This window comes from Methanocalculus pumilus (genome assembly GCF_055382585.1).
Window position 1 is genome coordinate 230,686 of sequence record NZ_AP042393.1, and the last position, 223,522, is coordinate 454,207.

The 223,522-nt window shown below is 52.7% G+C and carries 240 protein-coding genes, 10 tRNA genes and 1 other RNA gene (2 of these 251 running past the window's edge); 145 read left to right on the top strand and 106 right to left on the bottom strand.

From position 1 onward, the window contains the following. The 5 genes from ACZ44I_RS01140 to ACZ44I_RS01160 all read left to right on the top strand — a co-directional run. A protein-coding gene (locus ACZ44I_RS01140) for an ATP-binding protein (protein ID WP_464549478.1) crosses the window boundary here: on the top strand, positions 1-148 show its 3' portion. Its footprint begins 1,169 nt before the window's first position; the window shows 148 of its 1,317 coding nt (coding positions 1,170-1,317); its start codon lies beyond the left edge, outside the window; the stop codon is at positions 146-148. A gap of 217 nt (positions 149-365) precedes the next feature. Beyond that, positions 366-3,344, top strand: a complete 2,979-nt coding sequence (locus tag ACZ44I_RS01145) for a DEAD/DEAH box helicase (RefSeq protein ID WP_464549476.1) — start codon at positions 366-368, stop codon at positions 3,342-3,344. Then, positions 3,341-4,351, top strand: a complete 1,011-nt coding sequence (locus ACZ44I_RS01150; RefSeq protein ID WP_464549474.1) for an SWIM zinc finger family protein — start codon at positions 3,341-3,343, stop codon at positions 4,349-4,351. The genes ACZ44I_RS01145 and ACZ44I_RS01150 overlap by 4 nt, the downstream gene beginning before the upstream one ends. A gap of 129 nt (positions 4,352-4,480) precedes the next feature. After that, on the top strand, positions 4,481-5,206 hold the full coding sequence (locus ACZ44I_RS01155; RefSeq protein ID WP_464549472.1) for an ABC transporter ATP-binding protein: 726 nt from the start codon (positions 4,481-4,483) through the stop codon (positions 5,204-5,206). Continuing rightward, positions 5,199-6,605 (top strand): hypothetical protein, encoded by a 1,407-nt coding sequence (locus ACZ44I_RS01160; protein WP_464549470.1) that lies wholly within the window; start codon positions 5,199-5,201, stop codon positions 6,603-6,605. The genes ACZ44I_RS01155 and ACZ44I_RS01160 overlap by 8 nt, the downstream gene beginning before the upstream one ends. Before the next feature lie 45 nt (positions 6,606-6,650). On the opposite strand, the gene ACZ44I_RS01165 is transcribed toward ACZ44I_RS01160, so the two are convergent. Both ACZ44I_RS01165 and ACZ44I_RS01170 read right to left on the bottom strand, forming a co-directional pair. After that, positions 6,651-8,498, bottom strand: a complete 1,848-nt coding sequence (locus tag ACZ44I_RS01165) for a hybrid sensor histidine kinase/response regulator (RefSeq protein WP_464549468.1) — start codon at positions 8,496-8,498, stop codon at positions 6,651-6,653. A gap of 114 nt (positions 8,499-8,612) precedes the next feature. Further along, on the bottom strand, positions 8,613-9,005 hold the full coding sequence (locus ACZ44I_RS01170; protein ID WP_464549466.1) for a winged helix-turn-helix transcriptional regulator: 393 nt from the start codon (positions 9,003-9,005) through the stop codon (positions 8,613-8,615). A 76-nt stretch (positions 9,006-9,081) separates the two neighbouring features. On the opposite strand from ACZ44I_RS01170, the gene ACZ44I_RS01175 reads away from it, so the two are divergent. From ACZ44I_RS01175 to ACZ44I_RS01205, 7 genes are all read left to right on the top strand, one after another. After that, a complete protein-coding gene (locus ACZ44I_RS01175; RefSeq protein WP_464549464.1) occupies positions 9,082-10,974 on the top strand; it encodes a heavy metal translocating P-type ATPase in 1,893 nt (630 codons plus the stop codon). A 581-nt stretch (positions 10,975-11,555) separates the two neighbouring features. Beyond that, on the top strand, positions 11,556-11,957 hold the full coding sequence (locus ACZ44I_RS01180; protein ID WP_464549460.1) for a cupin domain-containing protein: 402 nt from the start codon (positions 11,556-11,558) through the stop codon (positions 11,955-11,957). A gap of 87 nt (positions 11,958-12,044) precedes the next feature. Next, positions 12,045-12,146, top strand: a complete 102-nt coding sequence (locus ACZ44I_RS01185; protein ID WP_464576633.1) for a hypothetical protein — start codon at positions 12,045-12,047, stop codon at positions 12,144-12,146. Further along, positions 12,147-12,365: a hypothetical protein gene (locus ACZ44I_RS01190; protein ID WP_464549458.1), complete on the top strand. Its 219-nt coding sequence runs from the start codon at positions 12,147-12,149 to the stop codon at positions 12,363-12,365. Positions 12,366-12,501: 136 nt separating this feature from the next. Then, positions 12,502-13,242, top strand: coding sequence for a hypothetical protein (locus tag ACZ44I_RS01195; RefSeq protein ID WP_464549456.1), 741 nt, complete (start codon positions 12,502-12,504; stop codon positions 13,240-13,242). Positions 13,243-13,318: 76 nt separating this feature from the next. Then, positions 13,319-14,056 (top strand): hypothetical protein, encoded by a 738-nt coding sequence (locus ACZ44I_RS01200; protein ID WP_464549454.1) that lies wholly within the window; start codon positions 13,319-13,321, stop codon positions 14,054-14,056. Positions 14,057-14,169: 113 nt separating this feature from the next. Continuing rightward, positions 14,170-14,243: transfer RNA gene (locus ACZ44I_RS01205), tRNA-Ile, on the top strand. A gap of 4 nt (positions 14,244-14,247) precedes the next feature. Here the strand turns inward: ACZ44I_RS01205 and ACZ44I_RS01210 are convergent. After that, positions 14,248-14,445: a hypothetical protein gene (locus ACZ44I_RS01210; protein ID WP_464549452.1), complete on the bottom strand. Its 198-nt coding sequence runs from the start codon at positions 14,443-14,445 to the stop codon at positions 14,248-14,250. 254 nt (positions 14,446-14,699) lie between these two features. On the opposite strand from ACZ44I_RS01210, the gene ACZ44I_RS01215 reads away from it, so the two are divergent. The 3 genes from ACZ44I_RS01215 to ACZ44I_RS01225 all read left to right on the top strand — a co-directional run bounded on the left by ACZ44I_RS01215 (position 14,700) and on the right by ACZ44I_RS01225 (position 17,032). Then, entirely contained in the window at positions 14,700-15,728 is a 1,029-nt protein-coding gene (locus ACZ44I_RS01215; protein WP_464549451.1) for a hypothetical protein, read from the top strand. Between the two features lie 15 nt (positions 15,729-15,743). Then, positions 15,744-16,053: signal recognition particle sRNA (ffs, locus tag ACZ44I_RS01220), an RNA gene on the top strand. A gap of 13 nt (positions 16,054-16,066) precedes the next feature. Further along, the gene (locus tag ACZ44I_RS01225) at positions 16,067-17,032 is read left to right on the top strand and encodes a malate dehydrogenase (protein WP_464549449.1); all 966 of its coding nucleotides are present in this window, start codon (positions 16,067-16,069) and stop codon (positions 17,030-17,032) included. A 20-nt stretch (positions 17,033-17,052) separates the two neighbouring features. On the opposite strand, the gene ACZ44I_RS01230 is transcribed toward ACZ44I_RS01225, so the two are convergent. The 3 genes from ACZ44I_RS01230 to ACZ44I_RS01240 are packed head-to-tail and all read right to left on the bottom strand — an operon-like array spanning position 17,053 to position 18,108. Then, positions 17,053-17,313 carry an elongation factor 1-beta gene (locus tag ACZ44I_RS01230; RefSeq protein ID WP_464549447.1) on the bottom strand — a complete coding sequence of 87 codons (261 nt, stop codon included), beginning with the start codon at positions 17,311-17,313 and terminating at the stop codon, positions 17,053-17,055. Positions 17,314-17,315: 2 nt separating this feature from the next. Next, the gene (locus tag ACZ44I_RS01235) at positions 17,316-17,477 is read right to left on the bottom strand and encodes a zinc finger domain-containing protein (protein WP_300333234.1); all 162 of its coding nucleotides are present in this window, start codon (positions 17,475-17,477) and stop codon (positions 17,316-17,318) included. Between the two features lie 34 nt (positions 17,478-17,511). Beyond that, complete coding sequence (locus tag ACZ44I_RS01240) at positions 17,512-18,108, bottom strand: amino acid kinase family protein (RefSeq protein WP_464549444.1); 597 nt, start codon at positions 18,106-18,108, stop codon at positions 17,512-17,514. Positions 18,109-18,158: 50 nt separating this feature from the next. Here ACZ44I_RS01240 and ACZ44I_RS01245 point away from each other — a divergent pair, with 50 nt between their 5' ends. After that, the gene (locus ACZ44I_RS01245; RefSeq protein WP_464549442.1) at positions 18,159-19,856 is read left to right on the top strand and encodes a phospholipase D-like domain-containing protein; all 1,698 of its coding nucleotides are present in this window, start codon (positions 18,159-18,161) and stop codon (positions 19,854-19,856) included. Here ACZ44I_RS01245 and ACZ44I_RS01250 read toward each other — a convergent pair. Together ACZ44I_RS01250 and ACZ44I_RS01255 are read right to left on the bottom strand one after the other, a co-directional pair. Further along, complete coding sequence (locus ACZ44I_RS01250; RefSeq protein WP_464549440.1) at positions 19,853-20,176, bottom strand: transcriptional regulator; 324 nt, start codon at positions 20,174-20,176, stop codon at positions 19,853-19,855. The genes ACZ44I_RS01245 and ACZ44I_RS01250 overlap by 4 nt on opposite strands. Continuing rightward, positions 20,173-20,409 carry a winged helix-turn-helix domain-containing protein gene (locus ACZ44I_RS01255; RefSeq protein ID WP_255333401.1) on the bottom strand — a complete coding sequence of 79 codons (237 nt, stop codon included), beginning with the start codon at positions 20,407-20,409 and terminating at the stop codon, positions 20,173-20,175. Before ACZ44I_RS01255 ends, ACZ44I_RS01250 begins: the two co-directional genes overlap by 4 nt. A gap of 68 nt (positions 20,410-20,477) precedes the next feature. Between ACZ44I_RS01255 and ACZ44I_RS01260 the strand changes: the two genes are divergently transcribed. Then, positions 20,478-20,837 (top strand): hypothetical protein, encoded by a 360-nt coding sequence (locus ACZ44I_RS01260; protein ID WP_464549437.1) that lies wholly within the window; start codon positions 20,478-20,480, stop codon positions 20,835-20,837. Here the strand turns inward: ACZ44I_RS01260 and ACZ44I_RS01265 are convergent. The 3 genes from ACZ44I_RS01265 to ACZ44I_RS01275 all read right to left on the bottom strand — a co-directional run bounded on the left by ACZ44I_RS01265 (position 20,834) and on the right by ACZ44I_RS01275 (position 23,229). Next, on the bottom strand, positions 20,834-21,025 hold the full coding sequence (locus tag ACZ44I_RS01265) for a hypothetical protein (protein WP_464549435.1): 192 nt from the start codon (positions 21,023-21,025) through the stop codon (positions 20,834-20,836). The two genes, ACZ44I_RS01260 and ACZ44I_RS01265, sit on opposite strands and share 4 nt — an antisense overlap. 43 nt (positions 21,026-21,068) lie before the next feature. Beyond that, on the bottom strand, positions 21,069-22,583 hold the full coding sequence (locus ACZ44I_RS01270) for an SLC13 family permease (RefSeq protein ID WP_464549434.1): 1,515 nt from the start codon (positions 22,581-22,583) through the stop codon (positions 21,069-21,071). A 115-nt stretch (positions 22,584-22,698) separates the two neighbouring features. Continuing rightward, a complete protein-coding gene (locus ACZ44I_RS01275) occupies positions 22,699-23,229 on the bottom strand; it encodes a HEAT repeat domain-containing protein (protein ID WP_464549432.1) in 531 nt (176 codons plus the stop codon). A 135-nt stretch (positions 23,230-23,364) separates the two neighbouring features. Here ACZ44I_RS01275 and ACZ44I_RS01280 point away from each other — a divergent pair, with 135 nt between their 5' ends. Further along, entirely contained in the window at positions 23,365-23,751 is a 387-nt protein-coding gene (locus tag ACZ44I_RS01280; protein WP_464549430.1) for a hypothetical protein, read from the top strand. A gap of 4 nt (positions 23,752-23,755) precedes the next feature. Here ACZ44I_RS01280 and ACZ44I_RS01285 read toward each other — a convergent pair whose 3' ends face one another. From ACZ44I_RS01285 to ACZ44I_RS01305, 5 genes are all read right to left on the bottom strand, one after another. Next, positions 23,756-24,592, bottom strand: a complete 837-nt coding sequence (locus tag ACZ44I_RS01285) for a metal ABC transporter permease (RefSeq protein WP_464549428.1) — start codon at positions 24,590-24,592, stop codon at positions 23,756-23,758. Continuing rightward, entirely contained in the window at positions 24,555-25,325 is a 771-nt protein-coding gene (locus ACZ44I_RS01290; RefSeq protein ID WP_464549426.1) for a metal ABC transporter ATP-binding protein, read from the bottom strand. The genes ACZ44I_RS01285 and ACZ44I_RS01290 overlap by 38 nt, the downstream gene beginning before the upstream one ends. Beyond that, positions 25,322-26,242, bottom strand: a complete 921-nt coding sequence (locus ACZ44I_RS01295) for a metal ABC transporter solute-binding protein, Zn/Mn family (protein WP_464549424.1) — start codon at positions 26,240-26,242, stop codon at positions 25,322-25,324. The genes ACZ44I_RS01290 and ACZ44I_RS01295 overlap by 4 nt, the downstream gene beginning before the upstream one ends. Continuing rightward, positions 26,226-26,657, bottom strand: a complete 432-nt coding sequence (locus tag ACZ44I_RS01300; RefSeq protein WP_464549422.1) for a metal-dependent transcriptional regulator — start codon at positions 26,655-26,657, stop codon at positions 26,226-26,228. The genes ACZ44I_RS01295 and ACZ44I_RS01300 overlap by 17 nt, the downstream gene beginning before the upstream one ends. Before the next feature lie 61 nt (positions 26,658-26,718). Continuing rightward, positions 26,719-27,948 carry a MiaB/RimO family radical SAM methylthiotransferase gene (locus ACZ44I_RS01305; protein ID WP_464549420.1) on the bottom strand — a complete coding sequence of 410 codons (1,230 nt, stop codon included), beginning with the start codon at positions 27,946-27,948 and terminating at the stop codon, positions 26,719-26,721. Between the two features lie 145 nt (positions 27,949-28,093). On the opposite strand from ACZ44I_RS01305, the gene ACZ44I_RS01310 reads away from it, so the two are divergent. Continuing rightward, positions 28,094-28,714, top strand: a complete 621-nt coding sequence (locus ACZ44I_RS01310; protein WP_464549418.1) for an HD domain-containing protein — start codon at positions 28,094-28,096, stop codon at positions 28,712-28,714. On the opposite strand, the gene ACZ44I_RS01315 is transcribed toward ACZ44I_RS01310, so the two are convergent. Next, on the bottom strand, positions 28,711-29,301 hold the full coding sequence (locus ACZ44I_RS01315) for a MerR family transcriptional regulator (RefSeq protein ID WP_464549416.1): 591 nt from the start codon (positions 29,299-29,301) through the stop codon (positions 28,711-28,713). The genes ACZ44I_RS01310 and ACZ44I_RS01315 overlap by 4 nt on opposite strands. A 137-nt stretch (positions 29,302-29,438) precedes the next feature. On the opposite strand from ACZ44I_RS01315, the gene ACZ44I_RS01320 reads away from it, so the two are divergent. Further along, positions 29,439-31,640 carry a Yip1 family protein gene (locus ACZ44I_RS01320; protein ID WP_464549414.1) on the top strand — a complete coding sequence of 734 codons (2,202 nt, stop codon included), beginning with the start codon at positions 29,439-29,441 and terminating at the stop codon, positions 31,638-31,640. Next, entirely contained in the window at positions 31,637-33,163 is a 1,527-nt protein-coding gene (locus tag ACZ44I_RS01325; RefSeq protein ID WP_464549412.1) for a PKD domain-containing protein, read from the top strand. Before ACZ44I_RS01320 ends, ACZ44I_RS01325 begins: the two co-directional genes overlap by 4 nt. A gap of 90 nt (positions 33,164-33,253) precedes the next feature. Here the strand turns inward: ACZ44I_RS01325 and ACZ44I_RS01330 are convergent, their stop codons facing one another. Genes ACZ44I_RS01330 through ACZ44I_RS01370 form a run of 9 tightly spaced genes read right to left on the bottom strand, consistent with a single transcriptional unit; the run spans position 33,254 to position 41,402 of the window. Continuing rightward, positions 33,254-33,691 carry a carboxymuconolactone decarboxylase family protein gene (locus ACZ44I_RS01330; protein WP_464549410.1) on the bottom strand — a complete coding sequence of 146 codons (438 nt, stop codon included), beginning with the start codon at positions 33,689-33,691 and terminating at the stop codon, positions 33,254-33,256. A gap of 6 nt (positions 33,692-33,697) precedes the next feature. Next, positions 33,698-34,636, bottom strand: coding sequence for a methanogenesis marker 7 protein (locus ACZ44I_RS01335; RefSeq protein WP_464549408.1), 939 nt, complete (start codon positions 34,634-34,636; stop codon positions 33,698-33,700). Continuing rightward, a complete protein-coding gene (locus ACZ44I_RS01340) occupies positions 34,633-35,217 on the bottom strand; it encodes a methanogenesis marker 17 protein (RefSeq protein WP_464549407.1) in 585 nt (194 codons plus the stop codon). The genes ACZ44I_RS01335 and ACZ44I_RS01340 overlap by 4 nt, the downstream gene beginning before the upstream one ends. A gap of 6 nt (positions 35,218-35,223) precedes the next feature. Further along, positions 35,224-36,468 (bottom strand): methanogenesis marker 15 protein, encoded by a 1,245-nt coding sequence (locus tag ACZ44I_RS01345; RefSeq protein ID WP_464549406.1) that lies wholly within the window; start codon positions 36,466-36,468, stop codon positions 35,224-35,226. Further along, positions 36,465-36,914 carry a methanogenesis marker 5 protein gene (locus tag ACZ44I_RS01350; protein WP_464549404.1) on the bottom strand — a complete coding sequence of 150 codons (450 nt, stop codon included), beginning with the start codon at positions 36,912-36,914 and terminating at the stop codon, positions 36,465-36,467. The genes ACZ44I_RS01345 and ACZ44I_RS01350 overlap by 4 nt, the downstream gene beginning before the upstream one ends. A gap of 2 nt (positions 36,915-36,916) precedes the next feature. After that, positions 36,917-37,375, bottom strand: coding sequence for a methanogenesis marker 6 protein (locus ACZ44I_RS01355; RefSeq protein ID WP_464549403.1), 459 nt, complete (start codon positions 37,373-37,375; stop codon positions 36,917-36,919). Next, the gene (mmp3, locus tag ACZ44I_RS01360) at positions 37,372-38,898 is read right to left on the bottom strand and encodes a methyl-coenzyme M reductase-associated protein Mmp3 (RefSeq protein WP_464549401.1); all 1,527 of its coding nucleotides are present in this window, start codon (positions 38,896-38,898) and stop codon (positions 37,372-37,374) included. Before mmp3 ends, ACZ44I_RS01355 begins: the two co-directional genes overlap by 4 nt. A gap of 1 nt (position 38,899) precedes the next feature. After that, positions 38,900-40,516 (bottom strand): methyl coenzyme M reductase system, component A2, encoded by a 1,617-nt coding sequence (gene atwA, locus ACZ44I_RS01365; RefSeq protein ID WP_464549399.1) that lies wholly within the window; start codon positions 40,514-40,516, stop codon positions 38,900-38,902. A 46-nt stretch (positions 40,517-40,562) separates the two neighbouring features. Further along, positions 40,563-41,402 (bottom strand): HAD-IC family P-type ATPase, encoded by an 840-nt coding sequence (locus tag ACZ44I_RS01370; RefSeq protein ID WP_464549397.1) that lies wholly within the window; start codon positions 41,400-41,402, stop codon positions 40,563-40,565. A 43-nt stretch (positions 41,403-41,445) separates the two neighbouring features. Between ACZ44I_RS01370 and ACZ44I_RS01375 the strand changes: the two genes are divergently transcribed. Then, positions 41,446-42,387, top strand: coding sequence for a ribose 1,5-bisphosphate isomerase (locus ACZ44I_RS01375; protein ID WP_464549395.1), 942 nt, complete (start codon positions 41,446-41,448; stop codon positions 42,385-42,387). 96 nt (positions 42,388-42,483) lie between these two features. Further along, positions 42,484-43,308, top strand: a complete 825-nt coding sequence (dapF, locus tag ACZ44I_RS01380; RefSeq protein ID WP_464549393.1) for a diaminopimelate epimerase — start codon at positions 42,484-42,486, stop codon at positions 43,306-43,308. 556 nt (positions 43,309-43,864) lie between these two features. On the opposite strand, the gene radB is transcribed toward dapF, so the two are convergent. Together radB and larC are read right to left on the bottom strand one after the other, a co-directional pair. Beyond that, positions 43,865-44,539, bottom strand: coding sequence for a DNA repair and recombination protein RadB (radB, locus tag ACZ44I_RS01385; RefSeq protein ID WP_464549391.1), 675 nt, complete (start codon positions 44,537-44,539; stop codon positions 43,865-43,867). Further along, complete coding sequence (gene larC / locus ACZ44I_RS01390; RefSeq protein ID WP_464549389.1) at positions 44,521-45,699, bottom strand: nickel pincer cofactor biosynthesis protein LarC; 1,179 nt, start codon at positions 45,697-45,699, stop codon at positions 44,521-44,523. The genes radB and larC overlap by 19 nt, the downstream gene beginning before the upstream one ends. A gap of 46 nt (positions 45,700-45,745) precedes the next feature. On the opposite strand from larC, the gene ACZ44I_RS01395 reads away from it, so the two are divergent. Together ACZ44I_RS01395 and ACZ44I_RS01400 are read left to right on the top strand one after the other, a co-directional pair. Then, positions 45,746-48,154, top strand: coding sequence for a CDC48 family AAA ATPase (locus tag ACZ44I_RS01395; RefSeq protein ID WP_464549387.1), 2,409 nt, complete (start codon positions 45,746-45,748; stop codon positions 48,152-48,154). A gap of 245 nt (positions 48,155-48,399) precedes the next feature. Further along, the gene (locus tag ACZ44I_RS01400; RefSeq protein WP_464576561.1) at positions 48,400-48,978 is read left to right on the top strand and encodes an SIS domain-containing protein; all 579 of its coding nucleotides are present in this window, start codon (positions 48,400-48,402) and stop codon (positions 48,976-48,978) included. Here ACZ44I_RS01400 and ACZ44I_RS01405 read toward each other — a convergent pair. The 4 genes from ACZ44I_RS01405 to ACZ44I_RS01420 are packed head-to-tail and all read right to left on the bottom strand — an operon-like array spanning position 48,975 to position 54,157. Continuing rightward, complete coding sequence (locus ACZ44I_RS01405; protein ID WP_464549384.1) at positions 48,975-50,222, bottom strand: BaiN/RdsA family NAD(P)/FAD-dependent oxidoreductase; 1,248 nt, start codon at positions 50,220-50,222, stop codon at positions 48,975-48,977. The two genes, ACZ44I_RS01400 and ACZ44I_RS01405, sit on opposite strands and share 4 nt — an antisense overlap. Next, positions 50,219-50,878 carry a thiamine phosphate synthase gene (gene thiE, locus ACZ44I_RS01410; RefSeq protein ID WP_464549382.1) on the bottom strand — a complete coding sequence of 220 codons (660 nt, stop codon included), beginning with the start codon at positions 50,876-50,878 and terminating at the stop codon, positions 50,219-50,221. Before thiE ends, ACZ44I_RS01405 begins: the two co-directional genes overlap by 4 nt. Further along, entirely contained in the window at positions 50,868-51,674 is an 807-nt protein-coding gene (thiM, locus tag ACZ44I_RS01415) for a hydroxyethylthiazole kinase (protein ID WP_464549380.1), read from the bottom strand. Before thiM ends, thiE begins: the two co-directional genes overlap by 11 nt. Positions 51,675-51,733: 59 nt before the next feature. Beyond that, positions 51,734-54,157, bottom strand: a complete 2,424-nt coding sequence (locus tag ACZ44I_RS01420; RefSeq protein ID WP_464549378.1) for a response regulator — start codon at positions 54,155-54,157, stop codon at positions 51,734-51,736. A gap of 275 nt (positions 54,158-54,432) precedes the next feature. Here ACZ44I_RS01420 and ACZ44I_RS01425 point away from each other — a divergent pair, with 275 nt between their 5' ends. The 3 genes from ACZ44I_RS01425 to ACZ44I_RS01435 are packed head-to-tail and all read left to right on the top strand — an operon-like array spanning position 54,433 to position 55,289. Next, positions 54,433-54,741, top strand: a complete 309-nt coding sequence (locus tag ACZ44I_RS01425; RefSeq protein WP_464551687.1) for a type II toxin-antitoxin system HicB family antitoxin — start codon at positions 54,433-54,435, stop codon at positions 54,739-54,741. Then, complete coding sequence (locus ACZ44I_RS01430; protein WP_464551669.1) at positions 54,690-54,800, top strand: type II toxin-antitoxin system HicA family toxin; 111 nt, start codon at positions 54,690-54,692, stop codon at positions 54,798-54,800. The genes ACZ44I_RS01425 and ACZ44I_RS01430 overlap by 52 nt, the downstream gene beginning before the upstream one ends. A 36-nt stretch (positions 54,801-54,836) precedes the next feature. Beyond that, the gene (locus ACZ44I_RS01435) at positions 54,837-55,289 is read left to right on the top strand and encodes a hypothetical protein (RefSeq protein WP_464549376.1); all 453 of its coding nucleotides are present in this window, start codon (positions 54,837-54,839) and stop codon (positions 55,287-55,289) included. A gap of 154 nt (positions 55,290-55,443) precedes the next feature. On the opposite strand, the gene ACZ44I_RS01440 is transcribed toward ACZ44I_RS01435, so the two are convergent. After that, entirely contained in the window at positions 55,444-56,085 is a 642-nt protein-coding gene (locus tag ACZ44I_RS01440; protein WP_464549374.1) for a type 1 glutamine amidotransferase family protein, read from the bottom strand. A gap of 235 nt (positions 56,086-56,320) precedes the next feature. On the opposite strand from ACZ44I_RS01440, the gene ACZ44I_RS01445 reads away from it, so the two are divergent. After that, positions 56,321-57,022, top strand: a complete 702-nt coding sequence (locus ACZ44I_RS01445) for a hypothetical protein (RefSeq protein WP_464549373.1) — start codon at positions 56,321-56,323, stop codon at positions 57,020-57,022. 207 nt (positions 57,023-57,229) lie between these two features. On the opposite strand, the gene ACZ44I_RS01450 is transcribed toward ACZ44I_RS01445, so the two are convergent. The 6 genes from ACZ44I_RS01450 to ACZ44I_RS01475 form a co-directional block, all read right to left on the bottom strand. After that, positions 57,230-58,411, bottom strand: coding sequence for an IS256 family transposase (locus tag ACZ44I_RS01450; RefSeq protein ID WP_464549371.1), 1,182 nt, complete (start codon positions 58,409-58,411; stop codon positions 57,230-57,232). 718 nt (positions 58,412-59,129) lie between these two features. Further along, positions 59,130-60,179: a hypothetical protein gene (locus tag ACZ44I_RS01455; protein ID WP_464549369.1), complete on the bottom strand. Its 1,050-nt coding sequence runs from the start codon at positions 60,177-60,179 to the stop codon at positions 59,130-59,132. Positions 60,180-60,535: 356 nt separating this feature from the next. After that, positions 60,536-60,697, bottom strand: a complete 162-nt coding sequence (locus ACZ44I_RS01460) for a hypothetical protein (protein ID WP_464549367.1) — start codon at positions 60,695-60,697, stop codon at positions 60,536-60,538. 194 nt (positions 60,698-60,891) lie between these two features. After that, positions 60,892-60,964 (bottom strand) — tRNA-Asn (locus ACZ44I_RS01465). Positions 60,965-61,000: 36 nt separating this feature from the next. Continuing rightward, entirely contained in the window at positions 61,001-61,300 is a 300-nt protein-coding gene (locus ACZ44I_RS01470; RefSeq protein WP_464549365.1) for a hypothetical protein, read from the bottom strand. A gap of 81 nt (positions 61,301-61,381) precedes the next feature. Then, positions 61,382-61,651, bottom strand: coding sequence for a hypothetical protein (locus ACZ44I_RS01475; protein WP_464549363.1), 270 nt, complete (start codon positions 61,649-61,651; stop codon positions 61,382-61,384). Positions 61,652-61,887: 236 nt separating this feature from the next. Here ACZ44I_RS01475 and ACZ44I_RS01480 point away from each other — a divergent pair, with 236 nt between their 5' ends. The 6 genes from ACZ44I_RS01480 to ACZ44I_RS01505 are packed head-to-tail and all read left to right on the top strand — an operon-like array spanning position 61,888 to position 66,898. Further along, entirely contained in the window at positions 61,888-62,517 is a 630-nt protein-coding gene (locus ACZ44I_RS01480) for a hypothetical protein (protein WP_464549361.1), read from the top strand. Next, a complete protein-coding gene (locus ACZ44I_RS01485) occupies positions 62,517-63,665 on the top strand; it encodes a M24 family metallopeptidase (protein ID WP_464549359.1) in 1,149 nt (382 codons plus the stop codon). Before ACZ44I_RS01480 ends, ACZ44I_RS01485 begins: the two co-directional genes overlap by 1 nt. After that, the gene (gene map, locus ACZ44I_RS01490) at positions 63,662-64,537 is read left to right on the top strand and encodes a type II methionyl aminopeptidase (RefSeq protein WP_464549357.1); all 876 of its coding nucleotides are present in this window, start codon (positions 63,662-63,664) and stop codon (positions 64,535-64,537) included. Before ACZ44I_RS01485 ends, map begins: the two co-directional genes overlap by 4 nt. A gap of 44 nt (positions 64,538-64,581) precedes the next feature. After that, entirely contained in the window at positions 64,582-65,868 is a 1,287-nt protein-coding gene (locus ACZ44I_RS01495; RefSeq protein ID WP_464549355.1) for an ATP-binding protein, read from the top strand. Then, entirely contained in the window at positions 65,865-66,593 is a 729-nt protein-coding gene (locus ACZ44I_RS01500; RefSeq protein ID WP_464549353.1) for an MBL fold metallo-hydrolase, read from the top strand. The genes ACZ44I_RS01495 and ACZ44I_RS01500 overlap by 4 nt, the downstream gene beginning before the upstream one ends. A gap of 35 nt (positions 66,594-66,628) precedes the next feature. Next, a complete protein-coding gene (locus ACZ44I_RS01505; protein WP_460374348.1) occupies positions 66,629-66,898 on the top strand; it encodes a DNA-directed RNA polymerase subunit L in 270 nt (89 codons plus the stop codon). Between the two features lie 118 nt (positions 66,899-67,016). On the opposite strand, the gene ACZ44I_RS01510 is transcribed toward ACZ44I_RS01505, so the two are convergent. Then, positions 67,017-67,628, bottom strand: coding sequence for a translation initiation factor IF-2 subunit beta (locus tag ACZ44I_RS01510; RefSeq protein ID WP_464549351.1), 612 nt, complete (start codon positions 67,626-67,628; stop codon positions 67,017-67,019). A gap of 89 nt (positions 67,629-67,717) precedes the next feature. Here ACZ44I_RS01510 and purL point away from each other — a divergent pair, with 89 nt between their 5' ends. Next, positions 67,718-69,793, top strand: a complete 2,076-nt coding sequence (purL, locus tag ACZ44I_RS01515; RefSeq protein ID WP_464549349.1) for a phosphoribosylformylglycinamidine synthase subunit PurL — start codon at positions 67,718-67,720, stop codon at positions 69,791-69,793. Here the strand turns inward: purL and ACZ44I_RS01520 are convergent. Beyond that, the gene (locus ACZ44I_RS01520; protein ID WP_464549348.1) at positions 69,790-70,278 is read right to left on the bottom strand and encodes a flavodoxin family protein; all 489 of its coding nucleotides are present in this window, start codon (positions 70,276-70,278) and stop codon (positions 69,790-69,792) included. The genes purL and ACZ44I_RS01520 overlap by 4 nt on opposite strands. Before the next feature lie 49 nt (positions 70,279-70,327). Further along, on the bottom strand, positions 70,328-71,320 hold the full coding sequence (ilvC, locus tag ACZ44I_RS01525; RefSeq protein ID WP_464549346.1) for a ketol-acid reductoisomerase: 993 nt from the start codon (positions 71,318-71,320) through the stop codon (positions 70,328-70,330). Positions 71,321-71,443: 123 nt separating this feature from the next. Here ilvC and mptA point away from each other — a divergent pair, with 123 nt between their 5' ends. The 6 genes from mptA (at position 71,444) to ACZ44I_RS01555 (ending at position 77,362) form a co-directional block, all read left to right on the top strand. Further along, positions 71,444-72,379 (top strand): GTP cyclohydrolase MptA, encoded by a 936-nt coding sequence (gene mptA / locus ACZ44I_RS01530; protein WP_464549344.1) that lies wholly within the window; start codon positions 71,444-71,446, stop codon positions 72,377-72,379. Between the two features lie 485 nt (positions 72,380-72,864). Next, positions 72,865-74,232: a coenzyme F420 hydrogenase subunit alpha gene (gene frhA / locus ACZ44I_RS01535; RefSeq protein ID WP_464549342.1), complete on the top strand. Its 1,368-nt coding sequence runs from the start codon at positions 72,865-72,867 to the stop codon at positions 74,230-74,232. 8 nt (positions 74,233-74,240) lie between these two features. Further along, entirely contained in the window at positions 74,241-74,720 is a 480-nt protein-coding gene (gene frhD / locus ACZ44I_RS01540) for a coenzyme F420-reducing hydrogenase, FrhD protein (RefSeq protein WP_464549340.1), read from the top strand. Positions 74,721-74,856: 136 nt separating this feature from the next. Further along, a complete protein-coding gene (frhG, locus tag ACZ44I_RS01545) occupies positions 74,857-75,621 on the top strand; it encodes a coenzyme F420 hydrogenase subunit gamma (RefSeq protein ID WP_300332169.1) in 765 nt (254 codons plus the stop codon). Positions 75,622-75,634: 13 nt separating this feature from the next. After that, a complete protein-coding gene (frhB, locus tag ACZ44I_RS01550; RefSeq protein ID WP_464549338.1) occupies positions 75,635-76,501 on the top strand; it encodes a coenzyme F420 hydrogenase subunit beta in 867 nt (288 codons plus the stop codon). A gap of 81 nt (positions 76,502-76,582) precedes the next feature. Continuing rightward, positions 76,583-77,362: a hypothetical protein gene (locus ACZ44I_RS01555; RefSeq protein ID WP_464549336.1), complete on the top strand. Its 780-nt coding sequence runs from the start codon at positions 76,583-76,585 to the stop codon at positions 77,360-77,362. A 40-nt stretch (positions 77,363-77,402) separates the two neighbouring features. On the opposite strand, the gene ACZ44I_RS01560 is transcribed toward ACZ44I_RS01555, so the two are convergent. Then, the gene (locus ACZ44I_RS01560) at positions 77,403-77,885 is read right to left on the bottom strand and encodes a DUF2124 family protein (protein WP_464549334.1); all 483 of its coding nucleotides are present in this window, start codon (positions 77,883-77,885) and stop codon (positions 77,403-77,405) included. Positions 77,886-78,009: 124 nt separating this feature from the next. Here ACZ44I_RS01560 and ACZ44I_RS01565 point away from each other — a divergent pair, with 124 nt between their 5' ends. Genes ACZ44I_RS01565 through ACZ44I_RS01610 form a run of 10 tightly spaced genes read left to right on the top strand, consistent with a single transcriptional unit; the run spans position 78,010 to position 85,172 of the window. After that, the gene (locus ACZ44I_RS01565) at positions 78,010-78,492 is read left to right on the top strand and encodes a Na+/H+ antiporter subunit E (protein WP_464549332.1); all 483 of its coding nucleotides are present in this window, start codon (positions 78,010-78,012) and stop codon (positions 78,490-78,492) included. Next, positions 78,489-78,752 carry an MrpF/PhaF family protein gene (locus tag ACZ44I_RS01570; protein WP_464549330.1) on the top strand — a complete coding sequence of 88 codons (264 nt, stop codon included), beginning with the start codon at positions 78,489-78,491 and terminating at the stop codon, positions 78,750-78,752. Before ACZ44I_RS01565 ends, ACZ44I_RS01570 begins: the two co-directional genes overlap by 4 nt. Positions 78,753-78,802: 50 nt before the next feature. Next, positions 78,803-79,063 carry a monovalent cation/H(+) antiporter subunit G gene (gene mnhG, locus ACZ44I_RS01575; RefSeq protein ID WP_464576563.1) on the top strand — a complete coding sequence of 87 codons (261 nt, stop codon included), beginning with the start codon at positions 78,803-78,805 and terminating at the stop codon, positions 79,061-79,063. Then, positions 79,060-79,305: a Na(+)/H(+) antiporter subunit B gene (locus ACZ44I_RS01580; protein ID WP_464549328.1), complete on the top strand. Its 246-nt coding sequence runs from the start codon at positions 79,060-79,062 to the stop codon at positions 79,303-79,305. The genes mnhG and ACZ44I_RS01580 overlap by 4 nt, the downstream gene beginning before the upstream one ends. After that, positions 79,302-79,577, top strand: a complete 276-nt coding sequence (gene mbhE, locus ACZ44I_RS01585; protein WP_464549327.1) for a hydrogen gas-evolving membrane-bound hydrogenase subunit E — start codon at positions 79,302-79,304, stop codon at positions 79,575-79,577. The genes ACZ44I_RS01580 and mbhE overlap by 4 nt, the downstream gene beginning before the upstream one ends. Further along, complete coding sequence (locus ACZ44I_RS01590) at positions 79,574-80,005, top strand: MnhB domain-containing protein (RefSeq protein WP_464549325.1); 432 nt, start codon at positions 79,574-79,576, stop codon at positions 80,003-80,005. The genes mbhE and ACZ44I_RS01590 overlap by 4 nt, the downstream gene beginning before the upstream one ends. Further along, positions 80,002-80,379: a cation:proton antiporter subunit C gene (locus ACZ44I_RS01595; protein ID WP_464549323.1), complete on the top strand. Its 378-nt coding sequence runs from the start codon at positions 80,002-80,004 to the stop codon at positions 80,377-80,379. The genes ACZ44I_RS01590 and ACZ44I_RS01595 overlap by 4 nt, the downstream gene beginning before the upstream one ends. Continuing rightward, positions 80,376-81,884 (top strand): monovalent cation/H+ antiporter subunit D family protein, encoded by a 1,509-nt coding sequence (locus ACZ44I_RS01600; protein WP_464549321.1) that lies wholly within the window; start codon positions 80,376-80,378, stop codon positions 81,882-81,884. Before ACZ44I_RS01595 ends, ACZ44I_RS01600 begins: the two co-directional genes overlap by 4 nt. A 1-nt stretch (position 81,885) precedes the next feature. Beyond that, positions 81,886-83,376, top strand: a complete 1,491-nt coding sequence (locus tag ACZ44I_RS01605) for a proton-conducting transporter transmembrane domain-containing protein (RefSeq protein ID WP_464549319.1) — start codon at positions 81,886-81,888, stop codon at positions 83,374-83,376. Beyond that, complete coding sequence (locus ACZ44I_RS01610) at positions 83,373-85,172, top strand: proton-conducting transporter transmembrane domain-containing protein (protein WP_464549317.1); 1,800 nt, start codon at positions 83,373-83,375, stop codon at positions 85,170-85,172. The genes ACZ44I_RS01605 and ACZ44I_RS01610 overlap by 4 nt, the downstream gene beginning before the upstream one ends. A gap of 24 nt (positions 85,173-85,196) precedes the next feature. Here the strand turns inward: ACZ44I_RS01610 and ACZ44I_RS01615 are convergent, their stop codons facing one another. Together ACZ44I_RS01615 and ACZ44I_RS01620 are read right to left on the bottom strand one after the other, a co-directional pair. Continuing rightward, positions 85,197-86,339, bottom strand: a complete 1,143-nt coding sequence (locus ACZ44I_RS01615; RefSeq protein ID WP_464549315.1) for a TIGR04083 family peptide-modifying radical SAM enzyme — start codon at positions 86,337-86,339, stop codon at positions 85,197-85,199. Positions 86,340-86,536: 197 nt separating this feature from the next. Beyond that, positions 86,537-86,692, bottom strand: a complete 156-nt coding sequence (locus ACZ44I_RS01620; protein ID WP_464549314.1) for a hypothetical protein — start codon at positions 86,690-86,692, stop codon at positions 86,537-86,539. Positions 86,693-86,832: 140 nt separating this feature from the next. On the opposite strand from ACZ44I_RS01620, the gene ACZ44I_RS01625 reads away from it, so the two are divergent. From ACZ44I_RS01625 to ACZ44I_RS01650, 6 genes are all read left to right on the top strand, one after another. Beyond that, entirely contained in the window at positions 86,833-88,416 is a 1,584-nt protein-coding gene (locus tag ACZ44I_RS01625) for a proton-conducting transporter transmembrane domain-containing protein (RefSeq protein WP_464549312.1), read from the top strand. After that, the gene (locus ACZ44I_RS01630) at positions 88,394-88,561 is read left to right on the top strand and encodes a hypothetical protein (RefSeq protein ID WP_464549310.1); all 168 of its coding nucleotides are present in this window, start codon (positions 88,394-88,396) and stop codon (positions 88,559-88,561) included. The genes ACZ44I_RS01625 and ACZ44I_RS01630 overlap by 23 nt, the downstream gene beginning before the upstream one ends. Positions 88,562-88,611: 50 nt before the next feature. After that, positions 88,612-89,031 (top strand): hypothetical protein, encoded by a 420-nt coding sequence (locus ACZ44I_RS01635; RefSeq protein ID WP_464549308.1) that lies wholly within the window; start codon positions 88,612-88,614, stop codon positions 89,029-89,031. Positions 89,032-89,044: 13 nt separating this feature from the next. Further along, entirely contained in the window at positions 89,045-89,773 is a 729-nt protein-coding gene (locus ACZ44I_RS01640) for a YkgJ family cysteine cluster protein (RefSeq protein WP_464549306.1), read from the top strand. A 50-nt stretch (positions 89,774-89,823) separates the two neighbouring features. Further along, on the top strand, positions 89,824-90,408 hold the full coding sequence (locus ACZ44I_RS01645; protein ID WP_464549304.1) for a YIP1 family protein: 585 nt from the start codon (positions 89,824-89,826) through the stop codon (positions 90,406-90,408). A gap of 60 nt (positions 90,409-90,468) precedes the next feature. Next, positions 90,469-91,600, top strand: a protein-coding gene (locus ACZ44I_RS01650) for an IS630 family transposase (RefSeq protein WP_464548541.1) whose coding sequence is annotated in 2 segments (ribosomal slippage) — positions 90,469-90,902 and positions 90,901-91,600 — 1,134 coding nt in all. Because the reading frame shifts where the segments join, the coding sequence is not laid out codon by codon here. Between the two features lie 77 nt (positions 91,601-91,677). Here the strand turns inward: ACZ44I_RS01650 and ACZ44I_RS01655 are convergent. Next, positions 91,678-91,968: a hypothetical protein gene (locus ACZ44I_RS01655; protein WP_464549302.1), complete on the bottom strand. Its 291-nt coding sequence runs from the start codon at positions 91,966-91,968 to the stop codon at positions 91,678-91,680. A gap of 118 nt (positions 91,969-92,086) precedes the next feature. Between ACZ44I_RS01655 and ACZ44I_RS01660 the strand changes: the two genes are divergently transcribed. The 3 genes from ACZ44I_RS01660 to ACZ44I_RS01670 all read left to right on the top strand — a co-directional run bounded on the left by ACZ44I_RS01660 (position 92,087) and on the right by ACZ44I_RS01670 (position 94,739). Next, complete coding sequence (locus ACZ44I_RS01660) at positions 92,087-92,998, top strand: HdeD family acid-resistance protein (RefSeq protein WP_464549300.1); 912 nt, start codon at positions 92,087-92,089, stop codon at positions 92,996-92,998. 133 nt (positions 92,999-93,131) lie between these two features. Next, on the top strand, positions 93,132-93,539 hold the full coding sequence (gene tnpA, locus ACZ44I_RS01665) for an IS200/IS605 family transposase (RefSeq protein WP_464549298.1): 408 nt from the start codon (positions 93,132-93,134) through the stop codon (positions 93,537-93,539). Beyond that, positions 93,540-94,739 carry an RNA-guided endonuclease InsQ/TnpB family protein gene (locus ACZ44I_RS01670; protein ID WP_464549296.1) on the top strand — a complete coding sequence of 400 codons (1,200 nt, stop codon included), beginning with the start codon at positions 93,540-93,542 and terminating at the stop codon, positions 94,737-94,739. 1 nt (position 94,740) lies between these two features. On the opposite strand, the gene rbcL is transcribed toward ACZ44I_RS01670, so the two are convergent. The 4 genes from rbcL to ACZ44I_RS01690 all read right to left on the bottom strand — a co-directional run bounded on the left by rbcL (position 94,741) and on the right by ACZ44I_RS01690 (position 99,363). Beyond that, positions 94,741-96,033: a type III ribulose-bisphosphate carboxylase gene (rbcL, locus tag ACZ44I_RS01675; RefSeq protein ID WP_464549294.1), complete on the bottom strand. Its 1,293-nt coding sequence runs from the start codon at positions 96,031-96,033 to the stop codon at positions 94,741-94,743. Positions 96,034-96,120: 87 nt separating this feature from the next. Then, positions 96,121-98,316: an elongation factor EF-2 gene (locus ACZ44I_RS01680; protein WP_464549292.1), complete on the bottom strand. Its 2,196-nt coding sequence runs from the start codon at positions 98,314-98,316 to the stop codon at positions 96,121-96,123. Positions 98,317-98,338: 22 nt separating this feature from the next. Then, positions 98,339-98,929 carry a 30S ribosomal protein S7 gene (locus ACZ44I_RS01685; protein ID WP_464549290.1) on the bottom strand — a complete coding sequence of 197 codons (591 nt, stop codon included), beginning with the start codon at positions 98,927-98,929 and terminating at the stop codon, positions 98,339-98,341. A 5-nt stretch (positions 98,930-98,934) separates the two neighbouring features. Then, a complete protein-coding gene (locus ACZ44I_RS01690; RefSeq protein WP_255332250.1) occupies positions 98,935-99,363 on the bottom strand; it encodes a 30S ribosomal protein S12 in 429 nt (142 codons plus the stop codon). Between the two features lie 166 nt (positions 99,364-99,529). On the opposite strand from ACZ44I_RS01690, the gene ACZ44I_RS01695 reads away from it, so the two are divergent. The 8 genes from ACZ44I_RS01695 to sepS all read left to right on the top strand — a co-directional run bounded on the left by ACZ44I_RS01695 (position 99,530) and on the right by sepS (position 107,197). Next, a complete protein-coding gene (locus ACZ44I_RS01695; RefSeq protein WP_464549288.1) occupies positions 99,530-99,934 on the top strand; it encodes a 6-pyruvoyl trahydropterin synthase family protein in 405 nt (134 codons plus the stop codon). Between the two features lie 2 nt (positions 99,935-99,936). After that, positions 99,937-100,551, top strand: a complete 615-nt coding sequence (locus ACZ44I_RS01700; RefSeq protein WP_464549286.1) for a 7-carboxy-7-deazaguanine synthase QueE — start codon at positions 99,937-99,939, stop codon at positions 100,549-100,551. After that, on the top strand, positions 100,552-101,223 hold the full coding sequence (gene queC, locus ACZ44I_RS01705) for a 7-cyano-7-deazaguanine synthase QueC (protein ID WP_464549284.1): 672 nt from the start codon (positions 100,552-100,554) through the stop codon (positions 101,221-101,223). It begins immediately after the preceding gene. Then, entirely contained in the window at positions 101,220-101,723 is a 504-nt protein-coding gene (locus tag ACZ44I_RS01710; protein WP_464549282.1) for an NUDIX hydrolase, read from the top strand. The genes queC and ACZ44I_RS01710 overlap by 4 nt, the downstream gene beginning before the upstream one ends. A gap of 69 nt (positions 101,724-101,792) precedes the next feature. Beyond that, a complete protein-coding gene (prf1, locus tag ACZ44I_RS01715; RefSeq protein ID WP_464549280.1) occupies positions 101,793-103,070 on the top strand; it encodes a peptide chain release factor aRF-1 in 1,278 nt (425 codons plus the stop codon). Continuing rightward, positions 103,070-104,737: an arginine--tRNA ligase gene (argS, locus tag ACZ44I_RS01720; protein WP_464549278.1), complete on the top strand. Its 1,668-nt coding sequence runs from the start codon at positions 103,070-103,072 to the stop codon at positions 104,735-104,737. The genes prf1 and argS overlap by 1 nt, the downstream gene beginning before the upstream one ends. Continuing rightward, the gene (twy1, locus tag ACZ44I_RS01725) at positions 104,718-105,614 is read left to right on the top strand and encodes a 4-demethylwyosine synthase TYW1 (protein ID WP_464549276.1); all 897 of its coding nucleotides are present in this window, start codon (positions 104,718-104,720) and stop codon (positions 105,612-105,614) included. The genes argS and twy1 overlap by 20 nt, the downstream gene beginning before the upstream one ends. After that, positions 105,611-107,197 (top strand): O-phosphoserine--tRNA ligase, encoded by a 1,587-nt coding sequence (gene sepS, locus ACZ44I_RS01730; protein ID WP_464549274.1) that lies wholly within the window; start codon positions 105,611-105,613, stop codon positions 107,195-107,197. The genes twy1 and sepS overlap by 4 nt, the downstream gene beginning before the upstream one ends. Positions 107,198-107,254: 57 nt before the next feature. Here sepS and ACZ44I_RS01735 read toward each other — a convergent pair whose 3' ends face one another. Genes ACZ44I_RS01735 through ACZ44I_RS01750 form a run of 4 tightly spaced genes read right to left on the bottom strand, consistent with a single transcriptional unit; the run spans position 107,255 to position 112,267 of the window. Beyond that, positions 107,255-107,959 (bottom strand): ABC transporter permease, encoded by a 705-nt coding sequence (locus tag ACZ44I_RS01735; RefSeq protein WP_464549272.1) that lies wholly within the window; start codon positions 107,957-107,959, stop codon positions 107,255-107,257. Continuing rightward, positions 107,956-108,888, bottom strand: a complete 933-nt coding sequence (locus tag ACZ44I_RS01740) for an ABC transporter ATP-binding protein (protein WP_464549270.1) — start codon at positions 108,886-108,888, stop codon at positions 107,956-107,958. The genes ACZ44I_RS01735 and ACZ44I_RS01740 overlap by 4 nt, the downstream gene beginning before the upstream one ends. Positions 108,889-108,926: 38 nt before the next feature. Then, positions 108,927-111,194, bottom strand: a complete 2,268-nt coding sequence (locus tag ACZ44I_RS01745; RefSeq protein ID WP_464549268.1) for a DEAD/DEAH box helicase — start codon at positions 111,192-111,194, stop codon at positions 108,927-108,929. Continuing rightward, a complete protein-coding gene (locus ACZ44I_RS01750) occupies positions 111,191-112,267 on the bottom strand; it encodes a ribonuclease H-like domain-containing protein (protein WP_464549266.1) in 1,077 nt (358 codons plus the stop codon). The genes ACZ44I_RS01745 and ACZ44I_RS01750 overlap by 4 nt, the downstream gene beginning before the upstream one ends. A 144-nt stretch (positions 112,268-112,411) precedes the next feature. Between ACZ44I_RS01750 and ACZ44I_RS01755 the strand changes: the two genes are divergently transcribed. Genes ACZ44I_RS01755 through glgP form a run of 7 tightly spaced genes read left to right on the top strand, consistent with a single transcriptional unit; the run spans position 112,412 to position 123,830 of the window. Then, a complete protein-coding gene (locus tag ACZ44I_RS01755) occupies positions 112,412-113,185 on the top strand; it encodes a TIGR01458 family HAD-type hydrolase (protein ID WP_464549264.1) in 774 nt (257 codons plus the stop codon). 45 nt (positions 113,186-113,230) lie between these two features. Beyond that, on the top strand, positions 113,231-114,685 hold the full coding sequence (locus ACZ44I_RS01760; protein WP_464549262.1) for a hypothetical protein: 1,455 nt from the start codon (positions 113,231-113,233) through the stop codon (positions 114,683-114,685). Then, positions 114,667-115,812: a glycosyltransferase family 4 protein gene (locus ACZ44I_RS01765; RefSeq protein WP_464549260.1), complete on the top strand. Its 1,146-nt coding sequence runs from the start codon at positions 114,667-114,669 to the stop codon at positions 115,810-115,812. Before ACZ44I_RS01760 ends, ACZ44I_RS01765 begins: the two co-directional genes overlap by 19 nt. A gap of 18 nt (positions 115,813-115,830) precedes the next feature. Next, positions 115,831-117,723 carry a 1,4-alpha-glucan branching protein GlgB gene (gene glgB / locus ACZ44I_RS01770; RefSeq protein WP_464549258.1) on the top strand — a complete coding sequence of 631 codons (1,893 nt, stop codon included), beginning with the start codon at positions 115,831-115,833 and terminating at the stop codon, positions 117,721-117,723. Then, positions 117,720-120,125 (top strand): DUF3536 domain-containing protein, encoded by a 2,406-nt coding sequence (locus ACZ44I_RS01775; protein ID WP_464549256.1) that lies wholly within the window; start codon positions 117,720-117,722, stop codon positions 120,123-120,125. The genes glgB and ACZ44I_RS01775 overlap by 4 nt, the downstream gene beginning before the upstream one ends. Then, positions 120,122-121,612, top strand: coding sequence for a 4-alpha-glucanotransferase (gene malQ, locus ACZ44I_RS01780; RefSeq protein WP_464549254.1), 1,491 nt, complete (start codon positions 120,122-120,124; stop codon positions 121,610-121,612). The genes ACZ44I_RS01775 and malQ overlap by 4 nt, the downstream gene beginning before the upstream one ends. A 49-nt stretch (positions 121,613-121,661) precedes the next feature. After that, positions 121,662-123,830, top strand: coding sequence for an alpha-glucan family phosphorylase (glgP, locus tag ACZ44I_RS01785; protein ID WP_464549252.1), 2,169 nt, complete (start codon positions 121,662-121,664; stop codon positions 123,828-123,830). A gap of 55 nt (positions 123,831-123,885) precedes the next feature. Here glgP and ACZ44I_RS01790 read toward each other — a convergent pair whose 3' ends face one another. Continuing rightward, positions 123,886-124,119: a hypothetical protein gene (locus ACZ44I_RS01790; RefSeq protein WP_464549250.1), complete on the bottom strand. Its 234-nt coding sequence runs from the start codon at positions 124,117-124,119 to the stop codon at positions 123,886-123,888. A 108-nt stretch (positions 124,120-124,227) separates the two neighbouring features. Between ACZ44I_RS01790 and ACZ44I_RS01795 the strand changes: the two genes are divergently transcribed. The 11 genes from ACZ44I_RS01795 to ACZ44I_RS01845 all read left to right on the top strand — a co-directional run bounded on the left by ACZ44I_RS01795 (position 124,228) and on the right by ACZ44I_RS01845 (position 134,716). Further along, positions 124,228-124,959, top strand: coding sequence for an ABC transporter ATP-binding protein (locus ACZ44I_RS01795; RefSeq protein ID WP_464549249.1), 732 nt, complete (start codon positions 124,228-124,230; stop codon positions 124,957-124,959). Continuing rightward, positions 124,944-126,056 (top strand): SufB/SufD family protein, encoded by a 1,113-nt coding sequence (locus ACZ44I_RS01800; RefSeq protein WP_464549247.1) that lies wholly within the window; start codon positions 124,944-124,946, stop codon positions 126,054-126,056. The genes ACZ44I_RS01795 and ACZ44I_RS01800 overlap by 16 nt, the downstream gene beginning before the upstream one ends. 1 nt (position 126,057) lies before the next feature. Then, complete coding sequence (locus ACZ44I_RS01805) at positions 126,058-126,714, top strand: protein-L-isoaspartate(D-aspartate) O-methyltransferase (RefSeq protein ID WP_464549245.1); 657 nt, start codon at positions 126,058-126,060, stop codon at positions 126,712-126,714. Next, on the top strand, positions 126,701-127,306 hold the full coding sequence (locus ACZ44I_RS01810) for a cyclase family protein (protein WP_464549243.1): 606 nt from the start codon (positions 126,701-126,703) through the stop codon (positions 127,304-127,306). The genes ACZ44I_RS01805 and ACZ44I_RS01810 overlap by 14 nt, the downstream gene beginning before the upstream one ends. Further along, complete coding sequence (locus tag ACZ44I_RS01815) at positions 127,303-127,908, top strand: hypothetical protein (RefSeq protein ID WP_464549241.1); 606 nt, start codon at positions 127,303-127,305, stop codon at positions 127,906-127,908. The genes ACZ44I_RS01810 and ACZ44I_RS01815 overlap by 4 nt, the downstream gene beginning before the upstream one ends. A gap of 34 nt (positions 127,909-127,942) precedes the next feature. Continuing rightward, the gene (locus ACZ44I_RS01820; RefSeq protein WP_464549239.1) at positions 127,943-129,199 is read left to right on the top strand and encodes a phosphopentomutase/phosphoglucosamine mutase; all 1,257 of its coding nucleotides are present in this window, start codon (positions 127,943-127,945) and stop codon (positions 129,197-129,199) included. Beyond that, positions 129,199-130,413: a bifunctional sugar-1-phosphate nucleotidylyltransferase/acetyltransferase gene (glmU, locus tag ACZ44I_RS01825; protein ID WP_464549237.1), complete on the top strand. Its 1,215-nt coding sequence runs from the start codon at positions 129,199-129,201 to the stop codon at positions 130,411-130,413. The genes ACZ44I_RS01820 and glmU overlap by 1 nt, the downstream gene beginning before the upstream one ends. 6 nt (positions 130,414-130,419) lie before the next feature. Next, entirely contained in the window at positions 130,420-131,583 is a 1,164-nt protein-coding gene (locus tag ACZ44I_RS01830; protein WP_464549235.1) for a sugar phosphate nucleotidyltransferase, read from the top strand. After that, the gene (gene glmS / locus ACZ44I_RS01835) at positions 131,584-133,332 is read left to right on the top strand and encodes a glutamine--fructose-6-phosphate transaminase (isomerizing) (RefSeq protein ID WP_464549234.1); all 1,749 of its coding nucleotides are present in this window, start codon (positions 131,584-131,586) and stop codon (positions 133,330-133,332) included. Positions 133,333-133,402: 70 nt separating this feature from the next. Further along, a complete protein-coding gene (locus ACZ44I_RS01840) occupies positions 133,403-134,380 on the top strand; it encodes a histone deacetylase family protein (RefSeq protein WP_464549232.1) in 978 nt (325 codons plus the stop codon). A 48-nt stretch (positions 134,381-134,428) separates the two neighbouring features. Further along, positions 134,429-134,716 (top strand): DUF2098 domain-containing protein, encoded by a 288-nt coding sequence (locus ACZ44I_RS01845; protein WP_464549230.1) that lies wholly within the window; start codon positions 134,429-134,431, stop codon positions 134,714-134,716. A gap of 3 nt (positions 134,717-134,719) precedes the next feature. On the opposite strand, the gene nikR is transcribed toward ACZ44I_RS01845, so the two are convergent. After that, positions 134,720-135,148: a nickel-responsive transcriptional regulator NikR gene (gene nikR, locus ACZ44I_RS01850; protein ID WP_464549228.1), complete on the bottom strand. Its 429-nt coding sequence runs from the start codon at positions 135,146-135,148 to the stop codon at positions 134,720-134,722. A gap of 189 nt (positions 135,149-135,337) precedes the next feature. Between nikR and ACZ44I_RS01855 the strand changes: the two genes are divergently transcribed. The 10 genes from ACZ44I_RS01855 to ACZ44I_RS01900 all read left to right on the top strand — a co-directional run bounded on the left by ACZ44I_RS01855 (position 135,338) and on the right by ACZ44I_RS01900 (position 141,048). Next, on the top strand, positions 135,338-136,573 hold the full coding sequence (locus ACZ44I_RS01855) for a translation initiation factor IF-2 subunit gamma (protein WP_464549226.1): 1,236 nt from the start codon (positions 135,338-135,340) through the stop codon (positions 136,571-136,573). Further along, positions 136,537-136,950, top strand: coding sequence for a type II toxin-antitoxin system VapC family toxin (locus ACZ44I_RS01860; RefSeq protein ID WP_464549224.1), 414 nt, complete (start codon positions 136,537-136,539; stop codon positions 136,948-136,950). Before ACZ44I_RS01855 ends, ACZ44I_RS01860 begins: the two co-directional genes overlap by 37 nt. 9 nt (positions 136,951-136,959) lie before the next feature. After that, positions 136,960-137,541, top strand: coding sequence for a DNA-directed RNA polymerase (locus tag ACZ44I_RS01865; RefSeq protein ID WP_464549222.1), 582 nt, complete (start codon positions 136,960-136,962; stop codon positions 137,539-137,541). Beyond that, positions 137,528-137,734: a transcription elongation factor subunit Spt4 gene (spt4, locus tag ACZ44I_RS01870; protein ID WP_300329911.1), complete on the top strand. Its 207-nt coding sequence runs from the start codon at positions 137,528-137,530 to the stop codon at positions 137,732-137,734. Before ACZ44I_RS01865 ends, spt4 begins: the two co-directional genes overlap by 14 nt. Then, positions 137,734-138,237, top strand: a complete 504-nt coding sequence (locus ACZ44I_RS01875) for a GTP-dependent dephospho-CoA kinase family protein (protein WP_464549220.1) — start codon at positions 137,734-137,736, stop codon at positions 138,235-138,237. Before spt4 ends, ACZ44I_RS01875 begins: the two co-directional genes overlap by 1 nt. 28 nt (positions 138,238-138,265) lie before the next feature. Beyond that, positions 138,266-138,559 (top strand): 30S ribosomal protein S24e, encoded by a 294-nt coding sequence (locus tag ACZ44I_RS01880; RefSeq protein ID WP_300329905.1) that lies wholly within the window; start codon positions 138,266-138,268, stop codon positions 138,557-138,559. 2 nt (positions 138,560-138,561) lie between these two features. Next, positions 138,562-138,717 (top strand): 30S ribosomal protein S27ae, encoded by a 156-nt coding sequence (locus ACZ44I_RS01885; protein ID WP_300329903.1) that lies wholly within the window; start codon positions 138,562-138,564, stop codon positions 138,715-138,717. A gap of 7 nt (positions 138,718-138,724) precedes the next feature. Further along, on the top strand, positions 138,725-140,293 hold the full coding sequence (locus tag ACZ44I_RS01890) for a bifunctional N(6)-L-threonylcarbamoyladenine synthase/serine/threonine protein kinase (RefSeq protein ID WP_464549218.1): 1,569 nt from the start codon (positions 138,725-138,727) through the stop codon (positions 140,291-140,293). Positions 140,294-140,295: 2 nt separating this feature from the next. After that, the gene (rdgB, locus tag ACZ44I_RS01895; RefSeq protein WP_464576614.1) at positions 140,296-140,838 is read left to right on the top strand and encodes an RdgB/HAM1 family non-canonical purine NTP pyrophosphatase; all 543 of its coding nucleotides are present in this window, start codon (positions 140,296-140,298) and stop codon (positions 140,836-140,838) included. A gap of 63 nt (positions 140,839-140,901) precedes the next feature. After that, positions 140,902-141,048, top strand: a complete 147-nt coding sequence (locus ACZ44I_RS01900; RefSeq protein ID WP_460374166.1) for a 50S ribosomal protein L40e — start codon at positions 140,902-140,904, stop codon at positions 141,046-141,048. Between the two features lie 21 nt (positions 141,049-141,069). Here ACZ44I_RS01900 and ACZ44I_RS01905 read toward each other — a convergent pair whose 3' ends face one another. Continuing rightward, positions 141,070-141,729: a putative phosphothreonine lyase domain-containing protein gene (locus tag ACZ44I_RS01905; protein ID WP_464549216.1), complete on the bottom strand. Its 660-nt coding sequence runs from the start codon at positions 141,727-141,729 to the stop codon at positions 141,070-141,072. Positions 141,730-141,744: 15 nt separating this feature from the next. Then, positions 141,745-142,512 (bottom strand): sulfide-dependent adenosine diphosphate thiazole synthase, encoded by a 768-nt coding sequence (locus tag ACZ44I_RS01910; protein ID WP_464549214.1) that lies wholly within the window; start codon positions 142,510-142,512, stop codon positions 141,745-141,747. 113 nt (positions 142,513-142,625) lie between these two features. Here ACZ44I_RS01910 and htpX point away from each other — a divergent pair, with 113 nt between their 5' ends. The 3 genes from htpX to ACZ44I_RS01925 all read left to right on the top strand — a co-directional run bounded on the left by htpX (position 142,626) and on the right by ACZ44I_RS01925 (position 145,363). Further along, on the top strand, positions 142,626-143,507 hold the full coding sequence (htpX, locus tag ACZ44I_RS01915) for a zinc metalloprotease HtpX (protein ID WP_464551666.1): 882 nt from the start codon (positions 142,626-142,628) through the stop codon (positions 143,505-143,507). A gap of 77 nt (positions 143,508-143,584) precedes the next feature. Further along, positions 143,585-143,655 (top strand) — tRNA-Gly (locus ACZ44I_RS01920). A 640-nt stretch (positions 143,656-144,295) separates the two neighbouring features. After that, positions 144,296-145,363: a hypothetical protein gene (locus tag ACZ44I_RS01925; protein WP_464549212.1), complete on the top strand. Its 1,068-nt coding sequence runs from the start codon at positions 144,296-144,298 to the stop codon at positions 145,361-145,363. Positions 145,364-145,707: 344 nt separating this feature from the next. Here the strand turns inward: ACZ44I_RS01925 and ACZ44I_RS01930 are convergent, their stop codons facing one another. Then, a complete protein-coding gene (locus ACZ44I_RS01930; RefSeq protein ID WP_464548222.1) occupies positions 145,708-147,135 on the bottom strand; it encodes an IS1634 family transposase in 1,428 nt (475 codons plus the stop codon). 253 nt (positions 147,136-147,388) lie between these two features. On the opposite strand from ACZ44I_RS01930, the gene ACZ44I_RS01935 reads away from it, so the two are divergent. The 3 genes from ACZ44I_RS01935 to ACZ44I_RS01945 all read left to right on the top strand — a co-directional run bounded on the left by ACZ44I_RS01935 (position 147,389) and on the right by ACZ44I_RS01945 (position 149,619). Then, the gene (locus ACZ44I_RS01935; RefSeq protein WP_464549210.1) at positions 147,389-148,378 is read left to right on the top strand and encodes a cache domain-containing protein; all 990 of its coding nucleotides are present in this window, start codon (positions 147,389-147,391) and stop codon (positions 148,376-148,378) included. A 95-nt stretch (positions 148,379-148,473) separates the two neighbouring features. Continuing rightward, positions 148,474-148,547 (top strand) — tRNA-Val (locus ACZ44I_RS01940). Between the two features lie 481 nt (positions 148,548-149,028). Continuing rightward, entirely contained in the window at positions 149,029-149,619 is a 591-nt protein-coding gene (locus ACZ44I_RS01945; protein ID WP_464549208.1) for a DUF4382 domain-containing protein, read from the top strand. 274 nt (positions 149,620-149,893) lie between these two features. On the opposite strand, the gene ACZ44I_RS01950 is transcribed toward ACZ44I_RS01945, so the two are convergent. The 3 genes from ACZ44I_RS01950 to ACZ44I_RS01960 form a co-directional block, all read right to left on the bottom strand. After that, complete coding sequence (locus tag ACZ44I_RS01950; protein ID WP_464549206.1) at positions 149,894-151,195, bottom strand: ATP-binding protein; 1,302 nt, start codon at positions 151,193-151,195, stop codon at positions 149,894-149,896. Positions 151,196-151,593: 398 nt separating this feature from the next. Next, positions 151,594-152,706: a Fic family protein gene (locus tag ACZ44I_RS01955; RefSeq protein WP_464576566.1), complete on the bottom strand. Its 1,113-nt coding sequence runs from the start codon at positions 152,704-152,706 to the stop codon at positions 151,594-151,596. A gap of 167 nt (positions 152,707-152,873) precedes the next feature. Continuing rightward, positions 152,874-153,893 carry a hypothetical protein gene (locus ACZ44I_RS01960; protein ID WP_464549202.1) on the bottom strand — a complete coding sequence of 340 codons (1,020 nt, stop codon included), beginning with the start codon at positions 153,891-153,893 and terminating at the stop codon, positions 152,874-152,876. A 215-nt stretch (positions 153,894-154,108) separates the two neighbouring features. On the opposite strand from ACZ44I_RS01960, the gene ACZ44I_RS01965 reads away from it, so the two are divergent. Further along, a complete protein-coding gene (locus tag ACZ44I_RS01965) occupies positions 154,109-154,975 on the top strand; it encodes a tetratricopeptide repeat protein (protein WP_464549200.1) in 867 nt (288 codons plus the stop codon). A 9-nt stretch (positions 154,976-154,984) separates the two neighbouring features. Here ACZ44I_RS01965 and ACZ44I_RS01970 read toward each other — a convergent pair whose 3' ends face one another. The 3 genes from ACZ44I_RS01970 to ACZ44I_RS01980 form a co-directional block, all read right to left on the bottom strand. Then, positions 154,985-155,404 carry a rhodanese-like domain-containing protein gene (locus ACZ44I_RS01970; RefSeq protein ID WP_464549198.1) on the bottom strand — a complete coding sequence of 140 codons (420 nt, stop codon included), beginning with the start codon at positions 155,402-155,404 and terminating at the stop codon, positions 154,985-154,987. Between the two features lie 64 nt (positions 155,405-155,468). Further along, positions 155,469-156,173 (bottom strand): glycerophosphodiester phosphodiesterase, encoded by a 705-nt coding sequence (locus ACZ44I_RS01975; protein WP_464551665.1) that lies wholly within the window; start codon positions 156,171-156,173, stop codon positions 155,469-155,471. A 5-nt stretch (positions 156,174-156,178) separates the two neighbouring features. Further along, on the bottom strand, positions 156,179-157,744 hold the full coding sequence (locus tag ACZ44I_RS01980; RefSeq protein ID WP_464549196.1) for a beta-ribofuranosylaminobenzene 5'-phosphate synthase: 1,566 nt from the start codon (positions 157,742-157,744) through the stop codon (positions 156,179-156,181). A gap of 87 nt (positions 157,745-157,831) precedes the next feature. Between ACZ44I_RS01980 and ACZ44I_RS01985 the strand changes: the two genes are divergently transcribed. The 6 genes from ACZ44I_RS01985 to ACZ44I_RS02010 all read left to right on the top strand — a co-directional run bounded on the left by ACZ44I_RS01985 (position 157,832) and on the right by ACZ44I_RS02010 (position 161,597). Continuing rightward, positions 157,832-158,278, top strand: coding sequence for a PPC domain-containing DNA-binding protein (locus ACZ44I_RS01985; protein WP_464549194.1), 447 nt, complete (start codon positions 157,832-157,834; stop codon positions 158,276-158,278). 118 nt (positions 158,279-158,396) lie between these two features. Next, positions 158,397-158,651, top strand: coding sequence for a FeoA family protein (locus ACZ44I_RS01990; protein ID WP_464549192.1), 255 nt, complete (start codon positions 158,397-158,399; stop codon positions 158,649-158,651). 2 nt (positions 158,652-158,653) lie between these two features. After that, complete coding sequence (locus tag ACZ44I_RS01995; protein WP_464549190.1) at positions 158,654-158,893, top strand: FeoA family protein; 240 nt, start codon at positions 158,654-158,656, stop codon at positions 158,891-158,893. Further along, on the top strand, positions 158,890-160,890 hold the full coding sequence (gene feoB / locus ACZ44I_RS02000) for a ferrous iron transport protein B (protein ID WP_464549188.1): 2,001 nt from the start codon (positions 158,890-158,892) through the stop codon (positions 160,888-160,890). The genes ACZ44I_RS01995 and feoB overlap by 4 nt, the downstream gene beginning before the upstream one ends. Positions 160,891-160,892: 2 nt before the next feature. Further along, positions 160,893-161,333: a hypothetical protein gene (locus tag ACZ44I_RS02005; protein WP_464549186.1), complete on the top strand. Its 441-nt coding sequence runs from the start codon at positions 160,893-160,895 to the stop codon at positions 161,331-161,333. Continuing rightward, entirely contained in the window at positions 161,334-161,597 is a 264-nt protein-coding gene (locus tag ACZ44I_RS02010) for a hypothetical protein (protein ID WP_464549184.1), read from the top strand. It abuts the gene before it with no gap. Here ACZ44I_RS02010 and ACZ44I_RS02015 read toward each other — a convergent pair. Next, complete coding sequence (locus tag ACZ44I_RS02015) at positions 161,594-163,348, bottom strand: serine hydrolase domain-containing protein (RefSeq protein ID WP_464549182.1); 1,755 nt, start codon at positions 163,346-163,348, stop codon at positions 161,594-161,596. The two genes, ACZ44I_RS02010 and ACZ44I_RS02015, sit on opposite strands and share 4 nt — an antisense overlap. Positions 163,349-163,492: 144 nt before the next feature. On the opposite strand from ACZ44I_RS02015, the gene ACZ44I_RS02020 reads away from it, so the two are divergent. Then, on the top strand, positions 163,493-163,963 hold the full coding sequence (locus ACZ44I_RS02020) for a peptidylprolyl isomerase (RefSeq protein ID WP_464549180.1): 471 nt from the start codon (positions 163,493-163,495) through the stop codon (positions 163,961-163,963). A gap of 4 nt (positions 163,964-163,967) precedes the next feature. Here ACZ44I_RS02020 and ACZ44I_RS02025 read toward each other — a convergent pair whose 3' ends face one another. The 3 genes from ACZ44I_RS02025 to ACZ44I_RS02035 form a co-directional block, all read right to left on the bottom strand. After that, positions 163,968-164,789 carry an ATP-binding protein gene (locus tag ACZ44I_RS02025; RefSeq protein ID WP_464549178.1) on the bottom strand — a complete coding sequence of 274 codons (822 nt, stop codon included), beginning with the start codon at positions 164,787-164,789 and terminating at the stop codon, positions 163,968-163,970. Position 164,790: 1 nt separating this feature from the next. After that, positions 164,791-166,758 (bottom strand): anaerobic carbon-monoxide dehydrogenase catalytic subunit, encoded by a 1,968-nt coding sequence (gene cooS / locus ACZ44I_RS02030; protein ID WP_464549176.1) that lies wholly within the window; start codon positions 166,756-166,758, stop codon positions 164,791-164,793. 179 nt (positions 166,759-166,937) lie between these two features. Then, positions 166,938-167,010 (bottom strand) — tRNA-His (locus tag ACZ44I_RS02035). 183 nt (positions 167,011-167,193) lie between these two features. Here ACZ44I_RS02035 and infB point away from each other — a divergent pair. Both infB and ACZ44I_RS02045 read left to right on the top strand, forming a co-directional pair. Then, positions 167,194-168,969 (top strand): translation initiation factor IF-2, encoded by a 1,776-nt coding sequence (gene infB, locus ACZ44I_RS02040; protein ID WP_464549174.1) that lies wholly within the window; start codon positions 167,194-167,196, stop codon positions 168,967-168,969. A gap of 69 nt (positions 168,970-169,038) precedes the next feature. After that, positions 169,039-169,440, top strand: a complete 402-nt coding sequence (locus ACZ44I_RS02045) for a 30S ribosomal protein S6e (RefSeq protein WP_464549172.1) — start codon at positions 169,039-169,041, stop codon at positions 169,438-169,440. Positions 169,441-169,449: 9 nt separating this feature from the next. On the opposite strand, the gene ACZ44I_RS02050 is transcribed toward ACZ44I_RS02045, so the two are convergent. The 4 genes from ACZ44I_RS02050 to hypB form a co-directional block, all read right to left on the bottom strand. Next, on the bottom strand, positions 169,450-169,929 hold the full coding sequence (locus ACZ44I_RS02050) for a DUF2240 family protein (protein ID WP_464549170.1): 480 nt from the start codon (positions 169,927-169,929) through the stop codon (positions 169,450-169,452). Further along, a complete protein-coding gene (locus ACZ44I_RS02055) occupies positions 169,926-170,348 on the bottom strand; it encodes a hypothetical protein (RefSeq protein ID WP_464549168.1) in 423 nt (140 codons plus the stop codon). The genes ACZ44I_RS02050 and ACZ44I_RS02055 overlap by 4 nt, the downstream gene beginning before the upstream one ends. Before the next feature lie 148 nt (positions 170,349-170,496). Further along, on the bottom strand, positions 170,497-170,874 hold the full coding sequence (locus tag ACZ44I_RS02060) for a 30S ribosomal protein S8e (protein WP_300329208.1): 378 nt from the start codon (positions 170,872-170,874) through the stop codon (positions 170,497-170,499). A gap of 105 nt (positions 170,875-170,979) precedes the next feature. Further along, entirely contained in the window at positions 170,980-171,630 is a 651-nt protein-coding gene (hypB, locus tag ACZ44I_RS02065) for a hydrogenase nickel incorporation protein HypB (RefSeq protein ID WP_300329205.1), read from the bottom strand. A gap of 50 nt (positions 171,631-171,680) precedes the next feature. On the opposite strand from hypB, the gene ACZ44I_RS02070 reads away from it, so the two are divergent. From ACZ44I_RS02070 to ACZ44I_RS02090, 5 genes are all read left to right on the top strand, one after another. Then, positions 171,681-171,956, top strand: a complete 276-nt coding sequence (locus ACZ44I_RS02070) for a signal recognition particle subunit SRP19/SEC65 family protein (protein WP_300329202.1) — start codon at positions 171,681-171,683, stop codon at positions 171,954-171,956. Then, positions 171,953-172,606, top strand: coding sequence for a histidinol phosphate phosphatase domain-containing protein (locus tag ACZ44I_RS02075; protein WP_460374087.1), 654 nt, complete (start codon positions 171,953-171,955; stop codon positions 172,604-172,606). The genes ACZ44I_RS02070 and ACZ44I_RS02075 overlap by 4 nt, the downstream gene beginning before the upstream one ends. A 100-nt stretch (positions 172,607-172,706) precedes the next feature. Next, entirely contained in the window at positions 172,707-172,955 is a 249-nt protein-coding gene (locus ACZ44I_RS02080) for an H/ACA ribonucleoprotein complex subunit GAR1 (RefSeq protein ID WP_464549166.1), read from the top strand. After that, positions 172,943-173,950, top strand: a complete 1,008-nt coding sequence (locus ACZ44I_RS02085) for a transcription initiation factor IIB (RefSeq protein WP_292733884.1) — start codon at positions 172,943-172,945, stop codon at positions 173,948-173,950. Before ACZ44I_RS02080 ends, ACZ44I_RS02085 begins: the two co-directional genes overlap by 13 nt. A 12-nt stretch (positions 173,951-173,962) precedes the next feature. Next, positions 173,963-174,034 (top strand) — tRNA-Ala (locus tag ACZ44I_RS02090). 35 nt (positions 174,035-174,069) lie between these two features. Here the strand turns inward: ACZ44I_RS02090 and ACZ44I_RS02095 are convergent. The 3 genes from ACZ44I_RS02095 to iorA form a co-directional block, all read right to left on the bottom strand. Beyond that, positions 174,070-174,306, bottom strand: coding sequence for a ChaB family protein (locus ACZ44I_RS02095; RefSeq protein ID WP_460374083.1), 237 nt, complete (start codon positions 174,304-174,306; stop codon positions 174,070-174,072). Between the two features lie 104 nt (positions 174,307-174,410). Next, a complete protein-coding gene (locus ACZ44I_RS02100) occupies positions 174,411-174,992 on the bottom strand; it encodes an indolepyruvate oxidoreductase subunit beta (protein ID WP_464549164.1) in 582 nt (193 codons plus the stop codon). After that, positions 174,989-176,758 carry an indolepyruvate ferredoxin oxidoreductase subunit alpha gene (gene iorA, locus ACZ44I_RS02105; protein ID WP_464549162.1) on the bottom strand — a complete coding sequence of 590 codons (1,770 nt, stop codon included), beginning with the start codon at positions 176,756-176,758 and terminating at the stop codon, positions 174,989-174,991. The genes ACZ44I_RS02100 and iorA overlap by 4 nt, the downstream gene beginning before the upstream one ends. Before the next feature lie 172 nt (positions 176,759-176,930). Between iorA and ACZ44I_RS02110 the strand changes: the two genes are divergently transcribed. Further along, positions 176,931-177,004, top strand: a tRNA-Ile gene (locus tag ACZ44I_RS02110). A 63-nt stretch (positions 177,005-177,067) separates the two neighbouring features. Beyond that, positions 177,068-177,529 (top strand): hypothetical protein, encoded by a 462-nt coding sequence (locus tag ACZ44I_RS02115; protein WP_300331238.1) that lies wholly within the window; start codon positions 177,068-177,070, stop codon positions 177,527-177,529. Between the two features lie 6 nt (positions 177,530-177,535). Here the strand turns inward: ACZ44I_RS02115 and ACZ44I_RS02120 are convergent, their stop codons facing one another. From ACZ44I_RS02120 to ACZ44I_RS02135, 4 genes are all read right to left on the bottom strand, one after another. Next, positions 177,536-178,072, bottom strand: coding sequence for a hypothetical protein (locus ACZ44I_RS02120; protein ID WP_464549160.1), 537 nt, complete (start codon positions 178,070-178,072; stop codon positions 177,536-177,538). An 84-nt stretch (positions 178,073-178,156) separates the two neighbouring features. Beyond that, the gene (locus tag ACZ44I_RS02125; protein WP_464549158.1) at positions 178,157-179,353 is read right to left on the bottom strand and encodes a CPBP family intramembrane glutamic endopeptidase; all 1,197 of its coding nucleotides are present in this window, start codon (positions 179,351-179,353) and stop codon (positions 178,157-178,159) included. 106 nt (positions 179,354-179,459) lie between these two features. Beyond that, positions 179,460-179,945 (bottom strand): FKBP-type peptidyl-prolyl cis-trans isomerase, encoded by a 486-nt coding sequence (locus ACZ44I_RS02130; RefSeq protein WP_464549156.1) that lies wholly within the window; start codon positions 179,943-179,945, stop codon positions 179,460-179,462. An 85-nt stretch (positions 179,946-180,030) separates the two neighbouring features. Continuing rightward, the gene (locus ACZ44I_RS02135) at positions 180,031-180,633 is read right to left on the bottom strand and encodes a superoxide dismutase (RefSeq protein WP_464549154.1); all 603 of its coding nucleotides are present in this window, start codon (positions 180,631-180,633) and stop codon (positions 180,031-180,033) included. Positions 180,634-180,990: 357 nt separating this feature from the next. Between ACZ44I_RS02135 and ACZ44I_RS02140 the strand changes: the two genes are divergently transcribed. Next, entirely contained in the window at positions 180,991-181,686 is a 696-nt protein-coding gene (locus ACZ44I_RS02140; RefSeq protein WP_464549152.1) for an FkbM family methyltransferase, read from the top strand. 175 nt (positions 181,687-181,861) lie between these two features. On the opposite strand, the gene ACZ44I_RS02145 is transcribed toward ACZ44I_RS02140, so the two are convergent. Both ACZ44I_RS02145 and serA read right to left on the bottom strand, forming a co-directional pair. Next, positions 181,862-181,935: transfer RNA gene (locus tag ACZ44I_RS02145), tRNA-Val, on the bottom strand. Between the two features lie 110 nt (positions 181,936-182,045). Next, positions 182,046-183,632, bottom strand: a complete 1,587-nt coding sequence (gene serA, locus ACZ44I_RS02150) for a phosphoglycerate dehydrogenase (RefSeq protein ID WP_460374041.1) — start codon at positions 183,630-183,632, stop codon at positions 182,046-182,048. Between the two features lie 119 nt (positions 183,633-183,751). Between serA and ppsA the strand changes: the two genes are divergently transcribed. From ppsA to ACZ44I_RS02185, 7 genes are read left to right on the top strand one after another with little or no spacing between them, the layout of a single operon-like run. After that, complete coding sequence (gene ppsA, locus ACZ44I_RS02155; protein WP_460374038.1) at positions 183,752-186,049, top strand: phosphoenolpyruvate synthase; 2,298 nt, start codon at positions 183,752-183,754, stop codon at positions 186,047-186,049. Then, positions 186,027-187,124 carry a tyrosine decarboxylase MfnA gene (gene mfnA, locus ACZ44I_RS02160; protein WP_300330669.1) on the top strand — a complete coding sequence of 366 codons (1,098 nt, stop codon included), beginning with the start codon at positions 186,027-186,029 and terminating at the stop codon, positions 187,122-187,124. Before ppsA ends, mfnA begins: the two co-directional genes overlap by 23 nt. Further along, positions 187,117-187,668 (top strand): hypoxanthine/guanine phosphoribosyltransferase, encoded by a 552-nt coding sequence (gene hpt / locus ACZ44I_RS02165; RefSeq protein ID WP_300330672.1) that lies wholly within the window; start codon positions 187,117-187,119, stop codon positions 187,666-187,668. Before mfnA ends, hpt begins: the two co-directional genes overlap by 8 nt. Continuing rightward, a complete protein-coding gene (dph2, locus tag ACZ44I_RS02170; protein ID WP_464549149.1) occupies positions 187,646-188,596 on the top strand; it encodes a diphthamide biosynthesis enzyme Dph2 in 951 nt (316 codons plus the stop codon). Before hpt ends, dph2 begins: the two co-directional genes overlap by 23 nt. Beyond that, positions 188,593-189,189 (top strand): METTL5 family protein, encoded by a 597-nt coding sequence (locus ACZ44I_RS02175; protein ID WP_460374030.1) that lies wholly within the window; start codon positions 188,593-188,595, stop codon positions 189,187-189,189. Before dph2 ends, ACZ44I_RS02175 begins: the two co-directional genes overlap by 4 nt. Further along, the gene (locus ACZ44I_RS02180; protein ID WP_460374027.1) at positions 189,190-190,341 is read left to right on the top strand and encodes an MFS transporter; all 1,152 of its coding nucleotides are present in this window, start codon (positions 189,190-189,192) and stop codon (positions 190,339-190,341) included. Between the two features lie 38 nt (positions 190,342-190,379). Further along, positions 190,380-192,053 carry an ABC1 kinase family protein gene (locus tag ACZ44I_RS02185; RefSeq protein WP_464549147.1) on the top strand — a complete coding sequence of 558 codons (1,674 nt, stop codon included), beginning with the start codon at positions 190,380-190,382 and terminating at the stop codon, positions 192,051-192,053. Positions 192,054-192,137: 84 nt separating this feature from the next. Here ACZ44I_RS02185 and ACZ44I_RS02190 read toward each other — a convergent pair whose 3' ends face one another. The 7 genes from ACZ44I_RS02190 to ACZ44I_RS02220 all read right to left on the bottom strand — a co-directional run bounded on the left by ACZ44I_RS02190 (position 192,138) and on the right by ACZ44I_RS02220 (position 197,099). Further along, entirely contained in the window at positions 192,138-192,413 is a 276-nt protein-coding gene (locus ACZ44I_RS02190) for a ferredoxin-thioredoxin reductase catalytic domain-containing protein (RefSeq protein ID WP_300329969.1), read from the bottom strand. 12 nt (positions 192,414-192,425) lie between these two features. After that, positions 192,426-193,121, bottom strand: a complete 696-nt coding sequence (purQ, locus tag ACZ44I_RS02195) for a phosphoribosylformylglycinamidine synthase I (RefSeq protein ID WP_464549145.1) — start codon at positions 193,119-193,121, stop codon at positions 192,426-192,428. Then, positions 193,121-193,363, bottom strand: coding sequence for a phosphoribosylformylglycinamidine synthase subunit PurS (gene purS, locus ACZ44I_RS02200; RefSeq protein ID WP_464549143.1), 243 nt, complete (start codon positions 193,361-193,363; stop codon positions 193,121-193,123). Before purS ends, purQ begins: the two co-directional genes overlap by 1 nt. Continuing rightward, complete coding sequence (gene purC / locus ACZ44I_RS02205) at positions 193,360-194,076, bottom strand: phosphoribosylaminoimidazolesuccinocarboxamide synthase (protein ID WP_464549141.1); 717 nt, start codon at positions 194,074-194,076, stop codon at positions 193,360-193,362. Before purC ends, purS begins: the two co-directional genes overlap by 4 nt. Next, positions 194,073-195,056 carry a 7,8-didemethyl-8-hydroxy-5-deazariboflavin synthase CofG gene (gene cofG, locus ACZ44I_RS02210; protein ID WP_464549140.1) on the bottom strand — a complete coding sequence of 328 codons (984 nt, stop codon included), beginning with the start codon at positions 195,054-195,056 and terminating at the stop codon, positions 194,073-194,075. The genes purC and cofG overlap by 4 nt, the downstream gene beginning before the upstream one ends. Before the next feature lie 30 nt (positions 195,057-195,086). Then, positions 195,087-195,566, bottom strand: coding sequence for an RDD family protein (locus ACZ44I_RS02215; RefSeq protein ID WP_464549138.1), 480 nt, complete (start codon positions 195,564-195,566; stop codon positions 195,087-195,089). A 78-nt stretch (positions 195,567-195,644) separates the two neighbouring features. Next, positions 195,645-197,099 carry a SulP family inorganic anion transporter gene (locus tag ACZ44I_RS02220; RefSeq protein ID WP_464549136.1) on the bottom strand — a complete coding sequence of 485 codons (1,455 nt, stop codon included), beginning with the start codon at positions 197,097-197,099 and terminating at the stop codon, positions 195,645-195,647. Positions 197,100-197,320: 221 nt separating this feature from the next. Between ACZ44I_RS02220 and ACZ44I_RS02225 the strand changes: the two genes are divergently transcribed. Next, a complete protein-coding gene (locus ACZ44I_RS02225; RefSeq protein ID WP_464549134.1) occupies positions 197,321-197,746 on the top strand; it encodes a universal stress protein in 426 nt (141 codons plus the stop codon). A 22-nt stretch (positions 197,747-197,768) separates the two neighbouring features. On the opposite strand, the gene ACZ44I_RS02230 is transcribed toward ACZ44I_RS02225, so the two are convergent. The 7 genes from ACZ44I_RS02230 to ACZ44I_RS02260 are packed head-to-tail and all read right to left on the bottom strand — an operon-like array spanning position 197,769 to position 201,651. Beyond that, positions 197,769-198,125, bottom strand: coding sequence for a putative zinc-binding protein (locus ACZ44I_RS02230; RefSeq protein WP_464549132.1), 357 nt, complete (start codon positions 198,123-198,125; stop codon positions 197,769-197,771). A gap of 2 nt (positions 198,126-198,127) precedes the next feature. Then, complete coding sequence (locus tag ACZ44I_RS02235) at positions 198,128-198,535, bottom strand: arsenate reductase ArsC (protein WP_464549130.1); 408 nt, start codon at positions 198,533-198,535, stop codon at positions 198,128-198,130. Then, positions 198,532-199,611, bottom strand: coding sequence for an ACR3 family arsenite efflux transporter (gene arsB / locus ACZ44I_RS02240; protein ID WP_464549128.1), 1,080 nt, complete (start codon positions 199,609-199,611; stop codon positions 198,532-198,534). Before arsB ends, ACZ44I_RS02235 begins: the two co-directional genes overlap by 4 nt. 32 nt (positions 199,612-199,643) lie before the next feature. Next, on the bottom strand, positions 199,644-200,078 hold the full coding sequence (locus tag ACZ44I_RS02245) for a putative zinc-binding protein (RefSeq protein ID WP_464549126.1): 435 nt from the start codon (positions 200,076-200,078) through the stop codon (positions 199,644-199,646). Between the two features lie 2 nt (positions 200,079-200,080). After that, complete coding sequence (locus tag ACZ44I_RS02250; RefSeq protein ID WP_464549124.1) at positions 200,081-200,317, bottom strand: thioredoxin family protein; 237 nt, start codon at positions 200,315-200,317, stop codon at positions 200,081-200,083. Continuing rightward, positions 200,314-200,574 carry a hypothetical protein gene (locus ACZ44I_RS02255; protein ID WP_464549122.1) on the bottom strand — a complete coding sequence of 87 codons (261 nt, stop codon included), beginning with the start codon at positions 200,572-200,574 and terminating at the stop codon, positions 200,314-200,316. Before ACZ44I_RS02255 ends, ACZ44I_RS02250 begins: the two co-directional genes overlap by 4 nt. A gap of 6 nt (positions 200,575-200,580) precedes the next feature. After that, positions 200,581-201,651: a permease gene (locus ACZ44I_RS02260; protein WP_460374002.1), complete on the bottom strand. Its 1,071-nt coding sequence runs from the start codon at positions 201,649-201,651 to the stop codon at positions 200,581-200,583. Between the two features lie 255 nt (positions 201,652-201,906). Here ACZ44I_RS02260 and ACZ44I_RS02265 point away from each other — a divergent pair, with 255 nt between their 5' ends. After that, entirely contained in the window at positions 201,907-202,308 is a 402-nt protein-coding gene (locus tag ACZ44I_RS02265) for an ArsR/SmtB family transcription factor (protein ID WP_464549120.1), read from the top strand. Positions 202,309-202,434: 126 nt separating this feature from the next. On the opposite strand, the gene ACZ44I_RS02270 is transcribed toward ACZ44I_RS02265, so the two are convergent. Further along, a complete protein-coding gene (locus ACZ44I_RS02270) occupies positions 202,435-203,592 on the bottom strand; it encodes a Fic family protein (protein WP_464549118.1) in 1,158 nt (385 codons plus the stop codon). 199 nt (positions 203,593-203,791) lie between these two features. On the opposite strand from ACZ44I_RS02270, the gene tnpA (ACZ44I_RS02275) reads away from it, so the two are divergent. Beyond that, positions 203,792-204,193 (top strand): IS200/IS605 family transposase, encoded by a 402-nt coding sequence (tnpA, locus tag ACZ44I_RS02275; RefSeq protein ID WP_460373997.1) that lies wholly within the window; start codon positions 203,792-203,794, stop codon positions 204,191-204,193. A 1-nt stretch (position 204,194) separates the two neighbouring features. Then, entirely contained in the window at positions 204,195-205,232 is a 1,038-nt protein-coding gene (locus tag ACZ44I_RS02280; protein ID WP_464549116.1) for an RNA-guided endonuclease InsQ/TnpB family protein, read from the top strand. A 187-nt stretch (positions 205,233-205,419) separates the two neighbouring features. On the opposite strand, the gene ACZ44I_RS02285 is transcribed toward ACZ44I_RS02280, so the two are convergent. From ACZ44I_RS02285 to ACZ44I_RS02295, 3 genes are all read right to left on the bottom strand, one after another. Further along, positions 205,420-205,503, bottom strand: a tRNA-Ser gene (locus ACZ44I_RS02285). Positions 205,504-205,534: 31 nt separating this feature from the next. Then, a complete protein-coding gene (locus ACZ44I_RS02290) occupies positions 205,535-206,443 on the bottom strand; it encodes an RNA-guided pseudouridylation complex pseudouridine synthase subunit Cbf5 (RefSeq protein ID WP_464549114.1) in 909 nt (302 codons plus the stop codon). Beyond that, complete coding sequence (locus ACZ44I_RS02295) at positions 206,440-207,126, bottom strand: uroporphyrinogen-III synthase (protein ID WP_300334046.1); 687 nt, start codon at positions 207,124-207,126, stop codon at positions 206,440-206,442. The genes ACZ44I_RS02290 and ACZ44I_RS02295 overlap by 4 nt, the downstream gene beginning before the upstream one ends. Positions 207,127-207,188: 62 nt before the next feature. Here ACZ44I_RS02295 and ACZ44I_RS02300 point away from each other — a divergent pair, with 62 nt between their 5' ends. Beyond that, positions 207,189-208,409: a tripartite tricarboxylate transporter permease gene (locus ACZ44I_RS02300; RefSeq protein ID WP_464549112.1), complete on the top strand. Its 1,221-nt coding sequence runs from the start codon at positions 207,189-207,191 to the stop codon at positions 208,407-208,409. Here ACZ44I_RS02300 and ACZ44I_RS02305 read toward each other — a convergent pair. Further along, a complete protein-coding gene (locus ACZ44I_RS02305; protein ID WP_464549111.1) occupies positions 208,406-209,332 on the bottom strand; it encodes a calcium/sodium antiporter in 927 nt (308 codons plus the stop codon). The genes ACZ44I_RS02300 and ACZ44I_RS02305 overlap by 4 nt on opposite strands. 54 nt (positions 209,333-209,386) lie before the next feature. Between ACZ44I_RS02305 and ACZ44I_RS02310 the strand changes: the two genes are divergently transcribed. After that, positions 209,387-210,253 (top strand): NOP5/NOP56 family protein, encoded by an 867-nt coding sequence (locus tag ACZ44I_RS02310; protein ID WP_464549109.1) that lies wholly within the window; start codon positions 209,387-209,389, stop codon positions 210,251-210,253. Beyond that, the gene (locus ACZ44I_RS02315; RefSeq protein WP_464549107.1) at positions 210,250-210,888 is read left to right on the top strand and encodes a fibrillarin-like rRNA/tRNA 2'-O-methyltransferase; all 639 of its coding nucleotides are present in this window, start codon (positions 210,250-210,252) and stop codon (positions 210,886-210,888) included. Before ACZ44I_RS02310 ends, ACZ44I_RS02315 begins: the two co-directional genes overlap by 4 nt. A gap of 19 nt (positions 210,889-210,907) precedes the next feature. Here ACZ44I_RS02315 and ACZ44I_RS02320 read toward each other — a convergent pair whose 3' ends face one another. Both ACZ44I_RS02320 and ACZ44I_RS02325 read right to left on the bottom strand, forming a co-directional pair. Further along, entirely contained in the window at positions 210,908-211,273 is a 366-nt protein-coding gene (locus ACZ44I_RS02320) for a HepT-like ribonuclease domain-containing protein (protein WP_464549105.1), read from the bottom strand. Next, entirely contained in the window at positions 211,266-211,592 is a 327-nt protein-coding gene (locus ACZ44I_RS02325) for a nucleotidyltransferase family protein (protein ID WP_464549103.1), read from the bottom strand. The genes ACZ44I_RS02320 and ACZ44I_RS02325 overlap by 8 nt, the downstream gene beginning before the upstream one ends. A 370-nt stretch (positions 211,593-211,962) precedes the next feature. Here ACZ44I_RS02325 and ACZ44I_RS02330 point away from each other — a divergent pair, with 370 nt between their 5' ends. From ACZ44I_RS02330 to ACZ44I_RS02350, 5 genes are all read left to right on the top strand, one after another. Then, positions 211,963-212,688 (top strand): DUF1614 domain-containing protein, encoded by a 726-nt coding sequence (locus tag ACZ44I_RS02330; protein ID WP_464549101.1) that lies wholly within the window; start codon positions 211,963-211,965, stop codon positions 212,686-212,688. A gap of 73 nt (positions 212,689-212,761) precedes the next feature. Beyond that, on the top strand, positions 212,762-213,223 hold the full coding sequence (locus ACZ44I_RS02335) for a PIN domain-containing protein (RefSeq protein WP_464549099.1): 462 nt from the start codon (positions 212,762-212,764) through the stop codon (positions 213,221-213,223). Beyond that, positions 213,198-213,419 (top strand): hypothetical protein, encoded by a 222-nt coding sequence (locus tag ACZ44I_RS02340; protein ID WP_464549097.1) that lies wholly within the window; start codon positions 213,198-213,200, stop codon positions 213,417-213,419. Before ACZ44I_RS02335 ends, ACZ44I_RS02340 begins: the two co-directional genes overlap by 26 nt. 210 nt (positions 213,420-213,629) lie before the next feature. Beyond that, positions 213,630-213,782: a hypothetical protein gene (locus ACZ44I_RS02345; protein ID WP_464549095.1), complete on the top strand. Its 153-nt coding sequence runs from the start codon at positions 213,630-213,632 to the stop codon at positions 213,780-213,782. 83 nt (positions 213,783-213,865) lie between these two features. Continuing rightward, positions 213,866-214,339 (top strand): nucleotidyltransferase domain-containing protein, encoded by a 474-nt coding sequence (locus ACZ44I_RS02350; protein ID WP_464549093.1) that lies wholly within the window; start codon positions 213,866-213,868, stop codon positions 214,337-214,339. A 490-nt stretch (positions 214,340-214,829) separates the two neighbouring features. Here ACZ44I_RS02350 and ACZ44I_RS02355 read toward each other — a convergent pair. Beyond that, a tRNA-Gln gene (locus ACZ44I_RS02355) sits at positions 214,830-214,902 on the bottom strand. A 196-nt stretch (positions 214,903-215,098) separates the two neighbouring features. Beyond that, positions 215,099-215,845, bottom strand: a complete 747-nt coding sequence (locus ACZ44I_RS02360; RefSeq protein WP_464549091.1) for a thymidylate synthase — start codon at positions 215,843-215,845, stop codon at positions 215,099-215,101. 381 nt (positions 215,846-216,226) lie between these two features. Between ACZ44I_RS02360 and ACZ44I_RS02365 the strand changes: the two genes are divergently transcribed. Both ACZ44I_RS02365 and ACZ44I_RS02370 read left to right on the top strand, forming a co-directional pair. After that, positions 216,227-218,728 (top strand): MEMAR_RS02690 family S-layer glycoprotein, encoded by a 2,502-nt coding sequence (locus tag ACZ44I_RS02365; RefSeq protein WP_464549089.1) that lies wholly within the window; start codon positions 216,227-216,229, stop codon positions 218,726-218,728. Positions 218,729-218,908: 180 nt separating this feature from the next. Beyond that, positions 218,909-219,100: a hypothetical protein gene (locus ACZ44I_RS02370; protein ID WP_464549088.1), complete on the top strand. Its 192-nt coding sequence runs from the start codon at positions 218,909-218,911 to the stop codon at positions 219,098-219,100. A 15-nt stretch (positions 219,101-219,115) separates the two neighbouring features. Here ACZ44I_RS02370 and ACZ44I_RS02375 read toward each other — a convergent pair whose 3' ends face one another. Beyond that, a complete protein-coding gene (locus ACZ44I_RS02375; RefSeq protein ID WP_464549086.1) occupies positions 219,116-219,508 on the bottom strand; it encodes a type II toxin-antitoxin system HicB family antitoxin in 393 nt (130 codons plus the stop codon). 59 nt (positions 219,509-219,567) lie between these two features. Between ACZ44I_RS02375 and ACZ44I_RS02380 the strand changes: the two genes are divergently transcribed. The 3 genes from ACZ44I_RS02380 to ACZ44I_RS02390 form a co-directional block, all read left to right on the top strand. Next, on the top strand, positions 219,568-221,106 hold the full coding sequence (locus tag ACZ44I_RS02380; protein WP_464549084.1) for an AMP phosphorylase: 1,539 nt from the start codon (positions 219,568-219,570) through the stop codon (positions 221,104-221,106). Between the two features lie 28 nt (positions 221,107-221,134). Further along, positions 221,135-222,514 (top strand): carboxypeptidase regulatory-like domain-containing protein, encoded by a 1,380-nt coding sequence (locus ACZ44I_RS02385; protein WP_464549082.1) that lies wholly within the window; start codon positions 221,135-221,137, stop codon positions 222,512-222,514. 91 nt (positions 222,515-222,605) lie between these two features. Next, on the top strand, positions 222,606-223,522 hold the beginning of the coding sequence (locus ACZ44I_RS02390; RefSeq protein WP_464549080.1) for a VWA domain-containing protein. The gene runs 2,224 nt beyond the window's last position; 917 of the gene's 3,141 nt are visible here — the first part of the coding sequence; the start codon lies at positions 222,606-222,608; the stop codon falls past the right edge of the window.

Sequence of the window (223,522 nt, forward strand, 5' to 3'; positions counted from 1 at the left end):
GGAGGTCGCCGCTCTCGTCATGGCCTGTAAAAAGTTCGGCCTGACGGAAGGGATGATCATCACCGAACACCAGCAGAAGACAATGATGGCTGATGGAGTTAGAATTGAGGTTCTGCCGGTGACGGCGTTTCTGGTGGGTTTTGGGTGAACATTCAGAGTGGATCTCAATGTACCCACCCCTTACACCTCATTCTCTCACGTGTCTCCTCAGCCACACACCCATATCTCCTCTCCCCTGCATTCCATTTCAGAGATCTTATCATCCCTTACGGAAAAGTTAGAATGAAACGGAGGATCATTCCGGCTATGGTTCCTGGCATGGCCTCCTGAAAGAACGGTCATTTTGACAGGATCAGGTCTTGTGCATGATTATCCTCCATGGTTTCTGGACGCCAGACTGCCCCGGAGTCATCCGGGTCTGGGGTGAAGATACCACCGCCCCACGCAAGGGAGAGAAGAAGCGGGGGCGGCGGCCGAAGATCCCCCCGGTTCGCCCGCACCCGTTTGCAGCAGACAGGTTGTCGCTCTATAGCATAATACCCGGTATCGGGTATCCAATCGATAAATCACCAGCAGATGAGAGTGATTCAGCCACCCTCCTCCTTCCATCATCGGGATCGTTTCCTCTCCCCTCCCCTGAATGTGGGGATGGATCGGCGCAGGATATATCCACAATCCTGGCCCCGTTCACTGTCCCTGTGCTCTCTCTCCCGCTCTCGCTTTCGGATCTGGCAGATCTGCCTTCAGAGCTTCCGGTTGGGAGAACACTCCGGTTCTGGTCGTCGGCGGCACGATATGCATGCGATCTTGTCATTCATGGTGCATTCCTCCCCGGCCCTGCCGGGTGGGAGGCACTCATCCAGGATACAAACCGGCTTGATGCGGTTCTCAGGACATGCCCCCCCGCCTGCCGGATCTGGGCCGGGGATGGGATCGATGATGCGGCCCTCATCACCTCATTCCTCAACCATGCAGTCCATGACATAGTATCTTCGGGGATAGCCAATCTCGATCTCCTCCCCCCAAAACGTGGCCGGAAGAGGAAGATCCCCCTCCCCGAAGAGGCATGGATACAGCAGCTCTCCGGGACACCAACCTCCCTTCCGGATGAAGCAGACGATACAACAGCATTCAGGATGATTGTACGGGAGTGGATCGATTCTGGCTCCCTCCATTCCAGAACCCATAAGGAAGACACTATACTTAGGGGCTGCTTCCTGCTTGAAGATCCACAACCCGGAGAGAAGCGGTGGAAGCTCACCTTCAATCTCGCCGATCCGGATACCTCGTCTTGCCTCATCCCTGCGGAAGATATCTGGAACGGCACCGCCACCATTACCTCGCGAGAAGATCCTGCGGATATACTCCTCACAGAACTCGGTATGGCTGCCCGGATCTACCCGGAACTGAAGGCAGGCTTAAAAACTGCACGGCCGATGGCTCTGTCGCTTGATACTTCCGGTGCATATGGTTTTCTCACCGGGGCAGCCCCTCTCCTCATCGATGCCGGGTACTCTGTCATCCTCCCCGCCTGGTGGAAGAAGACCGGGGTAAAACCCTCGGTCAAGGTCTCGGTTACAAAAACCGAATCAGAAGGGCGGTTCGGCCTCAGGAGTATCGCCTCGTACTCGTGGAAGGTTGCACTCGGAGATACCGAACTCACGCCTGAAGAGTTTGATGAGTTGATGCGGCAGAAGATCCCGCTCATCCAGATGCATGGGCAATGGGTCTCCATCGATGAATCCGGGATCGAGAAGGCTAAAAGGGCCTTTGAGAGGAGATTCGGCACAATGAGCGTAGGCGATCTCCTCAGGCTCTCCTCAGGCGCAGATCCCGATCTGCCGGTTGCGGAGTTCGTCGATACCGATGGCTGGATGGGATGGCTCCTCTCTGAGAAGGGCGAAATGGCCCCGGTTCCCGTGCCATCCACATTCCGGGGAACCCTTCGCCCCTACCAGGAACAGGGGCTTGCCTGGCTCTCGTACCTCACCCGAAACGGGATCGGCGCATGCCTTGCCGATGATATGGGGCTTGGGAAGACGATCCAGATCATCGCCTATCTTCTTGCCTGGCAGGAGGAGGTTCTGCCTGCCCTGATCATCTGCCCCACCTCACTTGTCGGCAACTGGAGGCATGAGATCCAGCGGTTTGCACCGACTCTCAGAATCCACACCCATCACGGTTCTGCCCGCGATACAGCCCTCCTCGGCGATGCTGATGTGACGATCACCACCTATCCGCTCGTCGTCCGTGATCTTGAGGAGATTAAATCCCATTCATGGAAGGCGATCATCATCGATGAGGCACAGAATATCAAGAACCCCCAGACAAAACAGGCACGGGCGGTCAGATCGCTTGCAGCAGATCATAAGATCGCCCTCACCGGAACCCCTGTTGAGAACCGGCTCATCGAGCTCTGGTCCATTATGGAGTTCTTAAATCCCGGATACCTCGGCTCAATGAGGGCATTTAAGGAGCAGTATGCCGCACCAATCGAGCGGTTTAATGATCCCGAACGAACGAGCCAGCTCAGAACCCTGATCCGCCCGTTTGTCCTGAGGAGGATGAAGACGGACAAGACGATCATATCCGATCTCCCGGAGAAGATGGAGATGAAGGTCTACTGTACCTTAACCCCCGAACAGGCGAGCCTCTACGAGGGGGTGGTGCTTGAACTTCTCGGTATGGTGAAGGATCGGGAAGGGATCGAACGGAAAGGTCTTGTCCTCTCTGCCCTGATGAAGCTGAAGCAGATCTGCAACCACCCGGCACTCTTCCAGCAGGATACCGTGGCATCCTGTGATCGATCCGGAAAATGCACACGGCTTCTCGAGATGCTTGAGGAAGTGCTGGATGCCGGGGAACGGGCACTCATCTTCACCCAGTTCCCTTCATTTGGAGAACGGCTCATAGATCTGATCACTGAGCGGTGCAATGTCCCGGTCCTCTTCCTCCATGGCGGCACTCCCACGAAGGAGCGTGATGCGATGGTGAAGCGGTTCCAGGGAGATGGCGGCCCGCCGATCTTCCTCCTCTCCCTGAAAGCTGGCGGCACCGGGCTGAACCTGACGGCTGCAAACCATGTCTTCCATCTCGATCGCTGGTGGAATCCTGCGGTTGAAAACCAGGCGACCGACAGGGCATTTCGGATCGGGCAGACGCGGGATGTGCAGGTCAGGATGATGATCACGGGCGGCACACTGGAAGAGCAGATCGACGAGGTGATCGAAGGGAAGAAGAAACTTGCCGGATCGATCCTCTCCGGCGGGGAAGACTGGATCTCAACCCTCTCTGATGATGAACTGCGTGATCTCCTCATGCTCAGGAAGGAGGCGTTCTCATGAGCTACTGGTATCCATCATATGAGAAGACCTCGCCGATTGCGGTGAAGAATGGAATAAAAGCAAAGAGCAAACGGGGGGCTATCGGAGACAAATGGTGGTCGAAACGGTTCATCTCCGCACTTGAACGGATGGGGAATGCCGCCCGGCTCCAGCGGGGCCGTTCATATGCCCGGAAAGGGCAGGTGATCAGCCTTCTGATCCAAAATGGCTGCGTGGAGTCAAAGGTGCAGGGCTCCCGGAGGTCACCGTACTCGGTCTCGATCCGGCTCCGGTCTTTTACCGAGAGTGAATGGACGCGGATCTTCGATACGATGGCCTCAGAAGCGCTCTACTCGGCACAGCTCCTTGCAGGGGAAGTTCCTGCCGAGATCGAGGAGATCGTTGGAAAGACCGGGTTATCTCTCTTCCCGGATTCACATAAGGATATCACGACGGCCTGCTCCTGCCCGGACTGGGAGAATCCCTGCAAGCATATCGCCGCTGCCTATTATCTCCTTGCCGAGCGGTTTGATAATGATCCGTTCCTGATCTTTCAACTCAGGGGCAAGACGAAAGATGAGGTGCTGGCAGCTCTCCGCTCCAGGAGGAAGAAGGTGTCTGATGAGCACCCCACACAGGCTTCTACAGGCTCCCCGGCAGGCGGCAGTGATCCCCTCTCCCGGTCAGGGGAGGGTGAAGCCGCTGCTACCGGATTGGGAAGAACAGTGGGTGCAAAGGCAGGAGCAGCGGTTACAGCAGATCGGTTCTGGAAGAATGAGGGTGAACCGGCTGAGATCGCCTTCTCCATCACCGACGGTTTGGAGGCGGAGTTTGCGGCATTGCAGCTCTGCGGAGAGGCCCCCTTCACCATCCGGGGAGCTGATCCCGTAGATATTCTCCTCCCGGTCTATCCGGCAGCGAGGAAGAGGGCATATGAGATGGCAATCGGCAGCATGCTCTCTGAGGAGGATGCCTATTCTGAGGAGGAATGTGATGACGGGAATAACATGTCTGGAGATCATATTTGAACATAAGAGGTGGAATTACTACCCCTGGCAACGCCCCCCCAACCTACCCTCCTCACAGGAATCCCTGCACAAGATACCTTTTTATCTCTCAAAATAAGAACCACACTCAGAAGAAAAGGAGCAGTCAGCATGTCCACCGTCATCAGAGCAACCGATCTGGTCAAAGACTATGGCGATCTTCGCGCCGTTGATTGCATCTCTCTGGATGTTCAGGAAGGAGCACTCTTTGGGTTGCTTGGACCAAATGGTTCCGGGAAAACAACGATGATCAAGATGCTGACCGGGCAGGTACAACCAACCGCCGGCTCCGCCTCAGTCCTCGGAATTGATGTGGTTGCAGATCCTGTCGGGGTGAGGAGGGGAATTGGGATCATCCCCGAACAGGAGACGCCCCCGAGTTTCCTCTCGGCAATGGAATACCTTGCCTTCGTTGGAGCCGTCAGGAAGATCCCGGATTGTGCAGAGAAGGCAGACTGGTGGTTCGATTTCCTCGATTTTGCAGATAAGAAAGATGTCCTGTGTAAGGATCTCTCACGTGGCACACGGCAGAAGCTGATGTTTGCCCAGGCATTTCTTCATGAACCAATTCTCGCACTCATAGACGAACCGCTCATCAACTTCGATCCGATCATGCAGGATCTCATCAAGGAATATCTTGTTGATTATGTGAAGAACGGAAGGACGATATTTCTCTCAACCCATATCCTCGAGGTGGCAGAGGAGATCTGTTCGGAGTTTGCCATTCTCCATAAGGGAAAACTGCTTCATTGCGGCCCTGTTGCCGAACTGATCGCAGATGGAACAGATCTCCCCTCCTTCTTCCTCTCGCTTGTCAGGAAGGGCTACCATGCTTGATCTCTTTATCGCAATGATGAAAGAGGAGTGGCGGATGCATTCCACGATCTTTGGAAGCCTCTCGTTTGCCCTTTTTCCAGTGATGATCTTTGGGATCGCGTTCATGGCTTCGTTTCTGATACCAGTAATCCAGATCTCCCTTCCTCCCGGATACCTCACGCTGATCATCCACGCAAGCTACCTGATGCTTGGCGTGATGGTCGGGGGGTTTGGGCTGCTTGGCAGCGAAGTGATGAACCGGCGGTTCGGGCAGGTGAGCCTCCTTGCCTATTCTGCACGGAGCCTGCCGATCTCAGAGATGATCATCTTCCTGAATTTTGTGGTTAAGGATACCGTCTACTATTTCCTCCTCTGGGTTCTTCCGTTTGGATTCGGGTATATCCTGGCATCACCCTTTACAGGGGTTCCGATTCTCTCAGCTCTCCTGCTCCTCACAACACTGACACTCTCGTTCCTCTTCGGTCTCTGTGGTATCTTCTTCCTCTCGTCAGTCTATGCACGATCGAAGGCAATCTTCTGGATCCTTCTTATCCTCCTCTTCATTGGTATCGGGGGAACTGTTCTTGTGACTGCGATTAACCCGGCCCTCTTCTTCCCGCCTCTGCTCATCTATAACGCGCCTTCGGTTGCGAGCCTTCTCCTTGCAATGCTCGTTCTTCTCCTCCTCTTCGCAAGCGCAACACTCCTCTTCGAGCCGGTCTCTCCCGGTTCTGCAAAGAGATATACCGATGCATTCACCCCCCTGTTGAAAAGGCTCTCCATACTCCAAAACTCCCCGCTTGTTGCAAAGGATCTCCTTGATCTCTATCGGAGCGGGAGCCTCATCGGCCAGACGATCTTCTCATTCATCCTTCCGCTCCTCGTGATCTGGTTCTTCCTCTCCCTGCTCGCTGATTTTCTGCCGCCACAGGGTCTCATCTTCTTAATCGCGATCACAACCGGCGTCATCGCATCGACGATGTATACGTGGGTGACCATGTTCGACAGCGTCAGCTCATATGCCTGCCTTCCAATTGATGTCAGCACGATCATTACTGGCAAAATCACCACATTCGCGATCCTCCAGGTGATCCCGGCCCTCTTTATTATTGTTGTAGCGATCTTCTCAGGAGATGGGATCTATCTGGTACCCTCTGTTATCCTCTCACTCTCGGTCTCCTTCTATGCAACAGCAGTGATGGTCTGGCTCTCAGGGCTCTCCCCGAACGTGCTCGTCTATGATGTAAAAGTACTCGCTACATACCTCGTTCTGGTCGGGATCGCCATTGCCCTCCTGACAGCAGCCGGGTACTCAAACGCTGACTATGCCTATCTGGCAGTCCTCCTTGCTATTCCGGCATGGTACTTCATCCGGAGGGGGAGAGCCCGGTGGAACGCGGTGGAGCCGGAGGGGTTCTGAGGAGAAGATGGAGTAACGAAGATCTGTTTGCGGCAGAGAAAGGGATCAGATCTCAGCCTTAATCTTCCCCCATCCCCCTCTAGGCACCACCATCTCAAACCTCGCTCCTCTTCCATATTCTCCGGTCTCTCTAATGGTAATCCCGGTGATTGCCAGGATCTCCCGAGAGAGGAAGAGCCCAAGTCCGGTATTCTCTCCATAACCCCGTTCGAAGATCCGCTCCTTCAGATCATCAGGGATTCCAGGGCCATCATCTTCCCAGATGATAACAAGCTGCCTTTCCCGTTCCTCGCATCGGATCTCCACCCGGCTCGCCCCTTCGGCATGCCGGAGGGTATTATCCATGAGATTTTCAAAGACCTTCTCGATCATCGGATCGGCAAGCACCCGATAACCGATGCAATCGGCAAAAGAAGGCAATTTGGAGCCGTATTTTGTCGCAATGAGGTCTTTGAGTGCATACCATGCCGCCCGCTCCACACCGAGCTCCTGATAGGTGCGGGTGAACTCGATCTGCCGCTGGATCTCATTGCCTGCCCTGTCGATCTCACTCAGGTATTGCGAGAGCTTTGGATCATCAACCTCCGGTCTCGTCAGGTCGAGGTACGCCTGAAGGACCATAATCTTGTTCTGGATATCATGGCGGGTGATGCCCGAGAGTATCTGGAGTTTCTTGTTGGCGGTCCGCAGGGCATCTTCTGCGAGTTTTCTTTCGGTGATATCGGTATCGGTTCCCCAGTACCCAATAAGGTTGCCGGAATCGTCAACAAGTGGAATTCCGCTTGTGCTGATCCAGAAGAGTTCCCCTGACTTCCGTATGGCACTATGTTCAAACTCTCGTAACGGCTCTCCCCGGGCAAAAACCTCCATTACGGCTCGTTTGAACTCCTCACGGTTCTCCTCAGGATGCAGGTCGAAAAAATGCAGCTTCCCAACGATCTCATCCGGCATATACCCGATTATCGCCTCGGACTCCGGACCGATTGATGTAAAGAGCCCCTTTGAATCCACTTCCCAGATATAGGCGCGGGTCTGGTTTGCCAGGAGTGAAAAACGGTATTCATTCCTCTCTCTCTCTTTTTCCGCTCTCCTCCACTCGGTGATATCCCGTGATACCCCGATAATACCGGTCGGCTGCCCATCCCGATCCCGGAGGAACCGGACTGCATTCTCAACCAGTATCGTCGATCCATCTTTCCGGTACTTCTCAAACTCTATGTGAATCGTCCTCTCAGGATCTGCCTCTCCTGTAGCTTCAAGCGCCATCTCCCCGGCAAATTGTTTCTGTACCGATTCAAATGACCCGGGCGTCAGCATCTCCTGTAAGGACTGCCCCATCACCTCCTCCGGGGTATATCCCCACATCTTTTGGACAGAGGGGCTTATATACTGGATTTTGAGGTTGAGATCAGCGATCCATATCGTATCTGCGGTATTCTCTGCGATGAGCCGGTACTTCTCCTCGCTCTCCCTGATTGCACTCTCTGCCCGGTGGAGATCAACCGCCTTTCGTACTTTCCTCTCAAGTTCGGCAAACTGTGACTTCGGATCGCCGCCTTTCTGAATATAGAAATCTGCGCCCGCCTCAAATGCTTCGATGACGACATCTTCCCGCCCTTTTCCGGTGAAGATGATGAACGGGGTTGAGTCGCCCCTCCCCCTCAGGACCCGTAAAAATGCGATCCCGTCCATCTCCGGCATCTGGTAATCGGAGACGATTGCATCATAGGATTGCGTCTCCAGCAGGCGAAGTGCATCAATTGCCGTCTCCTCTGTATCAACCCGGATCCCGGCGCTCCGCTCAAGAAATGCCTTTCCAATCTCAAGGAGCGCCGGCTCGTCATCCACGAAAAGGAGAGAGATCGACTGATCAGCGGATCCGGGGGATCGCATATCTGTGAATTGGTACCATGAATAATAAATCTTGTTCTATGAATCTCGAACCGGGTGGCTGAGATGAATCTACGCCATATCCCATGGAACTATCAGTGCCCTCTGAAAAACGAATTATTGGTTCTTATTCAGCCCCGGATGCGACCTTACCGGGCACCAGTCCGCCTCATGCCCTCCATGATCTGCAACCCAGCGGAGCATCGGGATTAAGAGCTCCCTCAGGCTGCACCCATCCGGCGTCAGCGTATACCTGACTGTCGGAGGTGATGTCCCCTCAACCCTGCGATGGACGATCCCGTTCTCTTCAAGGCGTTTGAGCGTATCTGAAAGAGTCTTCGGGCTGATCCCGGTGAGGGACTTCCTGAGCATATTAAAGCCCATCTCATGGTCATTGCCAAGGAGTGCTATGATCAAAAGCGCCCATTTCTTTCCTATCACATCAAGGAGTCCATAGAGCGGGCAGAAGCAGATATCATCGGGGTAACTGGATTCAGTCAGGGAAATCACCTCTCTTCAGGGTAACGTTCTGGTTTATTGGTATAAAAAGTGTATCTGGTTCTATAGATGAAGTTCGAGGTTGTTCATGGGACATTGCTGTTGTCATATCGAATATAACGGGCCCTGGTATCTCTATCCTCAGCTGAGGAATGCTCTTCTGGCGGGGGCGCTGGTGCTGATTAATGTCATTCTCCTTTCTCTATCAGTCATAGATGGGTGGCTTGGGCTTCCACTCTTTGGGATCGCCATCCTCCTTGGCGGCTATCACTGGGCACGGGAAGGAGTGGAGGAACTCTTCCATCACCAAAGGATCGGGATCGAGTTTCTGATGATCGCAGCCACAGCCGGTGCAATAATACTCGGCCTCTTTGATGAGGCGGCGATTCTTGTTGTTCTCTATGGGATTGCCGAAGGTATCGAGGAGTATACCATCGCAAAGACCCACTCATCGATCCGGGAGCTTCTGAAGCTTGCCCCCAAAGAGGCACGGGTGATCCGCGATGGAAGAGAAACAACCATCCCTGCCGGGGAGCTGCTTCCCGGCGATCGCTTTGTAGTCCGCCCCGGAGAGGCGATCCCAACTGATGGCATCATCATATCCGGTAGCTCCGATGTTGATGAGGCGGCGGTAACTGGTGAATCTCTTCCTGTTCACCGCTCTTTCGGCGATCTGGTCTATGCGGCCACCGGGAACCATACCGGGATGCTGACTGTGGAGGTGACGGCACCCTGTTCCGATAATTCGATCGCCCGAATGATTCACCTTGTTCAGGAGGCACAGGAGAGGAAAGGGAGGACACAGAGGTTTATAGAACGGTTTGGTGAACGATACACCCCGCTTGTCTTTATTGGAGCTATCCTTCTTGTCATTGTTCCTGGAACACTCGGGTATGGATGGGATGAGTACCTGTACCGTGCCATCGTTCTCCTCATTGCAGCAGCACCCTGTGCCCTTGTCATCTCAACCCCGGTTGCCATTGCTGCCGGTATCGGTACTGCGGGGCGGCGGGGGCTTCTCATCAAAGGTGGAATCCACCTGGAAAATCTCGGGTCCATCAGTGCGGTTGCTTTTGATAAGACCGGTACGCTCACAACCGGGACTCCTGGCATAACCGATATCATATCCTTTACAAAAAGCGAGGAGGAAATCCTCAGGTATGCCGCATCGGTTGAAAGCTGCTCGATCCACCCCCTTGCACGAGCAATACAGAAGGCTGCATCTGATCACAGATACGCTCTCTTCGAGATAACTGATGACTGTATAACAAACGGCGCCGGTGTCCATGCAGTGATAGGGGGAGAGCGGATCTCTGTCGGCCGGCCGGATATCTTCCCCGTCACTCCCATCCAGATATCATTGATTGATACCCTCAGGAGAGAAGGCAAAACTGTTGTTCTCGTCGGTACCGGAGAAGAGGTCTATGGCGCTATCGCCCTCCGTGACAATCTCCGCCCTGAGGCACAAGCAGCCTTTGAAGAACTCAGGAAGATGGGTATCGCTGTCATCATGCTCACCGGCGACACAGCAGAAACAGCAGATGCAGTTGCATCTCCGCTCGGCATCGCCGAGGTTCGATCCGGCCTTCTGCCTGAGGAGAAGATAGCTGAGATTCGCCGCCTGAAAAAGAGGTATGGCGGGGTTGCGATGGTGGGTGATGGGATCAATGATGCTCCTGCACTCGCAGAGGCGACCGTCGGGATTGCTATGGGTGCAATCGGGAGTGATGTTGCGATCGAGGCGGCTGATGTTGCACTTATGGCAGATGATCTCGGCGGAATCCCCGATGCAATCCGGTATGGAAAGAGATCACGTTCGATCATCAGGCAGAATATCATCTTCTCCTGCCTCGTCCTGGGCCTTATGATACCGGCAGCCGCACTTGGGATTATGAGCGTTTCGGTAGCGGTGATACTGCACGAGGCATCCGAACTGCTTGCTGTTGCAAATGGGCTTCGAATGGCTGAATTATCGACGTAAGGGATATCCATGCTTTTGATCGATCTCCCGATGATCCTTCATCAAAGCAGATATTATCCCTTCCATCTCCTATTGACAGACTACGCCGATTCCTTGTGAGCTCTCCTCTCTCATCGATCTTCTCTGGAGGCGGGATATGTACCTCCCAATTGATCCGCGGGTCGCCCTTGTGTTTGTCATCTGCATCATACTCAACATTCTGCTCAGTATATTTCTCCTCTTATCAGGTTTCTTGGATATCACCCAGATCCTCTTCTTCATCCTGATCATCCTCGCCTGCCCAATCCGCAGAGCGTACCAAACAGCTTTTCAAAGACGCTTGCATTCCCAGGATAATTTCCGGTGAATGAGACAGATGCGACCTCTCTCGCACCGATCTCCTGGATTTCTGGTGTGGAAACATTCATTCACATCACCTGATCTGTGTTGTATCTCAAAATCTGCAAGGGATACAATAAACACCGTACGCTGAGTTTGAAAGTAAAAGCGCCGGGGATTTGCCAATTCCAAAACCATGATATGATCATCCGTCCTAGTGGTATCTTAACGGCCCAGCCGTTATCATATGGAGGATAAAAAATATGAAGAAAGGATTTGCAGCAGATATTGAGACAGAGACCGTAAAGAACACTGATTTCAGGAGAGTCCTGTATACCGGGAAGTACAGCCAGCTTGTGCTGATGTGCTTAAAAGCCGGCGAGGAGATCGGATCAGAGGTGCATGACGATATCGACCAGTTCTTCCGCTTCGAGGAGGGCGAAGGAAAGGTCGTCATCGATGGTGTTTCACATGCAGTCAAAGACGGCAGTGCCGTTATTGTTCCTGCCGGAGCAGAACATAACGTGATCAACACCTCACAAACAGCCGATCTGAAATTATACACCATCTACTCCCCCCCAGAACACCAGGATAAGACGATCCATAAAACAAAGGCAGAAGCAGAAGCTGCACACGAGCATTTCGACGGCAGGACGACGGAATAAAACCCTCAAACCAAACCCTCTTTTTATTTAATCAAGGGCGTATCATCCCGAAGACTGCGTCAGGAGTTCCCTGAAACCAGGAATCTGCTGGGGGGACTCGTTCTGGTCCCCGTCGTATTCCTTGCAACATCGGGACAGGTGAGCCTTGATGCTCTGAAAGAGTATGTTGACTCTCAACTGGAGAAGTGAATGATTATCTCCTACAAGTATCGGGCATATCCTGATGCGGTCACTGAGGCAGAACTGAATGCCGCACGTATCGCCCCGATACCGCCCCCCCGCAACAACAAATACCAGACCGGCTCCCCGCTCATGCGTCCTGCGGTTAATGACACCAGCCTCTTTTGGCATGGCATAACCGGCTGCATCATCTGCAAGATAGAGGTGATCACCTGGATGTCGGGCTGATCCTGATAAACTCCGGCAACGAACCCATCGGTGTAGCTATGGATCCCCGCTGCATCAGATAATACCTGCGGGAATCTTCTGGCATCTTCACAACCCGATCAACAACACTTTTCCCGGAGGAATTCAATCTTTTTCCATGAGAATTATTCTCCCCGCTCTCTTCTGCATCATCTGCATCCTCGCCGCCGGCTGCTGCGGCTCACCCGAATCACTTGATTCTTACCAGAGCAGCTACTCGTACGAGGCGACAATCGGCTTCACAGAACCCCTGTACAATGTGACGCTCCTCCTCCCGTATCCCTCCACGGGATTTGATCCCCTCCTTTCTGACTTCTATGGCATACCGGATGGCTGGGAGGCTGAGATTGTCACCATCGATGAAACGCGATTCCTCTCGATCAAAGCAGACAGAATGATTCCTGAATATCGCGGGATGCCGATTGCAATCGAGCCGGATCAGGAGATCCTTCCCCCCACAATGCCGCCATCCGATCACTACAGCGAAGAGACACCGATCCTGATGCCGGAGAGTTTCGGTATCCGGTATGATCCCGGCAGGACCATTCAGACGAAGCATCCGGAAGGAACCGAACCCCTCCTCCCTTTCACCCCCTCTGAAGGTGGATGCAGCATCATGGGCATGGGCAGGGATCCCTCCCCCTGTACTGCAATCACAAGCCCTGTGTATCTCTCCTATGAGTCCTCTCCAGACACAAGTGTCGAGATCTGGGTTCGGTTCTCAGGCAGCAACGAGTGGTGGAGCCTGGGATGGAGCGGGAATGGCTACTCCCAGCTCTCGTCACTCCAACTCAGAGGCCCGCATGACGGGTGGAATGAGATGCAGGGGGATATGGTGACTGGAACCGGGAGATACTAACTCTCTTATCCGGAATCTCCCCGCTCTCCCTTCTCCGGGAGAATGTTTATATGTCTCTCAGTATAAATAGGGGTGTATGAAACATCTGTCAATTATTCTCTGCCTCTTCCTCCTTCTTGCCGCCGCAGCTCCTGCTGTTGCTGCAGAGCAGGGGGGGAGGCCGGATCAGGTGGCGGGCACACGGGGTCCGCCGGATGACACGGAGAACCAGTCTGTGGGGCCTCTGTCTGTAACGTCTGCACAGGCCGGTCCTCCGGTGGAATCGCCGGGTGCAACAGTCAGTGTGAGAGTTTTAGCAAACACCTCCCAGCATCCGGAGAATCCGGCGAAACTGAGAGAGATGATCCGCACCCGACAGCAGATACAGGCAGAAGAGGCACAGGCGCTCCCCTCGCATGCACGGGCACGGTATGCCCATGAGAATCAGGTCAGGAATGCCGTCTTCGCCCTCCTTGCCGCTGAGAACATGACCGGTATCGGTCCGTTCGTTGCCGAAGTTGCCCGTGAGTACAATGCCTCGGTGAATTCCCAGTGGGGAGATGAGGTGGCAATGGAGCAGAGATCCGGTATCATGCTGTCGCTCTTCGGCGGTGACAGGGAGGCGGCTCAGCGGATCAGGGTACAGGCAGAAGAGAATGAGCGGCGGATAGAAGAGATACATGGTATCATCCTGACAAACTCATCAACCGATCCCGAACTCAGAACGATCCTCCTTGAACAGCTCGATTTGATGGAGGAGGAGCAGCGCCGCCTCAAAGAGAGGGCGATTATTGAAGAGCAGAAGAAGGGATTCTTCAGCTGGATCTTCGGCTGAGCCGAATCCATTGGAAGGCAGAACAACCTTCCATCATACATCTTTTTTAGTTTATGGGTCAACAGATACTGGTACATTGCCACACCTGTTCTCTGGTAATGTGATCCAGAACAGGGCCTGTAGCTTAGTTGGTTAGAGCGCCCGGCTCATAACCGGGCGGTCATGCGTTCAAATCGCATCAGGCCCATCTCTTATAATCCGCTCCATGCTTCATCCTCCTCGGGTAAAAGCCAGTCCTGAATGAGTGTCGACTCACGTACGGTGACAGTTTCCGGAATGTTTCGTCGACTCCGGGATTTGAGAAAACGGATGAAGTCAAGGACTTCATGGCATGTACCGGGTGGGAGATCGTTTAACTCACGTAGGATCTCCTCTTTTATCTGGCTCACTCTCACATCACCTCAGGTATCGATCATCTGGCAGCTCTACTGATAAAGTTCTCTTCCGAATCTGACTGGATTTAGTGCAATAGGCGCGCATACAAAACCCCTCCGATCCCTCTTCGCATACCTTCCCGGATCACGGGTTGCCATAAAAAAACTGCATTTTTCTTCTATTCTCCATTCAATCCGGAGCAATCGTGCATCCCCCCTCAATCCACAAGATGCTGATCCTTTATCTTCTCCCGCTCCAAGTGGGGTGTATGAAGTGCCCGGTTTGTGGTGATGACTGCGTCTCCGATGCCTTTGACCTGATCAATACGATGGAGACGATCTTCTCGCCCTGTCCCCGGTGCAGGGGCAGGCATCTTGACAAGAAAAGCCCTCCCCCCGATTATATCCCTCCCGATACCTGTTCATGCGGGAAGCGGTTCATTGATGATGTGTATGCGGTGATGTATAGGATTGGTGTTGAGGAAGGGGATCTCACCGGTTCCGAGCCTCTAAAGGAGGTCGGCACCCCGCTTATTAATCCTGGTTTTGTCCTGCATGAGGCGCCATACCTGCCCCGTCACTCGCTCGTCCTCCTCACCGATCAGTTCAGCAAAAAAACCGCAGAACGTATCGTCGCCGAAGTCCCGGAAGTCAGGGGGATTATTCAGGACAATCATATCATACCCGGCATCACCGATCCCGATTCGGATCTTCCTCCAAAGACGCATACCCTCCTTGCAGGCTGTGATGTCAGGGCAAACATCTTTGCAACCCAGGTCGGCCCGATCGTCATTTACAAACAGTCATCAATGATGCATATCGAATTCCCACGCCCGGTAAATCCAAAGATCATCTCTGTGGATCGGAAGGTCTTTACAAAACGGCCGAAGACCTTTGTTGATGCCTGCTGCGGGGGCGGCACACTCGGTATTGTAGCCGCACGGCTCGGCGTGCAGAACCTGATCTTCAATGATGCCTGGTATGCAGCTGCATTCTGGACCGCATTCAATCTCAAGGTGAATCATGCCTACCTTGGGATTGATGATGTGGAGATATTCGAGAGTTATACTGCGATGGCGGATACGCCGGTGAGGAGTGAACCCCATCTTGTTGCAACCGCCCGTGGCGGAATCTCGGCAGAGGTCTATCAGGGCGATTACCGGCTTCTCTCACCTCATATCCCCGAGGGAAATGTCCTGACAGTCATCGATCTCTTTGACAAGGCCTCCCGTGATATGGTGGAGGAGACCATCAGTGAGTGGAAAGCAAAAAACCATGGGGATGTATTTATCCCATAAAAAAACCTATGATTTACGGGAACTAGCCCGGGTGGTTAGACGTCACCTGTCACCCGAAACCGTCGACATGCGGGGGGCGAAGTCTGAGGAAGGCTGAGGCAGCTTCCGGGAAGCAGTATCTTCCGACGTAGAAGCCTCGTCCTATGAGGTCAACGGCCAGGGACCAATCCTCCGGAGGGGGGTGAGGCCTGTTGCTGCGGGTACCGGTTCAGGCCCGGAAGGGAGCAGACTTACCGCAGACGTCTGGCGCCCATAGGGTAGCGGGGTGGAGAAGGGAGGTCTGTGGAACGGCGGTATGTGCTGTCGACCGATGACGCGTTCCCAATATGCTGATTTCTATGGTGAAAGTAACGATCATCGGAGCGACAGGCCAGGTTGGTTCATATGCAGCCCATGCGATATCCCAGATTCCGCATGTGAAAGAGGTGAGCCTCTTTGGCCGTGATGGAAACCAGCTGTACCTTGAAGGGCTGGCCCGCGATCTCAAAGATTCATTTGCGGCACGCGGAACCAATACCCGTATCTCATGGAGTTGTGATGAGAAAGATCTCCGTGGATCTGAGATCATAATACTGGCATCGGGTGCTGCCAGAAAGTCCGATCAGAACAGGCTCGATCTCGCAGTCGATAATGCACGGATTGTCGCAGGATATGCGGAGAAGATCGGTAGAAACGCATCGGAAACACTTCTCTTTGTCATTTCAAACCCGGTCGATGTCATGACCGCAGTTGCCCTCAGGTACTCAAACCTCCCGCCACACCGGGTATTCGGGCTTGGGACGCACCTTGACTCGATGCGGCTGAAATCCTGTATTGCAGAGTTCTTTAATGTCCATGTCTCGGAAGTCCACACACGGATCATCGGAGAACATGGCGATTCGATGGTGCCTCTCTGGTCTGCAACAACGATCGGCGGTATCCAGATTAACAACCTGCCGGCCTTCTCGCACATCCCCAAAGAGGAGATGATGGAGCGGGTAAAGACGAGCGGATCGCTGATCATCCGGAACAAAGGATCAACCGTCTATGGTCCGGGCGATGCGATTGCCACCATCATCAGGACGATTGTTGAGGATGAACACAGGATATTAACCGTCTCAGCATTCATCCAGAAGGAGGTGCATGATATCGGGAGTGTCTGTATCGGTGTTCCTGCACGGATCACGCGGGGTGGAGCATTTCCTGTACCAATCAAGCTATCTGAAGATGAGCTTGAGGCATTCCGTAACTCAACCGAACAGATTCGTGAAGTTACGCATCATGTCTTCGAGTTACTCGAAGAGAGCTATCATTCCTCAGAATAATTCTTCAAAAAAAAGTAAATTTAGATCATCCGGCTGAGATCGACGATCTCTACACGGTCGATTCCAGGGATATCATTAAATTGTGATTCAATCCCTTCTGTTGCGCCTTCTTCATCCTGGATGACCGTTGCAACCTTTAATGCAACAAGGCCAAACCCGATAGGCTCGTCCCTGATATCTGAGACGCCCGGGATCTTCTCACGGATCGCCTGTTTTAACGCCTCGAGATCAACATCGGTCGATTCCGGCATCACTTTCAGAATAACTGCTACTGCTCCCATATTCAGGGCCCCTGGAATCCGCACTTCTGGCAGACATATGGTATGCTCTGTAATCTGCACCTGGCACACCGGCGGATAACCTCGGAGCACTCTGGACATTTAAATTCGGTAGCACCTCGCTCAGCGAGCGGGGCATGGCATGACGTGCACTTTACTGTTGACATAGTCGGACTCTCTTATATGGTTGGGATCAATCGGTTATAATCCCTCTGTCCGGGCGGGGATATAGGTGCCCTGGGAAAAATCCCCGGAAAGTGCCAGTCGGAGCTTCCCCTCTTTTCGGCCGTTCACAACAGCAGCCCTCACGTTATGCTCGAGGATGAAGGGAAGGAAGGCAGTATCAACAGTATCGGTTGCGATGGGTTCTGTGACGATATCAATCTTTATTCCATCCAATATCAGTCCATCAACTGATTTGAGGACGATCAAAGGGAGTCCTGATCGCCATGCAACCCATGCGGCGATGGTATCGGATGTCACATCCCACGTGTGTGGAAGGGGATCTTCTCTTCTGAGAAGACAGTATGGCAGGAGGACCGACGTCCTGTTGTTCTCCCCCGGTTGATCAACTGCGGGGATGCCAAACGATGCGATTCTGTGGCCATACTGCTCCATTGCCGAGATTGCCATCCAGTGCGCGGCATCGGGACCGGGATCGATCAGACGGACTGCATCGGCTCCGGCTCCACCTCCGGGAACGATCAGGAGCCTCTTTTTAGACTCGAGAAGTATCGGAACCAGTTCCGGCAGCATATCGGCGAGGCTTCCCCCAACCTTCACCACATACCCATCCATATGAAGAATAAAACCGTGACGGCAATAAAGGAATAGATCGAAAACTCTCCATGCGTACGCCCCTCATCCTTCTCCTCTTTATTCTCTTCTTCATCCCTGCTGCTGCCACCGCCGGGATCACCGTCACCGCGTTCTGCCCGGATCCCTACCTCCCCTATGATCCCGATGAATTCATCATCCTCACCGGGCAGGGGAGCCTGGAAGGCTGGACGATCACCGATGGTGAAGGAACACTCAGCTTCCCACCCGGGACCCGGATCAATGGGGATCTCGTTCTTGCCCGTCAGGCAGAGGCATACAAAACCACCCATGGGATTTATCCGGATTTTGAATGGGAACAATCGACAGATAACGTTCCAAATCTCATCCATATGGATCGGTTCATCCTGGCAAATACAGAGGATGAGATAGAGCTCTGGTATCGCGGCACAAGGCAGTTTGAGATCGCCTGGCCACGAGACGTAAAGCCGCGTGAAGGGCAGATCCACCGGATCGTCGATGGCGTCTGGAACCCGCGCCCGTTTCTGATCGGGCAGAGCGATTTTTCACCGATCCATATTGAAGGCGTCTCTGCCACCCTCTTCGTCTCCCCCGACTCAGCCTTTGAGGTGATGGAAGAAGCGATATCTTCAGCAGAACGCTCAATTGAGGTGAGCGTATACGAATTCACGCATCCGGGAATCGGCAAGCTCCTCATGGATGCGCAGAAGCGGGGTGTCGTGATCCGGATTCTCATGGAGGGATCTCCGGTCGGCGGCGTCTCCCCGGAACAATCTGCCCTCCTTACTGTCATGAACCAGAGTGGAATTGCTGTCGATTATATGGGTGTTTCCGGAGGTGAGAGATCGAGGTATCGCTTCCTCCACTCAAAGTATCTTATCATTGATTCTGAATCTCTCCTTATAACGAGCGAAAATATCAAGGAGAGCGGGATGCCTCTCCCCGGATATGCCGGCAACCGGGGATGGGGGGTCTGGATACATGATTCCCGGCTTGCAGACTATTTCGGGATGGTCTATTCCGAAGACAGCATCGGGAGGGATGTCGTCCCGATCTCTCCTGCACGGAACGCAGAGATTCCTGCCCCGGGTACATCCGATGCCCATACACAACGCTACAGCCCCCTCTTCATCGAAGGTGCAACGGTAATCCCGGTGCTCTCGCCAGATACCTCCCACCTGGTTCCGGAGATGATCGCAGGAGCAACCCGGACGGTTGAGATTCAGCAGGCATACATCAGCAACTGGACGAAGAATGCACCCAATCCATGGCTGGATGCCGCCATTGATGCTGCTCGCCGCGGAGTAGACGTCCGGATCATCCTTGATGCCAGCTGGTTCAATATTGAGGGTGATGCTGATAATGATGAGATGGTGGCATTCATCAACAGGCATGCGGAAGGAGCAGATCTTCCGCTTGAAGCACGGTTATATCAGGGAGATCGTGCCGGGATCACGAAGATCCACACCAAAGGAGTGATCGTGGATGGAAATGCCGTTCTTGTATCGAGCATCAACTGGAATGAGAACTCTCCCATGAACAACCGGGAGGCGGGGGTCATCATCAGGCATCCTGATGCCGCCGCATACTACCTGCGGGTCTTTGAAGAGGACTGGAAGAACGACTATCGCCCGGCAGGTCAGATATTCGCCCAAATCCCGGAGGAATGGCCTAAACCAATGATCGCTGTTGCCATCCTGCTCTTCTTTGCGGGAATTATCCTGGGAAAGCGGATCAGAAAAGATTAGGGTAATTTTTTCTTTTTCTTTGTGCAATTGCAGATATCACAGATGGTGATTGCGGAAGACTCCTCTTCGTTCATCACGGCAAATGCCCATCTGTCAAGCATGGCAGCGATATCATCAGAGAGTTCTATCTCTTTGGATCCACGCTTCCTGCTGAGATACTGTGATATGGCGGCGCGGGATATACCGAGACGGCGGGAAACTTCGCTCTGCCTCACACCCTGTCCGTTCACAAGCCGGTACACTAGCTCCGCCCTCATCCGGGGAAGCACGTTCCGTGCCAGTTCGTCACAGTGGGTGATATCGCAGAGCGGCTCTTTCATGCCGTAGCCCTCTGGCTATCTGCAATCCTGCATTCGTAGATGATCTGTCGTGCGTCCCGGAAGTTGAACTTTTCAAGGATGAGTCCCTGTTCCTTCAGCCGCTTGAGTGCATACCGGACTGTCCGGGGTGCAAGGCTGCTCTCTTTGACTATATCCTTATGTGTCATCGAACCACCCTGTTGGAGAAGGTGAAGAACCTTCTGCGAGGAAGGTGGTAGCATATGGGGGTGCATACCAGTATGTTAACGCTGTTAACATATCAACCTATCGCTTCATAAGAGATCAGGTAGACCTTTCTGGAATGGCAACTCCTGCGGAAAAGAAGGCAGGTATTCTTATTGTGGTTTCTCTTCTGGTGATCCTGGTCTTTCATCTTGCCATCCAGGGAGCAGGTCCTGCGTTCTTCTCACATCCCTATGATCCCGCTCTTCCTGATGGGAAACTGGTTGTGTGTTCAGGAACAATAGATGATATCAGGGCCACCTGGAGCGGCGGCCATACAATCATCATCCTCTCGGATGTAAAAGTCTTTATTCCTGGGGGAATTGATCCTCCTCCCCTCAGGATCGGCGATCAGATCACCGTCTATGGTCTTCTCTCGACCTATGATGGTGAAAGAGAGATAATCATTCAAAAGGGATCCGACCTCATCCCCGGTTAACGGGGTTCTGATTCGAAGATATCGGCATTCTTCTGGGTATCGAACTTCAGGCTGCCAAAACCCTGTTTCTTTTTCTTCTTCCCCCGTTCGCCTTCGATATCGGTATCAAAACCCTTCTTCTGATGCCGCCCCTCGACACCGGCTCCGGCAGAAAGGCTCTCATCGTCTTTAATCGTAATACGTGACATATGCAGGCTATTGCTCTCTCCATAGATAAGGGTGATGGAGAGATCAGGGGTTTACTGCCCATGCCGGGAGATCCGGGGTAAATCCGATCGCCCAGATCACAACAGTGAAGAGGAAGAATGTCCAGAAGACGACACCCATCAGGTTCAGAGCCCATCCTGATTTGAAGAGTGTCTTCATATCGATATACCCTGTTCCATAGGCAACTGCATTTGGCGGGGTGGCGACGGGAAGCATGAATGCAAGAGAGGCACAGACTGCGGCAGTCAGCATCAGTATGTAGGGATGGATTCCCATGGAGATCGCTGTTACGGCCATAATCGGCATCATCACCGATGCAATAGCGGTATTTGAGGAGACCTCGGTTAAGAGGGAGACTGCGATTGCCACGATCAGCACGATTGCCACGATCGGGAGGAGCGAGAGCATCGTGAAGGAGTTGACGATCAGCTTTGCAAGGCCGCTTGAGATAAATGCAGCAGATAAACAGAGACCCCCGCCAAAGAGGATGAGAATGCCCCAGGGGATCTTCTGTGCCCATTCCCAGTTCATGGTGAAGATCCCTTTCTTCATATCAACGGGAAGGAAGAAGAGGAGGAGTGCTCCAAAGATTGCAATCACCGTATCATTGATTCCGGGGAAGACCTGGTCAAGGCCGGGGATGGTTGTGCCTCCGATCACCTTGGTGGAAGCAAAAATCCAGCTGAATGCAGTGAGGAGGAAGACGAAGAGCGTCCATTTTTCACCTCTGCTCATCGGCCCGAGCTCCTCCATCTCCTGTTCGATAACGTCCTTTGCCTGAGAGAGTTTCTGTGGCAGGTGGCGGTAGGGGACTTTAATCAGCCAGAGCCAGACGATCGGTATGAAGATCGCGGCAAGAGGGACACCGAACTTCATCCAGGTGAAGAAGTCGATTGTTGGTGCCAGGGGGAAGAGAACCTTCATCTGTGCGATGAAGATCCCGTTTGGAGGCGATCCGATGATAGTGGCAATGCCTCCAATGTTTGCGGCATAGGCAACTGCAATAACAAGGCATCCTGCAAAGTCACGCTGCTCTTCGTTCATCTCATCAAGTTTGGCGTTCACCGAGGGCATCACAGTGGCGATGATCGCAATGGCGATTGGGATCATCATCATCGCGGTTGCGGTATTTGAGATCCACATCGAGAGGAATCCGGTTGCAACCATGAACCCAAGAACGAGACGCCTGGGGCTTGTTCCGACGATATTGATGATGGAGAGTGCAATCCTCCTGTGCAATCCCCATCTCTGCATCGACATCGCGATGATAAATCCGCCGAGGAAGAGGAAGATGACCGGATCTGCATACGGGGTTGTTGCTTCCCGTATCGAGAGGACGCCAAGAAGCGGGAAGAGAATGATCGGAAGAAGTGCTGTCACTTCAAGGGGAACTGCCTCTGTTACCCAGAAGATTGCCATCAGGAGTGTGACGGCAGCAACGTATCGCGCATCAACCGGGATAATTGCCGGATCTACTGGAGCAAGGAGTACTGCTATAAAAACCAGTATGCCAATAATCTTCCCGATCTCTTTCTTCATTCCTTCAACATTAAGGAGTCAGAGAATATTAGTATTCCTTTTTGGAACCTCCCCGTTCCGGGAGAGGGATGGAAGGGAAAAGAAGCCTAAAAATGAGATGGGATGGAAAAATAAGTTATTTAATCTTTTTTGATTTCTTCTCTTTCATCGCCTTCAGTGCATCGAGAACGGCTTTTCGCACCACCTCATCCTCATCCTCTCCCTCCTTCATCCTCTCCAGCGCTTTCCCTGCAGCATCGCCTCCGATTCTGGAAAGTGCCTTTGCTGCCTCCTTTCTGACTATTTGTTCAGTATCATTCTTCAGTAGATCGGAAATCGGCTCTACTGCCCGTTGATCGCCGATCCCGGCAAGTCCGATGAGAGCACCAAGGCGGTTCCATTTATCCTCATGTTTCAGAAGTTCGAGTAAGTGGGGCACCGCCTCGGGATCACCGAGCTGGCCGAGTGATTTTGCTGCCAGCCAGCTGACATCCGCATACTCATCAGATAACGCCTCGATTAGGGGTCCGACCGCCCGGAGATCTCCCTCTTTTCCAAGCGCCTCAGCTGCCCGCCACCGGAAATTTAACGTTCCTGTCTGGAGAAGCGTTATCAGCTGAAAGAAAAGCTCTTCTTTTTTGGTCCCCTCTTCATCCATCTCTGCCATCAGTCACACACCTAAACGGCACTTTCATCCATGCCTACATAAAGGTGTTGATCCTTTCTGCCCCGGAGAAGAGGATACAGGTTTCCGATTGTGGAATCGTGACTCTCATAAGGTTCAGGTTCAAACCTATTGGCTATGGAGACGAAGAGAGATGGTGAATGCAACACTTTTGCAGTTGCGCCAGGTGAGAAGGTCGATATACTGGAGCTTGAGGAGCTCGGCTCCCGGTATGGCATTGATATGTATCTCTATTTTGAAGAGGATCTTGCCCGGAACTCAACACTTCAGAAAGATATGGAGGATTTTAAGGCTGTTCCCGAGTATGAGCGCCCCTTTATAGTACTTGAGAAGTTTATTGCCTTTGCTGCCAGCCAGGATCCACAATTCCGGGATAAGCTTAAGGAGCTGCCACTGATCCTTGAGGTGATCGCGTGCGGTGAGATGACTATTGCAGGCAGGCAACGCAGGTACATCACCACACTGATGCCATTTCTCCAGGATATGGAAGCACTTGAGATCTGATCCCTCAGGACAACTGGAGGTGCCGCCCGGCAAGGGCGCCTCCATAGATTGCTGCCCCGAGAATGATGATCGTTGCGCCTGAGGGGAGATTGGATGCATAGGAGAGGGCGATCCCGATAAGGACCGTTACAACGCCGATCAGCACTGCTGTTATCATCATCGTTTTGAGTGATTGTGTATACAGGCGTGCAGTTGCCGCGGGGAGCGTCAATAACGCAATCACCAGGATGATCCCGACTACCGAGATGAGAGGGACGATTGTAAGTGCGATTAAGAGGAAGAGCACCAGCTTCAGCGCTGAAACCGGCAGCCCCATCACCGCTGCATATTCGGGATCGAAGGTGACTGCCACAAGCCGGGGGAAGAGGGTGATCACAACTGCCAGTATCACTCCAAGCAGGAGTGCCATCAGGATGATGTCTGTTGATGGAACAAGAAGGATGTTTCCGAAGAGATAACTGAAGAGATCCGGGGGATATCCGGGTGTTATGGAGATGAAGATGATACCAAGCGCCATCCCGACAGCCCAGACTGCGGCGGTGATCGTATCGGTCTCCTGCATCTCGCGGACATTCAGGTACCAGAGAATGCAGGCTGCACCGATAGTGAAGATTATCGCACCGATCAGGGGGTCGATGCCGAGGAAGAACCCAAGCCCGACTCCCCCGAATGCGGCATGGGAGATACCTCCGCTTGTTGCTGCCATCCGACTGACCACAACAAAGCTCCCGACAATACCACAGGCAATAGCGGCAAGAATCCCGGCTACAATGGCATTCTGGAAGAATCCAAATCCGAGGATCTCAATCATCCCGACCACCCCGATGATCGCGGAGGACACGATGGGGAAGACCGTGGGCGATCAGATCAACCGGGCACCCATACACCGACGTGAGCATATCTTCGGTGATGGTCGCATCCCCATGCGTATACAGCCGGCGGTTTAAACAGGCGATTCTGTTCACCTGCCCGGATATTGCACTGATATCATGGGTGACGATGATCACGGCCATCGTCTCCCGGAGTTTCCCGATAAGCGAGAAGAAGAGCTCTTCTGCCGGAGCATCGATGTAGACGGTCGGCTCATCGAGGATGAGGAGACGCGGTTCGCCTGCAAGTGCCCGTGCAATGATTGCCCGCTGCTGCTGGCCACCCGAGAGATCGGCAATCGGGTGATCCGAAAGCCCCGAGAGTCCGATCAGATCCATGGCCCTCTCCATTGCCCGGTAATCCTCCTCTGAGTATCCCGACAGAAATCTCCTCTTCTGTGGGAGCCGGCTCTGGAGGATCATCTCCGAGACGGTGATCGGAAAGGAGAAGTCGAAGGTATGGAACTGCGGGACATACCCGATCTGATCACGGCCTTCCGAAGGCGGATGGCCGAAGATACTGATGCTCCCTGCCGCGAGTGGAAGGAGGCCGAGGATTGCCCTGAGGAGGGTGGTCTTCCCGCCGCCGTTTGGCCCTATAATGGCAGCAAAATCATGCTCTTCCACCTCCCAGGTGACATTTTCGATGGCAACATGCCTGCCATAGCAGACTTTTACGTCATTCAGGCGGAGGGCAGCAGTCATCTGTAGCCTCCCTGAAGTGCTTCTGCGACCCTGATAAAGTTCTCAAGGTATGCCTCCGGCAGGGGATCGATTACGACCACATCTCCGTTTATATCGGCAGCAATGACACGGGCGGATCTCTCCGAAAACTGCGGTTCGACACAGACGATTCTGATTCCGTCTTCAACGGCGATTCTGATAATCTCCTGTATCTCCCTCGCGGTCGGCTCCTTCCCGCCGATATGAACCGCAACCTGCTCGAGATCGTACTCCCGGGCAAAGTATCCCCAGGCATCATGGGTTACGATGAACCGGCGGCCCGGGAGGGTGCCCAGTATCTCACGCACCTCTGCATCCACAGAAGCCGTTCTCTTCTGGTATTCATCGAGGTTCTGCTGATAGATCGCCTCCCCCTCCGGATCGATTGCAATGAGTGTACGTGCGATTGTTGCTGCCATCAGGGCACCGTTTTTGGGCGAGAGCCAGATATGGGGATCTGCCGATTCCGTTGAATGATGGCTCTCCTCGTGATCATGCCCTGCATCTCCTTTGATTAAGTCAATTCCTTCTGAGAGATCAACAACAAGCAGGTCAGGGTTCTGGGATGAGAGGCGGCTGACAAGCCGGTCCTCAAAAGGAAGCAGCCCCAAACCCACCCTGAAGAAGATCCGGGATTCTGCGATAGACGCGATCCGGGCAGGTGTCGGCTCGAAGGTATGGGGTTCGGTTCCAGGCGGTACAACCACGGTTACAGTGATCCTGTCCCCGCCGATCGCAGAAGCGATCTCTTTCATCGGAAGGATCGTCACCGCTACCGGAATCCTTCCATCATCTTCGGCACTCTTTGGTTCTACACATCCTGAGGAGAGGCATGCAATAAGGATCAAAGCAATGGCAAAAATCCCCGGATACCGCAGGGAATCATTCTGCCGGCTCAATGCAACATCCCTCCTCGTGTTCGATCCGCCCGCAGACCGACATCATCGGGTGGCCCAGTGAGGCGCAGATCCGGTTCACCGCATCTCTTGAGACATGATGTTCAAAACTCTTCACCTCGGCACAGGCTTCACCTGGGGTAAAACCATAGTGGGAAAAGAGGAGCGTCAGTATTCGATGCCTTCTCTGGATAAAATGTGCAATATGCTCTCCTTTTTCGGTAAGGGTGGCTCCTGCATATGGCAAATGGATCAGAAGCCCAGCCTCCGCCATCTCACGGATCGCCTTGGTTCCGGTTGATGGCGATATGCCAAAATTATTGGCAATATCTGTTGTTTTTACGCATCCGCCAGATTCAAGGATATATTTCAGGTACTCTGCCTTCCGTGGCGATACCTCATCTTCTCCGGATTGCATATCAGAACTACACTCTGAATAAAGAAAAATTTTCGGTCGAGTAAAATTTCAGATGGAGTAATCAGCTGATCCGCGTCCCCACCAGGTAATGGCGGCGATGGCCGGTGATCCGCACACGGCATCTGGTTCCGATCGATAGGTTCTCACTGATGATCACCGGCCGGTATGCAGAATCCCGAGCGGTGACTGAACCTTCCTGCAGAACTTCGGTGACGATAACGTCCAGTTCCTCTCCGATGAATGTGGTATAGATTCGATCAAAGATCTCACCCGCAACCGCAGTTGCCAGCCGGGATCGGTCCTTCTTGAACCGATCCGGCATATCAGCCCTGCTGGCAGCCGGTGTTCCCGGCCGGTTCGAGTACCGGGTGATATTGATCTTCTCAGGCCCAATTGCGCGGAGGAGATCGATCGTCTCTGCAAAGTCTTCATCTGTCTCACCAGGAAACCCGCAGATGATATCGGTTGAGATCCGGGCAGAGGGGAATCTTGAACGGATTTCACGGACAATCGCAATCACATCATCACGGCAGTACCGCCGTCCCATCTGCCCGAGTACCGAATCTGATCCGGATTGCACCGGGATATGAAAGAATGAAAAGATCTGCTCACTTCTGCAGGCATCAAGGACAGCATCGAGGATCGGCATGAGGGTGTCCGGGTTCATCATCCCAAGCCGCACCCGGTACGATCCCGGCACCCTCCCGATCGCCTCCAGCAGTCCGGCGAGGCTCTCCCCCCGATCCATCCCCCATGCAGAGAGATCCTGTGCTGTCAGCTGCACCTCGACAGCACCCTCTCTCACCAGTCCTTCAAGCTCATTGACAATCTCTTCCAGGGGATGGCTCAGAAGCGGCCCCCTGGCTTTCCGGGTGATACAGTAGGTGCAATGGCCCGGGCATCCCTGTGCCACCTGGAGAATGGCAGGGTTCCCGGAGGGGTGAACCCCTGTCTTCTGGAAATGGTAGTGAATGGTATCCGGATCGATCACGAATCCCCCGCAATCCGGATCGATCTTCGGGAGGCAGCCGGTGACGAAGAGGTTCCGATCCCGGCATTCGGCGATCCTCTTCCTCATCTCCCGTTCTGTTTTTTCGATCACAATACAGGTATTGATGAGAATGCAGTCTGCATCATCGGGAGACCGGGTAATAACGCACCCCTGTGACTCCAGAATGATCCTGATCTTTTCTGTATCGCCGTAATTATAGGTGCACCCGTAGGTCTCGATGTAGACCCGTTTATTCCGAATCCCGGTTATAGAATCCGGCTGTATGTCTGCGGGTTGCATATCTCCTCTATCAGATCGGTGCGGACCTACAAAAAAGAGATGATACCGGATCATCCGGCTTCCCCTCTCATATCTCGCGATCACGCCCCTGCCCGGAGAAGCCTATATATCTTACCGGGTCAAGGTTGAGGTGAGGTGCAGGAGAATGCAGCTGAACACCATCTCCGGAGATGGTTCCATAAGTGGCAGGCTTGAGATGATACGCGCTTTTGCCGCAAAATACACCCCGGATCAGGATCATGACGAACAGGTGATGAAGAATGCCCTCATGCTCTTCGACGAGCTCACTCCCCTGCACGGCCTTCTGGGAGAGGAGCGCTTCCTCCTCCAGGCAGCAAGCCTCCTTCATGATATCGGGTGGAGCCAGCCGGGCGGTGCCCATAACAAGACCGGAGCCCGTATGGTCAGATCTGACACCTCCCTTCCCCTGAAGAGGGATGAGCGGGAGATGATTGCACTACTTATCCGGTATCATAGAAGATCTCCGCCCTCCCTCCGGCAAAGGCGGTTTGCTGAACTAAATCCGGGAGACCGGGAGCTCGTGCAGAAGCTCGCCTCCCTCCTCAGGATCGCAGACGGCCTTGATCGCTCCCACCAGTCTCTTGTCGATACCATCACCGCCACGATAGGTGAGGATGAGGTGATCCTCCACTGCTCATCACGGAGCGAGGGGTACCTTGAATGCGAATATGCACTGGAGCGATCCGATCTCTTCACCACCCTCTTCTCCCGCGAGGTGGTCATCAACTGGAGGATAACTCCTTAACGGGAGAACCGTTTTGCCACCCGTTCAAGCCAGGACTTTCTGAGATCCCGCTCCCTGAGATCCTCTTCAAGCTCCCTCACCTGTGACCAGAGTGTTCTCAGTTCCGATCGCGAGAGGGCGACCTCTTCCCGGAGACTGGCAATCTCACGGAGGATCAGGCTGGTATCTGCTGCCATGCTTTCACGGATGGCTCCAAGCCGGTGATCGATTGCGTTTGTCCTCTCCCCGGCCCGCCGGGAGGCGATGACGATCTCATCCAGCAGATCAGATCCCTGTGGGGAAGGTGGCGGGGTTGCTGATCGTACCTCTCCCTGCTTCTTCTCTCTCTCTTCATCCATCCCGATCTCGTGGAGGGGTTTTCCACCGCGGAGAACTGCGACAATCCCCTCATGGCTTAATCCCTGTGATCTCAGATCGGCGATCACACGGAACCGTTTGAGGGCACTCTGTTCATAGATCCTGACTTTTCCGATCGTCCGATGCGGAAGAAAGTCATTGAATTCGTCTGCATACTGCCGTACCAGGTCTTCTGACAGAAAGAGAAGGCTCGCAATCTCGGGTATCCTGATCGAATCGTCATCAGGCAATGATATCACCGCTCATACTCTCTGTTGGAGGAGTACAAACATAAACCCTTATCATACAGCCGTGATCAAAACAGGGGCGGATGATAACCGGGGAGAAAGGACTTATCTGTGCAATGAGTATATATAATAATTAGATAATGGAAGGCGACAGCGCAGCACAGGGGAATCAGCCGGGTCACAGGTTCTCCGGTGTCTCAATCAAGAATGAACCCTTCACCGTCTCGGCAGCTCGCGGCATCGTCCGGCTCGAGCCCGAATCAAAAACAGGAAGAGTCAGGGAATTTTCCCGTGATGCCCTCTTCGATGCAGTCCCCGAGATCGATAGCGAAGGCCTTCCCGCCCTCGCCCTTGCGATCAACACCCCCGGTGGTATCCGGCGTATGGTCCTTTCCTTTCCCCAATGGGCAGGTGGTACCCAGAGTCGTGACAGTCTTGAAGCCCTGATCCGGGCGATTATTCAGGGCAACGGTGATTCGCCTGCTGGTATTGCCACAAAGAATGTTCAGATCTTTTCCGGTGTTCTGATCAAGGGTGAGCGGTATGCTATCGGGATTGACCCCTCCGGGATCACATTGACATCCGGAGATGGAGCAGGAAACCGGTCAGGTTTCCCCCTCTCTGCCATTGCCGGGGTGGAGTTGGAACCCGGAAATGGAGATTCCCCCTCCCTCGCCCTTGATATCAGCACTTCCGGTGGTATCAGGCGGATGATCCTCTCCTTCCCGGGTGATGCAGGTGGATCATCTGCACGTGACCGGGTGTTCAGCATGATCCGTGATATCCGGGGGATCCGTGCCTGCGGACAGGAGACCCCTGCCAAAAAAAAAGTTCCTGCCGCTCCCTTCTGTTCATTCACCGGCATCACCATCAAGGATATCCCCTTCAGATCCGATCTCTATTTCGACCGGATCTGCCTGATCCCGGAAACAGGTGAAGGCGCACCCCGTGAATTTCAGAGATCTGATCTCTTCGATATCGTTCCTGAGTTTACACCGGACGGCCACCAGTCTGCGGTCCTTGCCATTGCAACCGGAAGTGGCATCCGGCGCCTGATCCTCTGTTTCCCTTCAGAGAAAGGGGGTTCATTTGAGCGGGACAGGTTCATTGTACGGGTTCAGGAGATCATCGACGGCACAGCAGGGAGCAGGCCTGAGACTCTTTCAAAGGGAGGACGGCCTCCTGCAAAAACAGAATATCCGATCTGCCAGAGATCCGAACTCCTGATGGATAATGAACAGGTCGGCCTCCTTCTCACCTCAAAAAGACTCATCATCTATGAAGGTGGCGGCACCTCGGTGTCGGTACGGGAAGAGTTCCGTTCATCACAGATCCTTGATGCATCCCCCACAATCGATCTCTTTGGGATGCCGGCAGTCACCATCTCGCTCATCTCAAGGGAGAAAGAGATCTTCCACCGGATCATCGTCTTTGAGGAAGAAGACGAGCGTGATACCTGGATTGAGTATCTCACCGCAGATGAAACCCCTCCCCCCATGATCGAGGGGGAGTATGATGATCTGGAATCTGCCGTTCATGAGTGCCAGGCTGAGACGGTGGATGAACCCGAAGAAGAATCGGAGGAAGAGGATGAGGAGGAGATTCCTCCACCTCCGGAAGATGATTACAAACCGCCGCCTCCTGTATGCCGGTGCCCGGTCTGCCAGACGCTTATTGCGCCGGAAAGCCCGTGGTGCGACACCTGCGGTGTCCGCCTCTCCCCGGATCATAACTGGAGGGGACTCTCGGAATATGTTCTTTATACCGGATCAGACGATCCCCTCACCCCCCGCCCGAAGCGTGAATATGGCCGCCTGCTGACATTTCTGTTCGTACCATCGGGTGCGGGGAGGTTTCAGGACGATCCCCTCCCGCTCCCGCTCACCTTCTTCCTCACCTCAATGCTCGTCTGTATCCTCGGTACCATCGGGATTATCAGCTATCTAGCTGGATATGCCGGAATTGATCCAGCTCTCTATCCGGTCATCTCTGAACTGATCACCGACCCTGCGACTATGGCAGTCTTCACCATCACAACCCTGATCGCAGCAGGAGTGGCGGTTCTGATCGCTGCGTTCCTCGCATTTCTGATCACCGGACGGGTTGAGGGGAGTTTCGGGAGGCTGCTCCGGATAACGCTCTACGCTGTCCTTCCCATTGGAATAATCGGGCTTCTTCCTGTTGCAGGACTCTTTATCGCCGGGATATGGTCGATTCTGATACTCTCAGGCGCACTCAGGAGTACGTTTGACTTCTCGATGCCCGCCTCCCTCTTTCCCCCGGTTGCCAGTTACGGTGCCGCCCTCTTTGCGGGCATTCTCCTCTCGGGAGGAGTTCTATGAGGCGTTCTCTTCTCATCTCCCTCCTCTTCCTGGCCTTCCTCATCTGCCAGACCGCATCTGCTGTGAATGTGATGATCGCAAGTGACACCACCTCAGCAGTCGTTCCGGGCACCATCACCTTCACCGGATCGGTCTTTGGAAACGAGACGGACGTGGCTGAATGGTCATGGCAGTTTGCGAGGGTGGGGGATCCCTCGTCTGCCACGCCGATGGTTGGGAGTGGCAGGGTGGTGACACAAACCTTCGATCGTGCCGGCACCTACCGTGCAGTCCTCTACACGATGGTTGACGGACAGAATTTCCAGAGCAATCCCTATGATGTGATGATCTATGAGAGTGATTTTGTGCCGGTACCGGAGTTTGAGGCATCTCCTGTAACCGGAACAGCCCCTCTCACCGTCATCTTCAGGGATACGTCACAACACCTTCCGACAAACTGGCACTGGACATTTGGTGACGGGGCAACGGGAACCGGCCAGACAGTGGTACATACCTATACGGAGCCGGGATCCTACTCCGTCACCCTCGCAATCGAGAACCCCGCCGGGAGGTTCACCAAGACCTTCTCAAATCATATCACCGTCACCACTCCACCGGTTGCTCTCTTTTCCGTTGACAGGACAAGCGGCGAGCTCCCGCTCACCGTCCGGTTTACCGATGAATCCACCGGTGATATCACCTCCTGGTACTGGGATTTTGGTGATGGCTCAACCTCGACTCTCCAGCACCCCTCGCATACCTACACAAAAAAGGGAACCTATACGGTAACTCTGAAGGCAGAGAATAAATACGGTACTGCAACCATCACAAAGAATAATCTCATTACAACAGATGTCAATCCGGTTGTCGACTTTGCTGCAGACCAGCAGAAAGGTGCGGCACCATTCACCGTAAACTTCACCGATCTCTCCGGCGGCAGCCCGAACCAGTGGCGATGGGATTTTGGTGATGGACGGAGTTCCATCCAGCAGAACCCGACCCATACCTATACCCACCCCGGAACATTCCGGGTACAACTCACCGCTTCAGGAACGAATGTTGCGGGATCACTCACCCGCGCCGGGTATATCGTTGTACGGGATCAGCCGACTGCTGCCTTTGATGCAGAAAAAACATTTGGAAACGCTCCCCTCACCATCCGGTTTTCGGATCGCTCAATCGGCGGTCCTGAAGAATGGCGATGGGAGTTTGGCGATGGTTCCGGCAGTTCAGAGCGGCATCCAACCCACACCTACACAGAAGAAGGCACCTACTCTGTTATGCTGACCATCAAAAACAAAGATGGATCAGACTGGCACCTGGAAGAGGACTATATCACCGTCCTGAAACCGACACCGTCTCCTGCCGCCCTGACAGAAGATATTGGAGCAGATGAGAATGGGCAAGGAAACGAGACAGCAATGGGAGTTGTCCCGCCCCTCAATATATCAATTGATATACCGTTTGTGAATCCAAAGGATCTCGGATCAGAATATATCATGCTGATCAAAGCAGCATTTGATCGGCTCAAAGAGTCAGGCTGAAGTGAACCCCTCCTCCTCACCCCGCCGGATAAAACATGATTCACTTTAGATCGGATTGGATGAGAAAGATAATAGTGATCTGTTATAGTGTCAGATCTTCTGCGGCTTCTCCGGAACCCCGGAGAGATCGCATGATGCATCGCAGGATCCATTCACGACCCGGTATGCATCTGCCAGGACTGCGGCATTGGCGAGGAGTCCAGCAATCAGCACAGCCTCCAGGATCTCTTCCCGTGTTGCGCCTTTGGACTGGGCTGCACGCATGTGGTACTCGACACAGTGGCTGCATTTCAATACGGCACCAACCGCCATGCTGATCAGTTCGACCACTTTTGGTTCGAGTTTCGAGAGTTGTGTGACTGACCCTTTGTACAGGAGATGTGAGATGAGTACCTCGGGCTTCTCGCTCATCCGCTGGAATATCAGGGGGACGGTGCCATACTCCTGCTCGATCTGTTCAAGCCAGACCCTAGCGGTCTCCTCTGATCCATCTTCTTTGATATGCTGAATAATATCCTCGAAATCCATCTCCATCTACACCACGATATGAGTCTCTGAAAAAGGTTTGATCTGCACCAATATGTAGTCACGCATTCGTGACGGTACAATCCATGCGGTATCACCGATCGTCACATCCTCCTCAACAGGAAGCGATCTGATAGTATCATGATACTGATCAAACGGCAGTTTTATCCGAAGTCCGGTAAGCTGTACGGTGACCGGGGTTGGGGAATAGACCTCATGAATCTCCGGGACACCATTTTCGATCACCTCCTTTAATCTGGCAGGAGAGACCGAGAGGGGGTCATGGGCGATCTCGTCCCGGATCTCATTTAATACCCGTGCAGTCTCTTCGACCACCGCATCAAGCCGTCCGATATCAGCCTCGGTCCGTGTCCTGTGCATGAACCTGCCGAGGTTGCCCACATAGCCTGCTGCCGGGGGATCGGTGATCCGTTTCAGTGCCTCGAGTGGGGGTGCCCCGGTCAGGATGATCGGGACATTCACACCCCGCCTGAGCCCGTTGAACTTCTGCTCGATACAGGTCTCGAAGTTGCCGAGGACATAGATGGCAAGATCGTGCTCATTGATCACATCCTGCTCCTCATCATTCAGCTGTGAGATCCGCTTCCCAAAGCCGCGTGCCAGGCCGACCATATTCGTCTTGGCGCCGACAGTCCTGAGATATTCGGCAATATCGCAGGCGGAATGGGGGAGGTGATGGATCTCAAGGCTCGGGATGACGACGGCTATCTCACAGCCGACAAGCGGCGATTCGGCCACCTCTCCGGCGAGCGGCTTTGTGAATGCGGTGAACCGTCCGATATCATCTTTTGGGATGAATGCCTGAAGCACCATCTCCTGTGCCATCTCATGTTTCTGGATGATGTATCCGCCGAGATCCTCGATATAGTCAATAACCTCGTCATGCCGGTACACGCCTCCCGTATAGGTGATCGGAACAAGGATCATACCATCTCCTCCCCGATCAGCTTAAACTGTGCAGATACCAGATCCCCGACGATATGTTCGGGGAGCGTGTTCTCACTTGCGGCATAGAAGAACTGCCGTTTTCCATAGGATTCCCTCCGTACCTTAAAGCCCTCGGGTGCGATCACCGTCATCGCGTAGATTAAGTCACGGAGCACGGTATCGGCACGGTTCACAATCTCGATCTTCTCGAAGTCCTGTGGGATCGGAACATCCGAGATGATGACTGTGAACCGATCGGGCTGATCGACATGATCATGCCCGAAGATCCCATACAGGTGGGTGAGGAATTGTGCGAGATAGGTCTCATCCCGGATGGAGATGACTGTATCATTGCCCTGCATCTGGATCGATCCGATATCAGAGATCCTGACGGCAGCACCCGCATCACGGATCGTCCCGACAGCAACAAAGATCGGTATCCTCGGATCGATGAAGATCCGGAGTTTTGAGATGACCGCCGTGAGGTTGTGGTCTGAGAGGACGGTCTCGGTGATCTGCTTGTAGAAGTCCCTGCCTGTCTCTTCAAAACATTCGACCTCAAACGCATCCAGCAACGTCATGGCAATTCACTCCTTCTTCCTGTCAACAAACCCGGATGCAAGGAGTGCGGCTCCCGTGGCACCGATATACTGCGAGTGGTGCGGAACGACGATCTCGGTCTGGAGGAGCTCTCCCATCGCCCTGACAAGACCCTGGATCAGCGAAGTTCCCCCAACCATGATCACCGGTTCCCGGATATCGACCTCCTGGAGCTGCTGTTCGAAGACCTGTTCGGCAACCGAGTGGCAGGCAGCTGCTGCCACATCTTCGGGTGTGCTGCCTGCTGCAAGGGCATTCACCAGGCTCTGCGTTCCAAAGACGATGCAGTAGCTGTTCATCGGGACGCCACCCGACACACCTTTCATTGCAAGCGGTCCAAGCTCTGTGATATCGACACCAAGCCGTTTTGCAGTCATCTCAAGGAACCTTCCGCTCGCCCCCGCACAGATGCCGCCCATTGTGAAGGTGCCGGGGATCCCGTCCATCACCGAGATCGCCTTGTTATCCATGCCTCCGATATCAATGACGGTTGCAGGACCGTGCTGGGTATCAGCAAGATAGACGGCACCTTTTGAGTTGACAGTCAGCTCTTCCTGGATGAGATCGGCATTGAGGTGTTTCCCGATCAGGAACCGTCCGTACCCGGTTGTTCCTATCGCCTCGATATCATTTATCGTGAGGCCGGCTTCGGCGAGTGCCGCTTCAACAACCATATCCGAGGATCGGAGCACCTCGGTCGTCGGCTCCCAACCGGTTCCGATGATCTCGTTCTCCTTCATCACGACACATTTCGTCGTGGATGAGCCCGAGTCGACGCCCATTGTGATCCCGGTCTGCTCCTCACGTGCGAGGAGGGCACGCCGGCGTGCTATTGTTGTGAGCGCCTCCATCCGTGTCAGGAGAGTCCCTGAGGACGTCCGCTCCGTAAATGAGTACGAGACGACCGGAAGGGTTGAGTTCATATGGATGTACCGCCTGAGTTCTGTCCTGACGATTGCAGCTTCGGCACACCTAAAACAGCTTCCGATGAAGACTGCATCCGCCTCCACCTTCCCGGTGACCAGTGCTTTTGCCCGTGCAATGGCGAGCTTCAGATCCGGGCTCTTCACATTCAGCCCAAATGAATCGAAATCCCGTCGCAGATCATTGAGTGAGATGTCGGGGTAGAAGACTTCAGCATCAACTGACCGTGCCGCCTTTGCGATCTCGTTCTGGACACCGGAATAATCGGCACCGCAGGTGAGCTGGGCGATACGCACCGGCCTGCTCATGCCTTCTCACCCCCGAGTTCTGCGAGGAATGCCTTGATGGAAGCGACGAAAGTGACTCCCTCATCTTGTGTCTTTGGGTAAGACAGCTCAAGGACTGGTATTCCCTTCTGTTTCAGGAGGAATATGAGCAGCTCGTTTGTCCGTGCACATCCCATGCAGCCGAAGGCAAAGTCAGATTCCTCAATGATGATTGCTGCATCTGCCTCTTCAACCAGGGGTCCGTACAGCGACATCCGCCCCCGTACTCCTGAAGGCACCTCAACCGCTGCCCAGTGAAGCCCCTTCTTGGGGTCTTCAGGCGTAATCTGGAGTGGCGGGGAATCAAAACCTCCTGCCTGGATATGTTCGCGGACTGAAAGTGCAGATCCAAGCGGCTTATGCCCAAATCGTGCGACGAGGTCCGAGAGCATCAGGCTTGTTGCCGGATAGATGAAGATCTTCGCCATAATCAGGTCTCCTCCCCGATGATGGATGAGAGCTCCTCAATATCGAGGGGTGGCTCCCGTTTGAAAGGCTGTGCAATCTTCTTCAGTTCTTCTTGTTTCATGGTATCCGTCTCTTTCAGTCCGTGTGAAATAAATCGCGAAAGTCCGATCTCGTATTCATGTCCGAGGTATCCGGGTCTTGACCCCCCGAGATTTGCCCTGCATCGCCGCGGATCTCCCGGAGGAAATCCCCTGTCCTTGATGAAGATATGGAAGGGATCCAGCTTCCGGAGCCGTTCAACCACCCTCGCAACTTCGTCCGGGGTTCCGGTAACCTGCACCCCGAAACAGGTCTCCTTGATCATAATGCCCATCGCAACCTCGTAGGCGGCGATAGCAAGATCCTGCGGGGTGGTTGTCGGCGATTCGACGAAGACATATTTTGTCTCGGTGCCGACATACTCGGGATTGTACTCTTTCATCTCTTCACCTCCCTGATATAGACGGGCTCTCCTTCCTTGAGCTTCCCAAGCTTCTCCGGATCATGTATGGTTCCGATGATGTTTGTTCCCTCAAAAGGCTCTGCGGTCGGCCCGAACTCGGCATTCTCCGATTCACGCACCCCGACAAGCCCGGCCCCTCTCCGGGAGGCGTTCGTCATCCCAAGAGAGCGTTTCGGAACAGAACCAACCGGTGTATTTTCCGGTATGATGTTGATCTTCTCGGGGATATCCGGTTCAAAGAGCCAGACATCATCGAAACTGAAGAAGAACGGGAGCATCCCGATCGAGTACCGCTTCAGCCCGGTGAACCTGCGGAATATATCGACGGTGCGGGGGGCCTTCTCATCAAAGAGCGTGATATCGATGATATCATTCTGATCCATCGTTGTGACGGTCACCTGCTTCTCTTTCAGCACCTGGAGGGTGGTGCCAGGCTCCTGGCTGATGATAACCCGTGTGGTGTTCTCAGAATCAGCATTCAGAGAGATGCCCCGTTTCTCAGCATATGAGAGGGCTTCTCCAAGATGCATACCCAGCAGATCGAACCGCTCCGGTTCACAGAGAACAGCACATGATTCTCCCTCTGAGATCAGCCTGATGAGTTCGATCCCATGAGTCACCTGCCCGATGACGGTGTGGTGCGGACTCGTTGCCACATCATCGCGGTAGATATAGATCGCACCGGAGAGCTTCCCTTTTGTACGTGCGGTTACCGCACCTTCACGCCGGGGGGCTTTCTGTTCATGCCTGATATCCATGCGTCCGAGATGCGCATCCATGCAATGAGTGGATGTGGTTCTCTCTGCATGAAAGATTCCGGATTGCAGGGAGAAGAGGAGGTGATCCACCGAATCAGCAATCGTAGTATCAATATCCTCCTCGGAGTAGCCGTCTGCCCGGATACGGATATGGGAGATGATCTCCATCCCCTCTTCAAGAGGGAGGGAGAGATCGGTTGTCGTAATCGTATGGGTGCTATCAGCCCAGCTGATGATCCGTTCGATCCCGGTGATCCGATCTCCGGTATCAAGCCTGTCGACTGCACCACGCCCGGCAACAACACGGCCGATGATCCCCCCGCCTTCTGCTGCACCGTGATCTGCCTGATGTTCTTTCCTTGATACGATCAGGTACGAGCGTTGTGTATCATAGCCTCCACACCCGATCAGGATATCGCCGCGTGCATACCGGGAAGGGCGGCGTGAAGGGTTGAAATCGGATGGGAAAGGCCCAAATGCCGCGGCGTACCGGTCAGACCAGTGGAGAGCCGGGTTGAATGATGCATCATGCGGATCGGGAAGGCTCACGCTGCCATCCGGGATCTCGGCAACAAACTCCCCTTTGGTGGTGGTGATCCGGAAATGGCGTGTTGCCTCTTCCGAAACGACACCGGGCCTGATGATTGCAAGAGATAATGCAGGGTTGTGATCGAAAAGGATATCCCTCAGGCATGCTCCATCATCTGCCTGGATTGCCGTGCCATCCAGAGTGACCCTGACCATGCTATGCTCCTGCAACCGCCTTACTCATAATGTCGCGTTCTTCTGCGGTAAGAAGATCCATAATCTCCTGTGTCGGGCCGATAGCAACGATCTTGCCTCCACGCATCAGTGCAGCGCGATCGCAGACCTCCTGCACAAATTCCATGTCATGTGAGACGATAACAAAGGTTTCGTCCATCTCCTCACGTGAATGAAGGATCGAGTGTTTCACATCGACTTTTGTGATCGGATCCATGGTGCCGGTCGGCTCATCGAGGATGATGATCTTCGGCTCACGTATCAGGACCTGTGCCAGCGCAACACGGTGGCGTTCCCCTTCAGAGAGGGAATCCGGATGCCGGTTCAGGATTGCCCGCCCTTTCTCTTCAGTGAAGCCTGCCATCTTCAGGGTGATCATCGCCTTCCTGATAGCAAGCTCCTTTGGAAACTCAAGACCGATTGAGTCTGTCAGGTTGTCAAGGACGGATCTATGTGGGAAGAGGTCGTATTCCTGGTGGAGGAGGCCGATGTACATCTTGGCACGCCCGCGGAACTGGTATCCCGGGCGGGTCATATCGACCCATTCATCACCGATCTTGATATCGAGCCTGCCGCTTGTCGGCTCAAGGATCCCCGAAATAATCCGTGAGAGTGTCGTCTTTCCTGCACCGCTTGTCCCGATGATGCCGAAGATCTCCTTCTCCCGGATCTCAAAATCGACCCCGTCAACGGCCCGGATCACACCCCTGTCAACAGATATATATCGTTTTTTTAAGTTTTCAGACCGGATGAGGACATTTCCAAACTCAGGTGCTTCAAAGACCTCATCATCATGGTGGTCTTTCATGAAGGTGGTGATCACCTCCTCCGGGGATCCACTGGCGGTGATCTCGCCGTCTGCAATGAGGATCGCACGGTCAGCGACATCCTTGATTGCCTGGGCAAAGTGGGAGGTGATGATCATCCCCATTGATGCCGAACTCGCAGCCTTTTTCAACATCTCATGTACGACACGAGCCATCTTCGGGTCAAGGGTTGCGGTTGGTTCATCGGCAAAGAGGAGGAACGGCTCTTTTGCAAGCTGGCGCGCAAGAACCACACGCTGCTTCTCACCGCCGGAGAGATCACGGGCAATATGCATCATCCTGTGCGAGAGCCTCACCTCATCGAGGAGATCTGCTGCCCGTGATACTACTTTTCCTGAGGGATATCCGGTATCTTCGAGTGCCCTGATAACATTCTCGATGACACGGTCATTTCCATACAGCGCAAATGTCCGCTGGAACATGATGGCGGTTCTCTGCATCAGATGGCGTTTTAATAAATCATCATCATTCCAGAGATCTATATCCTTCTCTTTCAGGGTTCCTGCGTTACAGCGGGAACATGAGGATCCAGCCTTGCTTGCAAGCTCGATCCGACCGCAGGAATCACATTCCGAGATGTGATAGATGATCCGCCCCTCAGTCGGCGGTTGATCAATTCCACGGATCAGATGAATCAGGACGGTCTTTCCTGCACCGCTCCTGCCGATGATACCGACGGTTTCTCCTTCTGAGATCTCAAGATTGATGTTATTGAGTACTCTCGTGCCATTAAAGTCCATGCAGAGGTTTTCGACTGAGATAAAGGGTTTCATGAAGCAGCCTCTTGAGTAGTATGTAGAAGAAGGAGCATATTAGTCTTTATATGTGAACAGTCTTCCCCGGATCTGATCGCAATATCTCTTCAATGATTGCGATCACTTCATTAAGTTCATGAATCCTATAGTTGGCAGCAGCTTCCAGAGCTTCAATCCGCTCACCGGGCTGCTGTTCCGAGAGGATGGCAATATCCGCCTCCCTCATTGCCCGGAGATCATTGATCCCGTCTCCTACCATCAGGACGGTATCATAATTGTCTTTTAATCTCCGTACGATCTCCGCCTTCATCGTCGGTGTGGCAACGCCGAAGATCCTGTCATGCGGGATGCCGAGATGATCTCCCATCCGCTCAAGTTTTGATCCCCTGTCCCCGGAGGCGATGAAGGTGGCAATCCCCATCTGGTGAAGTCGGGTGATCGTCTCTTTTGCACCGGGAAAAGGGCTCCCCCCGGCAGTGATTGTATATTCAATCATCCTGCTTCTGATATTGAGGATCACGCCCGAGTTGATCGCTATCACCGGCTTGATATGGCTGCACCGGTTCCAGACACTGCGGATCGTCTCCTGGAGATCGCCAACAGCGGCATACTCTTCATGATAGAGGATATCAGCCACTTCATCCTGGGTGATCACGCGGCGCCCACAGGATATCCCAAATTCGATTTTTTTCCTGCAGAGAAATGCTGAGAGAAGCTCGTCTTTGTCTGCTTTAATGACATCCTCGGAGTGTACATGGAGAAGCACCAGGATTCGATCGGGATCATCAAAGGTGAGAGTGGTTGTCTCTATCTCCTCGATGATCTCTCCTGTTGCAATCTCTTTTGCAACCCGGTAGGTATGGAGGAGTGTCCCGGCACTGTCAAAGACTACTGCGATCGTCATCCAAAAGCCACCTTTATCAATGATAAGTACCGTCGATTGATATATGCCACTGATCAGGACAGCAGATGCCATCCGCTCGATGGAGATACGGGGTGCCGGACGGATTGCGCGTGCAGCAGCAGGAGCACTCAGGGACCATGCCAGGGCAACAGAAACAACAGAGAAGGCTGCTTTTTGTGAAGAGATGAACCGGGCAGCAGCTCTCCTCCGTTCCACCCGCCCGACAGCCGTCTCCCTCCCCAATGCGATTCATATCGTCATGCGGGGTCTTGAGGATGCAGCAGGTGTGGAAGATGCGCGCGGTATTATCCAAAGAAATGCAGATGCCTTCATCCGGTCATCTGAAGAGGCGGTTGCAATGATAGCATCAATTGGGGCGAACCAGATCAGAAACGGAGATGTGATCCTAACCCACTGCAACTCTGAGGCGGCACTCGCCTGTATCATCGAGGCAAAGCAGCAGGGAAAAGATATTGAGGTGTATGCAACCGAAGTCAGGCCCTGGAACCAGGGTCTCCTGACTATCAGGGTGCTGAACCAGCACGAAATCCCGACACACTATATCGTCGATTCAGCTGTCCGAGCCTTCATCAATGATGTCGATATAGCGATCACCGGAGCGGATGCAGTCTGTTCTGATGGGAGTGTCATCAACAAGATCGGGACATCCCAGATCGCCCTTGCTGCAGACGAGGCGCGTACCCGGATGATCGTTGCTGCCGAGACCTACAAGTTTGCACCCCGCACCCTCGCCGGGCATACCATCCCGATCGAGGAGCGGCCGGGCTCTGAGGTGCTTGCCGATGATATTGCATCTGCGCTCCCCTTTGTAAGAGTTCGAAATCCGGTCTTTGACGTGACACCGGCAGCATATATCGATGGAATCGTGACAGAGACGGGCCTTATTCCCCCATCATATGCCCCGTTTATCATCAGGGATCATCTCGGATGGGATCTTTCGATGATTGGATCTCCCGGTGTCTGAGGTATCCGGATACAGGATCCTCTCCCGATTCAATGGATGATATATTTTATAGCTCCCCGGACAAGGTAAATGAGAAGATTACTTGAGGAGATGTTCATGGGAGTACAATTTGTAAAATTACAGGGAAATGGCAATGATTTCATCCTGATCGATGAGATGGAGAACGAGATCATTCCTGAAGAGATGAAAGCCGCTTTTGCGATGCTCTTCTGTGACCGCCGGTTTGGTATCGGGGGCGATGGTGTCCTCTTCATCTCAAAGTCCGAATCTGCGGATGTCAAAATGCGCCTCTTCCAGCCTGACGAGTCTGAAGCAGAGATGTGCGGAAACGGGATCCGCTGCCTTGCACGGTATGCATATGATCATGACTATATCAAGGAGGAGAGCACCGTCGAGACGCTCGCCGGTATTATGCCGGTTACCCTTGGATACCAGAATGATGAGTTCTATGCAACGATCACAATGCCCACCCCTGTATTTACCAGGAGCGGGATCCCCGCCACCGGCACAGGCGAAGATGATTACTCGGAGCATATCAGCACCTACCAGGTCTATGCCGCCAATACCGGTGTTCCCCATGCGGTCGTCTTTGTCGATGAGATCGGGGCGATCGATCTGATGAAGCTTGGACCCACCATCCGGAACCATCCCACCTTCCCAAAAGGTGCGAATGTCAACCTGGTTGAGAAGGTTGATCAGAACCTTCTCAGGATCAGGACATTCGAGCGGGGTGTTGAGGCCGAGACCTGGTCATGCGGAACCGGTGCAACAGCATCTGCGGCGGTTGCCCACAAGCTCGGCTATGTTACGAGCGATTGTATTGTTGAGACGAAGGGTGGCCCGCTCCGGATTCGGTTTGGCGATACGGTTACCATGACCGGGCCCGCCGAAGCCGTCTTCATCGGGATGATCGAGCTCTGAAGAAAGAGGTATATTCGCTGATTCCGGGAGATCCCGGGATTATACTTTTTTTTCGGCTCGTTGCTGATCCGTGTTGTTTATTAATAGGGAACAGGTTATCATCGGGCCATACGGTGTTTTAATCATGCATTGTGATCTGTTGACTCAGGCGTAGAATATGCCTTCATAAAACCGGTTCATGGAGAAGAAACCGTGCAAATTCCCACCGCCCCGATACCCGCGCCGCATGTGCTTCGCAGGGAGGTTGTCATGGGTGGCCCCGCACATGCAGCACGTGAGGGGGCGGGAATGTTTTGTGGGCTGCCAGAGGAGATAAAAACCCGATTCTGATGAATCGCCCTTCAGGTTGCTCTGATAAGCAAGGTTTTATCATCTCTGTCAGCCTCATTCTTCGACAACCCGCCCCCCGATACCCGCGCCGCACGTGCTTCAATCACCCCTCATGCCCGGATGTTGTGTCGGGATCAATTCCCCGGCCTCTCTATTCCCCTGAGGAAAAGCCGGATCTCTAACATCCTGCATGAAATAGCCAGAAAGCTTCTTTCCGCATCCGCACTCAGCAGGAACGAATCCCATCTTCTGTAATGGTAAAATCAAATGATTCCCCTTCCGGGCGGGATCGATGCTTCATCACAATCGCCCGGCGGGTGCTGTCTCTCCGTTCGATCCTGATGATCGCCTTTGAGATATGTGAGAGGGTCGTTCCCCCGAGACCGGAGAATCTGCCGGTTGACGGATCCATGTACACCTGGTTGGTTATTAAGACCGGAACCTGGTTTTTTCGCGCAATTGCCAGGATCTCAATCATCTGTTTTCCAAGCATCCGCTGCACATCGCCCCGCTTCTCCAGTTCTGATCTGTAGAGTGCGGTTGCCGAATCCATCACGATTAAACCGATCCTCTGTTTTGTGAAGATCTTCTGTGATTCAATGATCATCAGCCCCTGTTCGGCAAAATCGATCGGCTCATACAGGTAGAGCCGGGTGGCAAGTTCCGGGGCAGCATCCTCGCCACCGCAGATCTGGACGAACCGATCGGGTGAGAAGCCTTCGGTATCAAAGAAGATGACCCCGGCACCCTCCTTCAGGGTGGCAACCGCTGCCATGATGGCGAGCGTGCTTTTGCCGCTCCCCGGCTCTCCATAGATCTGGGTGATCATCTGCCTCTCAAGGCCTCCACCGAGGATACGGTCCAGATCCGGGCTACCTGTGCTTACGCGTCCTCTCTCCACCCATTCAGCTCCCGATATGCGATCTCCTCGGCTCTCCTCTTCACATCCCTGACGCTCAGCCCATGACGCTTGGCAGCAGCGGAGGCAGCATCGAACTCTGCTTTTACGGAGATGATCTTTCCCTGTGAGTATCCGATCTTCACGGGAATCTCGTCTCCTTCCGGTATCCGGATGGTGATCACCAACCGATCCGCAATGAACCGGTGAACAGACGGGATGCACCGGACTCCAAGCGTCCCCAGCTCTTCTGCCATGACGCCTGCAAGCCGCTCCGAATCCTCCCTGCGGCAGATCACCCGGATCAGATGACCGGGCCTTCCCTTCTTCATGATGATCGGAATGGCTGATGCATCCCGTGCACCTTCGCGGTGGAGACGGGCGATTGTATAGGCGATCACCTCGCCATCGACATCGTCGACATTCGTCTCCAGGATATCAACCGCCGGGAGGCTCTCTCTGTTCTCAAGGATCATCACACGGAGGAGATTCGGACGGTCTTGTGGGTCTCGTGTACCGGCACCATACCCGACTGCGGCGATGGTGCCGTCCGTGTCTCCTCCCGGAAAGGCTGCCAGAAATTCTGCGAGAAGTGCAGCCCCTGTCGGGGTGACCAGCTCCCCTGTCTCTTCTTCTGTCCTTCTGGTGGGAAGCCCGGAATTTTCAAGGATATACGCAGTTGCCGGTGCCGGAACCGGCATGATGCCATGAGCGCATCGGATCGTCCCCCTGCCAAGCGGGATTGGGAGGACTGCGACAGCATCCGGTTTAAGGGAGAGGAGGGCGGTGCATGCCCCGATCACATCCGCAATCGCGTCATCTGCTCCGACCTCGTGGAAATGGGCATGGTCTCCATGGACGCGGGTCTCGGCATCATGGATTCTTGAAAAGATCCGCGCCGCCATCTCCTTTACCCCGGCTGTCGCATCAGCTTCCCTGAGGCGAAAGAGGACCTCCTCCAGCGTCCGGGTGCTCTCCCCCGCATGCGTCCTCAGGTATGTCGCTTCGATGCCACACCGTGAAACCCGCGATATCTCCGGTTTTCCGACAAGTGAGGCCATCGCCCGGATCACCGCCTCCTCATCAGCACCAGCGGCAAGGAGGGCTCCTGTGATCATATCTCCCGCAGCACCATTCACCGGGTCAAAGAGGATCGTCCGCATCGAAGAAACACTACTTATATGTCCGGGCACCGTTGACAATAAAGTAATGCCTGAAGTGTACCTGAAGGTCGATTCGGCCTATCCTGAAGATCTGGGTGGAGGGAAGGCACGCCTCGATCCAGAGACGATGCTCGCACTCCGTGTCTCCCCCGGCGATCTGATCAAAGTCGAGGGGAAGAAGGAGACGCTCGCAAAGGTCTGGCGTGCGATGGCGAAAGACTGGGATCAGCAGAAGATCCGGATCGACAAATTCACCCGTGAGAATGCCGCCGTCACCATCGGCGACCGGGTGAAGATCTCGAAAGTGGAGGCGGTGATCGAGGCAAAAGAGGTGTTGATCGCGCCACCCGAGAACCTGCCCCCACACCTGACCATTCATATGGAGCATGCTGCACAGGGTCTGATCAACTATCCGGTCTCAATTGGCGATGTGGTTCCGATCCGTGCGATGATGATCCCCCAGCTGATCGAGTTCAAGGTGATCTCCCTTGAACCTGAGGATGCTGTGATCATCACCAGAAATACAACAATCACTGTATCCGACAAACCCGCCCCCGGATTTGAGGGGTTGAAGCGGATCAGCTACGAGGATATCGGCGGATTAAAAGACGAGCTCCAGCGGCTCAGGGAGACGATCGAGCTCCCGATACGCCATCCCGAACTCTTCAAGACCCTTGGGATCGAGCCGCCGAAGGGTGTTCTCCTGTATGGGCCTCCCGGTACCGGAAAGACCCTGATTGCACGGGCGGTTGCCAATGAATCGGGTGCGAACTTCATCTCGATTGCAGGGCCTGAAGTGATCTCGAAGTATTATGGCGAATCCGAACAGCGGCTCCGCGAGGTCTTCGAGGAGGCAAACGAGAACGCACCCTCGATCATCTTCATCGATGAACTCGACTCGATTGCACCAAAACGTGAGGATGTGACCGGGGAGGTTGAGCGGCGGGTGGTTGCCCAGCTGCTGACGATGATGGACGGGCTTGAGGAACGCGGGCAGGTTGTTGTGATCGGCGCAACCAACCGGCTGGATGCGATCGATCCCGCTCTCAGGAGGCCGGGCAGGTTCGACCGCGAGATCGAGATCGGGGTGCCGCCGCATGCGGACCGGCAGGAGATTTTAAATATCCATACCCGCGGCATGCCGATTGACGAAGGTGTTCGGATCGATCTGATCGCCGGCCGGACACATGGTTTTGTCGGGGCTGATCTCGCTGCACTTGCACGGGAAGCTGCGATCCGAGCCCTGAGGCGATATCTGCCCGATATCGATCTCGAACAGGACTCGGTACCCCAGGAAGTACTTGATAAACTGAAGGTGACTTCTGATGATTTCCGCGAAGCACAGCGTGAGGTCTTCCCCTCGGCGATGCGTGAGGTGATGCTTGAGGGAACCAATATCACGTGGTCTGATGTGGGCGGCCTTGCTACTGCCAGGCAGGAGATCCGGGAGGCAGTCGAGCTTCCCCTCACCGAGAAGGATAAGTTCGAGGAGCTTGGGATCCAGTCTCCAAAAGGCATCCTCCTCTATGGCCCTCCCGGTACCGGGAAGACCCTGATTGCAAAGGCCGTTGCAACCGAGTCCGGTGCGAACTTCATCCCGATCAAAGGCCCCCAGCTCCTCTCCAAATGGGTGGGGGAGAGCGAACGGGCGGTTCGTGAGATCTTCAAGAAGGCCCGGCAGGTGGCACCTTCGATCATCTTCTTTGATGAGATGGATGCCCTCACCCCGGTTCGCGGGGGCGGGGATTCCAATCATACCATCGAGAGTGTTTTAAACCAGATCCTAACCGAGATCGACGGAATCGAAGATATCCGCGATGTGATCGTGATGGGGGCAACCAACAGGCCGGATATTGTCGATCCGGCACTTCTCCGGCCCGGCAGGTTTGATAGGCTCGTCTATATCGGGGAGCCTGATGAAGAGGATCGGAAAAGAATCCTCTGGATCCATATGAGGAGCATGCCGATTGAAGGAGGAACGATTGAAGAGTTCATCACTCTCCTTGAAGGCTGTGGATATGGCTGTATAGAGAAGATATTCGAGTCAATTGGAGAAGGAAAAGAGATCACCGCCGATGCAATCCGGGAAGCAGCCTCTGAAATGCCGAAGAAGGAAGGGGCAGGATTGAAGAGGAGCGAGATCCGGAGACTCATCCACGATCTGGCCTCCCGGTTCAATCAGCAGTCTCCTGATCCCGCACGGGATGCGATCATCGGGACAGTTGCAGCCCGGACCGCGGGGTATGTCGGATCCGATCTCGAAGGGCTCTGCCGTGAGGCAGGGATGCTTGCGATGCGTGAAGGCGTATCGGTTGTCTCCACCCGCCACTTCGAAGCGGCGATGGAGAAGGTACGGCCGACGATGAATGAACGGCTTATTGAATACTATTCCCGGATACAGCAGCATTTCAAAGGCGGGCTCCCCCGTCAGTCACAGCCGGTCGAGTACCAGTAACACTCTTATGATCCCGGGGAAATCTATCTCCTCCTTACCTTTGAAGAGGGGGACAATAGGTGTTTAATGGTATTTTAACCGTCTATTCATCCCCAAAATTTTTTGTGGTGTAACTGTAACTGGAGAGATCCAGTCTCTTCCCCTGGCATTTATCCTGATGACCGGGATGACCGATATCCTCATACCCCGTCATGATCCAGAATTGATCAGACATGACCGGGGATAATGAGAAGATATCGGATTATATGCTGAAGACGGCGGAGATGATCATCCGTGTGGCCGAGGTGGTCGATGAGGAGGAATCACGGCAGTTCATCTCCGAGATACTCTCAGGCAGAAGGATTTATGTCACCGGCGCCGGGAGATCAGGGCTGGTTGCCAAGGCGTTTGCGATACGGCTGATGCATCTTGGGTTCCCCTGTTATGTGATCGGTGAGACGATCACCCCTGCCTTTGAATCCGGTGATATGCTTGTCATCTTCTCAGGTTCCGGCGAGACGAAGTCGGTGGTGAGCGCTGCTGAGAAGGTGCGTGAACTTGGAGGCTGGTCCTGCCTTATCACCGCGAACCCGGAATCGCATGCTGCCGGTTATGTTGATCTGGTCATCGATCTCGGTGAATCGTCCGGGAATAGTGCTGATCTTCCACCTGAGTATGAGGTGAGGCAGATCTCAGGACAGTACCGCTCGGTTTCGGTTCCTATCGGGAGGGGATCAGCCTTTGAGATGGTGGCGCTCGCCTATTCGGATGCGATCATCTCCGCCCTGATGGCAGCCCGTCACCTGGATCCCGGTGAGATCAGGCTCCGTTTCTCGAATATCTAAATTTTTTCTGTTTTTGCCGAGATTGATTCCGCAGCTGCATATGCGGTTGAGAATGCCGCCTGAAGGTTGTATCCCCCGGTATCGCCGTCGATATCGAGCACCTCTCCGATAAAATAGAGATCTGGAAGAAGCCTTGATTCCATCGTTTTGTTGTTGACCTCCTCAAGTGCAACGCCCCCGCGGGTAGCCATTGCAACGTCAAACCCGCCGACTGTTTTGATCTGAAATATCCAGCCTGTGAGGAGCGAAAGGAGTATCTTCCTCTTCTCTTTTGTGAGGTGGGCAACGGTCATGTCCGGTGACAGCCCCGCCTCTTCGGTGAGGCGCTGGATGAAGCGTGCAGGAAGGGGTAGTTCTGAGAGGATCGTCTTCACGAGCCGCTTCCCATATGCCTGTGTTCCATGGGTGATAAGAGATGCGATCGCCTCCCTCTCTTTCTCCGGGAGAAATGCGATGCTGAGGCTGTCGCCATCCCTGATGTACCGGGATGCATGCAGGATTACAGGGCCTGAGAAGCCGTTATGCGTAAAGAGGAGATCCCCTGCCACTCTCCGAACAATCTTTTTCTCCCTGAGGATCGAGACCCAAATATCATCAAAAGAGATCCCGGCGAGATCTGAAAACGGATACTGCTGTGGGTGTACCGGGGCAAGGGCGGGTCCAATCCCAATGATCCGGTGGCCGAGGGATTCGGCAAAGCGGTACCCGTCACCTGTTGATCCGGTTGATGGGTATGATGCACCGCCGGTTGCAATGACGAGTATATCGACCAGCACCTCCTGTTCATCTGTCCTGATCAGAAAGCTGTTTCCTTGGCGCTCCACGGCACGAACCTGGCTGTTCTGCCTGAAGATCACCCCGTTCTCCCGGCATGCGGCCATCAGAAGAGAGAGGATATCATCTGCCTTTTCAGATACCGGGAATACCTTCTCGTTCTCATCTGTATAGAGTAGGCATCCCCGCTCTTCAAAGAAGGCGGTCAGATCCCGGTTCGTAAAATTCCTGAGTGCAGGTTTCAGAAAAGCCCCGTTCTCACCGTAATGTTCAAAAAAACTGCGAATATCGCCTCCATGCGTGATATTGCACCGCCCGGATCCGGTGATTAGGAGTTTTCTCCCCGTCTCTCTCTTCTTCTCAAAGAGGATGATCCGGCTTCCCTCTGATCTGATGGTCGCAGCAGAGAAGAGTCCTGCCGGCCCGCCTCCGATAATGCCAATCACAGGCCGGGCCAAATGTGCAATCACACCTTCTGTTGAACAGGGGGTGTTCTGCCAGGATTTTTTGCCGCAGTAATCTGCCGTTTCAGTTCTGCTGCTGCTGCTGCGACATCTTCCTCTCCGACAACCGCAGAGATGACGGCGGCACCATCTGCCCCGGCACCGATCACAGACCCGATATTCTCCCGTGTGATCCCCCCGATTGCTACAAGTGGAAGGCGGGTTGCGGCACGGATGGCGCCCAGTGTTGAAAGGCCGTGCCCGCATCCGGCATCATCTTTAGAGGTGGTTGCAAAGACCGGGCTGAGTGCGAGGTAATTGGCACCTGATATCTCTGCCTGTATCGCTTCCTCAACTGACCCGACCGAAGAGCCGATGATAAAGTCTCTGGGAACAATCCTGCGTGCCTCGGCAACCGGCATATCCTGCTGGCCGAGATGAACCCCGTCTGCTCCGGCGGCAAGCGCGATATCAAGCCGGTCATTCATGATGAAGCATGCACCAGAATCTCTGGTCAGGGCCAGAATCTCTGTTGCTGTCCGGTAGAGGGATGCGGAATCCATCCTCTTGTCACGGAGCTGGATGATATCTGCTCCGCCAAGAAGCGCCATCCGGGCGAGTTCGGTATGGGATCTCCCCCTCCCGATCTGCTCGTCGGTGATGACGTAGAGATCATATGCCACGGTACTGCTCCACCTGTGCCTCAGCCGATACCGTCTCCGGTGTCAGTGATGCGAGTTCGTCAAAGAGTGCGGTCCTGAAAGAATATGGTCCCCGGGCACCTTCTGCCCCCCGCTCCCCGGCAAGCCCGAATGCGATGAGTGCGGCTGCTGCGGACTTCACCGGATCGTCGCCTGCGGCTGCAAACGCCCCCACAACAGATGCCGCCATACAGCCGGTCCCAGAGAGCCGCTCCATCATCGGGCTTCCGTTTCGAATCAGGTACGCCTCACCATTCCCGCAGACGATATCGGTCTCTCCGGTCATGGCAACGGCTGTGTTCCATCTCCCAAAACACCGAAGGGCAACCTCAATGGGGTCCCCGGTACAGCCACCCGAATCAACCCCCCTGACAGTGCCGCCGCTCCCGGCAAGGACACCGATCTCACCGGCGTTTCCTTTCAGGATCGCAACCCTGCATTCATCCAGAATCCTCTCCGCACTCTCTGTCCTGAGTGTTGTTGCCCCGACCCCGACCGGGTCAAGGATCACCGGGATGCCATGTGCATTTGCGGTTTTTCCTGCGGCAACCATCGCATCTACCTGTGCGGGTGTGAGGGTTCCGATATTGAGAACAAGGGCGCCTGCAATCCCCGCCATCTCGGCAACCTCTTCGATTGCACCTGCCATCACCGGTGCTGCACCGATGGCAAGGGTTGCATTTGCGCAGTCATTGATTGTGACGGTATTGGTGATATGGTGAATGAGCGGCCGGGTTGATCGCACCCTGCCAAGGAGTGCTGCTCCGTAATGATTCATGCTGGTATATATTGCCTGTCTGAAGGGAAAAGTGATATGGAAGAGAAGAGCGGATTCTTCTATCCGATCTTCCATCTGCCTGCCGGAACAACGAGCACAAACCGTGCGCCCTCGCCTGCGATCCCTTCCTCATGTATCGTGATCCCGGTGATTCCAAGGATCTCCCGAACCAGGTAGAGGCCGTACCCATTGTTCTTTCCACATTTATATTCAAAAATCCGCTCTTTCATGGTGTCAGGGATGCCAGGTCCGTCATCTTCCCAGACGATCCTCAGGTTTCCATCCCGCTCCTCACAGGATATGGTGATCTCCGTTGCCTCCTCTGCATGCCGGATGGTGTTGTCCAGAAGATTTGAGAAGACCTTGGTGAGGAGGGGATCGGCGATGATCGAAAGGTTTGGGCAGGTGTTTGTGATCGGAATTTTGGATCCGGCGAGCGGTTCAAGCGAAGAGTTGATCTCCTGCCATTTTGCCCCGCTCGTTCCGATTTTTTCGTATTCCTTCATAAATTCAAAACACTTTTCGATCTGTTCGAGGGAGTGAATGATATTCTGGAGATAATCTGCAATCAGTCTGTCAGGTTTCTCTTCTTTTATGAGCTCGATATACCCGTCAATAGCCATCATCTGGTTTCTGACATCGTGCCGGGTGACACCTGACAGAAGGCGGATCTTTTTATTGGAGAGCCTTAGTGCCTCCTCTGCCTGTTTCTCCTCGGTAACATCACGGTTGACGATGATCGCACCTTTCAGTGTTCCGTCATCAAGGATCACCGGTGCGGTATAATTGTATATGAGGCGTTTTTTGCCGTCAAAACAGTCGATCTCGAGGAGCTCATCGGTGATGGTTGCCCGATCACGTATACTGTGGGTAAGTGCCCAGTCGTCAGGTGCGATCTCTTCACCTGAGGGGTACCTGCGGGCTTTGAAGATCCCATACTCTTCTCTCCCCACGTGGGGTTCTCCACCCCAGATGGCAATGCCTGCCGGGTTCCCCATGGTGAGTTTCCCTTCACTATCTGCAAACCAGAGCCCGATCGGGAGAATCTCCATTATCTTTGAGAGGATCTTCTCACGGGTCATTAATTCTTCTTCAGCACGCCTCCATTCGGTGATATCCACAAGTGAGGCGATGGAGTGCCGTTCTTCTGGTAAAACCCCGATTGAGATGAGGATGATCCGCTCCTCCCCGTTCCGCCTGATGAACCGGAACTCGTAGCTGAGTGGAACCTCACCATTCTGGTGGCGTGCATGATGATACTCAATTATCCGACCGATATCCTCTGGATGAATGAATGCAGTTATTTTGAGCTTCCCCTCGATCTCAGCGGCAGAATAGCCCGAGAGCTCCTCAAAGAGGGAATTGATTTTTAGGATCGTCAGATCCTGCCCGAAGATGGCAAGTGCAGAGCCGGTCTTCTCGAAGATGCCCCGGTACCGCTCCTCGCTCTTCCTGAGTTTCTCCTGCGCTGTGATCGCCTCATCCAGGTGCTGGCGGATCTCCTCCTCTGTTGATGCCAGCTCTTCATGCATGGCGAGCAGTTCAAGTTCCTGTTTCCGCTGTTTGGTTATATCCCGCATTGATTCGATGGCGCCGGCTACCTCTCCATTCTCATCATAGAACCGTGATGCGGTTGCCCAGATTACCCTATTTTCCCCCATCATCCGGGTGGAATCGGTCTCGATGATCACATTCTCGCCTTTCTTGTGAATCTCCGGGTAATGCCTCTGTATATCGTCAAGCTCTCCTTTGAGGACATAGTCGATGAGAAGAGGTCTTCTCTCTCCATAGATGAGAAGTGAGTATTCATAATTGCCCTTCCCCAGCACCTCCTCTGCTTCGATCCCGGTCATCTCCTCGATGGCCTTGTTCCAGGCGATAACAGTGCCATCCGAATCGATCGCAAATGTGGCGTCAGGGAGGAAGTTGATGATATCAGACAGCCTCTGCTTGCTCCTCTTGATCTCCTGCTCCCGTACCGCAAGCTCATCGAAACTTGATCTGAGCTCTTCTTCACTGGCAGTGAGCTGTTCATATGCGGCATTCAGCTCATCAAGGCTCTCGGCAATCTTCTTCTCAGCTCTCCTTGAGGCAACAGCCATCTCTATCTGGTGGGAAAGCTCTGCAAACTGGGCACGGGGGTTGCCGCCTTTCTGGAGGTAGAAGTCGGCACCATTGTTCAGTGCCTCGATGACGATATCCTCCCTCCCCTTTCCGGTGAAGATGATGAAGGGAATAGTTGATCCGGTCTCCCGGAGCTCCTTTAAGAGAGTAATCCCGTCCTTTGACGGCATCTGGTAATCTGAGACGACTGCGTCATAGTCGCCATCCATGATAATCTCCATCGCCTCAAGAGAATCTTCGAGGGTATCGACTGAATACCTGCCTTTCTCTTCAAGGAAGAGTTTTGTCAGCTCGAGGAGTGCCGGTTCGTCATCGATATAGAGGATACGGATCGGGGTGCTGGCGCCAGGATCGGACATAAACTCACCTGAATATCTATCCTTCTCGGAGTTAAGGGGTTCGGTTCTGATTCTATTACTCATTTCTTTCGGGAGGATGAACGCAATGGAGAGGGATGTTTCGGTAAACCAGTTAGATAGTGGACAGACCTCAAAAAGAAGATCTCCAATACTGCCTGATAAATGTCCATTATCCAACAGGGTCCAGCAGGGCACACTCTTGACACATCACCCGAGATAGGGAATTTTTATGTTGTAGTGAAAGATATTATTACAAAATCTGGGAGATAAAAAATATGCAAAAACAGCTTACAGCCATTATAGAAAAGGAGGGCGATGGCTATGTTTCATTCTGCCCGGAATACGACATTGCAAGCCAGGGTGGTACTGTAGAAGAAGCCAAAAATAACCTTCATGAAGCATTGGAGCTCTTTTTTGAAACCGCTTCTCCGCAGGAGATTTTTGTCACGGTTCCACGGGGAGATCTATATCACACGGATGGATGTGGCTGTTGGCTAAACTTCGTGTACTATCGGGAAAGGATGTCCGCACCATTCTTGAAAAACATGGTTTTTCAGAAGTCAGGCAGAAGGGAAGCCATATAATTATGCAGAAAACTCTTCCCGGTTCTACAATTACGTTACCTGCCGTTTGCGCTGATTGATCATATTTATCTCCTTTCTCGATTCTATACAGATGTATGGAAATGAAAACTATCTTGTGTGCTGGTATTCTTCTGGCAGCCGTGTTGTTCTGTGGATGTACCACCAGCTCCGATCAGAGCACTGTTGCAGCTGATATCCCGACTCCAAACCTTATCGGGGATTGGACCGGCACGATGACCGGGTATGTGGATGGAATCGGGTATACCGACTATTCCGGGTATACCCTGACTCTCAGGATCACTGAACAGAAAGACCGGGTATTTTCGGGAGAGGCAACCTTTTCTGAGCAATTAGGATGGGAGAGCGTTCCGTTTGCCGGGGTGATCGGCCGTGACGGCAGGACAATAACCATGGTCCAGAGTGGGGGAGCAGATGGAGACGGGGGGTATTCTTCCGGGTACCTTACCGGTCCTGATGAGATGGAAGTCATCTACTCGGTTGTGAGCAATCCTATCTCTATTACAATCGATGTGCTGAAAAGGAGTTGAGAGAGACTCCCCTTATTTTTTATTCCTGATCGGGCTATCCACTTACCGGGACAATGAAATCCTTTTCTGATATTCAATCCACATGCCTGTGTGAGGGAGTCCTTCCTATATGGTGAGCAGGTGAAAGGTTCAGCCGACTTCCTGATTGTGCTCGTTACGGGGCTTTGGCTCTTTTTGGGAGCGATTCCATGAGTGCGTAAAAAAACCCGGGTTTTCGTGTTGTGAAGAGCCCGTGCCATGCGGTGAGGGTTTCTGTGCTCATCACGTCCAGTCTTCTGAATATGTGGGTGGCAAATTCTATCGGTGCAAAGCTGCCTGCCGTGATCAGGTTTCCGTCTGTAACTGCAGGTTCGCTTACGTAAAACTCTTCGCCACTGTAGCCTGGGCAGCACATTTTGAGTGCCGCTTTATCATTGCTGGTGTGGCTGCGTTTATCCAGCAGTCCGGCATTGGCAAGGGCCATCGTAGCCCCGCAGATTGCGGCAACAACCACGCCCTCATCGAGCAGCATCCGGACCTTTTCAAGTATCGGGGCCTGCACCGGGTCAAGCCAGGTGTCTGAACCGGGCAGGAGCACCAGATCCCCGGCCCCGGGCCGGATATCCTGAAAAAGAACCTTCGGTGCCATATACAGCCCGCCCATCGTGGTTACCGGGTCCATTGTCCTGCCGCAGAGGACAAGATCGTAACGAGAAGCCGGATCCTTCAAGTACCGCCCTGAATGGAGTTCGGCAAGAACGTGTCCACACTCCCAGTCCGCGAGCGTGTCTGTGACATAGAGAAAGATTGCAGCCATTGTTATCTCATTATCTCCCCTGCGTTAAGAGTTTGGCTTTTCTCACGATATGGGACAATATATGTGCCTGCGTGGGGCACGATTTCAAGTCTGAATTCCAGGTATTTGTAGGCACCTGGAATCATGTGACTATGATTTCCGGGAGTTCAGATTATAAGGATCGATCGACTGACAACGCACTGGACATGAATGGATAAAAATATAACACTTTACTCCATTAAAAAAATGATTAAAAATGACAATATGTATAGCCGCTATTGGTAGACATAATGGAAATGAAATAATTGTGGCAGCTACAGATCACATGGTGACAATGGGTAGCTTGGGGCAATTTGAGCACACAATTTCAAAATATAAAGAATTAAATAATAATTTGATCGCGATGCTGTCTGGTATTCCATTATTCTTTGATGATTTAATTCAAATGCCTGAAAAAAATTTAAACTATTTAGAAATAAAAGAGCAAATAAAAAAGAATTTCAAGGAAAAACGGAAAGAACTTTTTCAGGATCATGTTTTGGATCTATACGGGTTGCATTGGGATGATTTTACAAAGGCAGCAAAAGAAAACTTCGCAAATACATTGATTGAGGAAATAATGCAGAGAAATATGAAGTATAAGTTAAGATCCTCGGTATTACTTGCAGGTTTTAATGATGGCAAAGCAAACATATCAGAAATATCTGAAATGACGTATGCAAATTATCGAGATATGAATTTCCATGCGATTGGTTCTGGTCAAATACAAGCAGTTAATACTTTGATGTTTCAAAAACATGACAAAAACGACTCTTTACAGACAACAATCTATGATGTTTATAAAGCAAAAAGAAATGCAGAAGTTGCTCAAGGTGTGGGGAAGGAAACGGAATTAGTAATATTAATCCATGGGGAAGGATGCAAAAAAAGGTTGTGTCAGTATCTCCCTGTAAATTAGGCAAGACCTGTACCTAACATCAATTCGATCTCTTCTATATTAAACATTATGTGCAACAATTGACTGTCGCAAAGTCTCTGCCAGTACAGCGGGCTATCCTCACGACAAGGGGGTGGGCTCACCCACCCCCGACCACATGCAGCCACAGGGCACCAGTCACCCGTCATTCCTTTTCTGCGGGGATTCAACGGCAGTTCGTGGACAGGACTATTGAACAGCTGCAGGACATTCTCTGGGCGATCTGGTCATCTCATCGACAGGAGGCGATATCGTCAGGTATCGTTTGCCACAGAGCCAGTCTTCATTGATATCAATCAGGATCGACCCTATAAGACGCATCGCTGAATCACCATTTGGAAACGCCCCAATACTTCGTGATCTCCTCTTAATCTCAAGATTCACGCGTTCCAGCATATTCGTTGTCCTGAGACGTTTCCAGTGCTCTTCAGGAAACGCCTGGTAGTTGAGAAGGTCCGTAGAGAACCGTTCAAGACTTGCCGCAGCACTCTTGTATCCCATCTCTTCCAACTGTTGTATGGCACTCTGGAGAGCCTGGAAATCTCCCTGAATTCCATTTCTGACAATCTCAACAACGATTTTTATATCGCACCTCCTGATCCCCTTGGATTTGATGATCCTGTGCATATGGACATGACACATCTGCCAGCTAGAACCGAGAAAAGCTCGTTGAACTGCATTCTGAATCCCTGTGTGTCCATCAGAGATGAGAAGTTGTACTCCGTGGAGACCACGCTCCTTGAGCATCTCAAAATGTTCGTACCAGAAGGCTTCACCTTCGCTGTCCATCAGGTCGATACTGAGTATCTCACGGAACCCATCCTCCCGGATCCCGGCTGTGATGAGAAGAGCCTGAGATACAACACGGGTACCGCGACGGACCTTGAGATACGTTGCATCAACGATTAAATACGGGAAAGAATGCTCGATTGGACGATTTCTGAATTCTTGTACAACACCGTCAAGTTCCTTGGCCATCCTGGAGACAGTATCCGGACAGATGTTGGTGATCCCGAAGTGTTTCATCGTTTCATTGATCTTTCGGGTCGAGACACCGTTGATATACGACTCGGTGATTGCAAGAATAAGAGCGCGTTCAACTCGTGAGTATCGCTCAAAGATAATTGTCTGGAATGGCTTCTCACGAAACTCAGGTTTTTGAAGCCGTATGTCGCCGTATCGTGTTTTTAAACCTCGTTCTGAATACCCGTTCCGTGTGGCAGTCCGGTGTTCAGAACGCTCATAATACCCTGCTCCGGCTTGCTGCTCAGCCTCACAGCGCATAACCATGTTCATGAAGGTGGTCAGCAGGGTCTGCATTGCACCGTTTGGATCGGAAAGATAATCTTCTGCTAAATCGTATATATCCATGGCTCTGTTCCTCTTTTGTAATTCTAACTTGGTACAGAGCCTTAATTAAATTTACAGGGAATTACGGATACTATCAAAAAAATTGATGAAGCTGATTTTTGTGTTTTAAATGACATTTATAATGCTGAAATAAAACAAGGGAGAACACATAAAAAACTTAATAAAATAATGATTGATAATATTGGTGACGGTTCATGTACATAGAGAGAAAAAAAATTACTCCTCCCTCAGAGAGGAATTTATTGCGAATTTGACAAAGCGTTTTAATGATGAGGGGGAAAAAACCGAGCAATATAAGTATTTTGGTGAAAGTAATAAGCAAAAGAGGTTTTTCAAACCTATATAACTGAAAACTAATTGTTATGGGGGGTTTAGACTGAATATAAATATATAATAAGATATTGAAAATAGTAAGTTTTATCATCATGACAGGTAGAGATATACACACTAAATGGGTTTAGTGAAGATTAAAATGGGGGAAAATTCATGATGAGATGTGGCAAACCGCACGGAATGTTAGAATGGAAAACTGATAAGATTCCTCTAATGGGGTCGGAACCAACGCCTAAGGATCCTAAGTTTCGAGAAAAATTGTTTAGTGGTCAGTCTATTGTACGAAAAAAGGAAAACAAATAATCCTTTGTTTTTTATGAAAATTCATGGAAAAACCCTCGTTTTATTCCCATTTTTCAATTACTGCTTGTGGCATCATGATATTCTATGCGATGGATTTGCATATGATCAAAACTGCTGTTACGAGTGTTAGAAACAGTGCAACATAATAGAGCTTCTCTAATGGAATTACGTACCCTTCTTGCCCTAAATTAAAATAAAAATATGAGTATGATAAAAAAGCAATTAGGATGCCTGTTCCAAGTGCCACAGTTAATGGAGATACTTCATTTAAATGATTTTTTATTGCTTTATAAATAAAAAAACTATCCATTAATATGAAAGCAAAAGGTATTATCGTAAAAAATTTTATTTCAAAGGATAGTATTGATGCATAGGTGAAATTATATTTAATTTGGTTATCCTTATGATCTTTCTCTACTTCACTATATGATGTGGTTGCAATGAAATTATATTTCTTTTTTCTATCGATTATATTGATAAAAGGTCTTTCCAATTGTAAATCCTCATAAAATTCTCCATTTTTGTATTTTTGTAACATCACTATATAGCTATTAATATCCTGACTCTTTTTAGTCTCCATTATGTTCCAACCTTTTGGTAAAGTAATATAAAATTCTGGTTGTATATTGCCGTACATTGTTATGGTTGTTATCTTAGTTTGAAAGATTCCTCTAATTATCTTTGCTATTAAAGGGACTTTTAATGTTAATATGTTTTCAATGAATGGAATAGTATCAGATAGCCATGGAGATTTAACTGCTGTATCTATCTCAATATCTGTTAAAATATATTCAATTTCAAGCTTGATATGTTTCAAAAAATCCTCATTATATTGGTTCTTGTATTGTGTTGGAGCGTCTGGATACATATCAATTGGATTTAGATTAAGCAGATATTTGATATCGCCATTAGAGATAGTCTCAATGAATGCAATTTCTTTGTTATTTGCATTTCTTGCTATAGTTTTTAAGCCAACAAATGTAAAATTTTTACTTTTATCTATTTTGGGTAAATCTAGCTCCATATAGCTATCATCGGTAAAAATGTCCATTACTTGGCGTATCTTTCGAGCTTGAGTTGGGTAGTACATCTCCTCAACATGCCACCAAGATTGTTGTACATATAAAGTCACAGTATCGTTTTAAGTAAAAAGCCATATATATATGTTCTTTATTGGTTTAGGTGTGTTAGGAGAACTCAATGAATAAGAATCCTCCTAAACTATAATAAAAATTCTCATCTTAGTCATAAGCATGTATCTCCTAAAATCCATCCAAGAGCGCCAAACCTGATCCACAACGTTCAAGCTCACCATTATTCTATTCTAAGGAAAACCCCAACCGCACTTTTCAATAGAACAAAACGAGGAAAAAGAGTCATCACTAATCTGTTGCCGCGATGGTGGCTTCAATTCATTAACTGAACAAAGGTTTTGGATCTGCTCAACCGGAACACGGTTAAAGATGGTCTTTTCGCAGATACCGCCGCCTAGATATCTCTTAGTGAGTTATCCATGAATGGCGTTTTGATAAAGCGGGTGACGTTGCTTAATGGATTTGTGATTTTATACGCCCGCGCCTCCCCGATGTTGATTGTTGCACGGAGATTGTTGACAAAATCGCGAATCAGATCCGCGTCTTCATAAGTCATGTCACCTGCCACAATTCGGTTTGAGATACCTTCTTCTCAGTATTTCTTGTGCTGTTCATCCGTTTTGGAAAAACTGACTTTCTCAATCATTTTTGCTCCTTCCGATACCCCATACGATTGGGGTTGTTATAAGGAGTGGAAATAAACTGTAAAACCGTAAATTTCCGTGTAGGCGTTAAACAAAAGAAGGGATACGCCGCCAACAGGACTCGAACCTGTGACATGCTGGTTAACAGCCAGCCACTCTACCAACTGAGTTATGGCGGCACTCAAGTTGCCTAATTACATTGCCAGTGCCAGAACTTAAAGATTGTTAACCTGTCCCCGTTTCATATCCTCGAGAGCCCGGATGAATGCATCCAGCTCATCAGGGATTCCCCTCAGCATCTCCCGCATCTCCGGGGTCGCATATGCACCCGTGGAAGACGCGCGAATGTACCCCATCTGCTCGAGGACGCGGAGGGAATACCGCACCCGGTGCTGTGGCTGGTTCAGCACTTCTGCGAGCTTGATGATCCCGATCGGCTCATGCTCGATAACCGCACGGGCTATTGACAGGTGCCGTTCGATCAGTTCAATCTCGTCACGGAGCTTTTCAAGCATGAGCATCCCTCACCATCTGCCAGATCCCTCTATCCCACTCATCTCTCAATTCTGGTATATTCGTTTCCAATCCTCTTCCACTCAGGAACTCTCATCTGAATCGGGTGATTCTTTGGGTTTTGCGTGAATCTCAAGCCAATCCTTTGTGGCGAAGTAGTGCTTCTTCGTAAACAATCCGGAGAGGACTGCGATTATCATGAGGACGATCAACACCGGATTTTTGTATCCGGCCTCTGCCGGAACGATGAAGAAGATTGCAACTGCGGCAGCAGCGGCAAATAAGAAGATATTGAGAAGTATCACGACGGTAATATACTTGATCTTGAAGACCTGTTTTGCCGATTCTTCCATATGCAGGTATGGTCTTCACAGAATATATGCCCTGCCATGCTATGTCATGCACCGCCTGTCAGCGTTCAATCAATCTGCTGCCTGTACATTATTCAAGCCCCGTCCTTTAGGGGGGGGTAGTTGACGAGTGGCATATCCAATCCAGAGAAACGCCTTCTGGAGGTGTGATGCCGGGAAACCGTTTGAATTGAGAAGATATTGATTTATAGTGATAATTACTACTCTTCTGTCAGGATATGCGGGGACATTCTTCTGCCTGGGTGACACTTCTGATCATCATTCTGGTACTGGCAGCTCTCAGTACCGCAGGCTGCGTCTCCGATGATGATCTCGATTCCCTCTGGGATGACTGCATGCAATCCATCCCCCTCCACCGTGCATCCCTTGACAACTACCTCCTCGTCTACACAATCGGCATCGATCTCTGGAACGTTGAACTTGCCGGAGATACCCCGAATCCACGGACGCTCAGGACACAGATTGCCCGCGAAGAGGCCTTCCTGGCAGAACTGTCAGATAAGCACTGGGTGCTCACCGGGGCAGTCAGCAGGTTTTCAGACTATGCCCGAACCCTTGAAGGGAGCCGCGGCGAATGGGCTGTCGGGGTTGCCTCTGATCTTCGTCTCTATGATGAAGAGATGTGGAATGTACAGAATGCATTCAAGGGGCGTCTTGCGGCATTAAGCCAGTATCTTGATCTTGCAGACAGCGGAAGAGGAGATACTGCAGAAGCGCTCTCGTACCTTGAGAGTGCCAATACACTCGCCTCGAATGCTGGGGAAGCCATTGCCCGTGCCGATGCCGCCCGGACCCGTGCCGAATCACGGTATGCCGATGCCCCCTTTCCGAAGATACATCTTCTCTGATGGCAAATACGTATAGAATGAATGCTCTCGATCAGGCTCTGGCAACTACCGGTTCCAGGGCATATGCCGCATATGGCACCTCATCAGATGCAAATGTCAGGTATCTGACCTCATTTCGGACGAGCGATCCGGTCATCTATATGAAACGCCTGAATGAAGAGGGCATCATTGTTGTTCCTGCAATGGAGGTGGAACGGGCTGCCCTTGAGTCGCCATGCACCGTCATAAGCCGGGCAGATGCAGGTTTTTTTGATATTCTGAAGGAAGAGCCTGATCCCCTGAAGGCAACGGGCCGGGTGATAGCTGATCTGGCAGGCGGCCCGATTCTTGTCCCGCCCGAGTTTCCCCTCGGCCTTGCAAAGGCGATTGAAGCGCACCAGCCGGTGGACGTGGAGATGGATGCCCTCTCTGCCATGCGGTCGCAGAAGTCCGCATCAGAGATCGCCATGATGCAAAACTCGCAGGCAGCAGCAGAAGATGCGCTCGAAACAGCGCTTGCCCTGATCAGGAGGTCAAAACCCACAGGAGAACTACTGGTGACCCCGGAAGGAAAGATCCTCACCTCAGAAGATGTCAGGTATGCTATCCACGCAACACTCCTGAAACACGGGTGCCGGGGTGTTGATACGATCGTTTCCTCGGGCAGTGAGACATCTGTGGTGCATCTCAGGGGAACCGGTCCCATTGCAGCCAACGCTCCAATCATCATCGATATCTTCCCGCAGAATGAAGAGACCGGATACTTCGCCGATATGACAAGGACGGTTGTCCGGGGAGAACCAACTCCTGAGATCCGGGAGATGTATGCCGCGGTATCTGATGCACAAACGCTTGCCTTCTCCCTCCTCAGGGCAGGCGCAGATGGCTCCACTCTCTACCAGGCAGTCGTCTCCCTCTTCGCAGATGCAGGATATGGGACAGAGCCGGATGGTTTTGTCCATAGCCTTGGCCATGGTGTCGGACTTGAGGTCCATGAAGCCCCGTCCCTCAGCGCACGGGGTGGGGCGCTTGCCGCGGGCAATGTCGTCACCATTGAGCCGGGTTTATATTATCCCGGGATCGGCGGGGTGCGTATTGAGGATATGGCTCTTGTCACAGATGGTGGCTATGAACGAATCACCCGGTTCCCGGAGGTCTTCTGCATATGAACGATGAGATGATAGATCAGTACATACAATCCGGCAGGCTCGCGAAGAAGATTCTGCAGAAAGGTGCACGCATGATTGTCCCCGGCGCAACCCTTGCCGGGGTGGCCGATTGCGTCTGCACCATGATCCATGAGGAAGGGGCAGGAATTGCGTTCCCCCCAAACCTCTCCCTGAATGAAGCAGCCGCACATGATACGGCAGGACCCTCTGATGAACGCACCTTTGCAGCAGGCGATCTGGTCAAGCTCGACATTGGTATTCATATCGACGGGTGTATCGCAGATACCGCACTCACCGTCGATCTCGGGGATCATCCCCTGTTGGTCGAGGCATCGCGCGCAGCACTGAATGCAGCGCTCTCGCTTGCAAAACCCGGTGTTCGTGCAGGCGAATTGGGGGCTGCGATCCAGGAGGCGATCGTCTCACGCGGATTCCAGCCGGTTGCAAACCTCACAGGCCACGGCCTTGACCTCTACTCTCTGCATGCTTCACCATCTGTTCCAAACATCGGATCCGGAGGCGGCACTCTCCTGAAGGAGGGGATGGCAATCGCGATTGAGCCGTTTGCATCAACCGGCCATGGCCGCGTCACCGAGGGCTCAAGAGTCGAGATATTCTCCCAGATTGCAGTAAAACCAGTGAGAATCCCCGCCGGAAGAAAGATCCTCGAAGAGATACGGGATCGCCGCGGCCTCCCCTTTGCCCGGCGATGGCTGAAAACTGATCGCGCCGATCTCGCACTGACCGCACTTATCAGGCAGGGTGTGCTCCGATCGTACCCTGTCCTCCAGGATGTTCCGGGGTCGCTTGTATCCCAGGCAGAGCATACGATCATCGTCACTGAAGATGGATGCATCGTCACCACGAAGTAGAGATACTCTTATTCCGATTCCCGGATAATAAATAAGGTTAACACATGCAGATGGCTGATCAGACCACCCTCCGGCTCATGGAGCTCCTTCTCACCGCAGAGATCGTCAACCGTGAGGAATCCCTCGGCATTGCAGATCTTACCCCTGCATGCCGCGAGGCGTTTAGCATCGGCAAGAACGGACCGGATCTCAAACGGCCGCTCATTGTGAGCAACAGCCTGGCAAAGCGAGCTCTCGGAATTGAAGAGGCTCATACGTTTGTCTCATCGAATCCTTTCATCGGGTTCGATGACTTCGGCCAGCGCCTCTCGGTGACCGCACTCGATCCGGCGGCCCGCTGGTTCCTTGACCGTGGTGGCAGGGATCTGGCAGCCTCAAATCCGGTTCTTGCCCTCTATTATGAGAAGAGCGGGGCAGGTGAGATCAGGTACAGGGATGCCTCTGCACAAAATCCGCTCTATGAAGACAGCCGTGCGTTTCTCCAGCCACGGATCGATGCCCTGAAGGTCGAATCCGAGGAGATCCGCGATGCACTCGGGCTTGTTGCAATCTATGCGCCTGAAGAGATCGAAGAGTCATTTGAGACCTTTGTTGCCACCCCGGAACAGCGTGAAGTGATCGAAAAGATCAGGGTTGCGCTGAAAAATCGCCAGTTCCTGAAAACCCATCAGATCTACCAGGTTGGCCGGCTCCTCTTTGTCGGACCTCCCGGAACCGGAAAAACCTCGTTTGCGCTCTCGCTTGCACGTGAGCTGCATATGCCGATCCTCGAGGCCCGCCTCTCGATGATCACCTCCCAGTACCTTGGAGAGACATCAAAGAATATTGACAGGATCTTTGAGATAGCAAAACGGCTGTCTCCCTGCATCCTCTTCATTGATGAGTTCGATTATGTGGCACGCACACGGGATTCAGATGATCACGGTGCGATGAAGCGGGCGGTCAATACGCTTCTGAAGAGCATCGACCAGATCAGCCTGGTCAAATCAGAAGTACTCTTCATCGGGGCGACAAACCACCCGGGAATCCTTGACGAGGCTGCCTGGAGAAGGTTCGATGACGCAGTCCCCTTCACCATACCAGACGCATCCATGCGGGAGGCGATCCTGGTTACGATCACCCGGAGCCTCCGGATTGTTCCTGATATCCCGCTCCTCGCAGCCAGAACCGAGGGCTTCACAGGTGCTGATCTTCGCCTGATGATAAAAGAAGCAGTCATGGCCGCTCTTCTTGATGGGCGGGACGAGATTGCCGATATTGATATTGAACAGGGGATGCTCCTTGTGGACCGGAGGAATGCGCTTCGGAAGACCGGATGGATCGGGGCATGAGGGTTACCTTCCTTGGAACCGGTGATGCCATCGGCACACCCAAGATCGGGTGCAACTGCGATCACTGCATACAGGCATGGAAGGAAGGCAGGGAACGGCTCAGGACATCCCTCTTAATCGAGACTGGTTCACACCACCTGCTCATAGACACCACCCCTGACCTCCGCAGACAGCTCCTGTATGCCGGATCCCCGCATATTGATGCCGGAATCTGGACCCATGGCCATTACGACCATTTCATGGGATTTGGGGATTTTTACCGGATTCAGAAACCGCCTGCCATGTATGCGGCACCGGAAGTGCTCGATTATTGTAGCAATGTTTTTTCATTCCTCCCCTCACCCGGGCATCCAGTACTGCCCTATCAGCCGTTTACCCTCTTCGATCTCTCAATCACCCTCTTCCCGGTTGACCACCCCGGCGCTCCGACATATGGTGTTCGGATTGAATCCGGTGATTCTGTCCTCGTCTATTCGTCAGATACGCGCAGGGGGATCCCTAAACAGAGTATCGATTGTATGAGGGATGCGGATCTTCTCATCCTTGATGCCATGGCGCCGTCGCACCTGACGATCTCAAAACATATGAACTATACCGATGCGCTTGACCTCGCAGATGAGCTGAAACCAAAAGAACTCAGGTGTGTACACCTAAGCCATATGGTCTCATGGGATCAGCCGTATTCGGCATATGATATGGAGACCTTTGATCTCGGGCTCCGCTAATGGCTATATAGTCTCCCTGCCAATTGATATACAGTATGAACATAAAAATTCTTGAGCTTGAAAAAAATAAGGTCAAAATGGTGTTAGTTTCAGAGAAACACACCTTTATGAATCTTCTGACCGATGAGATCCTGAAAGATCCGGCCGTTGATGTTGCCAAATATCAGATCGAGTACCAGTTCTCTGACCCCGAACTCCTCGTCACAACCGACGGCAGTAAGGATCCTGTCACAATCATCAGGGAAGCATGCGAGCGGATCAGCCGCTCCTGTGACGAACTGCTGACACAGGTACAATCTGCATAAGGTGTTCTTTTCAGGAGAAGTCTTCGATACCATATCCGGATCTGATGCTTTGGAGAGAGCATTGGATCCCGGAAAAACTCTCTTTTACGTAACTGGGTTGAAAAAAAGACCTGACGCATTACACCCGCTGGGTGAATGCAACCTGACCTGATATCTTTGTTATCTTGACTTTGATCTTCTGCCCTGGTTTTCCGTTGGTGACATAGAGGATATATTTACCCACCTTGGCAACCCCGTCACCACGGCGGCTGACCGACTCGATCTCCACTTCAAGCTCCATCCCCTCTTCCAGGCTGGTTCCCTTCACCTCGGTCCGTGCACGCCGCTTTCTCACCGGACGGTGGCTGCCGCAGGCATCACACCGGAGCATCTGGATACGATCATCCTTGACAAGCCGGGTATCGGGCCGCCCGCACTCGGAACAGATGACATAATCGTCGATGTAATTCCTGACGATCGCTTCAAGGACATCTGTTTCAAATTTGCCATTAAAGATTGCACGGGTTCCGTCAATCTTACCGGCAGTTCCAAGCTCCCCGAGCATGAATTTCATCACATGATCGGGTTCCCGGTTCAGTGTCCCGACAATATCCATGAAATTTTCAAGGATCGTCGTCTTTCCTTCGGGGTATGATTTGACCGGCGGCACGACAAACCGCTCCCCCGTATCCGATGGTTCGGTGATGCCGGTATATGCCTTCTTCAGGAGATCCTCGTAACTATCGACCATGCAGAGTATATGGGGGTCATAGTGCTAAAAAGTGTAGTATGGGCAGGGAGAGTGATCCTTATTTCTTCTCCAAAGATGACCTCTAAGGAATGCTGTCCGCCGAAGATCTCACGATCATCCGCTCACGCCTCGGACGGGATATCACCCCCCTTGAGGCGGTCGCTTTTGAGAACCTCTGGAGTGAACACTGTAGCTATCGTTCAACACGGGCTCTTCTGAAGACTCTCCCGACAGAGGGGAGAAACGTCATCATCGGGCCGGGAGACGATGCTGCTATTGTCAGATACAATGAGAAGACCGCGCTTGCGATCGGGATGGAGAGCCATAACCATCCAAGCTATGTTGACCCCTATGATGGTGCCGCAACCGGTGTCGGGGGCATTATCCGGGATATCATCTCGATGGGTGCCCGCCCTATTGCCCTGATGGATCCCCTCTGTTTTGGAACCCTCGATTCCGAGAAGACGCGCCACCTCTTTGAGCATGTCGTCTCCGGTATCGGGGATTACGGGAACTGTATCGGGGTGCCGGTTGTCAGGGGAGATCTCATCTTTGACGAGAGTTACCAGGGCAACCCGCTTGTCAATGTTGTTGCTGTCGGTGTCGTTGACCCTGAACATATCATCACCGGCAGGGTACAAAAGCCCGGTAACCATCTCATCCTCTATGGCTCACGGACGGGCCGCGACGGGCTGGGCGGAGCCTCCTTTGCCTCACGGGATCTGAGTGAGGATTCGGAAGCAGAAGATCGCCCGAGCGTGCAGGTGGGTGATCCCTATACCGAGAAGCTCCTCATCGAGGCGACGATGGAGATGTGCGCAACCGGGAAGGTGCTCGCCTGCCGTGACCTCGGCGCGGCCGGGTTTGCCGGTGCGTCAAGCGAGATGTCAAGCACATTCGGTGCCCGGATCAGTGCAGATCGCGTCCCCCTCCGTGAGACAGGGATGAATGAGGTTGAGATCATGCTCGCCGAATCACAGGAGCGGATGCTCGCCGAGGTCGCACCAGAGGATGTGGCTCTGATCGGGGCGATCGCCGAAAAGTATGATCTTGCCTGGGCAGATGTCGGAGAGGTGATCGCAGAGCCCCGTTATATCATTGAGTTCAATGGAAGAACCGTCTGCGATCTCCCGATCGATCTTCTCGTCGGCGGCACTCCCGCCTGCCGCTGGGAGACGAAGGCATATCATGCAGAAGAGCCTTTCCGCCGCCCTGAAGAGGATCTCCGCACACTCTGCCTGAAGGTGCTCACTCACCCCGAGTGTGCGGCAAAGGACTGGGTCTTCTCCCAGTACGATCATGACGTCCAGCTCAGGACCGTCTCCCTCGGCCCCGATGCTGCGGTGCTCCGGCTTGATGGAAGCGGCCTCTACTTCACCTGCGGCTGCAATCCCCGGCATATCTCTCTTTCACCGCGTGATGGGACAGCGAATGCCGTTCTTGAGAATGCTTCAAACCTTGCCTGCTATGGAGCCGATCCGCTCTGTATCGTTGACTGCTTAAACTTTGCAAGCCCGGTGCACCCGGAGATCAGCTGGCAGATCGAGGAATCGATCCTTGGGATGGGAGAGATGTGCCGCCGTCTTGATGTCCCGATCGTCGGCGGGAATGTCTCCCTCTACAATGAGAGTGATGAATTTGATACCCGGATCAAGCCCACTCCGATGCTCGGGATGATTGGAAAGGGCGATCTCCGCACCTTCACCCCGCCACAAGAGGGTGCAACCCTTGTTCTTCTTGGAACAACCTCCCCTGATCTCGGCGGATCAATTCTTGATTGTGTCACCGGATGCGGCGGCCCGGCTCCTGCAACCGGGGATGTCGAGACGGTTGTAACAGTCCGTGATCTCGTCAGGAAAAATGTGCTGCGTGCAGTAACTGACCTTTCCCGTGGCGGGCTTCTCACTGCTCTTGCAAAGATCGCCCCCTGCTCTTCGGTCTCGATAGAGGGCGATCCGGTTGCAGCACTCTTCTCGGAATCTTATGCCCGTTTCCTGGCGGCAGTTGATGATCCTGCTGCTCTCAAAGGCATCCCGCATATGATCCTTGGAAATGTCGGTGGCGATGCACTCAGGATCAGATCAGGTGGTGAAGAAGTCGTCCTCGCTCAAGCCGACCTGCGGGAGGCTTCCAAAACCATCACGGATCTGATGCGGATCGATTAGGCTTCCGCCAACTCAGTGACCGCCTGTATAAGGGCGGCCATCTCTTCTTCATTTCTGACGCCCCGGACCGAAAAGCCGACATGGAAACTGCCAACGACTTCCATTCCGCGTTCCTTTGCATGTGTCTCCATGAGCGTGAGCGTCTCGCCGGGAGTGCTCCGTGAGGTGCAGACGAGCACTACTTTCTTTCCTGAACAGTTCTCGAGCGCCCGTATCATTGCGTTTGCAGCAGGTGTCGGGCGGGATGCCCAGACCGGGGATCCGAGGATGACGAGGTCATAAACGGAGAGATCGATTGCATCCGGATCGATTGCGGCAATGTCTCCCTTTCGTGCGCGAGGAGCGCCAAGCAGGTACATTGTTGTCTTTCCGTATCCGGCAAGATCACGAACCCTGATCAGGTCTGCTCCTGTGGCTTTTGAGAGTGTTTCCATCACAGAATGGGTGTTGCCGGTCTCGCTATGGTAGATGCAGAGGATCTTCATACTCTGCGTTATGGGATCTGGTACTATATAAAAATATGGAAAAAAAAGATTAAAGGTTCTTGAACTGGGGCATATCCTTCCTCAGTTCTGCCCCGATATGCTCGATCTCGTGCTCTTCATCGGCACGGGTCAATGCATTGAAGACGGGCCTGCCCACCATATTCTCAAGGATCCACTCTTTTGCAAAGGTGCCGTTCTGGATCTCAGAGAGGATCTCCTCCATCTCCATCCTGCTCTCGGGTCCGATGACACGGGGTCCCCGGGTGATATCCCCATACTGGGCGGTGTTGCTGATGTATTTGCGCATCTTGGTGAATCCGCCTTCGTAGATGAGGTCGATGATCAGTTTCGTCTCGTGGAGAACCTCAAGGTACGCCATCTCCGGGCTGTACCCGGCATCGACGAGGGTCTCATACCCTGCCCTGATCAGCGAGGTGATACCCCCGCAGAGAACTGCCTGTTCTCCAAAGAGATCGGTCTCGGTCTCTTCACGGAATGTTGTTTCGAGCACCATTGCACGGGTGGCACCGATGCCTTTTGCATAGGCGAGCGCAAGTGCGCGGGCATCGCCTGAGATATCCTGGTACACTGCGATGAGTGCGGGAACGCCCATGCCTTCGGTGTAGGTTCTCCTGACCATGAATCCGGGCCCTTTCGGAGCGACCATGAAGACATTCACCGTCTCCGGCGGGACGATCTGGCCGAAATGAATGTTGAATCCATGTGAGAAGACCAGCGATGCACCCTTTTTGAGGTTCCCTGCAATCTCTGACCTGAAGACAGCCGCCTGGCTCTCGTCAGGAAGGAGAATCTGGACCAGATCGGCTTTCTTTACAGCCTCGGCAACGGTAAGGACAGTAAACCCGTCTTTCTTCGCCTCATCCCAGCTCTTGCCTGGGCGGAGGCCGATGATAACATCGAGTCCGCTGTCACGAAGATTCAAAGCCTGGCCGCGGCCCTGTGAGCCGTAGCCGATCACGGCGATCGTCTTTCCTTTTAAATGAGAGAGATCGGCGTCTGCGTCATAGTACTTCTGGACCATAGCTTTACCAATACGTAATGCGGTGCGAGCCTACATAAATATATTATACTCAGGCTCATACCTGACTGTACTTTTATAGCTTGATCTTCTGTGAAGAAGATATAATGATAGAGGTCTTTTCGCATGGAACTGTCTGATATTCAGTCCACTATCCCCGATATCCGGATCAACCTGAGCCGGGTGGGTGTCAGGAATGTACGAAAACTCGTGGAAGTAGCACGTGTCGGGAAACGTCCGGCGATCTTTATATCGAAGTTTGATATCTTCGTTGATCTCCCCGGCTCCCTGAAAGGTGCAAACCTCTCACGGAATTTTGAAGTGATCGACGATGTGCTCCAGGAGGCAATCGGTGGCGAGGTGAAGGAGATCGAGGAGGTCTGTAGCAGGGTTGCACGAAAACTCCTTGATCGCCATGAGTACGCCGAGAGAACCGAGGTCCGGATGGAGAGCGCCTACATGGTGAAGAGGGAGACGCCGGTCACCCAGACGCCGTGCCATGAAGTGGTTACGGTGCATGCCCGTGCGATTGCCCAGCGGACAAGCCGCCAGCCGATCATCAGGAAGAGCATCGGGGCAGAAGTAACCGGCATGACCGCCTGTCCCTGTGCCCAGAATATCATGAAGGATCATGCCATGATGGTGCTTGAATCACTTGATATGGAAAAGGACAAGATAGAAAAATTCTTTGACGAGGTTCCGATGGCAACCCACAACCAGCGTGGCAAAGGTTTCCTCTGTATCGAGACAGATGACGATCAGCATGTTCCGCTTGAAGATGTGATCGATGTCCTCAAAGATTCCATGAGTGCCAGGATCTATGAACTCCTCAAACGTGGTGATGAGAGTTTCGTGGTGATGGAAGCTCACAAGAACCCGAGATTTGTCGAGGATTGTGTCCGTGTCATGGCAAAGAAGGTAGTCAGTACCTTCGGCCATCTTCCGGCTGATGCCCGGATCACCATCCGCCAGACAAACGAGGAGAGTATCCACCAGCATGATGCCTATGCAGAACGGCATGCAACCCTTGCCGAGCTGTATGCAGAATTAAACTGTGAATAATCCGGGAGATCAGGCATGGGCGGGTGTTTTTCTCCCTCCTTCCATACTCATATTCTCCTCTCTTCTTGTTTTTTGATCTTCTATTCCTTCTTTGGAAGTGTATCTGCTATTCTTATAAACGACCAGTTTATTGGTATTAAATAATTGTGGGTAAACTATTTATAATGCTATCTCTCTCATATCGTCGCAGTCTGGGTTAAATATGCCGTAAAAAAAGCGCATACGTAATTTTTAACAAAAAAGCGGGGATATTCTTATTATTTTAGCAGGGTTCCGGTAATGTCGCTATAATGCCAAATATTGTAGTACTATTTGTTATTTTATCGATATAATTTACAATATATTGGAGGGTAATATCACAAACTATAATTAACGATATCGTTCTAATTCACTTTAGCGTACTTTCATGTACGTGTCATTAACCGCACAGGATAAATATTGACGTATAGCAGATCGACCACCACATTTTGGATGAGGCGATAACATTGTCGAAAGTAGTAGAAGTTTCCCCAACCACAAGGCATGAAGGCCATTCCAAGCTCGTGTTGAAAGTCAATGACGACGGCATCATCGAGCGCGGAGACTGGCTCTCCATTACTCCTGTCAGGGGTGTTGAAAAGCTTGCCATCGGTAAGACGATGGAGCAGGTTCCAAAGATCGCATCACGTGTCTGTGGTATCTGTCCGATTGCACACACCCTCGCAGCAACAGAAGCGATGGAAGCATCGATCGGATGTGAGATCCCAGAGGATGCATATCTTCTCAGGCTGATTCTCCAGTGCGCAAACAGGCTGCACAGCCATGCACTGCATAACATCCTGACCCTGCCGGATATGTACTTACCCGGAACAGACACAAAGATTAACCCCTTCACACCAGAAGAGCCGGTCAGAAGCGTTGCAAAACGCCTTCAGACTCTCCGTATGGTCGGCCAGACGATCGGCGAGATCGTCGGCGGCGAAGCAATCCACCCATCAAACCCCCGTGTCGGCGGTATGTACAAGAACATTACCCCACGGGCAAGGGCAAAGGTTGTTGATCTTGCAAAGATGGCACTCCCCCTTGCACGCGAGCAGATGGAGTTCATGATTGCAATCCTCAGGAACTACCAGAAGCGTGACTGGGCAGAAGTCGGTGGCAAAGAGATTCCTATTCCAAAGGATCTCGGATACCACAACCAGGGATACATGGCAGCAGACCCGTGTTACGGAAGCAGCTCACTGGACGAATGCCCCCGCTGGTTCCCCGAGCGCTGGACTGAAGTCCGGCCATGGGACTGGTACATGGGTGAGGAAGAGATCACACTCGAAGACCCATCATACCCGGTCGGCGGCACCACAAAGGCAGGCACCAAGGCCTGGCCACAGATGGAAGCCTGCACCGGTGTTCCGCTCTATGACGGCCAGCCCGTCGAGGTCGGTCCCCGTGCCCGTCTGGTTCAGTTCAAGAACTATGACGAGAAGGGTGCAATCGGCCTGCAGATCGCACGGCAGATGGAATACATGGATGCTGTGTACAAGATGATTGAGGCAGCAGACGCTATCGACTGCTCGGCTCCGGTTGTAGCAGATGTCATCCCGCAGGGTGACGGTTCCATCGGATGGGCAGCAAACGAAGCCCCGCGAGGCTGTGACGTTCACCTTGCAAAGGTCAGGAATGGCAAAGTCGAGTTCTTCTCGATGCTTGTCCCGACCACCTGGAACTTCCCCACCTGCAGCCGTGCACTCACTGGTGCACCCTGGCAGCTCGCCGAGGTCATCATGCGTGCCTATGATCCCTGTGTCTCCTGTGCAACCCACATGATCGTCATAGACGAAGACAAGAGGCTCGTTGCAGAGAAACTCCTCGAGTGAGTGCGTTCATGGATGAGCTGTACCCCGAGATTGTCATCGCCGGCTGCGGCAACATGCTGTTTGGTGATGACGGCTATGGACCGGAAGTTGTGGAGCGGTTGAAGGAGATCTCTCTCCCCGACAATGTGAAAGCGGTTGATGTGGGCCTTGGTGGCCCCCATTTCTGTTTTACCATGCTCGACAACGGAGTCACGAAAAAGCTCATTATCATCGATATCGTCGATTTTGGTGCTGAGCCCGGAACGCTTACAAAGCTCCGGATCGAGGATCTGCCTCCGGGCAGCTACCGTGATGCCCATTCTTGGGATCTTACTGAACCTCTGCACCGGCTGAAGGATAAGGTGGATATCACCGTAATCGGGTGCCAGCCAAAGAACGTACCCGCCCCCGATGTTGAAATAGGCATTTCAACTGAGGTCGAGGATGCTATACCCCTGACGATTCAGGTTGTATTGAAGGAAATAGGGGTGAACAATGGGAATACTTGAATCCCTGAAGGCCCTGTTATTCGGTAAACACGACGTCGGTGGGGAAAAGCAGGATCAAAAACCGGCTGATAAACCGGCTGACGTAATTGTCGAAAAGAAGGCGTCAATCATAAAAGAACCAAAGGAGGAGAAGCCAGTGGCTGATAAGATTACTGTAGGACACGTGCACATGAGCGGTTGTACCGGGTGCCTTGTGTCCTTTGCAGATAACTATGAAGGATTGTTAACAATTCTTGACAAATATGCGGACCTCGTCTACTGTCTCACATTAGCAGATGTCCGGCATATCCCAGAGATGGATGTAGCCCTCGTTGAGGGATCTGTCTGTATTCAGGATCACATTGCAGTCGAGGAGATCATCGAGACCCGAAAGAACGCGAAGATCGTCGTTGCACTCGGTGCCTGCGCCTGCTATGGCAACATCACCAGATTCTGCCGTGGTGGCCAGCAGAACCAGCCCCAGCACGAGTCGTATCTGCCAATCGGTGACCTGATCGATGTGGATGTCTACATCCCCGGATGTGCACCGACCCCGCAGCAGATCAGAAACGTCTGTGTTATGGCGTACCTGCTGCTGAAAGGAAACGATGAGCAGAAGGCGCTTGCAGGTGCATACCTGACACCCATGATGAACCTTGCAAAGGCAGGCACAGAAGCCTGCGGATGCGACATCATGACCCAGGTGATCAACCAGGGTCTCTGCATGGGCTGTGGCTCATGTGCAGCAGCCTGCCCGGTACGTGCAATCACCATGCAATATGGCAGACCACAGATCGAGCGCGATCTCTGTATCAAATGCGGAGCATGCTATGCCCAGTGTCCACGGAGCTTCTTCAGCTTCGATGTGGTCAACCAGTATGAGGGTATCATGGAAGCAATAGATGCTGCTATGCAGCCCTGAGGAGGGAGAAGAAATGGTACTTGGTAACTACAAACAGGCTGTTGCTGCACGCAGCACAGACCCCGATATTCTCCGCAAATCACAGGACGGCGGCATTGTCACCCAGCTCTTTGCTTATGCACTTGATGCTGGCATCATTGACGGTGCGATCGTCGCAGGTCAGAGCGATGAGCCATTCAAACCCGAGCCGATGGTTGCGACCACCCGTGAGGAACTCCTCGCAGCACGTGGCACCCGCTACGCCATCTCCCCGAATATGTCACTTATTAAAGAGGTGACCCGGAGCTATGGACTTGACAAGGTCGGTGTTGTTGGCACCCCCTGCCAGATGCAGGCACTCAGGAAGGGCCAGCTCTATCCTATCGGCCTTCGTGATGTTGCGGACAAGATCGCCCTCGCAGTCGGTATCTTCTGCATGGAGAACTTCCCCTACCAGGGTATCCTCCAGCTCGTGGAAGACCATGGTGCGACCGCTCTTGAAAACGTCTCAAAGCTTGATATCGGAAAGGGCAAGTTCTGGATCTACACCGAGCGCGGTGCAACCGTTCAGCTCCCGCTGAAGGTCACCCACAAGTACGAGCAGCCAGGCTGCCACGTCTGCCTCGACTATGTCGCAAACCTGGCTGATATCTCAACCGGCTCAGTCGGAACACCCGACGGCTGGTCGACGGTCTTCGTCAGGTCAGGAAAAGGTGATGACATCTGGGCAAAGGCGATCGCAGCAGGCGCATTTGAGACAAAGCCGATTGACTCTGTCAAACCAGGCCTCGAACTCGTCACAAAGCTCGCGAACGATAAGGTCACAAAGAACCAGAAGTACCTTGAGTCCCGTGCAACTGAGTACGGAGTCGGAAAGGCGCTTCGGAACCCATACATCTAATCTTTTTTTTTTGTTCGTCCCCTCTTTTGTCACAGGAACAGAAGAAAAGGGGTTTAAAGATACTGCATCTACATATCAGCAATGGCAGATGATATCGTTGAAGAAGATGCTGCTCTTCCAGAAGATCCCGTTCTTCCGGAAGATCATGTTCCGGATATGCCTGTTTCAGAGGAAGAAACAGATGCCGGCGGAGATGAGGCTCCCGATGCACCTGAGAACGGAAGCATGGTACCCGATGCATTCATCCGCGATCTGAAGATATTTGGCGAGAGTATCCGGAAAAACCCCGGACTGATCGAGCAGATCCGGGATGTCTTCGAGTACCATCTTGTTGATATGACCGATCGCCGGACATTCTCCAGGATCGTCAATGCCCTGACGATGATCCTCGGCCACAGTTCAACGATGGTTGTAGCAACCGCCTGCCATATCAATGCTGCTGCCTTCTTTACCGATATAAAAAAGCAGGTGGGTGAGGGGGAGGAAGAGACCGAAGCAATAGCTGTTCTCCAGCATCTCACTGCGCTCTATGGAAACCGTGTGCAGGAGGCATATGCCCTCTCGGTCGGATCCCTGGATGAAGACTGGTTCACAGCTGATATCAATACCTTCAGGCGGGAAGGCGAGCAGAGCTGGATGATTGAACTCCGCCTTGCCCAGTACAACGGGACGATCGCACACCTGAAGATGACCCCCGAATCACTCTTCCAGCTGACCCTGATCATGATGAACGAGGTGAAGAAACTCCCGGCAGAAGCCTTTGATCAGGAGATGATCGGGAGGTATGGGGATGATATCCAGTCGTTTGCAAAACGGTTCGCCCTGAAGCCTGATGATGGTTCTCCTCCCGGATATGCGTGAGAGGAACCTCACCTGCATAGGCTGACATGCCGGATACCCCTTACTCTTTTCTGGTAATTGTCACCGGGTCGATCTTCGCGTCGATCAGAAGCTCAAAAGAGATCTCCTGAAGCCAGCCGGATTTTTCAAACATGCTCTGGAAACAGACGCCTGCCACCGGAACACCATGTTTTGATATGACCTCTTTTGCCTCGTCAATTGTTGATGGTACTCCCGGCATGGCAAGGCCGCCCATCAGGACAATGATTGCCGGGTGCACTGCCGCACCCTCTCCCGCCTGCATGCCGACACCGGAGACGGGCTTTAACATACGGGCACTCTTCTCATCAAAGAGCGGAACAAAGAGATGTTTCAGATTCATATCGCGCGTTGCAAAGGCGAGCAGCTCGACAAACGGGGTGCAGGTTCCGGCACAGCCATAGTAGACGATCTGCGATCCTTCAGGGAGGCTCTTTTCTTTCAGGTACTCCTTAAAGGGCCTGAGTATGCCTGGGACACCGCTTAATGTGGTTATCGTGGTCATAGTCTTTCTCCGGGAGAACCATAGGAAACACAGGTTTATAAATACCATTCTCCAATGTAAAAGAAACGATTCTTCCGGAGGGTTTGGAATATCTTCAGAGAATAGGCGGTCTTCACCAGGAAAAATGATCGTGATCTTTATGATCCTTCTGATCTTCTGGTATATACTGTCAGGATACTTCGATCTCTTTCATATCGGGGCCGGGATCATCTGCTGTGGGATTGTGACGCTCATATCCGGGGATCTCATCCTCCGATCTGATCGGAGCCTCATCCAATCAGGACGCATATTCATCCGATTCCTTCTCTTCCTCCCGAGGCTGATGCTGGAGATCCTCTATGCGAACCTTGATGTTGCGTACCGGATTCTGCATCCGAAGATGCCGATCGATCCGGAGATTCTTACCGTCGATACCGGGTTTTCAGGCGATGTCCTGAGGACTGCATTCGCAAATGCCATGACCCTTACACCCGGCACCGTTACCGTGGCTGTTGAAGGAGGGCGTTTTACTGTGCATGCACTGGTCAGGAGCGTTTCAGAAGAGGATCTCCTGCAGAACCGGAGTATCCAGAAGAGGCTTTCAAAGATATTTGGTGAAGGGCCATGATCAATATCTTCCTCGCAAGCGGGATCATTCTGATCCTGACGATCTTCCTCTGCCTCTACCGTGTGGTCTTTGGACCCGGTGTTGAGAACCGGTTGATCGCAGTGAATACCATTGGTACCAAGACGATCATCCTCCTTGTGATCATCGGCTTTATCTACGAGCGGCCGCTCTTCCTGGATATCTCGATCGTCTATGCGATGATCAACTTCATCGCAACCCTTGCAATCGCCAAGTACCTCAGGAGGGGATCCATATCCTGAACATTCTGAATATCCTTGCCCTCATCTGTATCGGAATCGGCCTCTTCTTCATGGTCGTCGGTGCAGTCGGGCTGATCAGGCTGCCTGATTTCTATACCCGTGCCCATGCAAGCGGCAAGTGCGATACGCTCGGGGAGGGAATGATGCTGATCGGCTTCATCCTATACGAAGGAATGACGCTCATCTCGGTGAAGCTGCTCCTCCTTGCAATCTTCATCTTCATCTCATCCCCGACAGCTGTTCATGCACTTGTGAATGTTGCCCATACGCGTGGGGTAAAACCCTGGAAGAAGGGGGATGAACGGCAATGATCTGGGCCCTTGACTTTGCCCTCCTCCTCTTCATGATCATCTGTGCAGTCGCCGCGATCACGGTGAAGGATCTCCTTCATGCAACGATCATACTCTCCGCATATTCGCTGATCATGACGGTACTCTGGGCAGAGATGAATGCTGTTGATGTTGCTTTCACCGAAGCGACTGTCGGTGCCGGAATTACGACTGTGCTCTTTATTGCAGCCATAACACGAACCAGAAGGAGTTCATCAGATTGAAGACGAAAGCACTCATCGCGGTCCTTTTCATCGGTATCATCCTCTTCTGGGCAGTAGAGGATATGCCTGCGTTTGGTGATCCGGATGCTCCGGCAACTCAGTATACCGGAGAGCTCTATGTGGATTCCGTCCTTCCGGATATCGGCATCGACAATATTGTGACGGCGATACTGGCCAGCTATCGAGGCTTTGATACGCTCGGGGAGGTTGTCGTGATCTTCACAGCCGGTATTTCGGTAGCCCTGCTGCTGCGAAGGGGTGGGCGGCTATGATGGAGAATGTCGTCATCAGGACGGTATCCCGGCTTACGGTGCCCTTCATCCAGGTATTTGCCCTCTATGTGATCGTCCATGGCGCATCCGGGGCAGGTGGCGGCTTCCAGGGCGGTGTCGTCTTTGCCGCTTCATTCATCCTGATGATCATCGCCTTTGGAATGGCGAATGTCCGCCGCCGGATCGACAACAGGGGCATCATGTGGCTATCTGTGATCGGAATTGCCATCTATGCGGGAATAGGATTTCTGGCTCTCCTTATGGGAGGCAACTTCCTCGAATACGCTGCAATAGAAGCGGCACTTGGGATCCCGCACTTCCATGGCATACTGATCGATCTGGTTGAAGCCGGAATCGGGATCGCTGTCATGGCGGCGATGGTCTCGATCATCTATGATATCGCAGGAAACGGGGAGGAATCATCATGATTGAGCCGTTCTATGAACTCTTCCTCTCCCGGTACAACTACTGGATGGCAATCATCCTGATGCTGATCGGGCTGTATGCCCTGATTGCCAAACAGAACCTGGTGAAGAAGATCATCGGGCTGAACATCTTCCAGACGGCGATATTCCTCTTCTATATCTCGTTTGCCGAAGTCCGGGGCGGCACTGCCCCCATCTACACGGCTGAAGGAGTACATGCCCTCTATGTGAATCCTCTTCCGCATGTCCTGATCCTAACCGCAATCGTCGTCGGGGTGAGTGTGACAGCTGTTGCTCTCTCGTTAATCGTCCGTATCTACGAGGAGTACGGTGTTCTCGATGAGGATGACCTGATGCAGGCGGTGAGGAAACGATGACCCTCATCAATCATATTCCGGTCCTGCTGGTTGCAATCCCGATCCTCGCATCGCTTCTGATACTTGCTGCCGGATGGTATGACCGGAGGTTCTGCTACCCGATAGCACTCATCACGATCCTCTCCCAGTTTGCAGCTTCAGTAGCCATTCTTCTGCAGGTGCTTGATGGAGGAACCATCCGGTACCATCTTGGAAACTGGGCTCCCCCGCTTGGGATCGAGCTCGTCATCGACAGCTTCAACGGTTTTATACTCGTTACTATCCTGCTTCTTGCTTCTGCGACGATCATCTATGCACGGCGGAGTGTCGGGAAGGAGATTACCCCTGATAAGATCGTCTCCTTCTATGTCCTCTTCCAGCTCCTCGTCACCGGGCTTGTGGGAATGACAATAACGGGCGATCTCTTCAATCTCTATGTCTTCCTGGAGATATCCTCAATCGCAGCATATACCCTGATCGCCTCTTCACGCAAGTCCCACTCCTATGTGGCAAGCTTCAACTACCTGATCCTCGGCTCAATTGCAGCCGGTTTCATCCTTCTTGGGATCGGCAACCTCTATGTCGCGACCGGGACACTGAATATGGCAGAGCTTGCAGTGATGCTTCCGGCATCGTACCATCTTGCAACAGTCCATTCGGCATTCCTCTTCCTGATGATCGGCTTCTCGATAAAGGTGGCATTCTTCCCCCTCCACCTCTGGCTCCCTGATGCCTATTCAGAATCACCCTCGGCGGTGACTGTGCTCATCTCGACGGTGATGGCAAAGGTGAGTGTCTATGCACTCTTCCGCATCCTCTTCACGGTCTTTACGACAGCATACATCATCGACAGCTTCCCGGTGACCGGCTTCATCCTCCTGATGTCAACGGTGGCGATTGTTGCGGGTGCGGTACTCGCAATTGCCCAGGAGGATCTGAAGCGGATGCTGGCATACTCAAGCGTCAGCCAGATTGGGTATATCATGTTCGCACTTGGTGTTGCAAACGAGATTGCGCTCGAAGGTGGAATCCTGCATATCCTCGGCCATGCGGTGATGAAAGGCTGCCTCTTCATGGTGGCAGGGGTGATCATCTACCGGATGGGTACTTCCCGCTTAAGCGACATGAAAGGCCTCTCAAAGACGATGCCGATATCCTGTGCCGCCTTTGCGCTTGCCGGAGCATCGATGATCGGGATTCCCCCGACGATTGGGTTCATGAGCAAATACTACCTGGTGCTCGGGGCATTTGAAGCCGGGCTCTGGCCATATGCGGCGGTGCTCCTGGTCGGATCCCTCCTTGCCGCTATCTATATCTGGCGTTTCATCGAGATCGCCTACTTCGGCGATCCGCACGGAGGGCACGACGAGGATCATGCCACTCAAACGGCAGAACGCGAAGCCCCTCTCTCGATGCTTGCCCCGATGGTCGGCCTTGCCCTCCTCTGTCTCATATTTGGCATCTTCGTAGAGGTGCTGATGCAGGCAGTCGCCCCTGCCGCACTCCTGCTCCTTGGAGGTGCCTGAGATGGCGGATATCGAATGGGTACTCCCTGCTGTTGTGATCGCAATCCCACTCCTCGCATCGGTTCTGATACTGGCAACAGGGCGATATGAGAATCTCCGCGAGGGTGTCACGATCACAGCGGCATCTGCGATGCTCGCATCAGTCCTTCTGATGCTCCCCGGGGTGCTTGCCGGAAACCGGTTTACCTACACGCTCCTTCCGATGGTGCCGGGCGGTGACTTTGCCCTGAAGGTGGATGCATTCGGGATGGTCTTTGCGCTCGTTGCAGCGTCTCTATTCCTCCTGAATTCATTCTATGCAATCGGGTACATGCGGGCCCTGAAAGAGCATGCCCAGACGAGGTTCTTCTTCTGTCTCGCCGTTGCAATAGCTGCTGCAATTGGGATCGCATTCTCGGCAAATCTTCTGACACTCTTCATATTCTATGAGATCCTGACGATCATCACCTATCCGCTTGTTGTCCATGTCGAGACACCGGAGGCGATGAAAGCAGGAAGGAAATACCTTGCCTACCTCTTAATCGGTGGCATCTTCCTCCTTGCTGCGGTCATCCTGACCTATATCCTCACCGGAACTACCGATTTTGTGGCAGGAGGGTTCCTTGTGGGATCGGGATCCGCACTCACGCTCCAGATCCTCTTCATCCTCTTCATGGTCGGCTTTGTGAAGGCGGCATGGATGCCGCTCCACGGATGGCTCCCTGCGGCAATGGTTGCCCCAACCCCGGTCTCTGCGTTCCTCCATGCAGTTGCGGTCGTCACCGCCGGAGTCTTTGGGATTGTCAGGATTGCCGGGTGGGTCTTTGGGATGGATCTGATGGCAATGCTTGGGCTTGGCACCCTTCTTGCGGTGATCGCCTCATTTACGATAATCGTCGCCTCCCTCTTCGCACTTGCCGAGGATAACCTGAAACGTCGGCTTGCCTACTCGACGGTGAGCCAGCTCTCCTATATCCTGCTTGGCGTTTCGATGCTCTCGATCGCCGGGATGACCGGGGCAATGGCGCATATACCGATCCATGCATTCCTGAAGATCACCCTCTTCTTTGTTGCTGGTGCGGTCATCGTCTCTGCCGGGAAGGAGTCTATCTCTGAGATGAAAGGGATCGGGAGGAAGATGCCGGTGACCGCAGTCATGTTTGCAGCTGCTGCAATCGGCATCTGCGGCCTTCCCCCGCTTGCAGGCATCATCAGCAAGATCTACCTTGCACTTGGTGCGGTGGAGGGCGGGGTGCCAATCCTCCTCCTTGTGATCATTGTAAGTGCCGTCTTAAATGCGGCATATTTCTTCCCGATCATCTACACGATGCTCTTTGAGACTCCAGACGATCCCGGGGCCCTCGAATCAGTCCGTGAACCCCCGCTCACGATGCTCGTTCCGATCGTCCTGACTGCGGGCGTATCGGTGTTGATCTTCTTCTTCCCGTCAATGCCGTTTATGGATCTCATAGAGATCGCGATTGCCGAGATCACTCACCAGGTGCTGCCATGATCGAAATTCCTCCGGCATTTCTCTTTCTCATCGGTCTTCTCCTCGTTCCTATCCTGAGAGGAGCTGCACGGAAGTGCTGGACGGTTCTCCTGGGTGCAGCAGGGCTTATCATGGTGCTTCTGATCGGCTCGGGCTCCCCCGATCTGGTGGTTTCGATCATCCCCGGCATCGAGACGATCCTCCTGACGACCGACCCGATGCGGCAGCTTGCCGGTATCATCTTTGCAACAGCAGGGTTCCTGGTTATTATCTATGCAGCATACCGCGATCTCCCCCGGATAGAAACGATCGGCATCCTCGCATCAGTTGCCGCGGCACTTGGGATCGTCTATGCAGGCGATCTGATCACGGTCTTTGTCTTCTGGGAGCTCCTTGCGCTTGCCTCCTTATCGATCATCTGGTCTTCAACGGATCAAAATTCATCTGGTGCCGGGTACAGGTACCTCCTCTTCCATATCTTCGGCGGTGCCTGTCTCCTCGGGGGAATTGTCTTCACTATTGTCACAACAGGAACTGCGGCAATCGGGTCGGTGGGAGATGGCATCGGCTTCCTGCTGCTCTTTATCGGGATCGGCGTGAATGCCGCATTCATTCCCCTCCATACATGGGTCGGTGATGCGTATCCGCGGGCATCAGTCGTCGGGTCAGTTGCCCTCTGTATCTTCACGACAAAAGCGGCGGTCTTCCTCCTTGCCGCGATTGGCGGGTGGGGAGCCGCAGTTGCATATATGGGCGGGGCGATGGCACTCTATGGTGCCGTCTATGCCCTCATGCAGGATGATATCCGGCGCCTCCTCTCGTACTCGATCATCAGCCAGGGGGGCTATATGGTTGCGGCAATCGGGGTGGGAACAGTTGCCGGGATCGATGCCGGACTCGCACATCTCGTCAATGATATCCTCTTCAAGTCGCTCCTCTTCATGGCAGCCGGTGCTGTGATCATGAGGACGGGCACGGGCCGCCTTTCGGAACTTGGGGGTCTTGCACGGACGATGCCAAAGACCACAGTCTGTGCAGTGATCGGTGGTCTTGCCCTTGCCGGTGTGCCGGGTCTGAACGGTGCTGTCAGCAAGGGGATGGTGATCGAAGCAGCCGGAGCAGTCCCATACCTTGCTCCCCTTCTCATGGCCTCAGCAGTCATCACTGTCATCTATGTCTTCCGTCTCCTCTACCTCGGCTTCTTCAGGCCGGTCTCCGGCACGAAGGAAGGGCGGCTTCCTGAGGATGCCCCCACCCTGATGATGATTGCAATGGCTGCAACCGCCCTTCTCTGTATTGTCATCGGTCTCTTCCCGACCCTTCTGACCAGTCTCCTGCCCGGGATGACCGCAGCCCATCCGTTTGCACCCTCACATCTCCTGGAATCGGCTCTGATCTTTGCTGGTGCCGGAGTTCTCCTGCTGATTATCCGGCCCCTTCGAAAGCCCTGGCATGGATTTGAAAGAGATATTGACTCACTCTATATCCGGGCAGGGAGACTGGTTGCATGGATTGCCAAAAACCCGCTTGTTCATGGGGCTGATCTGATTGGTGCTTGCCTTCAGCGCTTCGTTTCTGCTCTCAGAACCATCGCTTCCAACCCCCCGGTTGCCTGCCAGATCGCATTCCGGAGCATTGCACTGCCCTTTGTCCGGGCATTCTCCGATCCATCAAAAACAAGGGCATATGAAGATCGGCTTTCCCACATGAGGGATCAGTACCCGGACGAACAGATCTCGATCTGGGGTGGCGGGTATGGGATCATCTTCATCAGTATCATCGCGTTTCTGTATTTCCTCTTTGATCTGATAAAATAGGGGAGGAGAGGAAACCTTTTTCCGTTATTTTGAGACGATCTTCTGCACAAGCGCCATGACACCCGGTTTTGCCCGCTGCCTCCGCCGGGCACTCACAGGGGGTGTCTCAAACATCTCATTGTTCATCCGAAGATTGATCTCTTCAAAGATCCGCTTATATGCGGTGCAGTGGGGATCAACCCCTTCGATCCGCCCCTCGGTTGGTGCAATCGCATTGTATGGGCATCCCCCCCGGCAGTACCGGATGTGTGAGCAGTCCCCGCATGCAGAATCGACATAAGTTTTGTACTCCTGCATCAGCTTCCATGCCTTTGACTCTGCGAGCTCCTCAAGGGACGGGCAGTCAGCAACATTCCCCATCAGATACTCCGGCATCCCCACAAACCGGTAGCAGGGATAGATCCCGCCGTCCGGGCCGATTGCAAAGGTGTTTGCCATGCAGTCGACATAGGTGCAGACCGTTCCGTGCCTCGTGAAGACGCATTTGACGAGATCGTTGATATTCATCACCTCAGAGCGGTCGATGTTCTCAAGATACCGGTCAAGCAGAAAGACGAGGAGCTCCCCGTACTCTTCAGGCGGAAGTGCCCATTCCTGCGGCTGGTCGCCCCGGAGAGAGGGGAGGGCAGGGTGGAGCTTCATCGGGAAGCCATTCTCCATGAAGAAGTTGAAGATCTCTTCCTTATGCAGGACCGACTTATTTGTGAAGGTGCAGATGAAACGGACCGTCAGCCCATGCGATCTCGCAATCTCATACCCTCTCATAGTCTTCTCATAGTAGCCGTCTCCTCTCTGTGGATCGTTTATCTCCTGCGGCCCGTCAATTGATGATCCAATCGGGACATGGTATGCGGCAAGGGCGTCTGCAATCTCCGGTGTCATCCGCCAGAGATTAGACTGGAGTGCAAAATCAGGGGTGATTTCTGAGAGCCCCCCTGCAAGGATCGGGAGTGCCTGACGGTAAAAATCCGCACCCGCAAGGAGCGGCTCCCCCCCGTGAAAGGTGAAGGTGACGGGATCGGTCCTGAAACTCTTCAGCCACCTGACGATATCGTGGATCGTATCCATGGACATGACAGGCGATCCCTCCTCGGAACTCCAGCAGTAAGCACAGTTGGAGGGGCATCCGAGGGTTGGTATGATCATCACGTGGAACGGATTTTTCATCGTATTTCAGTATCTGGTCATCCATACAGCTCCTTAATGCTATTCATTCATGCAGGGTAACCCTACCCGGAAAAACCGGATTGGGAAATCCTGAAATGACAAATAATGTCTCAAATGAGGTATCTGTGTGATATTTGGCGCTTTTTTCATCGGGTTAAACTTATTATCTGTCAGGTATATGTATCATCATGAGTCTCTCACTGTTCATGCATCGAATTGACAGAGACAGTATCACAGAGTATCGTCTGCCCCTCTTCTCTCCTGACGATAGATGAAACCGGCAGGTGCTGCATAAGGGTCTGACTTGCGATCCACAATGCCGCGAATCCGGTTATAATCCACAACCTTCTCATTCACGATGAGTCGGGTGTATGTACAATCAGGCAGTTTTCCGGCTGAAGTGAAGGACTGATACCATGAGACGAGTTATCGGGCAGAAGATGAGGCACCCGATGCAGGAGCGGATGCTCTCACTCTTCAGGAGGCAGCACTCATGATTGCCATCCCTCCCTTCCTCATCTATATCATAGGTGCCGCCCTCCTCCCTCTCCTCCCAAAGAGGGTGCGGCATGAGTGGATGCTCTTTGTCACAATAACCGGGCTTGCCGCAATCAGCCTTCAGGAATACGGGATGGTGGTGCCGGTTCTTCAGCTTCTCCCCGGAATAGAGCTCTCCCTCCTCTTGGTTGACGGACTGTCACGGGTGGTTGGTTATATCTTTGCAGGAATCAGTGTCCTTGCCGTCATCTACTCGAGCCAGGAGGAGCGTATCTCCCACCAGATGGCATTACTGGTTCAGGTCGCCTCAGGAATGGGGATCGTCTATGCAGGCGACTTCATCACTCTCTTCATCTTCTGGGAGTTGCTCGCCCTCTCCTCACTTGCCCTCATATGGCATGGATATGAGGGTTCACAGGGTGCCGGGTATCGGTATGCCCTGATGCATATCCTCGGAGGGGTCTTCCTCCTGGCAGCTATCGCTGTTCAGTTTGCTGAAACCGGTTCGCTTCAGATCGGCCTGGCCGCCCCCGGCACTGCTGCCCTCCTCTTCATCATCGGGATCGGAATGAATGCCGCGATCATCCCGCTCCATGCCTGGCTTCCCGAATCATATTCAAAGGCATCGATTGTGGGATCGGTCATCCTCTGCATCTTCACGACCAAGGCAGCGGTGTACCTGCTGGCACGCACCCTCCCCGGTTCTGAGGCGGTGATGTACCTGGGAGCGATCATGGTCGTCTATGGGCTTGTCTTTGCGATCCTTCAGGACGATATGCGGATGCTCCTCTCCTACCATGTGATCAGCCAGGTCGGGTACATGGTTGCTGCGGTTGGTATCGGCACCACACTCGCCTTGAACGGAGGTGTTGCCCATCTCTTCAACTACCAGACCGGCAGACACCGCCTCTCCGAACTCGGTGGTCTTGGGAAACAGATGCCGATCACCTTCTATGTCTCCCTGATAGCATCTGCTGCCATTGCAGGTGTACCGGGGTTCAACGGCTATGTCAGCAAGGAGATGATCGTCGGAGCGGCTGCTGAGAGCGGTCTTTTAACCCTTGAGTTGCTCCTTCTGATCGGATCGATCGGTACCTTCCTCTCCTTTGTGAAACTGAACTACTATGCGTTCATAAAGGAGAAGCTTGATCTGGTCACACGTGACCCTCCGGTTCCAATGCTCATTGCAATGGTGATGACCGCATCTGCCTGTATCATATATGGTGTCTATCCATGGATCCTCTTCTCGATCCTCCCCTATCCGGTCACCCATGATATCTTCAGCATCACGCATATTTTTGAGATGATCCTCATCTTTGCTGCAGTGCTGCTGAACCTCAGGATCGTGAGGAGCATGATTCAAAAGCCGACCTATATTCCCCCCGATATGATGGATCTCTATCGTGCCGGAGGGCGTGGTGTCCTCTACCTCTCCCATACCCTCCTCCCCCGTCTCCAGAACAGCATCTCGGGATCTCTTGATGTGTGTGAACGGAGCTTCATGGTTCTCAAAAAACCCTCTCATGGCAGTGGATATCCTTTCACATGCGATATCTATGCCCCTTTCATTCAATCCTGAAAGGCGGAGAGAGAAGGAGATCCGGCTCTCTACTCTTATCACGATGTATCCGGAGGCGGTCCGGCAATCCTCCAATGCAGCATATGGCATCCTCCTTGCATCAGCGATCGCTTTTACCATCTTTCTGACGGTCTTTCTCATCTGATACCTGAACCGATCCTTTATTTTCTCAGGATACAGAAGTACAGGAAAGCCATGACAGAACCCTCCGGAGATACAGGCACATTGAATGCATACAGCAGGATAGCCGGGAATTCGGTTGGCGAAAAGTGTGAATCCCTTGGTGTTATCCCTGGTGAGCTGATACCGCTTTCAAGGCTGAAGACCATCCATGAACAGTACGGAATCGCGGTATATCTCTTCTTTGATGAAAGAATAGCCCGCTCGTCAACAATGCAGGATGATATTGTGGGTTTTTCTGTATTACCGCCAAAGGCACGCCCTTACCTTGAGATTGAACAGTTTTACAGGGTTATTGAAGAAGAAGGGTTGCTTCTCCTTGAGGATGATATGGTCTCAGCAGAGATAATAGCTGTCGGTAAGCTGGAATGCGCCTCCTGTGTCGGGGTGCGTTATGATCCTTATATCCGGGCTCTGCTCCCTCCAAATGAATAATTTATTCTGAACAATGAGCCGAAGCGATCCTGCCACAAACCGCATTCTTACCCTCAGGGAGGAAGAATCGGCGCTGCTCTCATATCAGGAAGATAGGCTTATAGAGATCATCCGGGATGTCGGGTTCTCCTGTGACGGATGCGGGCGATGCTGCACCGCATCCTATAACGGCCATGTCTTCCTCCTTGATCGCGATCTCCCCTATCTCCGAACCCATCATCCCAAAGCCCTTATTCCGGCGCCTGATTTTGAATATGGCGATTCAAATGGCACTCTGTATGTCTCGGGATATGCCTTGAAAGTCCATGAGGACGGGCGGTGTCTCTTTCTGGATGCAGGCAACCGGTGCGAAATCTATGAGAATCGGTTCTCGATCTGCCGCATCTACCCCTATATGCTTCACCGGGAACCTGATGCCAATGGGGTGGTGGACTGGCGGCAGATATCCGGCCTTGGAGAACACGGGGAATATCACGGTGAGATCACTGAAGAAGAGGCAACAACGATCGCTAACCAGGTCCTCTCCTATGAACTGGACTTTGTCCGGCAGCAGATCGGCTTCTGGGAAGCGATCTCCTTGTACTTCGACGAGCAGAACCTCAGGCATGTCAGGAAGATCTATGATCAGGCACTCCGGCGCTTCCGGAAGGGCGAGCCGGTGCGGGTGATGGTCTATACAAGAGGATCATTTGAAGAGCATATTGTAAGAATTGGGGAGTACAGCGGCTTTTCATCCCCATAACACATTCAGACCATGGCAAGGGTATTTATAGGGTAATATCAGTTTTCTCTATGTCACTCCCTTTCATTGAGACATTCCGCGGGATGATCACATCCCCCGGCGAAACGATCCGGAAGAGCAGTTCCGGAACGCTCACAGATTCAATCATCTACTTTTTGATTGTCATCTTCATCTACTCGGTACTGACAACAATCATTGAACAAATTATCGGCCCAATCCTTCCGATTCCCTTATCCCCAGGTGCGGATATCGTTATGATAATCTCCTTTATCATAGCACTCGTCATCTTCGGGACGATAGCACTGTTGATCGCCGGTGCCATCATCCATATCTGTGCGAAGATCGTCGGCGGCAAAGGCGATTATACCGCAACGGTGCGTGCCTTTGCACTTGCTGAGACACCTTCTGCGGCTATTGGGTGGATTCCCTTAATCGGCCTCTTAGCAGGTATCTGGGGCTTTATCCTGATGGTAATGGGTATCCGCGAGTACCATGGGATATCAACGATCCGGGCATTGATTGCAGTGCTCCTTCCGGTGATCGTCATCGTCATCCTGGTAGTCCTCGGGCTCATGTTCTTCATGATCGATCCGACAAGCGTAACGGTGACTGAGATCCCATCAGTCACCTTCTAGTATCATGTCAATTCTAAAATGTCGTAACTTTATTATATGATGAACGTAGTATAATATGTAATGAGAAAATATGTTGTGACTCTCACCAAGGAAGAACGTGATACCCTTAAAGCCCTCTCCTCTAAAGGTAAACAATCATCTCAAGCAGTTCTGAATGCCCTCATCCTCCTTGCATGTGATGAGGGCGAGCACCAGACACAGCGTTCAACAAATGAAGAAATATCTCGCGTTCTGAATATCAGTATGAGAAAAATCGACCGTGTAAAAAGCAGATTTGTTCTGGAAGGTCTTGATGAGGCACTGACAAAGAAAAAACCTGATAGGATCTATGACAAAAAGACCGACGGTGATTTCGAAGCTCGATTAATTGCTTTGAGTTGCAGTGAACCGCCAGAGGGCTATTCCAGATGGTCACTTCGATTGCTGGCAGATAAAATGGTTGAACTTGAGTACGTTGACACAATATCTCATGAAGCCGTTCGTCAGGTTTTAAAAAAACGAACTCAAACCGTGGCGAAATCAGGCGTGGGTAATACCTCCTAACCAGAACGGTAATTTCGTTGCTCAAATGGAACGGGTTCTGGATGTGTATAAGCGACCCTTTGATTCACAACATCCAGTTGTTTGCATGGATGAATCCCCAAAACAACTCATTTCTGAAACTCGACAATCAATACCCTGTACACCAGGATATCCTGCCAGACATGATTATGAGTATCGCCGTTGTGGCACATGTAATATTTTCATCGCGTGTGAACCTCTTGCCGGGAAACGATTGGTAAAAATAACTCATCGAAGAACCAAGCAGGATTGGGCCGAATTCCTGCGGGATATTGCTGCCCAATATGAAGATGCAGATACAATTACCCTGGTTATGGATAATCTGAATACACATGGACCGGGATCACTCTATGAAACCTATCCTCCCGAAATAGCCAAGAGTCTCTGGGATCGGTTTGAGTTTGTCTATACGCCAAAACATGGAAGTTGGCTAAATATGGCAGAAATAGAGCTGAGCGTTCTCACCAGCCAGTGCCTTGATCGAAGGATAGACAGTATTGAGGTTGTCCAGAGAGAGGTTAAAGCATGGGAAGAATCCCGAAATAACAAAGATAGTCGGATAAATTGGCAGTTCACGACTGAGGATGCACGAGTGAAGCTATCTCGCCTTTACCCGACTTTTGAAGTTTGACATGACACTAGATCCTTTTCCCTTTATATGAGGTATGGCTGACCCGTTACAATTTTTTTAATTGTTTTATCTACCCCCTAATTGTTTCCTCCTCTTAAATCTTCTTTCTTCTTAATCAATAACCAGAAATAGCCTACGATTCCCCCAAGAAGGCAAATAGATCCATAAGCAATAGGCTTGATTTGCAAAGATGGCTGCAGAAAAATAAGAGATACAGAAGGACCTATAGAATACGGTGATGCTTTTGCATCCTCCATTTTTTTGTTCCAATTGTAGTCATCCACTGCATAAATTATAAAAGTACCGAGTATTATTGTTACCCCTACCACCACGAGAAAAAGGTAAATATCTTTTTCTTTCACTTCCATTCTAATTCTCCCATCTGTTTTACATTCCAATTCATTTTATTTATTAATAAATGTTATTAATGGGAAAATATTTTTCCAATAGATATGCAGAAATACAAACCCGGTGATATTTTCAGATATGCAGAGGCTTGAAGATCTCCTCGAACCCCTCCATGAAGGTGTCTGGGAGGTGGTGGTGCCAAAGAGCGGGGTTGCCTCTCCACTTTCTGAGAACTGGGTTCTCTCCCGCATGAATATCCCCTCCCCCGGAACCCTTGCAAGCTACCGGTTCGGCCAGTACCACCTGCATGAGACTGTCACAGAATACCGGGTGCACCTTGACCGCTATGATCCAAAAGAGCATCCGGTTCTGCATCTTGCAGATGATGCCCCGCTCGTCCTGATGGTGATAGATACCATCTCCGCTCTCCTGATCGATTCAAAAAAGGCTTTTGTGCGGGATACTTCAGAAGTGCTCTCGGAGCAGACACGAGCCTGGAAGCTCGTTTTCTTCTGCGGCATCTTCATGCTCCTCTTTGGCATCCACATACTTACTGAACCATTCATCACATTTGACAGCCTCACCCGGCTCATCATCCCTCTCCTCTTCCTGGCTCTTTCTTATCCTTTCCTGAGGTCTGCGTTTGTAATCAGGCCATTTCGACTGCGATCGATTGGGCGTTTTGTTATCGGGCTTGGGATTGCTCTTCTTGCTCTCAGCACATTCTTCTCTGAACCGGATGAACTTGCAGGAACCTTCCTTTTTGTCCTGGCGATATGGACCTTTGCAAGTGCCTGGATCTCACTGAAAAGGGTTTTAAGGGGGAAAAAAGCTGTGCCTGAGAGGTTCTGGCTGCGGCTTGCGGTTGGTATCCTCTCGCTTGCCGTTGCGTTTATGACGATCATTGCACCGGAAGCAATCATCGCGATCCTGATGTATCTCCTGGCAGGGATTGCCCTCCTTATCGGCATCTACCTGATTGCAGAGGGGATGGCACTGAGAAAAAGGATGAGAATTTCGGATCCCGACAGAGAGGAAAGAACGGTATAATCTTTTTAACTCGCGGGGGTGAAGGGGGTGGAGCAGGAAGTCCCCGGTCTTCAGGCCGGGGATGAAAGCGGAGCCGCCCTTCCTCTCTACGATAGATATATCATCTTGGATTTACTATTATTTCATATCCCATATGAAATATAAACTCGATAAATCTGCACATTCTGTCTATGCTCTCTACTATCATCTGGTGATGGTTGTGAAGTATCGCCAAAAAGCGTTATATTCAAACGAGATTCGGGAACGTTTGAAAGATATTGTGTGGAACCTGTCGGAAGAATTGGGTATAGAGGTGGTTGCTCATGAACCCGCAGAAGATCACTATCACCTTCTGTTCAGGGCAACCCCGAAAACAAACCTCGTCAATGTTGCGAACGTGATCAAGGGCGTATCATCCCGAAGACTACGTCAGGAGTTCCCTGAAACAAAGAATCTTCTAAGGGGCGACTCATTCTGGTCCCCGTCGTATTTCCTTGTAACATCGGGACAGGTAAGCCTTGATGCTCTGAAAGAGTATGTTGACTCTCAACTGGAGAAGTGAATGATTATCTCCTACAAGTATCGGGCATATCCTGATGCGGCCACTGAGGCAAAGCTGAATGCCGCACTCGATACGTGCAGGTGGCTCTATAACAGACTTCTCGAAGAATGTAATGTCATGCGGGAGAACGGGATCCGGCCAACCATGCGAGGAACACAGGCACGGATCGTCACGCTGAAACAGGATAATCCGTTTCTCAAAGGTGTGTACTCGAAAGTGCTTCAGATGGTGAACTATTCTCTCTGGAGTAACATCGCCGCACTCTCGCAGATGAAAAAGAGAGGACGAAAGATTGGGAAACTTCGATTCAAGAGCGCATCCCGATTTCGGACCCTCAACTATAATCAGTCCGGGTTTTGGATCGACTCAGAGCAGAGCACGATCACGTTCTCTAAGATCGGAACAGTTCCCTTTACGATGTACCGACCATACACCGGATCGGTGAAAGGTGTCCTCATCACCCGGTCCGGTGATAAGTGGTTTGTGATCATCCAGGCAGAGCAGGCAGAAGCAGAGGCAGTCTCCGAGTCAATGCATGAAGGGCGATCTGTTGGCATTGATGTTGGTCTGAACTCATTTGCCGTTGATAGTGATGGTACAGTGATCGAGAATCCCCGGTTCTATGAGCGCTCGCTGAATACAATCAGGAAGTTACAAAGAAGCGTTGCGCGAAAACAGCGCTTTTCGAAGAACTGGAAAAAGGCAAAGAGCAAACTGGAGAAGGCGCATGATCATATTACGAACCAGAAGAGAGATTTTCTTCACAAACTCTCCCGGAGCTACGTTGACAGGTATACAACGATCTGCATCGAAGACCTGGATATCAAAGGTCTGAAGGAGAAAAGGAGTTCAAAAGGGCTGCACAGGAGCATTCACGATGTTTCATGGGGACGATTCTATTCATATCTTGGTTACAAGGCTGAGAGTGCTGGTACACAAGTGATCAAAGTCGATCCCCGAAATACATCACAAATTTGCGCGAATTGTGGAAGCATCGTGAAAAAGACCCTTTCTGAGAGAGTCCATGAATGCCCGTACTGTGGGTATGTTGCCGATAGAGATTACAATGCTGCGGTGAATATTCACCGCGTGGGGATGGAACATCCCTTTGAGCCTGTGGAGTCGATACCTCTACGTCACATCTCTGTGATGCAAGTATTGTCCATGAAGCAGGAAGCCCCATCCTTCAGGGTGGGGTAGTTCACATTGGCTTATAGGCGCCCCACTTCTCAAGGGCTCGTGCGAGCTCGGGTGCCCCTGCTGCCTTCTCTTCCAGTGAGAGGCCGTCCTGCCATGCCTCTATCGCCTGCATGGTGGCAGCTGCCCCGGCACGGGTGCCGTCCGGGTGGCCGTGAATCCCGCCTGATACGAGGAGCACGAGTTCTTCTCCATAGATGTCAAGGACATCGGGGACAAGTCCGGGGTGAAGACCGCCTGAAGAGACCGGGAAGGCACTTTTGATATGGCCCCAGTTCTGTTCAAGCGCCATCCCGGGAACTGCCTGCACCTTCTCCTCCCGCAGGACATCTGCGAGCACTTTCGCTTCCTGAGAGGTACCGACGAGCTTTCCGACTGCTGTTCCGGTATGGATCTGCGAAACGCCGATCAGACGCATCATCTTCGCAAGGAACTGCATGGTGATCCCATGGTGGGGATTGCGGTCAAATGCTGCGTGCATCGCACGGTGGGCATGTATTGCAAGGCCAAGGTCTGAACAGTAATCACGGAGCGTCATGACAGCGGCAAACCCGGCGACGACCACATCGATCATCGCATAATTCCAGCCGTTGGCTGCGAGCAGATCTGCCCGCTGTTTCATCGTCTCGGTATCAGCGGTGATGTTGATGAAGGCGGACTTCTTCTCGCCTGTGATCTGCTCAGCTTTATCACGTTTCTCTGTGAGGGCGGCCACCCGGTCATCGAACCGGTTGAAGGAGGTGGAGGTGAGATTCTCATCATCCTTGACAAAATCAAACCCTCCCATCCATGTCTCAAACCCAATCTCTGCATGTTCGGCAGCAGAGAACCCGATCTTTGGTTTTGGCACTGCTCCGGTCAGGGGGCGGCCATGGATCTTCATCAGCTTCCTGATCCCGTCATTGCCGAAATGCGGGCCATCGAAGTTTCGCAGATATGCCTCTGGCAGCGTTGCATCGATCAGCCTGAGCTGGTCGACTGCTTTCATACCGAAGATATTCCCGGCGATACCGCTTAAGAGCTGGATGGCATTCCCCTCTTCCCAGAGACCGATCGGATAGGCGATCTTCAGGTATGGTCCGTCTATCTCAAAGGCGGTTGCCTGGAGATCCCTCATCCTCGGCGGGAGGGAATAGAGGGTTGTCCATGTCCCCGTGGAGCTTTCAGAGGCAACCCTGCCTGCTGCTTCCTTCATACTGATCCCTGATGCCGGGGTGCAGGAGAAGAGACAGATGATATCATCCTCTGCGGGGGTATAGCTTGGGTCAACAAATTCATTGTACCAGTCAATTGCCATACTCATCCCTTTGCCAAAGAGATAGATAAATGTCGCTCTGTTGATAAGAGAACGATCAAAAAAAGGACAGGGTGGAGGTGATCCCTCTTATGCGAGGTAGTCGGCTGGTGTTGGGATCTGTTCCTTCAGACCTTTCCGCTTCCGGATGCTCATCACAACATCATTGACAAGGCTTGCAGGAACCAGCTGGAACCCGGCAAACTCGGTACTCCACATTGCACGTCCTTCGGTTGCCGACCTGAGGTCGCCTGCGAACCCGAAGAGTTCTGCAACCGGGGCAGTGCCGTTGACCACAATCTGGTCGCCTTCGGAATCTGTGGTGGTGAGCTGTCCGCGCCGACCCTGGATCTGGGAGATTGCCGCTCCCATCTGGTCCTGCGGGACAGTGATCTGGATCTTCTGGACAGGCTCGAGGAGCTGGTCATTTGCCATCAGGCATGCAGCTTTCACAGCAGCTCTCACTGCCGGGATCACCTGTGCAGGGCCACGGTGGATAGCATCCTCGTGGAGCTTCACATCCATCAGCCGGATCTTGATGTTCTGCACCTGCTCGTCTGCGAGCGGGCCGCCATCAAGGGCTTCGTGGAGGCCGTCAAGGATCAGTTCCATCGTCTCGTTCAGGTACTGGATACCCTTCGTCATGTCGATGAAGATATTGGTGGTGTAGATATCCTTGACATTCTTTGCCTCATCCTTATCCATGCCAAGGCCAACAAGCACATCACGCCGCTCGATCTGGTTCATGTTCATCGAGACATCGCCGTTCTGGATTGCATCAACAATAGCCTGGTCAAGGGGTTCAACCTCGATATAGAACCGGTTGTGGCGGTTTGGAGACTTCCCTTCGACAGGACCGGCCTTTGTGGTGACAGTCTCACGGTAGACGACGATAGGCTCAGACGTCACGATATCGACGTTCTTGTCACGGCGGATACGGCCGGTAATAACCTCAAGGTGGAGTTCTCCCATACCGGCGATTAAGTGCTCACCGGTCTCTTCATTGATGTTGACACGTATCGTCGGATCTTCCTTTGCGACCTGGCGAAGAACCTCAACCAGTTTGGGGAGATCCTTCATGTTCTTTGCCTCGACTGCAACTGTCATGACAGGTTCTGAGTAGTGCTTCAGCGACTCAAATGGTGTCATCTCTTTGCTGGAGGTGACTGTTGATCCGACAATTGCATCCTTTAAGCCGGTTACAGCTGCGATGTTACCGCCGACGATCTGTTCGACCTCGACACGGCTTGGACCCATGAAGATGCCGACCTGCTGGAGGCGGTTGCCCTTTCCAGCCGTTCCGACAACAAAGAGCTCCATCCCACGGGTGAGTTTCCCGGAGAAGAGACGGCCTGTTGCCACCTCGCCTGCGTGGGGATCAAAGGAGATATCGGTGACCATCATGGCAACGGGGCCTTTCGGGTCGCAGGTGAGCATCGCCTTTCCTTCGGGAGATTCCTTGTCACCATGCCAGATGATCGGGATACGCCGTTTCTGTGCGTCGATTGGGTTTGGAAGGTGCTTGACGACGATATCAAGGATCACTTCGTGAAGCGGGCTTGACTTTGCAAGTGCTTTCATGTCACCTGCATTGCACTTGTCGATGACCTCCTTGAAGGAGACGCCGCTCTTCTGCATGTAGGGAATTGAGACGGCCCAGTTGTAGAGCGCAGATCCAAAGGCGACGGTTCCGGTTGCTGCATCGAGCTTCCATCCGCCTTCGGTGTACATCTTCTCGTTCATCCCTTTGATCAGTTTGTTGACCTTGTCGATGACACGGCCAAGACGGATCATCATCTCCTGCGGGTCGACCTTCAGCTCGTTGATGAGGCGGTCGACTTTGTTGATGAAGAGTACCGGCCTGACACCCTCTTTCAGTGCCTGCCGGAGAACAGTCTCGGTCTGGGGCATCGGCCCTTCGACTGCATCGACGAGAACAATAGCACCATCGACTGCACGCATTGCCCTCGTGACGTCGCCACCGAAGTCGACGTGGCCGGGGGTATCGATCATGTTGATCAGGAACTCATTCCCGGCGTACTCGTGGACCATCGAGACGTTCGATGCATCGATTGTAATTCCACGAGCCTGCTCTTCCTCATCGGAGTCCATGAAGAGCTGTCTGCCTGAGAGCTCCTCTGAGATCATCCCTGCTCCGGAGAGGAGATTATCAGAGAATGTGGTCTTCCCATGGTCGATGTGTGCAACGATACCAATGTTACGGATAAATTCGGGCTTGTCCATCAGCTCCGAAACTTTCTCCACCATCTTTTTGCCGCGTGACATAATTCACCAAAAAAAGTATTGATTAGCGGGCGGACTTTGCAATCCGCTCGACCTCTTCCTTCTTACCGACAGAGAAACATTTCGAGTCGCCTTTTGATGCGGCGATCAGCTCATCGGCAAGCACCTGGGCTGCCGAGCGCTTCTTTTTGTGGGATCCCTTCCAGACGCCGGTTGCGATATATTTCATTGCGGTGTTCACCCTTCGGATCGGAGCGGTGTCAACAGACTTTGGCACGTTGATACCACCGTACTTCAGACGGACCGTCTCTTCACGGGGTCCGGCATTTGCGACTGCATCGACGAGAACCTGGATCGGGTTCTGCTTGGTCTTTGTGTGGATGATATCGAATGCATCCATCACAATCCTGGTGCAGAGCTGCTTCTTTCCGGTATTGTGCTCGACCTGCATCAGGCGGTTGATCAGCCGCTCAACGATTGCCATTGAGGATTTGGTGAACTGCTGCTGGGTGAGCCGTCCACAGCTGTGCGGAACAGCCATCGTCTTGAAACTCACGTACCGCTCAAGGCCGGGATCATTGATGACAACTTCTGATGGGTCCCATTTGTTAAAGAGGAGGACCACACTCTGTTTTGTCTCTGCTTCTTCCGTCATCCAACTCACCTGCGCGCCTTCTCCTTGCGTCCCATGACAAGCTCATGGAGGGAGACATTGTTCACAGCGGTCACGACGAAACGAACCCCTGGGATATCTCCCATGGAACGTCCCATACGACCGCCGATTCCCTCAATCGTCACTTCATCGTGTTCATCGATGAAGTTGATGGCACCGTCGCCGACTGCAAATGCGGTCACCTGACGGCCATTTTTGATCAGCTGCACACGGACGCACTTCCTGATGGCAGAGTTTGGCTGTTTTGCCTCAACACCGACTTTTTCGAGGACGATACCGCGGCCCTGGGGTGATCCCTTCAGCGGGTCAGCCTTCAGTTTCAGTTCAAGTGCACGTCGTGCATATCTGGAATCGCTCCAACGGAACTTCTTTGAGTCGCGCTGGAGTTTTCTCGCTGCAAATTTTCCCTGTCCCATGTATAGACCTCTATTTTCTGGTTTTTGATCCGGTGGATACTCCAGAATCTGGAATACATATTGCGCGGAAGTGTTTTATTATACTATCCGCAAGCCACTCGTTCCTACATTCATGAGTGGTCTCTAATAATAACCTTATACGTTCTCTTCTCCAATTGGTAACAACATGTCAGTCCGCATATACAAGGAGGTCCACTTCGATGCAAGCCACCGTCTCATCAATTATGATGGGAAATGCGCCCGTCTCCATGGCCACCGATGGCGCACCGAGGTCTGGCTTGAGGGGAATGTGGATGCAGCAACGCAGATCCTGATTGATTATAATTGCATAAAAAAGCTGGTCGAATGCTATGACCACCAGGTGATCCTCAACAAAGATGATCCGATGGTGGAATGCCTCTCGCAGTTCCAGGATGTCGTCACCACGCATGGAGATCCGACAAGCGAACTTCTGACTGTTGAGATTGCCGATATGATCGATGAAGCCTGCCGCTCAATGGGGCTTGACTGCCGGGTAGTCCGTGTACGGGTCTGGGAGTCTGATGGCTGTTATTCAGAGGTTGAACGCTGAATATGCAGGTCTGTGAGATCTTTCCGAGTCTTCAGGGTGAAGGGAGAAACCAGGGTCTCGGCTGCTGTTTCCTCAGGCTCGCCGGATGCAACCTCAACTGCCGCTGGTGCGATACCCCGGATGCGCGGGATCCGCTTGCAGGCGAAGATCTCACTACAGGCGATATCCTGAAAAAGATAGAAGAAACCGGGATCCGGTACCTCTGTGTGACAGGGGGGGAACCACTCCTCCGGCAGGATGAGCTTCTTCCTCTTTTACGAGAACTCTCTGCAAAAGGGTATATAATCGATATCGAGACGAACGGAACCATTCCCTTTGGCCAGACACAGCCATATGCTTCCATCTGCATGGATGTGAAATGCCCCTCATCAGGTGAGCGAAGCGATCTCAGTCTTCTTGCTGATATCAGGCCGACAGATTCTGTCAAATGTGTCGTGGCGGATGATGCGGATCTCGATTATGTATATGAACAGATCCGATCTATTCCGATCAGGGGTGAGATCTACATCTCGCCTGTCTATGGATCGAATTACAGACGAATTGCAGAGGTGCTGATGGAGTGGAATCTCCCCGTCCGTCTCCAGCTCCAGCTTCATAAGCAGATCGGGGTGCAATAAATGAAAGCAGTATGTCTCCTCTCAGGCGGGATGGACTCGGCCACCCTTGCCTACTATGCAAAGAATATGGGATATGATATCCTCCCTCTCCACATCACCTATGGGCAGAGGACAGAATCACGGGAACTTCGGTGCGCGCAGAAGATTGCTACACTCCTTGGTGCAGAGCCTCCTGTCGTCATCTCGCTTGACTATTTCAAAGCCTTTGGGGCAAGCAGCCTCACTGATATGGGAATCGAGGTGGAAAAATTTGAGGAATCTCCCGAAGAGCGTCCGAATACCTATGTACCATTCAGGAATGCCAATCTCCTTGCAATCGCCACCAGCTTCTGCGAGGCGCGGGGGGGTGATGCGATCTTCATCGGTGTGCAGGCAGGCGACTATATCGGGTATCCGGACTGCAGGGCGGAATTTATCCGGGCATTCCAGTCGGTCATCGACCTCGGGACGATGTCAGAGAAGCCTATCCGGCTGATGGCCCCGTTTGTCGGGATGAACAAGGCGGAGATCCTGAAGGTGGGTTTTGATCTCGCTGTTCCCTATGAAGAGACCTGGTCCTGCTATCAGAATGATGATCTCGCCTGCGGCACCTGTTCCTCCTGCCACTATCGGCTTGAGGCATTTCGTGCCGTCGGCAGATCTGATCCGATCTCATACCGGAGGCGCCCTTGACGATCATCTACCGGGGAAAGCGCCTCTTTGTTGAGCTGAAGACCATCGATCTCCCAAACGGCAGGACAAAGGAGACGATCATCGTCCACCCCGGCGGTGCTGTTGCGATGCTGCCATGCGATGGCGATGACTGTTACCTGATCCGCCAGTTCCGCCCGGCAATTGGCGATTACATCTATGAAGCGCCGGCCGGGACGATGGAGGAAGGCGAACTGCCCGAAGAGACGGCATCGCGGGAGCTGATCGAAGAGACGCGGATGCGCTCTGATGAACTCATCCCCCGTGGTGTCCTCATGACCTCCCCCGGCTTCACCGATGAGGTGATCCACCTGTATGAGGCACGAACCCTTTCACCGGCAGACAACTTCAAGCCCGATGACGATGAGGTGATCGATGTCGTCTGCCTCCCCCGGAAGGAGGCAGAATCTATGGCGCATGACGGGAGGATAATCGATGCTAAGACGATTGCTCTTCTTTTCAGGTGCAGACAGAAGAGATAATGCCCAATAATCATCTTTATTGGAGCAGAAGAACAATAATTACCCATTTTATAATGGTGACATACCCCCATGGCCGAAACAGTACAGACCGAGAAGGATGAGGCACGCCGACGGTACGAGTTCAAGAAGATGCTCGAACGTCTTGAAGAGAAAGAGGGGAGCGGAACCGAGCTGATCTCCCTCTATATTCCTCCAGATAAGCAGATATACGATGTAACTGCACAGCTCCGCGATGAGTTTGGGCAGTGCGCAAACATCAAGAGCAAGCAGACGAAGACGAATGTGCAGAGCGCTCTATCTTCGATCCTCTCGCGCCTGAAGAGCTATAAAACCCCGCCACCAAACGGGATGGCGGTCTTCTCAGGTGCCGTTAATGTCGGAGGAGACAGGAGCACATTTGAGACAATAATCGTTGAGCCGCCTGAGCCGCTTGGCACCTATATGTACCGGTGCAGCTCAAACTTCGAGCTGGAACCACTCAGGCTGATGCTTGAGGAGAAGTTTGTCTATGGCCTGCTTGTCCTCGATCGCCGCGAAGCCTACTGGGGATTCCTTCGTGGCAACCGGATTGAGCCTATCAATGGAACCACCTCGACTGTTCCGGGCAAACAGCGGAAAGGCGGCCAGTCGGCAGCACGTTTTGAGCGTCTCAGGCTGATCGCAATCAATGAATTCTATAAGAAGGTCGGAGAGCGGGCCAGCGAGACGTTCCTTGCTGAGAAGGATTTCTTCAACCGTTTCAAGGGGCTCCTCATCGGCGGCCCGACCCCCACCAAAGAGGAGTTTGCCGATGGAGACTATCTCCACCATGAGGTGAAGAAGCGGATGATCGGCCTCTTTGATGTCGCCTACACAAACGAGAGCGGGCTCTCGGAACTCGTCGATGCCGCTGCTGATGCCCTGAAGGGTGTTGACCTGATGAAGGAGAAGAACATCATGACAAAGTTCTTCAAGGAGCTCACCAAAGACGACGGCCTTGCAGCCTATGGTGAGTCGAGCATCAGGAAGAATCTCGAAGCCGGGGCTGTCGATATCCTCCTCCTCTCAACAAGACTCCGTGAGGTCCGCCTCCTGATCAGGTGCGGGGCATGTAATTATAGCGAGGAGCGGACGATCCAGATCGAGCCGGGAAAGAAGACCTCGAATCTTGATTTCGGCAACTGCCCGAAATGCACCTCACCCCTCTTCCTTGAGGAAGAAACAGATATCATCGATGAGCTGACGACTCTCGCCGACCAGAGCAGCACAAAAGTTGAGATCATCTCGGATGATTTTGAGGAAGGGGCAATGCTCTACAATGCGTTTGGCGGAATTGCTGCGATCCTGCGGTACCGGACGGGGTTATAATGTACCTGGAAACAATTGACCTGATTGGACGGGTCCTGATGGCATACACCGGGGAGGAGGATCCTCTCCTTGTCGATGGCGGCGACCATGCGGATATCGCATCCACGATTGCGTTTGCCTGCGCCAAAAAAGAGAAGAAGTCACCAGCGATCATTGCACAGGATCTTCTGGAGAAGCTGAAAGCCCACCCGGAGATGGATGGTATCTCGGTTGCTGCTGTCGGGCCATACCTGAACTTCACCTTTGGTAGTGACTATATCGGAAAGTCAGTTCAACTGGCACGTGAATCCGGGTATGGTTCGCTTCCCAAACGGCATGAACGGGTCATGATCGAGCATACCAGTGCCAACCCAAACGGACCCCTCCATGTCGGCCATATCAGGAATACCATCATCGGCGACACGCTTGCACGGACGTTTCGGAAGGCCGGGTATCCGCTTGAGGTGCAGTATTATGTGAATGATATGGGCCGCCAGATCGCAATTGTCGTCTGGGGTCTTCAGACACTTGGTATTGCCAGAAAAGATGGCGAGAAGGGTGATCACTTCATTGCCCGCGTCTATATCCAGGCAAACCGCGAGATCGAGAAGGATGAGTCGATCAACCGTGAGATCGAGCGGCTGATGCAGGAGATCGAACGTGGAGGGAAGGATGTTGAACAGGCCTTCCGTGAGGCGGTCGATACCTGTATCGATGGGATCAAAGAGACCCTCGCTGATCTGAATGTGGTGCATGACCGGTATGTCCGGGAGAGCACCTTTGTCAGGATCGGGGATATGCACCGCGTGCTCGATCACCTCTCCCGCATGGATGAGGGAGAGGATGATGGAGAACTCTTCTCCGTGAACCTCTCGGCATATGGGATTGAGAAGAAGTACATCCTCAGGCGTGGCGATGGGACAAGTGTGTATGCTGCCCGGGATCTCGCGTACCATATCTGGAAGAACGCAAACTATGACCGGATCATTGATGTGCTGGGAGCAGATCACAAGCTGATCGGAGCCCAGCTCTCCTCGACACTCAGGCTGATGGGTGAGCGTGCACCCGAGATCCTGCATTTCGAGTTTGTCTCCCTGCCGGAAGGGTCGATGAGCACCCGTGCAGGGAAGTTCATCTCCGCAGACGAGCTGATTGAAGAGGTCACCATCAGGGCATTTGAGGAGGTGACGAAACGGAGGCCGGAGCTAACAGATGAAGAACGGCAGGCGATCGCGAGATCTGTTGCCGTTGGCGCAATCCGGTACGATATCGTCCGGGTCTCGCCAGAGAAGAGCACCGTCTTTGACTGGAAGCAGGCACTTGATTTCGAACGGCAGAGCGCCCCCTATATCCAGTATGCCCATGCACGGGCATGCTCGATCCTGGCAAAGGCAGGTGAGTTTGACGGGATCTATGAGTATGAGGATCCCCATGAGATTGCGCTTGCAAAAGCTATTGCCCGGTTCCCGGCAGTGCTTGATTCTGTCGTCTCGGATCTCCGCCCCCATCTCCTCGCCACCTATGTCCGGGATTGTGCGGATCTCTTCAATTCTTTCTACCGGTTTGTTCCGGTCTTAAAAGCCGAAGGGAAGAGCCGTGATGCCAGGCTTGCGCTGGTTGACGCAACACGGAACACCCTTCGGGAAGCCCTGCAGACCCTTGGAATCGATGCGCTCGAAAGCATGTGATGCCCTGCGGAAGCAGGGATACCTCTTCTTCTCTCCTGATTCGTCTGCCGCGGTAAAGCCCTGCATGTGGAGCAAACGGGCGCTCCGCGGCGGGGATATGTGCTATAAACACCAGTTCTACGGGATCGAGAGCCACCGGTGCATCCAGATGACCCCGACACTCCGCTGCAACCAGCGATGCCTCTTCTGCTGGCGTTCGATGGAGCATGAGGTTATAGAGGAGGTGGAACTTGCACCCGGGGTGATCCTGGGAGCAGCCCAAAAACTCCATAAGAAGGGGCTTGCCGGATACAAGCCGCACCCGGATGTAACTCCTGAGCGGTGGCAGGCGGCTTCCGAGACGCCGAACCAGGTGGCAATCTCTCTCTCCGGTGAGCCGACCTGTTATTCACAGCTCCCGGCTCTTGTCGATCTCTTCAAAGAGAACGGGTATACCGTCTTTGTCGTCTCAAACGGAACCCGTCCGGAGGTGGTGGAGAAACTCTATCCGACACAGCTCTATATATCGCTGGATGCGCCGGATGAGGAGACCTATACGATGCTCTGCCGACCAAAAGGTGATTACTGGGAGCAGGTGCTCCAGAGCCTCTCACTTCTGTCGTCCCGGAGATCGGCTGTCCGGGTGACGCTGGTGAAGGGATTGAATGATCATTCGCCCGGGGCATATGGGCGGATCATTGCTGATGCCCATCCGGACTTTGTCGAGGTCAAAGGATATATGTATCTTGGATACAGTCGAAGCAGATTATCAATGGATCAGATGCCTGAACATGCCTATGTCCGCTCCTTTGCGGAGAAGATAGCGGAATCGGCAGGGTACCGGATCCGGGACGAGAGTCCGGTATCACGGGTTGTCTGTCTTGAGGAGGATCTATGAAGTTTGATGCAGAAGAGTTCAGGAAACGCTCGAAAGAGGATTTTGAAGGGGCATGGTATGACGGGCCGAAGGTGCTCTCCACACCGCCGGTATCACGGCAGTACCCGCGGTATACATACCGGCGCGCCCGCCCACACCCGGTCTTTGATACCATCCAGAAGCTCAGGCAGGCATACCTTTCAATGGGCTTTGATGAGGCGATGAACCCGGTGATCGTCGAGGAACAGGAGGTATACCGGCAGTTCGGTCCCGAAGCGATGGCTGTTCTGGATCGCGTCTTCTATCTCGGCGGCCTGCCGCGGCCAAATGTCGGGATCGCACGGAAACAGATCGAGGGGATCGAGGGGATCACCGGCAAACCCATTGATGCAGAGAAAGAAGAGGCGCTCCGCACCTGCCTGCATCGGTATAAGAAGGGTGACTTTGATGGCGATGATCTCACGCACGAACTCTCGGTGGTGCTTGAAATCGATGATGCGACTGTGGTGCATATCCTCGATTCCGTCTTCCCCGAGTTCCGGGAACTCGCACCCGAGTCATCCCGATCCACCCTCCGCTCACACATGACCTCAGGCTGGTTCATGTCCCTTGGCGAATGCTGGATGAGGAACCCCCACCCGATCCGGATGTTCTCGATTGACCGGTGTTTCCGGCGGGAGCAGGAGGAGGGGGCAACCCGGCTGATGAGCTACCATTCGGCATCCTGTATCGTCGCAGGCGAGGATGTCACCCTTGATGAGGGGATGGCGGTGGCAGAAGGACTCCTCTCAGCCTTTGGATTCACCGACTTTGAGTTCAGGCCGGATGAGAAGCGGTCGAAGTACTACATGCCCGGCACCCAGACTGAGGTGTATGCACGCCACCCGGTGCATGACTGGGTGGAGGTGGCGACCTTTGGGATCTACTCGCCATCCGCACTCGGTGAGTACGGAGTCGGTATCCCGGTGATGAACCTCGGCCTTGGCGTCGAGCGGTTGGCGATGATCCTCCACCAGGCAGATGATGTCAGAAAGCTCAGTTTCGGCCAGTTCTATCCCCCGACCCTCACCGATCGGGATCTCGCACGGGCAGTCTCTGTCCGGGAAGAGCCGTCAACAGAAGCAGGCCGCGTCCTTGCAACGGCAATCGCAGCAGTTGCCACAGAACATGCGGCAGTGCCATCCCCCTGCTCATTCCCCGTCTGGTCAGGCGAGATTGCAGGAACAGCACTCGATGTTGCTGTCATTGAACCTGAAGAGAATTCAAAGCTCCTTGGGCCTGCCTGCGGAAACGAGGTCTTCATCCATGAGGGTGCGATCCTCGGGGTGCCCGATACCGAGAAGTTTGCGAATATCAGGGCAAATGGCATCGAAACCGGCATCCGGTTCATCGATTCTGTCGCCCTTCTCGCAGCCGCCCGGATCGAGGAGGCGGCACGGTGCGGGGAAGGGACAACTGTGCAGGTGAAGATGGCAAAACTCCCATCAGATGTGAATATCAAAATCGCCGATCATGCGATGCGCTTTGTCACCGATAACCGGAAGAAGATCGATCTCCGTGGCCCGATCTTCATGACGGTGGAGAGCAGGGTCAGGGAAGAGTAAGAGATCCCTTCGCAGATCCTTACTTTCCAGAGGCAAATCCTCATTTCTTTTTTTAAATCACGCTATTGTCCTGACAATTCGCTCTTTTGAGAGCCTTCCTGCCCATCTCCTTCCAAGCAGAAGCAGCACGAGGCCGGGAACTCCGAAGAAGAGTTCGTTCCGGATGGTGATCCCGCTTTCAGGGGAGATGAATGTCTGGAGTCCGAAGACGAGGAAGATGAAGAGGAAGACAAAACCCATCCCGAGGAACTGGTTTTCACGCATTCCGAGGTAGAGCTGTGCGGCTCCGATGATACCTGCGGATGCTGCGGCATAGATTGGGAGGATGATTACGAGATGCACGAGCAGAAGCCAGGGGAGGGTGATCCCGACAGGTGAGAAGGCGAAGGCGACTGCCACGGTGATCAGGACAGAGAGGAGCGTCATCCCATATGCAGCTGTTGCGACGCCGAGGACTTTGCCCTCCCAGATCTGACGGAGGGAGACGGGGGCACAGAGGAGGGTCAGGATCGTCCCGTCCTTCTTCTCGCGGAAGAAGGCATCTGAAGAGAAGAGATATCCCATGAAGATCGCAAGCACCACCGAGAGGCTTGCAAGATGGCCGGCAAGAGCCGTGCCGGGATCGCCTGAGATGCCTGCCAGTATGCCGAGGGTGGTGAATACCGGGAACCAGATCGCAAAGATGAACGCGGCAATCAGGACCCCCTTGTTGGTGATCGCCTGGAGAAATTCCTTCCGTGCGATCGTACGCAGTTCGTTCATGCCGCCTCCTCTCCAGAATGGACATACCTGAGATAGATCTCCTCGAGGTTTGCGGATCGCTTCTTTGCCTCCTCGATCCGAAATCCTGCTGCCACGAGGGCAGAGATGAGATCGGGTACTCTTCCCTCTCCTGTGAGGGTGCAGATGATCCCCTCTCCCTCCCGCTCCGCTCTCTCTACCATCGGAAGGGCATGAACTGCCAGAAGCATATCTTCTGATACCTCCCCTTCCTCAAAGGCGATCCAGATCGATGATTCATTTCCGGAGGCAGTGAGCCGGGCAACAGAATCCTCTGCCCGGATCCGCCCTCTGGCAAGGATCGCCACACGGGTGCAGATCCGCTGCACCTCATCGAGATGATGCGAGTTGATGAAGACGGTCATTCCCCCGGATACAGAGAGGGAGAGGATCAGATCCCGCACCATCCGCTGGGCATCGGGGTCGAGGCCGGATGATGGCTCATCAAGGAAGAGAATCTCGGGCTTGTGGAGGATCGCACGTGCGATCCCGAGCTTCCGCTTCATGCCGGTTGAGAAGGTGCCGACGGGATCATATGCACGGTCGGCCATGCCGATCATCCCGAGCAGCTCATCCACCCTGTGATCCGGATCATCCATCCCATAGAGCAGGGCATAGTACCTGAGGTTCTCATAGGCACTCTGCCGTTCTGAAAAACCGTTATTCTCAAAGAGCACCCCGATTCGCCGCCGTGCCTCGTCATCTGATCCCAGATCGGCACCGTTCACCGTAGCCGTCCCGCCATCGGGTGTGAGGAGTCCGAGGAAGAGGTTGATCGTTGTTGTCTTTCCTGCCCCGTTTGGTCCGAGATACCCGAAGATATCGCCCTTCTCAACAGAGAATGATACATTGTCCAGAACCATCCGCCCATCAAAGGATTTACTGAGGTTCTCTGCCCTGATCGCATGCATGGTACACCAAAATGTAAAAAACTATTTACATTTATGAATTATGAAGGCATCGGTTCTGCCCCTTTCATCCTCTCACAAAGAGAACCGAGCAATACCCTGGCACCTGCCTTATCGAGCGGCTGGTTATCATTGCCGCACTTTGGCGAGAAGATGCAGGCGGGGCATCCGTCAGTGCACCGGCACTCGCTGACGATCGCTTCTGCAAGCGAGGCAACCCGGAAAACCAGATCATATGCCTTCTGAGAGAGCCCTGCCCCCCCGATATAGCCGTCATAGATGATGATCGCAGGGCCTTCCGTTGCCGGATGACAGGCAGTCGAGATGCCGCCGATATCATACCGATCACAGATGACAACACCGGGCATTGCCGCGATCAGGGCATGTTCGGCGGCATGGAGGGCGCCATCCGGATCGCCGATGCGCCCGTCTGCTAAGATATTCTCATCAATTGCGATCAGAAGCCCCTGTGTCGGGAATGAGAGCGGGGGTGCATCAACCTCGGCAGATCCGATCACCCGGTCATACCTGACGATACGGTATCCATAGAGCTCTTCGGTGACGGTCACCCCGGCAGATGAGATGGTGAAGCCTCCGTGGGAGACGCTCCTTTCAATCGTGCCGACCTCGACACTTTTCTTCATCAGGGGGCGGGTATGGTAATCGAGATCAGCCGCCTCAACCCGGATCTGGTGATCCTCGCGGTTCACCGATCGCACAATGTAGCTCTCACCCTGGTGGAGGATGATCGCACCCGGATATGCCTCGCGATATGCCTGTGAATCATCCATCGTCTCGATCAGATGGCCGTTATGGGTGATCCGGTATCCACCTGATGCCGAACCCGAGAGGGAGACGAGCTCAGATGCCCGCGAGGAGCCGGCATAGACGATCCCCCGCTTTGTTTCTGCCAGGATCTCCTGTTCTATGAGGGTTGCAAGATAGTCGTTCATCTCTGCTCCGAAATACCGGCAGTCAGAATCGCGTATCGGCACCTCGGCTGCCGCACAGAGGAGATGTCCTGAGAGGGCGATCGGGTTTCTGCAGTCGATTGCCGCATGCTCGTATGCAGTCTCAAAGAACCGGTCCGGGTGGTGCATATAGAACTGGTCGATCGGATCGTACCGGGCAACCATTGCGACAAGGCTCTCTCTTCCGCTCCTTCCGGCACGCCCTGCCTGCTGCCAGAAGGAGAGGGTGGTACCGGGATACCCTGCCATCACCACCGAGTCGAGGGTGCCGATATCCACTCCGAGCTCGAGTGCATTTGTCGATACGATACCCCGGATATTCCCCTCCTTCACCGCTGACTCGATCTCCCGCCGTTCATCTGCGAGATACCCGGCACGGTAGGCACAAATCGTTGTCTCCTGAGCTTCTCCGGCTGGAAATTCCTCGCGGGCCCTGAGCGCAATCACCTCGGCAAGACGCCGGGACGATGAGAAGCAGATCGTCTGGTACCCCTTGCGTATTGAAGCGGAGAAGAGATCGGTTGTTTCGGAGACGAGAGATGCCGTCGGGTCGCGGGCATAGGGGTTATAGAAGACGATTGCCCGCTCATTCTGTGGAGATCCGTCCTCACTGATGAGGCGGCATGCTCTGCCGGTGAGTTGCTCACCAAACTCCTCCGGGTTGCCGAGTGTGGCTGTTGCCAGGATGAATGCGGGATTGGCATCATAGAATGCGAGGACACGCAGAAGACGCCGGATCAGAAGGGCGATATGCGAGCCGAAGACCCCCCGGTACCGGTGTGCCTCGTCGATTACAATGAAGGAGAGCCCGGCGAAGAAATCTGCCCACTGCCGCCGCCAGGGGAGTATATGGTGTATCTCATGCATATTCGAGATGATGATCCGTGACTTTGCCCGGATGCCGGGGCGGGCATCGCGGGGGGTGTCGCCATCATAGACGGCGGGCCGCATCCCCCCTCCGATCGCAGCATCGATCTCCTGGAATGCCCTGAGCTGGTCGCGGGCAAGCGCCTTTGTGGGGTAGAGCAGCAGGGCACGGGCATCGGAATCGGTGAGGAGGCGGTCGATGATCGGGAGGGCAAAGGCGAGGGTCTTCCCTGACGCAGTCGGGGTTGCAAGGATGATATCCTCACCATCAGCGAGGGCTTCATATGCCAGGGCCTGGTGGATATAGGGTTTGATCCCTGATCTGGCGAGATACTCTTTCAGGCGGGGGTGAAGCCGATTTGGCACCTCCGCATACTGCGCCTCCCGTCCCGGCAGCGTTTTGATGAAGAGCGCATCATCCGGGTACCCGTACCGTTCCTGAAAGGATCTGAGGAGCGGGGAGGAACTCACCCTGCCATCTCCCGGTAGAATCGGAGGAGTTCGATGAGCGAGAGGACATCCTGCCGGTTATGCTTCAGCACCGGCAGAAGGGGCCCCGGATTCTTTGTTCTCCGGTAGATATCATAGAATTCGGGAACAAGGGCCCCCGGAAGATCTGATCCCCTCTCGATCCCGAGCAGCTCCTCTTCGACTGTGCCGAGACGGCAGTCGGGAAGCGTACTCCTCTGCATCCTCCGGGTGATATGGAGGAGATCGATCTGGTCTCTGGCAATTTCATGTTCTATACCATAATAGGCGAACCGGTCTGCCAGATATGGGAGATCAAAGGATCTCCCGTTATAACTGATGACTGTTGCATCCTGTGGCACCGAATCTCTCCAGGCAAGGAGTGCAGGGAGCTCCTCGTCGATATCGCGGGCGAGGAACTGGTGAAAGCAGATCCGGCCACCCCTGAGTTCAGCCGATCCGATCAGAAAGACCGGGCGGGAGAAGACACCGAGCGTCTCGATATCCAGAAAACAGAACCGCTCATCCGGCGAGAAGGCGGATGCCATGATGATGTCGGGATGTGTCCGCCCCATCCTCCCTGCGATTAAAGCGGCAACTGCTCGATAATCCTTGCTTTCAATGATACGAAGGACCTCTTCTGCATCCTTTTGGAACCGCCTGATATGCCGGAGATCACGGATCGTCCTGCACCCTTTCCTGATAAGCAGCTGTTCGGTGGCAGGCCCGATACCGGGTATAAGCCTGAGCCTTCTAACCAGGTGCTCTTTTACCTCTGCCGGATGAAGCGGGAACTGCTGATGGTCATGCTCTTCGGTGATCCTGAGGCAGATCCCCTCATCCGTCTCCACCTCGGTTCCCTTGCAGATATCAGCGAGGTCAGATCCCGCATAGGTTCGGAGGAGTGCATCGCGATTCTCCATGCATCTCTGGTATGCGGATGCGAAGACTGCGGATCGAGCGATATGTGCCCGGAACCGGTTGTCATGTTCGATGACGGAATAGCCGGGTGTAGCACTAATCCTCTGCCGCCAGAAAGAACCTGCATCCACAAAGGCACCCGCAGATCGTCCCATATGTACTCATCCGGGTGATCTGAGATAAAACCCTTGAGCGGGGCGTGAAAGTGAACTTCAAACGGCTTATTGCAGAAGAGGAACGAGTATCTTCATGGCGCCTCTCATCTCGTTCCGCGAACATACTGGCACAGGGGGTATTTTATGCAGATACAGGCACTTCTCATAGATCTTGACGGGGTGCTGGCAGTCGGCGGCGTGCCGATCCCCGGCGCACCTGAGGCCATCCACTGGCTTGAAGATCAGAGAATCCCCCATCGGTTCGTCTCGAACTCGACCCAGCGGAGCAGGAGGCAGATTGCGGAGCGGCTCAACCAGGCCGGGTTCAGTATACGAGTCGATCAGATCGCAACCCCGGTCGTTTCTGCACTCCGGCTCCTTGAAGAGAAAGGTATCAGCGCCTGCCGCCTCCTGATGACAGATGCCGCAAGATCGGAGTTTTCCGAGGCGGGGATCACCGAAGCCCCGGCTGGCGCAGAAGCCGTGATCATCGGTGATGCAGGATCAGGGTTCACCTTCAGCGTCCTGAATGAGGCGTTCCGCGAGATCAACGATGGTGCCCTCTTCATCGCCCTTGAGCGGGACCGGTACTGGATGGCTGAAGACGGCCTCACTCTTGCTGCCGGACCGTTTGTCGCGGCACTTGAGTATGCCACCGGAAGAACCGCAATGGTGATGGGCAAGCCCTCGCCTGATGCTTTCCTCTCCGCATGTACGATGATGGGTGCAGAGCCTGGGAAGACTGCGATGATTGGGGACGATATCAGAACAGATGTGGGTGGTGCACAGAACGCAGGGCTTGTTGGAGTACTTGTAAAAACCGGTAAATATTCGCCTGTGGTTGTGCGGGAGTCGGGGGTTCAACCGGATATGATCCTGCCTTCAATAGCGCATCTGAAGGAGTTGTTTGGCAAATAATTATGGTAAAATATTATATATAGTAAACACTCCTTATCCCTCCTCATGCCCGGTGAGGTATCCGGTGTTCCACAGGTCTGCATGAGCTTTGTTCTTCGCCATCAGCAGCGGGTGGATTCCCTCTATGCTTCGGGGGTGAAGACAGGTGAACAAGATCCTTCTTCATTCCCTTCCCCTGATGAAGAGAGACGGATCCGGCACCTCTCGCGTTCCTGTTATATCCCGGCAACAGAATGCCTGATCCGGATGATGGATGAAGGCTTCAGCTGCGGCCTGCTGTTGTCGGCTGTCCTCCTTGAATACCTGGAGGGATCTGAGCCGGATCTCTGCGATCTGCTCCGGGATGCCGCCAGCCACAGGCAGGCAGAACTCCTGACCGAATCGTACTATTGTTCTGTAGTGGCTCTCTTCGGGGAGGTTGAGGAGTACCAGCACCAGGTTGAGATGCACCAAAGAGCGATGGAGGACTTTTCCGGACAAAGGCCGACGATACTGGTTGCAACCGATTCGATATTCAACTGGACTGTGATCACAGCAGCAACGAAGATGGGCATCCCGGCTGTCTATACCGATGTGTTTGGGAAAAACACTCCTTTTATAGATCCCCTGAAGAGTTATCAGGCTGGTGGGATGCCTGTTTTAATCAGGCATTGCGAACTTTCGGATGATATCGCCCTTCGGTGGGGAGAGGTGGACTGGGTACATCATCCCCTCTCTCCTTGTACTTATGCCGGCTGGCTCTCCGAAATCAGGGAGGGTATCGCCCATATTATGGTCGATATGGAGGTTTTTGGTGGTCGTTTCCAGCAAGAAACAGGTATATTCGCATTTCTTGAAGGATTACCCGCAGCACTCCATGATACTGGCGTCCGCAGTATCCTGCCTTCGGAGGCGGCCGCACAGGCCATTTCACCGGATCAGATCCCGGATGAACTTATCGAAACCGCATCGGGTGCATGGCCGGTCAATATGATGCAATGCACAGCTCTTGAGGCTCTCAAGGCTGCGGGACGGTGGGTTCCAGACAGAACGACCCTCCGGCGTTTCCAGGCACGTGATCACTTCTCGCAGATGGCAACCACATCAGGATCATGCGGGATGTTGACAGATCACCGGACACAGGCGGATGCGTACCGGTACTTTTCTGATTATATCGCGGCTCTTTGTAGATTTGAAGAGGATCAGATCGGTTTTGTCAGGGCAAAGACCGCTGCCCGCATTCTCCGCTGCATTCCCCCAAATCAGGCATTCCATTTCTGCACCCCATATCACAGGGAGGGCTTCTCTGCCCATTCACTGGAAGAGTTTGTCAAACTTCTCGATGTGGCAACTGATGAATGCATTCTCCACCATTGCGAGCGCCTGGATTTTGAACACTGGATACGGGATGTGATCCATGACACAAAACTTGCCGACGCGATCCATCCGCTGACGGATCGTGAGGATATACAGAAAGCAGTTATAGAGAGGATTCAGTTCTTATGGAATCGCTTAAAATAGCTTTCTTTGCCTGGGAATCCGTCTATACGGAGAAGGTTGGCGGGCTCGCCCCGGCTGCAACATATCTTGCCGAAGAGCTGGCGAAAACACATGAGATTCACTACTTTACGAGAGGAAAAGAGGATTTTACAAAGAATGGCGTACACTTCCACTCCCTCTCCCCACACCAGACCGATATTCTCTCCCATTGCAGGGAGATGAGCGAAGAGGCAATAAAACGGTTCCTCGAGTTTGACGACCCTCCCTTTGACCTGCTCCATTTCCATGACTGGCATTTTTACCAGACACTCCGGCAGTTCCAGGACCGGGTGACTGTTCTCACGTTCCATTCAACAGAGTATGGAAGAAACGGGGGTTCTTTTGGTGGATGGAAAGAATTTATCGAGATATCCGGGATCGAACGTTCGATGGCCTCCCTTGCCCGCGAGATCATAACTGTCTCAAAGGTGATGAAAGTGGAACTTATGTGGCTCTATGATGTTCCTGATTGGAAGATATCCATCATTCCGAATGGGACAGATCCGTCTCTCTACATGCTGGATGTTGTCCCCGGGCTCATCAAACAAAGATATGGAATCCATAAACTCGCCCCGCTCGTCCTCTTTGTCGGCCGTATCGGATGGCAGAAAGGCCCGGATATCCTGCTTGATGCAATCCCGCACGTGCTTGCCAAAAGGGAGGATGTCAGGTTCATCTTCGCAGGCAAAGGTGATATGCTGCCTGTCCTGCAGGAACGATCGCGTGGCCTTCCGGTACAATTTACCGGCTATGTCTCTGATCTCGAACATCTCGAACTCCTGAATGCGGCTGACCTTATCTGTATCCCGAGCAGAAACGAACCCTTCGGCCTCGTGCTCACCGAAGCATGGAGTGCCGGTAAGGGAGTGGTTGCATCTGATGTGGGCGGCCTCTCGATGAACATCGAGAACCTTGTCGATGGGATTAAGGTACCTCCGGCACCTGAGCCGATTGCATGGGCGATCTGCTACTCGCTCAACAATCCGGATTTCCTCATCTCAATGGGGATTGCAGGCAGGCAGAAGGTGATGGATCAGTTTAACTGGAAGAGGGTGACAGAGAAGCTCAACCATGTATATGTGAAGGTGCTTAAGCCTCCACTATGCTGATTCTGGGGGACTATGGTCATGGATGGGAGAAACCTGACCGATTATGATATCTATCTCTTTAAGGAGGGATCACACGCCCGCATCTATGAGTGCCTTGGATCGCATCCCTCACGGGGCGGGGTGCACTTCTCAGTATGGGCTCCCGAAGCCCGGAGCGTATCTGTTATAACAGATCAGAATAACTGGACACCTGGTATTGATCCCCTCTCCCCTCGCTGGGACAGCTCGGGGATCTGGGAGGGGTCAGTTGATGAGATTGAGATCGGCTCGATCTACAAGTATGCAATAGAAACATCATCCGGGAAGGTACTCTTCAAAGGCGATCCTCTCTGCTTTGCCTGGGAAGAGCCTCCAAAGACAGCTTCCAGGATCACCTCCCTCTCCTATGCCTGGGGGGATCGGGCATGGATGGAGGAGCGCATCTCCACAAATGCTCTTGATGCCCCCCTTTCGATCTATGAACTCCATATCGGATCGTGGCGGCGTGTCCCCGAAGATGGGGGGCGGATGCTCGGGTACCGGGAGATGGCTCCACTCCTCTCGGAATATATCCATGAGATGGGGTTTACCCATGTCGAGTTCCTGCCGGTGATGGAACACCCGTTCTATGGATCGTGGGGCTACCAGACAACCGGATACTTCGCGCCCACGGCCAGATACGGCCCGCCTGAAGACCTGATGTACCTGATCGATCACCTTCACCAGAACGGAATCGGTGTGATTCTGGACTGGGTCCCCTCTCATTTCCCCTCGGATTCCCATGCGCTTGCCCTCTTTGACGGGTCGCATTGTTATGAACACGCCGACCCGAAACAGGGGTTCCACCCGGAATGGCAGAGCTGTATCTTTAATTATGGTCGGAACGAGGTTCGTTCCTTCCTCCTCTCCAGTGCCCGGTTCTGGCTTGATCGCTATCATGCAGATGGCCTGAGAGTGGATGGGGTTGCCTCGATGCTCTACCTCGATTATGCCCGGACTTCAGGTGAATGGGTGCCGAATATGTTTGGCGGAAAAGAGAATCTGGAGGCAATACGGTTTCTGCGATCACTGAATGAGACGGTCTATGGTGCGTTTCCTGATGTTCAGATGATCGCAGAAGAGTCAACGGCATGGCCGATGGTCACCCGCCCGACTTTTGCAGGGGGCCTCGGATTTGGCCTGAAATGGAATATGGGATGGATGCATGATACGCTTCAGTACATGAAGAGAGACCCGATCCACCGGCGGCATCATCATGATAACCTGACCTTCTCGATCATCTATGCATTCACTGAAAACTATCTCCTCCCGCTCTCCCATGATGAGGTGGTCTATGGCAAGGGGTCGCTGATCAAAAAGATGCCCGGCGACTGGTGGCAGCAGTTTGCTAATCTCAGGCTTCTCTATGGGTATATGTACACCCATCCGGGCCGAAAGCTCCTCTTTATGGGGGATGAATTTGCCCAGTTGCGTGAATGGGATCACGAATCAAGCCTCGACTGGCATCTCCTCTCTGGTGACATGCACAGGGGTATCAGAACATTAGTTGCAGATCTCAACCATCTCTACCGGAGTGAACCTTCGCTTCATCGTGCTGATGACAGAAGTGAAGGATTCTCATGGATCGATCACGGTGATTGGGAACAGAGCGTGATTGCATATCTCAGGAGAGCCGATGCAGAAGCCCCGGTTGCCTGTATCTGCAATTTTACACCGGTTCCCAGGTATGGATACCGGATCGGTGTGCCTGAAGGGGGTTTGTGGAAAGAGGTGATCAACACCGATTCGGGCTTCTATGGTGGGAGCAACTGCGGGAATAACGGTTCTGTGATGGCAGACGATTGGCCGTGGCATAACTCCCCATACTCCCTCTCCCTTACACTCCCGCCGCTTGGAGCCATAATTCTCAGACCACAGAGAGGTGGATCATGAGCCGTTTTGCCTGTATCCATGGCCATTTCTATCAGCCCCCACGGGAGAACCCCTGGTTCGAGAGGATAGAGGTACAGGATTCGGCATACCCGTACCATGACTGGAACGAGCGGATCACCGCCGAATGCTATGCGCCAAACTCCGCCGCCAGGATCCTCGATGAAGATGGCCTGATCACGAGAATAGTGAACAATTATTCCATGATCAGCTATAATGCAGGCCCCACACTCCTCTCATGGCTTGAGGATAATCACCCAAATACCTATCTTGCACTCATTGAAGCCGACTGGATTGGATCGAACCATTTCAGGGGGCATGGCCCCGCAATCGCCCAGTGTTACAATCATATGATCATGCCGCTTGCAAACAAACGCGATAAAGAAACCCAGGTCCGCTGGGGTGTAGAGGACTTCCTTGACCGGTTCGGGAGGGAGCCTGAAGGGATGTGGCTCCCTGAAATGGCGGTCGATCTGGAGACGCTTCGTATCATGGCAGCTGAAGGAATCCGGTACGTGATCCTGGAACCCCACCAGGTGGCCAGGGTGAGAGACCAGAATGGCACGTGGACCTCTCTTACCGGTGGATGGATCGATCCGAAGGTGCCATACCGGGTGGATCTGGGTGAAGGGCAGGATATTGCGGTTTTTCTCAATGATGTTGGCATTGCCCACGAGGTGGCATTTGGCAACCTTCTTGTGGACGGACACAGGCTTTTGGCACGCCTTGCCGGGGCATTTGACGGAAGGGATGAGGATCAGCTCGTACACTTTGCAATTGACGGGGAGACCTATGGGCATCACTTCCGTTTCGGTGAGATGGCGCTTGCATACTGCCTCTCACGGATCAGAGAAGAGGGCATACAACTGACGGTCTATGGCGAATACCTCTCCCTGCATCCCCCTCTTCAGGAGATAGAGATCAGGGAGAATACCGCATGGAGCTGCCCGCATTCGCTCTCCCGTTGGAAAGGTGGATGCACCTGTTCAACAGGTGCCCATCCCGGCTGGTCATTTGAGTGGAGAAAGTATCTCCGCCGTGCATTCGATCTCCTCCGCGATCGTGCCTGCATCCATTATGAGCGTGTTGCATCCCCGCTCCTCCTGGATCCATGGGCTGCGAGGAATGAATACATCAGTATCATCAATGACCGGAGCCGGCATATGAGAGGGGCGTTCTTTGAAAAACACGCCTCTCACTCCCTGGATGACGAAGAGCAGGTTCTTCTGCTCGAACTCCTTGAGATGCAACGAAACCTGATGCTGATGTATACCAGCTGCGGTTGGTTCTTTGATGATATCGCCGGAATAGAGGCGGTACAGGTGATGTGGTATGCGGCACGGGCACTTCAGCTCTATCATTCAACAGGTGGTGACGATCCAACTGCCGATCTCCTCTCTATTCTTGCCCAGGCAAAAGCAAATACCACCGGCTATTCCGATGGCGCCTCGGTATGGCAAAGCCGTGTTCTTCCGCATGTGACGGATCTGAGGAAGGTGTGTGGACACTTTGCACTCACGTCGCTCTTCTGCCCCTATCCTGATACAAGCATGCACGCAATCTACAGGGTGACCCGGTTTTTGGATTGTCGGGAGCAGGAAGAGCAGCGGCGGATTGCTGTGGGGACAGCCAGGGTCCAGTCACTCCTGACATGTGAATCAAAGGAATTCATCTATGCGGCAGCCTATCCCGGAGGCCCGAATCTTCTTGCAGGTGTTGCGCCATATGCGGGCGAGAAGGCGTTCTACGAGATCCGCGATGCGGTATGTGCTGCCTGGCGTGATCCGGCATCTTCATTCTATGATGAGCTCACGCGCTGGTTTGGCGAGGGGTGCATCCGGGGGAGAGATCTTCTCCGCGATGAAGCCCGCACAATTGTCAGTCTGATCTTAAATGCCAGTATCGGGAGGATTGAAGATTCATTTCAGGATATCTATAGTCGGTATCTTCCACTGATGGAGGCGATGCATATGCTGGAGATGCCAATCCCAGCCGCAATAGCAGGTCCGGTAGGGCATATTCTAAACCGCGACCTCATCGTAGCCCTTGAGAGTGAATGCCCCGATCCAGTGGAGCTGTCCCGCATCTCCGATGCCATGCAACGTTTTGCAATCCCTCCTGAAAAGGAGAAGATATCGATGGTAGCAGGATCCCGCCTCTGCATTCTCCTTCAGGATCTCCTGGGCAGTCCCGGAGATGCCTCCATTATGGCATCGATACTCGGGATTCTGAATATCATAACTGCCCTCTCCCTCAACCCGTCTCTTTGGGAGGCGCAGAACGCATTTATTCAATTGAGGGATGCATATATGCCGGTTGGGAATGGAAAACCAGGAGATCGCCGGTACCATTCGCTTCCCGAACAGATAGAGGAGATCGGGCGGTTCCTCGGGGTGAAGATATGAACTCCCGCCGAAGAAGCGGCGTAATCCTTCCGGTATCCGCTCTCCCCTCACCACATGGGATCGGTGACTTCGGCCCTGCTGCAACAGGCTTTATCGATCACCTCAGGAGCGCCCGCTTGGGAATCTGGCAGGTTCTTCCCCTGCACCCGGTTGGCCCCGACGGATCGCCATACTATGCGAACTCCTCATTTGCAGGAAATCCGCTCCTGATCAGCCTTTCGGCTCTTGCGGATGAGGATCTGATAACCGGGGAAGAATGCAGACTTGCTGCACTCCCGGTTGATCGGGTACGCTACTATGAAGCAGAAGAAGCTCGGAAACTCCTCCTTGGCCGTGCAGTGGAGCGGGCTTTGAAAGGGGGCTTCCGGGAGGAAGTCGAGGATTTTTCTGCTCAAAACAAGGAATGGCTGCCAGATTATGCCCTCTTCTGCATCCTTAAGGAACGCCACAATGGTCTGCCCTGGATCTTGTGGGATCGCCTGTTTCGTATCAGGGACAGACTGGCACTTGGGGAGGCAGAAGAGCGGTACGTGGATAAAATACAGAAGATAGAGGTGATCCAGTGGCTCTTTACCAGGCAATGGGACGCGCTTCGATCTCATGCAGGATCAAATGGGATCCAAATTCTCGGAGATATGCCCATATATCCCACCCACGACAGCGCGGATGTATGGGCCCATCAACACCTCTTCTGCCTGGATGCCGATGGCACACCGATCGATGTTGCAGGTGTTCCTCCCGATTATTTCAGCAGAACCGGACAACGCTGGGGCAATCCCCTCTACCGCTGGGAAGAGCACCAGCAGGAGGGATTCTCCTGGTGGCTCTCAAGGATTGGGCGGGCCCTCTCCCTCTACGATCTGGTACGAATCGATCACTTCCGGGGGCTCTCGGCATACTGGGCAATACCGAACGAGTGCCGGACTGCTGTAAAAGGCCGCTGGCTCCCCGCTCCGGGAGAAGCGCTCATTGATGCCATCAGGAAGAGATTTGGGGATGATAATCTGATCGCTGAGGACCTCGGGGTGATCGATCAACCGGTACGCACCCTGATGAAGCGGGCGAATATCCCGGGGATGCGGGTTCTCCAGTTTGCTTTTGGCGGGGAGACGGACAATCCCCATCTCCCTTTTAATCATCCTGAGAATGCGGTTGCCTATACCGGGACCCATGATAATCCCCCGGTGAAAGGCTGGTTTGTGGATGATGCAACCAAAGCTGAGCGTTCATACCTCAACCGGTATGCAGGCAGGGTAATTGAAAAAGATGAAGTGTCAGATCTCTTCATAAGGCTTGCATTCTCGTCAGTTGCCAGGTATGCGATCATTCCCATCCAGGATCTCCTGAACCTTGGGTCAGAGGCACGCATGAATCGTCCGGGAACAGAAAAAGGGAACTGGCTCTGGCGTCTTCATAAGGACTGGCCTGCTGAAGAGACCGCCATACGCCTGCGCCAGTATACTGAAACATATGGACGTCTGGAATGAGAGGATCTGTACAATCACATAAGTACCTGAATCGATCAATAGAAGGCTGATGATCCATGGTGAATTGACAGGTGAGCGGCTCTTCACTCTTCCGGATCGAATCTCCGGGCTGGGCGAACTTGCCTATAACCTCTGGTGGAGCTGGCACCCCGAGGCCAGAACGCTTTTCAAACAGCTGAACTGGGAGGCATGGCGTGAAAGCGTGCATAATCCCGTCAGGATGCTTCGGGAGATCCCATACAGGTATCTTGAGGCCGCAAGTAAAAATCCCCGGTATCTCCGTGACTATGATATCATTATGGCGAGGCTTGAATCCTATATGCGGCAGAGGAAGGGATGGTTTGGGGAACATTACCAGAAAGGCCCGTTCAATATCGCGTACTTCTCCGCCGAGTACGGCCTTCACCATTCGCTTCCCTTTTATGCCGGAGGACTGGGTTTTCTTGCAGGCGATCACCTGAAGGAGTGTTCTGACCTGAATGTGCCGGTTGTCGGGATTGGGTTTATGTACTCACAGGGATACCTCCATCAGCATATCCGTGTTGATGGATGGCAGGAGGAGATCACCCTCCCATTAAACCGCGATCTCACGCCGATCAAACGGGTACGGGATGAACACGGGAGACACCTGATCATCAAGGTGCCTGACATCGATCCGGCGATCTATGTTGCCGTATGGAGGGTTGATGTCGGGAGGGTCCCGCTCTATCTTCTTGATACCGATATACCGAAGAATGATCCAAAGAGGCGCAGTATCTCCTCACACCTCTATACAGGTGACCGGGAGATGCGGCTCTTACAGCAGATTGTCCTTGGCATCGGTGGCCGCCATCTCCTCAGAATGCTTGGAATCAACGTATCAGGAATCCATCTGAATGAGGGGCACTCTGCGTTTGCTCTCCTCGAACTTGCACGTGAACATGTGGAAGAGGGTGTACCCGTGCATGAGGCCTTTGAAAAAATCCGCGGGCTCACTCTCTTCACCACCCATACGCCGGTTCCTGCCGGACATGATATCTATGATCCTGTGCTGGTCGAACGTCATCTGGGCCACTACATTCAGGCGCTTGGTATCACGCGGGATGAGTTCCTGGCGCTGGGTAGGCACCCGGTTCGTCCGAATGAGGGCTTCAACATGACTGCCCTTGCACTCCGGCTCTCCAGGTTCCATAATGCAGTTTCACGCCGGCATGCCGGGGTGACACGGGATATGTGGAGATCCTGCTGGCCGGATCGGAATGATGATGAGATACCGATTGACGCGATCACAAACGGGGTGCATCTTCCCACCTGGCTCAACCCCAGGATGGAGATGCTCCTAAACGGCTATTTCACCCGGATATGCCCTCATTGGCAGCACGAGCATGATAACAGGGAGATCTGGGAGGTGGTCGATGAGATCCCCGATCGTGAACTATGGGAGCTGCATATGAGGCTGAAGATAAAACTCTTCAACAGGATACGTGAATATAAACGGAGAAAATGGGCGCAGGGGATGGAGGGACCTGAGAACCTTGTGGCTGAAGGGATGCTCCTCAACCCGAGTGTTCTCACAATCGGGTTTGCCCGCCGTTTTTCGACCTATAAAAGGGCCGATCTCCTCCTTCATGATGTATCCCGCCTTGCCAGCATCCTGAATAACCCCTGGTATCCTGTTCAGATCGTATTTGCCGGAAAAGCGCATCCCGATGATCAAGAGGGGAAGAAGATTCTGCAGCGGATCTATCAGCTTGCCGAAAAGCCCGAGATAGCCGGTAGGATTGCTGTCATCGAAAATTATGGCGAGCAGATTGCACAGTATATGGTTCATGGCGTTGATGTCTGGCTGAACACCCCTCTCCCACCGATGGAAGCTTCAGGGACGAGCGGAATGAAGGCGGCAATGAACGGGGTGCTGCACTGCAGTATCCTGGATGGATGGTGGTGTGAAGGGTATAACGGCAGAAACGGATGGGTGTTTGGAGCTGGCGAGGTGAAAGGGGATCGGACACCACAGGATGCTGATGAACTCTACCGGCTCATCGAGAGTGAGATAGCGCCGCTCTATTATACAAGGTCAATGGATGGCATACCTCATGGATGGGTGGCAATGATGAAAGAGTCTATGAAGACCATACCTCCGGTCTTTTCAGCACGCCGGATGGTGAAAGAATATGTCCATAATTATTATCCGCTGATGATGGAGTGTGCAGAGAAGAATCTCTGTACTATTCGCTGATTTGAAAAGAGTGGTGGAAGAGGTCAGAATCAGACTATCAAAGAGGCACCCCGGATCAGGCGATGATGATCCGGCCGGGCGGGGAGGGATAGCGCTCTCTCTCCTGAACCTGCTGCATGCCTCTCTGCTGCAGAATGGCAGTGTTGTTCTGGATCTTCTCTGCATAGTACTCTGCCCTGCGGGCGAGATAGATGAAGGTCATCTCTGTCATGATCTCTTCTTTTGGGTGACGATATGAATATCCTCCGGGCGGGGCGCGAAAGTGAAGACTGGTGGCAACAGCCTGCATAGAAAGCCCGTTCTCTCCTTGAAATATGAGAATGTCTTGTTTCCGTCTCTTTTGATCCCCCAAAACAAGCCTTTTTCATCCTGTCAATCGAATACATCATGATTTCAAATGCTCGTTATAGAAGACCTTCATGTCGAGGTTGAGGGGAGAGAGGTACTCCACGATATCAATCTCACGATAAAGGAGGGAGAGACGCATGTCCTCATGGGGCCGAATGGCTCCGGGAAGACGACCCTTCTCCGTGCGATCATGGGCTTTGACAGCTCGCGCATCACGGAAGGCTCGCTCATTTATAAGGATCATGATATTACCCATGTCCCGATTCATGAACGGGCACGCCTTGGGATCGGCCTCCTCTTCCAGCGCCCTCCGACTGTATCGGGACTGAAACTCGGGAAGCTGCTTTCGGTCACCTCCGGCGGCGACACTGAGCGTGTCGATGAGTATGCACGGCATATGAATATGGATACCTTCCTTGAGCGGGATATCAACAAGGGGTTCTCCGGCGGTGAGATCAAGCGGAGTGAGGTCCTGCAGCTGATGATCCAGCAACCCGATCTTGTGATGCTCGATGAGCCGGAGAGCGGTGTTGATCTTGAGAACATGACTCTTGTTGGAAACGCGATCGCTGCCCTTGTCGAGAAGGATAAGCATATCGTGAACCGGAAGAAGAGCGGCCTGATCATCACCCATACCGGATATATCCTCGATTATATCGATGCGGATTTCGGGCATGTGATGTGTGAGGGCACCTTCAAATGCCATGGCAACCCGCGTGAGATCTTAAAAAGCGTCCAGAGTAAAGGATACAAGGAGTGTATCGAATGCCAGAGAGTATGAAGGGATATTCAGATCTCGGAGAGGATGATCTGAAGCGGATCGAGATGACCGGTCTTCAGACGGGATCCCTTGAAGGGAGATCCGGGAGTTTCCTCCAGGTGGATGAGCATATCCACCATGCCTCAACCGATACGAAAGGCATTGAGATCCTGGCTCTCTCAGATGCGCTTGAAAAGTATGCGTGGCTTGAAGACTATTACTGGAAGGCGGTGCCGCGTGACAAGGACGAGATTACGCAGTATGTTGCCGCCCGTGAACCGAAAGGCTATGTCATCATTGCACGGAAAGGCAGCCAGACCACCTTCCCCCTTCAGACATGCCTCTTTCTGGCAAAAGATGACATCCAGTATGTCCACAATATCATCATCGCCGAAGAGGGTGCCGAGCTCCACCTGATAGCCGGCTGTGCCAGCTCGATGAAGACGAAGAACGGTGCACATTACGGGGTGACCGAGATCTATGTCGGGAAAGATGCAAAGGTCACCTCCACGATGATCCATACCTGGGGTGAATCGATCGAGGTCTATCCCCGGAGTGTGGCAATTGTTGAGGAGCGGGGTATCTTCCTCTCGAACTACGTCTGCATGGTTCCGGCAAAGAAGGTGCAGATGTACCCGACAGCAGAACTCAGGGGAGATGGTGCAGTTGCACGATTCTCGAGTATCATGCTTGCAACGCCCGGCTCCCATCTCGATACCGGCTCCCGTGCCATCCTCTCTGCGAAGGGTGCAACGGCTGAACTGATCACACGGGCAATAACTACCGGCGGCACCATCATCTCACGTGGCCATATCCTCGGTTCTGTGAAGGATACAAAGGGCCATATCGAGTGCCGGGCATTAATCCTCAAAGATGGAATCATCCATGCGATCCCCGAGATTGAAGGGCGGGTTGTGGACTGTGAACTCTCTCATGAAGCAGCAGTCGGCAAGATTGCACGGGATGAGATCGAGTACCTGATGGCACGGGGCCTCGATGAGGACGAAGCGACTGCAACGATCATCCGCGGATTCCTTGATGTGAAGATCAGCGGCCTTCCCGAAAGCCTCCAGACCCAGATCGATGCTGCAATTGACGCGGCCGAGAAGGGATTCTGAGATGGATGACCCGTTTGTCTCAGATCGGCGATCAATGGTCAACGACCAGATCCGATCCCGCGGGATAACAGACGAACGGGTTCTTGTTGCAATGGAAGAGGTGCCCCGCCACCTCTTTGTTCCTCCTGATCTTGAGAGGGATGCATACCGCGATCACCCGCTCCCGATCGGGCATGGCCAGACCATCTCCCAGCCCTATATCGTTGCCGGGATGACCGCGCTTCTCCAACTGAAGCCGGGTGACTCCGTCCTTGAGATCGGGACCGGAAGCGGGTACCAGGCAGCACTGATCGCCGTAATTACCGGTCATGTCATCTCTATTGAGCGTATCACGGAGGTTGCCCGGCGGGCAGAGGAGAATCTCAGGCGGGCAGAAATTGATGGTGTCAGAATCGTTATCCGTGACGGGACCGCCGGGTACCCGGAAGAAGCCCCCTATGATGCCATTCTGGTGACCGCAGCTGCCCCCTCTCTCCCGTCTCCGCTTCTCTCCCAGCTGGCGGATGGCGGACGCCTTGTGGCACCTGTCGGGGATCGAAATATCCAGCATCTTATCAGGATCACGCGCCATGGTGATGAATTCGAGAGAGAAACATTTGAGCCGGTCAGGTTTGTACCGCTTATCGGAGAGTACGGGTGGCAGAATGAAGATCTATGATGCAACCCATCCTCTCTCAGTAGAGGGGTATCGATATCCCGGCGATCCACCGGTTGAATTTAAGCCTGAAGAGGAAGGTGGGATCCGGATTACCGGAATCGGCATGGGAAGCCATTCCGGCACCCATATCGATGCACCTCTTCACTATCTTCCGGATGGGCAGTCGATCGACCAGATCCCGCCAGATCTCTGTATGGGTCCATGTCTTGTATTGAATACTCCAAAAGGCCCGCTTTCAGGGGATATCACGGAAGCCCTCCCGGCCGGAACAAGCCGCCTGATCCTCCGCTCAGGCTGGTCTCCCACATATCCTGATGAGTATGGGTACCTGACCGAAGAGGCTGCCCGCTGTATGGTGGAGCGGGGCATATCGGTGACTGGAACCGATGCCCCGTCGATTGAATCCCCGGAGGGTGACGGCTCGGTTCACCGGATCCTTCTCCGTGCTGGTGTGGTGATCATCGAACTCCTCAGGCTGGACGCTATCCCGGAAGGAGTATATATGATGGTTGCCCTGCCTTTACTATTGAAGGGTATCGACGGATCACCGGCTCGGGTGCTCCTCATTGATTCTGAAGAGATGATGCCATGACAGTCATTCACGATGCAGTACACAAACTCAAAGAAAAGCTTGAGGGGAGCGGTTGCGACGATGGGGTCGTCTCCCTCTGGATAAACTCCGATGTGCCGGTATGCCAGTATCCAAAAGGCGTCTGCCTCGAGGCTGTGTATGGCGGAAGGACAGCAGAGATGGTGACGACAGATCCGCTTGAAACCAAGACGAAGGTCTCATTCCTGTATGGGGCGCCACTGAAGAAACTGAAGACACGGGCGGCGGCCGCAGCAATCATCAATGTTGTCACAGGGTTTGCCTGTATATCACGCAAACTCCATGCATGCTCCCCCTCGGATCGCCTGGAATGCCAGGAGCTCCTCCAGAGGTTTTATGATTCCGGAAAGATCTATCCTGTCGGGGATCTCAACCTTATCCCGGATCTCTTCCCCGGGAGGATCGTCGATCGTCCGGAGGATGCGGATATCATCATCATCGCCGGCGACGGTTTTATCACCGATGAAGGGATTGCTATTCAGGAAGAGTTCCTTGAGACGAAAGAGATCGTCTATATGGGTCCGTCGACCGCAGGAGTGGCCACACTCCTCGATCTGAAACACTGGTGCCCGTTTGGCAGATGAGTAACCATAATACCATCAAAATCACATCTTCAGTATGCTCTTTGGTTCATCCGGTATCAGGATGCAGTATGGGAGAACCCTCCTTGATCTCTCTCTCAGGGCTGGCGCCTCTCTTGGTGCCGGCAGGAAATGTGTGGTTCTCGGGAGTGATACACGGACCACACGGGATATTCTTACCCAATCCCTCATCTCCGGTATCCTCTCCTCCGGGGCGGATGTCATCGCCGGCGGCATCGCACCGACACCGACTGTCGCCTATGCAGCACGGGAAGCCGATGCAGCCTGCATGGTGACCGCATCGCATAATCCTGAGATATATAACGGACTGAAACTCTTTAATCCGGATGGCTCATCCTTTACCATTGCCCAGCAGAAGCAGATGGAGGAGTCACTTGAGAACCCTGGCTGGACGGACTGGGAGGCCATTGGCTCCCGGAGAGATGCGGATATCATAACACCCCACTCCGATGTCATACTCGCGTCTCTCTCACCTCAGGAAGGCATGACGGTTGTGCTGGACTGCGGTGGAGGGGCGGGATCCCAAATAACCCCCTCCCTTCTGGATGAGGCAGGCCTGAAGACCGTCTGCCTCAACTGCGATCCAACGGGAACCTTCCCCCGCCCCTCAGAACCCCTCCCCGAAAACCTCTCCTATATGCCTGCGATCATCAGGAAATCAGGCGCTTCATGCGGTATTGCCCATGATGGCGATGCGGATCGGTGTGTTGCTTTTGATAACCGGGGCCGGTTTGTTTCAGGTGAACACCTCCTGATGCTCTTTGCCCGGTATCTCGATCTCCATGAGGTGGTCACCACAGTCGATGCCTCGATGGCGATAGAGGAGGTTGCGACTGTCAGGCGCACACCTGTCGGGGACAGCTATGTCTCCGAAGCCCTCCTCTCCTGGGGGAGCCTCGGGGGCGAGCCCTCGGGAAGCTGGATCTTCCCCGCCCACTCCCTCTGCCCTGATGGGATCTATGCCGCAGCCCTCTTCTGCGAGATTGCCGGTGAATGGGATGTTGCCGAAGAAGTCGATACCATGCCGGTTTATCCGATCCTTCGATCATCTCTTGCGACTATGCATGGTGAAGCAGCACTCCGATCTCTTGGCGCGGAGGTGCCAACAGATGGCATCCGGGTTGAGCAGGAAGATGGCTGGTACCTGATCCGGGCAAGCGGAACTGAACCAAAGGTGAGGGTGACTGCAGAAGGAAAGACAAAGGATATCGCAGAGAAACTCCTCTCTGAAGGAGAGGATCGATTGAAAAAAGTACTTGGGGAGGTCTCCTGATGGAACCGGTAACAGAATGTATTCTTCTTGCGGCAGGCGAAGGGAAGCGGATGCGTCCCCTGACGACCAGCCGTCCAAAGGTGATGATCCCACTCGCCAATCGTCCCATGCTCGAACACCTCATCCTTGCAGCCCATGAGGCTGGGATCAGGCGTTTTATCCTGGTCGTTGGGTATGGCGAACAGGCGGTCAGGGAGTACTTCGGTGATGGAACTGCCCTTGGTGTTGAGATCGACTATGTCGTCCAGAGGCATCAGCTTGGAACCGCCGATGCACTTCGATCAGCAGAGGGGCTCGTATCAGGAAACTTCCTGATGATGAATGGCGATATGATACTCGGATCTGACGAAATCCGGGCGCTCTGTACTATGCAGGTCCCGGCACTTGGCGTCTCGGAAGCCGATCACCCTGAGGAGTACGGGGTGGTTCTGCTTGAGGGTGATCGGGTGGTCAGCCTTGAGGAGAAGTCGAAGAACCCAAAAAGCAGGATGATCAATGCCGGTGCTTATCTCTTCCCTCTTGAGATCTTCGGACGGATCGAAGCAATCGGCCTCTCGCGGCGGGGAGAATACGAATTAACCGACGCATTGATGGAGTATATCAATGAAGGAATGCTCTCTGCTCTCACGCTCCATACGTGGATGGATGTCGGGTATCCCTGGGATATCCTCGCAGCACACGAGCTCCTTCTCACCGATCTGAAGGAAGAGATTGCCGGAACCGTTGAGGAAGGAGCGGTCATCAAGGGTGCGGTTGTCATCGGGGAAGGGACAACCATCAGGTCGGGGAGCTATATCGAAGGCCCCTGCATCATCGGGAAGGACTGTATCATCGGTCCGCATGCCTATATCAGGCCGAAGACTGCGATCGGGGATTCCTGCCATATCGGTCATGCGGTCGAAATCAAGAACTCCGTTATCCTGAATGGAACAAAGATCCCGCATTTTAATTATATCGGTGACAGCGTGATCGGATCCGGGTGCAATTTCGGTGCAGGGACAAAAATTGCCAATCTCAGGCACGACTCCGGCATCGTGCAGGTCGGAGGAGTCATGACCGGAAGAAAGAAGTTCGGTGCAGTCATCGGGGATGATGTCCTCTTTGGGATCAACTGTTCGGTGAATACCGGCTCGAGTATCGGATCCGGGTGCAGGATTGCGCCCCATTCATTTGTCGAGGGTGTGTGTGATGATGAGACGATCGTGTCGAGGTGAGCGTGGATGCAGGCAGTAATTCTGGCAGGCGGCGAGGGGTGGCGGCTCCGCCCATTGACAAAGAACCGGCCGAAGGCATTGATCCCCGTCGGGAACCGTCCCTTAATCGATTATTGTATCGAGGCTCTTCTGAAGGCAGGAATACGGGATATCATTGTTGTCGCCGGATACCGGAGAGAACAGGTGATCCGGCATCTCAATACCCTCGAGCACGAAGTCAGGGTGGTTGTCCAGGAGAAGCAGCTTGGATCCGCCCATGCACTTGCTACTGCGGCTCCCCTGATTCATGAGACGACCCTCGTCCTCTCAGGGGATAATTACGTGGATGCTGCCTCCATCGAGGCGATGGGAACAGAAGGCAACGCAATCATGGTCTCCGGCTCGCTCTCTCCTTCCCATTATGGTGTTGTCCGGATGCAGGATGGTATCGTCACGGACTTCTTCGAAAAACCTGATGAAAAAGGTCCCTGTCTTGTGAGCAGCGGCCTCTACCTCTTCACCCCGGAGGTGATCAGATCCATCAGGGAAGCGGATCTCTCGGATCTGCTCATACGCATGATAGGAGACGGTATCCCCGTCCGGGCAGTCCGGGACGGCCAATGGTATGATGCCATTCATGCCTGGGATCTCCTCGGACAGAACCGCCACCTGCTCCAGACAAATGAATCCTTCCGCAGCGGGACGATCAGCCGGCTTGTCACGATCAGCGGCAGAGTCTCGATTGGAGCAGGGAGCAGAATCGGGCCCGGCTGCTGTATCACCGGTCCGGTCCGGATCGGGGAGGGCACCGCCATCGGACCGAACGTCGTCATCGGGCCTGATGTAAGCATCGGCAACCGTGTCACAATCGAGCCTTTCACCGTTCTTGAAAACTCGATCATCATGGATGACGTCCGGATCGGTTCACATTCCAGGGTCGTGGATTCGGTAATCGGGGAACGATGCACTATTCTGGATCATCTCTCAACGATCACTGCTGAAGGGCTTTTCCCTCTTGGCGAGAGCGATGCGAAGATGCTCCACCATGGAACCTTCGGCGCCATCATCGGCGAGGGTGTCTCACTGGAGTCTTCTGTTGTCCTGAAAGGATGTATCCTCGGGAACAATTGCCGGGTTCAATCCGGCAGGCGGCTTGAAGGAGTGATTCCTGACGGTTCGCAGGTGATCTGAATGTGCGGGATCGTCGGGTATATCGGTCGAAGGAAAGCCGCTGGTATTGTGATCGAGGGATTGAAGCGGCTTGAGTACCGGGGGTACGACTCATTTGGCCTTGCCACAAAGAACAATACCCTTCACATCTCGAAAAAGAGCGGCCGGATATCAGATGGAGGTTCCGGTGCAGCCGCTTTGCCGGGAACGATCGGGATCGGCCATACCCGCTGGGCAACTCATGGTATCCCGAATGATCAGAATGCCCACCCTCATCCCGACTGTACCGGAAAAATTGCTGTTGTGCATAACGGGATCATTGAAAATTATGCAGAACTCAGGCGTGATCTCACTGCCCGTGGCCACATATTCAGTTCAGATACCGATACCGAGGTGATTGCCCACCTGGTGGAGGAGCAGTATAAGGGCGATCTCGCTGTTGCTGTCCGGGCAGTCCTCCCACTTCTTGAGGGATCATATGCCATCCTCGTGATTGCCGAGGGGGATGACCGGATTATCGCTGCACGGATGGCAAGCCCGCTTGTGATCGGGGTGGGAGATCGGGAGTTCTTCTGTGCATCGGATGTCACACCTCTGATCGATCATACACGGAGAGTGATCTATCTGGAGGATGGCGATTATGCCGTTCTCAGCCGATCAGAGTACACGATAACTCATGATGGCCAGCTGGTTGACAGACCCGTTGAAGAAGTGGACTGGGATATCCAGGATGCCCGGAAAGGCGGGTTCTCTCATTTTATGCAGAAAGAGATCTTCGAACAGCCGCAGGTCTTCTACAACACAATTCATGCGGTGAGGGAATCTCCTGATGCCCTTGCATACCTTGTCAGGAGCAGGATGAGCATAATGGTGGTTGCCTGCGGCTCCTCCTATCATGCAGCCCTCCTCTGTAAATACCTGATCGAGACCTACTGCGGCATCCCGGTGCGGGTGGAGATCGGATCTGAATTCAAATATTATACTCCCCCCCTGAAGGATCCGGTGATCGGGATTACCCAGTCCGGGGAGACGGCAGATACCCTGGCTGCCCTGAAGATGGCAAAGGCATGGGGATGCCCGACGATCGCGATCACCAATGTGGTTGGATCATCTGTGACGAGAATTGCCGATGCGACCATCTATACCCGTGCCGGTCCCGAGATCAGTGTTGCAGCAACAAAGTCGTTCATCGCACAGCTTGCAGCTGCCCTCCAGATCGCAGGCAGTTTATCTGATGATTCTGCACTGGAAGAGGCCCTTGACCGGGTCAATGTCGGGATAGAGGAGACGCTCACTGTTCCAATCGACGAGGCGGTCTCAATCTGCAGGAAGGCACATTCGATCTTCTTCATTGGCCGCGGTTTCTACTATCCTGTTGCCCTTGAAGGTGCCCTGAAGATGAAGGAGATCTCCTATATTCATGCAGAGGGGTATGCTGCGGGAGAGCTGAAACATGGTCCTTTCGCTCTTCTCTCGCCTGATACTCCGGTTGTTGCTCTTGCGATGCCGGGGAAGACCTATGCAGTGATGATCTCAAATATCAAGGAGATCAAGGCACGCGGGGCACCCGTGATCGGGATCGGTACTGCAGGGGATTTTGAACTGCCTGAGATCGCCGATATCTTCATCCCGCTCTCCCCCTCACATGAGGTGGCAGGCATAGCAATGGTCTCAGTCATTCTCCAGCGTCTCGCATACCATGTCGCCGATGCACTCGGATGCGACATCGACAAGCCGAGAAATCTTGCAAAGAGTGTAACGGTGGAGTGAAGGATGCACCTTCTCTTGTGAAGAGGAGAATGAAAGCTATTTATCCCAAATTGAGGAATAGTGTATCGTAATGCCGAAAACCTCAGCAGTATCGGGGGAGATATTCTTCCTCCACCACCTCGATAATCATCCGGAATGTGCTCTCCGGCTGGACACACTCCGGGAATCTATTCCGGATGGGGTTATGATCCATCCTCCCGTGTTAGCCGGGGTGGAGGAACTTGAACTCGTTCATACGCCGGCTCATGTAAGGATGATTTCCCAGCTCTCGGAGTTTGGTGGTGTGAGGTTCATCGATCCCGATACCTATGTCACCTCCCATTCATATGAGGTGGCATCGTATGCGGCTGGTTCGGCGATCTTTGCCGCTGAGCGTGCCATGGATGGCGAACGATCATTTGCTCTGGTCCGCCCCCCGGGACACCATGCCGAACCCGATCGTGCAATGGGATTCTGCCTCTTCAATAGTGCGGCAATTGCGGCTGCCTCACTCCTCAAAGAGTATGATCGGGTTGCTATTCTGGACTGGGATGTGCATCACGGGAACGGAACCCAGAAGGCATTCTATACCAGTGATCGCGTCCTTGTGATGTCGATCCACCAGAGCAACAGTTTTCCGAGGACCGGATGGATTGATGAGATCGGATCAGGTGCCGGGAAAGGTTATAACCTGAATGCACCGATTTTGCCTGGTGGCACTATTTGGGATTATCTCTCTCTTCTCAGGGATGTCTTCATCCCTGCAATTCTCAGGTTCAGGCCGGATGCCCTGATCATCTCCTCGGGACAGGACGGTCTCAGCGACGATCCGCTTGCCGGTATGCATCTTACACCTCGGGATTTTGGGATACTGACACGGACCATCACCGATGCACTCGATCTGCCGGTTGCCCTTGTGCTTGAAGGTGGATACGGTCCGTCGATGGGGAGATCCCTCTCCTCTATCTTCTCTGCGCTGAAGGGAGATCCAATCTCTGCTCCTTCGCCCGGAAAGCCGCAGGCAAGCACCATGAGGATAGTAAAACTCCTGCAACGGGTACTGATATGAGTTGGCACCATCAATACTTTTATCCGCTTTGAAATCGAGTAACCCGGTATGGCAACAGAGATCATCCCGGGGCAGGCGGTACGGTACGGGAGGACCGGAACAGTTGGAACAATTACCCGGATAGAAGAGATTGGGGGTATCCTCTTTGGCTGCATCGACAGAACTGATCTCCTCTACAGAATCGATCTTCTCACTCCGGTTGAGCTGAGGGAGGGGAAGGTGGTGAAGGTAAAGAGAGATGCACGGGAGTCTATTACCGAAGAGCGTCTCCGTGATGCTGTGGCAGCAGAGAGCGCCTGGCTCAATGTTGACGGAAGCTGTGAAGGCGGGGGATAGTCTTCAGATTTTATCCTTTACCGGAATTGTTGTCAGCTTGACTGATTCCACACCTTTTTGTGCCATCAACCGTTCGGCAATATTTTTCAGATCCCCGCCATCCCCTCTGACCAGTATCACCTCAAGGCAGCGATCGTGGGTGACATGGGAGTGGAGGGATGCCTGAATCACGGTCATATATTCGTGCTGGATCTCGGTGAGTGTCTGGATCAGGCCCCGGTGTTCATGATCGTACACCATCGTGATGACACCCTGACGCTCCCCTTTCACATCAGACATCCACTGGTAGTAGGTGATATAGCTCCTGATCGCATCCCTGATCCCCTCAGACCGGGATGAGTACCCACGCATGTTTATAATATCATCAAATGTGTCAAGCAGGTTCTTTGGGAGTGATATTCCAATTCGGGATAATTCTGAATCTCCGGTCATATGCGTTCCTACCTGTATCTATTGCTTGCAACAATATTACTATTTCGGAAAAACCCTCATGGTAATGACATACATTGTATCCCATGAGTCTTGATAAAGAGCGGTACACCAGCGGTAGGGGAACACCCGGGCACTGAGATATTATCTATGAGAAGAACGATTATATAGGCTAAGGAGGTTTGAGTTTCTTTGCATGATCCAACAATACCAAGTGTCAATATAGGCGTTGTCGGCCATGTCGACCACGGGAAGACGACGCTCGTCTCGGGGATAACCGGCACATGGACTGATCGCCATAGTGAAGAATTGAAGAGGGGGATATCGATCCGCCTCGGCTATGCTGATGCAACATTTTACCGTTGCCTCACCTGTCCTGAGGAGGATGCATATTCTGCATCTGAGAAATGTCCGGTGTGTGGTGGTAAAACAGAACCCATCCGTTCGGTCTCCTTTGTGGATGCACCGGGGCACGAAACCCTGATGGCAACAATGTTGTCCGGTTCTGCCATTATGGATGGTGCAATGCTCGTCATTGCAGCCAATGAACCCTGCCCGCAGCCACAGACAAAAGAGCACTTAATGGCACTTGAGCTGACCGGGATTACGCGCATCGTCATTGTCCAGAACAAGATCGATGTGGTTACCCAGCAGGCAGCGCTTGAGAATTACAAGCAGATAAGAAAATTCATCCAGGGCACTGTTGCAGAGAATGCACCAATCATTCCTGTTTCAGCGCAGAAAGGGATCAATTATTCCTCACTCATCGCAGTTTTGAATGAGACTATTCCCGATACCGATCGTGATCCGGATCAGCCTCCTGTCCTTTTAATCGCGCGCTCCTTTGATATCAACAAACCGGGTTCGCGATGGAAGGATATTCGTGGCGGTGTCATCGGCGGATCACTCATCAGGGGTCTGCTCCATGATGGCGAAGAGATCGAGATCCGTCCCGGACGCCAGCATACCATCGAGAATAAGACGAAATGGGAGCCTATCCGGACCAAAATCAGTTCGATGCATATGGGGTCAAAGAAGATCGCCGTGGCAACACCTGGTGGCCTTACCGGTATCGGGACGAAACTCGATCCGGCGATTACAAAGAGCGACACTCTTGTCGGGCAGGTTGCAGGACACCCGGGCAAGCTCCCGCCGGTCTGGGAAAAACTCAGGTTTGATGTCACCCTGATGGAGCGGGTTGTCGGTGCCACTTCGGAGCAGGTGATCGAGCCGCTGAAACACAAGGAACCCCTGATGCTCTCTGTTGGAACAGCAGTGACGGTGGGTGTTGTTTACGGAACAAAGAAGAACTCCGTCGAAGTGGTCCTGAAACGCCCTGTCTGTGCAGAGGTTGGATCCCGGATTGCGATCTCAAGGCAGGTAGGTGGACGATGGCGGCTTATCGGGATGGGGGTTCTGACAGAGTAAGTGTCCTTCTGGATACAAATGCCCTGCTGATCCCCTCCCGTTCAGGTGTGGATATATTCTCCTGTCTGCAGGAGATCTTTGGAGCATTTGAACCGGTTGTTCCGTCAGAAGTGGTGAATGAACTGCGGGCGCTCTCCCAAGGCAGGGGAAAATCCGCGGCGGCTGCCCGCTTCGGACTTGCCCTTGTCCGGGAATGCAGGGTTCTTCCGCCATATGATATCCTGGCACCTGTCGATGAGATTGTTGCCCTTCAGGCCGAATCTCTCGGTGTCCCGGTTCTGACAAATGACAGAAAATTAAAAGAACTCCTCCTTCAAAAGGGGATCGCGGTAATAGTATTAAGAAATCAGAAACGATTGGAATTGATCAGAAAGTAGGTATGGAATATGTATTACAAGCTGAAACTAGCCGATAAGGTACGGGTTCCTGCCCACCGCCTTGGTGAGGATCTCCGTGTTGTTCTCCTTGATGTTCTCCAGGAGCAGCTCGAAGGGAGTATTGATAAGGAGATCGGGATCTTCATCGTCGTCACCGATATCGATGAGATTGGAGAGGGTGAGATTATTCCCGGTGATGGTGCGGTGTACTATGATGTCAATTTCGAGGCACTTGCGCTCCGGATCGCTCTTCAGGAGATTGTTGAGGGGATTGTTGTCGAAACAACAGGATTCGGTGCCTTTGTGAGCCTTGGTCCAATCGATGCAATGCTGCATGTGAGCCAGATCTCAGATGATTATATCAATCACGATGAGAAGAACTCACGCCTCGTCTGCCAGGAGACGAACCGGACGATCGGTGTCGGGGATGTTGTCAGGGCACGTATCGTCTCCCTCTCATTAAATGAGCGTGAGCCCCGTGAGAGCAAGATTGGACTGACGATGCGACAGGCAGGTCTTGGAACCGCGCAGTGGCTTGAAGACGAGCAAACGAAGCAGCTTGCCGAGAGGAATGCCGATGCCCGCGCGTAAGAAACAGGATAAGGTATGCAGGCAGTGCCACAGGGTGCTTGATTCGGATAAGGAGTCCTGTATCATCTGTGGCGATTCCAATCTCTCGACCGACTGGCAGGGGTATGTCGTCATCATCGATCCAAAACAATCTGAGATCGCAGAAAAGATGAACATCGACCTTCCCGGAAGGTATGCTCTGAAGGTTCGTTGATGCTCCGTCTTCAGGACGAGTTCCGCGATCTCTTCAGGAGACCGTTTGGAATCCTCTTCCCGGATATGAGCGAGGTTATACCACTCCTCTCCGGAAGGGTGGTGTATACCGTCGGGGATGTGGTGACAGACTCTCTTCTCTCGCGCGGCATCTATCCTGATATCGCAGTTATCGATGGATACACAATGCGCTCCCCCTTTCTCAGAACTCCTCTTTATGCGGGCGCAAGCCACATCAGGGTGACTAATCCCGCCGGAATGATCACCCCTGATCTGATCGCCGGGCTTCGCCGTGCCCTTGCAGATCCTCCTGCTCTTGTATTTGTTGACGGCGAGGAGGATCTTGCGGTTATTCCACTGGTTATTGCAGCCCCCCTCGGTGCCCTTGTGCTCTATGGCCAGCCGGGTGAGGGGGTTGTCCTCAGGGAGATTGATGACGCTGCCCGCGAAGAGGCGCAGGTTCTCCTCTCATATTTCACCAGTGAGAACGCCAGTATTAAATAACTACCATGATAATAATTCTGGGATACCGATGGATATTCAGATAACAGCCAATACCAGAAACGAACTCCTGCTGAGAAATGAGGTGGAGTTCACCCTGACGTTTGACGGCGCAACTCCGTCAAGAAAAGAGATCATTGGAAAGCTCGGTGCTCTTCTGAATGCGAATGAGGAGAAGATGGCACTTGATTCAATCAAGACCCATTATGGTTCATGTGTCGGAAAAGGCCTTGCAAGAATCTACGACTCACCGGAAGCCCGTGATCGGACGGAACGCGAGTACCTCATCGCCCGAGGCCAGCCAAAGGCAGAAGCGGAGGAGTAATAATGGCTGATGGTCGTTACAAGCACTATGCTATCGAGGGTGACAAGGCAGTTTCACAGAAACGCCACTGCCCCCGCTGTGGACCCGGTGTTTTTCTTGCCACACACTCTGACCGTGTGTCCTGCGGCAAGTGTGGTTTTACCGAATTCAACAAGTAACTGATACATGCCTCATGTAGGGCAGGTACTGGGTATTGAGGGAACTGCATGGAACCTCAGTGCCGCTGTTTTTGATGATGATCTTGTCAGCCTGTCGTCTTCTGCGTACTCACCTCCACAGGGAGGGATTCACCCGCGGGAAGCGGCAAGGCATCATGCGGCTGTGTTAAAGGATGTGATCGCATCTGCTCTTGCTGATGCAGATGAGATCACCGGTGTGGCGTTCTCACAGGGTCCCGGCCTTGGCCCCTGCCTCAGGACTGTTGGAACCGCTGCACGCTCACTGGCGCTCCGTCTTGGGGTTCCGCTTATTGGTGTCAACCATTGTGTTGCACATATCGAGATTGGGCGGTTTGCAACCGGATATGATGATCCGATTGTGCTCTATGCGAGCGGTGCGAATACACAGGTGCTCGGCTACCTCAATGGCAGGTACCGCATCTTCGGCGAGACCCTTGATATCGGGATAGGCAATGCCCTTGACAAGTTTGCACGCCATCACAATCTTCCCCATCCGGGAGGACCGATTGTCGAGAATCTTGCAAAAGAGGGATCCTATATTCCCCTCCCCTACACGGTGAAGGGGATGGATCTTGCCTTCTCCGGGCTTGTGTCCGCAGCAAAAGATTCCCCTGCTTCTCTTTCTGATGTCTGTTACAGCCTTCAGGAGACGGCGTTTGCCATGTGTGTGGAGGTCACGGAGCGGGCACTTGCCCATACCGGCAAGGATCAGGCGATCCTGGTCGGTGGTGTCGGTGTGAACTCCCGGCTTCAGGAGATGCTCAGGATCATGTGCGAAGAGCGGGGCGCATCATTTGCCGTTCCCGAGCGGAAATACATGGGCGATAACGGGGCAATGATCGCCTATACCGGGAGGATCATGCTCGAGAGCGGGCAGACGATTTCTGTCCCTGCATCCGGTGTGAACCCGTGTTACCGGTCTGATCAGGTGGAGGTAACCTGGAGGAATGAAGCCGGGTCGATCTTTGATCGAAAGGAGGCCGATCAGCTGCTCCGTGGAGCTGAAGCCGAGGTTGATCTCAACGGCGCTGTTGCCCGGAAGTATCGCCTGAAGAAGGGGTACCGCCATCCTGTCCTTGATGCCGAACTGATACGGGAGAGGACCCGTGCCGAGGCACGGATCATCGCATCTGCACGTCGCGCCGGTGTGCCTACTCCGGTGATTGCGGATCTGACTGAAGATACCATCGTCATGGAGTTGATCGAGGGTGAGACCTTAAAGTATGCCCTTGATCGCTCATCTGCGGAGATGGCCGGTGCAATGATCGGGAAGCTTCACTCCGGCGGGATCGCACATGGTGACCTGACGACGAGCAATATGATAAAAAGAGGCGATCAGATCGTCCTGATCGACTTCGGGCTCTCGCAGATCACCTCCGAGATAGAGGCGCGTGGTGTCGATCTCCATGTCATCTTCCAGACGCTCGAGAGTACCCGTGAGGATGCAGAGGAGCTGAAGGAGGCATTCGTGAAGGGGTACCGGAGCACCTTCTCAGGAGCGGACGATGTTTTGGTCAGGGAGCATGAGATTGAGCTGCGGGGGCGGTATCTCTGATCATCACGGCTGTCACCGGCAACCTTCACAAGGCAGATGAGATCGCCTCGTTCTTCTCAGGTATTGCCGAGATCGAGCATGTGAATCTCGATCTCCCTGAGATCCGGCATGAGGAGGTCACTGCAGTTGCCTATGAGAAAGCCAGATCTGCATGGGATCAGCTGAAGAAGCCTCTGATTGTTGATGATACCGGGTTCTTCATTTCGGCATTGAATGGCTTTCCCGGCACCTGTGCTGCATACTGCATGAAGACGATCGGCAATCCCGGCATCCTCAGGCTGATGGACGGGGTTTTGGATCGGTCGGCATATTTTGAGACTGTTATCGCGTATGCATCGGAGGATGGGATACAAACCTTCTCTGGCAGGATTTATGGCGAGATCCTTGAGGCGCCACGGGGGAGTGGAGGGTTTGGCTACGATCCGATCTTCCTCCTGGGAGGCCGTTCGCTTGCTGAATACCCACTCTCTGAGAAGAGCGCTGTCTCACACAGGGGAAAAGCTCTCGCTCTTTTCCGGGACTGGTTCGCCTCCACGATGGACTGAATACAACAATGGTTAAGAGGTCGGAACTTCCACTTATAAGAAGCATATCTCTTGGTGTTTACTATGGCACGTTTTCCAGAAGCTGAAGCACGACTCCTCAATGTCAAGGTCTGCATGAAATGCAATGCCCGAAACGCAATCCGCGCATCTACCTGCCGGAAATGCGGTTCAAACCAGCTCCGAACGAAGAACAAGGAACGGAAGGCATAATCTCCTCCGCTCATCTATTTTTTACGCGTTGTAATAGGTCACTCTTTTTCCGGCAGAGCTGTACTCTCCGGCAAAGGTTTCGATATTCCGCTTGTACCCGATACGATCGGTGATCCCAAAGGTTTTCAGCCTCTCCCGCACCCGCATCACCTCATCAACGTCTTTCCAGTCGCTCGTATAGACATAGATGACAAGCCGGTCATCACGTGATTGCGGGTTCTCTTTGATGGTGCTCACCTTTGCCGAGATGCCGAGGGTTCCTTCCCAGGTTGCATCCCGGATCAGCGTCCAGATGGCATCTGCCTGATCCCGTGGGAGGAAGATGAGCCATTTTCCCGCATCTTCTGCATTGACGGCATCGGGATGGATGCCGGGTGCATCCTGGATGATCCAGTGCATCTTATGTGTCTCTGATGGAAGAATGCCCTCCCCCATCTGGTAGAGGCAGCAGATCTCATCACATCCGCCGATTTTTGACAGGATTGTGTCTGCAAGGTCGGGGTATTCACCGCTGAATTCTGCAAAGGTCTTCTGGCAGCAGGTTACGAGCTCATCTTCATTGGAGAGAAGCAGAAAGAGGGGTCTCTCTGCTGCTTCCATAGCCTTTCCAAAGTATATTGTAAAGATGCCAAAGGCGAGATCTGCAAGCCCTTCGTCCATATCCTGTTCCATCGATTCCATCGTCTCATTCCTCCCTCACATCCGATCAGATGCTTCCCTGGCAAGGATGGCTGCATGTTCTCCGGAGAGGAGCATCCCGCCGAAGACGGGTCCCATCCGCGCTTCGCCTGCGACTGCATTTGCCGCCATCCCACAGGCAATGAGGCCCGGAAAGATCTCGCGGGTATGGCTGATGATATTCGTCTCTGCCTGCTCTGCCCACATGAAACTCTCTCCATGGATTATGATGTCGCCACCCTTCCTGAGGACGCAGTGGGCGACGACGGCGTCATGGCCGGTAGCATCGACGGTCACTTTTGCTGAAAGGGTGAGCGGATCGACATGGAGCCCGGTCATCTCAACGGGTGTTGAAGTGATGACGAGACCCGATACCCGACCGTCTCCTTTGATGACGACATCTTCAACCGAGGTGAGGTTAAAAAATTCTGCACCTGCATCACAGGCTGCTGCGGTTAATTTAGCAACAGACTCAACTGAAGATGCGACATGGTAGCCGGGTTTGTATGCCCTTGATCTGATCCCAAACTGATCGAGGAGCCGTTTCCCCTCCTCCTGGACCACAATCCGCGGAAAGGTCATCCCGCCTCCCCACATCCCCCCGCCGACAGAGAGTTTCTTCTCGATGACGGCGACCTTCCTCCCATCTTCTGCAGCAAGGGCGGCACAGACGAGACCTGAGGGGCCGCCACCTACAATGGCGATGTCGAGATCGAGGTATCTCGAAAAGATCTCCGCATGTGTATCCAGTATTGCCCTGCTGATCGTCACTTCATCGAGTTGCATCTGATTCCTCAATCGTATTAGGTGCGCTGATCTTACTAATATTCTCTTGATTTATGGTACCGTGAATGGTCTTGTTCGCAGGTATTATGAAGGCGGAAGGCAAAGATAAGGGTATGAAATGGAAGCGCGACTATGGCCTCACCATGAGGATGATCTTCACCTGGGCACTCCTGCTCCTCGTGTACCTCATCTTCCTCACCGTGCTACAGGCGGTTCTGGGGCTGTCCCTTCAGCTTCTGATAGGTATTGCCTTTGTGATGGCCTTCTCACAGTACTTCTTCTCAGACAAGCTGGTCTTGATGAGTACCGGTGCAAGGGTGGTTGACGAGGACGAGTACCCGGAACTCCACCGAATGGTTGAGCGGCTCTGTGCGACAGCCGATATCCCAAAACCGAGGATTGCGATCATGCAGTCCCCGGTGCCAAATGCATTTGCAACCGGGCGCAGTCCAAAGCATGGTGTCGTGGCGGTCACCGATTCGATCATGCGGCTTCTCTCGAAGGAGGAGCTTGAGGCGGTCGTTGCACACGAACTCTCGCATATCAGGAACCGTGACGTGATGACCCTGACTATTGCCAGTTTCCTGGCGATGGTGGCTTCCCTGATCATCCAGAACGCACTCTTTGCTTCCCTCTTTGACCGGCGTGACGGCAACCCATGGATCATCGCATGGATCGTTGCGATCCTCGTCTGGGTGGCGGCAACGCTCCTGATCAGGACGCTCTCGCGGTACCGTGAGTTCACAGCAGATCGTGGTGCGGCATATATCACCAATAATCCAAAGGCGCTTCAGAGTGCCCTTATGAAGATCAGCAACAGAATGGATGCAGTGCCGCGGAAGAAGAAGCAGGAGGTGGAGGGTGCAAACGCCTTCTTCATCATCCCTGCCCTCTCAGGCCAGTCCTTAATGGAGCTCTTCTCGACCCACCCGCCTCTTGAGAAGCGGATTGCGGCACTTGAGAAGCTGAATGAGGAGATCAGGGGTGGCTGGTAACCCCTCTTTTCCCATCCCGGTTGGGATGCAATTACGTAATCCTTAAATCTCTTCAACGAGAACATAAAAGACGCATCGCATCGATGGTCTAGTGGTATGACTTTGGCCTTCCAAGCCAATAGCCCGGGTTCAATTCCCGGTCGATGCATTGAGATATCAGGTTCAATAGCCTGATTATAACCAGAATTTCTTGACCGGATCCGCAGCTGATATCGATGGATACAGCGGTCATGTTCTTGGATCTGGATCTGGGTATTGCGGAACTCACTGATGCTAAGCGGCTCTTTAATGCTTCCGATATCAGCGATCAGGCGGGTTTGGTTTCGTCTGGTTTTTTTTGGATCGTTTCATTATAACCTCCTTCCCTTTTTCCCACGGTCATGCGGCTGAGGACGCTCGCGCTTTCGTATCCTTTAACTGGATCATACGTTTCCGCGTTCCCTGCCCTGCCACCGGGGTAAGGCCCCGATGCAGAGGATTTATGTTCGGGGTGTTGTGCATGGCAAGAGAGCCTATCTGCCAGTCGGTTGATTGTGTAGCAACATCAGCTGCCAGGCAATTAAGAGGGATCTCTAGGCAGAGCGAGATATTTGATGGGTTTGGGTGAACATGCATAAAATATAAGCCTAAGCCGGTTCCATTTACCCTCGTGGTAGTAAGTCAGTACTTTCTGATAAAGGCGGGCTCAGAAAGGAGCAGTTATAGCAAAACAAATTAAAATGGGGTTCGCCCTGAATATCAAACATTTATCTGGAAAATCTTTTATTAAATTATGGTTTGTAGGGCTTATGGAAGAAAATACAACGAAAATTGAGGTGTATATTGCGCCAAAGAACAAATCACAATCTGAGGTCTCGATTTCAATTATTGCGGATTATCTGCAATCCCTTCAGACTATCATGTATATCGCGGGCGATTTTGTTGAAGGGAATAAATATCGTACAGGTGGAAATTTTCCTAACTCAGTAAAAAAGAGATGTGATCTAGTCATAATTAATTTAAATTATAGTAGTTTTAGTGCAACAATAGGGCTTGCCGATACACAAATACCACTTCCATTTCCAGACTTACCTGATCAAGGTACTATAGGCGAACGTGCTTTGAAAATCACACAAGAGATAATTGAGATATCATCAGATAAAGACGATATTGCATCAAATGTTTTTAATATTATGCCTGATGAATTTAGGGTACATCGTTGTCTTCAGATACTTGATTCTATTTGGCCCGATGAGAAATCCCGGTTTTTACTAAATATTGTATTCAATGAACATAAAATAAAGTTTGATCCATTGAGAAAACCTATTATCCAACAGGCGATTAAGAAGCAACCTGAGAAATATCTGGGTAAAATTGTTGGCAGATTAATTGATGTCAGGGTTGATAGAAAACGTAAATGCATTATCGATACCCCCGACGGGGAAGTAACCTGTAAATTTGGATCAGAAATGCAAGATATAATCTCTAGTAATTTAACAAAACTTGTCGCAATAACTGGCATGATCGAACAAGAAAAAAATAAATTGTCTATAGAATTCTCTGAACAAAAAGCTCTAGAGATAATAGATTTCCTACAGTTGTCTGAAGTCGACTTTGGGGAGGGTAATATCAAAAAACTTGTCCATCCCCTAAAAATTAAAGCTGAATATGAAGACGAAAGTGATAGTTATATAATAGAGAATGAGGAATTGAATCTTCTGGCTGTTGCATCAAATTTGAAGGATGGGATGGAAGAAATCAATAATGAATTGAAAACTTTATACAATGAGTATGTTAATGAAGAACTCACAAATTTAACTGAAGACGCCATTAAATTGAGAAATCATTTTATAAAAATATTTGGTGAGGATTCTTAATGTCTTCACGGAATAATACTAAAATACAGAGGGCTCTTCTAAAAAAGGATTTAAAAAAGTAAATACTGATCATAAAGTACTCATATTTTATCATGACAATAAAAAAACCTCGATTCATACGAAAGTTAGTCATGGGAATGCAGAAGTCAGCGATCATTTAATTGGTAAAATGGCAAAACAAATCTCACTGACGAAACCTCAGTTTGAAGGTGTTATTGATTGTAACCTAAGTTTGCCACTTTGGGTTCAGCCACCCAATGAGAGCATCCGCTATCGTGATCTAATTTTTCCAGAATTTCATCGGGAAACTGTATTTGACAGTTGACGATTTTCCCATCAAAACTTCATGTAACCGTCCAATTATGCCGTAAAATCATCGTGTTGATGGCATCAAAATTGGAGTGAATGAACCTTTTTGTCTTCCTCATCCACGAATCAACCGTAACTGTCAAATTCGATAGCGCCTTTTTGATGAATTTCGTTGACGTATGCTTTAGTTCCGGGATCTCAAATCGGACCAGTGAGATGAATAACTGTGCAAGAAACCCAATGATTAAAGCACCGTAAATGCTGTTATCAGTCCATACGCGCAATGGTTTTATCTCGATCTCGTTCTTGAGAGAGTTGAATATCTTCTCGATCGAGTCCTTTTTTCGATAGGTCAGAAGGGCTTCAGTAAGTGTCAAATTCTTACTCGATTTCAGGCAGAAGAATCCCTCTCTGCCGGTGATGAACTTATCTTCAAGAAGCCTGACGGCATCATCTTCGGAGAGTTCAATCAGCTTTGTCTGGATGGAGTAATCCACATCAACAAGAAGATTGTTTATCCGGAATCGCTTTGGAAGACCCTTATTCTTGTCAATACTCTCCTGAATGGCTTTCGCTTCTTTTATCTCTCGCACAACTTTTCGGGCTCTGGATTCCAGCTGCTCTTTCTGCAGTTTTTCTGAGAAGTAGAGATAATTGATACTGTTCGGTTTCTCGATTTTAATCCCGCGGGTCCCAGATTCCTCATCAACCATCTGAGGATTATATGTCTCAAATTTGGCGATTATCTTGTCGTCGCTCTTGTTGAGCTTCTTTCCGGTGATGTACTGCATATTATCTGCCCGGATCATCTGGATATTGGCGACACTGTTCGCTCCTTTATCAAATATTACCAGAGAACCCTCTCTGAGACTGCCGCTTGATTGCTGATAGGTCTTCTTGAAGTGGATCTGATCATTGAGATTGCCGGGTTCGATTGTCAGCCCAATCGGGACATTGATCGGGTCGGCAAGTTCTGTGACACCAACGGTGATCTGTTTTTTATCTGGCCGATGATCACGACTGTAGCCATACTTTCCAAGCGGAGCCTTGGTACCATGAAGAACAATGCTGGTCCAGTCCATGTTGATGTTTGTATGCTCAAATTCATACCTCTCAAACAGGATGTCCTGGATATCGGAGATGATCTCTTCACGGTTGGCACCAAGGGTTTCAAGGACACGGTAGAGTGTTCTTTCACTGAATGATGGGAGAGAGAATTCGGTAAGCACTTCAGGCCGGTTGATCCATTCGTGAGACCGCTTTATGCTGAAGTTATCCGTCATTTTGTAGCTGACAAGAGCTTGAAGCAGATTATTGATGTCGATACCTCTTGTCTTGTGTTTCCCGAAAACAGAGGATAAATTCAGGGTTTCATACAGCCTTTCAACGAGAAGAAGGGTACCGATAGGAAAGGATATATTCTCATTCGGTTCAATCTGATTAGTTCTTAGTTTTGTTTGCATTTTGGTTCAATTCAAACATCACTAAGAACACATATATTTCTTGTTAATGGCAAAGTTGGGTTGTAACTTGCAAAAGAAAGATTTGGTGAAAATCTATTCTGAATTAGGGATCTTATAATCAATACCTCTCTTTTAATCCAGACTCTGATAATAATTCATGTCAAGTTATCGCAGAGGGGTGTCAATGTCGGTTTAATTTTCACCAGCTTCATAATCGTTATCTTTTTCGCCTCTTCTCCCTGATCATCATGTAATGAAATGCTGGATTATGGGTCTCTGCCTGATTGTGCTGCTCGCCTGTGCGGGTTGTGTTGCTGAAGAGGAGCAAATACCGGTTATTCCTCCCTCTGATGTTGATCAATCTACTCCAATTGAAGAGGATCGGTATGCTGCAATGGTTATGGCGACATTGGAGTCATATATGCAGGATGCGGTCTCATATGCGGCAGTTGCCGGGAAAGATGAGGCTTTGTCTGAGTTTGGCGATCCGGAAGGTTTGTACACCATCAATGGTCGCTACATCTATGCCTATGATAATGACTGCATCCTGCTCGCCCACCCCTATGAGCCGGGGAGTGTCGGGCTAAATCGATCCGGCTGGACTGACAGCCGGGGCCTCCCGGTGATCCGTTTGGGTCGGGATGTCGCGGCCAGGGGCGGCGGATTCATCACCTATCTCTATCCGAAGCCCTCTGGGGGCGGAATTGATGAGGCGGCATATGCAACCTATGAGCCGAAGCTCGGGTATGTCCTCCCGGCAGGCGAGGGCTGGTGGATCGGATCCGGTGTTGCCCTCGCCGATCTCAGTCCCGGTGAAGGGTATCCCGGGGTTATCGGCGATATGATTACACTTGTTGAGGACGGGGCCGCATATGCCCTCTCGGAAGGGAATGAGGCGGCCCTTGCAGAGATATCGGATCTAGGTGGCCGGTTTGTGAATGCCAATGGTCATTATCTCTATGCATACACGTATGACGGCACCCTGATCGGACATCCCTATCTCCCTGAGAAGATCGGATCAAACCTCTATGATAGAGAGGACATATATGGGATGCGGACCATAGAAGCCCTTGCCACAACTGCCGGGGAGGGTGGCGGTTTTGTTGTCTTCATCTGGCCAAACCCCGATGAAGGGAACCGCGAGGAGCTGAAGATTGGGTATGTCCTCCCGGTGAATGATGAGTGGTGGCTGGGATCAGGCGTGTACCTGAGCGAGGTGACGGGAGAGTATACGCCGCTTTGAGGGGTCTGATATCCTCTCCATCTCGGTTTGAACCAGATCCATATCATTTTTGAAAAGCCTTATCCCCAAGGATGAAGAATAGAATAAGAGTACCGGGACTCGTGGTCTAGCTGGTTATGACGTCGCCTTCACACGGCGAAGATCTCGTGTTCGAATCACGACGAGTCCATACATTATCATTATTTTCCATAATGAATATCATTTTTTTGTTGGATTTATTTGAGGGGGAGCTAAAGATTACGCGCCTTAAGAATTGCGGCAAGAGGGTGTTTTCGTTCATTTACTTTTGATCCACTTGGCTCAATTGTTCTCGTAAAAGTCCTAAATCAGCTCTTTCACTTCAAGAGGTGAGGATTGTAAATTTTACAGAAGATTTGTTATGTTAGCTTTTTTGGAATTGAAGGAAAGTCTTTTATTCTCGTGGTCCTATTAAAAAATGCTTTATTAATTGTGGGTATATGCAGTGGATGAGTGTTCTATTCGATCCGGATCCTTCCGCAAGGGGACGATCTGAACTGTACAGGCAATTACAGTCGGGTAATTTCCCGATTGAAATGACGGTTCCGGATGATTATTGTCGCTGGTTTAATGATTATATCTCCTTAATGAAGCTGTTTTAATATATCGTTTAGTAAGAGGTGAATGTATCGATGAAACAAACAAAATATGTTGCATTGGTTATTATCATTATCGCATCTGTCGTCATTACAGGGTGCCTGACCGCTCCTGTAGGAGAATCTACGCTTATCATCGCGGTTAAGGATGCTCCCAAGACCACCGATTTTGGTACGATCACCCATCTATGGCTGAATATCAGCGAGGTGAGTGTTCACCGGGCATCTGATAATCAAATTGTTATTGAAGATGATGAAGAGGAGAATGCAACCGAATCTGATGATACTGGAACGGCTGGGTGGACGATTGTTGTCGATGAGATCCAGACGGTTGATCTGATGCAATACATCAACGTGAGTAAGGTAATTGGTCAGAAGACGATGAGTCCGGGTAATTACACACAGATCCGACTGAAGATCGATTCAGGGACGATCACAGTTGATGATACTGAGTATATTCTTGCTGTTCCAAGTGGGGTGCTGAAGCTGAATAGAGGTTTTGTCCTCGAAGAGGATGAGACTCATAAACTCACGCTTGACTTTAATGTAGAGCAGTCGGTCATCCGGACGGGTTCGGGTCAATATATGCTTAAACCGGTGATTGCAGTCATATTTGAGAGAATGTAAGAGATCTTCAGGGGTATCAGAGATTCATCTAAATGGGCGTATACAGGCGATTCCTCACCAGCATGAATGCTGGGGTCTCCTCGCCCATGTAGATGAAGGATCTCAGTGAAAAAGTGGTAGCACTTGGTATGAACGACCTCTTTACCACTCGAAGGTTTCAAAGGAGTAGTGTACATAAACTCCGTAGTTTGGGTTCTTAGTTTTGTTTGTATTTTGGTCGATTCAAACATCACTAAGAACACACGTATTTCTTTTCAAATGGCAAAGTTGGGCTTCAAAAGATCCGACCATTCCGGGTGAGCCATGCATAACATGGGATGACATGAATTCTTCTCCCGTCAGTCTCGATCTCTTCTGACTCATACTCGGTAATGATGGTTCCCTCTGGCAGGCCATAGGTCTCCATCGCTTCTAATAGCCCCCTGATCTCCCTCTCCCGTGTTTTTGGCTCTTTTAGGGATTGTGTCACCTGAACGGCATGGGTGATCTGCCTGTCCACACTCACCAGGAAATCGCACTCGTACTGGCCTTTATGATAGTATATTGACTCATATGCTCGCTTGAGGGTCATGAAGATGACATTCTCAATCAGCCTCCCTCTGTTCTCAGAAAATGCAAATGAAACAGCATTGATAAGACCCGGATCGATCGCATAGATCTTCTTTGGATTTGCAAGCTGTTTTTTGAGTGAGTAGTCATACTTCATCAGTGTGAAGAGAAGGAATGCGTTCTCCGCATATTCGATATATTCCTGGACGGTGTCTGTTGAGATCTGTAAGGTTTCTGCGATTTTATTGTACGAGAGGAGGGTGCCGGTATTTGATATCAGGTAGTAGAGGAGATCGATAATCTCGCTGTTCTTCCGGATTCTGTTTGGAAGGATGATATCCTTGAGATAGATCGTCTCATAGTAGTTCTTCAGGATCTCCATCTTCATGCCCTCATCGGGCTCAAGGACGACACGAGGAAAACCGCCGTACTTCAGGTATTCGCCAAATGCCTTCCTCTTCTGCATAATGGTTGGGTGCTCATTCTTTTGAAAAGCGAGGCATTCCGAAAATGTGAGGGGATACACGGTCATAGAGAAGTGGCGCCCGGAGAGGCGTGTACTCATCTCCTGCCTGAGGAGTGTTGATACCGAACCGGTAAGGATACACTTGATGCTGCTCTTTGTATCATACAATGTCTTTATGGCGGGAGCCCAGTACGAGTAGTTCTGGATCTCATCAATACAGAGATAGAGGCGTTGTACCTTTCCATGGCGTGTGAGATGTCCTTCAACAACAGAGCTGAGGAGGGTTGGATCATCTGCCATTGAGAGGAAGAGGGGTTCGTCAAGATTGATGTAGAGGATCGCCTTCCTTTCGACACCCTGATCAAGGAGAGATCGGATTATCTGATAGACGAGGGTCGACTTTCCGGTTCTTCGTGCACCAACGATTAAAAGAACCTCCCGTATTGACAGGTACCGCTCGATCTGGGGGAATCTGGAGAGCCGGTCGACTCCTGTTTCAAACTCTCCTGAAGACCACCAGGGATTCTGGCTCTCCAGTGCGATCTCTATTCTCTCATCCATCTATCGATTATAGTGGATGATATATGATAAAACTGTCGACTATGATTGATGATTTTTGGGGGTGGTGGGATTGCTCCAGTTTTCACCTCCCTGCAAATTTTACCGGGAATTACTGCTACTATCGCCAGATCCAACAATCGGCAAGTTATAGGCTGGCTTCTTCGGTGAACCGGTGATTCTGTTATTGTATGTCACGTATGTCCCACAATCTGATTTGTGGGACATATTATTCTGTTCACGTCCCACAAAAGCCTTTGTGGATCGTAGGTGGCCCACAACATATCCCGGCGGCCTGGTTTTTCGAAATGATCCGGTGGCTGAAAAAGGTATCAGGGATAAGAACGGTTTCGTTCTGTAACATATGCTGGTTCGGTAATCGTGACTGCTATTATCCTCTCCTACAGTCTGTCTCCTTCTGTTATGGCAATCAGACGGGGGAAGAGATAGGTTGTAGCACGGCGCCCGCTTCCTTCAGCCAGGATGGTAATGATCTCCTCTTCACGGAGTTGTTGAAGTATCCGATTCGCTGTTTTCTTTGGGATTCCTGTTTGGTCGTAAAATTCAGATGGAGTGAAGATTGGTGTTCTGAAGAGGGCATCGATTGCGGCAACGGCATACTGCGATCGTGTTATCTCTGGAATTGTCTGTTTCATCTCATTATGGAGATCCAGAATTGTCCTTGCTTTTCTGCCGTTGGTTTCCGCCTGCTCCTCAATGGCATGGAGAAAGAATGCAATCCATCCGTTCCAGTCCCGATCCCGTGAAATGGCAAGGAGCCGTTCGTAATAGAGTGGTCTGTTCCTCTCAAGATAGTCACTGATATAGAACATGGGGCTTCCTATCAGTGCTTTTTTGTACAGAATCAGCGGGACAAGCATTCGGCCTATACGTCCGTTTCCATCGGAGAATGGGTGAATAAGTTCAAATTGTGCTTTGAGTATTGATAACTGGACAAGAACATCCTTCTCCTCAGAGTTCAGGTAGCTTTCCCAGTCTGCAAGCACTTTTAACACACTATCTGGTGAGGGCGGGACAAAGATTGCATGCTCAATATCTGCATCCCGCCCGATAAAATTCTGGATTGAGCGGATGCATCCTGGTTCACGGTTCATACCGCGGCTGCCTGTCAGGAGAATCCTGTGCAGATTGCAGATAAGTGGTATGTCCAGACTTTGGGATTTAAGGGCGTCAACCGCTGTACGAAGTGCTTCCCGATAATTGATGATCTCCTGGATGTCAGCAAGGCTTGCATCGCTGATCGGATCTTTTGGGTTTGCCTCAAACTTCATGACATCCTTAAGCGATGCCTGTGTGCCCTCGATTCGCGATGAGATCACTGCTTCCTGTGTCAGGAGTGGGGAGAGGAGGAGTTCGGGGTTTGGGATTGCATTGAGAATCCCGTCGTACCGGGCAAGAGCACGGTTTGCTGATGCTATCTGCGGGATATGGCTCTCCCAGTTGATTGTATTCGGGGGCAATTCTTCGGGGATATAAGGCTTTACTGTCATCATCTCATGGGATTATATATAACAGTCCGGGCACGGGTGGTGATCCAGGTCGTCATTCGCCGGACTTTGTATTCTATGGTACTGAAGATACTTGCTAAATGGTTGTTGAAAACCTTTATGTTTTTGCTGTAATCAAAGGAATGGTCTCACCTACTCCTGCTTCCCCTCCCTCACCTCCTCCTCACTGTAAACAGTACAACTGCCAGAAGAGCAGCTATGGTTGCATAGATGAGCGGGCTCTTTTCAGGCTCAGGTGCAGGTGTCGGGATCTCCGGCTCGTCTATGGCTGGTATTGGTGCCGGGGGTACTACAGCCGGTTCTTCTGCCGGCGGCTTCCCCTCGAGCACAGTGATGGTTGTGGTGGCCGCCTGATCTGTCTTCAGCGACGTAACCTTGATCGTGTACTCATCAGGGAGGAACGCAGCCGGGTCGACCTCAAAGAAGAACCTCTGTGAGAAGGCGTCGCCCGGAACCACCTTTGCTATCCCGGAGGCTCCTGAGAAGGGCTCCGGTTTTGTCTTGCTGGTGTGTCCAAATGCTGATGATACGACCTCGACGAGGAGATCATTTCCAACAGCCAGGTTCGTTCTTCCCGTGATCATAAACCTCTCTGCGGTATATATGGTATCAATCGGGTCGATTTCGATCCGGGGATCTTCAATGAGAAACGTCCATCTCATGTAGGTATCGTCGATATTCTGGTTGTCCAGAAGGCGAATGAGGGCTTCTGCTGCATTGGATCCCTGGAGGCGGCCGGCCCCTTCTGATATGAAGACATCCGCACCCAATGTTGCCACACTCCCTCTCATCCGCACATAGGTTGTACCGGCAGTCGTGGTTGTATCCTCGATCACATCGAACCGGTTATTTGCCATCGGGTGCTGGACGACGACGAAATACTGCCCCGATGCCATCTGATTTGTCCGCGTGCCGGTGAGCTCGTATGAGAAGCTTCCATCAGTTTCGACCTGCTGCGTATCCCGGAGGTAGTAGTTGTGCCCGAATATCCAGACTGCAACACCCGCACTGGGGCTTCCGTACGCATGCCCTTCGATGAAGACGCTATCGCCTTTTGCTGTTGTATGGAGTGATCCCGACACTGAGGCGGCGGCTATTGCAGGTATTCCCAGGATCGCAATCAGCAGGATCAGGGCGAGAACCGATCGTTCTTTCCAGCTTTTCTGTTTCATGGTAATCTCCTCTATCGTTCTCTTTTATTTTCATTCTCATTCTGGTCTTGTATCAACGATTCCAATGACGGCAGATTCCAAATAGTTTCTTCTGCCCACCATCTGCCAGTGCGTCTGGTTAAATGGCCGAGGGAATTGAACATATGGTATCATCAGTATTATCAGGCGGCAGTAAAAACTGAGATCTGCGGAGGCGTATACATATCAACCCGAAAGTGCTTCAGAGAAAGATCGAACGGGCAGAGATTGCCCTGAATACCGGAAAATATCAAGAGGCTCTTCGTACCTATGATGAAATCCTGAAGAAGAGGCCGGATCATGCCGGATTCTGGATGAAGCGTGCGGCCGCCCTCGTCTGCCTCGAACGTGATCAGGAGGCGATCGAGTCGTTTGATCGCTCAATTGCGATACACCCGCTTGATGCCGCTGCCTGGATCAACCGTGGTCTGCTCCTGCATGAGATGGGCAGGGATGAGGAGGCGGCTGCCTCACTTGCGAAGGCAGAGGAGATCGATCCGGATAATCCTGCCCTTCGTAATGCACGGGAACGGCTGAAGAAACCAGTTATCTCTTCAGTTTCTGCACCAAAAACCGATCAGGATCCACGGAATTCAAAGAGAGAATTCCTTCTCTGGTGTGATTCCCTGAAACAAGCAAGGCGGTTCGATGAGGCACTCAGGGCGGCAGAGGAGGGTCGGAAGAGATGGCCAGGCGATCTGAATTTCCAGAATGCCATGGGTGCGGCGCTGGTGGAGCTGGGGCGGCCAGAAGAAGCCCTCCCTCTTTTTGAGCAAACTCTCTCACTCGATCCAGATAGCGGGTATGCCTGGCATTTTCATGGACGGGCTCTGATGGACTCTCACAAGTATGTCGAAGCGCTTGAATCCTTTGAAAATGCCCTCAAATATAATCCTGAAAATGCAAATACGTGGTTCTATCGAAGTATTGCCCTTCACACTCTTGGGCAGATACAGGAGGCAGAAACCTCAATGAAAGAGGCGGCAAGGCTTGATCCGGTAAATGTCGGGTTGACTGCCTTACGGTATCTGGCTCTCCTCTCAGATCTGCTCAGAAGAACATGATCTTCCTCTTCACCTGACGATGGCTCCCCCGGCCCTCTGCCAGGCGGAGATCCCTCCTCCAAGATTATAGACCTTGGTGAAACCAAGATCTCCCATTATTTTGAGAGCAGATTCTCCCCGTACGCCTGCTGCACAGTAGATGAGATACGATCCATCCCGATCGAGCCTCCCCGCCTCATCAGCAAATGATGAGGAGATATCGATATTCACTGCGCCGGGGATATGCCCGGCAGCATACTCATCAGCTCTTCTGACATCGATGATTGTAAGTGTGGGATCTGATCCAATCAGGAGGATCGCCTCACTTGCAGTAATCGTCTGCAGTGTTGGAACCGGATCATTCTCTACGGATTCCCCCGGAGCAGTACATCCGGATACTGCAAGTAGCATGAGAAGAATGACTCCTGCCGAAAAAACCGCTTTTCGCATAGCTCTCTATTGTCTCACCCGAATATCTGTTTTTGCTGCCGGGGTGTTGGTACTTGGAATCCAATCAAGCCTGTTCTGCATCTCTTACATTCCTCAATGAGCCGAAGAATGTCCGTGCTGAATGCGGATCATCTGTTACTATCCCGTCAACTCCGATTTTGGAGGCTTCTTCGAACTCCTTTTCAGAATTGAGGGTCCATAGAAAGGTTCTGAGATTAGCGTTCCCTGCTGCCCCGACCAGCTCCTCTGTCACATCAATAAACCGCAGAAGGATATATGATGCCGGGATCGATGCCGCCACCCGGACCAAATCAGCACCGGGAGACCGGAAGATGTACCCGATTTCGGCATCAGGGAGCAGGGGAGCGATCCGGCGGAGGCAGTCTGCATCAAATGAGGCGACCAGCACCTTCGAAAGCCCCGCTTCCCGAATCATCGCAGCAACCTGATCTTCGTATCCCCCCTCCTTCAGCTCGATCACAAGCCCGCATTCACCAAGATCAAGGGCGAGCACCTCTGCGAGTGTCGGGATCGGCTCGTCCTCCCCGGCATCCAGTGCCTTCAGCTCAGCGAGGGTATAATCCCGGACAAAACCGGATCCGTCTGTTGTCCGGTCAAGGGTTGGATCGTGGATTACAACCAAAATACCATCCCGGCTGATCCGTACATCCACCTCGACATAGTCTGCCCACCTGCTCCCCTCCCTGAGGGCAGCGATGGTATTCTCAGGACGGGTGGCACGGGCACCCCGATGGCCGATGATGAACATCTGTCTCACCCCATCCTCACAATCGCTCCCCTGTTCCTCGCGGAGACCTCCTCAACAGTGCCGCCAATCCCTTCAAGTGCACGCCGGGCGGCCTCCGCAACCTGTGTATCGCCCCTGTCGATGATCGCATAGACTGTCGGTCCAAATGAGGAGAGGCCCGCCCCGTATGCCCCTGCCTCACAGAGCAGGGCGGGGAGGTTCCGGAGGTTCTCCGGCTGGAGTGATGCTTCCACCCGTTTGAAACCGATCTCCTGCATCCGGTTCACCGCCGCCCCAAACCGCCTGATATCCCCCTCGACAACAGAGGGGAGCATCTGCATCATCACGAGATGGCAGATCTCCTGCACTTCGGCAAGCGGCACCGGGCAGTATTCAGAGAAGATATCCACCTCGGCATCCTCCGAGGCGCCGGGCTCTGTCTCCGGCGTGACAAGCAGGATTCCCCAGTCTTCGGGGAATGGATGCCGGAATATGACCGGCGCCGGTTTCACCCCGCGTGAGGCAGATGAAGGCTTAAAAACAGTCTTCTCCTGATCCGGTCCGAACCTGTGGCCCCCGTCGATGATGATTCCCCCGTCATCAAAAGCGGCCGTTCCAATGCCGGATGTCCCTCCACGGCCGGTTATCCGGGCAAGATCCAGTGCTGTTGCCTCTCTTCCGAAGAGCTCTGCCACCGCCTTTCCTGCTGCAAGTGCAATCTGTGTTCCGCTCCCAAGCCCCGAGTGGCGGGGGAGGAGGGTATGGAGGATGATTGTGGCACCGCCGGTGAGCCCGAAGTGTTCGATCACAGCAGCTGCTGCCTCTGCCGCACGCCGCCTGCTCTCCTCATCCCCTCCATGCACCGAAATCCGGCCGGCAGCACGCGCCTCGATGAGGAGATGCGGCCGGTCAAGGGTGATCCCGACTCCCCCGTCAACGCGGCCGATGCTCCCGTTTAAGTCAATCAAGCCGATATGAAGGCGGGATGGGGTATCCACGATGACCCGCTTTGTATCTGAGAATGTACCTGACGAAAAGATCTCGGTGATCACCATGAGGGGCTCGTCTTTGTGGATGATCCGATACCGCCGGGCAAAGAGCGGCTCACCCGGAAGAATGCCGAAGACTGCGGCGAGATGCTCGTCTGCCGGATATGAATCGATCGTCAGGATCTCGCGGCGGGATTCTATTTTATGTTTTTTGAGGATGATTCCGATCGGAATATCGGCCTTCATCATATCAGCTCTCATCTCAGGAGCAAGCCGGTTGATCGGGGTGTATGAGATGGCATAGATGAGCGGCCGCCCTTCCTCACCAATACCGAGATCGACTATCCGGTGGTTCACCGGGTCATCCGGAGAGATATCAAGCAGTTCTGCAACCTCATGATCTGCGGGGAGGACCTCCTGAAGCCGGGTCTTCACCCCCACATTCGACTCGGTTGCAAGCGAGAGGAGATGGGTGACTGACCCGTCCGTTCCAAGGAGTACTTTCTGGAAGGGAGACAAATCCCCGGTATAAACCTCGATCTCACCGATACGAAGAGCGATCTCGGTTGCGCCAAGCGGGTGGATCTCATGACCGGTATTCATTATGATGAGGTACTGATCCTGAGGTTCTTACCTCTATTGATCCAAAAATCCCAAACCATAACCACGATCAGATGCACACTACTCTGTATGCAGTATTCGGAAGGCACAGTTGGCCGGGTCTTCTTCCTCCGTTTTGATGATGGCGAGGATCTGATCGAATCGGTCCGTTCATTTGTACAGGAGCAGCAGATCAGCCACGGCGTTATCTCCTTTCTTGGAGCGCTCAATTCTGCAGGGCTGGTAACCGGCCCTGAGGAGGCGGTGATCCCCCCGGTGCCGCATAGGGAGCAGATTGAAGGTGGCTGGGAGTGCCTCGGCACCGCCACCATCTATCCGGGTGAGGAAGGCCCCTCCCTCCATCTCCACGCAGCTGCCGGACGGGGCCGTGATGCAGTCTGCGGGTGTCTCAGAACCGACTGCCGTGTCTATCTTGTGGTTGAGGCGGTCATCTGGGAGGCTCTTGGAATTGAGGGAAAGCGCCTCCATGACCCCCGGATCGGGGCGGCGCTTCCGGTGCTGGCAAACCGCCTGTAGTTTGTAATCAGGATCTTCGGTTTTCCTATAAAAACCGAATACTTTTCTGTATTCTCCTCTCTTTTCGAATCTTCTTCGACTCGGGGTTATCCCTACCAAACAACAGAACAAACTGGTAATGAGTTCACCAGATCACTCACCAGTTACCCTTGACACGGTCATATCCGGAGATAAGGCACGGATTGTGAGTGTCAAAGCGAAGGGGCATCTCAGAAAGCGGCTGTTAGAGATGGGCATCATTCCGGGTGCCATCATCGAGTCGATCCGGGTTGCCCCTCTCGGCGATCCGGTTGAGTTCCGGGTCAAAGGCTACAACCTCTCCATCCGGAAAGGGGATGCCGCATGTATCGAAGTTGTGATGGAGGCGGAGTGAGAATGGCATCCTGCCCCCTCTCTCTTCTCTCTCCCGGAACTGCCGGGAAGATTACGGGCGTCCATGCAGGCGAGGTGCAACGCCTTCGCCTCTATGCACTCGGTCTTGTCCCTGGGGCGAATGTAACGGTTGTTACCCGTGACCGTGGATCGATCATCGTCTCTGTCTGCGGCTGCCGGTATGCCCTCTCCCGCGGGATGGCGATGAAAGTCCTGATTGCACCGGAGGTGGCAGCCCGATGAAGAAGACGATCTCGGTTGCCTTAACCGGAAACCCGAATGTCGGGAAGACGACCGTCTTCAATACCTTAACCGGCTCACGCCAGCATGTCGGGAACTGGCCCGGTGTAACCGTCGAGAAGAAGACAGGGAGATGCGAGCATGCAGGCACTTCAATTGAAGTGACCGATCTCCCTGGCACCTACAGCCTCACCGCATACTCGGCAGATGAGGTGATCGCCCGGAATTTCATCACTCAGGATCGCCCGGATGTCGTTGTCCAGGTATTGGATGCTTCAAACCTTGAACGGAACCTCTACCTGACGATGCAGCTTGCCGAACTCGGCCGCCCGGTCATCATCGCCCTGAATATGGTTGATGTGGCGGAGGGGCGGGGCGATACCATCGATGAGAAACGCCTCTCGGAACTCCTTGCAATGTCGGTTGTCCGGACGGTTGGAACAAGCGGAAGGGGGCTTGACGAGCTCCTTGATTCAATCATCAAAATTGCCGCACAAGGCGGGAAGCATACCCATACCATAGGGTATGGAGATGATGCTGAAGCCCATATCTCGGATATCGTCAGGATTCTTGACGATGATCCGGCTCTTGCAGGCGGATATCCGCTCCGCTGGCTTGCTGTCCGGGCAATCGAAGGAGATGCGGATGTTCTGCGGTTAATCAACGGAAGCAGTGTTGCAGATGCGGTAAATGAGAAAATAGAGCAGATTGATCTTGATGAATATGAAGCACTTCTCGCTGATAAGCGGTACGAGGCAATAGGTGCGATCCTCCCGCAGGCATGCACAATCTCTGTCAGGAAGATGACCGGATCGGATATGATCGATCGTGTCGTCACCAACAAGTACCTCGGCATTCCGATCTTCCTCGCCCTGATGTGGGGGGCATTCCAGCTCACTTTCGCAGTAGCCGAGCCCTTTATGGAGGGAATAGAATATGTCTTCGGCTGGCTCGGTGAAGTGGTTGCAGGTTCAATTGGAAATGAATGGCTTGCCTCCCTCCTTGGAGACGGGGTGATCGGCGGGGTCGGCGGTGTGCTCGTCTTTGTTCCCAATATCTTCATCCTCTTCCTGATCCTTTCGATCCTTGAAGGGAGCGGGTATCTTGCCCGAGCCGCCTTCATCATGGATCGGCTGATGTATGCGATAGGGTTGCCCGGCAAGTCATTCATCCCGATGCTGATGGGTTTTGGATGTAATGTCCCTGCGATCATGTCGACCCGCACGATCGAGGATGAACGTGACCGGCTCATCACCATCCTGGTAAACCCGTTCATCTCCTGTGGTGCCCGTCTTCCTGTGTATATCCTCTTTGCAGGGGTCTTCTTCGGAAGGGATGCAGGAAATGTGATCTTCGGCCTCTATGCTCTTGGTATCCTTGTAGCGATCCTCTCGGCAAAACTCTTCAGGAGCACAGTCCTTCCGGGTGAGTCGTCACCATTCATCATGGAGATGCCCCCGTACCGGATTCCGACTGTGAAGAACGCGATGCTGAATATGTGGGAGAAGGGATCGACCTACCTGAAGAAGGCTGGTGGAATCATTCTTATCGGTTCATTAATTGTCTGGTTCCTCGCTTCATACCCCGCCGGTGTCGGGTATGGAAGCGAGGAGAGTTTCGCCGGGATGATCGGGCATGTACTTGAACCGCTCGTTGCACCGCTTGGCCTTGACTGGAAGATCGCCGTTGCACTCCTCTTCGGCTTCATTGCCAAGGAAATAGTCGTCAGTTCGCTCGGTGTCCTCTATGGGGCAGACGAGGGATCAGCCGCCCTCTCGGATGCACTGCTTGCAGATCCCGCCCTCTCGATGGCAGGAGCCCTTGCGGTGATGGTCTTTGTCCTCCTGTATATGCCCTGTCTGGCAACACTCGCAGTTATTAAAAAAGAGACCGGATCCTGGCGCTGGGCCGGGTTCTCGGTTGTATATGGACTGTTGGTGGCATGGATACTGGCGTTTGTCACCTTCCATCTCGCCGGATACTTCCTCGGAGGTGCATAACGATGTCGGAATACAGGAAACAGTTGTTTGCAGGGTTCCTTGGACTCCTGTATCTTATTGCGGGTGTGGCTGCATTCATAGCCCTGATATCTCCGGAGATAGAAATCTTTGAGCCTCTTGGGATCTCAGGCGATCCGGCGACGGGCTTTGTTTCAGTTGTGATCGGACTCACCCTTATCTTCGGATACCGTGAGCTCTCAAAAGGCATCCATGAGGGTGTTGCATACCTGCATGTCGGGATCGCCCTTGCTCTCGTCTTTGGGTTGATCTGGCTCCTCTCGACTGGTGCTGGGTTTGTCACTATCGCCCTCTTTGAAGGCGAGGAGATCACCTTTGAAATGATTCGGGAAGCGGTTGTACCGCAGCTCTACCTTGCAGTCATTGCCCTTTTTGGGTTCATTGCATGGGGCAGGGAGTTCTCTGCCGGACTCCTGAGGGATTAAATGTTTAAGGATATTCTTTTGAAACTTGCAGAAGGAGGGGTTGCAGTCCCCCTGCTTGCTGCCGATCTTGGCATCTCTCTTGATCAGCTCCGTGAACGGCTCAGGATGATGGAGCATATGGGCTATATCGCCGGGGATATCGCATGCACCCCCGGAGAACCATCCCCTCTCTGTGCCTGTTGCAGCGGGTGCAAATGCAGTTCTCAGGAACTGCCCATGCGTTTTCTCCTGACTGAAAAGGGGCGGCGCCTGATCCGCTCCTAAACCGGGAGCAACAGGTTCCAGGAATAGAGCCAGAGCAGGAAGAAGACTGCCACAGCTCCGATGAACACCCCATCAATCTCCCTCTTCTGCCTGTTTCGGATGATATGGAGGATCAGACATGCCGTCAGCAATGCCGTGACAGCCGGTATGCAGCGTATCGCACCAAATCCGGGCGGGAGACCAAAGAGTATGCCGACTATCCTGATAGTGCCAAAGAAGAGGAGCATGAAGAGGATCGCCGTTCCTGAAACAAGGGCGATCAGGATGTATCCCTGCTTCTGAAGTGGATTAGTCGTTTCAAATGCCCTTTTTCCCCCGATAACGGCCCCGGAGAGGAAGACTCCTGCAAAGAAGAGGAGGAGAAGGTAGTTGAGCTCCGGATCATCAGGCCAGCCTGCCCGCTTCCAGCCAATCGAAGGGATGCTGTCCATGAACATCCAGTTTTCACCTTCTGTTTCTGCGAAGACAAGCTTTTCATAGGTATTCACCCCGATAAAATAGCCCGGCTCCACCTCCTGGTAGACAGAATCTCCGATCCTTATCCTGTCACCATCCGAATGAACCTGTATCGACAGCTGCCCCCGTCCGATGATGAGCAGTATCCTTTCAAATCCGGCAACAGGAGCACGTGAAGAGATGTATGTTCCTGCATTGGCCCTTGTTGATTCCTCCCGGTATGGAAAGGGCTCTTCTTCCTCTGCACGGAGATATGTATCGAGGAAGGTATGCAGAAGCAGAAAGCGTTCTTCTGATCCTCCTGCTCCTGTATAGCAGATAAAGATCCCGAGGTTCTCGTCAGGGACGAGGGCAAGAAGGGTGGACGTTCCGGGAACATCCCCGGCATGCCAGAGAACCCGTCTCTCTCCATGGGAGCGCTCAAAATAGCCTCCCCGGGTGATCCCTGAAAGCCGTTTGTCATGGGAGAAGACTCGGGGATGGGCATCTTCTCCTGCTTCCAGTGCATGGATCATATAGAGCCCCATATCATGCGCAGTCGTATGCATGCCGCCTGCCGGGGGATACCGTGAGTAGGTTGGGATGCCTTCGGTGAGGATGGTACCGGGGGATCTGGCTTCGAGATGATCCGGGAGGGGTTCACGTACTGTTGTTGCCTCCATCCCGTATGGGGTGAGGATCTCCTGCTCGATATATTTCTGATAGGGGGTGCCGCTCACCTCCTCGATCACCGCTCCGGCGAGGAGAGCGCCGATATTCGAGTATGAGGCGATCCTGCCCGGCTCACGAACCCGCACCGGCTGCGTTTTTGTATAGGTTTCCAATGCGGGGAGTATCTCCAGAGGATTCTGTGTGAAGATGCCGACTGCCACTTCATCCAGACCGGATGTATGGGTCATCAGGTGGTTGAGCGTTATTAGTTCGGCATAAGTGTCGGGGATCACTGGTTCTGGCAGGTAACTATTGAGATCCGAATCGAGATCGAGCATCCCCTGTTCTGCCAGCCGGAGTGCCGCCTCCCAGGTGAAGAGTTTTGTGACTGAACCGATCGGAAGGAGCGTGTCCTCAGGATCGAGCGGGTATGTTCCCTCTTCATCTGCGAATCCGTATCCGAGGAGGGCAATGATCTCACCGTCCACAACGACTGCAATAACCGCACCAAAGATACCGGGCTCCTCCAGATCCCTGGCTATGTGGTGGTTGAAGAACTCCTCAAGGCTCTCTTCCTCAAGTGCTGCTGCGATCCCGCATACCCCGGCGAGGAGAATGAGTGAGAGGAGGAGGGTCCGGATCATTGCATCTTCCCGACCGCTTCTTCATGAAAGGCGGCGACTATCCGGATCGATCGCACCATACACGCTCCACTTGTCCTGAGCCATAAAAAAGGGTATGGGTACTCTTGAGAAGCATTATCGATAACAATCGCATATTCTGTATACATGACTGATGTACAGAGTGGACAGAAGGTTCTCCTGAAGACGACGATGGGCGATATCACCATCGAGCTCTTTGATGATATGCCGGTGACAGCCGGGAACTTTGCGAGCCTTGTGAAGAAGGGTTTTTATGATGGGATCGTCTTTCATCGGGTGATTCCCGGATTTATGATCCAGGGCGGCGATCCGAAAGGCACAGGTACCGGCGGGCCCGGATACACCATCAAAGATGAGTTCTCACCAAAGAGGAAGAATCTCCGCGGGACGATTGCCATGGCAAACGCCGGACCGAACACCGGCGGCAGTCAGTTCTTCATCAACCTGGTTGACAACACCTACCTCGACGCAAAACACCCTGTCTTTGGGCAGGTTGTGGACGGGATCGATGTTGTCAATGCCATCGGCAAGACGAAGACCGATGCCAATGACCGTCCAAAGACGGAAGTGAAGATCATCTCGGCAACGCTTGTCTGAATAATCATTCCCTCTCTTTTTTCATCAGCAGGGTGGCGATCCCTGCGATTGCTTCTGTGAGCGGACTATCCTCTCCGGCTGTGAGTTCTGTCAGTTCTTTCTGTCCGGGGAGCCTTTCATCATACGGAAGCCTGAAAACCTCTACAAAAAGGTCTGTATCGCCGAGAATCTCACGAGATCTCCGGAAATCTTCTTCATTCCGAATTTTATTGATGACAAGGAACCGGTTTTGAATGCCAAGTTCGCCTGCGAGTTCGGCGGTCCTGCATGCAGTTCTGAGTGCCTGTGCGGTCGGCTCGGATACTGCGATCAGGTGCGAGAAGCCTCTGCCAAGTCCACGGCCGAAATGCTCAAGTCCGGCCGGGGTGTCCATCAGGATCGCCTCACCATCCTTTACGCGAACCTGCCTCGCGATACTCCTGATGATGGTATTTTCAGGGCAGAGGCAGCCCCCACCGGCAGAGTCCACAGTTCCCATGACGAGGAGGCCGATCCCGTCTGCTCTTCTAATGCCACAGCGTGTGACAATATCCGAGAGATCGGGGTTGAGATTGATGATCCCTTTGGATCCGACCTTCTCCTCAAGATATGCCCTGTTCTTTGTTACCGGTACAATCTCAGCGGAAGAGAATCCGAGTGAATATGCGAGATCTTCCTGTGGATCGGAATCGATCGCAAGCACTGAGAAGCCTCTTCGTCTCAGTTCACCTGCAAGGAGGGCGGTAAAGGTGGTCTTCCCGACACCCCCTTTTCCGGTGACAATCACCCGGAGACCGGATAACGGCCCCTGAATTTTCCGTCTTCCCAGCTGAGCCGTCTGTTTCATCTCAGATGCCAAGCGCCTTCCTCTTCTCTTCGATATGCGTGATGATCAGTTCTGCTGCCTTCAATGGATCGGGCTCGACCGCAAACTTCGCATGTATGATGCCCTCCAGCCCGTTTGTGAGGAGATCGACAACCGCGGGGCTTCCGCTGATATTGGGCATCGGTCCGAGCACGGTGTAGACGCCGGATGCCACGAAGTAGGATCCGATCGCGACTGCTTTTGGCGAATACCATTCGGGTGCAGCACCTGCGACCGGGAGCTGGTGGATGCCGACACCGAGGGTATTTGCAAGAGCTGCCAGAAGGACAAGGATTCGTGAGCAGTCCACGCAGGATCCCATGTGGAGCACCGGCGGGATACCAACGGCTTTGCAGATCCCTTTCAGCCCGTCCCCTGCAAGGAAACAGGCATCGGGTGTGAGAAGGCCTGCTTTTCCTGATGCAACAGCCGCACATCCGGTCTCGACACAGAGGATATCATGCTTGATCAACTCCTTTGCCAGGGTTACATGGCCATAATCATGCTTGATCTTTGGGTTATTGCATCCGACGATCCCAACAGCGCCCCGGATCTTTCCGCTTGCAATCGCGTCAACAAGCGGCTGAAGGGTTCCCCCGAGTGCCGCTGTGATCGCCTCCACAGAGAAGCCTGCTGTTACTGCAACAGGTTTTCCGGGTATGAAGATCTTCTCCGGCTCCCTGTTTTTGAAGTTCTCAACTGCTGTTCTGACAATTGTTTCAGCCGCTCCGGTGGCATTCTCAGGTGAGAACTCGACATAATAGGATCCGGGTATCTTTGCTTTTGGGCTTGTTGAGATGATCTTGGTATGGAAGCAGCTTGCTGTTCGCGGAAGTGACGGGAAGATGCACTGGTAATCGACGATCATCGCATCGAGCGCACCTGTTGCGATCACAAGCTCCTGGTTGAAGTGGTTGCCTGCCATCGGGATACCGCGCCGCATCAACAGTTCGTTGCCGGTACAGCAGAGGCCGATGAGGTTGATGCCGTCTGCTCCGTTCTTCTTTGCCAGTGCCAGCATTGCCTCGCTCTCTGCAGCCTCAACGATCACCTCCGATAACATCGGATTATGTCCGTGGAGTGTGATATTCACCTGATCCTCTTTGAGGACGCCGAGATTCATCATCGACTCAACCGGTGTCGGGGTGCCAAAGAGGATGTCGGATACCTCTGTGCCCATCATCGATCCACCCCATCCGTCTCCAAGTGATGCCCTGAGTCCATGGAGGAGCATCGTGGGGTAGTGTGCCCCGACCCCCATATGGACGCGGTGCATCGCCTCAACAATCTCCCGGTCAATACCACGCGGTAGGATGCCAGCCTGCTCCCAGATGGCATACGTTGCATCCGGGGCTCTCCGGCAGAGTTCGATCTCGCCCTTGATCGTCCCGAACTCCTCAAGGAAAGCAAGAGCAAGATCGTGTGCCACCTCGATTGCCGCACGGTCAGTCGGGATATTATACTCTTCTGCAATGGCAAACAGCTTTTCAGTGTCTTTAATAGAATAGCCGCTGCTTTCCCCTTTCCCTACCAGCAATAGTGTCTCTACAATCTCCCTCCCGTGATCGGAATGGGATGCAGCCCCGGTTGCACACATGTCGAGCAGGTTCCGGGCAACAATCAGATCGGCATCTGCCCCGCAGACGCCCCGGACGCGGTTCCGCTCAGGGATGATCCGGCATGGCCCCATCGTGCACCGGCTACAGGAGAGGCCGGTTGCACACCATTTACAGTGTGGCTCCTGCATCTCGCTCCTGTCCCAGACGGTCTCGATACCTTCTTTCAGGCAGTGCTCAATCGTCTTCTTGGCCAGCTCATCGATCGTCCGCTCCTCCACCTTCTCGTGAATCACTTTTGGGTTCATGAGCGACATCTTCGCCCTATCAAGTTCGCAGGTTTCAATCCTTTCACCTACAAGCTGCGGCTTTGGCTTTTTTGTTCCATCAGACATATTCATCCACTCCAAAATGATGAGATGCACCTTCTTCATCTCATAGCGATGAAAGAGCGCATGGGCTCTTATAGATAACGGTATGAGGCGAGGGCGACGTGTGAAAGATCTGTACCTTGTATGTATGATACAGAAAGAGGAGATCCTAAAACAGATGAATTGTATAAAAAGGTGATTCAGGCCAGGGCCGGGACTCGAACCCGGGTCAAAGGATCCACAGTCCTATAGGATGTCCAGCTACCCTACCCTAGCATAAATGCTCATTATAATTGATGGTAAACATTATTTAACCTAACGGATTGCCCCCTGCTGGTCTCTCATACCGGATTTATAAAGAAGGGTTCTCAAAAGAATATTAATACTCCGAATGCGTTATAGACTATCACTTTTCCGGGTTATCCGGTATATAACGGCTTTTCGGAGGGAGATGGAGAAATGGCAAAGAAGAATATCAGAACGCCGATCGTCTGTGTACTCGGCCATGTCGACCACGGCAAGACATCGCTTCTGGATAAGATCCGGGGCTCCCAGGTTGTGGATTCGGAAGCCGGAGCCATCACCCAGCATATCGGGGCAACGCTGATACCGATTGAATCAATACGCGAGATGAGCGGGGTTTCGGCTGCAACCGAGATCAATATCCCCGGTCTCCTCTTCATTGATACTCCCGGCCACCGCGCCTTCACCACCCTTCGGGCGCGGGGCGGGGCACTTGCGGAGATTGCCATCCTTGTTATTGATATCAACGAGGGGTTCAAGCAGCAGACCCAGGAAGCACTCCAGATCCTGAAAAACTGCAAGACTCCGTTTGTCATTGCGGCAACGAAGGTGGACCGGATACCGGGATGGCGTGTCCACGAGAATGAACCCTTCCAGAAGACATTTGCCAAACAGAATGAACGGGTGCAGGGCATTCTCGAAACCCGCCTGTATGAGCTTGTCGGGACGCTCTCGGATCTTGGGTTCAATTCGGAACGCTACGATCGTGTCAGGGATTTTGCACGCAATATTGCCATTGTTCCGTCTTCGGGGATCACAGGCGAGGGTGTGCCGGATCTCCTGATGGTGATGATCGGTCTTGCCCAGCGGTACCTCACCGAGTCACTCAGGATCACAGCTGATGGTCCCGGACAGGGAACTGTGCTTGAAGTGAAGGAAGAGCGGGGTCTTGGGATGACCCTTGACCTGATCCTCTATGATGGTACCCTCTCAGTCGGTGATGAGATTGCTGTTGCCGGATCAAACGGGTGTATCGTCACAAAGATCCGCTCACTCCTCAAGCCAAGGCCGATGAAGGAGATCTTAATCGAGGATCGGTTCGAACGGGTGAAGTCCGTGACCGCGGCAGCCGGAATCAAGCTCTCTGCCCCAAATCTTGATGATGTGATCTCGGGATCGCCCCTCAGGGTAGTGAAAGGGAACCGCCAGGAGGTGATCGATGCAATCGATGCAGAGATGCAGGATGCAAACATCTCCCTATCGGGCATTGGGATCAGTATCAAAGCCGATACGATCGGGGCGCTTGAAGCACTCTCAAAGGAACTGGAGGCAAAGGAGATCGGGATCATGCGTGCCGATGTGGGTCCTGTCAGCAGGCATGATATCATCGAGCTTGAGACGATGCGCGATCCTCTCCATAAGGTGATCCTCTGCTTCAATACCGATATCCTTCCTGATGTCTCCGAGATGCTGAAGGATAGCCGGTATTCAGATATCGTCGTCTTCTCCGGGGATATCATCTACCGGGTTATTGATGACTATATTGAATGGCGCGATGAGCAGATCAGGCGCCAGAAGGCCCGGCAGTTTGAGGCCGTGGTCATGCCTGCAAAGTTCCAGCTCCTCCCCAACTGTGTCTTCAGGCAGAGCGGGCCTGCTGTTGTCGGGGTACGGATTCTCGCCGGACTTCTCAGGCCGAAGGTTGACCTTATGGCACCTGACGGCCGCACTGTCGGGTCGATAAAGATGATGCAGGATAAAGGTGAAACCGTCACCGAGGCGACAGAAGGAATGGAGATTGCCGTCTCTATAGATGGCCCGACGGTTGGCAGGCAGATCAATGTCGGGGATACACTCTATGTCCAGATCCCTGAACGGCATGTGAAGGTGCTTGAGACCGAGATGCTCTCTCATATTAATATCAGTTCCCAGGAAGCCCTCTCTGAGTATGTAATGATCAGGAGGAAGGAGAATCCGTTCTGGGGTAAGTAGTATAAACCCGGACACTCAAACAATATGGGTACTTCGGTTTCGAAATAGAACGAGGAGTTGTTTCAATACATGGTTGATTTAAAAATTGTTGTATCAGATCCACAGACCGGCCGCTCCTACAATACTGTAGCTGGTGGAGGTGCTGCTGGTGCCTTTATCGGAAAGGCAATTTCGTCCCAGATAGACGGTAGCACAATCGGTCTTGCCGGGTATCGCGTTGAGATCACCGGAGGCAGTGACAAAACCGGAATTCCCGCACGCAAGGGGCTTCCAGGATCCTCCCGCCGCCATCTCCTCATTGGAGGCGGTGTTGGTTTTAATCCAACTAAGAAGGGTCAGCGGAGACGAAAGACCGTCCGCGGATCAGAGATCACACAGGACTTTGTCCAGGTCAATGTGAAGGTCGTCGAATACGGAACTACTCCTCTTGCTGACATCTTTAAACCAAAAGAAGAGAAGGCTGAAGAGTAAGCCTCCTCTCTATTCTGTTTTTTCCGGTGATTTTTCGATGAGCTGATCGGTGAGTTCGGCTCTGTACTTCCCAAAAGGTACGTTGTATCTCCGGGCAAGGATCACGACTGCGGCTTCCGGCATCAGGTTGCCATGGAACGAATCTGAAATGATCCTGTTCATCTCGGCGTAGATAGATTTCGTATCGGCTCCTGCCTTCTGTGCAATCTCAGCAACGAGCCGTTCAACCGGATCATGTTTTTCAAGCACCTCTGCTGAGGGCTTGAACCCAAGCGGGATCTCCACTTCGGCGGGATCGAATGCCGGAACCCATGCACCCTCCACGAGGGTGATCAGGCCCTCGTCGCGTGCCCGTTCAAGAAGGAGCGCAGCCTGATCCTTATTCATCCATTTGCGGTCAATTGAGATGTAATAGATGAACTCAATCTTTTGAAGCCGCTCTTTTCTCAGATGCCTGAAGGCTGCTGCCACGACTGTTTTGAGGCTCAACTGAGTGCACCTTTCAGCAGGTTCTTCAGATCCAGTGAGTCGATCTCGCCTGATCTCCCCTCATGGACGATGAAGCATTCAATCCTGCCTCCTTTGTCATCAATTCTGAGGAGGAACGTATAGTCTGCCGCGGGATACCGCCCGTCACCTTTTAAGAGGGTGTCTCTGACCCTGAATGTGAAGTCTGCACGCTCACTGATTCCTCTCAGAAACTCGTTGTCTGTTCTGACAGGTTCAAACCCTGTCTTCTCTGAGGCGATCTCAACTTTGATCTCACGTTTGAAGAGGCCAAGATCCGTCCTGAAATTTGTCTGTTTTCCGTCCATACTACATATTGACGAGACTGCACGGGAGAACGGAACATCGTGATCGAAGGCGAGATCACAACGGTTTGGAAACTGGTAGGAGATACGACGCATAATACTCGTATATGGGATGATACATAGCTTAAACTCTCTGCCTCGATATCCGATGCGCCTTCACCGGATACCTGATCTGTTCACTCTGGGGAAGTTACTCTGTCTGGCTGTCGCTCTCTTGAAAAAATGAAAAAAGGGTTTTATTGGTTTATTCGATCAAAACGGCGTTGACGGTGCCGTCCTGGCTTGGGCGGGAGATGATCTGGGCGCGCCCGATCTCTGTCTTTATGATCGCGCCTTTCGTGAGAAGATTTCTCCGGACATAGTTCGGGTTTGCGGTATTTGACTCAACCTTCTCAATGGCGACCTTCTTTGTAATTCCTGTCTTTCTGTCTGAGACAGAAGCGAATTCTGCACGGAGTGCCCGTACCTTGCTGTTGCCGCCACGGGTGCGGATGATGCGGATGCGGGTGGTTCCGACGACGGTGTCTGCCGGAGATCTTCCGATCTCAAAACGCTTCTTACCTTGTGCGGAATGGTAACGTCCGCCAGATGGTTTTCGAACTGATCTTCCTTGCCAGAGCATTGATTCTCCTCGTATCTGATAGTATCTCGCGTATGGGTTTTCCCAAGTGGAGTTCTCTATATATCACTTTACGAGATATTTAAGTTTGGGTTCTTCTGTGACCGGCTATTCAGCAAGGATGGCATCGAGGAGTGCCTCCGTACCATCGCCGGTCTTCAGGTTTGTCCGGAATATTGGCATTTCCGGGTTGTATTTTCGGATGTCCGCTTCCATCCTATCAAGGTTGGATCCCACAAGCGGCGCAAGATCGACTTTGTTGATGACTGCTATGTCGCCACCCCGAAACATCATCGGATGCTTGTTGACGACATCATCGCCTTCTGTTGAGCTGATGACGATGATCCTCTTCTCTGCACCGAGCTGGAAGTCTGTCGGGCAGACCATGTTCCCCACATTCTCGATGAAGAGGATGTCGATATCGTCAAGGGGGAGATGTTGAAGGCCATGTTCGACAAGATGCGCGTCAAGATGGCATTCTTTTCCGGTATTTGCATTATATGCCGGGATGCCGGTCTTCACAATCCGCTGAAAATCGTCATCGCCATAGACATCGCCTGCAATGGCTCCCGGCGAGAGTCCACGCGCACGCAGAAGCGGCACCAGCTTCTCAATGAGCGCGGTCTTTCCGGAGCCAATGGCTCCGAGGAGATCAAAGGCCCTGATGCCGTGGTCTTTGAGGTGGCGTGCATTTGCCCCGGCAAGACGGGTATTCCCATCAAAAATATCTTTCTCCATATGGATGTCGATATGATGCATAGAGGTACTTGGCGTGATCTGTTTATAGGTTCATCGCGAATCTAGTAGGTATGGGAACGCGCCGGATCCTGTACCCCTGTTACTTCAACCACTCCCTGACACGTGCCGAAGGGAGAAGAGTTGATCGTGAGCATGCACTGAAGTCTCCAAAAATCCAGGATATTGAGCGTGCAGCCCGGAGAACTGGTGCCACCAATGTTGTGATTGAGCCAAATTCCCACCCTGCACACTGGTTCAGGAGAGAAGGCCGTGTTGTCCTTGAGTGGAAAGGGAGCAAGGAATCGCTGATCAAAAAGGTTGCACAAAAAATGGTGGAGAAATCATGATCGGCATGTACGATTTCCATTGCCACAGCACCCTCTCTGACGGCGATATGCTTCCCATCGAGATGGTCCGGAGGATGGCGGTTCTTGGCTATTCAACTGTTGCCATCTCGGATCACGTCGATGCGACCAACCTTCTGGAGGTGATCGGTGCTGTCAACCGCCTGAAGAAGTCTGCGTCGCTCTTTGATGTCAATCTCCTCTGTGGTGTTGAGATCACCCATGTGCCTCCGGAAGAGATCACGGGAATTGCGCGTGAGGCAAAGGAGATGGGGGCAGATGTCGTTCTTGTGCATGGTGAGACGGTCGTCGAGCCGGTGGCTCCGGGAACAAATCACGCAGCGGTCTCCTGCCCGGATGTTGATATTCTTGCACATCCCGGCCTGATCTCTCGTGAAGATGCACAGATTGCAGCAGATCACGGGGTATATCTTGAGATCACGTCAAGGAACGGGCATAACAGGACAAATGGCCATGTCGTTATGGTTGGACGCGAGCTCGGCTGCGAACTGATCGTACAGTCTGATGCCCATGAGCCGCGTGATCTCCTCAATAAGGAAAGCAGGTGGCTTGTCGCCCGTGGTGCGGGTCTTACCGAAGAGGAGGCTCTCCGGGTGCTCAGCCCCGAGAGAAGTATATTCCACCGCTTCTGACTTTTATAGGTTGTCGATACTTTTATATATGGCAAACAACCAATATATAATTATATAAAGTTTCCGAATTGTATTCGGATCTTCCATTTGAGGCTGAAACTTGAAATTTGCAGGTCGGATACACCGTAATTGTAGTGATCGTCTTCTGGTTGCCACGTGTGATGCGGGCCAGCTGCCTCCGCTCTTCTGTGATGTGGTGGACAGCCGTATGAAACCGGTAGGGCGGATCGTTGATTTATTTGGAAATATTGCTGCTCCCTATGCGACGATCGTATGCAGGAACGATTGCCGTGTCTTGGAAGGGGAGAAGCTCTTTGTGAAGGAGAAGGTGAACAAATGCAGGAGATAGAGAAGTTAAAACAGCTAAAATCCGAGAGAGAAGCACAGAAATTACGCCAGAAAGAGGTGGTTGTCGAGAAGCAGAAGCACGAGGAGCATATCCAGACTGTCTGCCCCGAGTGTGGAGGCAGGCAGCTCATCCACGATTATGAGCGGGCCGAACTCGTCTGCCAGGGATGCGGGCTTGTGCTTGATGACGACTTCATTGACCGCGGTCCCGAATGGCGTGCATTTGACCACGACCAGCGGATGAAGCGTTCCCGTGTCGGTGCACCGATGACCTTTACCATCCACGACAAGGGTCTCTCGACGATGATCGACTGGAGGAACCGTGACAGCTATGGCCGTGCCATCTCCTCGAAGAACCGTGCACAGCTGTACCGTCTCAGGAAGTGGCAGCGGCGTATCCGTGTCTCGAATGCAACCGAGCGGAACCTCGCATTCGCCCTCTCCGAACTTGACAGGATGGCATCTGCCCTCGGTCTTCCACGAAACGTCCGTGAAACCGCAGCGGTCGTCTACCGTGATGCTGTTGACAAGAACCTGATCCGTGGCCGTTCAATAGAAGGTGTTGCAGCAGCAGCCCTCTATGCAGCCTGCCGCCAGTGCAGTGTGCCGCGTACCCTTGACGAGATTGCCGAGGTATCCCGTGTATCGAGGAAAGAGATCGGCAGGACATACCGGTTCATCTCCCGTGAACTCGGCCTCAAGCTCCTCCCCACCTCCCCGATCGACTATGTGCCGAGATTCTGCTCGGGCCTGACCCTGAAGGGTGAGGTGCAGAGCCGTGCCGTTGAGATCCTCAGGCAGGCAGGAGAGCGTGAACTGACGAGCGGACGGGGGCCGACCGGTGTTGCGGCTGCCGCCATCTATATCAGCTCGATCCTCTCGGGCGAGCGGCGGACCCAGCGTGAGGTTGCCGAGGTTGCGGGCGTCACCGAGGTCACGATTCGGAACAGATATAAGGAACTGGCAGAGAAGTTAGATATAGAGATAATTCTCTAATCTTTTTGCCAGGGGCTCGTAGATCAGGGGTAGATCGCTATGTTCGCAACGTAGAGGCCGCGGGTTCAAATCCCGCCGGGTCCATTCGTTTTCTCTCTTTATTTTTTAAAAATGGGTTTTCAATCGCTCTTTTTCTTCCAGTTACCTGTTTCTTCGTCTTTCTCATATTTGTTCTTTACAGCAGCCCAGGCAACCCGATGCGCAGTTTCTTCACGGGATGCATCATTCCGCCTTTTCTCAGGGTCGCGATATTCGTCCCATGCGTTGTTAAAAGCCGCCATATATATCTCCTGAGCATGATTGGGGAGATTATCTTTTACAGAATCTGGTAACTCATCAATGTTTTTGTATGGCATTATCGATCAACTCCTCCGTCATCCCCGTTAGGAAAGAATGGGTTGATAAATATTTCGGTGAAAAGAGCGCTTGAATGCTATTATTTCTGTAAAAAAAAGGGTTTTCAGGGAGCTACTTCTGCCCTGCCATCCAGGAATGCCTTCTCATTGATCGGGATCGTCTTCTTCGGAACACACCGCCTGACCCCTTCAAGGAGCGATTCAAGGCCGAGGGGGATGTTGTGGGATGCTGCACCGAGGAGTGCGATATTTGCAGCCAGTGGGCTTCCTGCCGCGGTTGCAATCGCGGTTGCGTCAACAATTGATACCTTCCATCCCTTCAGCATGCCGATGATGTCGTCCTCTGTGGGTGGTGCCTGCCCTGAGGTGAAGGTGGATGTCGGGAGGACGAGCTGGTTGTTCACGATCATCTCTCCACCCTCTTTCAGGAAATGCCGGTACCTGACCGCTTCCAGAAGATCAAAGGCGATCAGAAGATCTGCTGTTCCCGGTACGATGAGCGGGCCGAACCCGCAGTCGATCCGGATCTGGCTCTCGACCGAGCCGCCTCTCTGGGCCATGCCATGCGTCTCTGCTCCCCGAACGCTCCGTCCCTCGACAAGGCATGCCTCCCCGAGTACGTTTGAGGCGAGGATCGTTCCCTGGCCGCCGATGCCGACGATCATGATATCAAAACCCGTCTTCATCTCTTCACCTCCCGCCGGATCGCACCCGCAGGACAGATGTCGGCACAGACCGCACATCCGCTGCAGAGGTCGTTTATGGATGCCTTCTCATCATGGAACTCGATTGCCGGGCATCCGTATTTGACGCAGAGCTGGCAGCCGGTGCAGGTCTCGGTCTCCACCATGAAGCGGCGGCGTTTCATCCCTTCGCGTTTGGCAACGATGATGCAGGGCTGGCGGGCGATGATCACCCGGACGCCCTTCTCCTCTTTTGCCTTCTTCATCGTATCGAGCAGGAGCGTGAGATCATAGGGATCGACCGTTTCGACAAATGATACGCCGCAGGAGCGGCAGAGTGCTTCAAGTGAGAGCGGGGGGCTGTCCACGCCGCATGCAGTCTTTCCGGTATTCGGGTTTGGCTGGTGTCCGGTCATCGCGGTGATCCGGTTGTCCAGGATGACCACGACCATATCCGCACCATTATAGACTGCGTTGATGAGCCCGTTTACGCCTGTATGGAGGAAGGTCGAGTCACCGATGGTGCAGACCACATCGCGCTCCTCTCCACAGAGATTGATCCCGCTTGCAACGGTGATGGATGCGCCCATGCAGATGGTGGTATCGACTGCGCCGAGCTGGAGGCCGAGCGTATAGCACCCGATATCGCTTGGAAAGATCCCGTCTTTGAAGACCTTCTTCATCGAATAGAAGGTGGATCGGTGCATACAGCCTGCACAGAGGATCGGGGGCCTTACCGGGAGGTTCTCTGCCGGGGTGACAGCAGGATAGAGCTCGCCGCTGATAAATCCGGCCTTCTTCAGCGCACCTGCGATGACTGCCGGGGAGAATTCGCCCTCATAGGGGAGATAGCCGTTCTTCTTGCCATAGATCGCCTGGCCGCAGGCAACTTCGAGGACAGCTCCTTCAATAACAGGCATCATCTCCTCAATCACCAGGATCTCGGTATGAGCGGAGACGAATGCCTTCAGCCACTCCTCATCAATCGGATATGCCCCGATTGTGGCGATTGAGACATCATCCGGGACGACTTCACGGGCATAGGCGGCACTGATCCCGCCGGCGATCACTGCTTTTTTGCCCCGGATGATCTGTGTATTGAAGCCCTCTTCGATGAGCCGCTTCTTTATGCCGGGCTGTTTCTCATTCAAAAGCCTGTGCAGGATCCGGGTGTGTGCGGGGATAACGACATACTGCCTTGGATTTTTGGTGAATGTTCCGACACGGTGTTCGGTTGCCAGCTCACCGAGTGCGATATCGCCCTTGCTGTGGCAGATCCGGGTGGTGGGGCGGACCATCACGGGAAGGCCGAACTCTTCGGAGAGGCCAAATGCCCGCTTCATCCCGTCATGCGCCTCCTGTATGCCCGAGGGGTCGATACAGGGAATCTTTGCAAATCCTGCATAGATCCGCGAATCCTGTTCGTTCTGTGAGCTGTGGGCAAAGGGATCGTCTGCTGCCAGCAGCACAAAGCCGCCGGTGACGCCTGTGTAGCTGCTCGTCATCAGGGGATCAGCTGCAACATTGACGCCGACATGCTTCATCGTCACAAGGGCGCGGCACCCGCACCAGGCAGCTCCAAGGGCATTCTCGAATGCGACCTTCTCATTTACCGACCATTCCAGGTGGGGGATCTCATCTGCTACCGTTCTCAGGCTTTCAATGACTTCAGATGATGGTGTTCCCGGATAACCGCTGACAAAATCAACGCCCGCTTCCCTGCATGCGTGTGCGATTGCAAGGTTTCCGAGGAGATATTTTCGTTCCATGTCTTCCTCCGGCTCGCTTAATGGTACATGTGTCGTCCTCTCACCATAAATAACAAAACGTTCGGAAATGTACCGGAACCTCAATCCCGGGGGGTGTGATCTTCCGAAGCCCGGCAGAAGGAAATTGACAATCTATAAATGCAGTAACTGAGAATGTATTAAGGTAACATCTGGGCCCGTAGCATAGCCCGGTGGTGCGCTCGGCTGATAACCGAGAGGTCATGCGTTCGAATCGCATCGGGCCCACTTTTCTTTTTCTTGTTCGATCGAATTGCTATTGCTTATATTCTCTGAGCATAGAATGTCTCTATGGATTCGCGGCAATCTCTACTCATCATCATCGGTGCGATCGCCTGTATTGCGTCTGCATTCATTGATATCTTCCTCGCTCTTGGTGTTGCAGTTGTTGTTGGCGTCGTGTATATGATGCTCTGGATCATGCAGGATGCGGCATACCTGCCTCATGTTGTCTGCTCGCTGTCTGAAGATGCAAAGTCAATAATCGTTCGAAATATCGGGACCGCACCCGCCAGAAAGATCCATGTCGCACTTGTTCCGCTTGATATCGAATTTGATTTCAAAGAGATCCAGCCTGATGAAGAGGAGATCTTCACGCTCGAAAAGATGATTCAGCAGGCGAAGGTGGTTGTCAGGTATTCACCTGTGGAGAGCGACTCGGTTATTGAGAACTCATATCCGATCTCAAGTGTTGACGGAGCAGCATATGATCCCCTCAAACCGATGTTCCCGATCTTTGGATGGAAAAAATAAGGGAAATTATTCTTCTTTTTGCTGGATGAAGGCGAGTGTTGTGTCAAGTGCCACAACCAGCTCTTCCTGCAGGTTTCCATAGTCGTGGAGTGCCCGGTAGAGCATGAAGAGCAGCTCAGGCCCATAGAGATCGATTGCTTCTCCGGGTGTAAGCGGGTTTAGGTAGCTGTCGATGATGAACCCGTCATCAGAATACATGAGTTCTGCAAGGACCCCATCCTCGGTGAGGAGGCAGAACTGTTTCTGCACCGACTTCTTCGGATCATCGGGCCGGTAGTGTACCGGCTCTTCTGCACGGCCGATGACGATCATCTTCTTCTCATAATGGACGGTGTCATAGAGCTCACCCTTGCTGTCCTGCTTGCTCCTCTCAAGGAACTGGTTTCCAAGCGTTCCGACAAGCGGGGTTGCGAGGGTTGCCATCTTCTCAAGAAGTCCTGAGAGATCTGAGAGTATCTCTGTTTCCAGTGCCCCTCTTCTCTCTCCAAGCTCCGCTATCGTCTCGGTGAGACGGGTAAAGCCTTCCTCGATTATGGTATCCATGGTTTATGCCTCCTGTAACTTTCGTGTACTATTGATAGACTCCGTCTGATATGGTTCTTCTGATTCCCGGATCAACTGAAGCTTCTAAACGTCCTTTGCTCCCGTGTGAGCGTGTTTGTGCTCATAATTTTGCCCAGACAGCCTTTTAGCTACAAGAGTACTGGCTTTTTCCCAGATGTCGAGCCTGAGAAGGAGGAAGATCGCTATGATGCCGAGAATGGCAACTCCGTATATTCCCGTTCCAAACGAGTTTATCATATCTGACGGATACGAGAGATACAGCCATGCAAGTGGCTCCATGGTATCCGTGATCAGGTGCAGTATGACTGCAATCCAGACACTCCCTGTTTTCAGGACTGCAATGGAATAGAAAACTCCCATCACGATTGCGAAGAGAATCATTATACTATTACCGAGTATTGGCTGGCCAGGATAGTTCATCCCCATCAGGATCAGGCCGCTGTGCCATAGGCCCCAGATTATCCCGATCACTATCACTCCCTTCAATCCTCCGAGGATAGTAAATAGTCGATCCTGCAAGTAGATTCTCCATCCATACTCTTCACCGAAGTAGAACTGCCATCCTACCAGAAAACCGATGAATAAATTAATACAAAGGGCTGTGGTAAACGCCTCGAGGCTGAATTCCAAAATGGGATCCCCGGAATTGGAGATATGATTCAGGAAATAGACTGCAAAAAAGAGCATCCCGAAGAGGACGGGAATGATGCCGTACCATTTCGGGCCGTGTCCGAAGGATAGTCCGGCGGGGTAGAGCTCCTCCCGACTCTTTTGTACGAGGTTCATTGCAATCAGAATCAGGACGCTGATGGATGAAACAATAATGGAGAGGGTGGGCATGAACCGGTAGATCGGCAGTTCAAAGAGTGTAACCGCTAAGATCGGTGATATGCCCATCTCCCAGAGAAATACTGCGGCATTGATAAAGACGAGTGCAAAAAACAGCTTTACAGATGGCGAAAGGGTTTGATCCCGGAAGATACAGATACAGAATATTGCCACCAATGCAGGTATCATCATCTGGACGAGGGTGCTGTAGGGTGGAACATTATTGATTGTCCCAAATGCAAGGATAAGCCAGAGATTGTAGGCATATGTGAGAAAAAAAGTGATGCCTATGAATGTGATAAGTTCTTTATGGATTCTCCTTATCCTTCCCTGTTCAGAAAGTGGTGAATTCATAGTTATACTCCTATGAGATCGTATTCTCTGGTATGAGTTTACCTTTATAAAAGTTCTGATCCCCTCATTGTCATACACCTTTACCTGAAGGTTCGGATGGGTAGTTCTCTCTCAAAAAACTCTCTGGTTGATTATTTTCTGTTTTTGTTTGAAATTGGATGAGAAAAAAAGTGAGTATTGTGGCTCAGAGGATCTCAACGAGGGTGATGGTAAACGTCAGTTCCTCTCCTACAAGGCGGTGGTTCTGATCGATCATAACGACCTCATCGTCAACATGGATGATTGTTCCCCTTGGCTGATAGAGGGATGTACCGACAACTGCGATCTCGTCGGGCACCATCTCCCTTGGAACAACCAGGATCAGATCCTCGTCATAATACCCATATGCCTCTTCGACCGGGATTGTCACGGTCTTCTCTTCACCAACAGCCATTCCCAAAACAGCATTATTAAAGCCGGTTATGACCTGCCCGGTTCCAAGAGTAAACTCAAAAGGCTCTCCTCCGGCAGAGCTGTCGAAGGTGGTTCCGTTGGAGAGGGTGCCTGTATAGTGAACCTTTACGGTATCGCCGTCACCTGCTGTTGGTCCCGCTCCCGTGCAGCCTGCGATGAGCAGGAATGCTGCCAGCAGACCAAGCAGGCATATGAAAAATCTGGTCTTTCCGTTCATCAGAAAGATCGTTGGCGCCCCGTCCATAAAAGGGTGAATGGTACAATGCCTTTCCATCCACCTATCCGGTAGTTGTTCCGAACAATCAGAGCCTTCGGTTTACCTCGTCCCAGTTCACGATATTCCAGAAGGCACCGATGAATGCCCCGCGATCATTTTTGTAATCGATATAGTAGGCATGCTCAAAGAGATCAAGCACCATCAGCACCTTGCATGCCGGGAAGACATTGGTGTTGTGCTTCTCAACCTGCATGATCTGGAGCGTTTTTGTGAGCGGGCATTCGATGAGGGCTGCCCATCCTGATCCTTCGACACTGGCTGCTGCCTGGGTGAATTCTGCCTTGAACCGTGCAAAGCTGCCAAAGCCGGTTTTGATCTTTTCAGCTGCCGCCCCTGTCGGCTCCCCTCCGCCGCCTTTTCCGGCGGGAGCCAGGTTTGCCCAGAAGAGCGAGTGGAGATAGTGGCCCCCGAAGTTCCATGAGAGATCTTTTAGGACCGGTTTCATGTTGGGGTCTGTTCCCTTCTTCCTCCCTTCATCCAGTGCGGCAAGGTTGGCATTGGCGCCGTTCACATATGCCATGTGGTGCTTGTCATGGTGTATGGTGAGCTGTTCCTTTGAGATATACGGCTCAAGTGCATCTGCTGCATAGGGCAGGTCCGGTAATGTGTACTTTGCTTCTCCTTCCATTCTGTTCTTCCTCCTGTATTTCTCCTGGTATGGAGATGCACCTTCTGGGTGCAGATATCCGGAGCGGGCAATTCTGTCTCTCCCTCTCCGTTATCCTCTCTTCCCTCTTTCATGCACTTGAAGGTAACGGATGAGAAGGCACCCCCAATCTCTGTCTGCGCAACATTCGCATAATTGAGGGCAAGCTTAAGGGCAGGCCTCCCCCATCGGAATATTCTGTCCGGGGTATGCGATCACGCTCGAAAGCGGAAATGTGATACGTCTGTACGGTGTATATAAAAGCCACAACTGTTGCCGGTGCGCCCCGGACAGGAATCAGGCTGGATGGCGCAACCGGACTGTCAGGAGAACTCCGGTATGAGTCTGTTACGGTACGCACACACAATCTACAAGTATAATGATTTTGTCGATCTCTTCTTCGGTGCCTGCCGGTATGTCTCCGCAAACGGCCTCTCTGAAAAGGGGATAGCCGACGCCCATCACCGGCTCACACAAACCGGTGACCGGGTTGTTATCATCGGTGGAGGAGACGGTGTAACAGCGGTCACTGCGGCAAAGAAGGTGGGGAGATCCGGCTCAGTGCAGGTCTACGAAGGGGGAGACCGGGCCGCCGGCCGGCTCACCACGCTCTGTGCACGGGAAGGCATCAGCGGGATCTGTACCATCCACCACGCGGTCGTCGGCCCGCATATCGATGTCTATGGCGGGGATTTTGCGAATGCAGATCATGTTTCACCGGATGAGATCCCGGACTGCGATATTCTTGAACTTGATTGCGAAGGATCAGAAGTGGAGATACTCAGATCGATGGCAATCCGCCCCCGTGCGATCATCGTCGAGATCCATCCCTTCCTCTTTGCAGAAGAGCCTGAATGGGTCACTGACCGGCTTGTGGAGCTTGGATACCGGATTGTCTACAGAAGCGGCCACGATGGGATCGAGATCGATGACGACGATCTACAAAAGCTCCTCACCCGCTCAAAGAAGTGCGGCGTCATCTACCTGAAGGGTGGGGCACGGTCACCGGCTGTTGTGGCGGCGGTCAGGGGATAATTACTTTTTTCATAATTGGGGATTCCGTGTGGAGCAACCGGTTGTTCCATTTGAAGAGGGCATCTTTTCTCTGAGATAGTGCCTTTATGGTGAATGTGTACGTATGTGCGTACAGTCTAATAATTATTCTAAAAAGAAAATAGCAGTATTAAGACCTCAAATCCCGAAAAGAAGATGGGCCCGCTGAGATTCGAACTCAGGACCTCCGCCATGTCAAGGCGACGTCATAACCAGCTAGACCACGAGCCCAATGCCTTGCGACCTTACGATATTGGCTTTTGCAGTATAAAAGAATTGGTTTTTGCTCCAGTGATATGTATGATCCACTAGAGCTCTCTTCCCTGTTTACGGTTCCGTCCTCAGAGCGTTGCAAATGTTGCCGAGATGATGCCGGGGACCGCCCTCAGCTCGTCCATGACATTCTCGGGAACATCCGAGTCCACATTCAGCACCATGAGCGCCTCTTCTCCGGCACTCACCCGGCCGACCTGCATCCCGGCAATATTGATTGATTGTTTGCCAAGGACCGTTGCGGCAGGCCCGATGACGCCGGGGCGATCGACATGGCGGGAGATGACGACTGAGCCCTCGGGAACGAGATCCATCGTGAACGAGCCGATCTCAACGATCCGCACCCGCTTCTTCCCAAAGACCGATCCGCTGATCGTCTCTTCGCCGTCTTTTGTCCGGACAGTGATGCTGATTAGGTTCTTAAATCCGTGAGACTCCTCGGTCATCGTCTCGGCAACGGCGATCCCCCGCTCCCGTGCAACGAACTCGGCATTCACGATATTGACCGGCCGCTGGAGAACCGGGTCAAGGATGCCTTTGATCGCCATCCGGGTCACAAACTTGAGGTTCTGCCGCATCTCGATGAGATCGCCTGCATAGGTCACCTCAACCTTTGTTATTGCGCCGCTGACAATCTGCGAGACAAGCCGCCCCATCTTCTCGGCAAGCCGGGCATACGGCTCGATAGTCTCCTGGAGCTCTGTTGGGATCATCGGCGCATTCACGACATACTTCGCGGCCCCGCCTTTTAACACATCGATGCACTGGTGTGCAATCGAGATGGCGACATTCTTCTGCGCCTCGACAGTGCTTGCCCCGAGATGCGGGGTGACAACGACATTGTCAAGCCCAAGGAGCGGAGATTCGGTCGGAGGCTCCTCCTCAAAGACATCAAGTGCCGCACCGGCAACCTTCCCGCTAGCAACTGCATCGGCAAGCGCTTTCTCATCAATGATACCTCCTCGCGCACAGTTGATGATCCGGACCCCGTCTTTCATCGTTGCAATCGAGGCAGCATTCACCAGGTGCTTCGTCTCCTTGATGAGCGGCGTATGAACAGTGATCACATCGGCGACCTTGAAGAGATCCTCGACACTCATCATCTCGACACCAAACTGCGCACCGCGCTCAGGCGTGATGAAGGGATCGTAGGCAACCACCCGCATATTGAAGGACTGGGCACGCTGTGCCACTTCCCGCCCGATACGGCCGAAGCCGACGACACCGAGCGTCTTCTCGTTCATCTCGACACCCATGAACTTCGACCGCTTCCACTCACCTTTCTTGAGAGAGGCGTTTGCAGATGGAATCCTCCGGGCAAGCGAGAGCATCATCGCCATTGTGTGCTCTGTTGCGGCGAGGGTGTTTCCTTCAGGAGCATTTGCGACGATGATACCTTTCCGGGTTGCGGCATCCGTATCGATATTGTCGACCCCGGCACCGGCCCGGCCGATATACTTCATCTTTGTTGCTGCTTCGATGACCCGTGCGGTGACCTCGGTTCCTGATCTGACGACGAGTGCGTCATAGTTGCCGATTATGCCGACCAGCTCGTCCTCGGAGAGCCCGATCTTTTCATCGACGTTACAGAAATTTTTCAGTATTTCTATACCCTCTTCAGCCAGCGGATCACTGACAAGGACGTTATAACTCATGTGAAACCCGAGTACGATTATATAACCCAGAGGTAATGATGGTTGTTCTTACCGGGATTCCAGGTGAACACCTTCACCCTCTTTTATGTATCTTCGGGTCGATTCATACCTGAGATGCTATGAAGGACGCGCCGAACATTCTCTGGCTAGAGGAGATAAGAAAGAACGATCTGCCATCGGTTGGTGGCAAGGGGGCATCCCTTGGCGAGATGTCCTCAATCGGCCTGCCGGTACCCAAGGCTTATGTCGTGACAGCCCAGGCTTTCCGCCGTTTTCTTGTAGAGACCGGGCTTGAAGAATCGCTCTATTCGATCCTTGAGGGACTTGATGTGGATGATAACAGCGCACTGGAGTCTGCTGCGGCAAAGGCCCAGGACCTCATCATGTCAGTTCCGATTCCCGATCATATGATCGCAGACATCAAATCTGCGTATGCACGTATGGGTGAGGGTTCTGTTGTTGCAGTCAGGTCAAGTGCAACCGCAGAAGATCTTCCAGATGCAAGCTTTGCCGGGCAGCAGGAGACGTTCCTGAACATCCTCGGTGAAGATGATGTGATCGAAGCGGTCCAGAAATGCTGGGCATCGCTGTATGGGGCACGGGCAGTATACTACCGTTCCAAGCAGGGCTTTGATGACAGAAGCGTCAATATTGCAGTTGTGATTCAGCAGCTTATCTTCTCTGAGAAGGCTGGTGTGCTCTTCACCTCCCATCCGGTCACCGGTGAATCTCTCACCATCATCGAAGGATCATGGGGGCTTGGGGAGGCGGTAGTATCCGGCTCTGTATCACCTGACAATTATGTCTTTGACCAGTCAAAGCAGAAGGTCGTTGATACGATCATCGCCAGCAAGGAGACCGAGATCATACCTGACGGCAGGAAAGGCACAAAGGAAGTTCCCATCTCTGAGAAGAGGAAGAATGCCCGTGTCCTCTCTGAAAAGGAGATAGGACGTCTCGCCGCCCTCGGCAAACTCTCCGAGGATCACTATGGCACCCCGCAGGATATTGAATGGGGCATTGTTGGTGATGATGTCTATATCCTTCAGTCACGCCCGATCACCACGATCAAACCCGCTTCATCCTCGCAGAAGAAGGCTGATGCCTCCACAGGTTCAGGGAAGATCCTCATTGAGGGGCAGGGTGCATCCCCCGGTATTGCAACCGGCAGGGTTGCCATCATTCAGAGCGTGAAGGATTCGGGATCGGTGAAGGAAGGCGATATTCTCGTTGCAAAGATGACGAACCCTGATATGGTGCCTGCCATGCGGCGGGTGAAGGGGATCATCACCGATGAAGGCGGAATGACCTGCCATGCGGCAATCGTCTCCCGCGAACTGGGAACGCCCGCTGTTGTCGGGACAAAGAAGGCCACTTCAACACTCAAAGACGGCCAGATCGTCACCATCGACGGTGACAAGGGGATCGTCTATGAGGGTGAGGTTCAGAAAGCCCATGAGGATACTCCCACTGTTGTGCAGGCAGGATCAGCCCCAATCGTCACGGCAACACTTGTCAAGGTGAATGTCTCGCTCCCCGAGGCGGCACAGCGGGCAGCTGCCACCGGCGCAGATGGTGTCGGGCTCCTCAGGATCGAACACCTGATCCTGGGCTTAAACCGGACTCCCCAGTGGTTCATTGCCAATAATAAGGAAGAGGAATTTATCGCAGAACTCTATGATGGTATCAAGACCATCCTCGATGCATTCCCCGGAAAACCCGTCTGGGTCAGGACACTGGATGCACCGACTGATGAGTTCCGCAATATGGAAGGCGGAGAGGATGAGCCGATCGAGCACAACCCGATGCTCGGATGGCGCGGAATCCGCCGCGATCTCGGAGCGCCAGAACAGTTCAGGCTCCAGATCGAGGCATTCAAGCGGCTCTGGAAGTCCGGGTACGAGAACCTTGGCCTGATGTTCCCGCTTGTCAACCACCCGCGGGAGTTTATCCAGGCAAAAGAACTCCTCCGTGGATGGGGCGTTCCTGTGGAATCTGTTACCCTCGGTATCATGGTTGAGGTTCCCTCATCAGCCATCATGATCGATGAGTTCATCCAGGCCGGTATCAAATTCGCCTCATTTGGAACAAATGATCTCGTCCAGTACACCCTTGCGGTTGACCGGAACAACGAACATGTTGCGTCAATGTACGAACCGACGCACCCGGCAGTCCTCCGGCTGATCGACTACGCAATACGCCGGTGCCGTGCGGCAGGTGTTGAATGCTCCATCTGCGGGCAGGCAGGATCTGATCCGAAGATGGTTGCCTGGCTTGTCGAACATGGAATCCGCAGCGTCTCTGCGAATATCGATGCAGTACAGGCGATCCGTGAGGCAGCAGCCCGGACCGAAAAGCGGATGGTTCTTGATATGGCGTTCTCGAAGGGTGGAAATGAAGGAGAACGGTTCTTCTGAGGAGGAACTCTTCTCTTATCTCTCTTCTGTCAGGGAAGAGGACCTGAAGTACGGCCGGATTCTCTCATCAATGTGTACACAACCCCACCCGGTTGCAATCCGTGCACATATGCAGTTCATCGAGACGAACCTTGGAGATCCGGGTCTCTTCCCCGGAACAATGGGGCTTGAGGATGAACTGATCAGGATGCTTGGCGATCTCCTCCACCATAGCGGCGCAGGCGGATATGCCACGTCAGGTGGAACCGAGTCGAATATCCAGGCACTCAGGATTGCAAAGAAACAGAAACCTGTTGAAAAACCCAATGTCATCATCCCTGCATCAGCACACTTCTCCTTTGATAAGGCATGTGATATGCTCGGGCTTGAGATGCGTTCGGTTCCGCTTGACAGCAACTACAGGATGGATCCCGTCTCCGTCAATGAAGCAGTTGATACCAATACGGTCGCAATCGTCTCGGTCGTCGGGACCACCGAATACGGGATGATCGATCCGGTCAAAGAGATCGGATCGGTGGCAGCCGAGAACGGGATCTTCTTCCATGTTGATGCCGCATTCGGGGGCCTCGTTGCACCCTTCCTCTCAGGTCTTGCACCATGGGACTTCCTGGTTCCATCGGTCTCGAGCATCTCGGTTGATCCGCATAAGATGGGTATGAGCACCATCCCCTGTGGCGCACTCCTCCTCCGGAACCCGGAGGCGTTTGGATGCCTGAATGTCGATACCCCGTACCTGACGGTGAAGAAGGAATGCACGCTGGCGGGAACCCGCCCCGGTGCGCCTGTGGCAAGTGCGTATGCTGTCCTCCGGTATCTTGGCCGTGAAGGGCTCTCTGCACTCGTGAAGGGGTGCATGGAGAATACCCGCCGCCTCATCGAAGGGATGGAGGCATATGGGTATCTGCGTGCCGTTACACCGGATGTGAATGTCGCCACCTTTGACTGCCCCCTCACGCCTGCTGGCTGGCGGGTATCCCGGACACGATGGGGCCATATGCGCACGGTGCTGATGCCCCATGTGACACGGGATGTTGTGGAATCATTTTTAGAAACAATTGGTGAATCTCATGCTTGAAGTACTCAAGAGATCTCTGGAAACCTGTCCGATCGTACAGCGGGGTGAGTACAGCTATTTTATTCACCCGATAACCGATGGTGTTCCGCTCGTTGAACCAAATCTGCTCAGGGATGTGGCATGTGCCCTCTTCAAGGCGCTTGATCTGAAAAATGTCAATAAGCTCGTCGTCAGCGAGGCGATGGGTATCCATATCGGAACCGTCCTCTCCCTGATGACCGATATCCCCTACACCATCGTCAGGAAACGTGAATACAAGCTCCCCGGCGAGGTGGTGATCGGCCAGACGACCGGGTACTCGAAAGGAACGCTCTATTTGAACAGTGTCTTTGAAGGCGACCGGATCGCATTCATCGACGATGTGATCAGCACCGGCGGCACGATACGGGCACTTCTTCCAGCAATTGAATCAACAGGTGCCGAAGTGGCTGATCTCTGTTTTGTGATCAACCGAGGCAACCCGGATATCGGGCGGCCATACAAATCCCTGGTCACCATTGACGTTGACAAAGACGGCGTACATGTCCTTGATTCCTATTACTGATATCATTGAACGGGTACGATCCCTTTCTGTCAGGAAAATCGCCCTCCAGGCCCCTGAAGGCCTGAAGAGGGAGCTCCCCGTCCTTGCCGAAGCCCTCCGGGCAGAGGGATATTCGGTGATCATCTCAGGGGATCCCTGTTACGGGGCATGCGATCTCGCCCTTGATGCACTTGAGTATGCCGATATCCTGATCCATTTCGGGCATACGCCACTTCTGGATCATCCACGGGTGCTTGTCGAGCCGATCCTCCAGCCTGAACAGATCCCCCCCCTTGACTCCGTGCTTCCCCTGCTGACAGGGAAGAAAATCGGTCTCATCTCAACCGCACAACATGCAAACTCGCTTCCCCTGCTAGCAGAAGAACTCAAAAAGCATGGGTTCATCCCGGTGATTGCACCAGCCTCACCACGGACTCCGCTTCCGGGGCAGGTCCTCGGCTGCACCTATACGGCAGCACGGGAGACGGCAGCAGACTGCCTCCTCTATCTTGGAACAGGCGTCTTCCATGCGATCGGATCAGGGATTGCAGGCAGAGTCCCTGTCATATCCCTTGACCCTTATACCGGAGAAGCAGGTGTTGTCGAGACCGATCGCCCCCTCAGAAGACGGTTTGCAGTTATCGAAAAAGCTCGATCAGCTGACCGTTTTGGGATCATCGTCTCGCAGAAATGCGGGCAGAACCGGATGAAACTGGCAGAAGAGCTCCTCTCGCTACACCCACGTGCGGAGATCGTCCTCCTCCGCGAGGTGACAGCCGATCAGCTCCAAAATCTCGGTTTCCCCTGTTATGTCAATACTGCCTGCCCCCGCCTCGGACTCGATGATCAGGTCCGTTTCCCGGTTCCGGTCCTTTCGCCACCTGAATTTGAGATCCTCTGTGGCAGGCGGGAGTGGGATGACTACGAAATAGATGAGATCCGGTCATGAAACTCAGAACACTCGAGATCAAACTGGAACGGGTTGCCGGCATCCCAAATCCCGATCCGGCACAGGAGCAGTACATGACTCCTGCCCCACTTGCGGCACGGCTCCTCTTTGATGCGTATCTTGCAGGAGATATCGAGGGGTGTTCTGTCTGTGATCTTGGATCAGGAACCGGCATCCTCTCGATCGGTGCGGCACTCCTCGGTGCGGACGAGGTGGTTGGCGTGGAAGGGGATGCCCGCCTCGTTGCCGCTGCCCGTGAGAATGCAGAGAAACTCTCAGCAGACTGCAGGTTTATCGCAGATGACATCAGATCTATGAGAGAATCCTTTGATACCGTGGTGATGAACCCGCCGTTTGGTGCACAAAGCGAGCATGCGGACAGGCCGTTCATCGATGCTGCTCTCAGGATCGCACCTGTCACCTATGGAATCTTTAATGCGGGCACGATGCCGTTTCTCGCTTCGTATATCAGGGGCAGGGCCGAGATCGTCGGCGCGGTATCAGCGTTGTTTCCAATAAAAAGAATGTTCTCCTTCCATTCCCGGGATCTCCTCGAGATCCCGGTCGAAATTGTCTGTCTGAGGCGCATATAAATGATAAAAATCCCCCGTCCCATTGCCGGGTATACCTTCGGCCATATTGTCATCGATCTCTACAGTCCGGTGATTCCGGCGCTTATTCCTCTGTTGATCCTCTATCCGGGAATAGGATACTTCCTTGCGGGCCTTCTCGTCAGTGTCTTCCAGATCACCTCATCACTCTTCCAGCCGGTCGTCGGCTGGCTCTCTGACCGGAGCGGGTGGTCGGCTCCGATCTGGCTCTGTATCCTGACGAGCTCAATCTGTATCGGTCTCTATGGGGTAGTACAGGACTACTATCTCCTCATCATCTTTGCAGCAGCCGCCGGGATCTCCCATGCCCTCTTCCACCCTTCCGCCCTCCTCCGGGTGCATGGTGAAACAACAGACAGAAACCGGGGTTATCTCACCTCGATCTTTGTCACCGGCGGAAACCTCGGTTTTGCGATAGGGCCTGTAATCGTCGGTATCCTTATCGGGTTTGGAGGGATGACTGCGCTCACCCTGATCGCAATCCCCGGCCTTCTGACAGCTGCGTTCCTCTATTACCTGACAAGAGGAACTGAACAGGAGAAGATAGCCAGAACCGTCCCGGTCACGCAGACGAAGATCCCTCTTGGGCCGGTCAGCCTGATCGTCACCATCGCCGCTCTCCGGTCATGGGTGATCATGTCGTCTGTTGCATTCTTCCCCGCATACCTGATCGTCACATCCGGGGTATCGATCGTCTTTGCAAACACGATGCTCACGCTGATGCTCCTTGCCGGGGTTGTCGGCCAGGTGACCGGGGGTTTCCTCTCTGACAGGTACGGAAAGAAGGAGGTGACGATCATCGGACTCTTTGCCTGTATCGTCCCGTATATTCTCTTCTTCACCACAACCGGATGGGTGGCGCTCCTCCTGATGCTCGTCATCGGCTACCTGACCTGGTCGACCTTCTCGGTGACGGTGACGATGGCACAGGAGTATCTTCCCGGAAGAGTCGGCCTGGCATCCGGTCTCCTCCTCGGATTTTCAATCGGAGCAGGCGGGCTTGGTGTGGCAGTTATAGGAATTGCAGCCGATATCACAGATCTCTACACGGCACTCTTTGCCCTTGCGGTTCCATTGATCCTGGCTGCCCTCCTCTCCCTGGCTCTTCCCAGATCTCCGGTTGCCACTGACTGATCCCCTCCACAACACCTTTTATGCAGGAGAGCAATCCAATGCTGATTGCTATGCTTGCGGGGATGAAACGGTATGCCCAGATTGCCGATATTCTGGTGAAGCACGGGTTTGGGATCGTTGTCGATGAACTCTTTCCCGGTCTACCCGGACGTGGCTTTAAATTCAGGGCGGGAGAGGATTCGCCTTCAATATCGGTCTATGAGCGGATCCGCATCGTATTTGAGGAGCTTGGCCCGACATTCATAAAATTTGGCCAGATCATGAGCACCCGGCGTGAACTCTTCCCTCCCGATCTGATTGATGAACTCAGTAAGCTCCAGGATCAGGTGCCCCCCCTTTTGTTTCCTGAGATTGAACCTCTCCTTGATGAGTCTCTTCCTGGCTGGAGGGAGATCTTTCTCAACCTTGCACAATACCCGGTTGCCGCCGCCTCGCTCTCACAGGTGCACCGGGGAGTGCTGGCCGATGGAACACAGGTTGCGGTGAAGATCCAGCGTCCGAAGATCGACGAGGTTATCGAGACCGATCTCCTCATCCTCTCCTCGCTCGCTGAGCGGATTGAGGTGGTATCGCCGGATTATCGTCTGTTTAATCCGACCGGCCTCGTCCGTGAATTTGCAGGCCAGATCCGAAAAGAGCTGGATTTCACCCGTGATGGAAAGAATGCCGAACGCATCCGGAGAAATATGGCTGAATTAGAGGGCATAAGGGTTCCCCTTATCCACTGGAATGCCAGTTCACGACGGGTACTGACGATGGATTATATCGAGGGTGTCCGGATCGATGATGTTGAGTCCATCAGGGATATGGGTCATGATCCGGTGGTCATTGCAGAACGCGGCTTTGCTGCATATATCAAACAGATCATGATTGATGGTTTCTTCCATGGCGATCCCCACCCCGGCAACCTGCTTGTCATGGAGAATGGCGATCTCGCATTCCTTGATTTTGGGATCTGCATGGTGCTCAGGCCGGAGCGGCGGGAGACATTCATCAGGCTTCTCTCCGGGATTGTGAATACTGATGTAGAAGCCTGTATCTCTGCATTTGCCGATCTCGGCGTGATAGTTTCAGATGAATACAGAGAGCTCTTCCGTGATGATCTGTATGTTCTCCTGCTCGACTACGCAGATTATGAGGTTCAGCAGTATGATTTCTCGAAGATGGCGATCGAACTCTCTGAGATCCTGAGAAAGTACCAGCTCCAGGTTCCCGGAGAGCTGATGCGGCTCCTGAAAGTGATCGGGATGGTGAGTGAGATTGCGCTTGCGCTTGATCCTTCGTTCTGTTTTACCGACCGGGTCCGTCCGTACCTTGAGATACTTGTAAAAGAGCAGTATTTCTCCTATGATACTCTCAAAAAAGAGGTTTCAACCGGGATTGGTTCGTTTCGGACACTTCTCCGGATCCCGGATCAGGTCTCCTCAGCCCTGAAGAAGGTGAGTGAGGGGAAGATCCGGATCGATGTGGTTGCACATGATATCCGGCGGCTTCAGGAGACGATGGATCGCTCAACTGATCGGATCATGGTGGGGCTGATCGTCTCGTCGGTTGTGATCGGATCATCTCTCCTGCTCCTTGCCTCCGGGTCAACGATCCCCTATGGCGAGATTATTGCCCTGCTCGGATACGGTGCTGCGGTGATTGTGGGGATCTATGCGATTATCCATGCGTTCCGCGTATCACGCCGCGAAGATCTCAGGCTGAGATGATCAAAAGGGTTAAGGGGATTGCACCGCTCCCGGGCAGGCATCTTCTCAGAAATAAAATAAAAGTGGTAGAGGGAATGCCTGATATCATTCCCTGAAGAAGAGATTGCAGTGGCAGTGCCCGTCCCTCTCAATCTCATCCTTATGGTAGATGCAGGGGCAGATGATCTGTTTATCCACATCGGGATCCCCGCTCATAACCCTGCATGGGCAGTACCGCTCGCCATTCCTGACCATCCTGCGGGCAAGCCCCCTGATGACCGCGTCAAGCTGTTTGGGATCGGAATTGAGTTTCAGATTATTCTCTGCCGCATATCGTTTTACCCAGTCCCGGATCAGCCGGGCAGCCTCAAGTTCATCCATGCTTACGATCTCCTAGGACTCTTCCACATAAGCAATCATCGAATCGAAGATCTTCTTCCCGTCAGCTGATCCCAGGATCTCTTCAGCTGCCCGCTCGGGATGCGGCATCATGACAAGGACATTCTCCTTCTCCGAGAGGACGCCGGTGATATTGCCGGTTGCGCCATTTGGGTTTGCAGATATGGTGACGTTTCCGGCCTCGTCGCAGAACCGGAATGCGATTCTCTTCTCCTTCTCAAGCCGTTTCAGTTCCCCTGCCGGGATGATGTAGCGGCCTTCCTTGTGGGCAATCGGGAACCTCACAACCTCGCCCTCGGAATAGAGCCGGGTGAAGGGGGAGGTGGTATTCTCAACCCTGAGATATGCCGGCTTGCAGAGGAACTTCGGATAGGCATTGATGGTGAAGACGCCGGGGATCAGGCCGCTTTCAGCTGCGATCTGCGCTCCGTTGCAGATCCCAAGGACGAGGCATCCTTTTTCAGCTGCCCTGATGATATCGGCCATGATCGGTGTCCGGGCAGCGATTGCACCTGCTCGGAGATAGTCGCCATAACTGAAACCTCCCGGGAGGACTATGGCGTCGTAAGCTCTATTCAACCCATCCTTATACCAGACCAGATCGGCGTCGGCACCACAGACCTCTTCGATCACATGCACGACGTCACGGTCACAGTTGCTCCCCCCGAACTGGATGACCGCCGCCCGCATCAGATGACCTCAATCTCGTATGTGTGGATCACCGGGTTTGCAAGGAGCCGTTCACAGATGGATCCGGCAATCTTTTGGGCCTCCTGCTTATCAACGGCATCAAGGGTGATCCTGTACTGGTCTCTCTTCCGGAGGTGGTCTACTCCAAATCCAAGGTGCGCAATTGCACGCTGGATGGCCTCTGCCTCGGGGTTCAACATCCCTTCCTTTAAGCTGATTGTAATGACAACCTCGAATTTCATAGCCCCTTACTCCCGGTTATCCTGGCCGATACGGCACGGTATGCCTCCATGACATCCCCTTTCTCAAACCTGTAGACATCCTTGTCCATGGACTTCATTGTGCCTTTCTCCCAGAGCCTCATCGAATCCATGCTGATCTCATCGCCGAGCAGGATGGTATCGCCATACCTGCCGTACTCGATCTTGAAATCAACGAGATCAAGGCCGATTCCATCAAAGAATGCCCTCATTACCTCATTCACCTTCAGGGCGGATGCCTTCACAGCGGCAATCTCCTCATGGGTGAGGAGGCCCAGTGCAACGATGATATCGTCATTAATCATCGGATCATGCCGCGTATCATCCTTATAGTCGGTGACGACGACAGGCGGGTTAAAGTACTGCCCCTCGGTGAAGGGATAGTTCCTGACAATTGATCCGGCGGCACGGTTCCTGACGATCACCTCAAGCGGGATCATCGTGAGTTTCCGGACCCGCATCGTTATTGGATCTTCCATCCGGATGAAATGAGTTTTAACTCCGGCTTCTTCAAGGAGCCCGAAGATGAATGCCGAAACACCGGCGTTCGAGGCGCCCTTGCCTTCCAGCTGATCCTTCTTGCCGCCGTCAAATGCCGTGATATCGTCACGAAATGAAACGATCAATTCGTCTGGCTTTTCAGAGAGGAAGATGGTCTTAGCCTTTCCACTGTAGAGAATGTCGCCCTGGGTCATAGGTGATACTCCTGTACCTGTTTGTCAAGCTGCATGATAAGTGGTGCGAGTGCCGGATCGAACCACCCTCTTTTGATGTACCGGGGATAGATGCAGAGCCGCTCCCGGAGCGTATATCCGGCTGCAATCTCCTTGAGCCGCTCGATCTCCGGCCACGGATGTTCCGGGTTGATGTAGTCGACAGTCACCGGGGAGACGCCGCCGAGGTCATTTACTCCGCATTTCAGGAAATACCGGGCATCCGCAAGGTTTGGTGGTATCTGAACACTCACATCCTCTGGAAGGATCGCGCGCGCCATCCGGATTGTCTCTGCAAACTCTTCCTTTGTGACAGTTCCGTCTTCGCCCATCGGGGTGCCGGGTTTTGGGCAGAAGTTCTGGATGATCACTTCCTGGATATGGCCATAACTCCGGTGAATTGAAGCTATTGTTCCAAGAGATTCTCTTCGATCTGCTGATGTCTCTCCGATCCCAACCAGAAGCCCTGTTGTGAAGGGGATCTTCAGCCGTCCCGCATCTTCGAGCATCCGGATTCTCACATCAGGATCTTTTCCCGGTGAATTGGCATGCGCAGGTATTCTTGCTGTAGTCTCAAGCATCAGTCCCATGCTTGCATTCACCGTCCTGAAGCGGGCAAGCTCGTCAGCGGTCATGATGCCTGCGTTTGTGTGGGGAAGGAGGCCAAGAGCGATTGCCTCCCTGCAGAGGTCAAAGCAGTAGTCAAGGATGTCGCCATAGCCAATCTCGCTCAGGTAGCGTTCGAATCCTTCCTCCTCGCCCGGCCGCTCGCCGAAGGTGAAGAGCGCCTCGGTACAGCCTGCCTCAGCACCCAGACGGAGTATCTCACGGACCTCTTCCGGAGCCATAAGGCAGCCGTCTCCAACAGGCTTTCTGAAAGAACAGTAGCCGCAGCGGTTATGGCAGACTGATGTCAGCGGAAGGAAGACGTTCTTTGAGTAGGTGATTGTTCTCCCCTGCATGTGATTCTCTTTCTCCTAAAACCACTTGAATCAGTCGTCTTCATGGATATAGGTGACACCGTCCGGCGGCGTGTAATCGCATCTGATCACGATTGTATCCGAGAGGCGGTTGAAGAGCCTAAGGCCGGTCTTCTCCATTGCAAACCACCCGATCAGGCAGTCGAGGGGGAGGAGGAATGCCTTTCCAAATGCTGAAAGTGCTGCTTTTGGAATGCCCGCTGCGTCACCGGCTCGATCGGTGAGCCTGAGGTTCAAGACCATCTTCCCGACAGACTGGCCGTTTGTCCCTTCCATGATCGTCCAGTACAGGAACAATAGCACGGTGTTGGATGCAAACGGGACAGATAAGCCGGCAAGAACAGGCAGGGCAAGTGCAAAAACCTGAGGACTCCACCCGGTAAGGGTGGATATTGTTGATTCTATGACTGCGACCAGGGCGTATATGAGGATGATATCGATGATCCATGCAAAAAGCCTGCTCTCCCAGCTGGCAATGCGTATCTCAACCATGATACCTGATCTGTTTTGGGTGGCATCAAATGTTTCCCTGATGGCGGGTGGGGAGGTCAGTCCGCATCCCCACCCGTATCAGGAGAAACCGCGATCGAGTGTCTCCTGGCTCTCCGGATTCAGTCCGATCACATAAACTGATTTTCCCTGCTGCTGGTACCGGTGGATCGCCCGCGTGATCGCTTCAACCCCGGACTGGTCCCAGATATGTGAATTCGAGAAGTCTATCTCAATCCTCTCCGGGTCATTTGTGTAGTCGAAGAGATCCATAAACGCCGACATGGTGCCGAAGAAGAGCTGGCCTTTCATCAGGTACACCTTTACGCCATCCTTCCTGATGGTCGAGGTTGCCGAGATGACCGAGATCTTCCACCCGAAGATGAGGAGGGCAAGAATTACTCCGGAAATAACTCCTTTTGCCAGATCATGGGTATAGACGACGATGGCGACAGTGACGATCATAACAGCGGCATCGCCACGGGGTATCTTATGGATGGTTTTGATCGAATCCCATTCGAAGGTGCTGAAGGCAACGACGATCATGACGCCGACGAGTGCTGCCATCGGGATGATCGAGACGATATCCCCAAAGACGATGATGAGGATTATCAGGAATACGCCTGCCACAAGCGATGAGAGCCTGCCGGTTGCACCTGATTTGATATTGATCATCGATTGCCCGATCATTGCACATCCTGCCATCCCTCCGAAGAAGCCGGCAACACAGTTTGCAAGCCCCTGTCCGCGAACTTCCCTGTCTTTATCACTTGGTGTATCGGTCATTTCATCGACGATCGAGGCGGTGAGGAGGGATTCGAGCAGCCCGACGATGACGAGGGTTATTGAGTAAGGGAGGATGATCAGCAGCGTCTCAAGGGTGAGCGGTATTTCTGGCAGGTGGAAGAGCGGGAGAGATCGGGTGATCTCGCCCATACCGCCGACAGTGAGCATGTCAAGTTTCAGGAGAACTGCGATCACAGTGGCGACGATGATTGCGACGAGTGCCGGAGGAACTGCTTTTGTGAGTCTTGGAAGGATGAGGATGATCGCGATTGTGATCGCAACGAGGATGTAGACTGCAAGGGATACCCCGATGAGGAACGGGATCTGTGAGAGGAAGATGAGGATGGCGAGTGCATTGATGAACCCGAGAACGACAGAATAGGGGATGAACTTCACAAGCCGCCCGACATTGAGGAATCCCAGTGCCAGTTGTACTATCCCGGTCAGGATGGTGGCAGCGAGGAGATATTCGAGCCCGTAATCCCGGACAAGAATCACCATGACAAGTGCCATTGCCCCGGTTGCTCCTGAGATCATCCCGGGCCTTCCGCCTGCAAAGGCGATGACAACGGCAATACAGAATGAAGCATACAAACCGACCATCGGGTCGACACCGGCTATGATGGAGAAGGCGATCGCCTCGGGGATGAGGGCCAGTGCAACCGTCATACCGGCAAGCGTATCGCCCCGGATATTCGAGAGCCATGTTTTTTTCAGCGCGTTGAAAGAAAGGGGATTGTTTAAATTCACGGGATATCCTCTTGTTTCTGATCAGTAATTTCTGACGAATCGTGTGTATCTTTTCATTGAGGGAGTTCAATTTATATGGTTACCTCTCCACTTGAAGGTATCCTGCATCCGGAAAAGAAGGTGCTCCGACATGGTTTTATGGACTCGCGTTCCTTGAGGTACCACACGGAGCTCTGATATTCTGCACATTATGGCCTGCATAATACCGGCGCGGAGGAATTATGTTTAAAACAATACTGCTTGCAATAGATGGCTCAGAGAATGCGAGGCGGGCAGCCGAGTCTGCCTGTGGGCTTGTCAGGGAAATTGCCGGCTCTTCACTGGTGGTTGTCTATGCCTCGCCCAATCCGCCGTCACAGTCACGCATCATGAAGGCAGATTTTGATGTCCATACCCTTCTCATCGAGGATGCTCATGCGGTTGCCGGGCAGACACTCGACTATATCAAAAACTCCGGAACTGCCTATACCCTTGAGGTGAGTATGGGTGCCCCGGCACTAGAGATCATCAAGATCGCAGAGAAGACAAAAGCCGGGCTGATCGTCATGGGGAGCCGGGGGCTTGGCTCACTGAAAGGGGCTGTCCTTGGGAGTGTCAGCCAGAAGGTGGCACAGCATGCCGCCTGCCCGGTAATGATTGTAAAGTAGATGTCATAAAGGGGTGGATGGTTCATCCCCTTTTTGACCGTATTCTATTCAAAAGAACCGCAGTGAGCTCTTCTATCTCTGAAAAATGCGGCTCTTCCATCCCATTTTTAACAATCCCACATTCGGTTGCGATGATATGGTGATCCGGGTGTCGCCCGGAATGCTGAATCTTCTTCAGTGCACAGCAGTCGCTGCATCCGTCGATTATGAGGAGTTCTTCTGCATCCCGGAGTGCCTCATCGATTGCTTCAGTCTCCTGTGTTGCGGGAATGCAACAGTCGATATCGCTAGCGTATCTCTGCTGAAGGTTCGCGGCACACCGGGTGGTGAGTTTCCCGGTATTTGAGATCCCGGAGCAGGTGATGATGGTATATGCCATTCCTATGCCTGTCCGAGTGTTTTATCGATCCAGCCGGTGATTGCATCGCGGATCGCCCGTATGGTAGCGAGGCGTTCTTCGTCAGTCCCGGAGATCGCCTTTGGGTCGGGGAAGGTCTGGTGAATCGTCTCCTTTGCCCAGGGGAAGAGTGGGCAGGTGCCGGAGTCGCAGAGGGTGATGAGCAGATCCATTTCGTTGCCGTCAAACTCATCGATCAGCTTCGGTTTTGCATTCGAGATGTCGACTCCGATCTCCAGCATCGCCTTTATTACGAGCGGGTTCACCTGGCCAGCCGGCTCTGATCCGGCAGAGAATGCAGTGTAGCGGTCGCTATACGTTGCATTTACATACCCCTCAGCCATCTGGGAGCGGCCTGCGTTATGGGTACAGACAAAGAGTATTTTTTTCATTCTGTATCACTCCTGAATAGTCCCTGTGTTCGTAAGCATATCTTCACCAGCATCAGCATCAGTGGCACCTCAATCAGTACCCCGACAACGGTTGCCAGTGCCGCACCCGAGGAGAGCCCAAAGAGGATTACTGCGGTTGCTATTGCCACCTCAAAGTGGTTTGATGCCCCTATAAGACCCGCAGGTGCTGCATCCTCATAGGGGAGCTTCAGGCTTCTGGCGAGGAAGAAGTAGCTGATGACAAAGATCAGGATCGTCTGTATCGTCAGCGGGATTGCAATCCAGAGGATTGTCAGCGGATTCTCTACGATCACATCCCCTTTGAAACTGAAGAGGAGAACTAGTGTTCCAAGAAGGGCGATGATCGAGACGGGTGTTAAATAATGGAGGAATTTTGTCTCAAACCATGCTTTTCCTTTCACCTGCAGAATCCACCGGCGTGTCAGGTATCCGGCGGCAACGGGGAGGGCGACATAAACAGCAACCGAGAGGAGGATCGTCTCCCAGGGAATCGGCATTGCGGCAACTCCGAGGAGGAAACCGCCAAGCGGTGCATAGAGGAAGAGCATCAGAAGCGAATTAATTGCCACCATCACAAGGGTGAGCCCCTGGTTTCCTTTTGCAAGATAGCCCCACATCAAAACCATTGCCGTGCAGGGTGCAATTCCAAGGAGGATACAGCCTGCGATATAACTCTGGTAGAGGTACACCTCACTCCCATCAAGGAGGATCTCGGTTCCCGGCAGGAAGTCGACGAAGAGGTACCCGAGGAAGAAGGTGGCGATCGCAAACATCGTGAAAGGCTTGATCGCCCAGTTGACAAAGAGGGTAAGGGCAACCGGTTTTGGGGTCTTTGCCGCCTTCATGACCTCGCCAAAGTCGATCTTCACCATGATTGGGTACATCATGAAGAAGAGGGCGATTGCGATTGGGATTGAGATCTGGTATACGGAGAAAGAATCGAGGGTCATGGCAACCCCGGGTGCCAGCCTCCCAAGGGCTATTCCACCGATGATACAGAGCCCCACCCAGAGGGTGAGGTATTTTTCAAAGGTACTCAGCTTTCTGGTCTCCATTGCCGTCTCCCCGCATCACAATTATCCTTGTCTCACCTGCACCCGCATCCGGATCCGCACTGGTGCACTCTGCTCTTACCTTTCCCTTCCCAGGCAGCAGAGACGATCATCTCAACATCGTCATCGGTATACTCCCTGGATCCGGCTTTTGTAATGCCGAGATCGGTTACGATGATATGCTGGTTGATGGGTATCTTCTGGTCTTCTGCAATTGTTTTTGCACACTGAACAGGACAGCCGTCAAGGATGAGTATCTCATCTGCTGATTCGATATTCTTCAGGAGGCCGTCTGCCCCGGTGGCAAGGAGCGCAACGCAGGCTGCCCCGCCGTATCCCTCTTCAGTGAGTTGGATGGCGGCGGCGTTTGTGATCTGGCCGACATTTGCAACTCCCGCGCAAGGGAAGATGATCCGTTTAACGGTCAGTTCATCAGTCGTTCCACATGAACAGGTCGGCTGTTCTGCCATTCTTACGCACCTCCGAGGAGTTCTTTTAATTCAGCCACATCGGCAACCCGTCCGGAGATCTTCAGTTCTCCATCAATCATAAGTGCGGGTGTCAGCATCACATCCCGCTCCATGATCGCGGTGATATCCTCTACCTTCACAATGTCTGCTGATATGCCGAGTTCAGCGACTGCTTTTTCGACATTCTTTGCAAGGCGTTTACATTTCATGCATCCGGTTCCAAGGACTTCAATCTTCATAATCTAACCTCGTGTGTGTATTCTCTTAAAGTTGCAGAGCGGTACTGCTGTTCTGCGGCATTTGGGATATAATTGTATATTCTCAATCTTTTCATCAGTTCGTCTGCAATCTCTTCATCTTTGATAAGGTTCATCCGAGCCACCTCATGAATTGCATCATCAAGCATCGTAAGCCCGACGTTTATGCCGCCAACATCGATCTGCCTGATCCTTCGCATCGCCTCAGCCGCACAGCATGGCTTTTTCATCTCTGCCATCTCTCTTCACCCGATAATAAGTCCATAGGTAAACCCTGCAAGGGCCGAGAAGACGATCACAAGGATTGCATAGACGATAGTCTTCTTCATCCCCATTATCCGTGAGATGACGAGGAGCGACGGCAGGCTGACGCTAGGTCCTGAAAGAAGGAGGGCAAGTGCCGGCCCCCCCGCCATCACTCCTGATGTGTATCCGAATGTCGTTCCGATCACCGGCACCTCAAGGAGTGTCGGCATATAGAGGATGGTACCGACGAATGAGGCAAGCAGGTTCGATTGAAGTGTGTTCGTCCCGAAGAATGGCGCGAAAGTCTCCGGGGGGAGGAAGAAGGCGAGCATCCCGAGGGCAAATGTTCCGATGAGGAGGATCGGAAAGATCTTCTTTGTGAGATCCCATGTCTCCCATCCCCACTCGGTCACTTCGTCTCTCTGGAAGAAGTATATCAGAAGATATGCCACCCCGAGAGTGAGGGCATAGATTATCGGGAACTTGATCATCCAGTCAATCTGTGCTGTACCTGTGATCAGGATGCCGATTAAGAGGATGAAGAAGAGTGGGACGATCCACTGAGGCCGTTCCTCCTCAGATGCGGGTGCCGGTGGCATCGCCGCCATCTTCTTCTTTGTTGCGTCATCATCTGATCTGAAGAGCGCTGCCATGATCAGGCCGATTGCAATAGCAAGAATGATCGCAAAGGCGGCCCGTGCAAGGCCGAGATCAAAGCCGAGCACTTTTGCGGTATACACAATTGCCAGGATGTTGATCGCCGGTCCTGCATAGACGAAGGTGATGGCAGGCCCAATCCCGCTTCCCCGCTTGAAGAGGCCTGCGAACATCGGAAGGATGGTGCAGGAGCAGACGGCAAGGACAGTGCCTGAAACTGATGCAATCCCGTACGCGATCTTTTTCGGCGCATCCGGGCTGAAGTACTTCAGAATGGCATCCTTTCTGATGAAGGCGGCGATTCCTCCGGCGATGAAGAACGCCGGGATGAGGCAGGTGACGACATGCTCAGCGAGGTATTCTGCGAGTGTCGTCCATCCCATCATAAGGGAGCCGATGAAGAGGTCAATCATGGTTTTCTCCTGGCTGAATGCATCCTCTGAATCATATCCTGTCTTTCTCCGGGAGGTCTGGGGTTCGCAACATTACGTTTGAATGGAATGGACGAACTCATTATTTCAAAACCTCTTGAAATCATATCGGTCGTTCTGAAATAAAAAGGCTTCTATTTCAACATATGTTGAAATATCTGTGGCTGGCATCAGCGTTCCCTTAACTCATACCCGCTCGAAATGCTTATCTGATGGTATTTCATATTCATTTGAAGTATGGCAGGCGTACCGAAAGACGAGTGCAGTGGTGTGGCTGTGCCTGGAAAGGGATGTGGCATTCCGCCGGAGGTCGAAGCATCCCTCAACGCTTCAGGGGGCCTTGGGGGGCTTGTTTCCCATCTGCCTGAGGATGATGAAGCCCGGGCTGCCGCCTCCCTCTTCCGTGCCCTGGCTGACCCTTTCAGGCTGAAAATTCTTGCCCTGCTAGCAGTACAGCCACTCTGTGTCTGTGTGATCCGCTCTGTTCTCGAAATCTCAGATTCCCGGCTTTCATACCATCTCTCCATCCTGAAGAAGGCAGGCCTGATCGCGGGGGAGCAGTCCGGTACCTGGATCATCTACCGGCTGACTGAGGAGGGGGAGCGGGTGAAGGGGATGGTGGAGAGGAGGAAGGATTGAGGGGGGTTCTGCGGGTCTGTACAATTATAGATTTAGATATGCAAAGGCGTTTTATCCGGGTTTTGGGGTAAAACTTTCCGATCCCAATACATTATCTACTGGCGGGATATTGATGCTCAAAGAGAGTTATATCCGTGTTCCCTCCTCGATTATCCTGACATAGTCCACAAACATATACTGCTTATATCGTTCTTTCCCGGTAATCTCTTCCAGTATTCCAATTTTCTCAAATTTCCCCACGAGATTGGTTGCAGACTGGCGGCTTATTCGTAACTCCTCTGTCACCTGCCCGATCGTGATGATCGGGCGATCAAAGAGTGTATCGATCAGCTTTACCGCATGCACGCCGCCGATATTGTTCTCCAGCAACCTTTCAATCAGCGTCTCCTTGAGCTGGATAATTTTCTTTGCTGTTTCAATAGAGTTATTAGATACGTCAATGACTCCCTGAAGGAAGAAAGCCAGCCATGCTTCCCAATTCCCCTGATACCGGATACCATTAAGGAGTGTATAGTAATCCTCCCGATATCTCTTCAGGTAATAACTAAGATACAACAATGGCCTTGCCAGAACACCTTTTGAGCAGAGGTAAAACGTGATCATCAAACGGCCCATTCTTCCGTTACCATCCAGATATGGATGGATTGTTTCCAATTGGGCGTGAATGAGAGCGGCCTTGATCAGCCTCGGCGTTTTATCATCGTTCTGGATAAAACGTTCAAGATCCTGCATTAATTCTGGGACCTGCTCTGGTGGAGGAGGAACAAATACCGCATCCTGAATCGTCCCTCCCGGTAGACCGATCCAGTTCTGAACATGCCGTAGCTGACCCGGAAGTTTATGCGATCCCCGTGTTCCGTGAATTAAAAAGCGATGAATCTCATTGATCAGATCCAGAGTGAGTGGCGAGAACTCCAGTTTCTCTATACCATGATGAAGTGCTTTTATGTAATTCAATACCTCCTGTATCTCGTTGATGTCGTCTTTTGGCCGCATATGGGCTTCGAATTCAAGAACTCCCTGAAGTGATGCCTGCGTTCCCTCAATCTGGGAACTTAACAATGCCTCTTTCTTGATGTACATCGCCACAAAGAGATCGGGGTTTGGGAGTACCTGGGTGACTCCGTCAAGGCGGGCCAGAGCTCCGTCGGCTTTCGATAACAGATAGAGAAGTCCCTCATCGAAAACCAGATCCCCGGGGGGTAAAGAATGGGGGATAAAGGCTTCATATCCGCCTTTCTGGCGGACGAAAACCCCTGCCCGATGATCGGAATATTTTCCCATATGTGGTATTTCAATGTGTAATACTATAAAAGTGTCTTGTAAGTCAACCTATGTTGACTTAGACGATTACACCTCTCTCTAACGCAACCAGGCATGACTTACGACCATAGCAGCAGAAAGCCCATGACTTTAGTCGTGGGATGAATGCGTCAATGCCAACCACAAACAATATCTATTATCCACTCATATTATTATATGGATGGCAAAAGAACGGTGGACGCACTCAGATACAACAGTATACAACATCGGATACCATATCATATGGTGCCCTAAATATCGACGTAAAGTTCTCGAATCTCCGGTATCTGACAGGTTAGAAGTTCTTCTCAGGGAGAAGGCAGATGAGATCGGAGTTGTCATCGAAACAATGGAGATAATGCCCGATCACCTCCATTTGTTTGTCAAAACAAAACCTACTGCAAGCCCACACTGGATCGTACAGCAGTTCAAAGGGTATACATCAAGGACACTCCGACAGGAGTTCGAGATATTGAGAACTCGTTTGCCGTCATTGTGGACTCGTAGCTACTATGTTGAATCATGCGGACACATCTCTGAAGATGTTGTGAAAAAATATATCGAAGACCAGAAGCGGAATTAACATGATCTTAACCTACAAACTCCGGCACAACCGCGATTTAAGCGATGAATTAAAGAAAGCGTTTGCTGTAGCGGAGTTTGCAGTTAGAAATCCGAAATGCCGTTCGTCCGCTGCAGTCAAAGAGATTGGATTAAAATCAGCCATCTCAAACCAGATCCTCAAGAAGTATGGAAGCCAGAAGACAATCAAGCGAGTACGGAACGTCAATCTGGTTGTACCGGGACAGTCAATCAAAGTGGATCGAGATACTCGAACAATCCGGGTTGTCCCGTTGAAATTGACTCTCAACTACCAGTTTCCAGAGTTCGAGAAGGTTAATCAGATTGAGATTGATGCCAACTACGCCTATGTGTCATGTACCGTCTTGGAAGAACCGGATATGATACCTCGACAGTTTATCGGGGTTGATCGGAACACTACGGGGCATGTGGCGGTAGCAGCGAATCCTGATACCGGAAAGATCGAGAAACTTGGTAAGAAGGCAATCCACACGCACCGGAAATACTCCGTGATCAGAAAACGCCTTCAGAAGCAAGGAAAGTTCCGCAAACTGAAAGCGATCAAAGATCGTGAGTCCCGTATCGTCAAGGATCTGAACCATAAAATTAGCCGCAAGGTTGTCGATATGGCAAAGGATCAAGACGCAGCACTCGTATTTGAGGATCTGACCGGTATCCGCAAGACGAGGAAACAACACCGTTCATTCAAATACGCCCTGCACAGTTGGTCGTTTTATCAACTACAACAGTTTGTGGAATACAAAGCCAAGCTGCTCGGCGTTCCTGTCCTCTACATTGATCCAGCATACACCTCGCAAGATTGCTCTCGGTGTGATGGAAGAGGTCAACGGCGAGGAAAGGAGTTTAAGTGTCCGGTCTGCGGGCACGTTGATCATGCTGATGTGAATGCGGCATTCAATATCGCACTCCGTCAAAAGGGCATGGTTGATCGTGTACAGAAAGAGATGTACACGATGGGAGCACTGATACCCCACGACGCAATGCTTGAAGAATGTCTAAGCAACGTCAGAACCCCATGACTTTAGTCGTGGGAGTATGTCAGATGCCACAAAGCCATGTAAGTCAATCTAACCTGACTTAGCAGTCTTCCTCCTCTCCTAAGGTATCATACCTTGAGTTAGAGAAACAGTATGTCTGGCTGAGAAAGGGCGGGGGATCGTGAATAATGAATGAATGATCAGGTTGTACAGAAAAGTGATTTCAAAACGCTGAGGGGGAGATTTGAACTCCCGAGAGACAAACGCCTCACGAGGTTTCCAGCCTCGCGCCTTTCCGCTAGACTACCTCAGCAAAAGATGCAGTAAATTAATTGTTCCGGGTATTACTTAATCCTGCTCTTCTTCTTCCAGCCCCGGGGGTACCTGCCGGGCTCCATCAGGATCGATTTTGGGCGTGCAACAAAGCCTTTTTTCCCTGGCACGCATTTCTCTGACGGAATACGGGCGGTGCCAAGGCCGATACATTCGCCCGCTTCGGTCATCAGCGCAACCGTGTCCCCTTTTGCAAATGTTTTGCAGGAGAGAACCCCGGCGCCTGCAAGCTGTGCGCCCCGGCATATCGCATCAACGGCAGAACTCCTGATGGTAATCGATGGAAGATCGGCAACTGCCCGCTCCACCGGGAGGATCATCTGCTTAAGCGGTTCTGGATCCCCTTCATCTGCTGCGGCTTTTGCGTCTGCAAGTTCATGGAGGGTATGTGCATCTGCTTCTCCGAATCCTCCCGAGAGTGTGCGCCGGAGCTCGACCATCTGCCCCCGCACTCCGAGTGCGAGGCCGATATGGACGCAGAGTGTTCTGATGTAGGTGCCTGCCTCGCACCGCACCCGGAAGAGGACAAGCCGCCCTTCGATATCCAGCACCTCGATCTCATGGAGTGTCCTGATACGGAGCGCCCGCTTCACAGCACTCCGGCGTGGGGGGCGCTGGTAGACCCTGCCACAGAAGCTGCTGACCACCTCCCGGATCTCGTCTTCGGCTACATCGCCATGCAGCTTCAGGAGGCAGATATACTCCTTATCATGGGCGAGGAGATGCTCTGCGATCTTGGCAGCCTTTCCAAGCATCACGATCAGGATGCCGGAGACCATCGGGTCAAGGGTCCCTCCCTGCCCGGTACTGACACCGAGGATATCCCGCACCCAGGCGGCAACCTCGTGGCTGGTGGGGCCGGGCGGCTTATCGATGATGACTATTCCTGACTGTATGGTGGTCTGTTTGTCTCCGGTCATGATCTCTTCACTCTCAGGTAGGTATTCAGTGCTTCAAGGGTTCCGGCAAGAGATCCGTCACCGATAACCGCCGGCTCCACTCCCCCTTTCCGCATTGCGTCTGCGGTGATATCCCCGATTGCAATCGGGATGATATCTGCATTCTTCTCCCAGACAGCCATCAGAAATGAGTTTGCGCTTGTAAAGAGGATCGCATCTGCCCCATCTGTGTCAAGTGGTGTATGCGTCGGAACAAGCCCATAGCACCGGTACTCATATGCCGTGCCTCCGGCATCTTCAATGCCCTGAATGAGGGTGGGGTTTGGGACATCGGCACGGGGAATGCCGATCGCCTTCCCCTCAATCCAGTCGCCGAGGTAGGGCACAAAATCCCGGGAATAGTATGTGGGGAGCGTTTCGACCTTCAGCCCTTCCTTCTCCAGCATCCGGGCAGTCTGGGGTCCGATTGCGATGATCCGGGCATCTGTTTCGAGCAGCGGGGCAATCCGCTCGGCAGGAAGCGCGCTGGTGAAGAAGATGCAGTCGAAGGCGCCGCGGTTTGCCTCCAGCACAAACGCCTGGATCTGGTTGTCATAGACATCTGCAGCCAGAGGTGAGACAATCCGGCAGGAATGGCCGTATTGCTCACAGGTAGCCCGATCCCTGCCTGCCTTCTCCGGAAGCCTGGTTATCGCAATGATCATTGATCTCTATAGGGACGGATGCATGATATTCTTGTCTTCTCTGGTTCAACCTTCATCTTCGCATGATGGATGGGATCCTGATCGGAGCGGCAATCGGTGTGGTACTCGGTACCATCAGTGGGTGTACGCCGGGGATCCATTCAAACACGATGGCAGGTATCCTGCTCGGGGTGCATCCGGCACTCCTTCTCCTCTTTGGTCCTGCCGTCTTTGCAGCATCTGTCACAGCAACCCTGATCACGCATACCTTCCTTGATGCAGTTCCTTCCACCTTCCTCGGCGTGCCCGATCCAGATACTGCGATTGCGGTGCTGCCTGCGCATGATCTCTGCATGAAAGGGCTTGGTGAGGAGGCGGTCCGGATCTCGGCACTTGGATCTGCTGCGGGTGCCGCATTCGGGCTGCTGCTCTTTCCGCTCTTCTTCTCTCTCCTGCCTCCGCTCCAGCCGTACCTTGACTGGTGGATCGGCCTGCTCCTGCTGATGGTTGCCGGGGTGCTGGTGGTAAGGTCAGAGGCGCCGGAATGGGCGGCTGTTGTCTTCATCGCATCGGGGATCCTCGGTTCATTCACGCTTGCCTATTCATACCTCTCCTGGCAGGTGCTCCCCGGCGGGAGCCCGCTCCTCCTCCCGCTCTTAACCGGCCTCTTTGGACTGCCGATCCTCCTGAAAGGAGCAACAGGCACAATCCCCGAGCAGATATACCGGGGGATCAGGATGGAGCGGCGGGAGATCGCCGGGGCTGCTGCTGCCGGTTCGGTTGCGGGTGCAGTCGTCGGGTGGATGCCCGGTTTCTCAAATGCAACCGCAAACGCGGTACTTGCCTCATTTATCTCATATACCCGGAATGGGAGGGGGTATATCCTTGCAACCGGTGCGGCGAATACGGCAAATGCGTTCCTCGGTATCGCCGCCCTCTATGCCCTTTCGCGGGCCCGGAACGGTGCGATGGTGGCAATCGCAACAGATGAACTGCCGCCGCTTGCCGGGATCATGCTTGCTGCCTGTCTCGCTGCGGTGGCTGCGTATCCGCTGACAATTCTCTTCTCAAAAGGCTCACGGTACCTGGCAGCCCTGAATGTCAGGCGGCTGAATCTCACGGTCATCATCTTCCTTGTGGCATTGACCGCTCTTGTGACGGGGCCATTTGGGCTCCTGATCCTCGCGCTTGCAACCGCAATCGGGACGGTGCCCCCGATGGTCTCGGTGCAACGGGTCTTCTGCATGGGGGCGATCATGGTTCCGATCATCGTCTGGTCGGTTCTTGGGCTTCCACTCTTTTAGATGAGACCTGCCAGTATCCCGATATAGGCGAAGTACCCGATGAGAACAACAGCCGATATAAGGCGTTTTACCCGTTCGCCTGCATAGATGAGGGGGATTGCGGCTGCCGAGAAGACTGCCATTATCAGGAGATCTCCTATTTCTGCTACCTGGATAGGGACAATCAGGGCGATGATCCCCATCACGAAGAGGAGGTTGAAGATGTTGCTCCCAAGCAGGTTGCCAACCGAGATACCGGATTCGCCTTTCAGAATTGCCGCGGCTGAGGTGGCAAGCTCAGGTAGCGAGGTGCCGATGGCGACGATGGTCATCCCGATCACAAAAGCAGAGATCCCAAGGGCGGTTGCAATTCCGACAGCGGAGGTGACAACAAGTTGTGCGCCGATGATGACTGCGATAATCCCTCCTGCAGTCAGGATATAATCGAGGCTGCCTTTTGCCAAAATGGGTATTTCCCCCTCGATCCTGCCTTTTCTCCAGAGTGATCTCAGGATTAGGATAAATGCGATCAGGAATATGGCTCCTGCTGGTACGAAGAGGGTCCCGGACCATCCAAAAGCAACAAAGAGGGCGGTTGCCGCAAGCATCATCAGAGCCTGTCTCTTCACCCCGCTGTTGGCAGGATCATGCCTGTTGAGTGCATGGGGGTTGAGCAACCCGCAGATCGCCAGTACAAGCGCGATATTGGCTATATTGCTCCCGATGATGTTTCCGGTTGCGATTTCGGGGTTGCCGGTCAGGCCTGCATTCATGCTGACGACGAACTCAGGCAGCGAGGTTCCGAATGCAACAACAGTGAACCCGATGAGTGACGGGGTGATCCCAAACCGTGAGGCGAGCCCGCTCCCCCCGCCGACAAAGAGGTCCGCACCCTTCACAAGGAGTATGATGCCGACTACAAAGAGTGCCGCCTCGATGATCATACCCAAAGATTCGGTCGCCGGATATATAGGTGCTGAGGTATCATCTCTTCTGCAATGACGGAGTACTGGTGCGGGAGCGTAGATGATGGGGGGGTTTTTGTTCCTTCCCGCGGGTCACCGGCTGAGCTGCTGGCGAGGGTGGAGTCATTAAAGACCAATATGCAGGTATACCACCCTCTTACGCCCGCTCTGATCGAAGGAAGCGGCATCTTCCCTGATCGTGCTGCATATATCCGGCAGCTCCGGGAGGTCACCATTCTCCAGGCACAGGGGGTGATCGAGGCGGCGGCATCGGGGAAGGATGCAGAACTCCTCCAGATGGTCAGGATGCTCGACCAGTTGGATGAGGTGATCAATCTCCTCTCCGAGCGGCTGGTTGAATGGTACCAGGTGACGAACCCGGCATTCTCACAGAAAGGGAGGCAGGGTTCGGTGAGGCGGGTTCTTCCGAAGATCAGGCGGAGCAGATCCCGTCCCCTGCGAGGAATGGCTGATGAGCTTGAAGGGCTGATTGCCGCCCGGACATCACTTGCCGCTGATGTCTCACGGCTCGCGGCACTGGTGATCCCAAACACAAGCGAGCTTGTCGGCGGCCTTGTTGCGGCACGTATCATGGCCCGTGCCGGGGGGCTTGAGAAGCTTGCCCGGATGCCCGGCAGTTCTGTCCAGGTGATCGGGGCTGAGGCCGCACTCTTCTCCCATATCCGGGGGAACTCGCCCTCCCCAAAACACGGGATCATCTTCCAGCACCGCCGGGTGCATAATGCTCCCCGCGAGATCCGGGGGAGGGTTGCCCGGGTGCTTGCTGCAAAGCTTGCGATTGCGGCCAGAATCGACTTCTATCGTGGGGAGGCGGATCCCGGCTTCCTCTCGTCGGCACAGGCGTTGATTGATGGAATTGCAGGTGGTGGATCTGAATGATTCGAATTGATGGACAACTCGTCTCGCCGGGTGCAGGCGGGGTCTATAATGAGCGGATGGTGAAAGGGTACCGGGTCTGGGATCCCTACCGTTCAAAGCTTGCCGCCCTCTGTATGCTGGATGAGTCTCTGGATCTTGCGGCGGAAATGAAAGTCCTCTATCTTGGTGCTGCAAACGGGACCACTGTCTCGCATGTGGCCGATTATGTGGATTGTGTGTATGCGGTTGAGTTTGCTCCACGGCCCCTGCGGGATCTGCTGGTGGTTGCAGAGAAGCGGAAAAATATTGTTCCGATCGCAGGCGATGCAACCCGCCCGGACAGATATGCGCCGTTTCTGGAAGAGGTTGACCTGCTGTATCAGGATGTTGCCCAGCCCGATCAGGCGGGGATTCTGATTAAGCACCTGCCGTTTCTAAAGCGGGGGGCCGGGATCGATGGCGGGATTGCGGCGATTCTGATGCTGAAGACGAGGTCTGTTGATATCCGGAGGACGCCGGAAGAGGTCTTTGCCGAGACGATCGAGCGTTTGGAAGGTGCAGGGCTTTCTATCCTGAATACCTGCTGGCTTGAGCCGTATCATCATGACCATGCAGCGATTGTGTGTGGTGTTGGATGTCTGAAAGATTCAGTCTGATAATGCCTTTTTTTTTAGATTAAGGGAGATTTCCTGTGTTATTGTTGATAGCATCTCTTACGAGGTATATTTCATGTTTTAGCTCTGGGAGTTGAATAGTGATGATATACCATATCAAATCAAGATCCACCCCAAAATATTTGTGAAGTACAATATTTCGAAGACCGATTATTTTCTTCCATGGGATCTCGTTATACCTATCCTTGATGGTTTCAGGGACCAACTTACATGCTTCACCGATAATCTCCAGATTTCGTAAAGTTGCATCTCTGGTTTTTGTATCTTTTTGGAATTCTCCGATAGAGAGGTCGTTGGTATATTGTTCGATGAGATTGATAGCCTTAAGGATATCATCTAAGATGATTAAAAGGTCACGCTCAGGCATATATGGCATCCTTTTCGATATAGCTCATCAGGCGTGGCCGTGTGGCTATGCCGCCTTTCAGAACAAGATCGACGTCTCTGTTGAGGATATCTTCGAGTTCGTCTTTCAGGTCGACGACATCCCAGCCAATGGGTCTTTCAAATGCCACCAGGATATCAAGATCACTTTCTTCTGTTTGTTCGTTTCGTGCGAATGATCCAAAGATGGCTATCTCTTTTATCGGGTAACGCCGTTGTAAATCGGGCTTGGCTTTCTGGATCTTCTGGATAATGGAGTGAACCGTCCATGTTTTGGGTATATCCTCTGGTCTTTGTGGCATCACTCATCACTCTCCTATGGATTATTGGTAAATATGATCTTGTGCATGATAATGATTCTTGCTACATGGAGATCTCTCTCTCCCAGTTGTCTGTTTTGTTCCTTTTAACGGCTTTCTGAATTGTATTTATGGATTTAGGGTTCAAATCTCTACAAAAAAGAGCGGTCTTACTCAGGTTTGCATTTTCGCCAATAAACTGCATGTGGGTTTATGGTGGTGGTGTCTGGCTGGATCCCGCCCTGCTTCATCCTCTCAAGAAAAGCCTGCACTCCGGCAATCTCCGGGTACAGCCCTATCGCCTCCATCGATACTCTAATAATACTGCTGATGCAAGAGAATGGATTATACAAATTATAAGGATCGTCTGCCAATGCCCCGATATGTATTCTTCAATCCCTTCTCTATCCTGATGGTGATCATCCTCTTTGGAGCACTTATCCTCTTAATGCCGCTTCTACTTCTCGGTATTGTCGGAGGTGCCCTGACAAACCTCGGGTTCTCGTGGTTCCAGGCGATCGGGCTTCTCCTGCTGATCCTGATCGGGAGCCTGGTGAATATCCCGGTGACGACGATCCGGGAAGAGGCGCCTGATGTGTTGAGGCGTCCTGAGGGGCGCCAGTTTGCCCCCTCACTCTATGATGGGATGTATAAGGTGCAGCCGCCTGCCAGGGTGACACAGGTGGCGGTGAATCTCGGCGGTGCAGTGATTCCTGTCCTTATATCGGTGTATCTCCTCTTTTACGCCCTTATCGGGATGGGTGATCTCCGGCTCTTCACCTTCGCCTGTGTGGGAGCTCTTGCTGTTACTCTCGTCGTCAACCGGTATGCACGGCTGATCCCCGGTGTCGGTATAGGGACGCCGTTCTTCCTGCCGCCGCTTGCTGCTCTTTTTTGCGGGATCCTGCTTGCCGGTGGCTTTGGGTTGAATGCCGCCATCATTGCCTATGTGAGCGGAACAGTCGGAACACTTCTTGGGGCTGATCTCTTAAATCTCAGGAAGATCGGATCTCTCGGGGCGCCTATTGTCTCGATCGGGGGTGCCGGGACGTTTGACGGGATCTTTCTGTCCGGGATTATCGCTGCATTTCTGGCGTGAATGGGGGGCTTGGTATTAAGAGAATCATTAATCCAGAATGGGGGATGAATTACTGGCATAATGGGGTTTTACTGTGAAAATATATCTTGATGTTTGCTGTCTATGCCGACCTTTTGATGATCAGCTTGTTCCGCGAATCAGGTATGAGAGTGAGGCGGTTATTGCTATACTTCATCGCTGTTCGGTTGATTGGACATTGATATGGAGTTATGCAATTATCTATGAGGTTTCAAAAATTATTGATGGTCAAAAAAATCAATATCTGAGTAATCTTAGGGATCGTGCAGATATTTGTATTATGGTCGATGGGGCAATTAAGAAAAGGGCTGAATTATTCATGGGGTATGGCATAAAAGCCCTTGATGCATTACATCTCTCTTGTGCTGAACGTGCGGGTGTAGATGTTTTTATAACTACAGATGATAAGTTGAAAAACATTATGAGTAGGTATAGTGATATCTCTACAGTAAAGGTTGTTAATCCTGCTCAATGGTATCAGGGGGTGGTGGATGATGAAAGTGAAAACGCTGCATGAGATCCATGTCGAAGGGATTCAGGCTCTCTATAAAACCCTGGGTCCGGTGGATATGATACGTTTCCTTCAGATGTTTGATCATGGGAAAGGGGATTATACGGAGGAGCGAAACAAGTGGCTTAGTGAGGATCTTGAGGAAATATACGCTGAGATTGTTGAGATGCAGGGGGATGCCGAGTCCGATGATTCTCCATAGTTCTATTATGGCTCTCCGCTGACCAATGAAGGTTCATTCAGGACAATTGTTTTCTCATGGCCTGATCTTTTGAGTTTATCATACGGGTTGGAGGGGGTGGAACGGGGAGACCCTGGTTATCGGGCCAGGGATGAAAGCCGGGTCACCCTTCAGGGTATAATCTTTCCTGTTACTGAAAATTTATTTGTTATGGTGCGAAATACTGCCTATATGCTTCAAGCTGAAGTTAATATTGAGAGTGAAGTGGATGATGAAACTCTCACTGATGAGGAGATTGCCGAAATCCGGGATTCACTGGAAGAGATTGAACGGGGTGGGTTCGTCACCCATGAAGAGCTGAAGCGTGATCTGGGGCTTGAATGAGGCGAATCACTGGAGTGATTTCGATATTTTCTGGCTTATATTAATATGGCTTCCGATAATAGTATGTTGAAGAAGTATTGCGTATGACATCACTCTCCCAACAGGGTAATTCTGGTAGACATGATCTGGATGAGCGGGCGAGGGAACGGATTATCGGTGAGATCGCTCAAGTCTTCGCTTGCGACCTGGAACTCACTGCTGATGTTATTGTGGTGTATATTTTCGGCTCATTTCTGAAAAGCAATCGATTTAATGATATTAATATTGGGGTTCTGGTGTCAGGGGAGAGAAAACCCTATGAGTACTTCAAATATGGTATGCGAATTGCCTCTGTTATAGAACAACGTATTACTCCTCGGTGTGAGGTTGATCTTCGTCTTCTCAATGGTGCTCCCGTTCGCTTCCTCTATGAGGTGGTACGGAGCGGCCGACTTGTTTTTGCCCGTGATGAGGATGAACGGATCTCTTTTGAGGCAGATGTTCTGACACAGTATCTTGATCTGCTTCCGATGTTTGAGATGATGGATAAGGCGTGTATTTCACCGGTGAAAGGATGAGGATATCACCATATTGATGAGTTTGTTGCTCAGGGTGTATTGGCTGAGATGGTAATTGTTCAATAATCGAACTCAGAAAAATCTCTTGTGATCCTTCATCTGGCTCTGATAGCCTTTCGATTTTCTGTAATTCTTGTGTTTTCATTGTATCTTCTATTCTCTCTTCTTTCATTCTCTTCTTTCATTCTCTTCTTTCATTCTCTTCTTTCATTCTCTTCTTTCATTCTCTTCTTTCATTCTCTTCTTTCATTCTCTTCTCTTCATAAACTCGTATATGGTTTATCGCAGATCGATTGGATGGATTCATGGGTGTAGATTCTCTCTTGTTTCAAAGCAGTATTGTATCCCGCTGATCAATTGAAAAACTTAAAAATAGGGGTGAATTTCGTTATTATGGATATAATGAAAGCTATTTTAGGGCTTCCTGAAGTGTTGTGAAAAGGGCAGAATGGGCATTATTTGAAAAAGATTCTAACCGAAAAGAAAGAAGTAGTCCGGAGCAGATTCGAACTGCTGTCGGGGGATCCAGAGTCCCCCATGATTGACCGCTACACTACCGGACTATTGTGCCATAATATGTGATTCCTGATGATTAATGAACCTGACGGAAATCCCCGGTCCGGTGGGGTCTTCAGGGAGTTTTTCTTCAATAAGTGATCCTGTATCCCGCATGAAATCCACACAATGAGATTCTATTCTGAGGAATGAACAAAAAAGCAGGATTATAGCAATAATCTGAAAGAAAAGGCAGTAAATGGGTTATATCTCATCAGCTCTCCGGCATCCCCTGCATGCTGCACAGACAGTTTCCTGCGGCCGGATCAGCGTTCCCTCTCCACAGAACGGGGGGATGTCGGCAACATCCCTCTTATAATAGATGTGCGGGACAAGCGAGATATGGGTGTATGCTCCAACTGGCACGCCGACTGCGTCTGCAATAGACTGTTGGAGGCGTGCCAGTGCATACATATTAGCACCAGCTGCCGAGAGCATGTCGTTTGATCGGAAGATGACCTTCATATCAAGGAGCGGGGCATCTCCCTCCTCCTGCCCCTTCCGGATGACGCACTGGATCAGCTGGAGGCAGGGGCAGTCGTTGAGTGTTTCATCAATTGCAGGGTTCCAGGTGACAGCGACTGCCCGCCTGCTGACCGGCTCATTCTTTAGCTTCTCTATAATGTACCTGATCTGGTCTGCATGGATGTCGCCTTCCTTGAGTTTGAGCCCCTGCCCCCAGTCAAAGAGGCGGGAATGGTAGTCATATTCAAAGACGGAATCTGATCCATTGATCAGGCCGTCTGCATAGCTCTCCAGAAAAGCCTTTTTGAACCGCGATTGACCGCTTGCCATCGGCTCAGTAAGCGGATTCTCCACCCGGAGTGCAATCTCGTCAGTCTCAAGTGTCTCCTCGCCGTTCTCGGTTCGCCGCTCTCTCCCTTTCTCAAGGATGTGTTTGATGATGAGTTCGTGGGCACGGCCAAGGCTTGCAGCACGGATGATCTTCATGATCATACTAATGGTGCGGGGGGTAGATAGTAATAGTGCGATAGAGTGTTTGGGGGGGTGTCTTTCGGTATGTTCTTGCAAGTATACCAGCGCCCTTTTCTATCCAGATGGAGAGATGATCTGTTGTGTGGAGATCCCGGTGATCAAACTCGTCAGATCTTACGGCTCTCCTCGATTGCCCGCGCCCTGTTTTTCATTATGACTTCTTAAAAACGCGCCCGACCACAAAGGATATATTAAGTCTACATCTAATAAGGAAGCATATTCCGTTGATCGGAGTATGCAGCACGTTGAAACCGATTTCGGCATATGTCGAAGGTCGTCATCTGTGCTTGTAAGGTAATTGAATTGTTCAAACTGAACAAAAGGAGGAAATAATTAATGACTAAGAGATTAACGATCGCACTTATTGCGTTCCTTGCACTCGCTATGGTTGTAGTGCTCCCGGCTGCAGCGGCTGACAACGTCATCGCAGCAGCAGGTGACACTGTCTTCCGTGGTGAAGAGGGGATCAATATTGCTGCTACCGGCGTTGTTGCCGGTGACACCCTCGGCTGGTATGCCGCAGGATCTACCCCCGGTACTGGCGCTCCGTCAGCAACAATTGTTGTATCGAACCCAGCGAATTTCTATGTAGATCCAAGCATGCAGGTTGGTGCATGGTACCGTCAGGCAGCAGGTACGCCACTTGCATTCATTGTTGCTGATCCGGCACTCGATGTTAAGATCATCGATGTTGCTGGTGACATTAAGAATGACGGTACTGTCGTAAAAGGAACTGATGTCCTTCGATTCAGGATCGACACCAACCTTGATGCGTTCACCCAGCGTACTACTGCTCCGGTAACCACTGGAGCAACAGTTCGCGTCCGTGTCACAGGACCCGGCGGTAACGTCTATACCTCACTTGTTGATGACACTGGTGCATTAATTCCTGTTTCAGCAATAATTGTCAACTCGAACCCGTTCATCGTTACTGGTGCTGTCGGTTCGACAGGTGTCTGGGATGTTGGCAATGCGAACTATCCACGTGGTACCTACACATTTAAGGTTGACTGTAATGTAAACAGCATGAACGACAACTATGATGTCGTAGGCAAGACCATTTCAAAGACCTATTCGATCACCATTTCAGATGATGATCTTGTCATCACCTCAAACATGGACACCGTTGTCCGCAACAACGATTTCGCTGTAACAATCGAGGGTCGTCCAAGCACCAACTATGTCCTCTGGGTGAAGGGAACCTCAACACTCCTTCCACCTGAAACCCCACAGATCAAAGCTGGACAGCAGGGTGTTAGTCTTGATACAGGTGCAGGATCTGCTGGTCGTAATGCTGGTGCATATAGTTTCACCGCAGCCCAGACTGTTGGAGCAGATGTTCCAGGTGGTCTTGTAGCTGGCTCTCCGTTCTATGCAATGGTGAATACCGATACCTCTGGAAAGAGGACTATTGGTTTTTCAACAGCCCAGACGACCAAAGATCAGAGCTTTACCATTCGGACAGACCGCTATGTAGCACCTGGTCCCTCTGGTGACTACGATGAAGTAAAGGTCCGTGTCGAGAAGGGTGCAGTTACCATCACCGCATCAGGTGACCGGAGCTACTATATCGGCGAAGAAGTAACCCTCTCAGGTACCAACACTGACTCATCCAATGTGTACCTCTTCATCACCGGTCCAAACCTCGCCAACAATGGTGCACAGCTGACAAACCCGGCAGTTGCCGTCGTTGATGGTGCTCTTGGAACTGGTACCGGCTTTGTCGTCCGCAATGTAAAGGGTGACGACACATGGGAGTACAAGTGGGACACCTCCGGACTTGCACTTGATGCTGGCACCTACACTATCTACGCCGTTGCCGACTCAAGAGACAAGAACAACCTTGCAAACAACAAGTACGAAACCGTCTCAGTTGTGATCCGCAAGGGCTTCGTCTCAGCAACTGCCTCGCAGTCCTCAGTCGCAAAGGGTGACAAATTGTTCATCCGCGGTAATGCAGAAGGTAACCCCTCTCCGGGTGTTGCAATCTGGGTTCTCGGACGCAACTTCTATGTTCGTGACACTCAGACCGTCGAAGATGATTCAAGCTTCGAGTATGAGCTGACAAGTGCAGCAACCACGGCCATGGCCTCCGGCCAGTACTTCGTCGTTGTGCAGCACCCAATGGGCAACAACCGCTTCGATGTTGTTGAAGATACTGTCTCAGTTGTAGGAAGAACCTATGCAACAATGCTCGGAATTGTTCCCGCAGCAGGTATTGCATCCACTGACTACTTCCCGGTTGTTGGTCCAGGCCGTCTCCAGGGATCTGATGCAGCAGAAGCGCTCATTCAGCTTCTGAACAACCCGAATGTCGATGACACCTACACCAAGCTGACCTTCCTCGTTGAAGAGCCATGGATCCGGGTCGACACTATCGGCGACAAGACCGTTGGTTCGACCTTCACCATCACAGGAACCACAAACCTTGGTGTTGACAACGATCTCCTCGTTGAAGTCACCTCCTCTGCATTCCAGCCAACCGAGAAGACTCAGGCAACTGGATTCTCAGGTGCATCCGGAACTGTAAAGGTTATGAAGGGCGATGCAGGCTACAACACCTGGTCATTCGAAGTTGATGCCTCCGCTTTCAAAGCTGACGAGTATATCGTCACCGTTGAATCAATCGAAGCAGATGCCTCAACAACCGCCAACTTCAATGTTCTTGAAGCTGTCCCGGTAACCCAGCCACCTGCAACCCCGGTGCCAACCACACCACCGGCAACCCAGCCACCAGCAACCGAAGTTCCGGCAACCCCGGCATCACCCGGATTTGGTGCGCTTGTAGCGATTGCAGGACTTGGTGCGGTAGCGTTCCTCGTTCTTCGCAGGGACTAAACCTAACCAACCCTAATTTTTCTTTTTCTTTGTCAGAACAAAACAGGTGAGCGATAGCTCTTCTCTTGTTAAACTGTAGTTCTGCGTTTTTCGTGGTTTCTTTCTTTGTGGGATCTCTTCAGCGTTTGTTCTCCTACCGGAATCACTATCCCTGATTGAAAACCATATTTCACTATTCTCATGAAGGCTCCAAAACAGATTATTCTCAGGGAGGATATCGTAGAAGATCTCCTTCATCTGCGTAAACCCGGAATGACGCTCTCCGGGGTTATTGAAGAGATGATCGAGCACGAAAAGAAACGGCGTCTCCTTGATGATATCAGGTGTATTCAGGAGAGAGAAGAGCTTGTGGAGCTTTTGTTGTCCAATTAACGTAGCAAAAGCGGGTTATTCTACATGAATAGCTTTTCCAGGCTTTCCGGCAACTTCAATATACCCGGCAATTGCCTCCTCGATATGACGTAATGCCTCTTCCCAGTTTGATCCTTCACGTATACATCCCGGAAGAAGGGGTACTGTTACGGTATATCCTCCGTCTTCATTCTTTTCCATAGTTGCGGTATAGCGAAGATGTGTCTCTGGCATAAAACAATCCAACTCTCCTGATTGAAGCATTGCATCCAGCACTATTAAGCCATTATGGCAATGCCGGATCATTCCCTCACCCCTCCTCTTCCAATCTTCCTCCTCCTCTCTCCTCAAAAATCTCCCCTGACACTTCCCACTCTCCCGCCCAAACCCGGAAATCCTTCTTCCGGCAACCCTTATCCCTTTCGCCAACCAGATCCTCTTATCATATGCCGGTTACTACCGGAAAGATTCAAAGGATAGTGTGATCTATGGTTCGTCTCTCTGGAAAAGTGCTTGATATCGAATACCGGGGCATCCTCCTGAACCGGGACGACGCCCGCACCATCGGGGTCCTGGACGGGGATCGCGTCGAGGTGATCAATGAAGAGAAGAAGACCGCCGCCCAGGCATTTGTAACAACAACCGCCACCCTGCTGCCACAGGGAACAGCCGGCGTCTACCAGGTGACGAACCGGCGGCTCGCCCTTGAAGGGGGCGAACCACTCGAGATCCGGGCTGTCGGGAGGCCTGCCTCGATTGATTTCATCAAGAAGAAGATGGACGGCGGTAAACTCTCAATGGAGGAGACCCGGTCGATCGTCCGGGAGATCGTCGACGATACCCTCTCCCCCGGCGAGATCAGTGCGTACCTGGTCGGTACCTACATCAACGGTCTTGATATGGACGAGATCGAGTATCTCACCCGTTCAACCGTATCAACCGGTGAACAGCTCTCCTTTGCCTCGCACCCGATCGTTGACAAACACTCAATCGGCGGTGTCCCAGGAAACAAGATCACCCTGCTTGTGGTTCCGATCATCATGGCAGCGGGCCTGAAATGTCCAAAAACCAGCTCGCGTGCGATCACCGGCGCAGGCGGGACAGCTGACCTGATGGAAGCAATCGCTCCCGTCACCTTCACCGGATCTGAGCTACAGGAGATGACCGAGAAGGTCGGGGGCGCCATCGTCTGGGGGGGTGCCACAAACATCGCCCCCGCAGATGACAAGATCATCCTCTATGAATACCCGCTCAAGATCGATCCCCATGGCCAGATGCTCGCCTCGGTGATGGCAAAGAAGTTCGCAGTCGGCGCCGATCTCGTCGTCATCGACATCCCCGTTGGCAGGGATGCCAAAGTCACCACTGTTGAGGAGGGACGGAAGCTCGCCCGCGACTTCATGGAACTTGGGGATCGGCTCGGGATGAAAGTCGAGTGCGCACTCACCTATGGCGAGACTCCAATCGGCCACTCTATCGGCGTCAATCTTGAAGTCGCAGAAGCACTCTCCGTCTTAAAAGGAGGCTCAGGTCCCGAATCACTCATCCAGAAGAGCGCCGCAATCGCAGGGATTGCACTTGAGATGGCGGGCAAGGTGCAGTATGGCACTGGAACAGAGGCAGCACTTGACCTCCTCTCATCTGGCAAAGCCGATCTGATGATGCAGAAGGTGATCGAGACTCAGGGCGGTGATCCCGGTGTAACAGCTGAGGATCTCTTGCCCGGTGATCACTCCTTCAGCATCAATGCTCCCGAAACAGGGTACGTTATCGAGATGGATAACCGGGCGCTGATCACCATTGCGCGCGCAGCTGGCGCCCCGCACGATCACGGCGCAGGGCTCTTGTTCCATAAGAAACAGGGGCAGCACGTGAAGAAGGGAGAGCCGATCTTCACCATCTATGCAGACCGCGGATGGCGGCTCCAGAAGGCACTTGAAGAAGGCCGCCGCCTCATGCCGATAGCTGTTGAAGGAATGCTGATCGACCGGGTGCCGGGGAACCGCTGGCAGACACCGATGCACTAATAGGTGAGAAACCAATAATAACCTGTATATGCGTGCTATGCGTCTTCTGCTCAGCCTCATCCTGCTTCTGGCACTCGCCTCTACAGCACAGGCGGTAGTCACCCTCAACATCTATGTCGAGGATTCGGAAGGACTCCGGATCCCGGATGCGGCTGTCTATATTGATGATAGTTATATCGGGAGCACCAGTTCAACCGGCTATCTCTCCTATACCCACCCTGGTACAGAGAACTTCATCCTCAGGGTCACCAAAAGCGGGTATGAGAGCCGTTCGGTGAATGTCCAGCGATCTGAGACTACCCGAACCATAACTCTTACCCGGAGCTCTGCGTTGCTGACCGTTCTCGTCTATGACGAGAACATCGCCCCGCTCAGGAATGCGATTGTGAGGGTTGTTGGGCCTTCATCAGAGAAGACCGAAGAGACTGGATCGAATGGAAGGGCAATCTTCACCCTTGCAGACGGGGAGACCTACCAGATCAGAATCACCGCTCTTGATTATCGTGATGCAGAAACATCGGTCCAGCTCTCGGGTGCATCCCGTGAGGTCTCGGTGGTGATGGAGCGGGGTGATCGGTTTGCATTCAGGATCACCGACGAAGAGACCGGCGATCCCATTCAGGGGGCAGAGATCACCGTCGACGGGATTGTCCGGGGCACGACACGGGATGATGGTATCTTCTCCTATAATCTCAGGAAAGGCTATGAATATCAAATAACTGTGAAGAAACCCGAATACCACCCGTACTCGGTTAGGCAGTATATCTCCGGCGATCAGCAGGTGCTCTCGATTGCACTCTCAAAAGACTACTACTCACCCTTTGTCTCGGTCTTTGACCCTGATAAGAAAGTGGTAGAGGGAGCAGATGTCTATCTGGATGGCACTCTGCTTAGGAAGACTGATGGGTATGGGAGGGCATCTCTTGGGAGTCTCACTGCCGGAACCTATCTCCTTGAGATCAGAAAGAGCGGTTTTGAACCATATAGCCGTGAGATCACCATCTCGGATGGATCAATTGACTTTGCCGTGGATCTCTCCTATTCTTCGGTTCCGGTCAGGGTACTGGTTGCAGATGCCTTACACTCAGTCATATCAGGAGCAACCATCTCTGCTGGTGGTGTCATCAAGGGAACTACTGACGGATCCGGTCTCCTCTTTATCAACCTTCAACCAGGCTCAGAATACGTCCTCTCTGCGGCAAAGGACGGGTACCACGAAGGGAGCGTGAGACTTGTCGTGCCGGTGGACGGGCAGCAGGAATCTGTTACCATCACCCTTGAATCACAGATAAGCCCTGTTTTGATCGGCGGTATCGCACTGGTGCTGATCATCATAGCAGGGGGCGTCTATCTCATCAGGATGAGAATGCAGAAGGGAAAGCAGATCAAAAAATTCAAAAGCTGGTAGCCTTTCAGGCATATTCAAACTCATTCCTGCTTTTTTTAAAAAATGGTCGAAATCACAAATTATTAAATACCGGAATCGGTGACAGTATGGTATGAACTCTTCATCCCGGCTGCTCATTCTTCTTCTCATCATCGCAGCAGCCGGAGCAGCACCGGCAGCAGCCCTGATTCCTGATGAGATCGTCATCACAACCGATACGGAATGGCTGGTGGCAGGATCATCCACACCTGCAACAATTACAGCAGTGGTGTATAATCAGAGCATGCCTCTCCCCGGTGTTCCGCTCACCTTCTCACTCTCTGACCCAGATACCGGATCTCTTGCAAACCCTTCTCCTGCAACCGATGGTGCAGGGGTGGGCACCGTCTCTTTCATCCCCGGTACAACAAGCGGGGACGCTACCATAAGGGTTGAAGCCTGGTATCAGTCAGGGGATGAGTTGGAGATAATCGAAGCCGATCTCATCCAGTCTGTCGATCATGGCGAACCCGTGGCAATCGACTCTGTCTCCTATTCGCAGGAGGCGACTGTCGGCGCAACGGTGCCCATCTCCCTGCAGCTCATAGATGGCTATGGGAACCCCGTTGATAACCGAAGGGAAACGGCACTATCGCTATCTCCTGAGTATGTGACGATGACGGTCACCTCCCCCGGAGGGAACGCAGTTTTCTTCCATGAAGGTGAAACCGGTGCAACCGTCTCTGTCCCGGTAGATGCAGAGGGATTTGTGAATACAAGCCTCGGGCTCGAAACAGAACCCGTCGATCATGTGATCCTGATCGATCCATCCCCACCACTCATCCCTTCCCGGTGGATAACAATCACCGCAATTGCTGATGGAACCCCACACTCTGTCTATCGTTATCCCTCTGCATCCCCCCTGTATGCTCCGGCAGATGGAGCATCAAAGATCGATCTCTTTTATAGATTCTATGATGAGTATGGGAACTGTGCAGGGAACAGGAGTATTCAGTTCACCGCCACTGCTGGCACCGGAACAACTACTAC

Excerpts from the sequence above, each read along its gene's own strand:
- ACZ44I_RS01145 (WP_464549476.1), top strand. The coding sequence starts at position 366 with ATGATTATCCTCCATGGTTTCTGGACGCCAGACTGCCCCGGAGTCATC.
- ACZ44I_RS01150 (WP_464549474.1), top strand. The coding sequence starts at position 3,341 with ATGAGCTACTGGTATCCATCATATGAGAAGACCTCGCCGATTGCGGTG.
- ACZ44I_RS01155 (WP_464549472.1), top strand. The coding sequence starts at position 4,481 with ATGTCCACCGTCATCAGAGCAACCGATCTGGTCAAAGACTATGGCGAT.
- ACZ44I_RS01160 (WP_464549470.1), top strand. The coding sequence starts at position 5,199 with ATGCTTGATCTCTTTATCGCAATGATGAAAGAGGAGTGGCGGATGCAT.
- ACZ44I_RS01165 (WP_464549468.1), bottom strand. The coding sequence starts at position 8,498 with ATGCGATCCCCCGGATCCGCTGATCAGTCGATCTCTCTCCTTTTCGTG.
- ACZ44I_RS01175 (WP_464549464.1), top strand. The coding sequence starts at position 9,082 with ATGGGACATTGCTGTTGTCATATCGAATATAACGGGCCCTGGTATCTC.
- ACZ44I_RS01180 (WP_464549460.1), top strand. The coding sequence starts at position 11,556 with ATGAAGAAAGGATTTGCAGCAGATATTGAGACAGAGACCGTAAAGAAC.
- ACZ44I_RS01190 (WP_464549458.1), top strand. The coding sequence starts at position 12,147 with ATGATTATCTCCTACAAGTATCGGGCATATCCTGATGCGGTCACTGAG.
- ACZ44I_RS01195 (WP_464549456.1), top strand. The coding sequence starts at position 12,502 with ATGAGAATTATTCTCCCCGCTCTCTTCTGCATCATCTGCATCCTCGCC.
- ACZ44I_RS01200 (WP_464549454.1), top strand. The coding sequence starts at position 13,319 with ATGAAACATCTGTCAATTATTCTCTGCCTCTTCCTCCTTCTTGCCGCC.
- ACZ44I_RS01215 (WP_464549451.1), top strand. The coding sequence starts at position 14,700 with ATGAAGTGCCCGGTTTGTGGTGATGACTGCGTCTCCGATGCCTTTGAC.
- ACZ44I_RS01225 (WP_464549449.1), top strand. The coding sequence starts at position 16,067 with ATGGTGAAAGTAACGATCATCGGAGCGACAGGCCAGGTTGGTTCATAT.
- ACZ44I_RS01230 (WP_464549447.1), bottom strand. The coding sequence starts at position 17,313 with ATGGGAGCAGTAGCAGTTATTCTGAAAGTGATGCCGGAATCGACCGAT.
- ACZ44I_RS01235 (WP_300333234.1), bottom strand. The coding sequence starts at position 17,477 with ATGTCAACAGTAAAGTGCACGTCATGCCATGCCCCGCTCGCTGAGCGA.
- ACZ44I_RS01240 (WP_464549444.1), bottom strand. The coding sequence starts at position 18,108 with ATGGATGGGTATGTGGTGAAGGTTGGGGGAAGCCTCGCCGATATGCTG.
- ACZ44I_RS01245 (WP_464549442.1), top strand. The coding sequence starts at position 18,159 with ATGCGTACGCCCCTCATCCTTCTCCTCTTTATTCTCTTCTTCATCCCT.
- ACZ44I_RS01250 (WP_464549440.1), bottom strand. The coding sequence starts at position 20,176 with ATGAAAGAGCCGCTCTGCGATATCACCCACTGTGACGAACTGGCACGG.
- ACZ44I_RS01255 (WP_255333401.1), bottom strand. The coding sequence starts at position 20,409 with ATGCACCCCCATATGCTACCACCTTCCTCGCAGAAGGTTCTTCACCTT.
- ACZ44I_RS01260 (WP_464549437.1), top strand. The coding sequence starts at position 20,478 with ATGGCAACTCCTGCGGAAAAGAAGGCAGGTATTCTTATTGTGGTTTCT.
- ACZ44I_RS01265 (WP_464549435.1), bottom strand. The coding sequence starts at position 21,025 with ATGTCACGTATTACGATTAAAGACGATGAGAGCCTTTCTGCCGGAGCC.
- ACZ44I_RS01270 (WP_464549434.1), bottom strand. The coding sequence starts at position 22,583 with ATGAAGAAAGAGATCGGGAAGATTATTGGCATACTGGTTTTTATAGCA.
- ACZ44I_RS01275 (WP_464549432.1), bottom strand. The coding sequence starts at position 23,229 with ATGGCAGAGATGGATGAAGAGGGGACCAAAAAAGAAGAGCTTTTCTTT.
- ACZ44I_RS01280 (WP_464549430.1), top strand. The coding sequence starts at position 23,365 with ATGGAGACGAAGAGAGATGGTGAATGCAACACTTTTGCAGTTGCGCCA.
- ACZ44I_RS01290 (WP_464549426.1), bottom strand. The coding sequence starts at position 25,325 with ATGACTGCTGCCCTCCGCCTGAATGACGTAAAAGTCTGCTATGGCAGG.
- ACZ44I_RS01300 (WP_464549422.1), bottom strand. The coding sequence starts at position 26,657 with ATGCAATCCGGAGAAGATGAGGTATCGCCACGGAAGGCAGAGTACCTG.
- ACZ44I_RS01305 (WP_464549420.1), bottom strand. The coding sequence starts at position 27,948 with ATGCAACCCGCAGACATACAGCCGGATTCTATAACCGGGATTCGGAAT.
- ACZ44I_RS01310 (WP_464549418.1), top strand. The coding sequence starts at position 28,094 with ATGCAGCTGAACACCATCTCCGGAGATGGTTCCATAAGTGGCAGGCTT.
- ACZ44I_RS01320 (WP_464549414.1), top strand. The coding sequence starts at position 29,439 with ATGGAAGGCGACAGCGCAGCACAGGGGAATCAGCCGGGTCACAGGTTC.
- ACZ44I_RS01325 (WP_464549412.1), top strand. The coding sequence starts at position 31,637 with ATGAGGCGTTCTCTTCTCATCTCCCTCCTCTTCCTGGCCTTCCTCATC.
- ACZ44I_RS01330 (WP_464549410.1), bottom strand. The coding sequence starts at position 33,691 with ATGGATTTCGAGGATATTATTCAGCATATCAAAGAAGATGGATCAGAG.
- ACZ44I_RS01335 (WP_464549408.1), bottom strand. The coding sequence starts at position 34,636 with ATGATCCTTGTTCCGATCACCTATACGGGAGGCGTGTACCGGCATGAC.
- ACZ44I_RS01340 (WP_464549407.1), bottom strand. The coding sequence starts at position 35,217 with ATGACGTTGCTGGATGCGTTTGAGGTCGAATGTTTTGAAGAGACAGGC.
- ACZ44I_RS01345 (WP_464549406.1), bottom strand. The coding sequence starts at position 36,468 with ATGAGCAGGCCGGTGCGTATCGCCCAGCTCACCTGCGGTGCCGATTAT.
- ACZ44I_RS01350 (WP_464549404.1), bottom strand. The coding sequence starts at position 36,914 with ATGGCGAAGATCTTCATCTATCCGGCAACAAGCCTGATGCTCTCGGAC.
- ACZ44I_RS01355 (WP_464549403.1), bottom strand. The coding sequence starts at position 37,375 with ATGAAAGAGTACAATCCCGAGTATGTCGGCACCGAGACAAAATATGTC.
- mmp3 (WP_464549401.1), bottom strand. The coding sequence starts at position 38,898 with ATGGTCAGGGTCACTCTGGATGGCACGGCAATCCAGGCAGATGATGGA.
- atwA (WP_464549399.1), bottom strand. The coding sequence starts at position 40,516 with ATGAAACCCTTTATCTCAGTCGAAAACCTCTGCATGGACTTTAATGGC.
- ACZ44I_RS01370 (WP_464549397.1), bottom strand. The coding sequence starts at position 41,402 with ATGACGATCGCAGTAGTCTTTGACAGTGCCGGGACACTCCTCCATACC.
- ACZ44I_RS01375 (WP_464549395.1), top strand. The coding sequence starts at position 41,446 with ATGCCACTGATCAGGACAGCAGATGCCATCCGCTCGATGGAGATACGG.
- dapF (WP_464549393.1), top strand. The coding sequence starts at position 42,484 with ATGGGAGTACAATTTGTAAAATTACAGGGAAATGGCAATGATTTCATC.
- larC (WP_464549389.1), bottom strand. The coding sequence starts at position 45,699 with ATGCGGACGATCCTCTTTGACCCGGTGAATGGTGCTGCGGGAGATATG.
- ACZ44I_RS01395 (WP_464549387.1), top strand. The coding sequence starts at position 45,746 with ATGCCTGAAGTGTACCTGAAGGTCGATTCGGCCTATCCTGAAGATCTG.
- ACZ44I_RS01400 (WP_464576561.1), top strand. The coding sequence starts at position 48,400 with ATGCTGAAGACGGCGGAGATGATCATCCGTGTGGCCGAGGTGGTCGAT.
- thiM (WP_464549380.1), bottom strand. The coding sequence starts at position 51,674 with ATGAATCATTACGGAGCAGCACTCCTTGGCAGGGTGCGATCAACCCGG.
- ACZ44I_RS01420 (WP_464549378.1), bottom strand. The coding sequence starts at position 54,157 with ATGTCCGATCCTGGCGCCAGCACCCCGATCCGTATCCTCTATATCGAT.
- ACZ44I_RS01425 (WP_464551687.1), top strand. The coding sequence starts at position 54,433 with ATGCAAAAACAGCTTACAGCCATTATAGAAAAGGAGGGCGATGGCTAT.
- ACZ44I_RS01435 (WP_464549376.1), top strand. The coding sequence starts at position 54,837 with ATGGAAATGAAAACTATCTTGTGTGCTGGTATTCTTCTGGCAGCCGTG.
- ACZ44I_RS01440 (WP_464549374.1), bottom strand. The coding sequence starts at position 56,085 with ATGGCTGCAATCTTTCTCTATGTCACAGACACGCTCGCGGACTGGGAG.
- ACZ44I_RS01445 (WP_464549373.1), top strand. The coding sequence starts at position 56,321 with ATGACAATATGTATAGCCGCTATTGGTAGACATAATGGAAATGAAATA.
- ACZ44I_RS01450 (WP_464549371.1), bottom strand. The coding sequence starts at position 58,411 with ATGGATATATACGATTTAGCAGAAGATTATCTTTCCGATCCAAACGGT.
- ACZ44I_RS01460 (WP_464549367.1), bottom strand. The coding sequence starts at position 60,697 with ATGACTTATGAAGACGCGGATCTGATTCGCGATTTTGTCAACAATCTC.
- ACZ44I_RS01470 (WP_464549365.1), bottom strand. The coding sequence starts at position 61,300 with ATGCTTGAAAAGCTCCGTGACGAGATTGAACTGATCGAACGGCACCTG.
- ACZ44I_RS01475 (WP_464549363.1), bottom strand. The coding sequence starts at position 61,651 with ATGGAAGAATCGGCAAAACAGGTCTTCAAGATCAAGTATATTACCGTC.
- ACZ44I_RS01480 (WP_464549361.1), top strand. The coding sequence starts at position 61,888 with ATGCGGGGACATTCTTCTGCCTGGGTGACACTTCTGATCATCATTCTG.
- ACZ44I_RS01485 (WP_464549359.1), top strand. The coding sequence starts at position 62,517 with ATGGCAAATACGTATAGAATGAATGCTCTCGATCAGGCTCTGGCAACT.
- map (WP_464549357.1), top strand. The coding sequence starts at position 63,662 with ATGAACGATGAGATGATAGATCAGTACATACAATCCGGCAGGCTCGCG.
- ACZ44I_RS01495 (WP_464549355.1), top strand. The coding sequence starts at position 64,582 with ATGCAGATGGCTGATCAGACCACCCTCCGGCTCATGGAGCTCCTTCTC.
- ACZ44I_RS01500 (WP_464549353.1), top strand. The coding sequence starts at position 65,865 with ATGAGGGTTACCTTCCTTGGAACCGGTGATGCCATCGGCACACCCAAG.
- ACZ44I_RS01505 (WP_460374348.1), top strand. The coding sequence starts at position 66,629 with ATGAACATAAAAATTCTTGAGCTTGAAAAAAATAAGGTCAAAATGGTG.
- ACZ44I_RS01510 (WP_464549351.1), bottom strand. The coding sequence starts at position 67,628 with ATGGTCGATAGTTACGAGGATCTCCTGAAGAAGGCATATACCGGCATC.
- purL (WP_464549349.1), top strand. The coding sequence starts at position 67,718 with ATGCTGTCCGCCGAAGATCTCACGATCATCCGCTCACGCCTCGGACGG.
- ACZ44I_RS01520 (WP_464549348.1), bottom strand. The coding sequence starts at position 70,278 with ATGAAGATCCTCTGCATCTACCATAGCGAGACCGGCAACACCCATTCT.
- ilvC (WP_464549346.1), bottom strand. The coding sequence starts at position 71,320 with ATGGTCCAGAAGTACTATGACGCAGACGCCGATCTCTCTCATTTAAAA.
- mptA (WP_464549344.1), top strand. The coding sequence starts at position 71,444 with ATGGAACTGTCTGATATTCAGTCCACTATCCCCGATATCCGGATCAAC.
- frhD (WP_464549340.1), top strand. The coding sequence starts at position 74,241 with ATGGATGAGCTGTACCCCGAGATTGTCATCGCCGGCTGCGGCAACATG.
- frhB (WP_464549338.1), top strand. The coding sequence starts at position 75,635 with ATGGTACTTGGTAACTACAAACAGGCTGTTGCTGCACGCAGCACAGAC.
- ACZ44I_RS01555 (WP_464549336.1), top strand. The coding sequence starts at position 76,583 with ATGGCAGATGATATCGTTGAAGAAGATGCTGCTCTTCCAGAAGATCCC.
- ACZ44I_RS01560 (WP_464549334.1), bottom strand. The coding sequence starts at position 77,885 with ATGACCACGATAACCACATTAAGCGGTGTCCCAGGCATACTCAGGCCC.
- ACZ44I_RS01565 (WP_464549332.1), top strand. The coding sequence starts at position 78,010 with ATGATCGTGATCTTTATGATCCTTCTGATCTTCTGGTATATACTGTCA.
- ACZ44I_RS01570 (WP_464549330.1), top strand. The coding sequence starts at position 78,489 with ATGATCAATATCTTCCTCGCAAGCGGGATCATTCTGATCCTGACGATC.
- mnhG (WP_464576563.1), top strand. The coding sequence starts at position 78,803 with ATGGTCGTCGGTGCAGTCGGGCTGATCAGGCTGCCTGATTTCTATACC.
- ACZ44I_RS01580 (WP_464549328.1), top strand. The coding sequence starts at position 79,060 with ATGATCTGGGCCCTTGACTTTGCCCTCCTCCTCTTCATGATCATCTGT.
- ACZ44I_RS01590 (WP_464549325.1), top strand. The coding sequence starts at position 79,574 with ATGATGGAGAATGTCGTCATCAGGACGGTATCCCGGCTTACGGTGCCC.
- ACZ44I_RS01595 (WP_464549323.1), top strand. The coding sequence starts at position 80,002 with ATGATTGAGCCGTTCTATGAACTCTTCCTCTCCCGGTACAACTACTGG.
- ACZ44I_RS01600 (WP_464549321.1), top strand. The coding sequence starts at position 80,376 with ATGACCCTCATCAATCATATTCCGGTCCTGCTGGTTGCAATCCCGATC.
- ACZ44I_RS01605 (WP_464549319.1), top strand. The coding sequence starts at position 81,886 with ATGGCGGATATCGAATGGGTACTCCCTGCTGTTGTGATCGCAATCCCA.
- ACZ44I_RS01610 (WP_464549317.1), top strand. The coding sequence starts at position 83,373 with ATGATCGAAATTCCTCCGGCATTTCTCTTTCTCATCGGTCTTCTCCTC.
- ACZ44I_RS01615 (WP_464549315.1), bottom strand. The coding sequence starts at position 86,339 with ATGAAAAATCCGTTCCACGTGATGATCATACCAACCCTCGGATGCCCC.
- ACZ44I_RS01620 (WP_464549314.1), bottom strand. The coding sequence starts at position 86,692 with ATGAGAAGGTTGTGGATTATAACCGGATTCGCGGCATTGTGGATCGCA.
- ACZ44I_RS01625 (WP_464549312.1), top strand. The coding sequence starts at position 86,833 with ATGATTGCCATCCCTCCCTTCCTCATCTATATCATAGGTGCCGCCCTC.
- ACZ44I_RS01630 (WP_464549310.1), top strand. The coding sequence starts at position 88,394 with ATGCCCCTTTCATTCAATCCTGAAAGGCGGAGAGAGAAGGAGATCCGG.
- ACZ44I_RS01635 (WP_464549308.1), top strand. The coding sequence starts at position 88,612 with ATGACAGAACCCTCCGGAGATACAGGCACATTGAATGCATACAGCAGG.
- ACZ44I_RS01640 (WP_464549306.1), top strand. The coding sequence starts at position 89,045 with ATGAGCCGAAGCGATCCTGCCACAAACCGCATTCTTACCCTCAGGGAG.
- ACZ44I_RS01645 (WP_464549304.1), top strand. The coding sequence starts at position 89,824 with ATGTCACTCCCTTTCATTGAGACATTCCGCGGGATGATCACATCCCCC.
- ACZ44I_RS01655 (WP_464549302.1), bottom strand. The coding sequence starts at position 91,968 with ATGGAAGTGAAAGAAAAAGATATTTACCTTTTTCTCGTGGTGGTAGGG.
- ACZ44I_RS01660 (WP_464549300.1), top strand. The coding sequence starts at position 92,087 with ATGCAGAGGCTTGAAGATCTCCTCGAACCCCTCCATGAAGGTGTCTGG.
- tnpA (WP_464549298.1), top strand. The coding sequence starts at position 93,132 with ATGAAATATAAACTCGATAAATCTGCACATTCTGTCTATGCTCTCTAC.
- ACZ44I_RS01670 (WP_464549296.1), top strand. The coding sequence starts at position 93,540 with ATGATTATCTCCTACAAGTATCGGGCATATCCTGATGCGGCCACTGAG.
- rbcL (WP_464549294.1), bottom strand. The coding sequence starts at position 96,033 with ATGGCAATTGACTGGTACAATGAATTTGTTGACCCAAGCTATACCCCC.
- ACZ44I_RS01680 (WP_464549292.1), bottom strand. The coding sequence starts at position 98,316 with ATGTCACGCGGCAAAAAGATGGTGGAGAAAGTTTCGGAGCTGATGGAC.
- ACZ44I_RS01685 (WP_464549290.1), bottom strand. The coding sequence starts at position 98,929 with ATGACGGAAGAAGCAGAGACAAAACAGAGTGTGGTCCTCCTCTTTAAC.
- ACZ44I_RS01690 (WP_255332250.1), bottom strand. The coding sequence starts at position 99,363 with ATGGGACAGGGAAAATTTGCAGCGAGAAAACTCCAGCGCGACTCAAAG.
- ACZ44I_RS01695 (WP_464549288.1), top strand. The coding sequence starts at position 99,530 with ATGTCAGTCCGCATATACAAGGAGGTCCACTTCGATGCAAGCCACCGT.
- ACZ44I_RS01700 (WP_464549286.1), top strand. The coding sequence starts at position 99,937 with ATGCAGGTCTGTGAGATCTTTCCGAGTCTTCAGGGTGAAGGGAGAAAC.
- queC (WP_464549284.1), top strand. The coding sequence starts at position 100,552 with ATGAAAGCAGTATGTCTCCTCTCAGGCGGGATGGACTCGGCCACCCTT.
- prf1 (WP_464549280.1), top strand. The coding sequence starts at position 101,793 with ATGGCCGAAACAGTACAGACCGAGAAGGATGAGGCACGCCGACGGTAC.
- argS (WP_464549278.1), top strand. The coding sequence starts at position 103,070 with ATGTACCTGGAAACAATTGACCTGATTGGACGGGTCCTGATGGCATAC.
- twy1 (WP_464549276.1), top strand. The coding sequence starts at position 104,718 with ATGCGCTCGAAAGCATGTGATGCCCTGCGGAAGCAGGGATACCTCTTC.
- sepS (WP_464549274.1), top strand. The coding sequence starts at position 105,611 with ATGAAGTTTGATGCAGAAGAGTTCAGGAAACGCTCGAAAGAGGATTTT.
- ACZ44I_RS01735 (WP_464549272.1), bottom strand. The coding sequence starts at position 107,959 with ATGAACGAACTGCGTACGATCGCACGGAAGGAATTTCTCCAGGCGATC.
- ACZ44I_RS01740 (WP_464549270.1), bottom strand. The coding sequence starts at position 108,888 with ATGCATGCGATCAGGGCAGAGAACCTCAGTAAATCCTTTGATGGGCGG.
- ACZ44I_RS01750 (WP_464549266.1), bottom strand. The coding sequence starts at position 112,267 with ATGGGACGATCTGCGGGTGCCTTTGTGGATGCAGGTTCTTTCTGGCGG.
- ACZ44I_RS01755 (WP_464549264.1), top strand. The coding sequence starts at position 112,412 with ATGCAGATACAGGCACTTCTCATAGATCTTGACGGGGTGCTGGCAGTC.
- ACZ44I_RS01760 (WP_464549262.1), top strand. The coding sequence starts at position 113,231 with ATGCCCGGTGAGGTATCCGGTGTTCCACAGGTCTGCATGAGCTTTGTT.
- ACZ44I_RS01765 (WP_464549260.1), top strand. The coding sequence starts at position 114,667 with ATGGAATCGCTTAAAATAGCTTTCTTTGCCTGGGAATCCGTCTATACG.
- glgB (WP_464549258.1), top strand. The coding sequence starts at position 115,831 with ATGGATGGGAGAAACCTGACCGATTATGATATCTATCTCTTTAAGGAG.
- ACZ44I_RS01775 (WP_464549256.1), top strand. The coding sequence starts at position 117,720 with ATGAGCCGTTTTGCCTGTATCCATGGCCATTTCTATCAGCCCCCACGG.
- malQ (WP_464549254.1), top strand. The coding sequence starts at position 120,122 with ATGAACTCCCGCCGAAGAAGCGGCGTAATCCTTCCGGTATCCGCTCTC.
- glgP (WP_464549252.1), top strand. The coding sequence starts at position 121,662 with ATGATCCATGGTGAATTGACAGGTGAGCGGCTCTTCACTCTTCCGGAT.
- ACZ44I_RS01790 (WP_464549250.1), bottom strand. The coding sequence starts at position 124,119 with ATGCAGGCTGTTGCCACCAGTCTTCACTTTCGCGCCCCGCCCGGAGGA.
- ACZ44I_RS01795 (WP_464549249.1), top strand. The coding sequence starts at position 124,228 with ATGCTCGTTATAGAAGACCTTCATGTCGAGGTTGAGGGGAGAGAGGTA.
- ACZ44I_RS01800 (WP_464549247.1), top strand. The coding sequence starts at position 124,944 with ATGCCAGAGAGTATGAAGGGATATTCAGATCTCGGAGAGGATGATCTG.
- ACZ44I_RS01805 (WP_464549245.1), top strand. The coding sequence starts at position 126,058 with ATGGATGACCCGTTTGTCTCAGATCGGCGATCAATGGTCAACGACCAG.
- ACZ44I_RS01810 (WP_464549243.1), top strand. The coding sequence starts at position 126,701 with ATGAAGATCTATGATGCAACCCATCCTCTCTCAGTAGAGGGGTATCGA.
- ACZ44I_RS01815 (WP_464549241.1), top strand. The coding sequence starts at position 127,303 with ATGACAGTCATTCACGATGCAGTACACAAACTCAAAGAAAAGCTTGAG.
- ACZ44I_RS01820 (WP_464549239.1), top strand. The coding sequence starts at position 127,943 with ATGCTCTTTGGTTCATCCGGTATCAGGATGCAGTATGGGAGAACCCTC.
- glmU (WP_464549237.1), top strand. The coding sequence starts at position 129,199 with ATGGAACCGGTAACAGAATGTATTCTTCTTGCGGCAGGCGAAGGGAAG.
- ACZ44I_RS01830 (WP_464549235.1), top strand. The coding sequence starts at position 130,420 with ATGCAGGCAGTAATTCTGGCAGGCGGCGAGGGGTGGCGGCTCCGCCCA.
- glmS (WP_464549234.1), top strand. The coding sequence starts at position 131,584 with ATGTGCGGGATCGTCGGGTATATCGGTCGAAGGAAAGCCGCTGGTATT.
- ACZ44I_RS01840 (WP_464549232.1), top strand. The coding sequence starts at position 133,403 with ATGCCGAAAACCTCAGCAGTATCGGGGGAGATATTCTTCCTCCACCAC.
- ACZ44I_RS01845 (WP_464549230.1), top strand. The coding sequence starts at position 134,429 with ATGGCAACAGAGATCATCCCGGGGCAGGCGGTACGGTACGGGAGGACC.
- nikR (WP_464549228.1), bottom strand. The coding sequence starts at position 135,148 with ATGACCGGAGATTCAGAATTATCCCGAATTGGAATATCACTCCCAAAG.
- ACZ44I_RS01860 (WP_464549224.1), top strand. The coding sequence starts at position 136,537 with ATGGCGGCTTATCGGGATGGGGGTTCTGACAGAGTAAGTGTCCTTCTG.
- ACZ44I_RS01865 (WP_464549222.1), top strand. The coding sequence starts at position 136,960 with ATGTATTACAAGCTGAAACTAGCCGATAAGGTACGGGTTCCTGCCCAC.
- spt4 (WP_300329911.1), top strand. The coding sequence starts at position 137,528 with ATGCCCGCGCGTAAGAAACAGGATAAGGTATGCAGGCAGTGCCACAGG.
- ACZ44I_RS01875 (WP_464549220.1), top strand. The coding sequence starts at position 137,734 with ATGCTCCGTCTTCAGGACGAGTTCCGCGATCTCTTCAGGAGACCGTTT.
- ACZ44I_RS01880 (WP_300329905.1), top strand. The coding sequence starts at position 138,266 with ATGGATATTCAGATAACAGCCAATACCAGAAACGAACTCCTGCTGAGA.
- ACZ44I_RS01885 (WP_300329903.1), top strand. The coding sequence starts at position 138,562 with ATGGCTGATGGTCGTTACAAGCACTATGCTATCGAGGGTGACAAGGCA.
- ACZ44I_RS01890 (WP_464549218.1), top strand. The coding sequence starts at position 138,725 with ATGCCTCATGTAGGGCAGGTACTGGGTATTGAGGGAACTGCATGGAAC.
- ACZ44I_RS01900 (WP_460374166.1), top strand. The coding sequence starts at position 140,902 with ATGGCACGTTTTCCAGAAGCTGAAGCACGACTCCTCAATGTCAAGGTC.
- ACZ44I_RS01905 (WP_464549216.1), bottom strand. The coding sequence starts at position 141,729 with ATGGAATCGATGGAACAGGATATGGACGAAGGGCTTGCAGATCTCGCC.
- ACZ44I_RS01910 (WP_464549214.1), bottom strand. The coding sequence starts at position 142,512 with ATGCAACTCGATGAAGTGACGATCAGCAGGGCAATACTGGATACACAT.
- htpX (WP_464551666.1), top strand. The coding sequence starts at position 142,626 with ATGAAATGGAAGCGCGACTATGGCCTCACCATGAGGATGATCTTCACC.
- ACZ44I_RS01925 (WP_464549212.1), top strand. The coding sequence starts at position 144,296 with ATGGAAGAAAATACAACGAAAATTGAGGTGTATATTGCGCCAAAGAAC.
- ACZ44I_RS01930 (WP_464548222.1), bottom strand. The coding sequence starts at position 147,135 with ATGCAAACAAAACTAAGAACTAATCAGATTGAACCGAATGAGAATATA.
- ACZ44I_RS01935 (WP_464549210.1), top strand. The coding sequence starts at position 147,389 with ATGAAATGCTGGATTATGGGTCTCTGCCTGATTGTGCTGCTCGCCTGT.
- ACZ44I_RS01945 (WP_464549208.1), top strand. The coding sequence starts at position 149,029 with ATGAAACAAACAAAATATGTTGCATTGGTTATTATCATTATCGCATCT.
- ACZ44I_RS01950 (WP_464549206.1), bottom strand. The coding sequence starts at position 151,195 with ATGGATGAGAGAATAGAGATCGCACTGGAGAGCCAGAATCCCTGGTGG.
- ACZ44I_RS01955 (WP_464576566.1), bottom strand. The coding sequence starts at position 152,706 with ATGATGACAGTAAAGCCTTATATCCCCGAAGAATTGCCCCCGAATACA.
- ACZ44I_RS01960 (WP_464549202.1), bottom strand. The coding sequence starts at position 153,893 with ATGAAACAGAAAAGCTGGAAAGAACGATCGGTTCTCGCCCTGATCCTG.
- ACZ44I_RS01970 (WP_464549198.1), bottom strand. The coding sequence starts at position 155,404 with ATGCGAAAAGCGGTTTTTTCGGCAGGAGTCATTCTTCTCATGCTACTT.
- ACZ44I_RS01975 (WP_464551665.1), bottom strand. The coding sequence starts at position 156,173 with ATGTTCATCATCGGCCATCGGGGTGCCCGTGCCACCCGTCCTGAGAAT.
- ACZ44I_RS01980 (WP_464549196.1), bottom strand. The coding sequence starts at position 157,744 with ATGAATACCGGTCATGAGATCCACCCGCTTGGCGCAACCGAGATCGCT.
- ACZ44I_RS01985 (WP_464549194.1), top strand. The coding sequence starts at position 157,832 with ATGCAGTATTCGGAAGGCACAGTTGGCCGGGTCTTCTTCCTCCGTTTT.
- ACZ44I_RS01990 (WP_464549192.1), top strand. The coding sequence starts at position 158,397 with ATGAGTTCACCAGATCACTCACCAGTTACCCTTGACACGGTCATATCC.
- ACZ44I_RS01995 (WP_464549190.1), top strand. The coding sequence starts at position 158,654 with ATGGCATCCTGCCCCCTCTCTCTTCTCTCTCCCGGAACTGCCGGGAAG.
- feoB (WP_464549188.1), top strand. The coding sequence starts at position 158,890 with ATGAAGAAGACGATCTCGGTTGCCTTAACCGGAAACCCGAATGTCGGG.
- ACZ44I_RS02005 (WP_464549186.1), top strand. The coding sequence starts at position 160,893 with ATGTCGGAATACAGGAAACAGTTGTTTGCAGGGTTCCTTGGACTCCTG.
- ACZ44I_RS02010 (WP_464549184.1), top strand. The coding sequence starts at position 161,334 with ATGTTTAAGGATATTCTTTTGAAACTTGCAGAAGGAGGGGTTGCAGTC.
- ACZ44I_RS02015 (WP_464549182.1), bottom strand. The coding sequence starts at position 163,348 with ATGATCCGGACCCTCCTCCTCTCACTCATTCTCCTCGCCGGGGTATGC.
- ACZ44I_RS02020 (WP_464549180.1), top strand. The coding sequence starts at position 163,493 with ATGACTGATGTACAGAGTGGACAGAAGGTTCTCCTGAAGACGACGATG.
- ACZ44I_RS02025 (WP_464549178.1), bottom strand. The coding sequence starts at position 164,789 with ATGAAACAGACGGCTCAGCTGGGAAGACGGAAAATTCAGGGGCCGTTA.
- cooS (WP_464549176.1), bottom strand. The coding sequence starts at position 166,758 with ATGTCTGATGGAACAAAAAAGCCAAAGCCGCAGCTTGTAGGTGAAAGG.
- infB (WP_464549174.1), top strand. The coding sequence starts at position 167,194 with ATGGCAAAGAAGAATATCAGAACGCCGATCGTCTGTGTACTCGGCCAT.
- ACZ44I_RS02045 (WP_464549172.1), top strand. The coding sequence starts at position 169,039 with ATGGTTGATTTAAAAATTGTTGTATCAGATCCACAGACCGGCCGCTCC.
- ACZ44I_RS02055 (WP_464549168.1), bottom strand. The coding sequence starts at position 170,348 with ATGCGTCGTATCTCCTACCAGTTTCCAAACCGTTGTGATCTCGCCTTC.
- ACZ44I_RS02060 (WP_300329208.1), bottom strand. The coding sequence starts at position 170,874 with ATGCTCTGGCAAGGAAGATCAGTTCGAAAACCATCTGGCGGACGTTAC.
- hypB (WP_300329205.1), bottom strand. The coding sequence starts at position 171,630 with ATGCATCATATCGACATCCATATGGAGAAAGATATTTTTGATGGGAAT.
- ACZ44I_RS02070 (WP_300329202.1), top strand. The coding sequence starts at position 171,681 with ATGGGAACGCGCCGGATCCTGTACCCCTGTTACTTCAACCACTCCCTG.
- ACZ44I_RS02075 (WP_460374087.1), top strand. The coding sequence starts at position 171,953 with ATGATCGGCATGTACGATTTCCATTGCCACAGCACCCTCTCTGACGGC.
- ACZ44I_RS02085 (WP_292733884.1), top strand. The coding sequence starts at position 172,943 with ATGCAGGAGATAGAGAAGTTAAAACAGCTAAAATCCGAGAGAGAAGCA.
- ACZ44I_RS02095 (WP_460374083.1), bottom strand. The coding sequence starts at position 174,306 with ATGCCATACAAAAACATTGATGAGTTACCAGATTCTGTAAAAGATAAT.
- ACZ44I_RS02100 (WP_464549164.1), bottom strand. The coding sequence starts at position 174,992 with ATGAAGACGGGTTTTGATATCATGATCGTCGGCATCGGCGGCCAGGGA.
- iorA (WP_464549162.1), bottom strand. The coding sequence starts at position 176,758 with ATGGAACGAAAATATCTCCTCGGAAACCTTGCAATCGCACACGCATGC.
- ACZ44I_RS02115 (WP_300331238.1), top strand. The coding sequence starts at position 177,068 with ATGGATTCGCGGCAATCTCTACTCATCATCATCGGTGCGATCGCCTGT.
- ACZ44I_RS02120 (WP_464549160.1), bottom strand. The coding sequence starts at position 178,072 with ATGGATACCATAATCGAGGAAGGCTTTACCCGTCTCACCGAGACGATA.
- ACZ44I_RS02130 (WP_464549156.1), bottom strand. The coding sequence starts at position 179,945 with ATGAACGGAAAGACCAGATTTTTCATATGCCTGCTTGGTCTGCTGGCA.
- ACZ44I_RS02135 (WP_464549154.1), bottom strand. The coding sequence starts at position 180,633 with ATGGAAGGAGAAGCAAAGTACACATTACCGGACCTGCCCTATGCAGCA.
- ACZ44I_RS02140 (WP_464549152.1), top strand. The coding sequence starts at position 180,991 with ATGAGTCTGTTACGGTACGCACACACAATCTACAAGTATAATGATTTT.
- serA (WP_460374041.1), bottom strand. The coding sequence starts at position 183,632 with ATGAGTTATAACGTCCTTGTCAGTGATCCGCTGGCTGAAGAGGGTATA.
- ppsA (WP_460374038.1), top strand. The coding sequence starts at position 183,752 with ATGAAGGACGCGCCGAACATTCTCTGGCTAGAGGAGATAAGAAAGAAC.
- mfnA (WP_300330669.1), top strand. The coding sequence starts at position 186,027 with ATGAAGGAGAACGGTTCTTCTGAGGAGGAACTCTTCTCTTATCTCTCT.
- hpt (WP_300330672.1), top strand. The coding sequence starts at position 187,117 with ATGCTTGAAGTACTCAAGAGATCTCTGGAAACCTGTCCGATCGTACAG.
- dph2 (WP_464549149.1), top strand. The coding sequence starts at position 187,646 with ATGTCCTTGATTCCTATTACTGATATCATTGAACGGGTACGATCCCTT.
- ACZ44I_RS02175 (WP_460374030.1), top strand. The coding sequence starts at position 188,593 with ATGAAACTCAGAACACTCGAGATCAAACTGGAACGGGTTGCCGGCATC.
- ACZ44I_RS02180 (WP_460374027.1), top strand. The coding sequence starts at position 189,190 with ATGATAAAAATCCCCCGTCCCATTGCCGGGTATACCTTCGGCCATATT.
- ACZ44I_RS02185 (WP_464549147.1), top strand. The coding sequence starts at position 190,380 with ATGCTGATTGCTATGCTTGCGGGGATGAAACGGTATGCCCAGATTGCC.
- ACZ44I_RS02190 (WP_300329969.1), bottom strand. The coding sequence starts at position 192,413 with ATGGATGAACTTGAGGCTGCCCGGCTGATCCGGGACTGGGTAAAACGA.
- purQ (WP_464549145.1), bottom strand. The coding sequence starts at position 193,121 with ATGCGGGCGGCGGTCATCCAGTTCGGGGGGAGCAACTGTGACCGTGAC.
- purS (WP_464549143.1), bottom strand. The coding sequence starts at position 193,363 with ATGAAATTCGAGGTTGTCATTACAATCAGCTTAAAGGAAGGGATGTTG.
- purC (WP_464549141.1), bottom strand. The coding sequence starts at position 194,076 with ATGACCCAGGGCGACATTCTCTACAGTGGAAAGGCTAAGACCATCTTC.
- cofG (WP_464549140.1), bottom strand. The coding sequence starts at position 195,056 with ATGCAGGGGAGAACAATCACCTACTCAAAGAACGTCTTCCTTCCGCTG.
- ACZ44I_RS02215 (WP_464549138.1), bottom strand. The coding sequence starts at position 195,566 with ATGGTTGAGATACGCATTGCCAGCTGGGAGAGCAGGCTTTTTGCATGG.
- ACZ44I_RS02225 (WP_464549134.1), top strand. The coding sequence starts at position 197,321 with ATGTTTAAAACAATACTGCTTGCAATAGATGGCTCAGAGAATGCGAGG.
- ACZ44I_RS02230 (WP_464549132.1), bottom strand. The coding sequence starts at position 198,125 with ATGGCATATACCATCATCACCTGCTCCGGGATCTCAAATACCGGGAAA.
- ACZ44I_RS02235 (WP_464549130.1), bottom strand. The coding sequence starts at position 198,535 with ATGAAAAAAATACTCTTTGTCTGTACCCATAACGCAGGCCGCTCCCAG.
- arsB (WP_464549128.1), bottom strand. The coding sequence starts at position 199,611 with ATGGAGACCAGAAAGCTGAGTACCTTTGAAAAATACCTCACCCTCTGG.
- ACZ44I_RS02245 (WP_464549126.1), bottom strand. The coding sequence starts at position 200,078 with ATGGCAGAACAGCCGACCTGTTCATGTGGAACGACTGATGAACTGACC.
- ACZ44I_RS02250 (WP_464549124.1), bottom strand. The coding sequence starts at position 200,317 with ATGAAGATTGAAGTCCTTGGAACCGGATGCATGAAATGTAAACGCCTT.
- ACZ44I_RS02255 (WP_464549122.1), bottom strand. The coding sequence starts at position 200,574 with ATGGCAGAGATGAAAAAGCCATGCTGTGCGGCTGAGGCGATGCGAAGG.
- ACZ44I_RS02260 (WP_460374002.1), bottom strand. The coding sequence starts at position 201,651 with ATGATTGACCTCTTCATCGGCTCCCTTATGATGGGATGGACGACACTC.
- ACZ44I_RS02265 (WP_464549120.1), top strand. The coding sequence starts at position 201,907 with ATGGCAGGCGTACCGAAAGACGAGTGCAGTGGTGTGGCTGTGCCTGGA.
- ACZ44I_RS02270 (WP_464549118.1), bottom strand. The coding sequence starts at position 203,592 with ATGGGAAAATATTCCGATCATCGGGCAGGGGTTTTCGTCCGCCAGAAA.
- tnpA (WP_460373997.1), top strand. The coding sequence starts at position 203,792 with ATGGCAAAAGAACGGTGGACGCACTCAGATACAACAGTATACAACATC.
- ACZ44I_RS02280 (WP_464549116.1), top strand. The coding sequence starts at position 204,195 with ATGATCTTAACCTACAAACTCCGGCACAACCGCGATTTAAGCGATGAA.
- ACZ44I_RS02290 (WP_464549114.1), bottom strand. The coding sequence starts at position 206,443 with ATGACCGGAGACAAACAGACCACCATACAGTCAGGAATAGTCATCATC.
- ACZ44I_RS02295 (WP_300334046.1), bottom strand. The coding sequence starts at position 207,126 with ATGATCATTGCGATAACCAGGCTTCCGGAGAAGGCAGGCAGGGATCGG.
- ACZ44I_RS02300 (WP_464549112.1), top strand. The coding sequence starts at position 207,189 with ATGATGGATGGGATCCTGATCGGAGCGGCAATCGGTGTGGTACTCGGT.
- ACZ44I_RS02305 (WP_464549111.1), bottom strand. The coding sequence starts at position 209,332 with ATGATCATCGAGGCGGCACTCTTTGTAGTCGGCATCATACTCCTTGTG.
- ACZ44I_RS02310 (WP_464549109.1), top strand. The coding sequence starts at position 209,387 with ATGACGGAGTACTGGTGCGGGAGCGTAGATGATGGGGGGGTTTTTGTT.
- ACZ44I_RS02315 (WP_464549107.1), top strand. The coding sequence starts at position 210,250 with ATGATTCGAATTGATGGACAACTCGTCTCGCCGGGTGCAGGCGGGGTC.
- ACZ44I_RS02320 (WP_464549105.1), bottom strand. The coding sequence starts at position 211,273 with ATGCCTGAGCGTGACCTTTTAATCATCTTAGATGATATCCTTAAGGCT.
- ACZ44I_RS02325 (WP_464549103.1), bottom strand. The coding sequence starts at position 211,592 with ATGCCACAAAGACCAGAGGATATACCCAAAACATGGACGGTTCACTCC.
- ACZ44I_RS02330 (WP_464549101.1), top strand. The coding sequence starts at position 211,963 with ATGCCCCGATATGTATTCTTCAATCCCTTCTCTATCCTGATGGTGATC.
- ACZ44I_RS02340 (WP_464549097.1), top strand. The coding sequence starts at position 213,198 with ATGATGAAAGTGAAAACGCTGCATGAGATCCATGTCGAAGGGATTCAG.
- ACZ44I_RS02345 (WP_464549095.1), top strand. The coding sequence starts at position 213,630 with ATGCTTCAAGCTGAAGTTAATATTGAGAGTGAAGTGGATGATGAAACT.
- ACZ44I_RS02350 (WP_464549093.1), top strand. The coding sequence starts at position 213,866 with ATGACATCACTCTCCCAACAGGGTAATTCTGGTAGACATGATCTGGAT.
- ACZ44I_RS02360 (WP_464549091.1), bottom strand. The coding sequence starts at position 215,845 with ATGAAGATCATCCGTGCTGCAAGCCTTGGCCGTGCCCACGAACTCATC.
- ACZ44I_RS02365 (WP_464549089.1), top strand. The coding sequence starts at position 216,227 with ATGACTAAGAGATTAACGATCGCACTTATTGCGTTCCTTGCACTCGCT.
- ACZ44I_RS02370 (WP_464549088.1), top strand. The coding sequence starts at position 218,909 with ATGAAGGCTCCAAAACAGATTATTCTCAGGGAGGATATCGTAGAAGAT.
- ACZ44I_RS02380 (WP_464549084.1), top strand. The coding sequence starts at position 219,568 with ATGGTTCGTCTCTCTGGAAAAGTGCTTGATATCGAATACCGGGGCATC.
- ACZ44I_RS02385 (WP_464549082.1), top strand. The coding sequence starts at position 221,135 with ATGCGTGCTATGCGTCTTCTGCTCAGCCTCATCCTGCTTCTGGCACTC.